Genomic DNA, 230,686 nt, shown 5'->3' with positions numbered 1-230,686 from the left:
CGCTTTTTAAGCGATTACTGCATTATATAAAGCCATACAAATTGGTGTTTTTTGTATCCTTAGTTTGTGTTGTTGGTCTTGCTGTATTTGGAGCTTTAAGACCATATATTTTGCAACAGGCTATTGATAAACATGTGGCTTTAAAGCAGTACGATGGGTTTTTATTTTACATCATTGCCATGCTTGTTTTATTGCTTCTTGAGGTAATAAGTCAATTGCTTTTTATTTATTACGCCAGTTGGTTGGGACAATCGGTTGTTAAAGATATTAGAGTGAAACTATATGAGCATGTGCTTAGGTTTAGAATGAAGTATTACGATAAATCTTCAGTTGGTGTGCTTATTACAAGAACCGTAACTGACATGGAACGTATTGCCGATATTTTTGGTGATGGTCTTTTTATGATTTTTAGTGATATATTAAAAATGCTAGTTGTTGGAGGCGTTATGTTTTATATGAATTGGAAATTAAGTTTGATTGCTTTTGTAACGATGCCTATTGTTTTGTTTGCAACTAAAATTTTTCAAAAATATATGAAACGTGCTTTTGAAGAAGTGCGGACAGAAGTATCTAATTTAAATTCATTTGTGCAAGAACGGGTTACCGGAATGAAAATCCTTCAGTTGTTTACTCGTGAGGATACCGAATATAAAAAGTTTAAAGCCATTAATGAAAGACATAAAAAAGGTTGGTTGAAAACCGTGTGGTACAACTCTGTTTTTTTTCCTATTGCTGAATTATTGTCTTCAATAACTTTAGGTACTATTATTTGGGTAGGAGGCTTAATGGTTGTTATTAATGGTACAGCTAGTGAAGGAAATTTGTTTGCGTTCATCATGTTTGTTCCTATGTTATTTAGACCATTAAATCAAATAGCCAATAAATTCAATACACTTCAAATGGGAATGGTGGCTGCAGATCGTGTGTTTAAAGTTTTAGACACAACATCTCAGATTGATGATACAGGAACTACAATTGCTTCAGAATTTAAAGGAACGCTCACTTTTAAAGATGTTCATTTTTCTTATGTGGATGATGAAGAAGTTCTTAAAGGAATTTCATTAGAAGTAAAGGCAGGTGAAACTGTTGCTATTGTTGGTGCGACTGGTGCTGGAAAATCAACAATCATTAACTTGTTAAATCGATTCTACGACATTCAACACGGCACGATATGTATTGATGGTGTTGATATAAAAAGTTTAACACTTAAATCGCTTCGTGCTCAAATTGCAGTCGTTTTACAAGATGTTTTTCTCTTTGCAGATACTATCTTCAACAACATTACTCTTAAGAATCCTAATATAACGGAAGATCAGGTTCAACAGGCTGCAAAAGATATTGGAATTCATGATTTTATAATGAGTTTGCCAAATGGGTATCAATATAATGTAAAGGAAAGAGGTGTGATGTTGTCTTCCGGACAACGTCAATTAATTTCTTTTTTACGAGCTTATGTTACTAACCCAAGTATTTTGGTTTTAGATGAAGCGACGTCCTCTGTTGATTCTTATTCTGAACAATTAATACAAGATGCAACAGATAAAATAACAAAAGGAAGAACATCTATTGTGATTGCTCATCGCCTAGCTACGGTTCAAAAAGCAGATCAAATTATTGTGATGGACGAAGGTCATATTGTTGAAAAAGGAACACATGAAGAACTCCTTAAAAAAGAAGATGGTTACTACAGAAATCTTTATGAAGTGCAGTTTTTAAAGGCTGAAGCAGTTTAGGTTATCTTGGAGCAATACTTCTAAAAAAATCAACGATAGGCTCCTTACCTTCTAAAAGGAATACGACTACCATTATTAAAATTACAATTACAACATATAATATTGCGTAAACTATAAACGAAAGACAAGCTCTTGCAGCAATCTCAAGCTTAGTAAGGTTGTACAGCCGCTTAAAACAATACGATATATAAAGAACTTGAATAAGTAAGTTTATGTAAGACACTGCGCCAAGATCATATCCAAGTAAAACACAAATGATGTTAAGAACTAATCCAAAGATTGAGATTATTGATAATATATAAATATAGGCAACAACGTGTTCGGTATAATTATACTTTTTATTATCGAAAAACACAGTCCTAGAAATAATGGCATATAACGGAATATATAGCATCATAAGTATAGAGCTATACTTTTGAATAAAATCAAAAATGCCTTCCATAAAATTCTCATTACCGTTTGTTGCTAAAGAAGACATGTTGAGTAAATGTGGAAAGAATTTTTGTAGAATGAGCCACTCTAAACTGACTAAGGTTAAAGTTAGTCCAAAAAAGCTAATTGGATTTACATAACGTTTCCTAATTCCATCAATATAACCACCAATTACAGCTTCGGGTTGTTTAATAAGATCAATAATAGTTCTTAAAAGTTTATTGTCGTAATTAAAAAATGTTTCACTTATATGTTCAAATAAGTTTCTAAAAGTCAAACGGTTTCTAATCACTTTTCCACCACAGCTGTTGCAAAAATCACTATTTTCTGGAAGTTCTATTTGACAATTTTTACAATTCATATTTATTTGAAAAATTTAAGAAATATAATACCTACGATTATTCCTATTATAAAAATCAATATAAATACAGTACAAATAATAGCTATTGATAACAAAAAGCGTAAAATTATTGTAGCAATACTTAGTTTGTGAGTTTTGTAAAAAACAAATCCATAATACAACACATATAATAGCAATGAAAGTGTGACTAAAATAGATATGTTTAAATTGAATATGGCAAAAAACAAATAAGCGAAGAAAGAAAAAACTACATATTGCGCTGTTATATACGTGTTTAAAACTATGTGTTCAGTAAAATTATATAGCTTTTCTCTTAAAAATGTTAATCGAGTCACAAATGCTGTAAGCGGAATCCCTATGACATATATTAAACTCTGGTACTCATTTATAAAAGAATAATAACTCGTCATAAATTTTTCCATCTCTTCCCGGTTTTCTTCTGGATACATGGCGAATAAGTTTTGAGAATCGGTAAACACAGCGTTGTAAAAGTCTGGGAAAAATTTATTAAGAATGAAAAGCTGAAGCCCTAAAAGGGTAAGTGAAATGGCTAAGTATTGAATTACATTAATATACTTTTTTCTTGTGCCCTTTATATAACCATCGATTACAGCTTCAGGTTTTGTAAAAAGATCGAAAAAAGTTTTTAAAAATTTATTGTCATAATTCAAAAATTGCGAACTAAATTCAGAAGTAATATGTTTAATAGTTAACCTATTGTTTATCACTTTTGCTCCGCATTCCGAACAGAATTTTTGATCAGAAGCTAAAGGGGTATTACAGTTTTTACAGTCCATATTACATCAAATCTTTCTTTAAAAGGTTGAGCAATTCATCTACATTTTCAAACATTACAAATTCACCATTTATAATATAAGAGATTTGTCCAGTCTCTTCACTAACTACCAATGCAATGGCATCTGTTTTTTCAGTAATACCAACAGCAGCTCTGTGTCTTAAACCAAATCGCGACGGAATATTTTTTTCGTTATTTACAGGAAGAATTACACGAGTAGCCTTAACGATATTATTGTCAATAATAATGGCTCCATCATGTAACGGACTATTTTTAAAGAAGATACTTTCAATAATAGGTTGAGTAACCTTAATATTCATTTCGTCACCTGTGCTTACTAGAAAATCTAAATTATTATTGCGTTCTAAAACAATAAGTGCTCCCGTTTTTGTGCTCCCCATTTTATGACAAGCGGCAACAATAGCGTCCACATTAGTTTCGGATTCAATATCGCTTTTAAGGAATTTCATTTTACTGAATAATTTTCCTCTTCCGCTTAAATTTGTAGAACCAACCATGAGTAGGAACTTTCTAATTTCTGGTTGAAACACAACTATTAATGCAATAATTCCAACCTTCATGAAACCATCAAATATATTATGAAGCATTTGCATCTCTAATAGGTTTGTGATTTTCCAAACGGTATAGATAATAATAATTCCAATAAAAATATTGATGGCAACGGTTCCTTTTACCAGCTTATAGATGTAGTAGAGTAATATAGCGACGAGAAAAACGTCGATAAAATCTATAATCCCAAAATCCCAAAATTTGAATTTATCCAATACAAAGGTGTTTCTGTAAATTTAACAAAATATGATTAATAAATGAATTCGTTTTTATCTAATTGAAAGCCTTCTTTTGTAATATCTAAAATATTAGATTTAACAGTAATGTAGTCCTGAAAACTTATTTTCGAATGAAATAACGTATAAAGTGTAATGTACTGTTCTGTATTAATGAAGTTTTTGATTTCATTTATCACATCTTCGATTTTTGAAAATACTTTGGTGTCTGAATCCTCTTTATAATAAGATTCTAAGCTATAGCTGTTATTTGAAATTACATTTAAAGCCAAACTCATGTGTTCTGGTCGTTTCTTATCTTTAAAATAATCTTGAAGCGACTTATGTTGATAAACGACATCAGTAAACTCAATAAATCCTAAATTTTGAATGCTTGTATCATTACAAGTGTAATAGTTTTTCGCATTTTCATTTTTATGCATTTGAGCATTTCTCTTTTTGTCTTGTAACAATTTAATTTTAGGTAGCGCTTGCTCTAAAGTCAGTCGTTTGTCAACATTAAATAACCAATTGGTTGTGCCTATTAAATTTTTCCGATTGAGTTCTACACTATCAGGTTGCGTTTCATTATAAAAAAGATAGGCAGGAGAAACGTCAAGAATTTCAGTGATTTTCGCATGTTCTATTTCAGGTAATAACACCGATTTTTCCTTCCCACAGGAGAATATAAAAAGCGTTAATATGATAACAAATAAATATTTCATTAGTGTAATTGTTGAGTGAGTTTAATACATTCTATGGCTTCCTTTACATCATGTACTCGTAATATGTTAGCACCTTTTTGTAATGCAATTGTATTGAGTACAGAAGTTCCGTTTAATGATTCTGCAGCTGATGAGTCCAAAGTTTTATATATCATAGACTTCCTAGACATACCAGCTAAAATTGGTAATTCAGTTATATTTAAAAGTTCTAACGACTTCAATATCTCATAATTTTGTTCCAAGGTTTTTGCAAATCCAAAACCTGGATCGATAATTATATCTACGATTCCTAACGCTCTCGCTTTTGCCATCCGTTCAGAAAAATAAAAGAGGATGTCTTTTATTACATTATCATAATTAGTTTTCTGTTGCATGGTTTTCGGTGTGCCTCTCATATGCATCATTATATAAGGCACCTTAAGTTTTGCAACTGTTTCAAGCATATTTTCATCCAAATGTCCTGCTGAAATATCATTAATTAAACTAGCACCTGCTTGAATACATTGTTTGGCCACATGGCTTCTAAAGGTGTCGATAGACAAAATAACTTCAGGAAAATTTTTAATAATGAGATCGACTACTGGAAGAATACGTTCTAATTCTTCAGATTCACTAACATCATCAGCATTAGGTTTTGAGCTATAAGCACCAACATCAATAAAAGTTGCTCCTTCTTCGAGCATTTGGTCTACTTGTCGCATTACAGCAGACGAGTTTCTAAAGCGTCCACCATCATAAAACGAATCTGGTGTAACGTTTAAAATACCCATGACTTTTGGTACATTAAGGTCTAATAACTGTCCTTTACAATTGATGGTTTTGCTCAAAACTATATAGTGTGGTTAAAGTTTTTAAATCTGATTAATTTATGCGAAATTTACGGAAAATTAAATGTTTTAAATGCAAGATACTTCAAAACAATATGATGATGTCATTACGCAGTGCAGAAGTCTTTTTATCAATAAAATGAAAGATTACGGAAGTGCATGGCGCATTTTAAGATTACCATCACTAACCGATCAGATTTATATCAAAGCGCAACGCATTAGAGGATTACAACAAAATAGTGTGCGTAAAGTTGATGAAGGTCAGGTAAGTGAGTTTATTGGAATTATCAATTATTGTACGATGGCTTTAATTCAATTAGATAAAGGAGTTGTGGAGCAACCTGATTTATCTGTTGATGAAGCAACGGCTCTTTATGATGATAAAATTGCAATTACCAAACAATTAATGATGGATAAAAATCATGATTATGGTGAAGCTTGGAGAGATATGAGAGTGAGTAGTTTAACCGATTTAATCATTCAGAAATTGTTACGCGTAAAGCAAATTGAAGATAATGCTGGTCAAACCATTGTAAGTGAAGGTATCGATGCTAATTACCAAGATATGATTAATTACTCGGTGTTTGCAATGATTCATCTTAAGGAATAATAAGGGTTGGGAATATACATTGGCTTGTCGCTTTGAGCAAAGTCGAGAAGTCTATATAAAATAAAAAAGTATGAAATTTTTAGTCAACATAAGTAGAATCTTAGTCGGAGCACTTTTTATTTTTTCAGGATTTATAAAACTGAATGATCCCTTAGGATTTTCATATAAACTTCAGGAATACTTTAGTTATGATGTATTAGATATTCCGTCATTAATACCATTTGCTTTAGGGATTTCGATATTTGTTGTTGTGTTTGAAGTGGTGTTAGGTGTGTTTTTATTGATTGGCTATAAACCTAAATTTACAGTTTGGAGCTTATTAGGAATGATTGTTTTCTTCACATTTTTAACCTTCTATGCGGCTTATTTTGATAAGGTAAAAGATTGTGGCTGTTTTGGAGATTTTCTAAAATTAACACCTTGGGAATCCTTTACTAAAGATGTGGTTTTATTAATTTTAATTCTGATTCTTTTTGTTGGTCAGAAACATATTAAACCAATCTTAAGTAAATTTGGTTTGTCAGTAACAGCCTTATTGAGTTTTATCGCTTGTCTTTGGTTTGGATATCATGTTTTGATGCACTTACCAACTTTTGATTTTAGAGCTTATAAAATCGGTGATAATTTTCAAGAAAACATGAAATTACCTGCCGATGCTAAAGATGCTATTATAGATTATCATTGGACATACACTCTGGATGGTGAAGAAAAAGTTTTTACAGATCGAGGACGTGGACCAAAAACATATGATAAAATTATTGGTGTTGAAACAGAAACTATTCAAGAAGGTGATGTGCCTAAAATTCAGGATTTCTCAATAGAATCTGAAGACGAAGATCTTACGCAGCAGTTTTTAGAAACAGATAAGCTCGTCATGATTGTGTCTTACAATTTGGATAAAGCAGAAGCTGATGGCTTGGCAAAACTAAAAGTTATGACCGATGAAGCTAAGAAAAAAGGATACACTGTAATGGGTTTAACGGCTTCCGGCTCTGACAAGAAAAATGAGATTCAAACCGCCTATAACCTTGATGTTGAGTTTTACCTCTGTGATGAGAAGGTTCTAAAAACTATTGTCCGTGCAAACCCTGGAGTAGTAGTTCTTGAAAAAGGAACTGTGACTCAAAAAGTACATTGGAACGATATTGATGATTTAGAGTTTTAATAACTAATACATAACATCTGATAAATTACATTCTTAATAAAGCCTTTTATGCTTTGCTCACATTATTTGGAGTAGTCACTGTTATTTTCTTTTTATTTAATGTTTTGCCAGGAGATCCAGCTCAAATGATGCTAGGACAAAATGAAGATAGCGAGCAAATTGCAGCTGTCAGAGCTAAATACGGTTTTGATAAATCTATTTCAACTCAGTATCTATATTATCTTAATGATGTGTCACCTTTATCATTTCATTCAACAAATGCTGACGACTACACCTATTTAAGAGATGGAAAATATGCCGCGAGTTCATTGTTCACCTTGGGAAATACAACAACCGTTATAAAATTTCCATATTTGAGAGAATCCTTTACCAAGCAAGGAAAAAAGGTGTCACAAGTTATAGGAGAAACCTTACCGAATACAGCAGTTTTAGCCGTATCCGCAATTTTCATTGCAATAATCTTAGGAATTTTTCTCGGTATCATATCGGCTTTATTTCAAGATAGATGGTTAGATAAAACCATCCAAATTTTTAGCACGCTAGGCATGAGTATTCCTTCCTTTTTTAGTGCGATTTTATTTGCTTGGTTTTTCGGATACATCTTGCATGAATACACCAATCTTGAAATGACAGGTAGTTTATTTGAACTAGATGATTTTGGTGAAAAAATGAATATTAAATGGAAAAACTTAATACTTCCAGCTATTGTTCTAGGTATCCGTCCATTAGCAGTTGTGATTCAATTAATGAGAAACTCCTTATTAGAAGTGTTTAACCAAGATTATATAAGAACGGCTAGAGCAAAAGGCTTATCCGAGTTCCAAATCATAACACGACATGCTGTTAAAAATGCGTTGAATCCTGTTGTTACTGCCATTTCTGGTTGGTTTGCATCTATGCTAGCAGGAGCAGTGTTTGTTGAGTATATTTTTGGATGGAATGGTTTAGGGAAAGAAATAGTAAATGCCTTAAATACTTTAGATTTACCAGTAATTATGGGTTCTGTTCTAGTAATAGCACTTTTGTTTATCATTATCAATATCTTTGTAGATGTCATTTACGGATGGCTAGATCCAAAAGTGAAATTAGAATAGAAAATGAATTCATTAAAATATATTCTTATTTGTTGTTTGCTGTTTGTGAGTTGTTCGAAAAACGTTCAAACCCAGCTTTCAGAGGGTGTTTTAAATGAACAATACATCAGTTTAGAAGGTAAGACAGTATCGTTACAAAATATTTTATCTCAACATAAAGGAAAACAAATCGTTATTGATGTTTGGGCAAGTTGGTGTAGAGATTGCATTGTAGGTTTACCAGAATTAGAGGCTTTACAGGCTGAAAAATCGAATGCTGTGTATCTCTTTTTATCTGCAGATAGAAATATAGATACATGGAAACGTACCATCAAAAAACATAATATTGAAGGCGAACACTACTTCATGACAAAAGGAACTAAAGGACTTTTAGGAGCGTTTGTCGATATTGATTGGATTCCGAGATACATGGTTGTCGATTCCAATGGACGGATAGAATTATTTGAAGCCATTGAAGCAGATGATCCTTCAATTAGAGACGTATTAAAATAAGTATAACTTAATATATAACTGCATAAGCAGGCAAAGACATGAGAAAACATATTGTAGCAGGAAACTGGAAAATGAACAATGGTTTAATTCAAACAGAGACACTAATTTCAGAATTAAAACAACAAACCAAAACGTCTAATGCTGAGGTAATGATTGCGCCTACATTTACGAACTTATGGCATGCGTTTCAATCCACTAGACAAGACGATATTGAAGTCGTTGCTCAAAATATGCACTTTGCAGAAAACGGAGCGTATACAGGAGAAATAAGTGCTGCCATGTTAAAAAGTATTGGCATTCAAACGGTTATTTTAGGTCATAGTGAACGTCGTGCGTATTATAACGAAACCGACGAATCTTTAGCTAAAAAAGTGGATGCAGCTTTAAAACATGATATGCGAATTATTTTCTGTTTCGGTGAAGAACTTGAAGATCGTAAATCAGGAAACCAAGAAGCCGTTGTTGAAAGTCAAATCAAGAATGCACTGTTTCATTTAGATGCTTCAGCTTTCAAACATATTGTTTTAGCTTATGAGCCTGTTTGGGCTATTGGTACAGGAGAAACGGCTAGTCCAGAGCAGGCACAAGATATGCATGCTTTTATTAGAAAGACTTTAGAGAATTCATATGGTCATTCAGTGGCAAATGATATGACGATTCTTTATGGAGGAAGTGTAAAACCAAACAACGCTAAAGAGATTTTTTCAAAGCCAGATGTCGATGGAGGATTGATTGGTGGAGCCGCTTTAAATGCTGAAGATTTTTATGCTATTGTTAATGCATTTTAGATAATTTAGGGCGTTACCAACCTAAGCTTTAAGCTTAGGTTCGTCGTGCTTTCACTACTCGCTTCCAGCTGTAAACCATCTGGAGAGCTTAAACAAACCGTTCAATCACTAACGCAATCGTTCAATTTTTATCATGTCAAACACCATATACTTAGGCTACTACTTTAAAGTAAAACCACTTAAGCCAGCAGTTGAGATTTTAATTGCCGAATTAGGTTACGCAGGTTTTGAAAGTTTTGTAGAAACTGAAGAAGGCGTAACTGCTTATATTCAAAAAGAAGACTATTTTGACACGATTCTTGACGATATTCAAATACTAAAATCTGAAGAATTCGAAATCACATTTACCTCTGAAGAGATAGAACAAACCAATTGGAACTCAGAATGGGAAAAGAATTTTAATCCGATTATTGTAGATGATACATGTTCAGTTCGCGCACCATTTCATGAGAAACCAAATACCGAATTTGATATAATCATCGAACCAAAAATGAGTTTTGGTACTGGACATCATGAAACAACTCACATGATGATTCAGCATATTTTAAAAAATGACTTCGTCGATAAATCTGTTTTAGATATGGGTTGCGGAACAGGTGTTTTAGCAATTTTAGCAGAATTAAAAGGTGCTAAGCCCATTGATGCGATTGATTATGATAATTGGTGTTATCTCAATAGTCTAGAGAATGTTGAACGAAATAATGCTCGGCATATCACTGTTTTAGAAGGTGACGCAAGTGTTTTACCTGGAAGACAATATGATATTGTTATTGCAAACATCAATAGAAATATTCTACTAAATGATATGAAAACCTACACAGATACCTTGAACACTAATGGTGTTTTGTTTTTAAGCGGTTTTTATAATGATGATATTCCAATTATACAAGCTGAGTGTAATAAATACGGTTTAAAACACGTTGAAACTTTAGAAAGAAATAATTGGGTAGCTTTAAAATTTGAAAAATAATCTTTAAATTTATCATATAATAACCTTACCAACCTCATTAAGTAAATTACTATGCACCAAATAATGAGTACCAAAGAAAAAACAAAAGAAGAGGTTCTTGTCGACACTTTAGAACAACCTCTTAATGAGATTGTTGTGTATAATGACGACGTCAACACATTTGATCATGTAATAGATACACTTATCTATGCATGTGATCACACACCAGAACAAGCCGAGCAATGTTCAATTATTGTTCATTATAAAGGCCAATGTACAGTTAAGACTGGTGAGTATAAAGAATTAGAACCAAGATGTTCGATGCTATTAGAAGCTGGTTTAAGCGCAGAGATCATTTAGTCTTCGTCTCGTTTTTCCTATCTAGGATAAAATTCCAAGTAAAATTCACGAATCCTTTGTGTATTGGTCTATAGTTTTTATTGGTCAATATAACTTGTGGATTTATAGTTAATCTGGCCTTTGGTGAGCCTAAACCAATGCTAAAAACATAACGAAATGTCCAGTTTTCAAAATCTGTATAGGTGACAAATTCTGACCCAATTGCTAGGCCATTATAAAATATAAAACCTCCAATTTTCGGTCCAATTGTAAATCGATTAGCATTTAAGACAACTTCGGTACCAAAGCCATAAATAAAACCTCCTCCGTGTCTTCCACCTTCCAGTGCTTTATTCAATTGCACATCTAAGAGATGATATTGAGGTTCTCCTTTTCCATTAAAACTATAGCTGTATCCAAGACTTAAACCAGTGAAATGGCTTTGACTATTATCGTTTTGGGCAGATAACAATGGCGTACTACAACAAAAAATGATAAATATGAAGCTATTTAAATTGACTTTAATCAAACACAACCTACAAAGTTGTTGGACAAACAAAATCTGTCATTGGCAAGTCCGTTTTCTTAATCGCACCAAAACCTCCAGCAATATCAACTAAATTATGAAAGCCTCTTGCTTTTAATATAGATGCTGCAATCACACTCCTATAACCACCAGCGCAATGAATGTGGTAGGTTTTGTCTTTAGATACCTCATTCATTTTTGTATTGATATAGTCTAGGGCGAAATGTTGTGCGTTTTCCAAATGCATGCTGCTGTATTCACCATCTTTACGAACATCAAGTATATTGATGTCTCCATTTTTCACCCGTACTGCGAAAGTTTCCGCAGAAATAGATTCTAAGGCATCTGTTTCTTTACCTGAAGCAATCCAAGCGTCTATGCCACCTTCTAAATATCCAAGTGTATTATCATAGCCAACACGTGATAAACGCGTTATAGCTTCTTTACTTTTTCCTTCAGGAACAACTAATAAAATAGGTTGTTTCAAATCGGTTATTAAAGCACCAACCCAAGGTGCAAAATCACCATTTAATCCAATAAAGATAGAATTTGGGATATGAGATTTGATGTATTCACTTTGTGGTCTCACATCAAGTACTAAAGCTTCCTCATGATTCGCCATAGCTTCAAAATCTTCTGGACTTAAAGGTGAATTCCCAGATTTTAAAACCGTTTCAAAACTATCATAACCTGTTTTATTCAGCATCGCATTCTTTGCAAAATATTGTGGAGGAGGAGCAATGCCGTCCAAAACTTCTTCTACAAATTCTGCTTTTGTCATATCTGCTCTAAGAGCGTAGTTGGTTTTCTTTTGATCTCCAATAGAACCAACTGTTTCTTTACTTAAATTCTTTCCACAAGCAGAACCCGCACCATGAGCTGGATATACAATAACATCATCTGCAAGTGGCATAATTTTATTACGAAGAGAATCGAACAGCATACCTGCTAAATCTTCTTTTGTTAAATCAGATTTAATTGCTAAATCTGGTCGACCTACATCGCCTAAAAATAAAGTGTCTCCAGAAAATATGGCGTGATCCTTTCCGTTTTCGTCTATTAATAAATAGGTTGTAGATTCTAAAGTATGACCAGGAGTATGCAGTGCTTTTATAGTGATATTTCCTAATTTGAATTCTTCATTGTCCTTAGCAGAGTGAATTTCATATGAGGTTTCAGCACCTGGTCCATAAATAATAGTTGCACCAGTTTTTTTTGCTAAATCAACATGACCAGACACAAAATCGGCATGAAAATGTGTTTCAAATACATATTTAATAGTTGCATTATTAGCTTTTGCTTTATCGATATATGCTTGCGTTTCTCGCAACGGATCAACAATAGCAACCTCTCCTTCAGATTCAATATAATAAGCACCTTGTGCTAAACAGCCTGTATAAATTTGTTCGATTTTCATAATACTATTAATTTAGTTTTGACATTTATAGCTCACAATGTCAAGAGTTAAATATGTTGCAAAGATAAGAAGTATTCCGTTTTGTTTTCTGACAAATATCAGGTTTAACTAATGTGGAAGTTTGTCTTTAAGAATTCCGTAAACATAAGTGCCCAAAATTGCAGCAGCTATAACTATAAGTACCGAAAGTGTTCCAGTTCCAACTAAAATGTACATAGGTCCAGGGCAAGCTCCTGATAAAGCCCAACCTAAACCAAAAAGGGTGCCTCCCAGAATATAACGAAAAAGACCCTTATCTTTTTTAGGAACATACAATTTATGACCTTCGATATTATTAAGTTTTAATTTCTTTGCCAAAAGAAGTAAGACAACTCCAGTCCCAATAGCTGTTCCAATAATGCCATACATATGAAAGGATTCGAATTTGAACATTTCATATATACGGTACCACGATACAGCTTCAGATTTGACTAATACAATTCCGAAGATAATGCCGACGAACAAAAATTTTAATGTTTTCATATTAACCAAAAATTATAGGAAATAACAAGTGAATCATAATAAGTCCGCCAATAAAGAAACCAACTACAGCTATTAAAGAAGGTAGCTGTAAGCTGCTCAATCCTGTGATGGCATGACCTGATGTGCAACCTCCAGCATATCGTGTTCCGAAGCCAACTAAAAAACCACCAATAACAAGAATTAATAAACCTTTTAAGCTTAAAACAGCCTCCCAACTGTAGAGTTCAGTTGGTAGTAAAGTTTGACCTGCATTTTCAAAACCCATTCGTGAAAGATCTTCAACGGTTTTAGGATTTAAATCGATATTAGTAGGAACAGATAAAAAGTGGTGCGCAATAAACCCACCAATTACAGCACCAAGAACAACAAGAAGATTCCAACCTTGTGCTCTCCAATTGAAATTAAAAAATGCAACCCTTTTGCCTGCTCCACCAATAGCGCAAAGGGTTCTCAGGTTTGATGACATACCAAAAGTTTTTCCAAAATAGATTAAGAAAAACATAATTAAGGCAATAAGTGGGCCCGAAACGTACCATGGCCAAGGCTGTAATAGATGCTCCATAAACTCTATATTTTCTGCAAATATATACAGAGCATTTGATATCCTTTAAATTTTGAAATAAATAGTTTGGTAGTAATTTAATAATTGTAGTATATTTGCATCCACTAAAAAAGGCCTCGTGGCGCAACTGAATAGCGCACTTGATTACGGCTCAAGAGGTTACTGGTTTGAATCCAGTCGAGGTCACAAATAAATAGTTTAATAAGGAAAAACGCCAAGCTCGCTTGAGCGTTTTTCCTTATTAAACTATTTTCAAAGTGGAGCTTTGTCTGGAAAAGCGAAGCTAATCTCTAAAAACTAGAATTTTCCAAAAGTTAAACGCCAAGCTCGCTTGAGCGTTTTTTCGTTTAAACTATTTTCAAAGTGGAGCTTTGTCTGGAAGAGCGAAGCTAATCCGTTTAAATTTTGATTTTTCTTAAGAAAGAAGCCAAGCTCATTATCCAAAAAAAAAACTTAGAAATAGGTAGGGAAAAAGTAAGTTCAGTTGTTTTATATTATTAGTAACCGATGAAATAGCCAATTTGGCTATCATTATTTTTGTTATATTCACGCTTTAATTGAAAAAATCTATTCCTGTTGGTATAAAACCACAATAGTTAAATAGCGTTTTTATATATGCTAATTGTTCTCCAAATCAATTAGAAAAATTAATAGCATTAGCCTATTTAGAAGATAATTTACCTACAAAATAAATGTTATGTATTTTGGATAAAATACAGAAGCATAAGACTATAGAATGCCATTTAGGTATAACTATTATCCATGAAAAAACGATTCTATTTAAAGGTGAATGGATTTATGGATTAACAACTAAATTTAATTATAAACAAGACTTTGAAATGAAGCCTTTTGATTTCATTGTGTAAAAATTAGCTTATGAAAAAAATTACATTATTGTTAGCCTTACTAGTATCCTGTTTTATAGGTGCGCAAACTACTGTTGATTGTACTATAGGTCCTGTAAATACTACCTATTGTTATACTGATAATGATACTACAAGTTTCGTTTTTGAAAGTTCTGATGGGTCAGATTTAATTGTGACATTTAATGCAGGAGAAGTCGAAAATAATTTTGACGAATTGATTGTACTAAACACGAACGGAACCGAATTATACAATGGCTACGGAAATAATGGAGACCTAACAGGTCTTACTTTTCAATCATCAGGAGATACGATTACAATCTCCATAAATTCTGATTTTACTATTAATTGTTCCGAGAATAATTATACACAATGGGATTTTAATGTTAGTTGCGCCACATGTACAAATGCCTCAGCAACTTATACCGTTGTTGATGATTGTGCGGCAAGCAATGGGTTTTTAGTAGATGTTATCGTTTCAGATCTTGGGTCTGCGACTTCTTTGACGATTTCTGACAATCAATCAAGTCCTGCCCAATCTTTAAACGCTTCTGGAATTGTTCAATTTGGACCATTTGCAAATGGTACCGATATTGTCATCCAAATTCAAAATGATCAAGATGTCAATTGTTTAATAAATAGTGGATTTATTACACAAAGTAATTGCCCTCCAGATGGACCAGTTGGAGTTGCCTGTGCGTCGGGATCTTCAACATTTATCTTTACAGAAGAGTTTGATTCACCTTCTGGTTGGTCAGGAGATTTAAATTCGGGAAATGGAAGTTGGGAAATTCCTAATGATTCTGGAACTAATAATACTGGCCCAAACAACGCATTTAGTGGTTCAAGCTTTATGAATTACGAAGCCTCTGGAAGTGCATCAAATACGGCTTCTGCGGTAAGTCCTGGTATAGATTTGTCAACAGCGACAGATGGTGCGGAACTCTCTTTTTATATGCATGCCTATGGCGCAGATATAGGAACTTTAAATGTAAAGGTTGGTACTTCAATAGGTGGCTCTTTTACAACTGTTTTTACACATACAGGAGAACTACAAACAAGTGGAACTGAAGCTTGGGTGCCTGTAGGTGTCAATTTAGACGCCTATTTAGGACAAATAATTTATCTAGAATTTAGTCATACAGGAACAGGAACAGGTTTTACAGGTGATATGTCTATAGATTATGTGCGTGTTGAAACTTGTGGAACCTTCTGTATTTCACCTTCGAGTATTGTTGCTACTGACATAACGCAGACTACCGCAAATGTGTCTTGGACAGCAAACAACGGAGAAAGTACTTGGGAATATGTTGTACAACTTGCTGGAGCTGGAATTCCAACAGGATCTGGAACCACCGTAAATACGCCAAATGCTAATTTAATTGATTTAGAAGCCGGAAGAATCTATGAAGTGTATGTTCGTGCTATTTGTGGTATGGATACCAGTATTTGGGGAGGACCTTTACCATTCTCTACTTTAGCACCACCTCCACCAGTAACATTTACTAATTCTGTAGTTGGAGTTTTAGGTTCTCAAAGAGCTGCAGTGGATATGAATGGTGACTTTTTAGACGATGTAGTTTCTGTAGATAATACTACTGTCAATATTTTTTATCAGGAAGTCGGTAGTGGATTAAGTGCTACACCAACTAACATAACGACATCGAGTCCATCTAATACACCTTCTTGGAGTTTAGCAGCAGCCGATTTTGATAGAAATGGATTTACCGATTTATTATATGGAGGAGGAAGTGGTGTTACATTTATGAAAGCCAATGATACTGGTACAGGATTTACACAAATTTCAGGTCCAGAATACGTCTTCTCACAACGTTCAAACTTTGTAGATATTAATAATGATGGTCACTTAGATGCCTTTGTATGTCATGATGTTGATGCCAATGTATACTTTATGAATGATGGTAATGGAAATTTATCATATGGGCAAGGTAATTTAGGTCTTGTAAGAGGAAATTATGGTTCTGTTTGGATTGATTATGATAACGATCGTGATATTGATATGTTTATTGCAAAATGTGGTGGTGGTCCAATCAATCAGCTATTTACTAACAATGGTGACGGAACTTATACAGATACAGCACCTGCTCAAGGGCTTGACGATGGAATGCAAACATGGTCTTCAGCTTGGGGAGATTATGATAATGATGGTGATATGGACGTATATATTGGAGCAAGTTCTGGTACCTCTAAATTATTAAGAAATGATGGAAATGGCGTTTTCGTTGAGGTAACTGTTACATCTGGAGTTTTAGATTTAACATCAACTGGAATTGAAAACTGTACCTATGATTTTGATAACGATGGAAATTTAGATATTGCATCTCACGGAAATATTATGTTTGGAAATGGAGATATGACATTTACCCTGTATGATAATATTTTATCGGGAAGCAATGGTTCTTTCGGAGATATGAATGACGACGGATTTATTGATGCTATGTCAGGAGGAACTCTATATACAAACGATGCTAACAATAATAATTGGGTTAAAATTACAACAACTGGAGTTCAAAGTAATATTAACGGAATTGGTGCTAGAGTAGAAGTTCATACAGCTTCTGGTGTTCAAATTCGCGATGTACGTAGCGGAGAAGGGTTTCGATATATGAGTACGTTAAATACTCATTTTGGAATCGGAATTGAAAATGCTATCACGAATATTATTATTTATTGGCCATCTGGAATTATTGATAATGTTACAGACCCTACAATTAATACACATCATGTAATTGTAGAAGGGCAAACGTTAAGCATACAAGATGAGACCTTAGAGGGTATTACTATTCATCCTAATCCAGTTGGAAAAGTTATCAATATTGATAGCCCTATCAGTTTGGTTGGAAAAATTGCAACGATTTTCAGTATTGATGGAAAACGTGTGATGAACTTAAAATTAGAACAGCACTCTGTTGACGTATCAAGCTTAAGTCAAGGGAGTTATATTTTGCGTTTAGAGTCTGATGGAAAAGTGTTTACACAGCAATTTATCAAACGATAACAATAAAAACTATTCAAATATAAACCTCCAATACTGATAAAGTGTTGGAGTTTTTTTTTGAACGATTTAAGATCTTGTCATAATTCTCATTGATGGGTTAGTTGTTCAATCTACATTTCATTTGGATGAAATTCAGAAACAATGGTGTTTGAATTGATTTATACACCATTTAAATTTCATTTTTTTTATCAATAGATTCATTTATGCCATCTCAAAAGCAGTGATTCCAGTTACGAGGTAAAAATATTTCAAAGGAAAAATAGGATAATATTTTAATTCAGGAGAATTCAAATTATCAAGCTTATAACATTGTTTTAATCTAATGCACGCTTAGTCACATAAACTCGCCATCCAATAATTGCTAATTGAATTTTACTCGCTTTACTTAGGTCTAAGTTACGTTTTGTATAACTAGGTAAGACTGCTTTATTTATTTTGGCTAACGTTTTAAATACCTCTTTATTCATTAAGAGTTTATATAAGGATATTTAAAAATAAGACTTTTGTGAATAGCTACCAAATTGGTGCTTTAAAGAGAATGTAAAACTTATTCTAGACTAAGTTTTACATTTTTGGTTGATTGTTTTTTGATTGATTATAATTGATCTTTATTTCTATTAAAAAGAAAAGATTAAGTCGATTACAAGTTTTGCAAGTGTCATCATAATTTCTAGGTTTTAAAGGTTAATATTTTGATTATTTTTTTGATTGAGTTTTCAATATATAACCTTGGGAATCTTCTAGCCAAACGTTTTTGTCAAAATCGATGAAATTGAATATGATATTATAACTAAAAAGATGAAATATATTTCAATATTTATGTGACGCTCTTATCTGAAGTTGTATTTTGTAACTATAATTATCTTTTTTGATATAAAATTATAATAATTCTAGGGTGTTTTTGTTGCTTTTTTTTTAAACCAAGGGAGGTTTTCTATTAAAAAGTGTTCTTTTTCTCATTTTCATCATTTTGAAAACACAAAATGATGAATAGTTTTAGTTATAGTAGTGTGATAATTTTACCTCGTTTAATGTTAAAATTGATGATTTAATAAAGTCAAAAATCGATTATACCTAAATTGATGATTACATTTGCGTAAAACAGACTTCTAATGAAAAACTTCTTACTCTTTATTTTTTTAGCTTTATTGGTAAACCCCTTATTTTCTCAGGTTGTCATCAATGAGTTAGATTGCGATACTCCTGGAACAGACGATATGGAATTTGTAGAGCTGCTTTCCGAAACACCAAATTTTTCTTTAGATGGTTATGTACTAGTGTTTTTTAACGGTTCTACATCTGGAATGAATTCTAGCTATTTTACGATAGACTTAGATGGATACGTAACAGATGTTAACGGACTTCTTTTAATTGGTAGTAATTCGGTGTCGCCAGTTCCTCAATTATTAATTTCTGAAAACGTCATTCAAAATGGAGCGGATGCAGTAGCAATTTATCAGGCTAACGATTTTGATTTTTTGGAAGGTACAGTCGCAACTATTACAAATCTCATTGATGTATTAATCTATGATACTGCAGATAGTGATGATTTAGATTTAATCGATATTTTTAATGACCATCCTGATTTTGTTGATATCGAACAAATCAATGAAGGTTCTAGTAATAATACCAATTCTATTCAACGCTTTGAAGATATGGGTGGAAATGTGACCTACATGTCAACAACTCCAACACCAAGACAACTAAATGATGGAAGCGGAATTGTTTTCAATGGCATTAGCATAAGTGTTGCACAATCTGAATACAACGAAGATGAAAATTTTGATATTACATTCACTTCTGAGACTAATGTGACTGAAAACTTGAATTTTGATATATTACTGAATAATCAAGGATTTAATAGTTCAGATTTTACAGGAAATACATCTATTACAATTCCTATGGGACAAAATACAGCGTCAACAACCATAACTTTGATTGATGATTCTGACGATGAAGGTGATGAGGTGACTCGAATTCGTTTTGTGAGCTTACCTATTCCTTATGTGCAGCTTAATGACAATATCGAAATACGAATCGTTGATAATGACTTTACGACAGCATCTTTTGGAACACCTTTAAATCCAACCTACGGAACAGTAGCAAGTACACAGCCTAATGGTTATTATGATAGTTTACATAATTTGGCAGATTCAGAACTGAGACAAGCTTTGCAAGATATCATCGCTGAAGAAGGTGTTGTTAGAGCACAAACCTATGCAGATATTATAGATATTTTAAAAGAAGCCGATCAAAACCCTGAAAACAGTAATCAGGTTTGGTTGGTATATACAGAGCAAGGTCGTCCTAAATTAGATTTTCAAACAGGTTCTGTTAGTACTGGGAAATGGAACCGAGAACATACGTATCCGCGTTCACGTGGAGGTTTTTTTGATATAGATGAAGACGATATAGCTGATGGAAAAAATGTTTTCTGGAATACCACTGCAGATTCATTACGTCATGGAAATTCTGATGCACATGCTTTACGAGTAGTAGATGGTCCAGAAAATAGTTCTAGAGGAAATCAACACTATGGACAATATACTGGTCCAAATGCTACTCAAGGAAGCTTTTATGGAGATGTGGCAAGAAGCGTTTTGTATATGGAAATACGATTTAACGGACTTCAAGTGGTTAATGGGTTTCCAGAAAATGGTCCTGGTGAGTTAGGAGATTTAGCAACCTTATTAGATTGGCATAGAAATGATCCTCCAGACGATTACGAGATGAATCGTAATAATGTAGTCTATACTTGGCAATTCAATAGAAACCCCTTTATTGATCAACCTGATTTAGTCGAATATATTTGGGGAACAGAAGTGGGAATGGATTGGGATCAAGGCTTAAGTGTTTCAGAATTTGATATCTCACGAATTCAAGTGTTTCCGAATCCAACATCTAACCGAATTTTTATTAAAGGATTACATAGCGATACTATAATGGACGTGCTTTCAATTGAAGGTCGAATGATTAAAACTTTCATTTTGCAAAACGATACGTCTATAGATTTAGAATTGTCTAGTGGTGTGTATGTACTGAAGCTGTATTCAAATGACAAACAAGTTGTCAAAAAAATAATTATTAATTAGAACAAACAAAAAAGCCCAAATTTTAATTTGGGCTTTTTTGTTTTAAGGGTTAAAATCAATTTCCTATTGCTCTTACATACAATTTATCATCATTAGATTTGCCCATTACAATATCAGGAATGGCTTGGTTTTTTTCTCTCCAACTGGCACTTGATTTCCTACCTTGATTGTCATCTAAAGAAATTTTTATACTTGTTATTTCTCCAGCTTTATTACGTCTTACTTTAGTAAATTTCGCGTCAATACCTAACGTCTTTAAATTGTTTTTTTGTGTTTCTAAAAAAGCATCACTTGAGTTTTTTACGATAATAAATTCAATGGTGTCCGAGTTATGTTCATCATCAAAAAATTGAACACTTGTAACAGCAGTTTCAACTTTCCAAGGACTTTCTTCATCAACTTCAACAATGACATTTTTGTTGCCATTTGAGAAAAATTCTGATTTTTTCAACCCATTACTGTTTATAATGACCACTCCGTTTTTTCCTTTTTTACCATATAATTTAACTGCCGACTCATCTTTTAGTACTTCAACGCTATTTATATCATTTGAATTAATGGCACTCATTTTGTCTTTAGTTATAACGGTTCCATTCAATATATACAGTGGTTCATCACCATCGGTTTCAAATGTGAAATTGTTACTAGAATTTAAGATTATAGTGTCTTCAGATTCTGAAAATAAACTTTTCGATCCTTTTTTTGTCATTAAAATAACACCGTTTTTTCCATCCTTGCCATATTTTTTTAAAGCGTTATCACCTTTGATAACAAATACCGATTCAATGTCATCAGAATCGACATCTTCAAAAAGGGATTTCTTGACTTTTTTACCATTAATAATGAAAAGCGGTTCATCTGAGTCTTCAATAAAAACATTCGAGTTGTTGTCGTCTGATGACCAAGTTATTTTATCATCCTTATTCATGAGATAAACGCTGTCTTTGTTTTTTAAAACTCTAACATCGACAGTCGAGTTTCCGTTGTCGTCATCTTCCTCAATTATAAGTACCTTTCCAGAGCCCTTAGTTGATTGCATTTTAACACTACTTCCGCTGCCTTTGGTTTTATAAGTGAAAGTGTTACTGTCTAATGTACCAACACCAAAACCATTTTTGTCGCTTTTAAAACGGAATGACTTTATCCCTTCATCACCAGAAATATTATAGTTTGAAGAGTTTTTTTCACTTTTAAACTCTGTATGTATAGCAGTAATATCTCCATCTGAATTTCGTTTAACATCTTTATAATTAAAAGTGATGCCTTTCTTTTCTAAAGCGTCTTTAATTTCTAAAAGATTATCATCACTGGTGCTTTTAGTGATGATGATTTCTATAATCTCATCTTGATCGGTAACTTCTTCAGTGTTCTCTTCATTATCTGTATTAGTTTCAATATATATTGTTTTAGTATTATAACTCATCATAAAACCAGCCAAAAGAGGCAACACTAAAATGAGTTTTAATTGATTCAATTTTTTTGATTTTGATTTGTGTAACATAACGATTCGTTTTTTGATTAATGATGTATAGAAATTATTAGTGAATGCTAATTGATGATTTTGGACACTAGCTTTCAATAAAACAGTTTGATAACTTTTTTCACAAGGTGAAATATATTGGGCTTTTTGATCTGCTATAAACTCTAAATTTTGCTGTACGGCTTTTTTGTAAAGCCAAACAATTGGATTAAACCAAAATAGAATACAAGATAGTTGTGCAATAATTGTGTCTATAGAATGGTATTGTTTCGCATGAATTTTTTCATGATTAATAACATGGGTCAATTCTTCAGTAGAGAATTGATTTGGATTATAAACGATTTTATTGAAAAACGAAAATGGAGCAACATCATTAGAAGTTTCCAATAATTTAAAATAACCAGTTGAAGCTGTTTCTTCACTTGTTTTTAAAACCTTTCGAAGTGATAAAAATTCAACACATAACTTTCCAATAAAAAATAAAATACCGGCAATATATGTCCAAATGATTACTTGCAAATAATCAAAAGGTTCATTGGCAATTACATTCGGAATGGCATCTGAAGCATGAGTTGTCGTATAACTAAAACCTGATGCGGCAATAGGAGTGTATTCAATGTAAATAGGAATTACAATCAACGGAATACATGAAGCTAGAACGAGTCCGCAAAGCAGAAACCAGCGATTAGTTTGAAAAAAAGTATCACGTTGTAAAAACAACTTGTAACAGATATAAAAGATGAGTAGTACTGCTGAAGCTTTTAAAAGATAGTCCATAATTAGTTCTTTTTTTCAATTAAAGCAATGATTTCTTTTAATTCGTCGACGCTAATTTTTTCCTCTTTGGCAAAAAAGGAAACAACATTCTTATAAGAATTATTAAAATAGCTTTCTATAGCCGTATTCATGAAACGCTCTTTATAGGCTTCTTTGCTAACTACAGGAAAGTATTGATGTGTTTTGCCGTAGGCATTGTAACTCACATAACCTTTCTCTTCTAAATTTCTTATAATAGTAGAAAGTGTATTATAATGCGGCTTATCGTTTTTAATCTCAGCAAGAACATCTTTTACAAAGGCTTTTTCTAGCTTCCATAAAATCTGCATGATCTCTTCTTCTTTATTTGTGAGTTTTTGCACTGTTAAATGATTTTGATTATTATGGAAACAAATCTATAACTATTTTTGTAGTTATACAACTATGAATTTAGTTATTTAACTAAATTTTAAGTTTTAAAAACTAATTTTATGATTAATCAGATGAAGTATTATCTTCGTGAAAATTAATTTTCATGAGTTTACTTTGGATCATTTTAGGATTGTTGCTTTTGGTAGTAGGAGGTGAGTTTTTAGTCCGTTCTTCTGTTGCTTTATCCTTTAAGTTGAACATATCTAAAATGGTAATTGGGATGACAGTTGTAAGTTTTGCAACCTCTGCTCCAGAGCTATTAGTAAGTTTAAATGCTGCATTATCTGGTTCTCCAGCAATTGCCATAAATAATGTAATAGGATCAAATATTGCCAATATTGGGTTGGTGTTAGGGATTACAGCCTTAGTTAGTTCAATTGCTGTTGATAAAAGTTTTTATAAACTCAATTGGCCAGTAATGATGCTTTTTTCTATAGCATTATATTACTTTTTAAATAATGATAATAAACTTACACCAATTGAAGGTGGCGTTTTATTTGGAGCTTTAATCTTATTTCTAATCTTGCTTATAAAAGTTGCTAAGAAAGAAAAAGTAATAGAGCAAGTCGATGTTAGTCTAGCTGTTGTTTCAAATTTTAAAATTACTATTTGGTTACTTATTGGTGCAACTGCATTATATTTTGGTTCAGTTTGGTTAGTTGATGGAGCTAAAGAATTGGCAACTACTCTTGGTGTTAGCGATGCCGTAATTGCGGCAACAGTAATTGCAATTGGCACAAGTGTTCCTGAGCTAGCAGCTTCTGTTATTGCAGCCGTAAAAAAGGAAAAAGCCTTGTCGCTTGGTAATTTAATTGGATCGAATATTTTTAATATAGGTTCAGTATTGGGTCTTACATCAATTATTAAAACGATTGAAGTTACAGAGGCGTCAATCCTATCACGCGACATTTATTGGATGTTAGCTTTTGCCGCTGTGTTAATTCCTTTAATAATTATTCCAAAACGTTTCAACATATCAAGGTACAAAGGTTTATTGTTGGTAGTTGCTTATGGGATGTTTATCTTTTTTGCATTTAAATCTTAAACTAAAAAACGCCTTCTTAATAAGTTAAAGAAGACGTTTTTAAGCAAAATTATTTTTAGAATCTAGCTAATATTAGCAGATTTTACGGTCTTAATAATACGACCAGCAATTTTATAAGGATCACCATTTGAAGCAGGACGACGATCTTCTAGCCATCCTTTCCAACCTTTCTCTACAGTAATAATAGGGATACGAATAGATGCTCCTCTATCTGATATTCCATATGAGAAATCTGATACATGTGCAGTTTCGTGTAACCCAGTTAATCGCTCATCATTAAACTCGCCATAAACAGCCATATGCTCATCTACAACAGGTCTAAAGGCTTCGCATATTTTTTCGTAAGTTTCTTTCGAACCACATGTTCTTAAGACTGTATTCGAAAAATTTGCATGCATACCAGAACCGTTCCAATCACCTTTTACTGGTTTTGGATGGTACTCAATATAGTAGCCATATTGTTCAGTTAAACGATCTAATAAATAACGAGAGATCCAAATTTCATCACCTGCCTTTTTAGCACCTTTTGCAAATAATTGGTATTCCCATTGTCCAGAAGCAACTTCTTGATTTATGCCTTCAAAATTTAAGCCCGCTGCAATACATAAATCTGCGTGCTCTTCAACAAATGTTCTTCCGTGTGTATGTCTTCCTCCAACAGAGCAGTAATACATTCCTTGTGGTCCAGGATAACCACCAATCGGGAACCCTAAAGGTAATTGTGTATGAGTATCCATGATGAAGTATTCTTGTTCAAAACCAAACCAGAAATCATTATCATCATCATCTATAGTCGATCTTCCATTAGACTCGTGTGGTGTGCCATCAGCATTTAGAACTTCAGTCATTACTAAATAACCATCTTTTCTAGCAGGATCTGGATAGATTGCTACAGGTTTTAGTAAACAATCAGAAGAACCTCCTTCTGCTTGTCTCGTTGAACTTCCGTCAAAAGACCAAATAGGGCAGTCTTCTAATTTACCACTAAAATTTTCTTCAACTTTAGTTTTGCTTCTCATGTTTTGAGTTGGTTTGTAACCATCTAACCAAATGTATTCTAACTTAGATTTGCTCATGCTAATTTATTTTTAAAAATTTAAAGGACAAATTTAATATTTTTATTTAAAGGTTGAAAAAAATGGGGTAATTTTAGACGAAAGGTTATTAACAATTGTTTAAACCCCATTTTTTTAGGGGTTGAATTAATATAAATTAATTTTTTGATTAAATTTGCCCTATAAAATTCAATATACATATTATGTCTACATTAAGATTTCATGCATTAAAAGAAGTATTTAACCATAAACCAGTAAAAATTGAGGAAAATGTTAGACGCTCTGAAATTTTTGGTGCGAATGTATTTAATGAATCTACAATGCGTCAATATTTGACCAAAGACGCTTTTGAAAGTGTTATTGATGCGGTTAAAAATGGTACTAAAATAGATAGAGTTGTTGCAGATCATATCTCTACAGGAATGAAAGAATGGGCAATTTCTAAAGGTGCAACGCATTATACACATTGGTTCCAACCTCTAACAGGTGCAACGGCTGAAAAACACGATGCTTTTTTTGAAACTATAGGAAACGGTTTGGCTATTGAAAAATTTGAAGGCGGACAATTAGTTCAGCAAGAGCCTGATGCGTCTAGTTTCCCAAATGGTGGCATAAGAAATACCTTTGAAGCTAGAGGATATACAGCTTGGGATCCAACATCTCCAGCTTTTGTATATGGTACAACTTTGTGTATTCCCACGGTATTTGTGTCTTATACTGGTGAAGCTTTAGATTATAAAACACCTTTATTAAGAGCACTTCAAGCTGTAGATAATGCAGCTGTTGCAGTTTGTAAATATTTTGATAAGAATGTAAAAAAAGTAAATGCTTCTTTAGGTTGGGAGCAAGAGTACTTTTTAATAGATAGTGGATTGGCAAAATCAAGACCAGATATCACATTAACAGGAAGAACCCTTCTTGGGCATTCGCCTGCTAAAGGTCAGCAATTAGATGATCATTATTTTGGAACCATTCCAAATCGAGCAATGGCTTATATGCGTGATTTGGAAACAGAATGTATGTTATTGGGCATACCTGTGAAAACGAGACATAATGAAGTGGCACCAAATCAATTTGAATTAGCACCAATTTATGAAGAAGCCAATTTAGCAGTAGATCACAATTCGTTATTAATGGATGTGATGGATAAAATAGCAGAGCGCCATAACTTTAAAGTTTTATTTCACGAAAAACCATTCGCAGGTGTAAATGGCTCTGGGAAACATAACAATTGGAGCTTAAGTACTGATACTGGAGTGAACCTGTTGAGTCCAGGAAAAACGCCAATGAGCAATCTTCAGTTTTTAACTTTTTTTATAAATACAATTAAAGCGGTTTATGATAATGAAGAATTACTAAGGGCGGCAATTGCTTCCGCTAGCAATGATCATCGATTAGGCGCAAATGAAGCGCCTCCTGCAATTATTTCAGTATTTATAGGAGCGCAATTAACGCATACCTTAAATGAGTTAGAAAATGTTACTCACGGTAAACTATCGCCTCAAGAAAAAACGGATTTAAAATTAAACGTCGTTGGAAAAATTCCTGACGTGTTATTAGATAATACGGATAGAAACCGAACATCACCTTTTGCGTTTACAGGAAATAAATTTGAATTTAGAGCTGTAGGTTCGACAGCAAATTGCGCAAATCCCATGACAGTTCTAAATACTATTGTTGCAAAGCAATTAGTTGATTTTAAGAATGAAGTGGAAGGCTTGATATCTAAAAAAGACATGAAGAAAGATGATGCAATTTTTAATGTACTTAGAGAGTATATTAAAAAATCAAAACATATTTTGTTTGAAGGGAATGGGTATTCGGAAGCTTGGGAAAAAGAAGCTAAGAAGAGAGGGTTGAGTAATAATAAAACAACACCTGAAGCCTTAAAAGCAAAAGTGTCAAAGAAAGCCATTCAGCTTTTTGAAGACATGAATGTTATGAACAAAATTGAATCTGAAGCACGCTATGAAATTGAAGTTGAAGAATATGTGCTAAGAATTCAAATTGAAGGACGCGTTTTAGGTGATATTGCTAGAAACCATGTGGTGCCAACTGCTGTACGCTATCAAAATATTTTAATTGAAAATGTAAAAGGTCTTAAAGAAATTTATGGAGCATCATTTAAAAAACTTGCAAAAGAACAACTCAATCTTATTGAAGAAATCTCTAGTCACATTGAAGGGATCAATTCTATTGTGACTAAAATGACTGAAGAACGAAAAAAAGCAAATGCTATAGACAACCTAGAAAAGAAAGCTATCGCTTATTGTAATATAGTAAAGCCATTGTTTGAAGATATCAGATATCATTGTGATAAATTAGAACTTTTGGTTGATGACGAACTTTGGCCATTAACAAAATATAGAGAACTTCTATTTACAAAATAACTTATTGTTTATTGACAAAAAAATCACATTTCAACTATTTTTTTAAACGAGTAATCGAGTTTATAAGAGTTACTCGCTAAGAATTATAGTTATTTGGGCGCAATTGTATTGTAATAGTCGTCCCTATAGTTGAAAATGTATAGCATTACAATTAGAGTATTACAATAGTCAACAACACGATTGCTAGTGTTTAATTAATCCATTTTACAGTAAACCCTAACAACTAGTATGCATAAGTATACAAACTAAAATGTGATTATGATTACACCTACAACAATTAAACACGCAATTATGTGTGTGTTTTTAATGCTCTCAATCCACAGTTTTTCGCAAGGATTAATTTCAGTTGGAGAAAAGCCTAATTCTGATTCACTTTCAAATTCTAAATTAAGAACCAAAAACATAATTATGGTTGGTGTTGGAAGCACACTTTTGAATGGGGAAATGAACGCTCCTGAATATGAAAACTTCATTCAAATTCAATATAAAAGATTTGTTATACCTAATTTGAATATAAACGGAAACCTTAAAAAATTTGATATCAAAAATTATGATTTCGAAACTAATGGATTTCTCTCAGGAGATTTAAATCTAGAATGGTATGTTTTTCCAAGCAATAAATTCACACCATATATTTATGTTGGTGCTGGAATATTAACGTCAAATAATTTTGAAGATCAAAATTATAAAACTCAAGGTGGCGTAGGTGTCGATTATTTGATAACCGATAACATAGCATTAACGGGATCAATAGAAGCCAATTATATTTATGATGAACAAAAAGGATCCCGACTAATGCAAGAAGTAGATCAATTATATGTGAATGCACTTATAGGATTTAACTTTTATTTTGGTAGTCAAAAATCGAATTCACCTCAGAAAGTAAAGAAAAATCAATCAAGTATTATTAATTCTAATCCTATTGGTTTCTATTGATCTAGTCAATTAAAACCAATAAAAACTCGCCTATATGACAGTAGATTTCTATTGTTTTGTAGGTTTTTTTATGTTAAAATTATCGAGTTTTATACGTATTTCTACCCAGTTTGTAAGAAAAAAGTGGTATTTCAACGCCTTATTTTTACAACTAATCGAAAAAGGTGTTAACCTCTTACCCACAGTAACATAATTCATTAAGTTTGTAGTGCTATTAATCAATTTTTGTAAAAATGAAGAAGTTACTATTAAGTGCGGCTGCATTAATGTTTGCTACACTGCTGTTCTCTCAAGATGACTCTACGGATGTCAATGAGAACCTTACACATGATGACGTCGTAAAGACTGAGTTGCGTTTACAAGCAGAATCGTAAACACTTTATCAGTTGCAAAAAAAAAGAACAGTCTGTTAGATTTATTTCTATCGACTAGAAAGACAAGCGGATTATAAATATTCGTTTGTCTTTTTTTTTAATCAAAGGTGAAACTGAAAAAAAGTAACCTATTGACAATTTATTTTTTATATTACCAACCGGTTTTCCCCTAAATCGTGAACTTTAATTCTCTTTTGTTATTGATTAACATGTTTAATTAATATTAAAATTGATGATAGCGCAACCATTTTATATTAGAGCAATAGTCTTATTGAGTATATGTCTTATGCCAATAATAGGACTAGCACAAGAAGAAGCTTCAGAAGCAAGTGGCGAAGCACAAATTAAAGATGCTTACAGAACAGAATTTTATGACCTTAGAGGCTCAAATGTATTTGATGTCGCTATAGGAACTTCAGTTATTAATGGAGATTTTGTTGATCCACAGTTTGAAATTTATAGTCATTTTGGCTACAAGAGACATATTACACCTCATTTGGGAATTGATGTAGGTTATCATAAATTTAATTTGGCTTATATCGATAAATATAATGAAGGCTTCATGTCATTCGATTTAAACCTAGAAGTTACTATTCTTCCTCACAGTAGATTCTCACCATTTGTTTTTGCAGGTGCAGGTTTAAACGCATCCAACCATTTTAAAGAAACCGCAAATAAGTTTCAAGGTGGTGGCGGACTTGAATATATTGCCTCTAATACTATTGGAGTGAAATTATATACAGACTATAACTACGTTTTAAGTGACACTTTAGATGGGCTTGAAGCTGGAGATTCGGACGATACGTATTTTAGAATTGCTCTAGGTGTTAATTTCTATTTTGGAGGTTCTAAAATGAAATCTAAAAAACTAAAACAACAAGCAACTGTAATTGATTCTAATCTCTTAAATGATGAATATTACATTAAAAAATAGATTACAATTGTTACTTTTGTGGTCTAATTTTAGGTTATGAGTCAAGACATAAGTAAACGCTATGCACAACGTGGTGTTTCAGCATCTAAAGAAGATGTTCATAATGCCATAAAAAATATCAATAAAGGATTATTCCCTAAAGCATTCTGTAAAATTGTTCCAGATTATTTAACTCATGATGAAGACTATTGTCTAATTATGCATGCTGATGGTGCAGGTACAAAATCGTCTTTAGCCTATATGTATTGGAAAGAAACTGGAGATATTTCAGTTTGGAAAGGTATTGCTCAAGATGCGCTTATCATGAATATTGACGACTTATTATGTGTTGGTGCAACAGAAAATATCATGTTGTCTTCAACTATTGGTCGGAACAAAAACCTAATTCCAGGTGAAGTCATTTCTGCAATTATTAATGGTACTGAAGAACTTATTCAAGATTTAAAATCGTTTGGAGTTACGATTCATTCAACTGGTGGTGAAACTGCAGATGTTGGAGATTTAGTAAGAACAATCATAGTAGATTCTACAGTTACCGCTCGAATGAAACGTACTGACGTTATCGATAATGCGAATATTAAATCTGGCGATGTAATTGTTGGTTTAGAAAGTTTCGGACAAGCAACTTATGAAACTGAATACAATGGCGGAATGGGATCTAACGGATTGACTTCTGCACGTCATGATGTGTTTCATAAGTATTTAGCTGCCGCATATCCTGAAAGTTTTGATGCCACTGTTCCTGAAGATTTAGTGTATTCTGGACAAATGAAATTGACAGATGCTGTTCAAGATTCACCTATTGATGCTGGTAAATTAGTTTTGTCTCCTACAAGAACTTATGCGCCAATTATAAAAGCAATCCTATCAAAATACACTAGTGAAAAACTACACGGAATGGTGCATTGTTCTGGAGGAGCTCAAACTAAAATTCTACATTTTATTGATAATTTACACATTGTAAAAGATAATATGTTTCCAATTCCTCCATTGTTCAAATTAATTCAAGAGCAATCTAAAACCGATTGGAAAGAAATGTATCAGGTGTTTAATTGTGGACATCGAATGGAATTATATGTGTCTCCAGATATTGCTAAAGACATTATTGCTATTTCAAAATCGTTTAATGTGAATGCTCAAATAATTGGTCGCGTGGAAACTTCGGAAACAAAAAGATTAACGATAACAAGCGAATATGGCGTATTTGAGTATTAAATAAATCCTTTAATAAGGAGTAAAAATGCACAAGTTACAAAGCTGTCAAACAGAAAAATTACACTAAAAAATTTTAAGTTAGAGACACCGCGTATTCTGTAAAAACGAAGTCGTTGTCTCGTTCTGCGATCACTTAGCATAAACCATAGCACCATAAGCAAACATAACTTGGTACTAAGTGCTAAAATCAATTCCGGATTAATAACCGTAATGGTTAGAGTCACTAAAAATGACCAAAAAGCCATTGACTTATAATAGTTTAGTATGGAAGTGAATTGCTTTCGCATATCACTTATAACGTTAAAACTTGAAAAATTATTTTTCTGAGTTGTTAACAATTAATGAACTTCAAAAAATCCATAAAATATTGTACTTTTGAAACACAATTTTAAGAGATAGATGTTAGAGAAATTACAAATCATAAAACAACGCTTTGATGAGGTGAGTGATTTAATCATTCAGCCAGATATTATCACTGATCAAAAGCGCTATGTTCAACTAAATAAGGAATACAAAGATTTGAGATTGTTAATGGATAAGCGTGAAGCGTATATCGAATTAACAGATAATCTAAAAGAAGCTGAAGAAATTATTTCGGATGGAAGTGATGCAGAAATGGTTGAAATGGCTAAAATGCAATATGATGAAGCTAAAGAAGGGATACCTAAGCTTGAAGACGATATTAAGTTCTTATTAATCCCAAAAGATCCTGAAGATTCTAAAAATGCTGTCGTAGAATTACGTGCTGGAACTGGTGGTGATGAAGCTAGTATTTTTGCAGGCGATTTATTCAGAATGTATTCTAAATATTGCGAAAGTAAAGGTTGGAAAGTCGATGTCGTAGATTACAGTGAAGGAACGAATGGTGGTTTTAAAGAAATTCAGTTTGAAGTCACAGGTGAAGACGTGTACGGAACCTTAAAATTTGAAGCTGGAGTACATCGTGTGCAACGTGTTCCACAAACAGAAACTCAAGGTCGAGTGCACACAAGTGCTGCAACCTGTATGGTGTTTCCTGAAGCTGAAGAGTTTGATGTAGAAATTAATCCTAAAGATGTTCGAGTTGATTTTTTCTGCTCGTCTGGTCCAGGTGGTCAATCAGTAAACACAACCTATTCTGCTGTGCGTTTAACACATGAACCTACAGGATTGGTGGCGCAATGTCAAGATCAAAAATCGCAACATAAAAATAAAGAGAAAGCCTTTAAAGTATTGCGTTCTCGTTTATATGAAATGGAATTAGCTAAAAAGAATGCTGAAGATGCTGAAAAGCGTGGAAGTATGGTAAGCTCTGGAGATAGAAGTGCAAAAATAAGAACCTATAACTATTCGCAAGGTCGAGTTACTGACCACAGAATCGGTTTAACCTTATACGATTTATCTAACATCGTAAATGGAGATATTCAAAAAATAATTGATGAATTACAACTTGCAGAAAATACTGAAAAACTAAAAGCAAGTGACGAACATATTTAATATTAAGCCTCATTTTGAGGCTTTTTTTATGACATGACAACACAAGAACTTATACAACAAATTCAAAAAAAGAAATCCTTTCTATGTATTGGATTGGATGTCGATCTTAATAAAATCCCAAAGCATTTATTACATGAAGAAGATCCTATTTTTGCTTTTAATAAAGCTATAATCGATGCAACCCATCATTTGTGTGTGGCTTACAAACCTAACACAGCGTTTTATGAAGCCTACGGCTTAAAAGGTTGGAAAGCCTTAGAGAAAACCATCATGTATCTTAATGTAAAGCATCCTGAAATTTTTACAATTGCTGATGCAAAACGTGGTGATATAGGTAATACAAGCCGCATGTATGCGAAAGCATTTCTAGAAGATTTAGCCTTCGATAGTGTAACAGTTGCGCCTTATATGGGAAAAGATTCCGTAGAACCATTTTTAGAGGTGAAAAACAAACATACCATTTTATTAGCGTTGACCTCTAACGCTGGAGCATTTGATTTTCAGACCTTAAGTGTCAATCAATATGAATTGTATAAGCAGGTTTTGGAAACGTCTAAATCTTGGGAGAATTCTGAGAATTTAATGTACGTTGTTGGTGCAACCAAAGCTGAATATTTGGCAGACATAAGAAACATAATTCCAGAAGCATTTTTATTAGTTCCTGGAGTTGGAGCTCAAGGTGGAAACCTACAAGATGTTTGTAAATATGGTATGACCTCAAATGTAGGTTTACTAGTTAATTCGTCTAGAGGAATTATCTATGCGTCAAATGGACAAGATTTTGCACAAGCTGCAGCTCAAAAAGCGGAAGCATTGCAGAATGAAATGGCTCAAGAGTTGAAATGATTAATTATAGATTATAAGGCATGCACAAGATAGATTTTGAGCTAATTGAAATGACCATGGATGTCATGAAATATGCTATCGATCGAATTTCACACACAAAACAAAAAATTGGAAAACCTCAAAAAGCAGAAGTATTAAAGGCTTTAGTTGGTGAAACCATCACTGAAAAAGGTATTGGTGGAGAAAAAGCCTTTCAATTATGGAAAGATCATTTAGCAAAGGCTAATGTTCCTGTTGATCACCCACGAAATTTGGCTTTTGTACCAGCAGCACCTACAAGAGCAGCTGTCATGTTTGATTTGGTTACATCTGTTTCAAGTATTCATGGAGCCTACTGGATGGAAGGTGCTGGAGGCATTTTTTGCGAAAACGAAGCCATGAAATGGATTGTCTCTTTAACAGGTTTGCCTAATGGGGCATTTGGAGTCTTTACAAGTGGTGGAACAGCTGCAAACCTATCAGCAATTGTAACAGCAAGAGAACATTGGCGAGAGGATGACACTTATAAAAGAGAAAAAGGTTTAATCATTACATCAATTGGTGCACATTCTTCCATTAAAGCAATGGCAAAAGTTGCCGATGTAGATATATTACTAGTTGATTCTGAAGAAAAACTAACAGGTACTAACTTAAGAGAAACTATTGATAATTTAACGTTTCATCAACGTAAACGATTATTTGCGGTTGTAGCAACAGGAGGTACGACTAATGCAGGAATTATAGATGATTTAGAAGGTATTGCAGAAGTTTGTGATAACGAAAAACTTTGGTTTCATGTCGATGCTGCTTATGGAGGTGGAGCATTAGTGGCAGATTCAGTTCGTCATTTATTTAATGGCATCGAAAGAGCAGATAGTATTACTGTTGACCCTCATAAATGGATGTTTTCACCTTATGATTGTGGTGCAGTGATCTACAGACATCCAGAATTTGCGAAAAAAGCACATTCGCAACAAGGCTCATATTTAGATATTTTTAAAGATGAAGGTGCTCATGGATTCAATCCAACTGATTACCAAATACAGCTAACTCGTCGTGTTAGAGGATTGCCCTTATGGTTTTCTTTAGCAACTCATGGCACAAATCGCTATAAGGAAGCGGTTGAGCGTGGTATAGAATTAGCTCAAATTGCTGGTAAAATAATTGAAAGCAATCCGAATGTAGAATTAGTTAGAGAACCGAGTCTTTCTTGTGTCTTGTTCAGAAGAATAGGATGGATGCCGGAAGCATACACACAGTGGACGTATGATAATCACGACAAAGGATTTGCTTTAGTAACGCCAACGAAATGGAAAAATGGAGACATCTATGAAACTGTTTCAAGGTTTTGCTTTATCAATCCAGATACTACCGAAGACGATATCAAAATGATTTTAGATACGATGGCTTAGAATTAAAATAAAGTGATCAAAATGATGCCTTATGATTTAAAATTATAAGGCTTTTTCTTTTTATTATTAGTCCCTTCTTACTAGTAAATATGTCTTCTTACTATGAGACATTTCGCTAAAACTTAATCACGGTTCTATTTTTCAATACTTAAGCTGTTCTGTTTTTTATTTTGAAATGCAATTACTTAAAATTTTGTTTTTCAGTATTTTACACTGTATGTATTTGCTTTTTATATATGAAACAAATACTCTAAATCCGTTTATTTTTTGTGGTGGACAAAAGGTGGACATAGCAATTCTACAAAAATTCGAGTCTTTATTTTCTCTATTATTGTTTGAGCAATACTGTCTTCATGTTAAAAAAATACATCGTATTAACTGTAATTTTTCTATTGAGCTTTTCCTGTTTTTGCCAGCAATTATATTTTGAGTTGGGAACCACAGTATCATCTTTCAATTACGAGAACTCTAGAGGAGAACCTCTAAGTAATTTATTACCTAAATCTAAATCCTACTACGGAATTGGTTACAGGCAAAACATCAATTCAAGAAGAACCTTGTTCTTGTCTTTAGGTGCAGTTTACAACAATTATGGAGCTATAGGAAGCGAAGCAAGTATTGACAACTTTTTTGAATGGGATTTGAGCTATTTAGGCTTAAAAGCAGGATTAGGGATTAAGCTGTTTGAACTTAGAGATTTGTCATTTTTTGCAAATCTATCTGTCGCTTCAGAGTTTTTAATAAGAGGAACACAAACCATAAACAACGATGTGTATAATCTTGTTGGTGAAAAAGAATTTAACAACAACATCTTTTTTTTAAGAGGTGGAGTAGAAATGCAATATCCTATTTCTCGAAGTACAGCCATTTTTGTTGGTTACAACTATGGAAAATCAGTACTGATTAGTAGTGGTGAAAATAGCGAAAAATTGACGCTCAATGCACATCAATTTGGATTGGGATTTATCATAAACCTTCCCAAATGTTATTGTAGTTATTAATAAAGTTTAAAATAAAGTGGACAAAAGGTGGACATACAAATTAAGGTCATGATCTTTAGGGATTTAGTTCTAAGTTTAAACCTGAGTCTTTTTAAAAATATAAGACAAAATGAAACAAATTATCATCGTATTTACATTGCTGTGTTGTGTTCACATAGTGCAAGCACAAAACAACCAAGAGTATCGCATTATCAGATCTAATTTAGGAAGTAGTGGGTCCTCACAAACGGTAACTACAACTAAAGGTGTGTTTACAATAAGTCAAAGTATAGGTCAATCTAGCGTTATCGGTACACATTATAATAATGGTTATTATATACGACAAGGCTACCAACAACCTCTAGATAATTTAAAAACAGTTAAAGATTCAAACCACAATCTTATAGCAACGGTACATCCAAACCCATTTAATCAAGATGTAACAATAGTTTTTAGTAACACCATCAAAAATGATGTTTCAATTTCAACTTTTGACATTAACGGTAAATTAATATACACGCAAAACTATTTGCCTACTCAGGAAATCAACTTAAAATTAACAAACATTTCAAGCGGAATATACGTTTTAAAAGTGCATTCAGGTACACTTTTTTTTAATACAAAACTTATAAAACTATAGTTCAAATTAACCAATTATAAAATCACAAATCATGAAAAAGTTCTTCATTGTAGTATGCTTCTTATGTGTTGCATCACAAACGTTTGCACAAACCGATGGCATTACTTATCAAGCTGTTATTATTTCACCAGATGCTTTAGAATTACCAGGTGTAGATTCTGAAGGCAATTATCTCCCAAATGCGACAATTGCCATTCGGTTTACGATTTATGACCAATTCAATCAACTGGAATTTCAAGAAGTACAAGTTACAGATACAGATGAATTTGGACGTATCAACTTATTGATTGGCGATGGCAACCATGATTATTTTAAGGAAATGAATTGGGATGGCACTCCAAAAGATTTAAAAGTAGAAATCGATTTTGATGCTGGAAGCAATTTTGAATTAATGAGCAGAGAACGTCTAACATTTTTACCGTATGCCTACCACAGAAATATCACTGCCACTGGAACATTGACTGTTGATGACAGAACCTATTTAAATGGCGAATTGCAAGTAGAAGGTCCAACAAACTTAAGCAGCACATTAGATGTAAATAATGGCAATGCAACTAATCTTTCTGGTACTTTAACTGTAGAAGGCGAAACAAACTTAAACAACGCACTAAATGTTAATGATGAACACCCAACAAACCTTTCTGGTGAACTGACTGTTGGCGGTAATACTGCTTTAAATGGAACTTTGGATGTGATTGGTTTAACGACTCTCAATGATTTAGTGGTTAATGGAGAAGCTAGTTTTGGAGAGTTGGAAGCAACTAACCTAAAAGTGACTGACTCCACAACTTTGCAAGGTGGATTGTACATCAATACACATTCTCAAGTAAGAGTAAATAGAATCTTTAACGATAATTTTCAGTTAGACACCAATATTGAGCATCATGCGATGTTAATAGAAGGAGGAAGACAAGGATTGGCGATCAAAGTGAATGGAGGAAGGGATAACACCACCAATTTTATTACGTTTTTTGACGAGTTAAGTGATTCGTCTTGGGGAAGAATTGAAGGTGAGCGTGCCGATGAATTTTCAAATAATGCAGACTATGAATTTGGTTTAGAAACCTTAGAATACGACTCGTATGATGCCATTTTTGATACAGGAGTTGCAGCCTACGAATTTGCAAAATCCTTAGGAGAGATTGGTATTGCCTCAACATCGTCAACAGGTTGCGTTGGTATTGGAGCTTGTGTGACAGCACCAATACCTTCATGGATAATTGGTAGTACAGCACAATCTATAGTTGCTGGTCTTCAAATAGTTGTTGCAGGTATAGGTGTAGGAATTACTCAAGGAAATCTTAGTTATTATCAAGATTATAAAACAATGCTGCAAGGTGTAACTTATGCCTCTGGATCCGGAGATTATGCAGAATATTTACTGAGAAACGATATTAATGAAACCATGACCTATGGTGATATTGTTGGAGTAAAAGGCGGAAAGATTTCTAAAAACCTTACAGGTGCTGAACGCATGATGGTTGTGTCCTATAAGCCAATTGTATTAGGAAACATGCCTCAGCCTAATCGAGAAAACGAATACGAAAAGGTAGCATTTATGGGACAAATACCAGTTAAGGTTTTCGGAATAGTTAATATAGGTGATTATATTCTTCCTAGCGGCAAAAATGATGGGATTGGTATTGCTATTCATCCAGAAGACATAACCACAAGCCAGTTAAAGCAAATAGTTGGTGTGGCTTGGTCTACAAATGAACAACATAATAATTTCAGCATGATTAACACGGCTGTTGGCATTAATAAAAATGATGCAAATTTAATTATACAATCCTTAGAGACTAAGGTTAATGAGCAAGCTGAGGAAATTTCATATTTAAAAAATCAAATAGAAAGCATTTTAAATAAAATTGATGCCATTGAAAATGGCGTAGCCAACGGAAACTTGGCTTTAACAGCAAATGCTAAGGAAAACCATTCGGAATATGAAGTGATAGAGTCTCCTGAAAGCGATATAATTTACCATAAGATCACTAGAGATGATTTTGAAAAAGGATTGTTACTTGCTGAAGAAATGATATTGAATTCTAACAAAAATGGTGAAAATGTAAAATTAGTTGAAGCCTTAAACAAATTGAAAACTGATGCTAATTATAAAACCAAATTTTTTAATGAACTCCAACAAGGTCTAGAAAAACAAATCCATTTTCATCAAGAGATTGATAAAAAAGGAAGGCATTAAATATTACAAATCATTAGTTTAAAACCGAAACATAAAATGAATAATAACGTTCTGTTATCAGCTTTATTTTTACTGTTTGCATTGTGTTTAAAAGCGCAAACTACAGCAATTCCAGATGCTAATTTTGAAATTTACCTAGAAACACACACAGCAGATGGTACAGCAGTTTCTGTAGGAGATGCCAACAGTATGGGAGATGGTATTGCTAATAATAATCTAGTATTAACAAACAGAATTAATGACGTATTGCTTTTAGATGTAAGTGGTTCAAATATTTCAAGTCTAACTGGAATTCAAGATTTTACAGCACTTGAAAATCTGTTTTGTAATGATAATAATCTTAATGACCTCAATGTTAATCCTAACACAAACTTGGTGTCTTTACTCTGTGGTTCTAATAATTTAATAGATTTAGATGTTAGTAATCTTCTAAACTTAGAAGCATTAAATTGTGCAGACAACCAAATACAAAACTTAGATATATCAAACAATATCGCATTAACAAGTTTGACAGCTTCTGGAAATCAAATTTCTATTGTCGATGTTTCAAATAATATGGATTTAACCTCTCTAAATGTTTCAAACAATAGAATTGTTGGAGAGTTAGTTGTATTTAATAATTCTAATTTAGAAAACCTGTTCTGTGCATCAAATCAAATTTCAACGTTAGACGTTTCAGCACTCAGTTTTTTAAGAAACCTAGACGCTTCAGATAATGTTTTGTCTCAACTAGATTTAAGTAATATGAATTCGGTAGTTTGTCCAGATCCACAAACTGATCCGGTTACTATTTGTCAAGATTCAGGTTCAGTAAATGTTTCTAGAAATCAATTGACCTCCTTGATTGTTGCCAATGGTTATAACGATTTGTTTGCTTCTTTAAATGCTACCCAAAACCCAGACTTGTTTTGTATTCAAATCGATAATAATTTTACGGTTCCAACGGGTTGGTTAAAAGATGATTGGACCTATTACAGTGAAGCTACTTGCGCAGATATTTACACCTATGTTCCAGATGATAATTTTGAACAGACTTTAATTGATTTAGGACATGATGACGTTCTCGATAATTTGGTGTTAACTACAAATATTGATGCGCTAACAAATTTAGACGTTTCTAATGTATTCATATCCAGTTTGATAGGAATTGAAGATTTTATTGCTCTAGAAAATTTAGATTGTAGTGCAAATGCTATTGAAAATATAGATGTATCAGCCAACCTTGCAATCCAGCAATTAAATGTTGCCAACAATAATTTATCTGCTTTAGATCTCAATGAAAATTTGAATATTACTGCTTTAGATTGTAGCAACAATACCATCCAAAATTTAGACATCGCCAATAATAGTGCAATAACAGATGTAAACTGCTCCAATAATTCACTTACGCAGTTAGACTTAAATGCCAACGTTTTGTTAAGCAATTTAGATTGCTCGTTCAATCAAATAGAAACGTTGAGCATCACTGCAAATACTTCATTGGCTAATGTCTTGTGTAATGATAATAATTTGTTTTCGCTTCAAATCAATAATGGAAATAATGCAACAATCACATCTTTTAATGCAACAAACAATACCAATCTGTTTTGCATTGAGGTTGATGATGTTGCTTTTGCAAATGCAGCTGCAAATTGGCAAAAAGATGCAGCTGCGACTTATAATTTGAGTTGTGGTACTTACGTTCCAGACGATAATTTTGAGCAAGCTTTAATTAATCAAGGTATAGATTCTGACAATACACTTAACAATTTTGTGCCGACAGCAGACATCAACACGTTGACGATTTTGGATGTCTCTAATCTTAATATAGCAGATTTAACAGGAATTCAGGATTTTGTAGCCTTGCAAAATTTGAATTGTAATGCTAATGTCTTATCAAGTATAGATCTAAGTAATAATATAGCTTTGGTAAGTTTAAACTGTTCGCAAAATAATATTGAAAACTTAGATGTAACAACAAACGTTGCACTTTCAACTTTACGTTGTAACGACAATGCATTATTGACTCTAAATATTAAAAATGGAGCAAATGCTACATTGACTAATTTTAATGCGACAAACAATCCAAATTTATACTGTATTAATGTTGACGATGCTATTGTTGGAAACATTCCTGCTGCTTGGCAAAAAGATGCGTTTGCAACTTACAATAGCAATTGTGAAACGAATCGATTTACACTAATACCAGATGTGTTTTTCGAGCAAAAACTAATAGATTTAGGTCTTGACGATACTATAGATGCTCAAGTCTTAACCTCTAATATTGAGCATGTTTCAGCATTAGATGTCAGTAATGCAAGTATCACAGACTTAACAGGAATTCAGGATTTTAAGTCTTTGGTTGAACTTAATTGTAGTGGAAATTACCTCAATACTCTTGATGTAAGCAACATGTTATTCTTAGAACGTTTAGATTGTAGTTCAAACTATTTAGTAACGAATGATATTAACGATACCATTGGTTTGTTCAACACTACTGGAACTCCAAACTTAAAAGAGCTTTATTGTACAGGAAATAACTTAAACAACCTTAATACGTCACAAAATACGAATCTCGAAATTTTAGATTGTGCAGATAACAATCTAAATGTTCTAAATGTCGATAACAATACCAATTTAAGGGTTTTAAACTGCTCTAATAATAATCTAGAAAATTTAGACATTAGTACAAATCTTGTTTTAGAAGACCTCAACTGCAATAGTAATCAAATCGATAATTTAACTACTGTTGGAGCAAACAATACAAGCTTAACAAATTTGAGTTGTATTAACAATGATCTTTCAGATTTGTTGATTGCAAATTACCAAGGCTTGCTAACACTAAATTGTAATTCGAACCAACTCACACAACTCAATATTGCTTCAAATACAGATTTAGAATTTTTATCGGCTAGTAATAATCAAATAGAAACCTTAAACCTTTCTAATAATAATAATTTAATTGAAGTTTTACTATCTCAAAACAGTTTAACAGATCTAAATCTAACATCTAATCTGATATTAGAAAATCTAAATTGTGATTTCAATGCGTTAACTCAGCTTGACTTAAATACAAACACAGTATTGAAATATGTGTCATCTTCAAATAATGAATTAAGTACATTAGACCTGAGTGCAAATAGCAATTTAATTGTAGTGGATATGAGTTCAAACCTGCTAACAGGTTTAATCTTGCCTAACGATTTAGGAACATTAAAAACGCTCAATGCAAGCAATAATCAACTAGAAGGTGAATTAAACTTAGCTACAATGGCATTAAATGCTTGTGTATTTCAAGTTAATCAAACAGAATATTGTCCAGAAACAATCTCAATAAATGTATCAAACAATCTGTTTAGCTTTATAAATCTTCAAAACGGAATCAATACTGATATTGCTAATTTTAATGCCGTTGGAAATCCAAATCTGGATTGTATTCAAGTCGATGATGCCAATACAATTGGTCCTAATTGGGTTAAAGATGAGGCGACAACCTACAATGAAAATTGCAATTTTGGTGAAACTTTTGTGCCTGATGATAATTTTGAACAAGCCTTAATCGATTTGGGTTACGACACTGCACCTTTAAATGACTATGTGCTAACTGCAACTATTGAGACCGTAACTAATCTTAATGTCATTGGATATGGTATTGAAGACCTAACAGGAATCGAAGATTTTTCAGCTTTAGAGACTTTAGATTGCTCTAATAATGCGTTAAGCGAAATTGATATTAATGCCAATAGCAATTTGATGGTTCTAGATTGTTCAAACAATATGCTAACTAATGTTGAGGTTTCAAATAATCTGGCTTTAACAACACTGAACTGTGCTAATAATACAATTAGCGATTTAGAGTTAAGTACCAATGTCAATCTTGAAGTTTTAGATATTTCAAATAATGCGTTTGTGGCTTTTTCTCCAAATGATGTGCTGTCTCTTCAAGATTTTAATTGTGATGCGAATCAAATTTCAGAACTGGATTTTCAACAAAATCAAATGCTAACTAGTATCAGTTGTGAGTCAAACGCCTTACAAATTCTCAATATCAAGAATGGACAAAATTCAATATTGGCAAATTTCAATGCTTCCAATAATCCAGATTTGTTATGCATAGAAACAGATACTGGAAGTATTCCATCTGGTGCATCTTGGACATTTGATGGACCAACACAACTTTCGGTGAATTGCTTTTTTGGTCAAACCTTTGTTCCAGATGATAATTTTGAACAGGTTTTAATCGATTTAGGATACGATTCTGGAGCATTAGACGATTATGTTGTAACAACATCTATTGAAAATGTTGCTTTTTTAAACCTCAACGCGCTTAATATTGCTGATTTGACAGGTATTGAGGATTTTGTAAGTTTAACCAATTTGAATGTTGCCAATAACGCAATGTCTACCGTAGATTTGAGTAATAATTTATTACTCGTTAACCTTAATCTTTCAAACAATGAATTAACAACAGTAGATGTGTCATTGTTGACTAATTTAATAAATTTAAACCTTTCTAATAATCAATTAACACAAATCAATTTAGAGGTTAACACTAATCTTGAAGATGTTGATGTGTCGAGTAACAACATCGTAAATTTTAATGTTGATACACTACAATACTTGGAAGATTTGAATTGTGCTTCAAACCAAATCGCTAATCTAAACCTAACACAAAACACGAGTTTAAAAACACTCTTCTGTCAAGCCAATGCCTTAATTTTAGACCAATTAAACATTCAAAATGGCAATAACGAAAACTTGCTTATTTTTAATGCAACAGAGAATCCAAGTCTAGGCTGTATTTTGGTAGATGATCCAGTTGCAGTTATCGAAAACAATGATGGTAATTACGATAGTTGGTTTAAAGATGATTCGGCAAGCTATCAAACCATTTGTGAAGATGCTGATAATGACGGCGTTCCAAACGAAGACGATTTGTGTCCAAACACACCATTTGGCTCTGTCGTAGATTTATCAGGCTGTGCTTTTCCAAATTTACCAAACGATAATTTTACAGTTAGTATTACTGGAGAAACCTGTTTAAACAGCAATAACGGAAAAATAACCATAGTAGCACAGGACCTTTATAATTATACTGTCAATCTAACTGGAACTATCATTTTTGATGGTACAGGAGAAGTCTTTAATCAAGCCTATAATTTTACAAACGATGTAGATATATTTAACTTGTTGGCAGATACCTACCAAATGTGTATCACTATAGAAGAATGGCCAGATTATGAGAGCTGTTACACAGTAGTTATTACAGAACCAAATCCTCTTAGTGTATTTGCAAGCAGAATGGCATCTAGCAATCAATTGGCTTTAGAACTATCTGGTGGTAATATCTATTATATTGAGCTTAATGGCGACATATTTACAACTCACAACACATCATTTACACTTAATTTACAACAAGGTGTTAACCAATTAAAAGTAAGTACAGACCAAGAGTGTCAAGGAGTTTATGAAGAGCAAATAGTTTTAAACGAAGCATTTGTGGTATTTCCAAACCCTTTTAATAATAAGATTAATATTAGCAGCACAGCCAACCAAGACCATCTGACAATACGTATGTATTCGGTTTTTGGACAACTCATGTTTCAGAAAAAAATAACCAACTCCAATCATACAAATCAAATAGATACAAGTCATTTAGCTAATGGCATGTATATTTTGAAAATAGAAGCTGAAACGATATCAACCTATAAAATTATTAAAGAATGAACCCTTTAAAAAAAATCATAAACTTTGTTGTTATAGTGTTAATTTGCCAGGCGTGTAACAACGCTTCAGATGGTGATCCCGAAAATGGAAGCGGCATAGGAAACCAAGATGAACCCAATGGTGTGGGCTTGGTTTTTCCGGCTCAAGATGCGTTGTGTAATGAAGGTACAGACTTAACGCCAACCGAAAGTACGGTATATTTTGAATGGGAATCTAATACCAATGCTCAAATTTATACACTTACACTAGAACATTTAGAGACTAATACTATTACTCAATACACAACAGAAGATTATGTAATTCCAGTTACGATACAACGTGCTGCTGCTTTTAGATGGTTTGTTGAATACGTACACGATAACGACATTAAAAAGAGTGCCATTTGGAATTTTTATAATGCAGGACCAGGTGTACAAAATTACGCACCTTTTCCAGCAGAAATTGTATCGCCAGCTATGGCACAAAGTGTACCAGCAACAAATTCGGTGACCTTGGAGTGGAGTGGAAGCGACGTAGATAATGATATTATAGCTTACGATGTATATTTTGGTACAGACAGTTCTCCAGATGTACTTGAAAGTGGGCTGATATCAAATCAAACCACTGTTCCAGTACTTTCTGGTACGATTTATTATTGGAACGTGATAACAATAGATTCAGCAGGTAATTCTTCGGAGTCTGGTGTTCATCAATTTATTGTGTTATAAATCTTTTATATCAAATCACTTGATGTATACTTTAAAGTTAAATGTCAAACCCTTTTTAAGTTTTACGAGTAATAAAACGAAGTGTCTTTAATTCTTTTGAAAAGCTTACATAAATATTAGGCTTGTAGAGCCTATTTATTTTGAAGTCAAAGCATTATTTAATTGCACGTTTTAGATGTAATAGAGCTTTAATTAAAGCGCTAATATAAATTCTTGTAAAGAGTCTTTAGTAGATAGGCTTAGTTTTTTACGAAGTCTATAACGAGCTTTTTTTATGCCATCATTAGAAATATTTAGGATATTGGCAATTTCTTTGGAAGTTAAATTCATTTTCATCAATGCCATTAAGCGTAAATCGTTAGAGGTAATTTGAGGGAATTGTTCTTGAGCTTTTGTGTTAAAACCTCTATGGACTTGTTCAAAGTACTTGCTGAAATTTTCCCAATTGTTATCATCTTGCAAATCAAAATTAATGGTTTGTATCAACATTTGATATCCAGGATCTGCATTGGCATCTGCTCTTAAAACCTTGGCTTTTTGTTTCAAATCATTTAAAACCTCATTCTTTTTTGCCAAATGAAGTGCATGTGTTGTGAGTTCTTTGGTTTTGTATTCAGCTTCAGCTTCAGCTTTTTCTTTGCCTAGTTTGTTGCGCTTATTTCTTTGATAAAAGGCATATACTGCAATTAAGGCAATAAATAATCCTAGTGCTAAAAGTAAACGTTGTAACCTATTTACTTTGCTTGTAATCGTTAGGAGTTCAATTTCATTTTTCTGATTTTTTATTTCTTGCTCTTTTTTCTCAATTTCATAAATTGTTTTCAGCTCTTCTATTTGTTCGATTTTTTTGCTTGACAATAAACTGTCATTGATTTTTTGTGATGCTTTTAGATAAAAAATAGCGTCTTTGTTTTGATTTAACTTTTGTAATATTTCAGATCGAAAATTGTAAAGAATTTGTAAATGTGGTAATACGCCATTTTTCTTTGAAAGTTCAATAGCTTTACTATTTTGATTTAAAGCTTCCGTGAAATTATTTGAATGATAATCAATTTGTGATAATCCATCATAGGCATTGGCTAAACTTAGTTGTAGATCTTCTTCTTCGGCTATGTTTTTTGCCTCATTTAATAACTGGGTTGCGTTAGGGTAATTTTTATCTATTATGTCTAATTCAGCCAAATTATGTAAGACATTGGATAAAGACATTTTATCTTCAACTTCTGTTGCGTAATCTTTAGCTAATTTGTAAGAAATTTTAGCGTTTTTGTAATCTTCTAAATCTTGATAACTAATACCTAGTGAATTATATGCATACGCTAAATACATTTGTTCTCCTAGTTGTTTATAAACTTCAATGGCTTGCTTAAAGTACCTAATTGCGTCCTTGTGATTTTCTAAACCAGATTCAATATCTCCAATTTGTTTTAAAACATCTGCTTTTCTAGATTGATGGTTGATGTCATTAAAACATTTTAAAGCTTTAAATGCTTCTGTTAATGCTCTTTTATAACTCCCTTTTTCTATATAAATATTTGCAAGACTGTTATGTTGGGCACCAATAAATTTGGTTTTCAAATCTCCTTCTGGTTCATGTTTTCTAATTATATTTAATGTTTCTTCTGTTACTGCTATCGCATCGTCTAAATCACCTTTAGATGACATAATTGTTGACAATGAATGATTTGTAAAAATAAGACCTCTAGTGCTTTTTAAGTCTTTAAATTGGTTTTTTGCTAAGGTGTAATAATGTAATGCAGAATCATTTTCATTTCTATTGCCATAATAGTCGCCAATATGCATATATCCTGTTGCAATGCCTTTTTTGTAACCTGTATGTTTTGAAATCTCCAATTCTTCCAAGGCGTAAGCTTTAGCTTCTTCTGGTTTTGAAAACATTAATTTTTCATGAAGTTGAGCTAAAATTTTAACTCTAACCGAATCATTAGTTCTACTGTTTTTAAGCTCTAATTTTAAACTATCTATAAGTTTGGTTTGCTGTGCCGTAAGGCAAGTTGAAATAATTAAAAACAGTAAAACAGTAACGTATTTCATAATTTGTTGTATATCACTTTCGTTAAGATTATAAATATAGTACTAAAACGTATAAATTTTAAAGTTTTGGGGTAGGACAAAAAGGGGACATTGGCTAAGATGATGGAATTTACTAATGTTTAACATTGTTAAAAAAATATTTAAAAAATCACAAACTCTAAATCGTCAATCTAAAATCAATTATTACTTTTGCACATGCAACACAACAAAGTCCTTATTTTAGATTTCGGATCTCAATACACACAGCTTATAGCACGTCGTGTAAGAGAGTTAAACATCTACTGCGAAATTCATCCGTATAACAAAATTCCAAACGATTCTGACAGTTTTAAAGCTGTGATTTTATCTGGTAGCCCAAACTCTGTTAGAGGAGAAGATGTGCTGCATCCAGATTTATCTGGTATTCGTGGAAAAAAACCAATGTTAGCCGTTTGTTATGGTGCGCAATATTTAGCTCATTTTTCAGGCGGAAAAGTTGCCGAATCGAACACAAGAGAATATGGACGAGCCAATTTAGGCTTTATAAAAGCTGATGAAGACTTCTTTGAGAACATTCACGAAGGAAGCCAAGTGTGGATGAGTCATAGCGATACCATAAAAGAACTGCCAACAGGAGGTGTTTTATTAGCAAGTACAAGTGATGTCGAAAATACCGCTTATAAAATTGAAGGTGAAGACACCTATGCCATCCAGTTTCATCCTGAGGTTTATCACACGACCGATGGTCACCAATTATTACATAATTTCTTAATCAAAATTGCTAAAGTTGAACAAGATTGGACACCACAATCCTTTGTTGAAGAAACTGTTGATAGCCTTAAAGCTCAAATAGGAAATGATAAAGTCGTTTTAGGCTTGTCTGGAGGTGTAGACTCGTCGGTAGCTGCTATGTTATTGCATAAAGCGATTGGTAAAAATTTGTATTGCATATTTGTAAACAACGGATTACTGCGTAAAAATGAATTTGAAGATGTATTACATCAATATGAAGGCATGGGATTCAATGTTAAAGGTGTAGATGCTTCGGCACGCTTTTTGGATGCTTTGGCTGGAAAGAGCGATCCTGAAGAAAAACGAAAAACGATAGGTCGCGTGTTCATTGAGGTTTTTGATGATGAAGCTCATCGAATTCAAGATGTAAAATGGTTGGCACAAGGCACAATTTATCCAGATGTTATCGAAAGTGTTTCAGCAACTGGAGGTCCAAGTGCAACGATTAAAAGTCATCATAATGTTGGAGGATTACCAGACTTTATGAAACTTAAAATTGTTGAACCACTAAAAACTTTATTTAAAGATGAGGTAAGACGTGTTGGTGCTTCTATGAATATGGATTCACAGTTATTGGGTCGACATCCATTTCCAGGTCCTGGATTAGCAATTCGTATTCTTGGTGATCTAACTCGTGAGAAAGTACGTATATTACAAGAGGTAGATGCTGTTTTTATAAATAACTTGAAATCTTGGAATTTATACGATAAAGTATGGCAAGCAGGAGCAATTTTATTGCCTGTAAATAGTGTAGGTGTAATGGGAGATGAACGAACCTACGAAAAATGTGTCGCTTTAAGAGCTGTTGAAAGTACAGATGGAATGACGGCAGATTGGGTAAATCTTCCGTATGAATTTTTACAGAAAACCTCTAACGAGATAATAAATAAGGTGAAAGGCGTTAATAGAGTAGTGTACGATATTAGTTCAAAACCACCAGCAACCATTGAATGGGAATAAAATTTTGTGACTTATGCACTGAATTTGTTTCAAAATAAAAAACATGCAGTACATAAAATATTTTTTTGAATGAAAAAACTCTTAATCATCCTTGTTATTTTGCTTTGCAGTTTTTCTGCAACAGCTCAAGATTACAAAACACACAAAGTCAAAGCAGGCGAAACTATTGAGCAAATTGCCAAGCAATATTTAGTGACACCTTTTGATATATTTGCACTTAATCCTGATGCGAAAAAAGATTTAAAACCAGATACGGTTTTGATTATTCCAACCTCTCGTGTTAAAAACGAAACCATTCCTGACGATACTGTTGAACTTATTGGTTATAAAAGCCATAAAGTGAGACGTAAAGAAACACTTTTTAGTATTTCTCAAAAGTATGGGATTACCGTAGAAGACATTAAAAAAGCAAATACCTCTTTGTATTCAGAGAATTTAAGAAAAGGTGATAAGATTAGAATTCCAAGGTTTAAGACTATTGTTAGTAATAAAACATATAGCAATACCATTAAAAAATATGTAGTTGCGCCTAAAGAAGGTAAATGGCGAGTGGCTTATAAATTCGGTATTACAGTACCAGAATTAGTGGCTTTAAACCCAAATATGAATGACGTTTTGCAACCTGGTGACGAACTCAACGTGCCAAATATTAGCAATAACGAAGAGAAAGCAGTAGAGGAAGACTTCAACTATTACACCGTTTTAAAGAGTGAAGGTTACATGGCTTTGAATAGGAAGTTAGGTGTAACTCAAGACGAATTAGAAGCCTTAAATCCTGAACTAAAAGAAGGTGGATTAAAATTAGGAATGGTTTTAAAAGTACCTGGAAATATTAAAACTACAAACATTATTAAGGATGTTGCAAATACTAACTTATCGGATAACCTTAAAAATTTAAGCACCAAACGAATTGCGTTAATGTTGCCGTTCAGCTTAAATAAGGTGGATGTCGATTCTGTGCAAGAGGCTAAAAAGATGATTCGAACTAATGGCTTGTTATCTGTATCCTTAGATTTTCACTCTGGTGTATTGATGGCCCTAGATTCAGCTAAACAATTAGGAATTTCTACCAACTTGAAAGTTATTGATACTAGAAACCAAATAGCTGAGATTTCAAAAATATTAGAAGCCAACGATTTTTCAGATTACAATGCTGTTATTGGTCCGTTAATGCCAACAAATCTAGATCGCGTTGCTGCACAATTAAAGTCTGATAATGTTCCTGTGCTATCACCTTTAACAATGCCTAAAAATTTGCATTCTAATGTGTTTCAAACCATTCCGACAGATGACTTGTTAGAGCAATCGATTATCAATTTTGTGAAGAAAGATTCCTTTCCGAGACATATGGTGATCATTTCAGATTCAAAGCATAAAAGGATTAGTGATAAGTTGAAAACGGAATTTCCTTCAGCGAAACAAATCTATTCAAGAAAAAATAAGAAAAAACAAGAAGCCTATTTTATATACCAACAAGATTTAGAAAATGTATTTAAAACCGGAACTAATATTGTGTTTTTAGAAACTGATAATGAAGGTTTCGCATCTAATGTGATTAGTATGATTAATGGTTTAAATATGGACGACCAAGAAATTATTCTAATGACAACCAATATGAATAAAGCTTTTGAAGGTAAAGAAATTTCTAACTACCATTTGTCTAATTTGAAGTTTCATTATCCTTCAGTAAATATGACGATTGCTGTAGAATCTAGAAATAGCTTCGTGAAGAAATACATGAATACCTATAATGTAAGTCCGAACAAGTATGCCGTTCGTGGTTTCGATTTAACCTTAGATTTATTATTGCGTTTGGCTTCTGAAGATGATTTGTACACAGCGTCTTCTAGCGAAATTGAAACCGAATACGTCGAAAATAAATTCAGATACTCAAAGAAGTTATTTGGTGGTTATTACAATGAAGCGGTTTACATTGTGAAGTATGATGATTTAACGATTGTAGAAGCAAAAGAATGACTTCAAAAGTAACCTATTTAGGTGATTTAAGAACCGAAAGCACACATCTCAAATCTGATAATTCGTTCTATACAGATGCACCAACAGACAATAATGGTAAAGGAGAAGCGTTCTCACCTACAGATACTGTTGCTACAGGATTAGCGAGTTGTATGATCACCGTTATGGGAATTAAAGCACGCGATATGGGAGTTGACATGACTGGCACAACAGCACATGTTACCAAAACGATGGCGAGCGATCCAAGACGGATTTCGAAGATTGAAGTGGTTTTAGAGTTGCCGTTTGAAGCAAATACTAAAACTCGTAAAATTTTAGAACGCACTGGAAATACTTGTCCTGTACATTACAGTTTACATCCAGATATCAAAAAGGATATCACGTTTAACTGGACCAAATGATAATTAGATTTTTATTACTTGTCGCTTTAAGTGTTTTCATCTCAGGAACTGATGGTGAAACCATTGCATGGACGGAAGCCAATAAATTAACATGGTCAGATTTTAAAGGTCCAAAACACAACGAATCTGATGCAGCTGCTGTGACTGCTTCGGGAATTACATTTTCATATTCGGTAAGTAAAACAAATGATCGCATCACCGAATTTGATACTGAAGTTTATGCCCATTTTTACCCTGAAGATTCTTGGTTTATTGCCGACCGTTGTAATGATCATATTTTAGCGCACGAGCAATTGCATTTTGATATTACCGAATTATACGTGCGCATTTTTCGTTATAGAATAGCACAATTAAACGTCTCACAAAGCATCAAATCACAATTACAAGCACTTCATAAAACAGTGAATCAAGAATTGGCTGAGATGCAACATCAATACGATACTCAAAGCCAGAATTCTATTAATAAAGAAGAGCAAGCCAAATGGGCTGCTTATGTGACTGAAAACTTAAAGAAGTTTGAGGCGTACAAATCTGAATAAGGACTTCAAAAAATCACATTTGTCATTCAGAAGGAGCAAAGCGAATGAAGAATCTGCTAGTTTTGAGATTCGTCACTACATTGTACGGTCATTCAGAAGGAGTCTAGCGATTGAAGAATCTCAAGAATTAGATAGTATCATTTAAAAAACGCCATTCGGGATTAAATTTCGATATTATTTGTTTTTTTTCAATCGACTAAACCCTTTAATTTGTTTCTCTCTTCTGATTGCACTTTTAATTTCAAAAAAATGTTCGTGGTAAACTAGATAAAAGCACTTGTATTTTGTGCTAAAAGCTTTTGAAAATGGAAGCGGATTATTATGAAAATATAATCGTTCTTTCAGGTTACTAGTAACGCCAGTATATAAAACGTTTTTATTTGTTAATATGTATACATAATAATTATGAGAACCTTTTGTCTTCATATCACAAATGTAGTAAATAATCTATGAGATTCTTCACTTCATTGCATTCGTTCTGAATGACAAACGGCATTGTCATTTCGACAGAGCGAAGTATGAGCAACGAGAAATCTCACTCAAAAAACTTATTTTAGTACCCTGTAATAAAAACCATGCTCCAACCCGATCCTCAATTTTTAATCAAACTCGCACATACCAAAATGCCATTTGGCAAATACGAAGGCAGATACCTCATTGACTTGCCAGAATATTACATCGTTTGGTATCACAACAAAGGCTTCCCAAAAGGGAAATTAGGTGATATGCTAACGCAAGTGTATGAACTTAAACTGAATGGTTTGGAGTATTTAATTCGTGATATTCAGAAGCGGTATCCTAGGTGAGGGTTTTTAGTTGCGCTTAACGTGTTCGTGGATGAGTAGTAGCGTTGGCTGGAACTAAGTTAGTAAATAGAAAAGGAACCAGAGGAAAATCCGTAGGATTTTCCGAGTACACACAGACCAAGCAATTGGTTATACACGTTGTTGTGCCTCGTTATTTTATTTCAGTATTATTCATTATTTGTTCCCTATATTTACTCTTAATAAATTTAGAAAGTTCCACACCTTTTAGCTTGTTTGAAGAACTTAAATTTCTAACATATATACTTTCTTCAGTTGTACCTTTTTCATTTTTTAATAAAAAGACCTCTTCAGTACTTTTTTTAACTTTCACAATAAGGATATCTCCTTTTGGAAATTTTAAAAATTCTTTTTCCAGCAAAGTTGAAGAGAAGCTATCTCCGAAATAATCTTTAATCATTGAATCGAAAAATTTACCAAAACCATCTCTATCTTTGTCTTTTTTAAATGAATTATAGTCTTGTTCGAGACCAAATATTTTTTTATCATCACTAACTCCTAATAATAAAACTCCTCCGTTTGTATTAGCAAAAGCACATATTGTTTTTAAAGCACTATGAATAATGATTTTGTCAATCCCTCTTACATTTTTACTTAAGTCTTTAACTTCTTCTATTTTGGACTTAATTTTATTAATATTTTCTTCTGATTGCTCTTTTTTCAATTGCTTTTCTAAACCTTCAATAATCCTATTTTGGTCATTTGTTGGTATAGGTGTAACAAAAGTTGCTTTGAATTCTAATTTCTCTCCTTCATCTTCATTGATTCTTTTTTGCCAGTAAACTTTCTTTTCTTTAAGTTCTTTCTCAAGTTTATCCTCAATCGATTCCTCAACCGACAATACACCTTGGTTAATATATTCTCGAATTCTTTTTAGGTTCTTGAAAGTATATTCATTTAAGCTATCGTCATTATCTTTATCAATTTCTGTTAAAATTAAATTATTAGATAGAACTGTTTTTGCAACCGCTTTTAACAAAATGTCATTCTCTTGAATTGATTTTTGAACTAAATTAAAAACTATTTCAAGGTCATTTTCATCTTTACTATTAAAAATATGTAGTATGTCAATAAAAAATAAGAGGTTTTTTGATTCAGGAAAGTTTTCTAAAGTTTTAGTCTGAACCTTGTCTTTTATTTTAATTATAAAATTTCTAAAATCGTTATATTTTTCAATTGTATAATCTTGAGTTAAACTATCTAATTTTTTAATACTATTAAAATATTCTATGTAAATATTTAGAAGATATGACCTAGCATTTTTTGTGTTTGAAAAAAATGCCTTTGCAAATTTTATATATTTTATTTTTTCATCAATTGAATCTTTAAAGAAAGCAAACTGTTCGAATATAAAGCCTTTTTCAAGTTCAATTCTAAAGTCAGAATTAATTTCTTCATCTGTTAAGTTTTCAGTAATATCGATATCGTAATTATTTAGGATATCATAATATTCATTTTCAAATCGAGTGCCTATTAATTGTTTAAATCCTAAAACTAGATTTTCATTATTATATCCTAATACATATAGTGGTATTTTATCTCCTTTCGTGAAAATATTATTTAAATCATAATAATCATATTTGTTGTAAGTTATTTCATTTTGATGAATTAAACCATCTCCAAATTCGGTAGAGATGAAAACACCAGTATTATCTGAATCAAATGTTGTAACATTTTTTACTATACCATAGATTATTTTACCTCTATTTAACTTTTTATCCCTTTTAAGGTTTTTTGAATAATAGTTTTTAGATTCTTTATCTAATTGCTTGCAAATAAAATATTGAAATTTTGAACAATATAACGTTATATCAATGTTGGTTTCCCATTCTAAACTTTCTTGTTTATTTTGTTTTAAGTTAATATCGGTTATGTTCTGAAAAGGTAAAAAACCTTCTGTTTCTCCAATCGTAGCTTTGAAGCCATTGTAGTGTTTTTGAACTATTTTGGTTTTAAAATATTCTTCATCTAAATTTAGAGCAATAAATTTATTGGGATTGTCTTCTAATTGAGAAAGTGTTATTTCAATATTGTTATTTTTTAAAACTACAGGTATGCTATGTTTTTTAGTTGAATTAGAAATTATATAAAAAGCATTTAGCAGTAATTTTTCGCTATCAGCTTTATTATTTAGTAATAAGGTATTAAATCGATAAAATTTTGATATTAGAATATTGGATTCTACAACTAAATCGGTAAGACCAGAAAGATAGATTTGAATGTAAATCCAATTTACATATTTAATTATCTCCTCTTTTTGTTCAGATTTCAGATTTTGAGATAAAATAAAATATTCTTGTTTTAAAGAGTTCTTATATATTTCTAAAGACCTATTTATGTAATTTATAAGTCTTTTTATTATATATCTATTCTCGTTTTTAGTTGATTTTATAGAAGATAAAAACTTTAAAAGTTCTATTTCATTTATGTTTTCAAAATCTGAATATTTAATTAAATAATATATTTCTTTGAAATTTGTATCATTTACTTGTCTTTCATATAATTCTGGAATTTTGAAGTCAAGAATTGCTTTTATAGCTTTTTTTTCTAAACTGTTATTTTCTATTATTTGTAGAATTTTTAATTTTGTTAATTTTCTTTCATCATCATCTTGTATAGCTCTTAAAATACCACTTGTAAGTATCCAATTTTCGAAAAACGTATGTAAGTCTATAATTTTTAAAACCTCAGATAAGTTTCTTCTTATAGATTCTTCATATTTTATCTTTGTTAAAATATAATTACAATATGTGAAAACCCAAAAGCCACTTTCTTGCTCATATTGTGATTTTAATTTTAAATTATATTCATCATCTTTTTCGAGGTGTTTTAAGAAATATTTTTTCTTCAGAGAATCGTCTTCTACTATTTCATCAAATTCATAAAAAAATGGGTCTTTACTATTTACTTGTTTTAGTTGAATTCTAGTATTTATATTATCAATTTTGCATTCAATTGTTTCGCCTATTTTGATTTTGTTTTCTTGATTAGGAATTGCTAAAACATCGAACGAATTATTTAACTTATCAATTAGGTTAATCACTTTATAATTAAATCCTTTATAAGATGTTTTGTCTGTGAAACCAGTTACGATAAATTCATAAGTTTTTCCAACAACAAAATGAGGATGCCTAGTATCATAAGTAATTAATTTAGGCAACCCATTACCCAAAATACCTATAACTTTACAGTTAATATTTTTAAAGGACCAATCTTTTTGATTTTGCCAATTTTGTGTTCTTATATCAATTGTTTCAGTTGAATTAGGTATTTCTAAAACAACACAATCAATAATATCATCACTTTTGTCTGTAAATTGGCTAAATTCTTTAATTGTAAAAGGAATTATGTCTCCAATGTTCCATTCGCTATTACCAGTTTCTATATTTTTTAATCTAGGTCTGCCTCTTTTGTATCCAACCACTTTACATTTAACCTTTTGAAGATTATTCTGCCAATTTAATGCTCTAACTGTAAGTGGTTTTTCGTAGTCGCTTTCTAACTCAAAATATGTTTTCTCATCAATTTCAAATGAGCCAATTATTTTTAAATCTCTTTCTTGTCCGATTTTAAAATCGGGATGGATAATTGAAAGATAAGTTTTATTATGAGTTGTATTATATTCTTTTAAAAAATTGTACTTTTTAAATGGTTTTATATTTTTGAAAGTATGTATTTGATTTATAGGAATTAAATGTTCTTTTTTAGACTCACTTTCCTGAATGATGTAAAAATTCTTATCATCTACGGTTGTTTCATTTTTTATTAAACAACATATTTCATTCATAAATTATTCGTTTTTTTAATGAGGCACAACTAATAGGATATAATATCGTTTTAATATTGTATATCCAAAGTAAAGCGAAGGTCGATATAATTTATAATAATGTCAATACGTAGAACTACGTACTTAGTCCAAAATTCTCAAGTTTTTCAGATTCAAAAAACCATCACCTACATTTTAACGATTAAACCTAAAAACAATGCTTAGATAACTATTTAAATTTTGTAATTTTGCCTGCGTTAACAACGCAACATGACAACTACTAAATACATCTTTGTAACTGGAGGAGTTACTTCCTCACTTGGAAAAGGCATTATTGCTGCTTCTCTTGCAAAACTGCTCCAAGCACAAGGTTACAGGACGACCATTCAAAAATTAGACCCTTACATTAATGTAGATCCAGGAACCTTAAATCCGTACGAACATGGCGAGTGCTATGTCACAGATGATGGCGCAGAAACCGATTTAGACCTTGGTCACTACGAGCGTTTTTTAAACGTACCTACAAGTCAGTCTAATAATGTTACCACTGGTCGTATCTACCAAAGTGTGATTGAGAAAGAACGTCGTGGTGAGTTTTTAGGGAAAACCGTTCAGGTGATTCCTCATATTACAGACGAGATTAAACATCGTGTGCAAATTTTAGGACAAACAGGCGATTACGATATCGTCATTACCGAAATTGGCGGAACGGTTGGTGATATTGAATCATTGCCATACATAGAAGCGGTTCGTCAATTAAAATGGGATTTAGGTGAACATAACGCGATTGTGATTCATTTAACTTTAGTGCCTTATTTATCGGCTGCTGGAGAATTAAAAACGAAACCAACGCAACACTCTGTTAAAACCTTAATGGAAAGTGGAGTCATGGCAGATATTTTGGTCTGTCGTACAGAACACGAATTACCAGAAGAATTACGCGTAAAATTGGCTAAGTTTTGTAACGTACGTGAGGAAGCAGTGATTCAATCTATTGATGCTTCAACCATTTACGATGTGCCAAATTTAATGCTAGAGCAAGGTTTAGATCAAGTGGTCTTAAAGAAATTAGCTTTAAAAAGTGCAGCACCAGATTTAACCCAATGGAACCAGTTTTTATCACGTCATAAAAACCCGAAAGGTGAAGTGACGATTGGATTAATTGGAAAGTATGTAGAACTTCAAGATTCATATAAATCTATTTTGGAAGCCTTTATTCATGCAGGAGCAGAAAATGAAGTGAAAGTAAAGATTGAGTCCATACATTCGGAGTCGCTTTCAGAAAAAACGGTTGCTAAGAAATTAAAACATTTAGATGGTGTTTTAGTAGCTCCAGGTTTTGGAGAACGTGGTATTGAAGGTAAAATTGAAGCGGTTCGATTTGTACGTGAAAACAATATTCCATTTTTAGGAATTTGCTTAGGCATGCAAATGGCAGTCATTGAATATGCTAGAAATGTCTTGAAATTGGCAGATGCTAATTCAACAGAAATGGATGAGAATACTCCAAATCCTGTAATCGATTTAATGGAATCTCAAAAAGCAATTACAGACAAAGGAGGAACGATGCGACTTGGTGCTTGGGATTGTCATTTGTTAGAAGATAGCATTGCAAAAGACGTCTATCAATCTGAAAACATTGAAGAGCGTCACAGACATCGTTACGAATTTAATAATGATTACAAGCAACAAATTGAAGATGCTGGCATGAAAGCTACAGGCCTAAATCAAGAAACAGGATTGGTAGAAATTGTAGAAATTCCTAGCCATAATTGGTTTGTTGGTGTGCAATATCATCCAGAATATAAGAGTACAGTTGCGAATCCACATCCTTTGTTTGTGGCCTTTGTAAAAGCAGCTCTAAATTTCAAAACAGATAAAAATAGTGTCAGTATGGCACAAAACTAATAGTGGACAGCTTTTTGTTAAATAAAAACTTGTCTGAAGGACGGAGTGGTTAAAAAATGCCACACTCATAATTATGATTAATTAATAGAATTATGAATATAACGTTCTCTCCTTTTAAAGGAGAGATGTCCGAAAGGACAGAGTGGTTATAAATAGAATTGAAGTAAAGTTGAAAGTATATTATTTTGAATAATGAATTACATAATAGGAAATACCTAAAGGAATTCAGAAAAGAATTAAGAAATAATCCAACCAAAGCTGAAATTAAATTATGGCAATCGTTACGAAAGAGCCAACTGGAAGCAAGGAAATTTAGAAGGCAACACAGTATCGATAACTATATTGTGGACTTTTATTGTCCGACAGAAAAATTAATAATTGAAGTTGATGGAGTAATTCACAATAATTTTATTAATAATGAATATGATTTTAAAAGAACTGAAGTATTACAAAATCTAGGCTACAAGGTCATTAGGTTTAGTAATGATGAAGTTTTTAAGAAGATTGATTTAGTATTAGAAGCGATTAAACAAGAATTTAAAAGGTAATTAACCACCTCTTAATCTCCTCCTTTAAAAGGAGGAGAAATTAAATGACATATGGAAGAAAAAAAATTTGACTTAAACTCCATCATAGGATTCGTTCTTATATTCGGAATCTTATTATACATGATGTGGCAAAATCAGCCAACACCAGAAGAATTAGCTGAAGAAGAAAAAGCAAAGCAAGAACAAGTAGAGGCAGAGAAAAAAGCGGCAGTTACAACAACTACTGAAGATACTGTTGTCACTACAGCCCAAGATTATTCAAACAATTCTGCAAACGATTCCCTTCAGTTAGTAGATTTAAAAAATAAATTAGGAGCTTTTGCATATTCTTCAACATTGTCTTCGGCAACAGATTCACATACAACGGTTCAGACTGATGTTTTAGATTTAAAATTCAGTAATAAAGGTGGTTTTCTTTCAGAAGTAAGATTGAGCAGCTTTGTCGATTACGATTCTGTGCCAATTCATTTAATTAAGAATGGCAATCAAGATTTCAATATTACATTTCCAACAGCAGACAACAGAATATTGAATACCAAAGATCTGTATTTTCAGCCTTCGGTAACGAAAAACGGAGAGAATACGGTTGTGACGATGAGGTTAAAAGCTTCAGAAAGCAAATTTTTAGAATACCGTTATGAGTTGAAACCTGGCGAGTATATGGTTGATTTTTCAATTGTATCTAAAGGATTAAATAATGTGATTAATAGTTCTCAAGAAATCAATTTAGATTGGAGATTGAAAACCTATCGTCATGATGAAAGTATTGCTTACGAAAATCGTTACACACGTTTAACCTACATGCATGAAGGTGATAAAATTAGTAAACTTGCCCAAAATGGTGATGATGAAGAACTTATTGAAGAGGCTAGATGGTTATCGTACAGACAACACTTTTTTAGCTCAATTTTAGTAGCAGACCAACCGTTTAAAAAAGCGACTATTTCATCTGTCGATTTAGTTGCAGATGAGGATATCGATACTGTATTTACAAAACAGTTTGCTTCAAAATTACCATTAGCATTTAATGGAGGAGAGGCAAACAATAATTTTCAATTGTATTTTGGACCAACAGATAGTAAAATTCTTAAGCAATATGATTACGATTTAGAAGAAAGTATTCCATTTGGTTGGGGAATTTTCGGATGGATTAATAAGCAGTTGTTTATTCCACTTTTCGGATTTCTAAGTTCGTTCTTGCCTTACGGAATTGCTATTATTGTCATGACCGTTTTAATCAAATTGATGATGTCATTTGTACAGTACAAGCAGTTCTTATCACAAGCTAAGATGCGTGTTTTAAAACCAGAATTAGACGCGATTAAGGAAAAGTACAAGGACAATAAAATGAAGGCGCAACAGGAAACAATGGCACTTCAGAACAAAGCAGGCGCAAGTCCGTTAGCTGGATGTTTGCCTGGTTTAATTCAACTGCCAGTATTCTATGCCTTATTTATGTTTTTTCCAACTGCATTCGATTTAAGACAAAAGAGTTTCCTTTGGGCAGACGATTTATCATCTTTTGACTCGATTTATGATTTCCCTAACGGATTCAGTATTCCAATGTATGGTGATCACGTGAGCTTATTTCCAATATTAGCAGCTATCGCTATTTTCTTTTATATGAAAATGACTACTGGTCAGCAAATGGCATCACAACCTACGCAAGAAGGTATGCCAGATATGGCGAAAATGATGAAGTATATGATTTATTTCTCACCAATATTAATGTTAGTATTCTTTAATCAATATGCGTCTGGATTGAGTTTGTATTATTTCATTTCAAACTTAATTAGTATAGGAATTATGTTAGTTATTAAAAACTACATTTTGGATGAAGATAAGATTCACGCGCAAATTCAGGTGAATAAGAAAAAGCCTAAAAAACAGAACAAGTTTCAGAAGAAAATGGCTGATATGATGGCACAAGCTGAAGAACAAAAACAAGCACAACAAAAACGTAAAAAGTAAGTGTTGTTTATTCTATAATGAAAAGCCTTTGGATGAGTCCAGAGGCTTTTTTTATTGTATATATGTATAGAATTCCTATGGAATAGTTTTATTTTTAATGACGAATAAACCATTCATGAATAAGAAGAAAAATGAAAATAAAAGCATGAAAAAACCATGGCCAACAAAAGAGGCTATGGAACAGGTTTATGCCATGAAACTTTGGGGTGATCATCATTCTGATTTTTATTCTGGTGAAGGATCACATCATCCTGACATAATAAATCCGTATGTAGATGCCTTAAAAGGATTTTTAACCGCTTTTGAAAGTCCGTTAGTAGTATGTGATTTGGGTTGTGGAGATTTTAATATTGGCAAGACGTTAGTAAAAAATACAAAGCAATATATTGCAATAGATATAGTAGCCGACCTTATAGCATATAATAAAGAGAAATATAAAGCAGACAATTTAGAGTTTCAGTGTTTGGATATCGCAAACGATGTTTTGCCGTCAGGAGATTGCGCAATTTTAAGACAAGTATTGCAACATCTTTCAAATTCGGAAGTACAAAAGATATTGAAGAAGTTATCTGATTTCAAATATGTTATTATAACTGAGCATTTGCCTGAGGGTGAATTTTTACCTAATAAAGATATTATTTCTGGACAAGGCACTAGACTAAAAAAGCAAAGTGGTTTAGATGTATTAGTTTCGCCATTTAATTTTAAAGTAGTCGAAGAAAAACAAGCTGTATCCATTAAGTTAAAAGATGGAAAAGGAATTATTGTAACTACGATTTATCAAACTTTTTAAAGCTATCTGGTCCTGGTAATTGACATTAAAAAAAGAGCTTCTAGAAATTCTAGAAGCTCTTCCAATCAACCAACCAACCAAGTCAAATTAATTTGCTATTAATCAATTTGAATTGAAATTTTTATATTAAGGTGTAGGACGAATTACCGTATCTACAACGTGTACAACACCGTTCATAGCTTGAATATCTGTTAGTTCAGCAATGATTCCGATATCTCTCATTAACCCATCAGTAATTGTTAATGTATTGACATCTAGTGATAAATCACCACCTAAAGTAGGAATTGTTCCCATTAAACTAGGTAAATCTGCTGCACGAACGTTTCCGCTAGCAACGTGCATTAATAACACAGCATCAACAGTAGCTGGATCTAAATCGCCTAAAGTTGTGCTTCCAGAAGGATCTAATTCTACTAATAAATCTTCAAAGGCTCCGTTTGTTGGAGCAAAAACAGTAAATGGTCCAGCACTAACATCAGAAGTAGTTCCTATCCATGGCACTGTTGGTGATCCTGTATCTGCTAATTGTAAAGCAGCAACTAAATTTCCTAAAGCAGCATTTGATGTTGCGAATGTCGCTATGGATGGTAAATCAATGACATTGTCTACAACATGTATAACACCATTTGTACCAACTACGTCAGTAACAGCTACCATAGATGAACCATTTAGCATTACGCTACCATTTTCACCTACATTAACATATAAACTCAAAGCGTCACCATCTGCATTTGTAGCTCCAGTTGATACATAACCTGATGCTAAACCTGTGGAGATAGCAGTAGTTCCAATAAGTACGTGGTTTAATAAAATATTTGATAACGCATTCCCATTTGGATTGGTAAACCCAGCAAATGCATCATTTGTAGGAGCAAATACGGTAAATGGACCAGCGCCTTGTAATGTAGATACTAAGTTTTCAGATGTTAAAGCTCCTGTTAATGAAGTAAAATTGTCATTGTTTATAGCATGATCAACGATATCTGGTAAACCTAAAACAGCATCGATAACATGTACTGTTCCGTTTGATGTGGAAATGTTTGCAAGATCAGCAGAAACTACACTAGCTGTATTATTAAATCTTGGCAATGCACCATTGGTGTCAAACAGAATACTAACGTTTTCATTTCCTGCACCACTTGCATTTGTTCTTGTATACCCTTTACCATCTGCTCCGGATAAAGAAACTAAATCTGCAGCACTAACATCAGCTGAAATAACATGGTTAAGTAAAATTTGAGCTAATACGTCTGTTGGTACTTCACTTAATTGTGTAAAGCCATTAGCATTTAAAAAAGCAGAAAAAGCATCGTTTGTTGGTGCTAAAACTGTAAAAGGACCACTTCCTCTAAGAAGCGTTACTAAATCACCATCTGCTGCTTGTAATGCAGCGACTAAACTAGATAATTGAGGTGTTGCAATTGCAGTATCTACAACATCTAATTGCTGTGGCAAGATTGTTGTATTATTATCATCGTCATTGCTACATGATTGAAAAGCAAAGACGAATAATAATAAAGGCAAAATTTTTAATGTTTTTGAAATAATTTTCATTTTTTTGAGTTTTTGTTGTTTAACTTTATGAATACAAATCGTTTTGTTTAACAAAAATACAAAATGATTAAACAAAATATCATGAGACACTTATTTTTTATGTTTATTTTAACAATGCTTGGCTTTAGTATGCCTGCACAAGAGGTTGTTAATCAATTTGATGACGATGGTAAACGGCATGGTATATGGAAAAAGTTCTTTGATAAAACCGATCAATTGCGTTATGAAGGAAAATTTGATCATGGTAAGGAAATTGACACATTTAAATTTTATACCTTAAACAAAAAGAAGAGTGTGCTGAGTGCTGTGAAGGTTTTTAATCCTGATAATAACTTGGCTTCAGTCAAGTTTGTGTCATCTAAAGGCAAGCTGATTAGTGAAGGCACAATGAATGGTAGATTATATACAGGAAAATGGACCTATTATCACAATAAGTTTAAGACGGTTTTGTCTACTGAATTCTACAATGAGAATGGCAATCTAGAAGGTGAAAAAATTGTGTTCTATCCCAATGGAACAGTTGCTGAAATGGTTAATTATAAAGACGGTAAGTTAGATGGCACCTCCAAATGGTTTTCAGAAAAGGGCATTCTACTCAAAGACTTATTGTATAAAGATGATGAACTTCATGGTTCGGCAACCTATTATGATGCTGATGGAATTAAATCAGCAGAAGGCGAATATCAAAAAGGTAGAAAACATAAAGTCTGGAATTATTACGAAAACGGACAACTAAAAGAGTCTAAAGATCATACGAGACGAAGTAAGAATCCGATAAAGCAATAGTCAAAACTTATTTATCCTATAGTCATATACAATAGCAACGGTGTTTACGTTGCTATTTTTATTTCTTAATTTTGCCGAAGAATTAAAAACGAGTTCCACTGTCGTGGAATATAAATATGAAAAGAGTAATTGTCGGACTTTCAGGAGGTGTTGATTCTAGTGTTGCTGCTTACTTATTAAAAGAGCAAGGCTATGAAGTGATTGGTTTGTTTATGAAAAACTGGCATGATGATTCTGTGACTATTTCCGATGAATGTCCTTGGCTTGACGATAGCAATGATGCTATGCTAGTTGCTGATAAACTTGGTATTCCATTTCAAACTGTAGACTTAAGTGAGCAATATAAAGAGCGTATCGTTGACTATATGTTTGATGAATATAAAAAAGGAAGAACCCCAAATCCTGATGTACTTTGCAATCGAGAAATCAAGTTTGATGTATTTATGAAAATTGCACTTGAACTTGGAGCAGACTATGTTGCTACAGGTCATTACTGTAGAAAAGGCACCATTGTAAAAAACGGAAAAGCACTATATCAATTGTTGGCAGGAGCAGATGGAAATAAAGATCAGTCTTATTTCTTATGTCAATTATCTCAAAAGCAATTGGCAAAAGCCTTGTTTCCTATTGGCGAATTAACAAAGCCAGAAGTTAGAGAAATTGCCACAAAACTCGATTTGGTTACTGCAGATAAAAAAGATTCTCAAGGCTTGTGTTTTATTGGTAAGGTGAGATTGCCTGAGTTTCTTCAGCAAAAATTGAAACCAAAAGAAGGTGTGATTGTTGAGATTCCTAAACAATTAAAAGCGTATCACACCAATGCTCCTAGTTTTGATTCAAAAGAAAAGCAATTAGAATATTCAGCAAAACGAGTGGAATACGCTATAACCGATGGAACAGTAGTTGGAAACCACCAAGGAGCACATTATTTTACAAAAGGTCAACGAAAAGGTTTAGGAGTTGGAGGAACGGTAGAACCATTATTCGTTATTGAAACTGATGTCGTTGAAAACGTAATATATACTGGTCAAGGCAAAAACCATCCAGGTTTATTAAAAACGACCTTGTTCGTAACGAATGAAGAATTGCATTGGATTCGTGAAGACCTAACTTTGGCTATTGGCGAATCGATGTCTGTTAAAGCCAGAATCCGTTATCGTCAAACACTTGAAAATGCAATAATTTATAAAGTGAGTAAAGGACTTTTTGTTGAATTTGAAAATATGCAATCCGCAATTACTGAAGGGCAATTTGTAGCTTGGTATTTAGATGATGAATTAGTAGGTTCGGGAGTTATTTCTTAAATTGCAGTAAAAAATTACCCAAAATAATTGCAAGATGAAGAAACTATTACTCATTGGCTTTATGCTTTTTCAATTTATATCTTTTGCGCAAGAACATGCTTGGGTTTATCTAACAGACAAAGAAAATGTCGCAAACTCAATAGCCAATCCAATTTCTATTTTAACTCAAAATGCTATTGACAGAAAAGCAAGTCACAATATTCCTATCGATGAACGTGACGTTCCAGTAAATGAAAATTACATCACACAACTTAAAGCTCAAACCGGAATTACGGTTATGGCTAAATCCAAATGGTTTAATGCGGTTTATGTTATTGGATCAGAACTAGCTGATGTCATGGCTCTTGAGGCATTGAATTTTGTTGCTTCAATTGATTTTGCAGATAAAAGCCTTAATGCTGATTCAAGAGTTGCATTTAACAATAATAAATTCGAAGTAGAAGAGAGTTTAATTGATTTCACCTATGGAAGTGCTCTAAACCAAGTTGAAATGATTGGTGCAGATCATTTGCACCTGTCGGATTTTACAGGTGAAGGTATTGTAATTGCCGTTTTAGATGCAGGCTTTCCAAATGTAAATACGATGGGAGCTTTTCAGCGTCTACGTGATAATGGCGATTTATTAGATGGTTATGACTTTGTAGGTAGAAATGATAATGTATATGAATTTACAGGAAACGAACATGGTACGCGAGTTTTGAGTGATATGGCTGGTTTTATTCAAGATGAATTTGTAGGGACTGCACCTGATGCGTCGTATTATTTGTTTAGAACTGAAGATTCTGCTAGTGAAATGCCAGTAGAAGAAAGTTATTGGGTTGAAGCTGCCGAACGTGCAGATAGTTTAGGAGTTCATATTATAAATTCGTCTTTAGGTTATCGCGTATTTGACAATGAAAATTATAATTATACACCAAGTGATATGAACGGGAATACCGCTTTCATTACTAAAGGTGCAAATATTGCTAATGAAAAAGGAATCCTGGTTGTAAATTCAGCAGGAAATTCTGGGAGTAGTCCTTGGCAAACTCTTGGAGCTCCAGCAGACGCATCAGGTGTTTTTAGTATAGGAGCTGTAGATTTTGAAGGTAATTATGCCGCATTTAGTTCACAAGGAAGTACAGCACAACCGACACAAAAACCAGATGTGGTCGCTCGAGGTTTAGCAGCAGCAGTAGTCAATTCAAGTAATATTATAATTAATAACAACGGGACATCATTTAGTTCTCCTATTATGGCAGGAGGAATAGCCTCGCTTTGGCAAGCATTACCCAATGCGACTAATGAAGAAATCAAACAATATGTTAGAATGTCTGCATCACAATTTAATACACCAGATTTCTTTTTAGGTTTTGGAATTCCCAATTTAGAACTAGCATTAGATATTGGTTTGTCACTTGTTGAAGAAGAATTTGTGCGCTTCAAAGTGTTTCCAAATCCAGTAACTCATAGTCTTAATATTCAAATTCCGACAAATTCTGAACCAACGAATTTGAAAATATATAATGTTTTAGGAAAATTAATTTTAGAAAAAGATATTACACAATCTGAAACTAAATTAGATGTGTCTTCAATGGCTTCAGGTTTGTATATGCTGTCTTTTGAATCAAACAAAGGTTCGAAAACATTCAAACTGATAAAATCTTAAATGGCAAATAGAATTACCAAACTTTTTAATATTAAATACCCAATAATTCAAGCTGGAATGATTTGGGCTAGTGGCTGGAGGTTAGCTTCGGCTGCAAGTAATGCTGGTGCTCTTGGTTTAATAGGTGCTGGTTCAATGTATCCTGAGGTATTGCGAGAACATATTCAGAAGTGTAAAAAAGCAACAGACAAACCATTTGGTGTAAACGTTCCCATGTTATATCCTAATATTGAAGATATTATGGATATTATCGTCGAAGAAGGTGTGAAAATTGTATTTACATCTGCTGGAAATCCCAAAACATGGACATCATGGTTAAAAGAAAGAGGAATTACGGTTGTTCACGTGGTCAGTAGTGTAAAATTTGCACTCAAGGCTCAAGAAGCTGGTGTCGATGCCGTTGTTGCTGAAGGATTTGAAGCTGGAGGTCATAATGGTCGAGAGGAAACGACAACACTAACTTTAATTCCTATGGTAAAAGAGCAATTAAACATTCCCTTAATTGCAGCAGGAGGAATTGCTACTGGAAGCACAATGTTAGCTGTGATGATTTTAGGTGCAGATGCGGTTCAGGTTGGAAGTCGATTTGTTGCCAGTATAGAGGCGTCTTCACATCAAGCTTTTAAGAATGTTGTAGTAGAGACAAAAGAAGGTGATACACAACTCACCCTAAAAGAATTGGCTCCTGTAAGACTAATCAAAAATAAATTTTTCAATGAGTTACAAGAACTCTATAAAAAAAGTCCAACAGTTGATGAATTGAAAGCGCTACTAGGAAGAGCAAGGGCAAAACGAGGAATGTTTGAAGGAGATCTTGAAGATGGCGAATTAGAAATCGGACAAATCGCTGGATTAATTCATGACATAAAACCTGCCGAACAAATAATTAATGATATGATTGCAGAATTTTCTGAAGCACAGAAAAAAGCAAATCATCCATTTTATTAAAAAGATGTTATATTTGAGAAAATTAAATGACTAATTATCCCTACAATTAATGACTTCTAAGTTACACGTTTTAATACCTGATGGCAACAGTACTTGGGCTTTAGCAGTTATGAATTGTTTGTCAGATAATTCCGATTATAAACTTCATGTTTTATCTGACAAGAAACGAACTCCATCAAAATTTTCTAAACATACATCGTACTTTAAATATTACAAAAGAACAACTAATAATGACTGGTTAGATATTGTTTCTAAAGAAGTTGAAACGAACTCTATTTCAATTATAATTCCTATTGCTGAGGAGGCGTTTAGATTTTTTATTAATTACACGCATCTTTTACCAAATTCGGTGAAAGTAATTGCTTTACCTGAAATTAATAATTTCGAAACAGCTATTAACAAACATCAACTTAGTTGTTTTTTAAATGCGCATAATTTACCACATCCTAAATATAATCATTTCGATGATTTTCAATCGTTTTCTGAAAAGGGCCTAAAGCTTCAGTTTCCTGTATTAATGAAACCTTTACATGAAAAAGGAGGTGATGGTATTCTAAAATTTGAAAATCAAAAGAAGTTAGATACGTTTTTAAAACAACATTCAGACTTTAGTGAATTATTTATTCAAGAGTTTATTGAAGGCTATGATATAGATTGCAGTGTACTTTGTCTCAATGGAGAAATACTCACGCATACAATTCAAAAAGGAAATTTGAAAGGTCATAACTCGTTTGCACCACAATTGGGATTTGAGTTTTTTCATAATGAAGAGTTGTTTTTAGTCATTAAACAACTAATGAAAGCCTTAAATTGGTCTGGAGTAGCTCATGTGGATTTGCGTTATGATACCAAAACAAAGACTTATAAAGTAATTGAAATTAATGCTCGTTTCTGGGGAAGTGTTGAAGGGTCTAAGTTTGCGGGAATTAATTTCCCTGATTTGGCAATTCAATTAGCCATGACTAATGACATTGAAACGCAACAATTTAATGAAATTGAGTATATGCGACTTAAAGGGATCTTAAAAACAATTAAGCGTAAACCGTCCTTTTTATTTAATAAAAACTTCATGTTAAATAATTCTGAGGTCAAATCATTCCTTAAAGATCCAATTCCAACCTGTTATAGATTTGTAGAATGGCTAGAAAGAAAATTTAGTGTTATTCTTTTATTTTTAGGTCAGGAATTGACATTTTATACAATCTACTAGAACCATTGTCATAACTGTTAAATATATCTTTTAGTTCTTCAATTGTCATCTTTGTATTAAAATTTTTAGGTGTTGAATTACGCTTGCTTGTAAAGTATAAACTCTGCGTATTTACATCAACGAAAGGACAATAATCCATTTTATCAGAATTTACGGCATTACCCATGTTTTTGGCTTCACTCCATTCATTATTTTCATTTTTATAACTAATATAAAGATCACCACTACCATAGCCATCTTTTCTATTGTAGCAGGTATATATTAAAAAGGATTCATCTGGCGAAATAAATGCGTTAAATTCATAACCTTCACTGTTTATAGCCTCTCCTAAGGCTATTGGAGATGTATAATTACCATCTTTATAGACGCTCATATAGATGTCATCTTTTCTTTTTAAAGATGTATTATCAAGTGTAAAATATATGTTTTTTGAATTTGTAATTACTGGATAAAATTCATCCATTTCTGTATTTATTGGTGCACCTAAGTTTTTAGGCTCAGACCATTTTTCGTTTATATTAGTCCTTGTGACCAGCCAAATATCAAAATCTTTAGTTTCTGTTGAGGTATTATTCAAAGGTCTGTTTGAAGCAAAATATAGTGTTAGACCATCCCTAGAAAAGTATGGTTCAATGTCAAAATATTGCCCTGAAAAAGAAAGAACTTCTGGAGTTGTCCAACCTTCTTTATTTTTTCTAATATAAACTAGTGCTGAAACATCTCCCATAACACTTTGGGCTGAAAAAATAACTTCATTTTCATTAGCTGTTAAAGCAACGTCTCTAACGTTAGGAAACTGTGAGACAGCATCTTCTGCAAATGGTACTGTTTTAATGTCTGTGGTTTGAGCATATGCAAATGATATAAAACAAAAGCATAAGAGCGTAATTAATTTCATAATAAAGGTTTGGCATATAATTTACAAAACGAAGCTATTCGTAAATCAAAATTTTTGTTAAATAATAGAAGGCTATAAACAACAAAAAGAGGAATAAATCCTCTTTTTGTCTGAAACGTTTTTTAACAACAAAATTTTTAAATCCCTCTAAAATAATAGCTAAAAAAGTTTCTACCCCAAATACCTAACCTACTAAAATAAGGTATTCAAGTAGTAAAAATAATGCTTTCAAATGTTTTGACTAAGTAAATAATATTCAACTTATTAACAATTTGAGTTTATAACGTTATAATTGTCAATCTATTGTAATTTGAATTTTTCAAATTTATGACAATTAGCTTTAGATAAGTCCACAAAGACTTTACCTTTGTTGACTTAAATATTTAAAGTATTGACTTTAGCAGATTATACAAAAGAATTTAAACTTAATTGGAAATTAGCAGCTCCAGTAATGCTTGGAATGCTAGGTCATACATTGGTACAGTTTGTTGACAATATTATGGTTGGTCAACTCGGTACGGCAGAATTAGCGGCTGTCTCATTAGGAAATAGTTTTATGTTTATTGCTATGTCTATTGGTATTGGGTTTTCTACTGCAATTACACCTCTTGTTGCCGAAGCAGATGCTGCCAATAATTTTCAGGAAGGAAAATCCTCCTTTAAACATGGGTTATTCTTGTGTATTATTTTAGGATTTGTATTATTTCTTTCGGTTTTTTTAGCCAAACCATTATTGTATTTTATGAAACAACCTGTTGAGGTTGTTGAACTTGCATTGCCATACCTTAATCTTGTTGCATTTTCATTAGTTCCATTAATAGTTTTTCAAGCGTTTAAGCAATTTAGTGACGGACTTTCAATGACGAGATATCCTATGTACGCAACTATTTTGGCGAATATTGTTAATGTAGTTTTAAATTATTTACTCATATTTGGAAAGTTTGGTTTCCCAGAAATGGGTATCGTTGGAGCAGCCTATGGAACCTTAGTATCACGAGTAATAATGGTGTTTCATCTTTGGTGGTTACTTACTAAAAAAGAAAAATCAAGAGCCTTTGTAACCAATATTAAACTCTTTGTTTTAGATAAATTAATGTTTAAAAAGGTCATTAGTTTAGGCTATCCAAGTGCGATGCAAATGTTTTTTGAAGTCGCCATTTTCACTGCTGCTATTTGGTTAAGTGGCTTACTAGGAAAGAATCCGCAAGCTGCAAATCAAATTGCCTTAAACTTATCATCTATGACTTTTATGGTTGCTATGGGTTTAAGTGTTGCTTCAATGATTAGGGTTGGAAATCAAAAAGGATTGCAACGCTATTTTGAATTGCGTCGTATTGCATTTTCGATTTTTTTATTGGCTATTATTTTATCTGTTTTTTTCGGAATAATTTTCTATTTGTTTCACAATCAACTGCCTAAATTGTATGTAGATTATAAAGATGCTGAAAACTTAATTGACAATACCGAAGTAGTTAATATTGCATCAAAACTATTGATTGCTGCTGCTATTTTTCAAGTGAGCGATGGTATTCAGGTTGTTGTTTTAGGAGCTTTAAGAGGATTACAAGATGTTAAAATACCAACTATAATTACATTTATTTCCTATTGGGTTATCGGATTTCCGATAAGTTATTTTTTAGGTAAAGAAGAGGCTTATGGAAGCTTCGGAATTTGGATGGGATTGTTAGCAGGATTAACCGTTGCAGCAATTTTATTGTTTATTAGGTTCAATTATCTTACGAAAAAGTTAATTTTGAATTCAACTAATACTTAAGACTAAATAATTTGCACATGGAACTTCCAAAATTCATACTAGGCGATAATACAGATCATCCCAATGCGATTTATGTTATTCATACTGAATTTCCTCGATTTATAATCAATCTAGAGGATGATGAGGTCGAATGGTTTGAAGAGTTTGATGAGCATGATCAAAAAGAGATTGAAGCTGAAGCAGAAAATCTTATCCAGTCAGCAACCGATTTTTACGATAGAGAAGTTTCTAGATACGATGACTAATGTTTGAAGAATTAGTACAACTTGATATTGATTTATTTGTATACCTAAACGGATTAGGTACTGATTCCTGGGATGCCTTTTGGATGTTTTATACCACCAAATTTAATTGGATTCCGTTTTATGGACTTTTACTATATCTATTCTATAAGCGACTTACAATAAAAATGTTTCTTATCACAATTTTAGTCATTGTTTTGATGATAACGTTTACAGATCAAATCACCAATTTGTTTAAAAGAGTATTGGTTATGCGATCACGACCATGTTATAATCCAGACATAGAAAACATTATTAGATTGGTTAAAAATTCTTGTGGTGGTAAACATGGCTATTTTTCAGGTCATGCCTCTAATTCAATGGCTGTTGCTATTTTTACAAGTTTAATGTTACGTTCTAAATATAAATACTTACCATATATTTTAGTTGTTTGGGCTATGGCTATGGGTTATAGCAGAATTTATGTTGGAGTTCATTATCCCTTAGACGTATTAAGCGGAATGCTATTTGGTGCCATTTCAGGATTCTTGTTCTATAAACTTTTCAGTTATCTTCAATATAGATTTGAAAGAAGTTAGACTATAAAGTCGATTTCACAAACTAAGTAGATATTCAGCAGCTACAAAAGGTGTCGTTTTTCCATCTTCTATCAATTGTAATTGAAACTTTAGCTCGTCTTTAATTTTTGGCTGATTAAAAAAATCAGACTTTAATCGGTCTTCTATAGTTTGTAATAACCAGAATTTGTTTTGCTCTTTTCTATTATGATCAAAGAAGTTGTTAGATTTTGAGTGCTCGATAAACGATTCGATTAATGTCCAAAGATCTTCAATGCCTTCTTGTTTCAAAGCACTACACAACATTACTTTTGGTTGCCACTCAGACGCCTTTTGAGGGTACAAATGTAGCGCTCTATTAAATTCTACTTTAGCAAGTTTTGCGGCTTTCAGGTTGGCGCCATCTGCTTTATTAATAGCTATGGCATCAGCCATTTCAATTATTCCGCGTTTAATGCCTTGAAGTTCATCTCCAGCTCCAGCTAATTTCAGCAGCAAAAAGAAATCTACCATACTGTGAACTGCAGTTTCACTTTGTCCAACACCAACGGTTTCAATCAGTATAGTGTCAAAACCGGCAGCTTCACATAAAATAATAGTTTCACGAGTTTTGCGAGCAACTCCTCCTAATGAACTGCCAGAAGGTGAAGGTCTTATAAATGCATTGTCGTCTTTTACCAAGTCTTCCATTCTAGTCTTGTCGCCTAAAATACTTCCTTTACTTAAACTACTACTGGGATCAATAGCTAGCACTGCTACTTTTTTTCCAATGGAAGTTAAATGCATTCCTAAGGCTTCAATAAATGTGCTCTTTCCAACACCAGGCACTCCTGTTATACCAATTCGTATTGATGCATTTGCATGTTCAAGACAACCTTTAATAATATCATTTGCTTGCTCTAAATGTTTTGGATTAGAACTTTCAACTAAAGTAATAGCTCTACTCAAAGCCGTAATATTACCTTCAATAATCTCAGAAATTAATTGCTGAGTTGTTGGTTTTGCTTTACGCTTTTGTTGAATTTTAGTAATAGAGTTTGCATTAGTGATTTCAGATTGAGAAACACCTTCTTTTTGTTGTAATGCCGAAGATTTTGATGCTTTGGTCAAATGCCTTTATTCCTTATTGTCTTTTAATACCAATAAAGGTACGGCAATTTTTGTTTTGTCCCAAGCCATAGTGAGCTTTAGGTCATCAGTAGAATTATCAAATGCAATGGTAAATTGCTCTACGACTTTATTTAAAGATTCTGTAGGAACATCAATTTCTAAAAGATCGTAATTTGGATCCCATAAGGGTTGCATTTGTTCATCAACTCCCCAAGCATATTGCTTAGTGTTGAGCATTACTTTCCAAATACTATCGTTAGGAACTGTCCAGATTGTATACTTTCCTGAAGGCACATAAATGCCATCAATCATAAGGTTTTTATTAGTTTCAAAGGTTGTCGCTTCATTAGCTCCAGTTCGCCAAACTTTTCCAAAAGGAACTAATGCACCAAAAACGTCTCGTCCTTTTTTTGAAGGCCTGTTATAAAAGACTTCTAATTTTAAGTCGTTAAGCTTAAACTCAACAGTATCTTTCGGACTTAAACGCTTAGAAAAAACATTTTCTACAAAAGTAGAATAAAGAAAAAGTCCAATGGCTACAATGGACAAAACAATGAGAAGTCGTTTAAGAAACGTATTCATATAAATTTTCAATTTCAAAGTGGGTGATAAAGATAATAGTAAATCAATAACTTCGCAATATAACTTAACGTACTTTTAGGATATCTATTATATTTTCAAAAAAGTAAAACATTTTTGCAACACTCTGTTTTTTGTGTCGTCTTTAAAGTGAACTATACCAAACCAAAAGAAGTTTTAGATGTTACAATCTAATATTATTGAAAAATGTAGGCAAAATAATCGCATTGCTCAACTGCAGTTGTACAAGCAGTATTGTGACGGAATGTATATTGTTGCCATGCGATTTATGAAAGATTCTATGGAAGCTGAAGATATCGTTCAGGAAGCTTTTATAAAGGCATTTTCAAAATTAGATCAATTTAAAGCAGAAGTTACTTTTGGAGCTTGGTTAAAACGTATCGTGATTAATAAATGTATTGACTGTTTAAAATCTAAAAAGCAACATTTGCAAGAATTAGATGAGGTGCACCTAAAAGTAGTCGACTCCAGTTATGAAAACGAATGGTTAGTAGATGATACAATAACAGTAGATGAGGTTAAAGATGCCATCCAACGGTTACCAGATAAATATCAATATGTTGTCCTATTGTATTTGGTAGAAGGTTACGATCACCAGGAGATTTCTGAAATTTTAAATATTACAGAAATCGCATCACGAACTCAACTCTCAAGAGGAAAATCAAAATTAAAAGCACTTTTAACACCTATTAAAAATGGCACAAGATCTTAGACATCTATTTGAAAATGACAATAAAAATTCGCAATTAAAAATGAGCGAAGGTCATGAAGCACGCTTTCTTAAAAAGTTAGACGAGGCTTTACCTGAAGAAACATCAATCAAAAAACGTTTCAGTGTGTTACAAATAGCGGCAAGTATTGTTGTTTTAATTGGATTGGCCTTTGGAGCTTATAAGTTTACACAACAACCAAAATCGATTGAGAATCAGATTGTAAAACAACATAATCAAACTAATGAAGACCAATTGAAGTCACTTGGAGACATTTCTCCAGATTTAAAAAAGGTTGAAAATTATTATTTGGCTAATATCAATCTGGAATTATCAAAAATAAAACAAACTCCAGAAAACAAAGAGCTTTTTGATGGTTACGTTATAAGACTCGCCGAATTAAATCAAGAGTATAAACGACTTTCCATTGAGCTGACCGAAAATGGACCTAATGAGTTAACCGTTAGTGCTTTGATTGATAATTTAAAACTACGTCTCAATTTATTGTATCGCTTAAAAGAACAATTACATGATTTAAATGCTTCGGAAGAAGTTAAATTAAACACTTAAGATTTTATTGAATACTATTTCAAATTAAAAATAAAACCATGAAGACAAAATATACCACATTACTACTATTGTTTTTCTGTTTCACCATACATGTTTCAGCACAACAACAGTTAACAAAATTATCACAGAAAATTGATGTTTCAAAAGATGTAACTATAGATTTAAACACAAGTTATGTTCAGATTGAAGTTGATACCTGGAATAAAAATACTCTAGAAATTGAAGCCTTTGTCAACGGCGAAAAATTATCAAAAGAAGAACTTCAGGAGGCCCTTAAAGCTTGGGATTTACGAGTAGAAGGTTCAGGAGATTATGTAAAAATTAGTTCCGAAGGTTCTCATAATTCATGGGATAATCTTCGAAGCTTAAACCTGAACTTAGAGGATTTGCATTTAGATTTAGAGGGTTTGCAAATTAATCTCGCTGAAATGCCAGAGATGCCAGAAATGCCTGAATTACCAGAAATGCCTGAGACTGCTAGGCTCAATGCTAAGAGTTTTCCTAAAATCCCAGAAATTCCTCAGCTACCTAAAGGTGTTACAAACGTTAGTTTTGATACAGAAGCCTTTGAAAAAGATGGTGAGGCGTATTTAAAAAAGTGGAGTAAAGAGTTTGAAGAAAAATATGGTAAAGAATTTGGCGAGCAAATGAAAGCTTGGGGAAGAGAAATGGCCAAGATAGATTTTTCAAACTATGAAGAAGACATGGAAAAATGGGGAGAACGCTTTGGTGAGGAATATGGCGAAAAGATGGAAGCTTGGGGAAAAGAATTTGAACTTAGATTCGATGATAAATGGGCAGAAAAAATGGAAAAATGGGCTGAAAAGTATGGCAAAGAAATGGAAGGTCGTACGATTATAATTGAGGAACGTATGAGAGATAGAGAAAAACGTATGGAAGAAAGAGCTAAGGCTTTAGAAAAACGCCATGACGCTCATGAGGATCGAAATTATAAGGCTAGGTTGCATTTAAGAAGCAATAATGTAAAGAAGACTATAAAAATTAAAATGCCTAAAAAAGCAAAATTAAAAATGAATGTTAGACATGGTGAATTAAAAATGTCTTCAATAATAAACAATATGAAAGCAGATATATCACATGGTGTATTTGTAGCAAATCACATTGATGGAAGCGAGACTTCCATCAATGTGTCCTATTCTCCAATTGATATTGCAACATGGAGTTTAGGAGAACTTAATATTAAATATGTAGAAAATGCACGTATCCAAACAGTCGGGAGTTTGATGCTAAGTAGTATTTCCTCAGATATTATTTTAAATAACCTTCTAGATAATGCAATTATCGATGGAAGTTTTGGTGATTTGACTATTGCTAATGTTGCAGATTCGTTTACTAATCTAAATATTGTTTTAGAAAATAGCGATGCCTTATTATCATTGCCTCAAAACGATTATAGCTTTTATTTTAAGGGTAACCGTTCTAAACTAAACAATGTTATGACGAATAAAAAGACGATTGAAAACTATCCAAATGGTAAAAATAATGTAAAATCTATAGTACTTAATGCCAAGTATAGTGATGTTGTTTTAAAACAATAACTGTGTCATTCAAAGCAAAGCGAAGAATCTAAATAAAGATATATAAAGATTCTTCAGTCGTACCTCTTTCTGAATGACAACTTTTGAAGACTCAGAAAATGTCATTCCGACAATAGGAGGAATCTCATACTTACTTCTCTGAAAGATCTCTCTAATTATAGTACTTTTGAGAAAAACTACACGCATGATTCCAAAAGCGTTTTCTCAATTATTAAACGAGATTAATAAGCGTTCACTTCACGTTTTACATCCTTCAATTCCTAAGTCAGATTATGTCTGTTTAGATTTATCTGTTACCAATGAAACACTTAACTCAGTTGATGTATCATCTTCAGAAAAGTTAGAAGCTTATATTAATAATCACATAGATGTAAATAGCGCTAAAGTTGCATTTGGTGGTTACCTCGAAACACGAAACATATACCAACGCAGTACGTATTTTAAAAATTCGAATCCAGAAACCGAACGCAATATTCATTTGGGACTTGATCTTTGGTTAGCTACTGATGCTCCAATTTATGCGCCTTTAAATAGCGTAGTACATAGCTTTAAAAACAATACCAATTTTGGCGATTATGGTCCGACTATGATATTAAAACATAAAATCCAAGGGATGAGTTTTTACACCTTATATGGTCATTTGAGTATAACTTCTATTGAAAATCTTACAATCGGACAAGAATTTAAACAAGGAGAACAAATCGCAACTTTAGGTGATGCTTCCGTTAATGGTGATTATCCACCACATTTGCACTTTCAGATTATAAAAGATTTACAAGATTATGTAGGAGATTATCCAGGTGTGTGCTCAAAACAGGATTTAGATTGTTTTAGGGATAATTGTCCTGATCCTAATTTGTTGTTGAAACTTTAATTTAGAGCTGTTATTCACTCTTAAAAAACGAACTTTTTACACCTTTAACTTCGGTTTTGACTTTAAAAATTGAGCCTGCTAATGGGAATCGCTTCTGTTCATCTTCAGTCATATCAATATTTGCTGTTGTAATATATAGAACGTCTAAATTGTCTCCTCCAAACGCACAAGACGTAACATTATGAGCAGGAACTTCTACTTTTGATAAGATCTCACCAGTTTTAGAATCAAACTGAAGCACAGCATTGCCATTCCACATGCCAACCCAAAGATTATCATGTTCATCTATAGCCATTCCATCAGGAAAACCAAGTGAATCATTTATTTTTACAATTACACGTTCATTAGAAATATCACCTTTAGCATCATCATAATCATAGGCTTTTATTTCTGATGTAGGTGTATCAATATAATACATGGTTCTTTGGTCTTTGCTCCAAACAATACCATTAGAAATGGTAACACTATCTTTTTTAAGTAAAGCTTCACCTTTGGCATTTACCATATATAAATTTGCTTCATATTGCTCCTGACTAAACGCCATAGATCCTACCCAAAATCGACCAGATGGATCACATTTTCCATCATTAAATCGATTACCAGGCATATCTCGTTCTACATCACTTAAAAGTTCAGTGTAGCTATTTCTAGTGTCCATTATATAAATCCCATCTTGTAATGCAATAATAGCTTCATTTTTGTCTTCGGAAGGTACAACAGTTCCAATACTTGAAGGTGTTTCTAAACTTCTGTTCGTATAAGTTTCGGGATTATAAATGTGTAATTTTTGATCTAGAACATCGATCCAATACAATTCATTGGTTTTATGATTCCAAAAGGCACCTTCTCCCAATTTTGAGTTGATTTGAAACTCTAATGCAGCATGCAAGACTTTTATTGGAGCATGAGTTTTATTTTCGTCTTTGCATGAAAAAAATATCAAAATTATAACAAAATAGAGGAGTGGTTTCATTTGATGAAACTAGTCAATTTAATTGAATGATAAGACAAAGCTCTATTCGTTTTTAATCTGCTTTTTGGCTAGTGATGTTCCAACCAAGAATCCAATAAAAGCGAATGCGCCATCTGAAAGCGTGAACCATAACTCTTTTGGTAACATAAAGATGTTAAAGAATGTTGCAGCTATCATCAATCCACCAACAATATACGCAGGAATCATACTGGTTTTAGAAATTAATCCAGCGACAAACATACCAAGCACGATGCCCATAAAATGTGCGATTACAACAAAGATTTTTGCGCCAGTCGGAATTTGATCCATGTTGTTTTTTATCCATTCCATATCCATAGGATTTGCTCCTTCGGGTAATGGAAACAGATTGTGACCAAGTAGCGATTCAAAAACATAAACGGTTAATGAAGCAACAACGAAACCAATTATGGTTGCTAGAATATTTTTCATGATAATTGTGATTAGTTAGTGGTTTCAAGGTAATAAAAAAATCCTGAACGTTTAAGTTCAGGATTTTTAGATTCCATTTTAAGAACGGAATAACAGTTTTATTTGTGAGACACTTCGACTGCGTTCAGTGTGACAAAACGACTGAGTTTCGTTTGAGTGAGTAAATAATCAAATACCACTTAGTGGTTAGTCTTCGATTAAAACCCATTCGCCTTTAGCGATTAAAGGTTCTGCTTGTTTGTATTTTACGGTTTTGTTTTCTCCACTCATCACGTGTTTGATAGTCACACGGTCATTACGACCAATTTTTGGCTTGTCACGAACTATGGTTTCTACAACTTCTTGCTGACGCTGAGTGTTTCCACCAGCTGCTCTACTTTGAGCAGCACGTTCATCCATATTTGGGATTTCGTCTTTTTGAGTTTGTAACTTTTCTTCTTTTCGAGCTTTTGCTTCTTGAATATTGTTTTGAGTTTCAGTTGGTAATTCACCTTTAAATAGGAATGAAATCACATCCTTATTTACTTGGTCAATCATTTCTTTGAATAATTCAAAGGCTTCAAACTTATAAATCAATAATGGATCTTTCTGCTCATGAACAGCTAACTGTACCGATTGCTTTAACTCATCCATTTTACGTAAATGCGTTTTCCAGGCATCATCAACAATGGCTAACGTTATGTTCTTTTCAAAATCGTTGATTAACTGTGTTCCTTTGGTTTCGTAAGCTTTTTCAAGATCTGTTACAACTTGTAAATTCTTTACGCCATCAGTAAAAGGCACAACAATACGTTTGTATTTATCACGCTGATTTAAATACACATTCTCAATCACTGGAAATGCTAATTCAGCATTACGTTGCATTTTTTGTCTGTAATGTTCAAAAGCTGCTTTGTACACTTTTCCAGCAATATCTTGAACAGTTCCTTTACTAAATTCAGCTTCAGAAATAGGTGAACTCATAGAGAAATACCTAATCAACTCAAATTCGAAATTCTTGAAATCTTCAGCTTCTTTATTGGTTGTAGTAATGCCTTCAGACGTATCGTAAATCATGTTTGCTAAGTCTACACGTAGACGTTCTCCATGCAAGGCATGACGACGACGTTTGTAAACGACTTCACGCTGAGCATTCATCACATCATCATATTCTAATAAACGCTTACGAACACCAAACTGGTTTTCTTCGACTTTTTTCTGAGCACGTTCAATAGATTTCGAAATCATAGAATGCTGAATGACTTCACCTTCTTCTAATCCCATTTTATCCATCATTTTGGCAATACGTTCACTACCAAATAGACGCATTAAATTATCTTCTAAAGACACATAAAACTGTGAACTTCCTGGATCACCTTGACGTCCAGCACGACCTCGTAACTGTCTGTCAACACGACGAGAATCATGACGTTCTGTACCTACAATTGCTAAACCACCAGCTTCTTTTACAGCTTCAGATAATTTAATATCTGTTCCACGACCAGCCATGTTTGTTGCAATTGTTACCTGTCCAGGTTGTCCAGCTTCAGCAACAATATCGGCTTCCTTTTTATGAAGTTTCGCGTTTAAGACGTTGTGTGGCACTTTACGTTGTGCTAAGATTTTACCTAATAATTCAGAAATATCTACAGATGTTGTACCAATTAAAACAGGACGTCCAGCTTGTGATAATTTAGTAACTTCATCTACAACGGCATTGTATTTTTCACGCTTTGTCTTATAAACTAAATCCTGTCTGTCATCACGAGCGATTGGTCGGTTGGTTGGAATTTCAACCACATCTAATTTATAGATTTCCCAAAATTCTCCAGCTTCAGTAACCGCTGTACCTGTCATACCGGATAGTTTACGATACATTCTAAAGTAATTCTGAAGTGTTACTGTCGCAAATGTTTGGGTTGCATCTTCAATTTTCACATTTTCTTTGGCTTCAATCGCTTGGTGTAAACCATCACTATAACGACGACCATCCATGATACGACCAGTTTGCTCATCAACGATCATGACTTTATTTTCCATCACGACATATTGAATATCCTTTTCGAATAATGCGTAAGCTTTCAGTAATTGATTAAGTGTATGGATACGTTCTGATTTGATTCCGAAGTCTCTGAAAAGATCTTCTTTTTCAGCAGCTTCTTCCTCTTTTGATAAACCTTTAGCTTCAATTTTTGAGATTTCCATACCTATTTCTGGCATGACGAAGAAATCAGGATTGTCTTTACCAGACAAATATTCGACACCTTTATCGGTTAATTCAACTTGATTATTTTTTTCTTCAATAACGTAGTAGAGTTCTGCATCAACTTTCGGCATTTCTCTATTATTATCTTGCATATAGAAGTTTTCAGTCTTCTGAAGTAATTGCTTAATACCTTCTTCACTTAAGAATTTAATTAAAGCTTTATTCTTTGGAATACCTCTGTAAGCTCGTAATAAAAGGAAGCCACCTTCTTTAGTGTCACCTTCAGCAATTAATTTTTTAGCTTCAGCCAAAACACTAACAAGTTCTTTTCTCTGAACACTTACGATATCATCTACTTTAGGTTTTAACTCTGTAAATTCGTGACGATCACCTTGCGGTATTGGTCCAGAAATAATTAATGGTGTACGTGCATCATCGACTAATACCGAATCGACTTCATCGACAATAGCGTAGTGATGTGGACGTTGAACCAAATCATCTGGTGAATGTGCCATATTATCTCTTAAGTAGTCAAATCCAAATTCGTTATTGGTTCCATATGTAATATCTGCCCTGTAGGCTTTTCGTCTAGCCTCAGAATTTGGTTGGTGATAATCAATACAATCGATACTCATCCCGTGGAATTGGAAAATTGGAGCCATCCACGCACTATCACGTTTTGCTAAGTAATCATTTACGGTTACTAAGTGAACACCTTTTCCAGCCAAAGCATTTAAATACACTGGAAGTGTGGCTACCAAAGTTTTACCTTCACCAGTTTGCATCTCTGCAATTTTACCTTGATGCATTGCTGCACCACCAATTAACTGAACATCATAATGAATCATGTCCCAAGTGATTGGTTTTCCAGCTGCATCCCAAGAATTTGCCCAAATAGCTTGGTCGCCTTGTAATGTTACATAGTCGTTATCTCCAGAAACCAAACGGTCAAACTCATTTGCTGTAACAGGAATTTCAGTATTGTGGACAAAACGCTTTGCGGTTTCTTTTACCACTGCGAAAGCTTCAGGCATAATGTCGTTTAAAACACCTTCTGTAACTTCGTAGATATCGTCTTTAATTTTATCAATTGATTCATAGATATCTTCTCTTTTGTCAATATCGTCAGTTTCCTCAGCATCTTTTAATAACTGATCAATTTCGTCTTGAAGTGGTTTGCGAGCTTCGGCAATTTTTGTTTTAAATTCTGATGTCTTAGCTCTCAATTCGTCATGCGATAATTGCTCAAGAGCACTTTCAAATGCCTTAACTTGTTCTACAATAGGAGAGAGTGCTTTAACATCTTGTTTAGCTTTATCTCCTACAAATACTTTTAATACTGAATTTAAAAAACTCATTGGTGTTTGTTTATATGATTTAGAAACGTTGCGAGCAACGTTTTATCTTCAAAATTGTTAGACCTCAAAGATATGATTTGTGTTATTTATTCTGAAAGATTAAGGCACAAAAAAAGTCTCTAAATGAGACTTTTTTACATTTTTTATCTATAAAAGATAATTTTCATTTCAATTATCTTTAATACTCGTCTTCATTCCAGAGATAATCTTCATCTGTTGGATAATCAGACCAGATTTCTTCAATCGAATCGTAAGAGTCGCCTTCGTCTTCTATTGCTTGTAGATTTTCAACAACTTCCAAGGGAGCTCCTGTTCTAATAGCGTAGTCAATTAATTCGTCTTTCGTTGCTGGCCAAGGCGCATCACTTAAATAAGATGCTAATTCTAATGTCCAATACATTTCTTAATGGTATTTATTTTTTTGCAAAAATAAAATTATAGTTCATAAAGTCAAGAAAAAAGTGAATTAATTAAATAAAAATTTTAAAGAACTTGTGTTTTCAATCATTTAAGCCTAGTAGAACTGATACTTTATTCTGCAAAGTGGTACTTCAGGATTCTTTTTGTGGAATCCATTTTACTTCTTCGGCTTGTAAGTCATAAGACAACTTTCGTGCCAATACAAATAGGTAGTCAGAAAGTCGGTTTAAGTATTTCAAACTTTCGGGTTGAAAAGGTTCTAAATCGTTAAGCGCACTTGCTAAACGTTCGGCTCTTCTGCAGACACAACGCGCTATGTGACAGAATGACACAGTCTGATGTCCACCAGGTAGAACGAAGTGCGTCATAGGAGGCAGAGTTTCGTTCATGGTATCCATTTCTTGTTCCAGCTTAGAAATGTGCGTTTCAGATATTTTAGGAATGTTTAAGCGTTCTTTACCACTTTTAAGAACAGCTTTTTCAGGATCTGTTGCTAAAATGGCACCAACGGTGAATAGTTTGTCTTGAATATCCATCAAGACTTCTTTATAATGTTGGTTAATGTCTTGATCTCTTATAAGTCCTAAATGAGAATTGAGTTCATCAACGGTTCCGTAGCTTTCAATTCGTATATGATGTTTCGGTACACGAGTGCCTCCAAAAAGGGCAGTTGTACCTTTATCTCCAGTTTTAGTGTAAATTTTCATATATGCAAGTTAACACGTAATAAGAGAAAAGGCAAAAGAATTAATTGGATTTGTTTTTAGGTGAAAATTAATTGATGGTATCACTTTCAATTATGCCATCACGAAGTCTAATTACTCGTCTAGCATGCGCAGCAATTTCTTCTTCATGTGTTACCATAATTACGGTGTTTCCTGATTTATGGATTTCATCAAAAAGGGTCATGATTTCATGTCCTGTTTTAGAATCTAAGTTACCTGTTGGCTCATCTGCTAAAATAATAGAAGGTTTGTTTACTAGGGCACGACCAACAGCTACACGTTGACGTTGTCCACCAGAAAGTTGATTCGGTTTGTGGTCCATACGATCAGCTAAACCAACGTCTGTAAGCACTTCACTTGCGCGTTTATTACGCTCAGATTTAGATGCTCCAGCATAAACCATTGGTAAGGCAACATTATCTAGGGCAGTTGTTCTAGGCAATAAATTAAAGGTTTGGAAAACGAAACCAATTTCTGTATTTCTGATTTCTGCCAATTCATCATCGCTCATTTGGCTTACATCATTTCCATTTAGAATATACGAACCTGCAGTAGGTGTATCTAAGCATCCTAATAAGTTCATAAGTGTTGATTTACCTGAGCCAGAAGGTCCCATAATAGCGACATAGTCGCCCAGTTTGATGTCTAAATCAATGCCTTTTAAAACATGAACAGTCTCTTGACCGAGTTGAAAATCACGAATAATACCTTTAATTTCAATGACGTTACTCATTCTAGAATTGGTTTTTAATTGATGCTTCTGCAAGATACAGATTTCACTCCATATGACGCAATACATTAACGCTTGTTACACTCTAATAGTAAAATTTTCTTTGGCTTGTTCTTTTCTAAAAAAAATAAATCCCCAAAAAAAAGTATCTATGCTTATTGTAACTTTTGGATGCGACTTTATAGTGTTCCATGCTTCAACCATATCTTTAGACCAATGAATATCGTCAAAAATAAAGACAGAATCATTATGAGCTTTGTCTATAAGTGTATTAAAATAACTCAGAGTTGCTCCTTTATTATGATTGCCATCAAGAAAAATAAGATCATAATTATCAGGTTCCAAAGTAAGAAGTACTTTGTCAAATTCTCCTGTTTTAAGCGAAACATTGTGAATATTGAATGCCTTAAGTTGTTGGGTCGTAACCTCAGTAATATTTGGACAACCTTCTATAGTCATTATTTGGTTTTTTGAATGACCTAAAGCTATGGCTTGGGTTGCAATACCTAGTGAAGTTCCAAGTTCTAAGGTATGTTGTGGTTTGAAATATCGCACAACTCTGAATAATAATTGTGCTCGTTTTAATGGTGATCCCGAAGTTTTAGCAATAGATTTAATAGATCGCAAATTAGATTTAAAGACTCTTGATCCTGCTCCTAAGTCTGTTATTTGGATCTGTTGTTTGTTTTTTAATAAAGACCTGCGGTATTCTGAAAGATTAGAGTATTCCTCATATGTTGTACTATCATAAAAACACTTGGTGACCAAATCATAAACAAAGGGAGAATGTACACCATGTTGATTGGTAGATTTGAATAGGAACTTTATGTATTCAATAATTTGAAACATTATTTAGGATTCAAACTTTTCTGATAATTCAAACCAACGCATCTCCTTTTCTTCAATATCATTTATTATGGATTGGAGTTGTTGTGATAGTTCGCTTATTTTGTCTTGAGATAACGATATATCTGTGAATTTTTCTTCCAAAGCTTTTTTATCTAATTCTAATGAACGGATTTTACTCTCTAAGTTTTTATACTCTTTCTGTTCATTATACGACAGTTTTTGCGCCTTATTTTGAGTGTCATTTACTTCTGAAATAGAACTTTCTTTGATTTCAGGTTTTCTTTCCGAAGGTTGTAAAGAATCATACTCGCGATAATCAGAATAATTGCCAGGAAAATCTTGGATTTCTCCATTGCCTTTAAAAACAAATAAATGATCTACAATTTTATCCATAAAGTAGCGATCGTGAGATACGACTAAAAGACAACCTGGAAAATCTAATAAAAAATCTTCAAGAATATTAAGTGTGACAATATCTAAATCGTTCGTAGGTTCATCAAGAATTAAAAAGTTAGGATTCTGAATTAAAACCGTACATAAATACAAGCGTTTTTGTTCACCACCACTAAGTTTTTCAACAAAATCGTGTTGTTTTTTTCCGTCGAAAAGGAAACGTTCTAATAATTGTTTTGCACTAATTTGACGACCTTTAGTTAGCGGAATAAATTCACCAAACTCTTTAATGACATCAATCACTTTTTGTCCTGGTTTGACTTTAATTCCGCCTTGTGTATAATAGCCAAACTTTACGGTGTCACCTAGTATAATTTTACCAGAATCAGGAAGAGTTGTATGCGTTAACATGTTTAGGAATGTTGATTTTCCAGTCCCATTTTTTCCTATAATTCCAATCCGTTCTCCGCGTTTAAATACATATTCAAATCCGTCAAGAATCACTAAATCTTTAAATGATTTTGAAACCTTATGGAACTCTACAATTTTGCTTCCTAAGCGTTCCATATTGATTTCTAATTCAACTTTATGATCCTTTCTACGTTGATGAGCACGTTTTTTTATATCTGAAAAATCATCAATTCTAGATTTAGATTTGGTGGTTCTCGCCTTTGGCTGACGTCGCATCCATTCCAGTTCTTTTTTGAACAATTGTTTCGCTTTTCCAGTTTCAACTTGCTCAAGTTGGATTCTCGCTTCTTTATTTTCTAGATAATATGAATAATTTCCTTTGTAAGTGTATAGTTTTCCGTGGTCAAGTTCAATTATTGTAGTACAAACACGTTCTAAAAAATAGCGGTCGTGAGTGACCATAAACAACGTAAACTGAGATTTGGCAAAATACTGTTCTAGCCATTCTATCATTTCCAAATCAAGATGATTGGTAGGTTCGTCTAAAACAAGAACATCTGGATTACTAATTAAAGCTTGAGCCAAAGCAAGACGTTTTAGTTGACCACCAGACATTGTGCTAATCTTTTGATTAAGGTTATCTAATTTAAGCTGTGATAAAATTTGCTTAAACTGAAGTTCAAACTCCCATGCATTATTAATATCCATTTGCTCAAAAGCTTTTTGATAAGCTTCTGTGTCTTCTGGATTGAGTAATGCTTTTTCGTAATTTTCAATAATTTTTAATTGAGGAGAATCTGAATTAAAAATAGTATCGTTTATGGTCAGGTTTTTATCAAATTTAGGTGATTGTGATAGAAAAGAAATCCGTAAACCATTTCTCATTACTACTTGACCAGCGTCTGGCGTATCGTCGCCAGAAAGGATATTAAGTATAGAAGTTTTGCCACTTCCGTTTTTGGCGACAAAGGCGATTTTATCATCTTTATGGATACTAAAGGACAAATTAGAAAAGAGTTCTAATTCGCCAAAAGATTTCGATATATTTTCAACAGTAATATAATTCAAATCAATTTTTTTTACAAAGAAAGTTATATTGTTCAAAAATACTGCGAATAGTTTTGATATTAATAGTGATAAGTTATATTTGTGAAGCAACAAGCAACTTTATAATGAATAGACTATTATTGCTCACAGGATTGTTACTCTGCGTCTTGTCTACATCGTGTATACCTCACAAAGATATTGTGTATCTTCAAGAGAAAGATATGCCTTCAGACTCTACACAAGTAATGGTTGAGAAGCAAAAACCATACAGAGTACAAATTAATGATATTTTGAATATTAGAGTGAAGGCTCTAGATCAAGAAACAGTATCAATTTTCAACCCAACAGGTGAAGGTAATTTAAGTGCAAACAGTACAGAACGTGCTTATTTTGATGGATTTACTGTAGATATGCATGGAAATATTCGTGTGCCAACTTTAGGGAATATTAATGTCCTTGGGTTTACTTGTGAGGATATTGAAAAACTTATTGAAGAACAACTCTTAGATGAACAGTTTAAAGAAACAGCAAATATTTTTGTTACCGTTAAATTGGCAGGACTTCGGTTTACCGTTAATGGCGAAATAGGTTCACCTGGTACAATTACACTTTTTCAAGAACGCGTTAATATTTTTGAAGCAGTTGCCAACGCTGGAGAAATTCCTGTAACAGGTAATAGGAGAGAAGTGCAGATTATTAGGCAATATCCTCAGGGTCAAAAAATTCATACCTTAGATTTAACTGACATTCAAGTTATGAAATCTCCATATTATTATATCCAACCAAATGATATTATTTATGTTAAACCATTAAAACAAAAAACTTGGGGAACCGGTACTACTGGTCGAGAAACGCTCACTACAATTATTTCGGTTTTAGGGATTTTAACAACTACATTTTTATTAATTAATAGAACATAGAATGTCCAATCAAGACTATTTAGATTCTGAAGATTCCGGTCGAGTGAGTTTTGACTTTAGAGGTTATCTTTTTAAAGTATTAAACCTTTGGAAATTTGTGCTGCTATGTATTGGGTTTGCTTTATTGACTGCATATTTCATTAATGTTAGAAAACAGAATGTGTACAAGTTAGATTCATTAATTTCTGTTGATAATGATCAAAATCCATTTTTTACCGCCAATACAAGTATTTCCTTTAATTGGGGAGGAGTTTCTGGGAAAGTCGGTAAAATAATTACGGCTATAAAGACCAGAAGTCATAATGAAAAAGTAGTAGATTCTCTTCAATATTATATGGAGTATCTAACTCAAGGTAAATATCGAAAAGAAGATATTTATAAAAAATCTCCGTTTGAATTTATCATTGATAAAACTAAAGGTCAAGTATTGGGATATCCTGTAGGAATACGGTTTATTAATGCCAATGAGTTTGAAGTGTTTACTGAGTTTCAAGGTTCAATGGCTTCAGTACAAAAGTACAACAGTGAGAAATTAATTTCTCAGGTTAAGGTGCCAGAAGGTATATTTACCAAACGGTATAAAAATGGTGATATAATAGATTTGCCTTTTCTTAATGGTCAAGTTTTAGTCAAGCCTTCGGAAAGTATCAAACCAGGTACAGAGTTTTTTCTTAAGTTTATTGGTTTTGATGCCATAGTAAATAGCTATAAATCAAGAATTATAATTGGACCTTTTGCTCAATCTTCACCTTCCATTTTAAGATTGCAATTATCAGGAAATAATAAAGCAAAAATTGTAGACTATCTTAATGCAACTTCTGATATCCTTAGTATTACAGAATTAGAAAGGAAAAACTTATATGCTACCAATACAATTAGGTTTATTGATAGTAGTCTTGCTTCCGTTAACTCAAATCTCAAAGATGTTACAGATGAGATGAATAAGTTTCGAAAGCAAAACAAGGTGTTCGACGTTACAAATGAGATTGCACAAATTTCAGAACAATTGCGAACATTTGATTTGTCTAAACAAGAAGAGAATTCAAAGTTAGATTACCTAAGTAATCTCGAAATTTATTTAAATACCAAAACAGATTATACAAATATTGCTGCACCAACTAGTGTTGGTATACAAGAAGGAAATATTCTAAACAGTGTATCAAAAATAATAGGATTAGCTGCAGAAAGACAAAACTTAGAGTACACGACCAAAGAGGGTTCTGGACTTTTTAAGGATATAGATCGTCGTATAGATTCTGAAAAAAATGTACTCCTTGAGACTATAGATGCAACAAAGAAAATTATTGGTATTCAATTATCTACATTAAATCGAAACATTGCCAATTTAGAAGCTAAGTTGAGTGAATTACCTGAAGATCAACAACAATTCCTGAAAATTCAAAGAAAATTAGACATAAGTCAAGAGGCGTATAACATATATACTGCTAAGAGAAGTGAAGCAGCGATAGTTAAAGCAGCTAACATTTCGGATCTTACTATTATTGATGAGGCCAAAGATATTGGAAACGCGCCAATAGGACCAAATAAGTCCCTTAATTATATGATGGGATTAATGATGGGGTTTTTCATTCCTATGCTCTTAATCTTTGTTATTTTCCTTCTAGATAATACCATCCATGGTTCTGATGAAATAGAACAATTGTCCAAAATTCCAATACTTGGTTTAATTGGTAAGTACAATTATAAAAATAATTTAATTGTTTTTGAAAAACCTAAATCGGCAGTTTCAGAATCGTTTAGAGCCATACGATCCAGCTTACAATTTATTTATAAAAAGCAAGGTAGTACTGAAGGAAAGACCTTAATGATAACGTCTTCAGTTAGTGGTGAAGGGAAAACGTTTTGTTCCATAAATATTGCCACAGTTTATGCCTTGTCTGGTAAGAAAACAATTTTATTAGGTCTTGATTTACGTAAGCCTAAAATTTTTGGTGATTTTAATATTGAGAATGATTTAGGCGTTGTTAATTACTTAATTGAAGAACATTCATTTGATGAGGTAAAATACTCAACTCAAATAGAAAATTTAGATATAGTCCCTTCTGGTCCAGTACCTCCAAATCCGTCAGAGTTATTGATGTCTGACAAAATGCGTGACCTCATAACTAAACTCAGACAAGAATACGATATGATTGTATTGGATACACCTCCTTTAGGGTTAGTTACAGATGCGCTTGAATTAACTCAATATGCAGATGCGACTATTTTTATGATTCGATTGGATTATACTAAAAAAGGAATGCTATCGCTTATAAATGCTAAATATAGAACAGGCGAGGTGAAAAATATAAGTTTTGTCCTCAATTTCTATAAGCATAAAACAAATCATAATTATGGTTATGGTTACGGTTATGGATACGGTTATGGTTATGGCTATGGTGTTTACGGTAATGCTTATCATGAAAAGGATAAAAAATCAATTTGGAAACGTATAAAAAGAATTTTTAACCGCGCATAATTGTGATAACAAAAACTCAACTAAGAGCAAAGCGATTTTTTGATCTTGTGTTTTCTATCATGCTTATTCCTGTGTTAATTATTCCCGTTGTTTTATTCGTAGTTATAGCAACCATAGATACAGGTCAGTTTGGATTGTTCTTTCAAAAAAGAGTAGGTCAGCATGGTAAATTGTTTTACATCTATAAAATTAGAACGTTACGCAAAGAAAAGCATGTTTTAGGACATTTAGATTTAAGTGCCACACCCTTCGGTAAGTTATTAAGACGATATAAACTGGACGAACTTCCACAAATTTTTAATGTGTTTATTGGGAATATGGGCTTTGTTGGTCCAAGACCAGATATACAAGGTTTTGCTGATGAATTAAAAGGTGATGATCGAATCATTTTAAAAGTAAAACCTGGTATAACAGGTCCAGCAACTTTAAAATATAAGGACGAAGAAACCATTTTGTCTCAACAACTTAACCCTGAAACCTACAATAGAACGATTATTTGGCCAGATAAGGTCAAAATAAATAAAAAATACATTGAGAATTATAGTTTTTCTTTAGATTTGAACTTTATATTAAAATCGATAGTAAATTAAAGATGAATAATACACAAAAAATAACAATTCTTGGGCTCGGTTATGTTGGTTTGCCACTTGCAGTTGAGTTTGCCAAAAAATATATGGTCATTGGATTTGATATCAATGAGAAACGAATAAATGAACTTAATAATGGTATAGATAAAACTTTAGAGGTCGAAGACGACCATTTGAAGTCTGTGCTTACTTCAGATCAGAATTCAAATACAGGATTATTTATTACTAACGATGTGAGTCATTTGGCTGACTCCAATATATACATTGTTACGGTTCCAACACCGACCGATGAACTTAAAAGACCAGTCTTTACGCCTTTAATAAAAGCTAGTGAAAGTGTTGCAAAAGTGCTTAAAAAAGGAGATATCGTAATTTATGAATCTACTGTCTATCCTGGCGCAACCGAAGATATTTGTGTGCCAATTTTAGAAGAAAATTCAGGACTTAAATACAACAGTGATTTTTATGCTGGTTATTCTCCAGAACGTATTAATCCAGGAGATAAAAAACATACAGTAACTAAGATTCTTAAGGTAACCTCAGGTTCAACTCCTGAAGTTGCTAAAATAGTTGATGATTTATATAAGAGCATCATCACAGCCGGAACACATTGTGCTCCTACTATAAAAGTTGCTGAAGCTGCTAAAGTAATTGAAAATTCTCAAAGAGATATCAATATTGCATTCGTGAATGAATTGTCTAAAATCTTCAGATTATTAGATATTGATACCAAAGCAGTACTAGAAGCTGCTGGAACAAAATGGAATTTTATCAAATTTAGTCCAGGTCTCGTTGGAGGCCATTGTATAGGTGTCGATCCTTACTATTTAGCTCAAAAAGCTATCGAGTCTGGTTATAATCCGGAAATTATCCTGGCTGGTCGTAAAATGAATGACAGTATGGGTGGTTATGTTGCCCAAGAAACAGTTAAAATGATGATTCAAAAAGGAGCACGGATTAAAGATTCAAATGTTTTGGTTTTAGGTATTACCTTTAAAGAAAACTGTCCAGATATTAGAAATTCAAGAGTAATAGATATTATTGAAGAATTTGAAACCTATAATGTTAATGTAGATGTTTTTGACCCATGGGCTTCAAAAGAAGAAGTAAAACATGAGTATGGTTTTGATTTGATAGACGATGCTTCAAAATTACGCAAAGATTACGATGCTATCGTACTCGCTGTTTCTCATAATGAATTTTTAGAGTTAGATTTACAAAAAATGAAATCAGATATAGGCGTAATTTTTGATGTTAAATCATTACTTCCTAAACATACTGTAGACGCAAGATTATAATGTACGAACACAAATATCATTCAGAAGATTTAAGTCAGTTATCATTTTTAGTAACTGGAGGAGGAGGTTTTATAGGCTCAAATATTGTTGAGTATCTTTTAAAATATGGCGCAAAAAAAGTACGTGTTTTAGACGATTTTTCAAACGGTCATCGTAAAAACTTATTAGAATTTCATGATAACCCTTCTTTTGAATTAATTGAAGGTGACATTAGAGATTTGCAAACCTGCAAGGATGCAATGATTGGTATTGATTATGTCACTCATCAAGCAGCTTTAGGTTCTGTGCCTCGCTCTATAAACGATCCTGCTACAACAAATACAGTAAATATTTCAGGGTTTTTAAATATGATGATTGCATTAAAAGATTCATCTACAGTAAAACGAATGATTTATGCAGCATCAAGTTCAACCTATGGCGATAGTTTAGAGCTACCTAAAGTTGAAGATAATATTGGTAAACCTTTGTCACCTTATGCTGTAACAAAATATGTGAATGAATTGTATGCGGATGTTTTTGGGAAAACATATAATACAGATGTTATTGGATTAAGATATTTTAATGTATTTGGCCCAAAGCAAAGTCCAGATGGTGCGTATGCAGCTGTTATTCCTCTTTTTATGCAAGCCTTGAAAGATGAAAAATCACCTAAGATAAATGGTGATGGTGAACAAACTCGTGACTTTACATTTGTAGATAACGCTGTACAGGCTAATATTAGAGGGTTTTTCGCTTCAGAGTCTGCTAAAAATCAAGTTTTTAATGTTGCTTGTGGTGAGCGAATAAGTGTTAATTACTTATGGAATTCACTTAAAGAATCAGCAAAATCAAATGTTGATGCAATTTATGGACCACCAAGACAAGGTGATGTTCGTGATTCTTTGGCAAATATTTCCAAGGCTGAAAAGCTATTAAATTATAAACCACAATTTACAGTTAAGGAGGGTTTACAGATTACTTGGAATAATTTTAGTTCTTAATACGTTATTATTTTACTTATATTAATTATTGGATTAAATCTTTAATTAAATGATTCAAACACCTGAAATTTCCGTAGTAAGTCCAGTTTATAAGGCTGAGAATACAGTTACGGACCTTGTTCAGGAGCTTGAATCGGAATTAAATCAACTTCATGTTTCATATGAAATTATTTTAGTTGATGACTACAGTCCCGATAACTCTTGGACTGTTATGAAACGACTAGCTGCTAGTCATGACAATCTAAAAATCATAAGACTAAGCCGTAATTTCGGACAACATCCAGCTATTATGGCAGGATTATCAGAATCATCTGGTGAATGGACTGTAGTTATGGACTGTGATTTACAGGATAAACCAAGTGAAATTTCTAAACTTTATGCGAAAGCTCAAGAAGGGTTTGATGTTGTTTTGGCTAAAAGGTCAAAACGAAAGGATACGTTTTTTAAAAAAGTAATGTCGAAATGGTTTTATAAATGTTTTTCTTTTTTCACCAATATTAATGTGGATGAAGAAGTCGCTAATTTCGGTATTTACAATAAAAAAGTAATTAAGAGCATATTGTCAATTGGAGATGTATTGGTGTTTTTTCCATTATTTGTTAAATGGGTTGGTTTTAAACAAACATCAATAGTTGTTGAGCATTCTAAAAGAACTGAAGGTAAATCTAATTATAGTTTTTATATGCTTCTTCAGTTAGCTTTTAATACCATTATCTCATTTTCAGATAAACCTTTACGCCTATTCCTAAATATTGGTTTGGTCACGTCATTTCTATCATTTATAGCGGCTATAAGAGTATTTATCCAGGCTTTAAATGGTGAAATAGAAATATTAGGCTATAGTTCTATAATTATTAGTATCTGTTTTTTCTCTGGAATAATTATTAGTGTATTAGGTGTTATTGGTATCTATCTTGCTAAAACATTTAATCAATCAAAAGGTAGACCATTATATATAATAGATCATGAGCCGGTTGAATAGACTTTCATGGGATTCTGATTTTTTTGGAATAGAAATAGCTGAGTATCATTCTGATGATATTGTGGAGTTGTCATGCCTGAATAATTTTGAATTTGATTTAATCGTTACAAAGACCAAAAGTGATGAATCAATCGCTATTGAAGGTTACTCTCCTAGTTTTAATGAAACTAAAATAGTATACTCAAAATCCATAAATAACATTGATTTGAAGACTATGGATTCTTCAGTGTTAGATTTTGATATTCATCCTGTAAATGCAAAAGAACTAATTGATTTAGCATTTGAAAGTGGAAAATACAGTAGATTCAATTTAGATTCTAATTTATCTAAAGACAAGTTTGAAAACTTATATAAAGAATGGGTCATCAATAGTTTGAATAAAACCTTTGCAACAAAAATGTTTTACACTAAGCATAATGATGTGATTACTGGTTTTGTAACCCTTCAGAAAAAAGAAACGGCGTGTCATATCGGTTTAATTGGTGTTAAACCGGAGTTTCAAGGTCAAAAAATAGGTTCTAAACTAATAGATGTTGTTAAGCGCTATTGCCTAGAAAATGGGATTCAAAATTTGTTTGTTGCAACTCAAAAAGCCAACAAATCGGCATGCAAGTTTTATGAAAAGAACAATTTCGAAATTGAAAGTATGCTTAATATTTCTCATTTTTGGAAAGTAAATTAAGTTTTTATCAGTTCAAGTATTAATTTTAAATAAATTTGTTGAGTGCCACTTAAAAGTTAGTCTTATTTGGTACCTGTTGATTTATATACTTACAATTATAGTTAGTATATTGCCTACGATAAATCAAATATAAATTCTCAACCATCAAGAGTACAAAATTACAACAGTTTGATTCCATTTAATAAACCTTTTTTAACGGGAAAAGAGACTGCATATATTGAGCAGGCTGTTGCTTCTGGCAAGATTTCTGGAAATGGAATGTTCACTAAAAAGTGTCAACATTTTTTTGAGTCTAAATTTGGAATAAAAAAAGCATTACTTACGACGTCTTGTACAGATGCCCTAGAAATGTGTGCTTTATTGTTGGATATTAAAGAAGGTGATGAAATTATAATGCCTTCATATACCTTTGTTTCAACTGCTAATGCATTTGTTTTAAGAGGAGCAAAAATTGTTTTTGCAGATTCTTCGCCAAATCATCCAAATATTGATGTTTCTAAGATTGAGGCTCTAATTACGGATAAGACCAAAGCTATAGTCGTTGTGCATTATGCAGGAATTTCTTGTAATATGACAGCCATTATGGAAATGGCTAATAAGCACCATATTTTTGTTGTTGAAGACGCAGCTCAAGCTATTGATAGTTATTATAATGGAAAATCTTTAGGGAGTTTTGGGCATTTAGCAACGTTTTCTTTTCATGAAACAAAGAATATTATCTCTGGAGAAGGTGGATTGTTGGCTATTAATGATGAGCGTTTTATAGACCGTTCTGAAATTATTTGGGAAAAGGGAACTAATCGATCAGCTTTTTTTAAAGGCGAAATTGATAAATATGGTTGGGTAGATTTAGGCTCCTCATTTTTACCATCAGATATTATTGCGGCTTTTCTTTGGGCTCAATTAGAAAACCTAGAAAAGATTCAAAATAAAAGAAAATTGTTATGGAATGCTTACTATAAGGCACTAGATAAATTAGCAAAGCACAATCATTTTAAGCTACCACAGATTGAAGAAAATGCGTCAAATAACGCCCATTTGTTTTATATTATTTGTAAGAGCAATCAAGAACGAAGTGAACTTATTGCATTTTTGAAATTAAAAGGAATTAATGCTGTTTTCCATTATTTAAGTTTACATAAAAGTATGTATTATTCAGATAAGCATGATGGCAGATCCCTAAATTTGGCAGATTATTATTCAGACCAACTCTTAAGACTTCCTTTATTTTATGACTTAGAATTAGATGATGTTGATTATATCGTATCACAAATACAATCGTTTTATGAAGCTTAAATTTGTAAACGTTTACTACCTAATTCTTTTTATTATAGTTGGTCTATGTGCACTTAATTTTAATTATATTGAAGGTGATGATGCCAGAACAATTTTATATCATGTGTTTGGTAGAGATGCTAATTTTCAGCCTCCATATTCGCCTTATCATTCTATGATGGATTCTTTATTGTCTATTATTAAGACAACAGATGAAGCCACACTCAGAATATTTGCAATTTCATTAACGTTTTTATGTAGTTTTTTTATTCTTATAATTATGTCTAAAATTTTTGAATTTATGTTCAAAACTGACATAAAAGGGGTGTTTGCATTCTTGCTTTTACTTCCGTTTATTATTCCAGAAATGCTTTTTAGTAGTTTAATTATTAACCCAACAAATATTTCATTTGCTATAATTTTAACATCTCACTTGTTTTTAATGAAATATAAGGATAATCAACGTATTCTTAGTTTGTGTATGTCTGTTTTACTTTTCGGTTTGGGTGTTAGTTTTAGATGGAGTAATGGATTTTATTTATTCGTTTTGTTTGGGTTTTATATACTTTCTAATGTATCTAACACAACATCCTTTTTTCTAATTAAAAATGTAAAAAAGAGTTTTGTACTATTTCCTTTTTATATTCTAGCAGTTTTGATTTGGATCCAAATTTCAGGATATTCCATTGTAGATATTATAGATGTTTATCAAAATGGGTCTAGTTATTTGGATGATAAAGAATTTTCATTGCTGTCCTCTGTGGTATCAATGATATCATTCACTACTCCAGCATTTTTGATAGTACTACTAATAGGATTTTATCACTGTATTCAACGAAAATTCTATACACCACTTTTATTACTGTTAATAGCGAGTTTACCATACTTTTTTATCGGATTTGTTCCAATGTATAAATTCCTAATAACGCTCGTTATTCCGTTAATTGTGATTTTGATTTATGGCTACAAGTCGATTACAAATAGAAAACTAAGAATAGGACTATTAGCTATTGTTTTTTTACCATGGGTTTTTGGATTACAAATAGACAGTAATACTGCTTGGGGACCAGGATTTGAGGTGAGATCAATTACTAATTATGACATTAATGAACATAATTTTAATCCAGATAAATCGACTTCAATAAAAGATGTTAGACTTGTTTTTGGTTCTGGTATGGCATTGCCAACTTTTGAAGGACCTCGACCTTTGTTAGGATTTGGAATGGCATTACTCACTGGCTGGAATCAATTTTTAACTGTAAATAATCTTGAAAGAGAATCTTCAGTTAATTATGCTATTGAAAATAATTGTAATATTTTGCAGGATGTAAATCATTCATTCATTATAACAAAACTTAGTGAATTTGGTTTTAACACTGATGATAAATCGAAAGCATCAAATAACTTTGGGATTCATAGAACTTTTTATAACGACACAAGTACTATCAGTATCGATGTTTTTAAGAATAAAAAAGAACTATTTAATAGCCAATTGATGAATTCATATGTATCAAAATCTAATGATCGTAAAGTTGTAATATATTCATCATATACAAATATTATAACGAAATTACAATCTAAATATCGAAGTCAATTTAAACAACAAGGTGCTTTTTGGGGCATTTTAACATTGAATGAATAAATGAAAGAGAGTCCATGGTTATATACGATTTCTGCCAAACGAAAATTGATAGAACTTAATTTCAAAGAGATTTGGAATTATAGAGACTTGCTATTATTATTTGTTAAGCGCGATATTGTTACGGTTTATAAACAAACTGTTTTGGGACCATTATGGTATGTCATACAGCCTGTTTTAACCTCAGTGATTTTTACAATTATTTTTAATGGTATAGCCAATATTGATGTTGGCGAAAATATCCATCCCTTTTTATTCAATTTAGCAGGTGTCACAATTTGGAATTATTTTTCAGAATGTTTTAAAGCCACCTCAGATACCTTCAAACAAAACGAACAAATATTTAGCAAGGTCTATTTTCCAAGGGTAATTATGTCCATCTCTAAAGTGATTTCAGGCTTGCTTAAATTTGGGATTCAATTTTTGATTTTCCTAGGTTTTTATATGTATTTCAGCTATAGTAACGCTTCAGGAGAATTAAATTTTGGTACGCTTTTATATTTCCCAGTATTAGTCCTTGTTATGGGTTTATTGGGTTTAGGATTTGGAATGATTATCTCTTCGCTAACAACAAAGTATAGGGATTTAACCTTCTTAGTTACTTTTGGGATTCAATTATTAATGTATTTGTCTGCTGTAATGTATCCTATAGAAATAGCGACGAGGAAACTGACTAATAGTTTTCCGCAATCCGCAAAATTTATAAATCCAATAATAGAAAATAACCCACTAGCTGAGGTTGTTGAATCGTTCAGATATATGTTCTTTTCACAAGGCAGTTTTTCAAATCAAAGTATGATGATTACACTTTTTATTTCAGTTATTGTATTTTTATTAGGGTTAGCTGTTTTTAATAAAACTGAAAAAAGTTTTGTAGATACTATTTAGTATTATGACACAAATAATGTTGAAAGTTGAAAATATCTCTAAACAATATCGTTTAGGTCTTGTTGGTACAGGAACAATAAGTCATGACCTAAATCGATGGTGGAGTAGAGTTAGAGGTAAAGAGGATCCATATTTGAAAATTGGAGAAACAAATGATAGAAGTAGTTCAAGCTTAAGTAATTATGTTTGGGCTTTAAAAGACATCAATTTTGATGTAACACAAGGTGAAGTTCTTGGTATTATTGGTAAAAATGGTGCTGGAAAATCAACACTTCTTAAAATACTATCGCGAGTAACCTCGCCATCTACGGGATCAATTAAATCTAGAGGAAGAATTGCTTCTCTTCTGGAGGTTGGTACAGGTTTCCACCCAGAACTTACTGGAAAAGAAAATATTTTTTTAAATGGAGCCATTCTTGGTATGACTAAAAAAGAAGTCAAAGCCAAAATAGATGAGATTATTGAGTTTTCCGGTTGTCAACGTTATATTGATACACCTGTAAAACGTTATTCTTCCGGAATGCGAGTACGTTTAGCTTTTGCAGTTGCGGCACATTTAGAACCAGATATTTTGGTTGTAGATGAAGTTTTAGCTGTCGGAGACGCTGAGTTTCAAAAAAAGGCAATTGGGAAAATGCAAGATATCTCAAAAGGAGATGGTCGAACCGTTTTATTCGTGAGTCATGACATGGGAGCAATCCAAAGTTTATGTAATAGGCTTATCGTACTAAAAGATGGCACAGTATCTTATGTTGGTAACGTTGAAGAAGGCATTGAGTTTTATTTGAAAAACACAGATATCATTGGTTTAGATTATAGAAATGAAGCCTGTCAATTTGGTGTTCAAGAAGTGAACTTTTTGGATTCAAAAAATGAAAAAGTAAACCTAATTTCTGTAGGACAACAAGTTGTAATAAAGGTAAAATATAAGAATCCAGAAAGCAGAAAGCTATCCATCAGTATTGGTTTTTTTGATATGTTTTCAAACTTTAAATTCTCCTGTAGAAGCGATATAATTAATAAATCGTTTGATGAGTCTCAAGGCGAAGCAACGCTTGTAATTGATAAATGGCCATTAAGTGCTGGTAAATATTATTATAACTTGGCAATTCACGACCAGTCTTCAATGGTTGAGAATATTAAAGAAGCAGGAATTTTAAATGTTGAAAAAGGTGATTTTTATGGAACAGGAAAATTACCAGGTCATAGCAAAGCATTTTATATAGATTATAAATGGATGTAAAATGAATCGACTATTAAAAAAAATAGCTAAGCGGTATGCTAATAGATTGTTTAAATACTTTAAATCGTTAGAAGATTCTAGAAAGAAACAATTAAAAGTAGATCTTATAAATAGAATTAGTAGTGTAGGCTATAATGTGAAATTAAATGGCGATTCACACATCATTTCAAAGCCTTCTAAAGTCATAATTGGCAATAACGTTCATATAGGTAATAATCTGTTTGCAAAAACGGAAGGAGGTCTTATTATAGGCGATAATACTCATATTTCTAGAAACGTAACCATTTATACAGAAAATCATAATTATTTAGGAAAAGCACTTCCTTACGATAATACTACAAATTATAAACCCGTAACAATTAAAGAGAACGTTTGGATCGGAATGAATGTGTCTATTATTCCAGGTGTTGTTATTGGTGAAGGCGCAATTATTGGAATTGGTTCTGTTGTAAATAGAACTATTGAGCCTTATGAAATTGTTGGAAGTCCAACAATTCAAAAATTAAAACTTAGAGACACCGAACATTATAAAACACTAAACAGCAATAAAAATTTTGGTGGTGTTAATGGTGAAGTTTTAAGAAAGACAGAATTACAAGGGTTCTTAGATTCCTATGAAACAAACAAACACAAGAACATTCTTTTTATTTTAGGAACTGGTAGAAGTGGAACAGTATCTATTACTGATTTATTTAACCAGCATCCTAATTGTAAAGCATTTCATGAAGATGTCTTACAATTAATTAGAATTAGTACCGAAATAGCACATAACATAGATGTAAAGAAATCGTATAGCGAATTAAATGAAATCTTCAAGACAAAAATCTGGAATGCTTCTGAAAATCAGCTTATAGTGCATTCTGATCAGAGACTTTGGAATTTAATTCCTTTTCTATCCGATTATTTTCCTAATTCTAAATTTATCCATTTAGAAAGAGAGCCAATCGGTTGCATAAAATCTATGGTTGTAAGAAACTGGTATGCCGAAAACGAATATCCAGATTTGTTTTATCACGATTGGGCAAAATATAGAATTCAAGGTGATGTCTTAGGTGATGTTAGTCATACTGAATGGAAAAAAATGACTCATTTACAAAAATGTACATGGTATTTTTACCATGTGAATAATACAATTGCAGCTGAACTTTCTAAGCTGTCTTCAGAAAGAACTTTAAAAGTTGAGTTAGAGAATATTCCTGAAAAATTAACCACTATTCTTAAATTTAGTGGTTTGAATGAAGTAGGTTTAAGTTTTAATAAAAAGAATAGTAGAAGACAAGAAGATTATACGAAGATTGAATCGAATAACAAAGCAGCTATTGAGGAACAAATTTCTGAAGAAATAAAAAAGTATACTTAAATAGTTCCACGTCATTATAAATTCAGTTTTATAATCCAACATTGATTTCAACACTAATTTTAAAGAATCAAAGCAACATACATGATTACTAATTTAGTATCTATAATTATACCAACATATAATAGAGCCCACCTCATTGGTGAAACACTAGATAGTATTATGTCACAAACCCATACGCATTGGGAATGTTTGGTTGTAGATGACGGAAGCACAGATCATACACACGAATTAGTAGCCAAATATTGCACAAAAGATGATCGATTTAAGTATTTAAAAAGACCAGATAATAGGCCTAAAGGTGGTAATGCAGCTCGCAACTATGGATTTGAAAATAGCAATGGCGAATTTATACAATGGTTTGATGATGATGATGTTATGGGGAAAAATTACCTTTCAGAACGTCTAAATTTGTTTTCTGAAAACACGAAAGCTGTGATTTGTAGTGGGTTTTGTACTGATGAAAATTTAAATGTCTTGAATGAAATCTCACTAAAAACAGAGGTTAATGTCTATAAAGAGTATGCATTATGGCGATTTGAGATGTACACACCTTCAGTGCTATTTAAAAAAGAGTCTTTAGGAGATAAACCACTTAATGAAACCATTTCAAGAGGTCAAGAAACTGAATTTTTCACACGTTTCTTTTTTCAATTAAAACAAGACGACTACGTTATTGTAAACACACCATTGTTTTATTATCGTCAGCATTCTAAATCTAAGACTGAGCAAAATCAAACGTATGTCAAACGCAATAAAGAAGACCTGTTTTATATAAGTCAGATAAATTTTGAAAGGGCTTTACAACTTAAAGATAAAGACCTTGTTTATTTTTATTATAAACTTTTAATTAAACAGTTTTTTAGAAGCGTAGATAATGATCATGTTAATAATGCTAAAAATATCATTAGATTTTTAACCAAGACTTTAAATAATAAAAACCTATTTTTAAAACTTAAACTGGTTTTGTTTAGTAACATATCTATCATATTTAAAAGAGGTTATGTTCTGAAAAAACATCTGAGAAACCATAACATATCAATGTAATTTCAATGATTCCAAAAAAAATACATTACTGTTGGTTTGGTGATCAGCCGCTTTCAAAAACAATTTTGAAATGTATTGAATCATGGAAATTTCACCTGCCAGATTTTGAAATTATCCTTTGGAATGAAAACAACTCTGATGTAAACCATCCGTTTGTTAAACAAGCTATTTTAGATAAAAAATGGGCATTTGCTTCTGATTATGTACGACTGAAAGTACTATCAGAATATGGTGGTGTCTATTTAGATACAGACATGCTATTGCTAAAGAATTTTTCAGAATTACTAACACATAAATGCGTCGTTGGTTTAGAGTCTGAACATTATATTAGTTGTGGTGTGATTGCTGCTCAAAAACACCATCCGTTTATTGTGAGTTGCCTTAAGTTCTATGATGAAATTGATGTTTCAAAACCAATTAATTATAAGGATTTAATTATTCCAAAAGTTTTCACATCTACATTTAAAACCTTGTACAACGTTGAAGACATTGTACCAAATGGGTATGGTGATATTTTAGTTTTAGATGTGAATGCCTTTTATGCATATCCCAATCCAGATCCTAAATTAAGACAGTCAAAAGATGATTATTTAAAATATATCAAATCTGAGTCTTATGCTGTTCACCTTTGGGAAAGGTCTTGGAAAGGCTATAACGAATTCCAACTGATTTATCAACGTCGCTATTTTAAGGCCATAAATATGATTATTAGGAATGGAAATCGTAAAAACTTGGAACCTAAAAAATACTATAGAAAACTACTAACTACTTTTAAATCTTCTATTTTTGGATAAATAAAGGTCGTCCGCTTTCAAAAGAAGCAATTCCTAAAACGCTTTCTATTAAAAATGAAAATTAAATACATGTGTGATAGCAACACTTCAATTTTAAATTATGTTATTTAACTCGTTTGATTTTGCACTTTATTTACCAATTGTTTTTATCCTCTATTGGTTTGTTTTCAATAAACAACTTAAAATTCAAAATGCTTTTTTGGTAGTCGCCAGTTATGTGTTCTATGGATGGTGGGATTGGCGCTTTTTATCTCTGATTTTATTTAGTTCATTTTTAGATTATTTTGTAGGCTTATATTTGTCTAAATCAAAAGTTACTAGGACTAGAAAATTATTGCTATGGACGAGCATATGTGGAAATTTAGGTCTGTTAGGGTTTTTTAAATACTTCAATTTCTTTATCGATAATCTTGCACAATCGTTCCGTTTTTTTGGTCAGGATATTACGTTAACAGGATTAGAAATTATTTTACCAGTAGGTATTAGTTTTTATACGTTTCAAACATTAAGTTATACTATCGATGTTTATAAGGGAAAACTAGAACCCACAAAAGACTTTTTATCCTTTGCCGCATTCGTTAGTTTTTTTCCTCAACTTGTTGCTGGTCCTATAGAGCGAGCGAAACATTTATTACCACAATTTTATAAGCAAAGAACCTTTAATTACGCTAAAGCTGTAGACGGCATGCGTCAAATTTTATGGGGTTTATTTAAGAAAATTGCTATTGCAGATAGTTGTGCTATGTATGCAAATACCATATTTGATAATTATGATGGTTACAATGGAAGTACTCTATTTATTGGTGCATTATTCTTTACATTACAAATTTATGGTGACTTTTCGGGATATTCTGATATTGCTATTGGGACCTCAAGATTATTTGGGTTTGACTTGAAACGTAACTTTGCATATCCATATTTTTCCAGAGATATAGCTGAGTTTTGGAGACGTTGGCACATATCTTTATCTACTTGGTTTCGAGATTATCTTTATATTCCATTAGGTGGTAGTCGTGGATCTACACTCCAAAAAGTTAGAAATACATTTATCATTTTTATAGTCAGTGGCTTTTGGCATGGTGCAAATTGGACATTCATTATTTGGGGTTTCTTAAATGCTCTTTATTTTCTACCATTACTATTACGACATAAAAACAGAGTGTACACTGGTAATATTGCTGAGGGGAGACTATTCCCGAATTTCAAAGAGTTTAAAGGAATGGTAATCACCTTCTTTCTAACCCTTATAGCTTGGGTGTTTTTTAGAGCTGAAACAATAAATCACGCCTTTGCATATTTAGAGCAAATGTTTTCAGCAAGTCTTTTTTCATTGCCTGAAGTAAGGCCAAAAGATATCTTTGTTTTAATTTTTGTTTTCATTTGTACCGAATGGTTTGCTCGAGATAAAGAATATGCGCTTGAATATTTAAACTTTAATAAGTATTTAAGATGGTTTGTTTATGTTTTACTAGTCATGTTAATTTATTTATTTGGAAGTAATTCTGAGAATGTTGAATTTATTTATTTTCAGTTTTAGAGGCTTATGAAAAAATTCAGTTATCAAATAGGGATTTTTGTGGTTATACTTTTTATAGTGAATCTATTGCTATTCAATTTAGGCAACGATTTGTATTATAAAAATTATGACAATCATGATTTGAACTATAAGAGCTACTTATTTTCAGATTCCCACGGAGCACAACTTAAAACGTATCCTCATCAATATGGTGTTTATAATTTTTCGGCAGATTCTGAATCCTATCTTGATATTCAACGGAAAATTAACTTTTTAATAGAACATACAGCTTTAGATACGATTTATTTGAGTGCAGATGAGCAAATGCTGAGCACATACAGAGAAAAATTAAATAATGCTGATAAATCCATGTATTACGCAACTAGTGAGGATTTTCCAAATCAGTTTGCATATTTTAAAAGTCAAATTTCTCAAAAAGTCATATATTTTCAACCTAAAATTGGCTTAGTTCTTAGAAAATATGTTGTTGCCAAACTTGAAAATATACCTTCACTGTTTGAAACTGATCAAGATAGAACGAACAAAACCCAGTCTTCTTTAAATTGGAATGATTTCACTCTAGATTTTAAAGAAGAAAAAGTTAGAAATAGACTTAATAATCAGTTTACATCTCAAAAGAATTCGATGCAATTGCAAGAAACCTTAGTTGACATTATACGCGTGTGCAAATCTAATAATATAGTCTTAATTGGGGTCAAGTTTCCGTTAACTAAAGCATATTACAACGTTGTGAAAGATCAACATTTTGGAGTAGATTCGATCTTTAAAGCCAATGGTTTAAAGGTTTTAAACTTTCAATCGTTGTACATAAATAATGACGATTTGTTTGTCGATGTAGATCACTTAAACACTAAAGGAGGTAAGAAATTTACTGAACTATTGTTTAAGAAGCACTAAGCAATTAAAATTCAAAAAAATATTATTGAATACTTCTAACTACCATTAAAACCTCTATTTTTGGGTAATGAAAAGTGATGTTTTAATAATTTATGGTTCGCTTAATTCTGTGCCTTCTCCAGAAGGAGCAGCACCTGCTAAGGTTATTTATGAAACCGTTGAATCGTTACATGATAATCAGTTCAAGACACTCTCAAATTATAACCCTAAACTTAAATCAGTTTCTTACGATAAAGATGTGTTTTTACATGTCAAACCCAATGCATTTGATGCTATTATTTTATTAGTTTTAAAACTGTTTTATCCCTATAAAAAGAGAAAACATAAATTTGTAACCACCTCAAATGAGCAGTTATTGTATTTTGTTTCTGTGTGTCGATTTTTGTTTTTTAATCGGTATAAAAAAGTTGTTGTGCATGTAAGTGTTGGTTTGGTAAACATGATTAAGTTGTTATTACCTAATCGTGACGTTGTGTTTTTTCATCATGGCACGTCATTACATACGAAATACGATGAGAAGCAATGGCAAGAATTAATAGTAAATTGTAAGGCAATTTTCGGTGTTAATGACATAGCCTTTCATAAAGCAAATAGCACCTTTAAAACTCAATTAGAGTCATCAAAATATTTTGCAATTCCAAATGCCATCATTCCCATAATGACCTTAGATGAGGTCAGTGATAATTATAAAAATCGAACTGATAATCCTAATGTTTTTGTTTTTGCATTTTCTGGAAGAATTTGTATCCAAAAAGGTGTGCTTAATTTAATAATAGCTTTTCATGACGTTTATAAAAAGAATAAAAATGTCAAATTGATTGTTTTTGGTGGAGCAGGAGCTATTGGAAAATATGATAAAACGACTTCATATATTCAGGAATGTTTTAACTATTCAGCAGAACATAAGTTACCTGTAGAGTTTACAGGATTTTTAAAAAATAGCGATTTAATTACAAGGTTATCAGAAGTAGATACCATAGTTTTGCCAACAGACAATAAACATTCTGAAGAAGGGATGCCTTTATGTCTAATTGAAGCTTTATCATTAGGAAAACCAATTATTGCTACAGACTCAGGAGGTAATTCTGAAGTTGTTGAAAATAATGTAAATGGATTTCTTATAAAGTCGAATCCTTATATTGAAGAACTTGCCGAAGCCATGCTAAAAATGAGCTTAGATAAAGATCTTTATTCAAAGTTTTCAAAAGCAGCTTATACAACGTATATTGAAAATCATACATATAAACAGTACACAAAAAAGTTTACAGATAGTTTACTACAACTAAGTTATATTAAAAATGGCAAGTAATTTAAACATAGCTATACACTATAGAGAAGGCGGTTATGCTAAAAGCTGGGTAAACTACTGTAAAGAAAACAACCTTAATTACAAACTCGTCGATTGCTATTCTAATACCATTATATCAGATTTAAAAGGTGTCGATATTCTGTTGTGCCATTTTCACAGATTTGAATTTAAAAACGGAAAAATTGCTGAATCGATTTTAACGATTGCAGAACATCAAGGAATTACTGTTTTTCCTAACCTAATGACTAGAGTGTCATTTGATGAAAAAATTATTCAAAAGTATATTCTAGAATCTGTTGAAGCACCTTCACCAGATACCTTTGTGTCATTCAAACTTGAAGAGGCAAAATTGTGGTTATCAAAACAACAGAGCCCTTTGGTTTCTAAATTAAGCAAAGGAGCAGGTTCAAAAAATGTAAGGCTAGTTAATCCATCTGAAGGTGAACACGTAATACATAAAATGTTTAGTAAAGGCATGCCTTCTTTTAAGGCGGCTTTGAATTTTAACCCTAAACTATCACTAAATAAGATTATTTATAATTTTTATAGATATTTTTCTTTCAGGATACCAGAAGCAAGATTGAAAAACAGACTTGTGGGTAAAGAATTTCACTATGCTTATTTTCAAGAATTTTTACCCAAAAACGATCATGATATTCGTATTGTGGTTATTGGTAATAAAGCTATTGGCTTAAAGAGAATGGTCGCTAAAAATACGTTTAAGGCTTCGGGTAGTGGTATCATTTTATACGATAACGAATTAATTCCAACGGAATGTGTTTCAAAGGCATTTAAAGTACAAGAAGATCTCAATTTTCAATGTATGGCATATGATTTTGTTAAGCATCCTAAAAAAGGGTATCAAATTGTTGAAATATGTTATGGCGTCGCAGCTAGAGCCTATGATCAATGTCCTGGTTATTGGACCAAAGACTTAAAATGGAATGCTTCTGATGCTGTGCATGTCGAAAATTTAATAATCGAGTCTATCCTAGAAAACAATTAATGACCAACACAAACGTCATATTAGTTTCAGGTTCAAGGCATACAGTTCCTCCAAGCAAGAATAGTCCTGGAGCACCTAGAATCATAGAAACGCTTTCAAATAGTGATGTAGAGGGAATGTGTTTTAAAGTTATTAGTAAATATAACGACAGTTTAAAACTCCAAAATTACAATACTGATAAATTCCTTCACATAAGACCAACTGTTGTAAATCGTTTTTTTGAAAAACTCCTACATTATGTGCCTCTTAAAGTTAAAAAGCGAATTTTTGGCTATGCGCTTCCTGATCGCATTGTGTATTATGAAAGCATTAAACGATTAATAAAAAAAGAAAAACCAGATATTATTATCACTTTTATGCACTTTGAGCTTTTTAAAAAGTTGCATAAATTATATCCTAAAGCCAAGCACATCTATTTCTTTAGGAGTACTGACTTGCAAATGCGTTTAGGTACTGATAATATTGCGTATTTAGCGAATCATTCTGATGGATTTTTAGCAAATACCAAATCACCTATTCAAGAATTGCAATCTATTTATCCTAACTTAAATATTCCAAAGGAAACGATTTACAATGCTGTGAACCTAAATGATTTTTCAGATAAGATTAGCGATGAGCTTTCAAAACAATATCGTGAGAAACTTAATTTGACATCTGAAGATTTTATTATAGGCTATGCAGGAAGACTTAGCGAGGAAAAATCTATATTAGAGCTTTTTGAAGCCATTAGTTACTTTAAAAGTAAAGGGCAAAAAGTACATTTGTTAATTGCTGGAAGTATTAAAATTGAAACGACGCCAAATAAGCATTATTACAAAGACATAATGACCTATTATGATGAACATCTTTCAGATCAGGTTCATTTTCTAGGTTGGATTCCAAATGAACATCTATATGAGTTTTATAATGCCTTAGATATTGGTGTTTTACTTTCAAAATATAGTGAAGGGAATTCTATGTTTTTGTTAGAGTCATTGTCTATGGGTACACCAGTAATAGCTACAAATATTGGTGGAAATATTGAAATGATTAGCGATGGTGAAAACGGTTTTTTAATAGATAGCCAAGATATAAAGCAAAATGTAATACAAACCTTGGATAATATTTTAAAAGATAAATCACAATTAAATAAAATGTCGGAAAAAGCAGTAAATTATATCAGACAAAATCATACTGATGAGATTATGTTAGATAAGTTTAATAACTTTATAAAGAAATTCGAATAACCTAGTTTATGAAGATAGAAAACCAAATTGAGTTTTATGACAACTATTGGTCGGAGAGAAAACTATTAAATAATTTAAAGCTTAGACGAGCTGTAAAGATTCTAGATTATTTTATTGTGGTAAAAAGAGCAATAAAAACGCCTAGAATTATTGAATTAGGTTGTGGTGATGGCAGATTTACATCCTTTATAGGTGAATTTGGTAATGCAGATGGTATTGAACTTTCCAAGAAAGCAGTAGAAGAAGCAAATCAATTATATCCTCATGTAAATTATTTTCATGGAAATGTGATCGATTTTCCTTTACAAGAATCTATTTACGACGTTGTTATTTCTCAGGAAGTTATTGAGCATATCGAAGAACAACAACAATACATAGATGTGTGTCATAAAGCACTGAAACCAGGAGGATATCTTATTTTAACAACGCCAAACAAACGCGTTTTAGATCATTTAGAAGGTGGAAATTGGTCTAACCAACCCATTGAAAAGGTTCTCGATCCCAGAACTTTAAAAGCATTGATTAAAACGAAGTTTGAAATTATAGATTATGATAGTATTATTCCTAATTTTGGAAGGCTTGGTTATTTTAAAATAGTTAACAATAGTTTTATTACTGGCTTCTTTAATAAAATAGGCCTTAGAAAAACACGTGAAAATGTTCTAGGTAAGCTAGGTTATGGCCTTCATCAATGCATTTTTGCACAAAAAAAATGATTTTATAGTGTAATGAACATAGCAATCTATAACGGAAATTTAAAACCTACTACGTTTGTCTTAAGATTGGCTCAAGTTGTTAATAAAAATCACAATTTATGTGTTGTTGGCGCTTCAACTAAACTATTCAAGTACAAACATGCCGATATTAGTTTTTTACCAACAAATCATAATAACAAACTAATTCTATTGTTTCAGTTGCTATTTCAACTGATTACTTTTTTAGTTTTATACCCAAAAATTTGGCTTCACTTTGTGGCCATTCTACGAAAATCTGATAAACCGATTTTAACTCGGATTAAACAGTTTTTAATCTGGTCAAAATTGATTAGAAATAAAGCTGATATTGTACATATTCAGTGGGTTTCTCATTTAATTTTATTCGAAGAATTATTAGACCTATCTTATTTTAAAATTGCAGTTAGTTTGCGTGGACGACTTATAAATAGTGCACCACTTTCAGACCTAAATCTTACAGCGTTATATCGTAAAACGTTTCCTAAAATTGATAAGTTTCATGCAGTATCTAATGATATAAAGATGAAGGCAATGCATTATGGAGCAGATGAGAACAAAATTAAAGTCATTTATTCTGGAATAAATGTATCTTCTTTTAAATTTAATAAGTCTATAAAGGATTCTCAACCAGATACCTTAAATGTATTATCTATTGGAAGAGAACATTGGATTAAAGGGTATAACTATGCTTTAGAAGCTATAAAAGGTTTAAAAGATAAGGGTGTTAAAATCAACTATACGATCATTGGAGCTTCAGATTCTGAAGAACTTGTTGTTTTAAGACAGAGTTTAAATATAGAAAAAGAGGTCCAATTATTATCAAGAGTTTCTTTCGAAGACGTGCTAAATGCAATGAAACAAGCAGATGTCTTTTTACTGCCAAGTGTCTCCGAAGGATTAGCAAATGTTGTTATTGAAGCGATGCTAACAGGATTGCCTGTCATCAGTTCGGATACTGGAGGAATGCCAGAATTAGTACTCCATAATGAAACCGGATTACTGTTCAAAAACAGAGATGTGACTAGTTTGATAGATACCGTTTTGAAATTTAAGAAGTTGTCTATAAAAGAAAAGGAGACAATGATAATTAAGGCTTATGAAAAAGTAAACGAACAGCATAACTTAAAACAGTTTGAACTATGTTTTAACGATTTTTATGCAAGTGATGAACATAATACCAAAATGAATTAAATGAAAATAGGAATTGTGCTTTCTTCCACTCCAGGTTACTCTGAAACCTTTTTTACTTCAAAAATAAAAGGATTACAAGCGCATGGTTATAAAGTCGTTTTATTAACTCAAGTTGCAAATGACGATTTTAATATGTGTCCAGTTATTAAACAACCTAAAGTATATAAAAATGCGATTATTCAAATTTTTATGATGATCATCGTATTCTTGAGTTTAATGCCACATCTCAAGGCCGTAAAAAGGTTTGTAGCTTTAGAAAAAACACAAAAAAAGAGTGCAACGCAACTTTTAAAGAAAATATATTTAAGCTCGCATATTTTATCACTAAAAGTAGACTGGTTACATTTTGGATTTGCTACTCAAACTATTGAATATGAACTTGTAGCTAGGGCCATAGGCGCGAAAATGGCCGTAAGTTTTAGAGGTTTTGATATTAATGTGTATCCTATAAAACATCCAAGCTGTTATGACTTGTTATGGAAAAATGTAGATAAAGTACATAGCATATCTAATGATTTGCTTCAAAAGGCTTATGTTCATGGACTTTCTAAAGATGTTCCTTTTAAGATCATTATGCCTGCAGTTGATATGTCTAATTTAAATCTAATTCGCAATTATACATCGCAAAACAAAAAACTTCAAATTGTAACCGTAGCAAGATTAAATTGGATTAAAGGATTAGATCTCGCTATTAATGCGATAAAAATTTTAAAGGATGAAGGTTTAGATTTTGACTATCATATTATCGGTTCTGGTACTCCAATTGAAAAAGAACGTTATCGACTTCAATTGCATCAACTACAATTAGAAAATGAAGTATTCCTTCACGGAAAATTATCTCATGACGACGTATTGTCCAAATTAAATTCGGCAGATATTTACTTGCAGTCTAGTATTCAGGAAGGATTCTGTAATGCAGTCTTAGAAGCTCAAGCATTAGGATTATTGTGCGTTGTTACTGATGCAGGAGGTCTTAATGAAAATATAGTTCATGAAAAAACGGGATGGATCGTACCAAATGGAGCACCTAAATTGCTGGCTAATAAAATTGTTGAGGTCAATAATTTGTCAACAGAACGAAAAAATGAGGTGTCAAAAAATGCCATTAGCCGTGTGAAACATAATTTTAATGTTGAACAACAACAAATGCAGTTTGCAGATTTTTACATTACATAATCGTCGATTTAGATTTTTTAAACACGTAGATCTTAAAACAATTCTGTTTAAAAGTTTACCTTTTAGAAGTTTAGTCGTATCAATAAGATTTTAGATATATTTGGCGAAAGTTTTAGCTGAGAAACTATAATTTTTTATTAAAAAATAACCCTTAGCAATTTAAATTAGCAGCTATTTAAACCAGATTAATGTTATTCAATTCATTAGACTTTGCCATTTTCCTTATTATAGTGTTTATACTATATTGGTTGCTATCTAAGAAATCGATTGGGTACCAAAATCTTTTAATTTTAGTTGCCAGTTATGTGTTTTATGCCTGGTGGGATTGGCGCTTTTTAAGTTTGATAGTATTTAGCAGTTTAGCCGATTATTTAGTTGCCATGTACTTAAAAAAGGAGGAACGAATTACGACAAGGAAAGTATTATTGTCCGTTAGTATTGTTTTCAATTTAGGTCTTTTAGGGTTTTTTAAATATTATAACTTTTTTGTCGATAGCTGGATTTCAGCTTGGGGAAGCTTCGGAGTGACCATGCATGAGAGTACTTTGAATATTATTTTACCAGTCGGCATTTCATTTTATACATTTCAGACATTAAGTTATACTATTGATGTGTATCGTAAAAAACTTGAACCTACTTCTAGTTTGGTTCAATTTATGGCTTATGTTGCATTCTTTCCGCAGTTGGTGGCTGGACCAATTGAGCGTGCAAAGAACTTATTGCCACAATTTCAAAAAACACGTGTTTTTAATAGCGAAGCTGTGATGAGTGGTGTTTATCTCATAATTTGGGGATTATTTAAAAAAGTAGTAGTTGCTGATAATTGTGCTTTTTTTGTGAACCAGATTTTTGATTCAACTACAGGGCATTCTTCTTTTGAATTGATAATTGTAGCCGTACTATTCGGATTTCAGATTTACGGTGATTTTTCAGGATACTCTGATATAGCGATTGGTGTAGCGCGTTTGTTTGGTTTTTCTCTAATGACAAATTTCTTATTTCCTTATTTTTCAAGAGATATTGCCGAGTTTTGGAGACGATGGCATATTTCACTCTCAACTTGGTTTCGGGATTATTTATATATTCCACTAGGTGGCTCAAGAGGAGGTCGTTACCAACAAATACGTAATGTAATGATTGTTTTCTTGGTTAGCGGATTTTGGCATGGAGCCAATTGGACGTTTATGGTTTGGGGTTGTATTCATGGACTTTTATTCTTGCCTTTATTGCTTTCTAATACGAATAGAAATCATGTTGTAGAAACACATATGCTATGGAGACAAGTGCCAAAAACGGTTTTAACTTTTGCCCTAGTGACAGTTGCTTGGGTGTTTTTTAGGGCAGACAGCGTCCAAATTGCATATCAATATATTATAGATATTCTTACATTTTCTGGCTGGAGTTTAGAATTGTTTTACAAAAGCTCTAAGATGATTTTGTTTAGTAGTATTATTTTAGTCTCTCTTGTAGTGATGCTTGTATTTGAATTTATTACATTACAACGTAATCAACGAGAAGTAAGATTGAATCATTATTCTGGAATTTTTATAGCGCTGTTGATTGTGTTTATGGGCGTTTTTAAAAACCCATCAGATTTCATTTATTTTCAGTTTTAATTATGAATATTTTTCTAAAAAAAATAGGCATATTAGTTATTAGTGTTTTAATACTAGGCAATCTGTTGTCCTATCTTAGTCTTTGGGCTTTAAGACAAGGTAATTTTTATAAACCATCGTTTTTGGTTAATGGAGTTACTGAAACAGACTTCGATTATATTGTACTTGGTGCCAGTACTGGATTGACAACATTAGATACACAAGTTATCGATTCCTTAACACATAAAAATGGAATTAATCTATCTGTAGATGATACTCCTATTTCAAGCCAATACTTGATGCTAAAACATTTTTTAGCAGAAGGTAAATCAACAAAAATTTGCGTTTTAGCACCTAGTATAACTGCTTTTGATGATCAAACTAATAGAATAAATGCTAACGATTATAGGTTCTTGCCTTTTATAGATCGTTCTTATGTTTCTGATTACTTCCAATCCTATTCTGGAACTGATGCTCGTTTATTATCTAATAGTCGCTATTTACCAATTATGGGTGTATCCTATTATAATGCTGAAGTATTTTATCCTTCAATTTTGAGTGTATTTCAACCAAAACGACGAAATAGATTTGATGCTAAGGGGAATTATACATATCCTTTTAAAAATTCAAATGCTGATTTAATTGAAAATCGTAACACCATAAGAGTAGAATTTCAAAATACTGATCTTAAAAAAATTAAGAGCTTGTGTGATAAGGAAGGAATAGTTCTACTATGTTATATTTCGCCTTTCAAAACAGCAAAGGTTAATACTTCAAACTCAATTTACAACATTATTAATCATAGTGATAAGTTGTTAAGAGCAAATTATTTTTATGATGATATTCATGTCACTAGTATTGGTCGTCAACTTATTAGTGAGATTTTTGCAGAGGATATAAGACCTTATTTTAATTAAAAAGATATAGTATAATAAGTAGATTTTTAGGGTTTTCCCTTCAGGTATATGAATAATCTAGCTTATTAAAACACCAAGTCTTAAAGGTTTGAATCTTAAGTTTATTTTATCGAAAGGCCTATAAAAAAAAACCTGCAAGGATAAATCTATTATATTTGTTAAAGGTTTATAAAAAATTAATGATGCTTGTATATTTATACGATAAAGTACCAAAATCAATAAGACATAAGATTGGGAAATCTAAGACTTTAAAATGGTTTAGAGATTTGCTTTTTAGGAGCAATGGAGTTTATAGAGAAAGTGTAGTAAGTATAAATAGATCTTATTTAGACTATGAGGTTAGTTTTAAGTTTGTGGCCTCTATTAAAGATGCGTCTAAAGCATATTCTAAAGGGATTGAAAATACAATGCTAAGGAATTCGATAACATTACTAAAAAGAAGGTATTCCGATTTAAGTGATCTCTCCATTTTAGATGTTGGCGCAAATTTTGGCTATTTGAGTTTGGTTTGGGCAAAATCAATTTGTAAAACAGGAAAAGTTATTGCTTTTGAACCTAGTAAAAATGTTTATAATACATTACTAAAATCTGTTAAAATTAATGAGTTAGGTGATACTATTCATGTTGAAAATTTGGCAGTAGGTAACGAAAATAAAAGCATAAATTTATATTTAGATAATTCGACGTCTAATGTTCTAGAATCAAGTGAATCTCAGTTATTCGAAACGGTTCAAATGGTGAGAATTGATGATTATGTAAACACTCAAAAATTAGAGAAATGCCATCTTATTAAAATTGATGTAGATGGAATTGAAATGGATATTTTAAAGGGTAGCATTGAAACTTTAAACCGGTTTAATCCAATTTTTATTGTTGAGACTAATAATGACGTTAAAATTGTAGAGTTTTTTATCGAAAATAAGTATCAAGTATTGGATGGGAATTTGAAAGACTATAATTTAAATAACCCATTGCCTCCAAATATATATTGTATTTCAAAATCAAATTGATGCTATTCAATTTTCTAAAATACTTACAACCAACTCATTACTTTCAAAAGAAGACTAAGACTGGGACTTCAATATTTCCAATTGTCAGTCAATTGCCTGAAGCTATAAGGAATCAATTACAAATTGATGATCAGTACAAATCTGAAATATCTAAGGCTTATGATTTGTCATGGCAATCTATTCATTTAGGATATATTGGAGATTTTGAAACATACTCGAGTTTTTCAAAATTACCACGCATTGATGAATATCGTTTCATTAGAAAAAATTTTCATGCAGCATGGGTGTTTTTTGTGTTTCTATTGCGCATAATGTCATTTCATAATCCTTTTAAAGAATGTAAAGCTTGGTGGAGTACTAGAATGGTCAATCAACTCAAAGAATCAAGTAATTCCGTTGTGTATAAAGATTGGGAATCATTTTCATCTCAATTAATAGAAGCGAATCCATTGGTAAGTGTTGTAATTCCAACACTTAATAGATATGAGTATTTAAAAGCTGTTTTAAAAGATTTGGAAGCGCAAGATTATCCTAATTTTGAGGTGATAGTTGTAGACCAGTCTGATGATTTTAATACAGCATTTTACGCCGACTTTAATCTCAATTTTCAATTAATCAACCAAAAGGAAAAAGCCTTGTGGTTGGCTAGAAATAGGGCTATTAAAGCAAGTAAAGGTGAATGGATTGCCTTGTCTGAAGATGATGTTCGAATTAAACCAGATTGGATTAGGATGCATTTAAAATGCCTCGATTTTTTCAATGCTAAGATCTCTGCTGGTGTCTTTTACCCAGAAGGTCATCAAATCCCGAAGTCGAGATCGTTTTTTGCAGTTGCTTCACAGTTTGCTACAGGAAATGCTATGCTTCATAAAACTGTTTTTAATCAGGTTGGATTATTTGATCGTCAGTTTGAAAAACAACGAATGGGTGATGGTGAATTTGGAATGCGTCTTTATCTTAATGGTTTGAAAAGTGTTTCAAATCCCTTAGCATCCTGTGTAGACGTAAAAGCAGGAACAGGTGGTTTGAGAGAAATGGGAAGTTGGGATGCATTTAGACCTTCAAATTTTTTCGCAGCAAGACCAATTCCTAGTGTTTTGTATTATTTCAGAACGTATTATGGCAATGCTTCAGCTAGATTAGCATTATTACGAACGGTTCCAATTTCGATATTTCCATACCAATTTAAAAAGAATAAACCCTTATTATTTATTGGGTTTATCGTTACAATTTTAATTTTACCCATTGTCGGATTCCAAGTTTGGAAGTCATGGTATTTATCGAGTAAAAAAATAAAAGAAGGTGCTTTAATCGAGCCACTTGTATGAACGAAACCAAGTCAAATATTGTAATTGCAACCTCCGAATTCCCACCACAACCAGGTGGAATAGGAAATCATGCTTATAATTTGGCTTTACATTTAACCAATCGAGGCCATGAGGTTCGTGTTATTGCAGACCAACGTTCTAAAACAGGTAATGAAGAATTAGAATTTGATGCGTCTTTACCATTTGCAGTAGAGCGAATCAAGGTGTATAAACTTCGTTTTATAATGTATTTAAAACGCATTGCGCTTACTTTTAAATATGCTAGAAATGCAACACATTGTATTGCAACAGGGAAATTTTCATTATGGAATGTTGCTTTTTGTACGTTCTTTTTCCGAAGAAAAACAATCGCAGTGGTTCACGGAACAGAAGTCAATTTTAAATCAGTTCTTTTACGAAAGTCCATCAGTTTTTCACTGAAACGTTTCAATAAAATAGTTGCGGTATCGAACTACACAAAAGGTCTGATAGCACATTTAAACAAAACGATTGTTGTAATTCCAAATGGCATTACAACCTCTGAATGGAAAAATTCAAAAGATAAAATCACTCTTAAAGGCAATCCAGTGCTAACTACAGTTGGTCGCGTAAGTTCAAGAAAAGGACAGTTAAACGTTATAAAACAATTACCAGAACTTATAAAGCAGTTTCCTGAATTGCATTACCATTGTGTTGGAATTCCAACAGAAGCTGATGCATTTTTGAAGGTCGCAAAAAATTTAAAAGTAGATGCCTTTATTACGTTTCATGGAAGTGTAGATGATGATACATTAAAAAAAGTACTTGAAGCTACAGATATTTTTGTGATGCTAAGTGAAGAAAGTGTTACAGGTGATGTTGAAGGTTTCGGAATAGCTATTCTTGAAGCCAATGCTATGGGAATTCCTGCCATTGGATCAAAAGGTTGCGGTATTGAAGATGCTATTAATTCTGGCAAGTCTGGACTCTTGATAGATGCTAATAATTCTAAAGAATTTATTGATGGTGTGTCACAAATACTTGAAAATATATCTAAATATAAAACGGAAGCTAAGATTTGGGCCAATACTCATGATTGGACACATATCATTATGCGTTATGAAGAATTATTATAATACAATACATACTTAGGATTTATAAACCATGCTTTTTAACTCAATTGACTTTGCTATTTTTCTACCAATTGTATTTATACTGTATTGGTTTGTGACGAATAAAAGTTTGAAGCTTCAAAATATATTGCTTGTCGTTTCGAGTTATATCTTCTATGGATGGTGGGATTGGCGTTTTTTATCGTTAATTCTTTTTAGTACACTTATTGATTATTCGGTAGGACGAGCATTGGCAAAGGAGAATGCCATAAGTAAAAGGCGATTGTTATTATGGACGAGCATTTTAGTGAATATCGGTTTTCTTGGGTTTTTTAAATACTACAATTTTTTTCTTGAGAACTTTGTTTCTGCATTTTCATTTTTTGGAAAAGAAATCAATGCCAATTCGCTAAATATCATTTTACCTGTTGGAATTAGTTTTTATACGTTTCAAACATTGAGTTACACGATTGATGTGTATAAAAGAAAGTTAGAACCAACAAAAGATGTGATTGCGTTTTCAGCTTTTGTGAGTTTCTTTCCGCAGTTAGTTGCAGGTCCAATTGAAAGAGCAACAAACCTATTGCCTCAGTTTTATAAGCATCGTAAATTTAAATATTCTAGTGCAGTTGATGGCTTACGTCAAATACTTTGGGGTTTATTTAAGAAAGTAGTCATTGCAGATAATTGTGCTAAATATGCCAATTATATTTTTGATAATTCAGCAGATTTAAACGGAAGCACTTTAGTTTTAGGAGCTGTTTTTTTTACATTTCAAATTTATGGTGACTTTTCTGGGTATTCAGATATTGCAATAGGTATTTCTAGATTATTCGGGTTTAACCTAAAGCAAAACTTTGCCTTTCCATATTTTTCAAGAGATATAGCTGAATTTTGGAGACGATGGCATATGTCGTTATCAACTTGGTTTAGAGATTATCTGTACATTCCATTAGGCGGAAGTCGAGGTCGATTAACGAAGACGATAAGGAATGTATTTATTATTTTTATTGTCAGTGGTTTTTGGCATGGCGCAAACTGGACTTTTATCGTTTGGGGAGCTTTAAATGCGGTTTACTTTTTACCAATTTTACTTACCAAAAACAATCGAAATCATCTAAATACTATTGCTGAAGGAAGGCTTTTTCCTAGTTTGAAAGAGTTTACATTAATGATGATAACGTTTATTCTAACAGTTTTTGCATGGATCTTTTTTAGAGCCGAAACTATAGAACATGCTTTTAATTATACGTCTGGAATCTTTTCAAATTCGCTTTTTTCGACGCCATATTTCGAAAATGGAACCTTGGCAATCCCAACAGTGTTATTGGTTGTGTTTTTTAGTATTGTTGAATGGTTTGGAAGACAAGATCAATATGCAATTGAATCGATGTTTAAGAATCACAAAGTATTGAAATGGAGCTTTTATTATCTTATTGTGATTTTAATTTTTGTTTTTGCAGGATCTAGTCAAGAATTTATTTACTTTCAATTTTGATGAAGAAGTTCATTTTAAAAATAGTAGTTTTTGCAATTCCAATTCTTTTATTGGCATATGGTCTTGATGTATATCTATCTAACAATTTAAGAAAATCGAATACATTCGCACATTTAGAATATCCAATTTGGAATGATGTCTTAGAGGGTAATTTAAATGCTGATATTTTAATACATGGAAGCTCTAGAGCTTGGGTCCATTTTGATCCTAAAATTTTAGAAGACGTCTTGCAACTAACGGCTTATAACCTTGGTGTTGATGGTCACACATTTAATATGCAGTATTTAAGGCATAAATTGGCTTTAAAATACAATGACAAGCCACAGATGATTATTCATTCTGTTGATGCAACAACACTTCAAAAAGGAGATTTTTTTAACTCAGAACAGATTTTACCTTATATGTTATGGGAAAAGGATTTTCAAGAGTTCACATCTGAATATGAGTCGTATTCTTATTTTGATTATAACTTACCACTACTTAGATATTATAGCCAGACTGAGGCGATTTCAACAGCATTCAAAATGAATATGAGCTCAAATAACAATCCGCAAATTAGAGTTAAAGGTTATCAAGGACAAGAGAGAACTTGGAATTCTGATTTTGATAAGGCTAAAAAATTAATGAAAGGTTTTGAGGTTAAAATAGATGAAACTTTAAAGATGAAATTTGACAGGTATCTAAAAGACTGTAAGGCAAATAATATTGAAGTTGTACTAGTGTATGCTCCACTTTATTCTGAAGGAAAGGCATTTATTAAAAATGAAGAAGTTTTAATTAATACTTACCAAAAATTTGCAGAAACCTATGGTTTTGCTTTTTTTGATTTCACTAATGATGACATCTGTAATGATAAAGCCTATTTTTACAATGCCAGGCATATGAATAAATTAGGTGCTGAACTTTTTACTAAAAAACTAGCAACTAAGATTAAAACCGAAATTAATATTGACAGCATTAAAAACTAAAAGCCATTACAAAAGTCTAAAGTTGTTAATTTGTGACCCATGAAAGTACTAACCATAATTTCACATACAGAACATTACAAGGCGCCTGATGGCACTATCGTTGGTTTGGGTTCTACAATTACAGAAATAAATCACCTTCTCACTGTATTTGATCAAATTAATCATGTAGCAATGTTACATGAAACTTCTGCGCCTGCCAGTGCATTGCCTTATATTTCTGATGCCATCAAGTTCATCCCAATTAAAGCAGTTGGAGGTCAAAGGTTTGTTGATAAAATTTCCGTGTTTTGGCAAGCACCAAAAGTATTAAGTACAGTTAGAAAAGCTTTAAACCAAAGTGATTGTTTTCAGTTTAGAGCACCAACAGGAATAGGAGTTTATGTTATTCCATATCTAATGTTATTTAGCTCTAAAAAAGGTTGGTTTAAGTATGCTGGAAATTGGAAACAAAAAAATGCACCAATAGCGTATAGGTTTCAAAAATGGGTATTAAAAAATCAAAAACGCCATGTTACAATTAATGGAGCATGGCCTTCTCAACCGAGTCAGTGTTTAACTTTTGAAAACCCTTGCTTGAATTCTATTGATATTGAAAAAGGTGAACAAGTGGTGAGACATAAAGTGTTGAGTACAAACCAAATTAATTTTTGTTTTGTTGGTAGACTTGAGAAAGAGAAAGGAATAGGTTTACTCATTAATGCATTTAAAAGTTTAAGTGAAGACGATACATCTAGAATTGGGCACATTGATATTGTTGGTCATGGAAGAGCCATGGAAGTCTATAAAAACGATGCAAGAGATACAAAACTAAATGTTCATTTTCATGGATTTTTATCTCGAGAGAAAGTTCATGATATCTATATAAAATCACATGCTATTGTTTTACCATCGGCATCAGAAGGGTTTCCAAAAGTAATAGCAGAAGCTTTAAACTTTGGTTGTTTGCCTGTTGTGTCTAATGTTTCAGGTATTTCAGACTACATAAAAGATGGAAAAAACGGGTTTTTATTAGATGATATTTCTGTTGAAGGTATAGTTGCCAAATTACAAAGTATATTAAAGTTAACTGCTCAAGATTATAGAGCAATGACAGGTTTTGAAAGGGAAAATATTGAGAAGTTTACGTTTGAGTATTACAATTCTAGAATTAAGAATGAATTATTGAAATAATCTTTATGTGAAATTCAACTGGATTTTGGGAGATTTTCGCGTAATTTGCTTATTCAATTCTTAGAAATGATCTTTATAGATTTATGATTAAATCAATACAGCTAATTAGTAATGAAATCAATAAAAGTCTGGACTTTAAAAGAGTCCATGAACATAAAATTGTGCTGTATGATTTAGAAAATGAATTGTATTCGTTTACTTTAAAAATTGAATTTAATCAACCCATCGTTTTATTTAGAAATCACGATTATACTTGGGTAGATATCAAGCAAAAAAGAATGGCGAATTGGTATGCGCCAAAACTTATAAAACTTCAGAACAATCAAATAGTTCAGCCAAATCAAAATCTCGGAATTTGGGAAGTCAATGCTAAAGAAAAGCAAATTTTATACTGGCATTTTAATCCAGTAAATGCGAAACCAATTTCAAATTATAATAAGGATAACTCTAAGGGAATCATCCAAGCAATTTCAAAAAAGCCCAGAGAAATACCTTTGTCTTTTTTGTTTTCAAATGACTTTGGTGTTGAAATAAGTCGTTCTAAATTTCCGTTTTCTGCCATAGCATGCTTTACAGATCATTGTGATTTTGACACCTTAGATAATTTAACCTTACAACGTCAATTCTTTAAGGAACATAATATTAAAGTGACTAAGGGCTTTTTTCTAAATCACTTTTCTAAACGAGAAGATACAGCATCTATAGAATTTAATAAAGATGAAATAGAAGAGTGGGTGAAAGATGGACATGAACTAGCTTATCACTCATTATCACAGTCTTTAAAATCACAAGATGAGAGTTTTAAAGATTTTTTATCCTTTAAACCGCCTTTTGAAAATATTACCACTTGGATTGATCATGGTTTTCAACCTTATAATTTTACATTTTCAAATTGTAAAGATGAAATTAAAGACCAATATGGTAAGTATTTAAAAGACAGAAATATTAGTCAACTTTGGAATTATATCGATTCTGGTACAGCAGTAGATGGTGTGATTAATCAAATTAATCCAAATCAATTTACACTAAAAGCATTTTATAAGGGTATTAAGCATTTAGGTTTTAAGAAGGTATTTACCTTGATAATCAAGAATATTATTTTTCACTATAGTACTGATGATTATAGTCTAAATTTATATCGAGAAATAGCTAAATACGTTAAACGATTTAAACGAAAAAAGAGTAAGATTAAGCATGTATATTTTGTAATTAACATAATTAAGCTCGTTATATTCTTTATCCCAATTTTGCTGTTTTGGAGATTCAAAAGGAATAAAATCTATCCTTTAGCAGAATATGCACCAGTATTCTTTGAACATGTTCTGAATGGACAAACGTTTACCGTTTTTCAAACTATAGAAATGATCAACTTTAAAAGAGCATTACATAAAGATAACTTGGACTTACTAATTAAAGAAAAAGGACTCTTTATTGCACATACTTATTTTTCTGCACCAATGAATTATCACGAAGGAAAATTATTTGGAGAGAAAGATAAAATTAATTCAGAAGTAGAAGAACGTTTTAAATATTTGTCTCAAAAAGTGACTACAAAAGAGATTTGGAATCCAACCTTAAGTGATTTAATTAGTTACATGAAAAAAATTGAACATGTCATATTTGATTGTAATGAAAATGGTGAGATTTATAGTAGTAATGATCATGAATTAATCACTAGGCAAATAAAATGATACGACTACTATTTACCAAGGAGATTCATTGGCAAGAAAAGTGGGATGAGTTTTTGACAAATAATCCAAAAGGAAGTCATTTAATCCTTTCAGATTGGCTTAAATCTTATAAATCTTATGGTTTTGATTATGAATTAGGGTTGTTTTTAGAGAATGATGAAATAATAGGAGGTTATGGAGCAGTGATCCCTAAACTCTTGTTTTTTAAGTTTTATATCATTCCTCATGGACCAATATATAAATCTGGATATGAAGATAATTTTGAGAATCACATCAAAGAAATTACTAAACACGCTAAGAAAAGTGGAAGTTGTTATTTACAAATAAGTATTCCTAAATCTTCAAATAAAAAAATATTAAAACATGCTTATTTACCAGATCATGTAGAGTTCATGAATTTTATTTTTAAACCAGGTAAGCACTTTAAGTATGTGTATAGTTCTTATGGTATTAATTGGGTTGATTTTAATGGATTTCAAGATCCTGAAGAATTTTTGGCTCAGTTAACACCTAAAGTTAGGAGAAACGTAAGAATGCCATATAATAAAGAAGCAAAAGCTACCTTTGTAAAAGATATTAAATCGATAGAAGAAGGATATAAGGTGATTTCTGAAAATGCCAGACAAGCCAATTATAGTGTTCGTGATTTTAAAGAATTTAAAGCTACTATTTTTGATTTGGTAAATAAGGATTTAGCATATTTTGTAAACTGTGAAGTAGATAATGTGATAAAAGCTTCAGGGTTTTATGTCAAAACATGTGGTTATATCACTAATATAACTGGAGGTGTAATTCGTCATAAACCAGATATTAAGCTAGGTTATATGTTGCAATGGGAAATGATAAAAAAGTCCTTTAATAATGACTTTAAAGGCTATAACATTTCAATGGGTGGATCTAAAGGAGTGCAAGATTTTAAATCGAAATTTGGAACCGAAACTATATATTTCGAAAACCCTCATTATCATTTAGTTTTGAATACGATGTATTTTAAGCTATTTCTGTTTTTTGATAAATATTTAAAACCATATAAAGCTAGAATTTCAAAGATTTTGGCAAAATTGAAATGATGAAAAAAATACTTAGACGATTTAAATTAGTGTTTATTGATGTACTTGTATATCATATGCAAGACTATAAATCAATTAGTATAGAAAATGAATATAAAATTGAGAAGTCTACTGATGGGCATAAAATCTGTTATTTCATAAAGGATAATAATAAAATTGTGCATAAAAGTTTTTTGATTCCTAAAGTGTATTTAATGAAATCATTAAACAAGAAAGGTCCAGTAATTGGAGACTGTGTTACTGTTAATAGCCATAGAGGTCAATCCATTTATCCTTATGTCATAAATAAGATAGCTCAAGAAGTTATTAATAATGATAAGACTGAAGTTTATGTCATTGTAAATTCCAATAATTTAAATTCTATTAGAGGAATTGAAAAAGCAGGGTTTTCAAAATTAGCATCCATAGTTGCAACACGTTGGTTGTGGTTTTATTTTAAAAGAAAAATAACGTATTTAAATAAATAATTAATGAATTCAAAATTAACAACAAAGTTTAAAATTATCTTATCTAAGATTATACCTAATTCTGAAAAGTTTAGATATTTATTTTATTTGCCGAAATTAGAGGCCTTTAATAAAGCTTATGGTTCTAAAGGTAAGTTTTTAGAAACTAGAACTCAATTATACAGTTTTGTAAATCAAAGCATAGATAATAAGCCTATTTCTTATTTGGAGTTTGGAGTTTTTAAAGGAAAAAGTATAAAATATTGGTCGCAATTAAACACACATAAGGATTCACTTTTTCATGGGTTTGATACATTTAGTGGCTTACCTGAAAGTTGGGATAACTTCACAGGAGGATTAGAAAAGGGATTCTTTGATACTAAAGGCCAACTCCCTCAAATAAATGATACAAGAGTCGCTTTTTATAAAGGGTTGTTTCAAGATACTTTTCCATCATTTATGGACAATTATAATTCTGAAAACACTTTAGTAATTAATATTGATGCAGATTTATATTCATCAACACTTTTTGTATTAACCATGTCTCATAAAATACTTAAAAAAGGGTCAATTATAATTTTTGATGAGTTTTCAAGTATGTTGCACGAGTTTAGGGCTTTTGAAGATTATTGCAAATCTTATAATGTAGATTTTGAGGTTTTGGCAAGCACCAAGGCAGCAAAAAATTATTATGCTCACGTTGCTGTGAGAATTATTTAAAAATTGATAAAAACCTTTCAAAATTAATAGTTGAGCAGAAATATCTATTTAATATAGATATATTATTGCAAAGTATTGATTAATTAGGTGTAACAAAAAAAAAAAATTATTTTTAGCCTTTATTTTATTCATTATATGAAATAATAATTTATGATTTTAAAGAAAATACTTTGGACGATCAAACGTCACCCCTTCTTGTATTTGACTAGATTTAGATTATTATCTAAAAACTCTAATTTAAATGAGATTAAAGGTTACTCGTATAATATTGATAATAATAAAGCAGATATTCCAGCATATTTCACAGAGGTTAATACTATAATTTTTAAGGATGGTAAGCCAGATACTGATATCGAATTAGTAAAAAAACTTAGTAGTTGGTTAGAGAACAATATTAAAGGTGGTCCAGGCTTAAGTGTACCATCTGAAGAAGCATTGAAAATAATGCTTTCTGGAAAAGGTGGTGTTTGTAGTGATAAAGTTCAAGTTTTTAATAATTTTTGTGTCATTAATGATATTAAAGTTCGTGAATGGGGAGTAACTCGTGCTCCATTTAATAGGGATTATGGAGGACATTCGTTTAATGAAGTATTTATTAAAGAATTAAACAAGTGGATAATGATTGATGTTTCTTATTGTTCTTTGTTTTACTTTGAAGATGATAAACCCTTATCTGTAACAGAGTTTTATGGATTACTTAGAGACGGTAAAAAAGTGTATTATAAAGTATATAACGAGGTAATGGCTGTTGATCATAAAAGTATCGATAAGAATTATTTAAACCCTAATAATGTGCCATTTCTAATTCATAATTATTCAAATAAAACATATGATGCCTTTTTAAAGGTAATGCGTCCAATATTTCCTGTTTTTATAATCCACTTTGTAATATATTTAATTGCAAAAAGTTATAACTATAAGTTTCCGCTAGACAATTATAAAAATATATTTTCTTAACTACTAAATGCTTATTTTGTATCGCAAATAGTAGATTTAAAGCGTCATTAATATCATATTTATTCTAAATAATTGAAAACTAATATTACTTATTTAAGTCTTATAGCATTGCATATACTTATTGGAATGCTCATTTATTTTAATGAAGATTTAGCTAAGTTGTACTTCATTGTTGCGTTTTTCATTTTTTTATATCGAATAATTCTAGCGCCAAGTAATAAAAAAACAATAGAAATTTTAAATGCTTGCGCATATTTTGTAGGCGCTGAAGTGCTTTTAAGAATGTCAAAAGGAGGATTTTCATATGAAGCTGTAAAATATATTGTTATTCTGTTTTCAATAATTGGGATGTTTTATAAAGGTTTGTCGGGCAATAGTTATCCCTATTTTCTGTATGTTTTACTTCTTATTCCATCCATATTTGTTGCGTCTACTACATTAAGTTTTGATGTCAACTTTAGAACCAACATAGCATTTGTATTAAGTGGTCCTATATGCTTAGGTGCTGCAGCTTTGTTTTGTTATGGCAAAAAAGTATCACTCAAGCAAGTTCATAATTTGTTATTATATATGGCGTTGCCCATTATTTCACATACAGTGTACATCTTTTTTTATAATCCAAGTGTAAAAGAAGTGTTATCAAATACGGGTTCAAATAGAGCTACATCTGGAGGTTGGGGAGCCAACCAGGTGGCCACAATTCTAGGTATTGGAATGTTCGTTTTTGCCGCTCGTTTGTTTACTAAATCTCCTTCAATCGGACTCAAAATTATTAATATTGCTATATTTTGTGCAATAGGTTTTCGTGCGTTTGTTACCTTCAGTAGAGGAGGTGTCATAACAGCAGTACTTTGTATATTGGCATTTTTAGTGATTTATTATTCTGAAGTATCAAGGAAACAAAAGAATAATATTATTGCCATATTTTTTGTTTTTTGTTCGACATTAGCACTCACTTGGGTTATTAGTTCAAACCAAACTGATGGTTTTATTGATTTAAGATATGCTAATAAAGATCATACTGGACGAGAAAAACAGGATATATCTACCGGACGCGGTATGTTGTTTCAAAAAGAAATAGAAGGTTTTGTGAATAATCCTTTTTTTGGAATTGGTTCAAGTCGAGCTAAAGATCAACGTATTGAAGAAGAAGGACAAGGTGTAACTTCACATAACGAAATTAGTAGAACTTTGGCCGAACACGGTATGCTTGGTGTAATTATTTTAATTATTCTGATTTTTAAACCTTTAGATTTTAGATCTAGAAATAAAGGAAACTATTACTTTTATGCATTCTTGTGCTTTTGGTTTGCTACCATTAATCATTCGTCGATGCGAATAGCTGCACCAGCGTTTATTTATGCCTTAGCACTTTTAAATGTAACTAATGAAAAACGTCCTTTACATAGGAAACAACTTAAAGAACAAAACCTCTAATTTATCTGGTATACAGACTCTAGGTCCTTTGCTTGAGAATGAAGGATTCAGGATCCATTATGCGTCCTCAAAACAGAATAAAGCCCTGAGATTATTAGACATGACTTGGACTTGCTTAAAATTGTTCAAAAAAGTAGATGTCGTTTTAATTGATACCTATAGTACCCAAAATTTTTATTATGCCTTTGTTGTTAGTCAAATGTGTAGACTATTGAAGTTAGATTATATTCCCATTCTTCATGGTGGAAATTTAGCATCTAGACTTAGGAGCCATCCGAAATGGAGCAAGCGAATCTTTGAAAATGCAAAGTATAATGTATCACCTTCCATGTTTTTAAAAGAAGCTTTTGACAATGCTGGATTTAAGAATATAATTCATATTCCTAATACGATTCAAATTGATAATTATGCATTTAATATTAGAAATTATGATGCCCCAAAATTACTTTGGGTGAGGTCGTTTTCTGAAATTTATAATCCGCAATTAGCCGTTCACGTCTTAAAAGAAGTACAAGAAGTGTATCCAAATGCAACACTTTGTATGGTTGGTCCAGATGCAGATGGATCTCGCAAAGTTGTTGAGAGTTTAGCACAAAAATTAAATTTGAACGTTAAATTTACTGGTAAACTAGAAAAAAAGAAATGGATTGATTTGTCTAGCAACTATAATGTTTTTATTAATACGACAAATTTTGATAATACTCCAGTTAGCGTTATTGAAGCGATGGCTTTAGGTTTACCGGTTGTTTCTACCAAAGTTGGAGGCATGCCTTATTTGATAGAGCATGGTGTCGATGGATTACTCGTTGAACCAAACCATGCCATAGAAATGAGCTCTGCGATCGTTTCAATATTCGAAAACCCAAATACAAGAAACACCTTGATAAATAATGCTAGAAATAAGGTAGTAAAGTTCGATTGGAACCATGTGAAATTAATTTGGTTTAAAGCTTTAAGCAGTAATTAAGGGGAAAACTTATCTTAACTTATTATATTTAGCAATAATTTGAATTAATGACTAAAAAGAAGGGCATACATTTTGAAATATCCGAGCGTAAGATACTTTTACGCATCTTTGATATGTTATTTATTTTTACCGGACTTTACCTTATTGAGTTATTTCTTGATTTTGACTATTTAAGAATTAATAAAGAAAATGGGGTAGCTTTATTTGTTCTTGGTTTATATATATCCATATTTGGGACTATTTTCGAAATCTATGACTTACAAAAATCGAATAAACTGGATGTTACATTTAGAAATATTGTAATTACGGCATCTACAACAGTTCTATTCTATCTGTTAACACCTTTTTTCACACCATTTTTACCTGAAAATAGACTGCAAATCATTTATTTTTATTTAATTATAATCGTCATGTTGTTTATCTGGCGATTGGCATATACTACCTTCGTTTCTTCTCCTCGTTTTTATAAAAAAGTACTATTGGTTGGTGAAATATCGAATATTGAAAACATTATTAAACCTTTAAAAGAAACAGATCCTAATTACAAAATTATAGGCTTTATTAACTGTGAAAGGGAAACAGATGATCCCATTAAGTTTAAAGGCCTAAAAGAGTTTCAGCCAGAAGAGCTTATGGATGTTATTCAAAAGCATAAAATTTCTGAAATTCTAGTCGCGAGTTATGATTCTGAAACTATTACGCCAGATATTTATCATGATTTAATTAGCTTATTAGAGCATGGCTTTACCATAAGAGAGTATACGCAAGTTTATGAAGAAATAACGTATCGAGTACCAATTCAATTTGTTGGTAAAGATTTCTATAAATACTTTCCATTTAGTAGAAGCAATCAAAACACGTTGTATTTGTTTTTTCATAGAACATTTGATGTTTTGTTTTCTATAGTTGGTTTATTGATTGGTATTTTATTATTACCTTTTATTTTATTCGGAAACCTTATTGCGAATAAAGGACCATTGTTTTATTCTCAAGAACGTGTTGGTAAAAACGGACATATTTTTCATATTAAGAAACTGAGAAGTATGATCGTTAATGCTGAAAGTGAAGGTGCAAAATGGGCTGAAAAAAATGACCATAGAATTACGACTTTTGGAAAATTCTTAAGACGATCAAGATTAGATGAAATTCCACAGTTTATCAATGTTTTAAAAGGAGAAATGAGTATCATCGGACCAAGGCCTGAACGACCATTTTTTGTCAATGAATTGTCTAGAATTATACCATTTTATGAAACAAGACACATTATTAAACCAGGTCTAACAGGTTGGGCTCAAGTAAAAACTAGATACGGATCTTCAGTTGATGATAGCTTAACAAAATTACAATACGATTTGTACTACATTAAGCATAGAAGTGTGTTTTTAGATTTGAATATCGTCGTTAAAACCTTGAGCACAATATTGTATTATAGAGGACAGTAATTATCTAAAGCTTACTTTTTTCTTTTCGGAAAAAACCAATTAAGAATACGAAAATCATAATAAATATTGAAATTCTAGCGATATAGTCACCAGCAATTACATAAAAGGTGAGCTTGTTATTTGTAGTAATTTGTCCGGCTAAGGCACCTTTTTGATTATAGGCTAAACGACTAGTAATCTCTCCTTTTGAATTAATAATTGCAGAAATCCCAGTATTTGCACTTCTAGCTATATCACGTCTAGTTTCTATAGCTCTTAATCGAGCAAGACTCAAATGTTGTTTATGGCCTTGAGTGTCATTCCACCAACCGTCATTAGTTATAATGGTTAAAAAATTAGCTTCATTTCTAACATATCCAGTAACAAATTCGCCATAAACCGATTCATAACAAATGATAGGTGCAGCTTTAAACTTATGGTTTGATGAAGTAAATACACCTCTATAATCTTGTGTGGTTTTCATGGCAACAGTTCCACCAAGATCAATTAAGGCATCTCCAACAATTGGCTTTAAAATATGTTGATAAGGAAAATTTTCAACACCAACTACAAGTTTAGATTTGTTATATTTTGCTACGGAGTCTGAAGCGTTAACTAGTATAGCCGTATTATAATCGTCATACCATGTATTTATTCTAGGTTTATAGGTGTTGGTTTCTTTTCTTATTCTTTTCTTATCATGAAACCAATCAATAAATGAAATTCCAGTTAATAGATTCACATTGGGATGCTCGTTGACATAACGTTTTAGTTTACCTGTTAAGGGTGAATTGTCAAAGGTTGGAAGTCGAGTGCTTTCAGCAAAGAAAGTTTCAGGAGCAATGACAAAATCTGTAGAATCAGTAATTTTTGAATTCGCTAATTCAAAGAATAACTCTGAAAACTCTAAATTAGTAATGTTGTATTTGTCCGAATATGGATCAATATTAGGCTGAAGCACAATAACATTAACTTTGTCGCCTTCATGATTATAGTTATAGTAAATGACTAAAGATATTCCAATAGGAATGAAAACAAAGGCAGCAAACTTTAATAGAAAAGGTTTTATTAGGGCTTTAGATTGCTTCTTGTGATACTTGAGAATATTTTTAAATACGAATACATTTAATACTAATACCCAAAGTGTTCCGCCAAATGTTCCAGTATATTCGTACCACTGAATCCAAGAAATAAATTCTGAAAATGCGTTTCCTAAATTGAGCCAAGGCCATGAAAATTCCCAACCTAAATGTAGTTTTTCAAAACTAATCCAGAGCGTTACTAAAAAAAGTAGAGCTCTGTTTTGTGAAGAACGTTTTGCATATTTATGATAAATCAATACTAACAAAGCCATCAACGCAGTATTCACAAACACAGCAAATGCAGCTCCAAAAACGCTAGCGTAAGCTAACCAGCTGGTTGTTAAAATATTCCATATAAAAAATGAAAGATAGGAAAGTCCAAAAATCTTAAGTCCTTTACGTTTGGTTTCAGATAGTCTAATGTTATGTTCAAGCAAAAGTAAAGGCACAAATGCAAAAAATAACAATAGTGGAAAACCATAGGTTGGCCATCCTAAAACAAATAAAAATCCTGAGGCTAATGCGAGTAAGAATTGCTTCACTATCTAAAGATACTAAAATCGAGCTTTAATGAAAACACATTACTATATAATGCAACACTTTGGTCACCAATATCGGTAAACGCATAATCTACATAAATCCCTTTGTATTTAAAGCCCAATCCTAAACTAGGTTGAAAGGTTAAATCTTCAGAGTTATCGAGTTGTAACTCATTTTGGAAATTTCCAAGACCAGCTCTTAAAAACACCAAATCTGTGTAGCCAAATTCAAATCCTAAAGCGGGATTGAAACTTGCAAAAGACGTAGAAATAAGGTCATTATTTTGCTCAAATCTTACATTTAAATCAAAAGAAGCTAATAAAGAATAGTCATAACGAAATATGTATTTCTTCGATACGCCTATTTGTAATTTAGGAATCGTGAGCTCAGTGCTTTCTGGAACTGTTTGATTTTGGCCTTCAATAGCATTTTCAATGGTTTCAAGCTTGTCCTTATCAAAAGACCAAGCATTAAAAGTAGTCGTAATGTCTCTCGCCATGATACCAAATTTCCAATCGTTATCACCTTCAAATTGAATACCTAAATCTAACCCAAATCCCCAAGAATTGGCAAAGTCACCAATAATTCGTCTAACAACTTTGGCATTTACACCATAACTCAAACCAGGAATTGGTAAATTTCTGGCATACGAAAAAGTTAGTGCATAATCTGCTGTTGAGAATAAACTAATGCGATCATAATTGATGTTTCCTTGATCGTCGATTAATTGGGTGGTATCTAAAATATCATCAACACCAAAACGAATTAATGAGATGGCAATAGCGCTTCGGTCATCTAGTGTTTTTGCAAAAGCAAAATAATTGTAGTTGGCAATATTTGCAAAATAACTTGAATGCATAGCCGCTAATTGGTTGTCTTCCAAATGGACTAATCCTGCTGGATTCCAATAGCCAGAATTTACATCTGATGTGTGAGAAACTACGGCATTGCTCATTCCCAGAGCAGCTGCGTCTACACCAATATTTAAAAACTCATTTGAGTATTTACGAACGGTTTGTGCAGAGCTTATTAATGTCATTAATGACAGTACAATAAGTAAGTATTTTTTCAACAGCAAAAATTTTTACAAAGATGCATATTATTTTTCATCTATTAAACTGTAAAATGATGTAGTTATTGTCTTCTGTTTGTATTAGTCGAGAATAGTTTACTATTTTTACACAAACCTTATACATGTCCATAAAAAAGTACATTCCTAATTTTGTAACACTTCTTAATTTGCTCTGCGGAAGCATTGCCGTAGTATTTGCTGTTCATAATAATTTTGTGGAAGCTGCAGCATTTGTATGTTTAGGGATTTTCTTTGATTTTTTTGATGGTTTATTAGCCAGAAAACTAAACGTGCAAAGTGAATTGGGTGTCCAGCTTGACTCTTTAGCAGATATGGTTACTAGTGGATTAGTGCCAGGAATAGTGATGTTTAAATTGATATCAATTAGTATAGATGCACCAGAGATAATACATAAACAAGGATGGAGTTCAGACTTTCATTCCTCTTCAGTATATATTGCACCAGTTGCACTTATCGGTTTGTTTATAACGCTAGCGTCTGCATATCGTTTAGCAAAATTTAATATTGACGAAGATCAACAAAGTTATTTTAAAGGGTTGCCAACACCTGCAAATACCTTGTTAATTATGTCTTTGCCATTAATCATAGAATTTCAAAACAGTGAAATGTTTAGTTCACTTATTTTGAATACATGGTTTTTATTTGGTTTAACAATTGTCAGTTGCTTTTTATTGAATTCTAATATAAAGTTATTTGCCTTAAAATTTAAAAACTTCAGTTTTTCAGATAATAAATTTCGATATGCTTTGATTCTATTGAGCGTTATTTTAATGATTGGTTTTCATTTTATAGCGATCCCTTTAATTATTATTCTGTACATCTTACTGTCGATACTAAAAAATGCAACTACTAAATAATCTATTTTTATGCTAGAAATTCTTTTCACACTAGTTATGCTTGTTTTACTGCAAGCAGTTTTAGGATTTGATAATCTTCTCTATATTTCTTTAGAATCTAAAAAGGCACCTGCTTCCGATCAAAGGCGTGTTAGGAAAATAGGGATTTTAATAGCTATAATTTTAAGGATAGTCTTATTATTTGTACTTGTCTCTATTATTGATTTTTTTCAAGAACCTTTCACTTGGTTAACTGGCAAACTTGGTGATGTTTTGCATTTTGCGTTTAACGGACATAGCATCATTGTACTTGCCGGAGGCGCTTTTATAATTTATACAGCTATAAAAGAAATATGGCATATGATTGGTAAAAGTGATTTAAGTGAAGAGGTTGATGGTGATCAAAAAAGCCGAAAGTCTTCAAATGCAGTCATAACGAGTATTGTAATCATGAATTTGGTGTTTTCATTCGATTCTATTTTAGCAGCTATTGGTTTAACCAGCGATATAGCAAACTCTACAACTGCATTTATTGTAATGGCTATAGCCATTGTTGTGAGCGGATTATTAATGCTGTTATTAGCTGATAGAATTTCAGTTTTCTTAGCGAAAAATAGAATGTACGAAGTATTAGGTTTATTTATCCTTTTTATTGTCGGTATTATGTTAGTGACTGAAGGCGGACATCTAGCGCATTTAGAAATATTTGGAAATGAAATTGTTCCAATGAGTAAAACGACGTTCTATTTTGTAATTGCGATTTTGGTGATAGTGGATATCGTTCAAGGCCGTTATCAAAAGAAATTAATAGCTGAACAAACGATGGATTCAAAAAAGAAAACAATGTAGCATACTAATGGTAAAGTGACATTAGAAATTTAATTTCTTTTTTCTAAGCTCGAAGTTTTGACCTAAATAAACCTTACGTACCATTTCATCACTAGCTAGTTCTTCAGGTTCACCTGCTTTAAGAATGCTACCTTCAAACATCAAATATGTTCTGTCTGTAATAGCTAAGGTTTCTTGTACGTTATGGTCAGTAATTAAAATACCAATATTCTTTTTAGTCAGTTGCGCAATAATTCTTTGAATATCTTCAACAGCAACGGGATCAACACCAGCAAAAGGTTCATCTAATAAAATAAAATCTGGATCAGTGGCTAAGGCTCTGGCAATTTCAGTACGACGACGTTCACCACCAGATAATAAATCACCTCTACTTTTACGAATGTGTCCTAAACTGAACTCTTCAATTAAAGATTCCATTTTATCTTCTTGGGCTTTCTTACTAAGCTTAGTCATTTGCAATACACTTAAGATATTGTCTTCAATACTTAGTTTTCTAAATACTGAAGCCTCTTGAGCCAAATATCCGATTCCATTTTGAGCACGCTTATACATTGGAAACGATGTGATTTCAGTATTATCAAGAAAAATTTTTCCGCCATTAGGCTTAATAAGTCCAACAATCATATAAAATGATGTTGTTTTACCAGCACCATTTGGTCCAAGTAATCCAACAATCTCTCCTTGTTTCACTTCCAAAGAGACATCCTTAACGACTTTTCTTCCGCTATAGGATTTCATTAAATTATCGGCAATTAATTTTTTCATGATGGCTAAAATAGTAAATTAACAAAGACCAGTCTTTGTCTTTATTATAAGTTTAACGCTCAGCTTCGAGCGCATCCCAATATTCATAGGCACGTCTTAAATGCGGAATTACAATCGTTCCGCCAACCAGTGTAGCAATTCCTAAAGCTTCAACAACTTCATCTTTATTGAGTCCTTCTTTATGACTTGATTCTAAATGATACTTTATGCAGTCGTCACATCTTAAAACCGTTGAGGCAACTAAACCTAATAATTCTTTGGTTTTTTTATCCAAAACACCTTCAGTAAATGCATTAGTGTCTAAATTAAATATGCGTTTAATAATTTTATTATTATCCGCTAATATCGACTCATTCATTTTAGAACGATACGCATTAAAATCAGAAACTATATCAGACATTGGCTTGCTTTTTTTTATTTAGATTTTTAACTACAACTTTTGAAATATAGATACTTACTTGATATAATATTAATATTGGAATAGCAACAATAACTTGACTTGCCAAATCTGGAGGTGTTATTATAGCTGAAAGTACCAAGACGATGACTAAGGCGAACTTTCTGTATTTCTTCATGATTTGTGGTGTGACCAATCCAATTTTAGTTAAAAAGTAAATAATTATTGGCAATTGAAATACGAGACCAGAAGCCAAACTTGATGATCTAATAATGGAAATATAAGAGCTAATATCAAACTCGTTTGAAATTTCTGTACTCACACTATAATTTCCTAAAAAATTAATAGATAATGGTGTTACTATATAATAACCGAATAACACACCTACAAAAAACAAAAACGATGTAATAAAGATAAAACCTTTAGAATATTTTCGTTCTGAAGGGCGTAACCCTGGACTTATGAAACTCCATAGCTGATAAATCACATAAGGGAATGCCATTACAAATCCTGCAAAGATAGAGGTCCAAATGTCAGCTGAAAACTGACCAGCCATTGTTCTACTCTGAACCTTAAATGGAAACTCTGTAGCACAAAATGTTGTATCATTAATTCCAATAAATTGTGAAGCTTGACATAACCATTTATAAGTTGGAAAGTCCATACGCTTTGGAGCAAAAATAATATGTTCAAAAACGAAACCACTAAAAATAAATGCGACTGTAGCACAAATTAAAATAGAAAGTGTGATTCGTATTAAATGCCATCTTAACTCTTCAACGTGATCTAAAAAAGACATTTCGTCGGTATTCTTTTTTCCCATTATATAATGCCTTCTTTAATTAAGTTATGAATATGAATTACGCCAGCGTATTCTCCGTTTTTTTCAACTAGTAGTTGTGAAATACCATGTTCTTCCATGAGTTCCATTGCATCGATAGCCATCGCGTCTTCATCTATTCGTTTAGGATTGCTACTCATTATTTCCTTTGCAGTTAAATGAATGAAATCTTCACTTTTGGTTAGCATTCGTCTTAAATCTCCATCAGTAATAATTCCTGCAATTTTATTATCGTGAACAACAGCAGTAACACCTAACATTTTTTCTGAAATTTCAACAATGACATCTTTAGCTGATGTATTAAGATCTACTTTAGGTTTTTCGTTTACAGATGATAAATCACTTACGCGCAAGTACAAGCGTTTTCCTAAGGCGCCTCCTGGATGATATTTTGCAAAATCCTGACTTGAAAATCCTCGAAGCTCTAATAAACAAATAGCTAAAGCATCTCCCATAACCAATTGTGCCGTTGTACTTGTTGTAGGCGCTAAATTATTCGGACAAGCTTCTTGTTCTACATAGGTATTTAGAATATAATCAGATTGCAATGCTAAAAACGATTTGTCATTACCTGTAATAGCTATCATTTTATTATGAGCATTTTTAATTAAAGGTACTAAGACTTTAATTTCAGGTGTGTTGCCACTTTTTGAAATACAAATCACTACATCATCTTCTAAAATTAAACCTAAATCACCATGAATGGCATCTGCAGCATGCATAAACACGGCTGGAGTTCCTGTAGAATTTAGAGTTGCGACAATTTTATTAGCGATTATAGCGCTTTTACCAATTCCGGTGATGATAACGCGTCCTTTAGAGTTGTATATTAAAGAGACCGTATTGGCAAAGTCATCAGTAAGCAAATGGCTTAGATTGGCTATAGCATCCCGTTCTAAATCTATGGTTTTTCTAGCGGTTTCTAAGATAGAATGTATACTGTTCAAAATTAAATATTTTTGAGTTTGATGGGTTTAAAGAAATTGTTATCTTTAGTCTTATGCAAATGTATCAAAAATACTAATAGGGATTAATGAGTATAAAAGAAATTGATATACATTCTGCACTTAAACAATACTTTGGTTTTTCAAAATTTAAAGGACTTCAAGAGAGTGTCATTGAAAGTGTTGTTGCTGGTGAGGATGTATTCGTTATAATGCCAACAGGAGGTGGGAAATCAATGTGTTACCAACTTCCTGCACTAATTAAAGAAGGCACGGCTATAATAGTATCTCCATTAATAGCTTTAATGAAAAACCAAGTTGATGCCATAAGAGGTATTTCTAATGAAGAAGGTGTCGCGCATGTTTTAAATTCATCACTAAATAAAACTGAAGTTAAACGTGTTAAAGAAGACATCACTAATGGTGTAACTAAATTGCTTTATGTGGCTCCAGAATCTTTAACAAAGGAGGAACATGTCGAGTTTTTAAGAACGGTTACAATTTCATTTATGGCAGTTGATGAAGCCCATTGTATTAGTGAATGGGGACATGACTTTAGACCAGAATACAGAAACCTTAGACATATAATTAAACGTATTGGTGATAATATTCCAATTATAGGTTTGACAGCAACTGCAACACCAAAAGTTCAAGAGGATATTTTAAAGAGTTTAGATATTACCAATGCAACGACCTTTAAAGCGTCTTTTAATAGACCAAATTTATATTATGAAATACGTCCGAAAACTAAAAATGTAGATGCTGATATCATTCGATTTGTTAAGCAAAATGAAGGAAAGTCAGGAATTGTTTACTGTTTAAGTCGAAAACGGGTTGAAGAATTAGCCCAAGTACTTCAGGTTAATGGTGTAAAAGCAGTGCCTTATCATGCAGGTTTAGATCCAAAAACGAGAGTTAAACATCAAGATATGTTTCTTATGGAAGATGCAGATGTTGTGGTGGCTACTATAGCCTTCGGAATGGGAATCGATAAGCCAGATGTGCGTTTTGTAATTCATCATGATATGCCAAAAAGTATTGAAAGTTATTATCAGGAAACTGGTAGAGCTGGTCGTGATGGAGGTGAAGGACATTGTTTAGCATATTATGCTTATAAGGATATTGAAAAACTTGAAAAATTCATGTCAGGAAAACCCGTGGCTGAACAGGAAATCGGACAAGCATTACTTCAAGAAGTTGTTGCTTTTGCTGAAAGTTCTGTGTCTAGACGAAAGTTTATTTTGCATTATTTTGGTGAAGAGTTCGATAATGAAACAGGTGAAGGAGGAGATATGGATGATAATGTTCGTAATCCTAAAAAACAACACGAAGCTAAAGCTGAGGTGGTAACCTTGTTAGAAACAGTCGACAAAACCAATGAAAAGTATAAATCTAAAGACTTGGTTAATGTATTAATAGGTGCTCCAAATGCATTAATTTCTTCGCATAAAACAGATGCCCAACCTTTCTTCGGTATTGGAAAAGATAGAGATAAACGCTATTGGATGGCTCTTATTCGCCAGGTTTTGGTAGCAGGTTTCTTAAAAAAAGATATTGAAACTTATGGTGTATTACGCATGCCTCAAGCTGGTCACGATTTTATAAAATCTCCGAAATCATTCATGATGACTGAAGATCATGTGTTTGATGAAGGTAGTGATGATGGAATAATTACAGCTGCTAAAGGAGGTGGAGGAGTTGCCGATGAGAAATTAATGAAAATGCTAAAAGATCTCAGAAAAGCTAACGCTAAAAAATTAGGTGTACCGCCTTTTGTGATTTTTCAAGATCCTTCCTTAGAAGATATGGCCTTAAAATATCCCATTACTATTGAAGAATTAAGCCATGTTCATGGAGTAGGTGATGGTAAAGCTAAAAAGTATGGTAAAGATTTTATTCAGTTAATTTCTACTTATGTTGAAGATAATGATATTATGAGACCTGACGACTTTGTTGTTAAAAGTACAGGGTCAAATTCTGCAATTAAGTTATATATCATTCAAAATGTAGATAGAAAGTTGCGGTTAGATGACATTGCATCGTCCAAGGGAATGAGTATGACAGATTTCACTAAAGAAATGGAGGCAATAGTGTTTTCAGGTACAAAACTCAATATAAACTATTGGATCGATGAAATTTTAGATGAAGATCAACAAGAAGAAATTCACGATTATTTTATGGAATCTGAAACGGATAAAATCTCTGATGCCATTGAAGAATTTGATGGTGATTATGAAGAAGAAGAACTCCGTTTGTATCGCATTAAGTTTATGAGCGAAGTCGCTAATTAGGATTTATTTTCTACCACTATTTACTGTTATCCGAATTAAGTTTATTTTTAACACATTCAAAATCAGAATGTTGTAATATTAATGTTTAAAATTAGCAAAATTGTTTTATAAAGTAAGGAATCCTAACTATATTTGTGTTGCAATAGTGCAATAATTTAAATGTATAGTAAAATGAGTAAATCAATTTTTTATCACGCAGGATGTCCAGTTTGTGTAAGTGCAGAACACGACATTATTAACCTTATTGGTTCAGACAACATTGAAATCGTTAACATAGGAGAAGATAGATCAAGAATTCAAGAGGCTGAAAATGCTGGAGTAGAATCTGTACCTGCTTTAGTTACTCCAAATGGAAATACCTTGCACATCAACTTTGGTGCTTCAATGGCAGATGTAAAAACTTAGTCTTTTATAATCTAGTTAGGAGTCCTATTTAAATAAAACTAATTTAATACCCCTCGTTTATGAACGTTTCAGTATGGGACACATATGTCCAAAGAAAAGATGGAAAAATAATGCACTTTGATATCTTAGTTCCTAGTCAATTTAATGACGAACAACGCATTTTAGATTTCGGTAATTCTTATGTGTCAAGTAAGACTTTTGAAGCTTCAAAACTCACAACAGAGATATGTAATTTTTGTCATATAGAATCTGCTCCAGAATCTGTGATTGATGATATTTCAAAAAACGGATATTCTATAATTGAAATGGAAAATTGTAATTAATTTAATTAGGATGACTAACTTTGCCTGTCGACTTATATTCGGCAGGCTTTTTTTTATATTATGGATAATAGTGTTTTTAATCCCAATCATCAGGAAGAAGATCTTTCCAGTAAAATTGTTTCAGGTCTTGAACGTGTTTCTGAGGTGTTTAAAATTTTACTCTGGGAAAAAGCGAAGCAAGTGGGTTTAAGTCCGATACAAATTCAAATCCTGATTTTTATAAATTACCATAGGCAAGATTTGTGCAATGTGAGTCATCTAGCTAAGGAGTTTAACGTGACTAAACCTACAATTAGTGATGCGGTTAAAATTCTTGATAAGAAGCAATTAGTTCTTAAAGATTATTCTTCGAGTGATAGTAGAAGCTATAGCATTCATTTGTCTCAATTAGGAAAGCAAATGGTTTCAGAAACCTATGATTTTGCAAATCCATTACAACAGCAAGTCGATAGATTTAAGAAGGTAGAACTTGAAAGTGTTTTCAAAACCTTGAGTGAATTGATTTATAAACTCAATCAAAACGGTACATTAACAGTACAACGAACGTGTTTTGGTTGTAAGTATTATCAGAAGCAAGGTACTTCAGATTATTGTGGATTATTAGAAAAAACACTATTAAATCGGGACATCAGGTTAGATTGTCCAGAGTTTGAAGAAAAGAGTTAAATCTTATTCCTCTTCATCTTTGCTTAATTCATAAATTGAAAACACCACATTTTCATTTTTACAAGTTAATGCAAGCTGTTTTATGCTAGAACGATCAATTTTAGAAGCATCTTCTTCATCAATTTGAAAATCTATTTTAGAAATACTTCTATTAGAAACATTTGAATGGTCAGATTCTAACTCTATCATATCCGAATCTAATACTAATTCAAAATCATTACCAATTACTTTAAGTTGTGCACCTTTTACAGTTTTTACATGAAACGACCCAACAATTACCGTTTGAAAGAAATAATAACCACCTAACTCGTTAAGTCCAGCATAAAGCACATTAGAATCTGAAATAGCAAAGGGTTCATTTTCTATGTCATTAATTATAGCTTCGGTATGATCATCAACATGAAGTTTTTCCATGGCTTTAGGATTTCCGAAGGCAGCTTTTAATTTGGTAATAAAGTTCATAATAGAGAATTTCAGCAAAATTACTTTTAAAATTGACGCGTACAAAACTATTTTGCAATGCCCTTTTATATTTTCATAAATCGTAATTCGGATATCATAAATCATTGTGTATCTTTGCACCTCAATTAAAATAAAACAAGATGCAAGACGGTTTATACGCGAAATTTAATACAACTAAAGGCGAAATATTAGTCGCTTTAGAATTTGAAAAAACACCAGGAACAGTAGGTAATTTTGTTGCTTTAGCTGAAGGGAATTTAGAGAATTCTGCAAAGCCTCAAGGAACTCCTTATTATGACGGATTAAAATTTCATAGAGTAATTCCTGATTTTATGATTCAAGGTGGTTGCCCTCTAGGTGCTGGTACTGGAAATCCAGGTTACAAATTTGATGATGAGTTTCATCCCGACTTAAAACACGATGGACCAGGAGTGTTGTCTATGGCAAATGCTGGACCAGGAACAAATGGAAGTCAGTTTTTTATTACTCACATTGAAACACCTTGGTTAGATAATAATCATACGGTTTTTGGTAAAGTGAAAGAAGGACAAGATGTAGTAGATGCAATTTCACAAGATGATGCTATTGAAACCTTAGAGATTATTAGAGTTGGTGCGGCTGCTGAAAGCTTTAATGCTGTTGAAGCATTTAGAACTTTTGAAGGTTCAAGAGAAAAGCGAGTTGCTGCTGAACGTGAGGCTGCAAGAGCCGAATTAGATAAATTAGCTGCAGGTTTTGAAGAAACTAAAAGTGGATTACGTTACCAAATTATTCAAAAAGGTGAAGGTAAAGCTGCAGAAGCTGGTAAAATGGTGTCAGTACATTATAAAGGTCAACTTGCTGACGGAACTGTATTTGATTCGTCGTATAAACGAAATTCACCATTAGATTTTCAAGTAGGTGTTGGTCAGGTTATTCCAGGTTGGGACGAAGGAATTTGTCTGCTAAATGTTGGTGATAAAGCGCGTTTAGTAATTCCGAGTGATTTAGGTTATGGTGCTGCTGGAGCTGGAGGCGTAATTCCTCCAGATGCAACTTTAGTATTTGATGTAGAACTGATGGATGTGAAGTAAGCAGAGAACCAAGTTTTTTAAACTTGAGTGAATCGCTTATGCTGAACTTGCTTCAGTATCTCATTGTATTGGTTGAACATATGTAGAACCAAGTTTTTTAGACTTGAGTGAATCGCTTATGCTGAACTTGCATCAGTATCTCATTGTATTGGTTGAACATATGTAGAACCAAGTTTTTTAAACTTGAGTGAATCGCTTATGCTGAACTTGCATCAGTATCTCATTGTATTAGTTGAACATATGTAGAACCAAGTTTTTTAAACTTGAGTGAATCGCTTATGCTGAACTTGCTTCAGTATCTCATTGTATTGGTTGAACATATGTAGAACCAAGTTTTTTAAACTTGAGTGAATCGCTTATGCTGAACTTGTTTCAGTATCTCAATTAAATATATATAAAAAAAGCACCTAAAAAGGTGCTTTTTTTATATCGTGGTTTTAGTAATATCTATCTTAAAACTAGCTTATAAATCACATCTTTACCTAATGATTCATTGAGCATTTTAATAATTTTTTCTTTGCCATAACTCAATTCTTCACGCAACACACTCGAACTTAGTTGCACATAAAGTGTATCGCGTTCTAATACGATATTTGTTGTGTAGTTATTTACACCATTACCCATCATTTTAGCCCAAGCATCTCTTACATTGACTTTGTCCAAGCCCGTTTGGAGATTATTTGCTTCAACAAATTCCTTTAAAATGTCACTAATTGGTAAATGGTTATTATTACGTTTTGCCATATCAATCTTAGTTAAGATTTACTCTAAATTTAAAGGCTCATACCTTTTATAAAGATACATATCTTTATTGGTATTAATAATTAATAATTGATCTTTATTGGCATTTAAAACGGTTTCTTTCCAATTTGCATAAGGTGTAGAATACATCAAATGTAAACTGTCATTTTCTATTTTGACCTCTAATCGTTCTTTGTCGGTTGACGTTTCATAAGTGCCAGTTAAATTAGGTTTTAATTTGGTTCTAAATCCTACTAAACTATCTGTAATTTCAATATAATCAACAGTATCGTTATATGAGTATGTTTTTTTTGTGCCATTTGAAAGTGTTACTTCCTCAATTTCCCAATATCCATTTAGATGTGGTATGAAAATTTGAGGATCTTTTGAACAACCCAGAATTACTAATGTAAAAATGATAACAAATACCTTTTTAAAATGCATATCTATAATTTAAAAATTTTGTAGGATTGATGAATTTGCTTGACTACATTTTCGGTGCGTTCAGCATGTGTATCACTTATAAATAATTGCCCGAAATCTTCATTGTCAACCAAACCAATAATTTGTGCAACACGCTGTTCATCTAATTTATCAAAAATATCATCTAATAACAATAAAGGTGTTACACCACTTTGCTGCTTTACAAAATCAAATTGCGCTAGTTTTAAGGCAATTAAAAATGATTTTTGCTGACCTTGACTCCCAAACTTCTTAATCGGATGTGTTTCAATTTCAAAGCTCAAATCATCTTTGTGAATGCCTACACTAGTATATTGTATGGCTTTATCTTTATTAATGCGTTGTAATAAAAGTGAATTCAAATCATCTTCATACAAATCACTTTTATAAATAAGATTTACGGTTTCATTATTATTACTAATAGCGTCATAACGTTGTTTGAAAATGGGAATGAAAGCCTCTAAAAATTCATGTCTAGTTTTAAATATTTCAGTACCATAACCATGTAATTGTTCATTGTAAACCTCTAAAGTTTGTTGATTAAATGTATTGTTAAGTGCAAAATACTTTAATAATGCATTACGTTGTGATAAGACCTTATTGTAGTTAATTAAATTGTTGAGGTAAGATTTATCACTTTGCGAAATCACACTATCGATAAACTTACGTCGTGTGTCGCTGCCTTCAATAATTAAATCACGATCTGCAGGCGAAATGATAACTAAAGGGATAAAACCAATATGATCGCTAAATTTTTCATAAGCCTTACCATTCCGTTTGATCACTTTTTTTTGTCCACGTTTAAGAGAGACTATAATCTTTTCAGGTCGCTCATTCTTTTCAAAAACACCATCTACAACAAAGAATTCAGCATCATGTTTTATGTTTTGAGTTGCTACAGGATTAAAATAACTTTTCCCTAGAGACAAGTGATATATGGCGTCTAATACATTTGTTTTACCAACACCATTGAAGCCAACAAAGCAATTAATCTTTGTGTCAAACTCGAAATCTTGACTCTCAAAATTCTTGTAATTAACCAAACTGAGGGTTTTTAAAATCATAAAACTTACAGGAATATTTGCGTTTAGGTTTAGTTTATAGTAAGAAGAAGTAAAAATAACAAATAATTTACCTTTTAAATCCCAATAAAAATTTTATTTTTGCGGGCACAAATAAAGAATTATGGCAACGTATAAGAAAAGAGGTTACAAACCAAAAACAAAAGCTGAGAAAGTTGAAGCTATAGAAGAAAACTCAACAACTGCTGAAGTTTTTAATACCTTAGATGAAGGTGCTTCAAAGGCTGAAGACTGGGCTGTTAAGAATCAGAAGAATATTTTTATCCTAGTTGGACTTGCTGCGGCAATAGTTTTAGGATACTTAGGGTACAATAAATTTATTGCTGAACCTAAGGCCAATGAAGCTATGAACGAAATGTTCACTGCTCAAAAATATTTTGAAGAGGCTGTTAACGGTACTGCTAAGGATTCATTATACAATTTAGCGCTTACAGGAGGAGATGGAAAGTACGGAATGCTGGATATCGTTAACGAATATAGTAGCACACCTGCCGGAAATCTTGCAAACTATTATGCAGGTATGTCGTATTTAAATCTTAAAGACTATTCAAATGCAGTAAAGCATTTAAGTGATTTTAAAACGGATGATGCTGTTTTAGGACCAGTGGCAAAAGGGGCTATTGGTGATGCATTTGTTCAGTTAAATCAACAAGAAGATGCTTTAGGATATTACGAAAAGGCAATTGCTGCTTCTACGAATGACTACACAACACCTATGTATTTATTTAAAGCTGCTAATGTTGCTTTAGGATTAGGCCAAGCCGATAAAGCATTAGATTATTTTAAAAGAATAAAAGAAGAATTTTCAAGCTCTGCTGAAGCTACCAATATTGATGTATTTATAGGAAGAGCAGAAGCAAAGAATTAAATTATGGCAACTGCAAACCATAACTTATCAAATTACGATAAAAACACAATCCCAAATGCGAAAAATTTTCGATTTGGGATTGTTGTTTCAGAATGGAATGATACCGTAACTAACGGACTTTATAAAGGTGCTTTAAATGCTTTATTAGATTGTGGAGCACTATCTGAAAATATTATTAAATGGGATGTGCCAGGAAGTTTTGAGTTGATTTATGGTTCAAAAAAAATGATAGAACAAAATGTTGATGTGGTGATTGCTATTGGATGTGTTATTCAAGGCGAAACAAAACACTTCGATTTTGTTTGTGATGGTGTTACTCAAGGCATCAAAGAATTAAACCTTACCACAAATACACCTGTAATTTTTTGTGTGCTTACCGATAATAATATGCAGCAATCTATAGATCGTTCTGGAGGTAAGCACGGTAATAAAGGCACAGAAGCAGCTATAGCTGCTATTAAAATGGCAGATTTAAACTTAAAGTAGTTTGAATTTTATAGTTTTAGTGGACTAAGATGCTTCAGTTGATGTTAACAATTTTTAGGACTTCAACGCTTATTTTTCCTTGTAAATTCTGTACTTTTGGATAATAACATCTATTAAGTTTTGTAGTGAACTTATTTCAGCAACGCAAAAACAAACGCTTCGGTTATGTACCTAGACATCTAAGAGATTCTGAAGGCAATTCTGATGAGAACATCAAGTCGCAATGGGATTCCATTAGAAATAAAGGTAAAAACAAAAGCCATTCAGCAAACAGATTAGTATTATTATTAATTGTTTTAGGAATGATAATTGCGGGTTGGTATGTTTTAACTTACTACGAAATATCATAATTATGGGAATTCTAAACACACGCAAGAACAAAAAATATAGTTACACACCTCGTTATTACAAAGGTGAAGGTAATCCTTTTGAACTTAAGCATAAGTTTGATGAGTATCGTGTTACCGTTGGAAGTGATAAAGGTTTAAAGAATAAACTTAATAACGCTTTAGAGGATTATAAATACAATGATGATAGGTCAGGTGCTAATCGACGTATCTTGATAATTGTTGGTGTTTTAATTTTAGTGTTCTTATTTATTATTGATTTCGACCTTTCTATTTTCTTTTCTGATCGCTAATGGCAGACATAATTCAACTTTTACCAGATCATGTTGCTAATCAAATTGCAGCAGGCGAAGTCGTACAGCGTCCAGCTTCAGTAGTTAAAGAATTGCTTGAAAATGCTATTGATGCAGATTCCAATCTTATTAAACTCATAGTTAAAGATGCTGGGAAAACCTTAATTCAAGTTATCGATAACGGTAAAGGAATGAGTACGACTGATGCTAGATTAAGTTTTGAACGTCATGCAACTTCTAAAATTCGTTCCGCAGAAGATCTATTTAGTTTAAATACAAAAGGATTTCGTGGTGAAGCTCTCGCTAGTATTGCAGCTATTGCTCATGTAGAATTAAAAACGAAACAAGAACAAGAAGAGCTTGGAACTCAAATTGTAATTGAAGGTAGTGAAGTGAAATCTCAAGAGGTTGTTGTAACTCCAAAAGGGACATCAATAGCTGTTAAACACTTGTTTTTTAATATTCCTGCCAGACGAAATTTTTTAAAGTCTAATAACGTAGAGTTACGACATATAATTGATGAATTTCATCGGGTAGCTTTAGCACATCCTGATATCGCATTTATAATGTTTCACAACGGAAGTGAAAGTTTTAATCTACCTAAAGGTAAATACAGACAACGTATTGTTAATATTTTTGGAGGAAAAACCAATGAAAAGCTTGTGCCTGTTGAAGAAGAAACTGAAGTTTTAAAAATCTCTGGTTTTGTTGGAAAGCCTGAGTTTGCTAGAAAAACTAAAAATGAACAATTCTTTTTTGTAAATAATAGGTTTATTAAAAGTGCTTATCTCAATCACGCAATCAATGCCGCGTTTGAAGGTTTGATGAAAGATAACAGTTATCCAAGTTACTTTTTGAATCTTACAGTAGATCCAAAAACAATTGATATCAATATTCATCCTACCAAAACTGAAATTAAATTTGATGACGAACATACCTTATATGCTATTTTGCGTTCATCTGTAAAGCATAGCTTGGGTCAGTTTAATATTGCGCCAGTTTTAGATTTTGATCGTGATAGAAACTTAGATACACCATATGATTTTGAAGGAAAACGAGTGTCTAACCCAACCATAGATGTCGATAGATCATTTAATCCATTTCAAGAAGAGAAATCGTCTAATAAATCTGGTAGTTTTTCAACCTCATATAGGAAAGAACCAACTGCACATTGGGAAAGTTTATATGTAGGATTAGAAAGTAAAGGCACCAAAACAACACAAGAGTTTAGTGAGGTTCAGTTTGAAAGTGAGCCTCAAAATCAATCGCTTTTTAATGAGAAAAGTGCTATCGAATCAAAACATAGAACCTATCAACTGCACAATAAATATATTATAAGTACGATTAAATCAGGTATGCTTATCCTAGATCAGCATCGTGCACACCAACGTGTACTTTATGAAGGTTTATTGAAACATACTACGATTCAAGAGGCTGTAAGTCAGCAGTTGTTATTTCCATTAGCATTGCAGTTTTCGACTTCTGAAATGGAATTATTGGAGCAGTTAAAAGAAGATTTAGAGCACACAGGTTTTGTGTTTTCTAAATTTGCAAATAATTCCCTTGAAATTACAGGAGTTCCTGTAAATGTGCCTGAAAGCGAAGTGTCTATTATTTTAGAACAGCTAATTAGTGATGTAGAACAGGAAGTGCCAGATAGTAATTTTAGTGCTACAGATTTACTTGCAAAGTCATTGTCTAAAAGTTTAGCGATTAAAACAGGTCAGTCTTTAACTAGCACAGAGCAAGAGTATTTACTTAATAGCTTGTTTGCTTGTAAGGAACCTTCAGTTTCACCAACCAATAAAACTACATTTATAACAATGAGTGTAGACGATTTTGATAAAAAATTCATGTAATTAAATTATGATAAGAGGCATCACCGATACTGTAAAACATTTAATTATCATCAATGTAATTATGTTCATTGGAACATTATTTGTTGGTAATGGAAATCTATTTTACGAGTGGTTTGCATTGTATTTTCCAAAGAATGAAATGTTCCAGCCATGGCAAATAATAACGCATATGTTCATGCATGGAGGCGCAAGTCTTCAGAACTTAAGTATTACTCATATTTTGTTCAATATGTTTGCCTTATGGATGTTCGGGTCAGCTGTAGAAGCACAATTGGGAAGTAAAAAATTCTTGTTCATTTATATGTCTGCAGGATTTGGAGCTGTTTTATTTCAATTGGGTTATTACTATTTTAATTATGTCCCATTATATTCAGAATTAATCTCAAGTGGTTTAACAAGTTCAGAAATCATACAAATGTTTACCACTAACGAGGTTATTCAAGGTGTAAATGATAGCCAATTTGCTTTATTAAAGGATGGATTTCCAATTTATAATGCGTCTATGGTTGGCGCATCTGGTTGTATCATGGGCATTTTAGCAGCGTTTGGTATGATGAATCCTGAAGCGAAACTCATGTTAATTTTCTTGCCAATACCAATAAAGGCGAAGTATTTTATTCCAGGAATTATTCTTTTAGATGTCATTTCTGCTGTTACTGGTCAGTCGTTCTTTAGTCCGAGTAATACAGCTTATATGGCTCACGTTGGAGGTGCATTAACTGGATTTATTATCATGTGGTATTGGAAAAAAAATCAGTTTAATAAAAACCGTTGGGATCGATGACCTCGTTAACACACGACATAAAAGATAAACTGAAACATCTCAATGTTTTTGAAAAGATAATTGCCGCAAATATTGTCGTCTTTTTTTTAGGTTGGTTAATTAAAACCGTCCAGAAAATCCCAAGAGAAGACGCTCTAGCTTGGTTAGAATTGCCTAAGGATATTTTCGATTTTATTCTAAAACCATGGTCTATTATCACTTACGGATTTACACATTATGATATTATTCATTTGCTATTTAATTTGGTAATACTATATTTTGTGTCCCGTAGTATGGTCAATTTATTTCCATCCAAGCAATCATTAAATATATACTTTTTAGGCATTTTATCTGGTGGAATATTATATCTATTGGTCTATAATCTTATTCCAGAATCGATGGCTTCGAGAGTCGGACCTTTAGTAGGAGCTTCAGCAGGAGTTAATGCTTTATTGATTTTTTTATGTGCTTATATGCCTAATCGTGAAACTAAATTTTTTGCTATTAGAATTAAATTATGGCATATCGGACTCGCAATTGTGGTTATTGATTTTATTGGTCTTTTTGGAATTAATCAAGGAGGTAAAGTAGCTCATTTTGGTGGTACCATTCTAGGTTATATTTACGCTACGCAATTATTGAAAGGTTCAGATATTGGTGCTGGTTTTGGACGATTTATGGATAGTATCGCTAACCTATTTAAAGCCAAATCTCCATTAAAAACGGTGCATAAAAGTAAAAAGAAACCATTTGCAGGTCATAATAAAGAACAGTTTAATGAGTTTAATAATCAAAAAAAGGTTGACCTCATTCTTGATAAAATAAGTAAGAGTGGTTATGAAAGTTTGACAGCAGAGGAAAAAGCATTTCTATTTAAAGCAGGTAAAAATTAGCTATTTTTAAATGAAAAATCTTAAAGGTTTTGGCAAGTTGATTTTTGTCATCAATTCATTGATGGCTTTTGCCTTGTTATTATCTTATGTTTTGCCATACATGGCTCCTAAGCAGTTTGCTATCCTTTCTGTTTTAAGTTTGGCTGTACCAGCCTTAATCATTATCAATATTTTGTTCCTAATTTACTGGTTACTCAATGTGAAACGCCAACTTTTATTGTCGCTTTTGGTTCTTGTTATTGGTTACAATCATGTGTTTTCTTTGTATAAGTTTTCTTCTTCTAAAAATGTTGACGACAGCCAGAATATTTCAATTATGAATTATAACGTGCGATTGTTTAATGTTTTTGACTGGATTAAAGATACCAATGTAAAGCAAGAAATATCCAGTTTTATTGCTGAAAAAAATCCTGACATTTTATGTATCCAAGAATATAGACCTGATGCTAAAGTTAGTATTGAAGGGTATTATAAATATGAGCACTTGTCTGGAAAGAAGGTTAAAAACGGACAAGCAATTTTCACAAAGTTTCCGATAATAAATTCAGGTTCCATAGAATTCCTAGAAACCTCAAATAATGCCATTTTTGCTGATGTTGTAAAAGGCGTAGATACCATTAGAATCTATAATGTACATCTGCAATCTTTAGGAATTGATCCTACCGTAGAAAAATTGAAGAATGAGAATTCTGAAAATTTATTTAAACGTGTTAGCAATACTTTTAAAATGCAACAGTTCCAGACCGAACTCTTCTTAAAGCATAAAAAGGAATGTTCATACAAAATGATTATTTGTGGCGATTTAAATAACACAGCGTATTCTTATGTCTATAAAGAAATAAAAGGAAATCTAAAAGATGCGTTTAAACAAGCTGGAAATGGGTTCGGACGCACATTTGATTTTAAGTTCTTTCCAGTAAGAATTGATTTTGTACTTGTTGATGAACGGTTTAATGTGAATTCATTTAAAACCTACGACGTTAAATTATCTGATCACTATCCAGTTATGGCTAAAGTGAAACTAGAATTATAATTTTAAGTCATCATCAAGCAATCCACATAGTCTGCTAAGATGTGAATTATACAACCAATACCCAGAATTCTTGTTTTTTTGATAATTGATAACAGTACATAAGCACAAATTGCATAGTAGGAGTGAAGCGGATGAAAATTAATACTACAACGATTCGGGTCAAACATTGGTGTTGCTAAAAGATGATCTGCATCGATTAGCATGGTACAAATCATAATTATGAAAGCCAATTTCCATTGATTTCTAAAAAATAGCAATGCAAAAATTAATGGTAGGAGAAAATGTATTCCGTAATGAACAATCGTTTGTAACATTACAGTTTAAGTTTTTGAGATTCTAAATATGTAATTGAATTTGGTCCTTCGTTAAATAGCAGATCTAAAATGCTTAAGTTTTGGATGAAACCATGCTTTTCATCAAAAACTTGAGCGTAAGATTCGAAGTGTTGTGCAATCTCTTTTCTACTGTTAGCTAAAGGTCTTGCGTCTTGGGTATTAATAGGTTCTTTTTCAAAAACTTGAGTTGTTTCATAATCAAAAGGGACTTGCATGCATTCAAAAATAGCTTCTAAACACTTCAAATTAAAATCCATAATATGAGTCGCTTCTATTTCAAATAAAGGCTTTAAATCATCGATATAAAATTCAAAAAAAGGTGATGCGCTATATGCGGATTCCAAAGATTTTAGATGTAAATCCTGCCAGTTATCAATATTAGAAATGGTAACGTCCTTGTATAATTGACGATTTTTTTGAGTATAATGTACAGGAACGTTGAGGTCTAATCTTCCGTTGGCACCATAAATTGTAGTCCTGTTTCTGTAGGTTTGCTTTTGATAATTATCATTAATTTCGAATACATATCTTTCGGCTTTCATCATCGCTACAAAATTTGCGATACTCGGAAAGTATGTGGGATGTAGTAAGACTTTCATTCGTCTGTTTAGAAATTAATAGTTCAATTAGCTATTCGCTTTCTTGCGTTTTCGCCATGTATTGAAACCAAACCATCCAAATAATAGAACTAAGAACGGTATGAGGTAAGACGTTGCTTTCCCACTTCCGCCAACAGTTGTAAACCAACGTTCCCAGCGTGGACTTTTGCCATTCCAACTCATCCAGATGAATACTGGTTTTCCAACAACATGATCAAATGGCACAAATCCCCAAGCTCTAGCATCAATAGAATTGTCTCTATTATCTCCCATCATCCAGTAATAGTTTTGTTTGAATGTATATGAATTGGCAGGTGCTCCATTAATTAAGATTTGGTTGCCTTTTACAGTTAACGAATTGCCTTCATATTCTGAAATCAATCGTCTGTATAATGGTAATACGTCTAAATTTAAATCAATTGTTGCGCCTTCTTTCGGAATATAAAGTGGTCCGAAATTATCATAATTCCAAGGATATTGTGGGTCTCTCGGAAATAGATTACCATCTTCACCTTTTGGAGTTACACGTCTAGAAATGCTTGCGAAATATGGATTATTCTTAGCTTTAGCAACCGATTCTTCCGTAGCTTGAACAACGATAGTACCTTGTTCTAACTGATAAGGGTTATCGGTTATGTCATAACGTTTCAATGCATCATAAATTTGATCTGCTGTAAAGTTACCCTTCAATACAATGTCGTAAGCAAACTGTAATTTTGCTCTGTCAGGTAGTTCATTTTTCTTACCATTGATGTATACATAACCATCTCTAACTTCTAATGAATCTCCAGCAATTCCTACACAACGCTTAACTAAGTTCGTTTTCTTATCTATCGGTTTATAATAATTCCGATCTGGATTGAAATTATTCATATCTAATAAGGTATCGGCAGGTTGATTGAAAACAACAATATCATTACGTTCAATATCTTCAAAACCTGGCAACCTCAAATATGGTAATTGGAGTTTGTTTTTCCAAGAGCTGCTTCTTTTCTCGATGCGGTCGTCAAATAGATATGATTTTTTATTAATTATAGGAATTGTATCATGTACCATTGGAGCTCCAACTGTGGTCATAGGAATTCTGGCTCCATAATGAAACTTGCTAACAAAAAGAAAATCACCAACGAGTAATGATTTTTCTAATGAAGAACTAGGAATTGTAAATGGTTGAATAAAATAGGTATGCACAATGGTAGCCGCAACTATAGCAAATAAAATAGAACTCGTCCAATCTCCAGAACTTGATTTTGGATTCAAATCTCGATTTTCTACGTAAGAAACATCTGCTACATAGTTGAGATAATAATTATAAAACCCTAAAGTAATTATAGCAAGACATGTGTCTTGATACGTGTTTTTTCCAAAACTTCTTGCAGTTTCAACCCAAACAACAGGAAGCATAATAAGATTTACAATAGGAACGAATAATAAGATGGTCCACCACCAAGGTCTATTGATGATTTTCATTAAAATAACCGAATTATAGACTGGAATAAAGGCTTCCCAAGCTTGTCGTCCAGCTTTAACGTATAGTTTCCATGTTCCAAGTCCGTGAATAACTTGAATTATCAAGATGAAAATTAACCACTGTGTTATCGTCATAATATTATGTTTGCGTTGTTGGTTGAAAAATTTCTTAAAACGTTACCCGTAAATTACATATTAACCTATGTTTAACACATCTTTCATGGTAAAAACACCAATTTTATCATGAATCCATTCCGCTGCAATCACTGCGCCAAGAGCAAAGCCTTCTCTGCTATGTGCTGTATGTTTTATTGAAATGCTATCAACTTCAGATTCATAATTGATTTCATGTGTTCCAGGAACGCTATCAATTCGTTTTGCTAAAATACCAATCTCTTTTGGTTTTGGTGTCTCTAGTGTCCAGTTTTTGTAGTCAGAGTGTTTAATTATAGCTTCAGCTAAGCTAATTGCTGTACCACTTGGAGCATCTAGCTTTTGCGTGTGATGTATTTCTTCAATATTTACATCATATTGTGGTAATCCTTTCATGAGTTCAGCTAAGGTTCTGTTCACTTCAAAAAAGATATTGACACCTAAACTAAAATTAGAAGCGTATAAAAAAGTGCCCTTCTTCTCATTACATAACGAAACGACATCGTGATATTTGTCTAACCATCCTGTTGTTCCAGAAATTACAGGTGTTTGTTGATGCAAACAATTGCTAATGTTTTCAAAAGCTGAAGATGGTAAACTAAAATCTATGGCAACATCAACTTGTTCTAGAGTGTAATTTATTGTATCGCTAGATACTTTTAAAACAATTGTATGCCCTCTTTTTATTGCAATATTTTCAATGGCTTTACCCATTTTTCCGTAGCCCAATATCGCAATGTTCATGGTTTAGAATTTAAAGTTGAGAGTGAGACCTAAATCTGATGAATTCTCCATTCGGTTATACTGAAAATGTGGTTTTATGGCTAGGTTTTGATCTACATTGTACTGCAATAAATGTGCATCGACATTTGCATCTACAATGTTTAGCGCGTATAAACCTATAGTAATCAAAAGGGAAAGCTCTTTGTTTCGTTTGAGCGTCTGTTGAGCGTTTATAAGCCCTTCATCACTAACACCTGGGAATTCACCATCAAATTGACTGTTTCCAGCTAATCGACGTTTAAATTCATCTCTATAGCGATTGTACTCTTTATCATTGGTGACATAAAAATAAACACCTGTACCAATGGCTGCATAAACGATAGGTATTTTCCAGTATTTTTTATTGTAAGCTTGACCTAAACCTGGCAAAACAGCCGAGTAGAAGGCTGCTTTTGAAGGTGCAAGAATATTTATAGGTTTACTTTTAATGGAATCCATAACTACCATTAAGTCTGTGTCAACGTTTAAGCTGTCTCTTTCTTTATTGTTTTGAGCAAATGATTGCAACCCAAAAAGCAATAGAAAACTAATGATATAAATATGCTTATTTGGCACTTTGAACGAGTTTTTTTATGCGATTAAAATCTTCTTCAGAATGAAAGGGGATTGTAATTTGTCCTTTACCATTCTTAGATACTTTAACGTTAATTTTATGTCCAAAGTATTCTGAAAACTCTTTGACACCTTTTTTAATATACTTTGGTAGTTCCTCTTTTTTAGATGGTTTTAAAGGGTCTGTATTATGATGATTTTTAACCAATTGTTCTGTAGCTCTAACAGATAGCTTATCAGTTATTATTTTCTCATAAATATCTAGTTGAATATTTTGATCTTCAATATTGATAATCGCTCGACCATGACCCATAGAAATAAAGCCATCACGCATTCCGGTTTGAATAATCGGATCTAGTTTTAATAGCCTTAAATAGTTTGCGATAGTAGAGCGTTTTTTACCCACTCGCTCACTCATTTGCTCCTGCGTTAATTTAATTTCATCAATTAAACGTTGATAGGAGAGTGCTATTTCAATAGGATCAAGATCTTGTCTTTGGATGTTTTCAACCAAAGCCATTTCTAATGATTCTTGATCGTTTGCAATCCTTATATAGGCAGGAATTGTAGTCAATCCAATTAATTTTGAAGCTCTAAAACGACGTTCTCCCGATACTAATTGAAATTTATTAAATTCTAATTTCCTAACTGTTATTGGCTGAATAACACCAAGTTCTCTAATAGAAGAGGCTAATTCACGCAACGTTTCTTCGTTAAAATTTGTACGAGGCTGAAACGGATTAATTTCAATGGCTTCAATATCAAGTTCTACAATATTACCAATAATAGTATCGGCATTTTTGTCTTTTACAGAATTGATATCGTTTGATGGGTCTTTCAGCAAAGCTGAGAGTCCTCTACCTAACGCTTGTTTTTTTGTTGCCTTCGCCATTATGCGTTCTTATTAATAATTTCTTTAGCTAAACTTAAATAATTTGAAGCGCCTTTGCTGCTTACATCATATTTTATGATGCTTTCGCCATAACTAGGTGCTTCACCTAAACGAACATTTCGTTGTATTATGGTTTCAAAAACCATATCACTAAAATGTTTTTGTACTTCTTCAACCACTTGATTAGATAAACGTAAACGTTGATCAAACATTGTAAGTAACATACCTTCAATATCAAGTTCTTGATTATGTATTTTCTGAACACTTTTGACGGTGTTCAATAGTTTACCAAGACCTTCAAGTGCGAAATATTCACATTGAATGGGAATAATTACTGAGTCTGAGGCAGTTAAAGCGTTTAAAGTTAATAATCCCAAAGAAGGTGCGCAATCAATTAAGATATAATCATAAGAAGTTTTTAAATGTGAGATTGCTTTTTTTAGCATGTATTCACGTTCATCTTTGTCTACTAATTCAATTTCAATAGCCACTAAGTCAATATGCGCTGGAATGATATCAACATTTGGAGAATTGGTTTTAACAATACATTCCTCAGCTGAGGCTGTATGTTCTAGTAATTGATAAGAACCAGTTTCAACGCCATCAACATCAATTCCTAAGCCAGAAGTAGCATTAGCTTGCGGATCAGCATCTATGAGCAATACTTTCTTTTCTAATACTCCCAACGAAGCGGCAAGGTTTACTGACGTTGTAGTTTTTCCTACGCCTCCTTTTTGATTGGCAATTGCAATGATTTTACCCATTAATTGATTTGGTTTTTATGAAGTGTAAAAATACGATTATTTGCGACTTTTGGAAGTGGAAGTTGTTAACAGTTGTTTATAGTTTTATGGGTTTTGAGTATAAAAAAACCACTTCAAAAAATGAAATTTTAAAGTGGTTTAAAAATTATCTTAATTAATTATTTTTCCGGATTATGAATTCCTAAAATATAACCTTTAGTTAAATATTTTTTAGCTACGGTTTGTAAGTCTTCGATAGTTAAACTTCTAACCTCTTTTTCAAACTCGAAAAGTTTTGAAGCATCTTTGTCTTGGTAATCTGCATTTTTCAAAGCACCTAGCCAGAATCTATTTTCTTTCATATCTTCTTTTTGATCGAGAACTTGCGCTTCGATTACTTTGTCTAAATCTTTTTGACTAGGTCCATCGGCAATAAGTTTTTCTACTTCAGCTAAGGTGGCAGATTTTAATTTGTCAACATTTTCTGGTCCACAAGGAAAACTAATATTAAATCTATACCAGCCATAAGGCATTTTACCTATGCTAGCTCTAGCTCCAGCACCATAAACGCCACCTTCTTCTTCTCTTAATTTTTCAATAAGCTTGATGGTTAATACTTCGGCAAGGCTTTTAAATGCATGTGCTTCTTTAGCGTCGTATTTTGTTGGACCATGATAGGTGATTCTAACAGCACTTTTTGGGTCTTCACCTTTTTCAATAATTTTTTCATGCATACCAGTAAGTGGTCTGAAGTCGCTTACTTTATACATTTCATTAGAGTTTGAAGATGGTAAACTTGCTAAATATTTCATACTAAATTCAGCTACTTTTTTCTCGTCTATATTTCCAACAAAGTAGAAGTGAAAATCACCAGCATCTGCAAAGCGTTCATGATACTTTTTATAGGCAAGATCATAATTAGCTTTGTCCATTTTTTCAGGAGTAGGGAAGCCCGTGTATCTTGGATTTTCACCATACATGAATTCTCCCATTTTTACAGAAAAGTAAGTTTGCGGATTTGACATCATATTACCAAGAAAGGACTTTTGTTTCTCAATAAATGAATTAAATGCTTTTTCATCTTTATTAAGAGAGGTGAAGTGAAGATGTATTAATTGAAACAAATCTTCCAAATCTTTTGGTGTTGTACTGCCAGACATGCCTTCACTGTACGTACCAATACTTGGTCGTACTCTAACAATTTTACCAGACATCATTTTAGATAGCTCAGTTTTGTTAAACCCATTAACTCCAGCTTCAGCTAAACCACCATTTGCATTTACAGTAGCAAGATATTCTTCGTCAGTATATAATGAAGTTCCACCAAAACTAAACGAGTCAAATAAGACTTCATCGTTTTTGAAATCAGTAACTTTATAAGTAACCTTAGCGCCATTGCTAAGCGTTAAAGTGGTGGTTCCAAGTGTGTCATCAGTTTTGTAATCTTTAATTGTTCCCATTGTAGGAAGCGTAGTAATTAAAGATTCAGCTACTGCTTTATCTTCATACGGTTCTAGTTTGGAGTTTTTAACATTTTCTAAAAGCGAACGAACTTCTGCTTCAGTAATTTTAGTCATGCCTTCTTTTTCAGGACCAGTAAGTACAATAACTCTGTTGTCATCTTTAATGTAGCTAGATATTAAAGCGTTTATTTCGTCTAAACCAACAGAAGGAAGTTGTTGTTTGTAGAAATTATATTCCCATTCTATTCCAGGCATTGGTTCGTTTTCTAAAAAGTGTCTAACATATTCTCCAACAACTCGATTGGATTCCATTTTATCGCTGTCTTTGAATAGCTTTTCCATACGAGCAACAATATCTTTTTTAGCACGTTCTAATTCACCATTGAAGAAACCATGTTGTCTTACACGTTCATTTTCTTCTAACAATGTTTCTAATGCTTTCATTTGTCCAGATTCACTGCACATTGCAAAAGATTGGTAAGCATTTTTGGTTCTAGCGTATGTGCCACCATAACCGCTTGAGCCAAAAACAAACGGAGGATTTTCACTATTTCTTAATTCATTTAATCGGTTGTTTATCATTTGTGAAAACAAGCCTTCAACAATTGACTTTCTATATTCTCCTAATGTCACATCAGGTTTAGAATTTTCTTTATCCTTAAACATTACTTGGACTTGAGAAAACGATGCTTCCTTGTCTGTTTCTATGGCTACAAACGTTTCTTCATGATTTGGAAGATCAAATACTGGTCTTGATCTAGGGTTTATAGCTGCTGGGATTCTACCAAAATGTTCTTTTATTTTAGCTTCTAGCGTAGCTACATCAACATCACCTACAGCAATTACTGCCATGAGATCTGGTCTGTACCAATCTTTGTAATAACGTTTTATACTTTCATATTTAAAGGTTTCTAAATTTTCTTTTGTACCTATTGGAAGGCGTTCTGCGTATTTAGAGCCATAAAGTACTTTAGGTAAATAATTTTGCATCATACGTTCATTTGCTCCTTTACCTAGTCGGTATTCTTCGAGGACAACACCTCTTTCGTTGTCAATTTCTTCATCTGTTAAAAGTGCATTGTGTGCCCAGTCTTCTATGATTTGAAAACCTTTTTCAAGCTTTTCAGGATCATCGCTAGGAATAGGGAGAATGTATACAGTTTCATCAAAACTAGTGTATGCATTTAAATGTGCTCCAAATTTCACTCCAATTCCTTGTAAATAATCTACTAATTCGTTTTTCTTAAAATTTTTGGTACCATTAAAGTTCATGTGTTCCATAAAATGTGCAAGACCTAATTGGTCTTCATCTTCTAGTATAGAACCAGCATTTACGACAAGTCTAAGTTCAACTTTGTTTTCAGGTTTGCCATTATTTTTAATGTAATAGGTGAGGCCGTTACTTAATTTACCTGTTTTTACGTCAGGATTAAATGGAATTTTTGCTGTCGCATCAAGGGTTTTGGTTTTGTTTAAGACTTCTTGTGCTTGTAAAGTAAATGAGCAGGTGAACATTAATAGCATAAGCATTAATGCTGAACGTGATAGTTTTTGCATAGTTTTTACGAGTTTTTGGATTTAAAATAGTTGTTAACCAAATATAACTAAATAATTAGTTGAAAATTGCGTATTGTACTAATTTTCTTTCTTTAATGGATAAAGGTGGATTGTAAGTGAAGGTATTTGTGCAGTTTAACTAATTTAATCTTTTAAGACTATGACGTAGTACAATATATCTAAGATATTAATTTAGGAGTCATTTTAGTCTATTAAAATCTCCAAAATTTTAATCGCAGCATCACTAATTTTAGTTCCAGGCCCAAAAACTGCCACAGCACCAGCATCAAATAAAAACTGATAATCCTGCTTAGGAATCACGCCTCCAACGATGACCATAATGTCTTCACGACCATAATTTTTAAGCTCATCTATTACTTGAGGTACTAGTGTCTTATGTCCTGCTGCTAAAGAAGATACACCTAAAATATGAACATCATTTTCTACGGCTTGCTTTGCGGCTTCCTTGGGTGTTTGAAATAAAGGGCCAATGTCTACATCAAATCCAACATCTGCATATCCAGTTGCGACAACTTTTGCTCCTCTATCATGGCCATCTTGTCCCATTTTAGCAATCATGATTCTTGGCCTACGACCATCTTGTTCAGCAAATGTATTTGCTAATTCTCTTGCTTTTTGAAAGCTTGAGTCGTCTTTGATTTCTTTGCTGTACACGCCTGAAAATGATTTAATTTGAGCTTTATATCTGCCAAATTCTGCTTCTAAAGCATCACTAATTTCTCCTAGAGTTGCTCTGTTTCGAGCCGCTTCTACTGCTAAAGTTAATAAATTTTCTTGTCCAGTTTTAGCAGCTTCAGTTAATTTTTTGAGTGATATTTCTACAGTTTCAGAATTTCTAGTAGCTTTTATGTGTTCTAAACGTTGTATTTGTCCAAGTCTGACAGTCTGGTTGTCAACTTCTAAAGTTGAGATTGGATCTTCCTCTTTTAAGCGGTATTTGTTGACACCTACAATGATGTCTTGGTTAGAATCAATTCTTGCTTGTTTACGAGCCGCTGCTTCTTCGATTCTTAATTTTGGAATACCGGCTTCAATTGCTTTTGTCATTCCGCCTAATTCTTCGACTTCTTCAATGAGCGACCACGCTTTTTGTGCGATATCGTGCGTTAATTTTTCTACATAATAACTTCCAGCCCACGGGTCAACAGTTTTTGTGATATGCGTTTCTTCCTGTAAAAATATTTGCGTATTTCTCGCGATTCTTGCTGAAAAATCTGTTGGCAAGGCTATGGCCTCATCTAAAGCGTTGGTATGTAAACTTTGAGTACCTCCAAAAGCGGCTGCAGCAGCTTCAATAGTTGTGCGAGCTACATTATTAAATGGGTCTTGTTCAGTCAAACTCCATCCAGAAGTCTGGCAATGTGTTCTTAGTGCTAAAGATTTTTGGTTTTTAGGATTAAATTGGCTTACAATTTTTGCCCATAACATGCGAGCTGCTCGCATTTTCGCAATTTCCATAAAATGATTCATCCCAATTGCCCAAAAGAAGGAAAGGCGAGGCGCAAAGGTGTCAATATCCATTCCGGCTTCAAGTCCTTTTTTGATGTATTCTAGACCGTCAGCTAAAGTGTAAGCTAACTCAATATCGCAAGTAGCTCCAGCTTCCTGCATGTGGTAGCCAGATATGCTGATACTGTTGAATTTCGGCATGTTTTTGCTTGTATATTCAAAAATATCAGAAATGATTTTCATTGATGGTGTAGGAGGATAAATGTATGTGTTCCTAACCATAAACTCTTTAAGAATATCATTTTGAATGGTACCTGCTAGATATTCGGCTTTTACGCCTTGTTCTTCTGCAGCAACAATATAAAATGCCATAATGGGTAAAACCGCTCCATTCATGGTCATAGATACTGACATTTTATCTAATGGAATCTGGTCGAAGAGAATCTTCATGTCTTCAACGCTATCAATTGCTACACCAGCTTTGCCAACATCGCCAACTACGCGTTCATGATCTGAGTCATATCCTCTATGTGTTGCTAAATCGAAAGCTACTGATAATCCTTTTTGACCAGCAGCTAGGTTGCGCCTGTAAAAAGCATTACTATCTTCAGCCGTAGAAAATCCTGCGTACTGTCTAATTGTCCATGGTCTACGAACATACATGGTAGAATAAGGACCTCGTAGGTTAGGAGTGATGCCTGCAACAAAATTTAAATGTTCTAAATGTTCAACATCTGCTTTAGAATAGGTTGATTTAATATTAATATCTTCCGCAGTATGGAAGAGGGTTACAGCGCCATTAGTATTATGTTTTGACTTCTGTTCTAGCTTGATATGTTGAATGTTTTTTCTTTCCATTTAAATAAATTGAATCCTCTAGTCGTGATTGTGTCCAGCATGTGGATCGTTGTCTTCCTTGAGTGTTTCTATAGGCTTAACATGTTTTTTTGATAAATCTACGTCAGCTAATTTTGAGTAATACAATTCAAGTGCTACAAATGTTGTTAGATATTTATCTGAATTAATTCTACCACTTTTGTTAATGAACACATCTTTAAGCATTCTTAAACTCATGCTATTGGTTGATAATAAGGCTTTAAATGTAGCTTTTAGGTCTTTGTCTTGAATGTTCTCTCCAATGCAACTGAATATTTCATGATTATAATTAAGAGTAACGTTGTTGTCTTTTTCTATGTACAAACCTTCAATATTTCTTAGTTCTTTATATATATCTAATGAATGTTGATTGGTAATGTTGTTGTAGTTTGCTGCATTATTTATGCTTGTTTTTAAAAAGTCTCGGAATGCACTATTTAAATTTGGATTTTTAACGTTATGGTTTTCGAATAAATTTTCTTCAAAATTATAGAGTGCCTCGTTAAATAATTCTGAATGATCAATGTCGCAATTAATAGCCACTGGTTTATCTGAAAATTTGAGTGCTATATCTGGCTTTGATTCTTTGCAATTAACAAGAATCAAACATATTACAAGATAAATAAGTTGTGTCTTCATTTTTATAAATATTAATTTTTTTCGTCTTCTAATCTATTGATTTCCATTTTATTTGATAGTCTTTTTTGAATGATAGGTTCAATTAATGTTTTGACAGGATTTGTTTTTAGAAATGGAAAAAGTTCTAATTCGTGTTGCATTACATCTTCTTTATTAGGATGCTTATTCGTGCCTAATAATACAAGTTCGCCTTTATCAAACTGCGCTTGTTCTTTTGCAGCACTATCTTTAATTTTTCTTTGAATTGTTCCCTCTTTGAGCTGTTTTAAAAATCCGCCATTAGCTTCAATATCCTTAAAAAGCTCAAGGGCTTTTTCTGAAATTTGAGAGGTTAGCGATTCTATGTAATACGTTCCATCAGCTGGATTATTTACGGTATTAAAATAGCTTTCGTGTTTTAAAATGAGCAATTGATTACGAGCTATACGTTCGCTAAATTCATTGTCTTTATGATAAATGGCATCGTATCCCAAGTTATTAATTGTGTCTGCTCCTCCAAGAATAGCGCTCATACATTCAGTGGTAGTTCTGAGCATATTTGTATTGTAGTCGTAAATGGTCTTATTGCGTTTTGAAGGTGTCACAAAAATGTGGCACTTTGGATTCACATCATATTCTAATGCTAAACTAGTCCAAAGCTCCCTGAGAGACCGAAGTTTTGCGATTTCAAAAAAGTAATTAGTTCCGACGGAAACATTGAAAACAACTTTTAATTTTTGTTTTGTGTCTTGATCAAGGGATTTGCTAAAATGATTTAGATACTCATTAGCATGAGCGAGAGCATAACCTAATTGTTGTATAATGGTTGCACCTGCGTTTTGATATAAAGATGCATTAATGCTCAATGTTTTGGTATTAGAAATACTTGATTCAACATGGTTATGGTCGTCATTTAAGTTAGAAAACCAATTTCCGGTTGATGCAAGTTTCCCAATGATATCAGTATTTATATATATTGAATTACGTGTTGAAGCATAATTTTGTATTTGACGTATATAATTGGGAGAAAGAAACTGTAATTCAAAATAAATGATAATCTGCTCTAAGTCAATATTTTGAATCAGTTCTTCTAGGGAGACCTCTTCATTTGGTATAATAAATTTTAGAGCTTCAGCGCCTCTTGAGCAGGCATCAATGGCTTTAGTATTTGATTTTGCCACATGGGCAACAAAAATAGTTTGACAGATTTTAAATTTTGTGACTTTAGAAGCAGAGATTTCAGGAAGTTGATCAAATTCGTCTTTATGATAAAAAGGTTTAACATGAATGCCTTCATTGGTTTTCCAGATCAATGTTTCATTATAATCGGCACCTTTTAAATCGGCCTGAATCTTTTGTTTCCATTCTTTAGAGGAGACTTCTGGAAACTCTTTAAATAAAGGGTTACTCATCTTTCTTTTTTGTTTTTAAACTGTCTTCATATTCAATGATGTAGATATCCTCATTGTCTTTTTTCATATAATATTTTTCACGAGCTAATTTTTCTATACCATCCTCAGTACTTAATCCTTTTATGGCTTTTTTATCTTTTTCAATTTCTTTATTGTAGTATTCTTTTTCAGCTTCTAAATCATTAATATCCTCGTTTAGCTCATGATGAATCATTAGGGAGTTAGAATCTATAAATAGCATCCAAACAGCGAATACTACAAAGATGATAACAAATATATTTTTTAGATATTTAAGCATTAATTCAGTTTTTCATTAATTATAGTTTTCACTATATCAACTGCTACAGTATTGTATTTGTTGTTTGGAATTATAATATCAGCATATTCTTTCATAGGTTCAATAAATTGCTGATGCATTGGTTTTAACGTATTTTGATATCTTGACAAAACTTCGTCAATATCTCGACCACGTTCCGTAATGTCTCTTTTTAATCGTCTTATTAGGCGCTCATCACTATCGGCATGAACGAAAATTTTAATATCAAACATGTCTCTTAATTCTGGATTTGTCAAAATTAAAATACCTTCAACAATCATTACTTTTCGTGGCAATGTATTAATGGTGTCACCTGTTCTATTATGTTTCACAAAAGAATACACAGGTTGGTCAATGGCATTTCCATCTCTCAGAGCTTTTAAATGTGATTCTAATAATTCAAAATCTATAGATCTTGGATGGTCGAAATTAATTTTCACACGTTCATCATAACTTAAGTGTGACGTGTCTTTGTAGTACGAATCCTGAGAAATAATCCCAACTTCACCTTCAGGTAGTTCATTTAGTATTTGATTAACTACTGTAGTTTTACCACATCCTGTTCCACCTGCAATACCAATGATGAGCATAATTTAGTTTTAAATTGTATCTACAAATTTAAATATTTATAGACAGTTTATTGTTGAATTTCTGAAACTTCTTTTTCAGTTATTAACGATGAATTTGTATTTCCCCAACTATTAGTTATGTAGTTCATGACATCGGCAACTTCATCGTCTGAAAGTCCTAAGCGAGCCATAGGCATATTATAGGAATCTCCATTTACTTTAATTTCTCCAGACAATCCGTATTTAATTGCTTTAATGCTTTCATTCCTTTTAGTCATTAAATAATCTGAATAAGCTAAGGGCGGAAAGGTTTTAGGAACTCCTTTTCCATTTCCCATGTGACATACGATACAAAAGTCCATATAAATCTCTTCGCCGCGCTCCATGCTTGATTTTAGGTCAGGGTTTTGAGTTTTATTTGTAACCATTACTTTTGAATTGGTTTCATTCTTAACTCTGTTATTGCAACTAACTAGAATTAGGCAAAATATTGAAATTATAATTATAGATTTCACTTACTCCTTTATTAGTCTAACAATTCCTAAATCTTCAATTCCAACATAGATAAAGCCATCTGGACCTTGATTAACAGATCTTACACGACCTAATCCATCTAATAAACGTTCTTCTTTAACAACTTTACCGTTTTTAATGAAGCAATTATCTAAGTATTGAAATTTTAAAGAGCCAACAAGTAGATTGCCTTTCCACTCTTTGTATTTATTGCTTGAGATAAAAGTCATTCCGCTTGGCGCGATAGAAGGATCCCAATAATGTAAAGGTTGTTCCATGCCTTCTTTCTCAGTGATATCGGTAAAACTCGTGCCACTGTAGTTAACACCGTAGCTTATAATTGGCCAACCATAGTTCTTACCAGGTTTAATAATATTTATTTCGTCACCACCTTTTGGTCCATGTTCGTGTGCCCAAATCTCTCTAGTTTCAGGATTTAATGTCATGCCTTGCGGATTGCGATGGCCATATGAATAAATGGCTTTTTTGACATTCATTTCATTACTAAAAGGATTGTCATTTGGAATACGTCCATCATCATGTAAACGATATATTTTTCCTCCATCTCCCTTAATATCTTGAGGATTCACATCTCGATTACCACGATCACCTATTGAAAAGTATACATAGTTGTCATCGTCAAAAACAATTCTTGAGCCAAAATGCTGACCTCTGGTTGAATTAGGAGATGCTTTATAGAGTAGTTGTTTTTCGGTAAGAGAATTGTCTTTTAGTTTTGCTCTCATTAAAGCTGTATGGCCGCCTTTTTCCTGTCCTTCAGACGACGCATAGGTAAAGTAGATCCAGCCATTATTGGAGTAATCCGGATGCAAAACAATATCTAAAAGACCGCCTTGTCCACGGTTATAAACGTCAGGAACATTTTTAATTTCAGTTTTTTTTCCATTTTCAAAATGAATTATTCTGCCTTCTTTTTCCGTGATAAGTATCGAATTATTTGGAAGAAAAGTAAATCCCCAAGGTATACTAAGGCCTTTTACAATCACTTCGTAGGAATGTTTTGTATTTACAGGATTTTTGTCTTGAGCACAAGCAAAAACAGTAAAAAGAACAATAAGAAACATTAATTTTTTTCTAAACTTCATAAAAACAACTTTTGAGTTTAAATTTAATAATAAAATGTATCAGTTTTTAAAGAAAAGGTATATATTTGCAATCCGATTTTGAGAAGAGTATTGTTTTCTTTTTAATCTCTAGATAACCAATTCGGAGTGTAGCGTAGCCCGGTTATCGCGCCGCGTTTGGGACGCGGAGGTCGCAGGTTCGAATCCTGCCACTCCGACAAAAAAAGCTGAACTACTGTTCAGCTTTTTTTTTATATTATCTTTTTTCTATTCAATACGTTTATAGTTTTCAGAATAAATGCGATTACCGTCTTCATCAATTTCTATTTGACTAAAAGTATTTTCAGTTAAAACGATTTCATAATTGAATTCTTTCCGCTCTTGAATAATTTTACTCATGATTTCAGAACCATAATCTAAAACTTCTGTAAGTGTATTGCCGTTAAGACTGTAAGAACCATAACCAAACCATTCGGTAGAATCTGTTGGAACATTTTTGCTCCACATTACTTTTGAAGAGGTATACATTTTTACTTGTCTGTAACCTTCGCTAGTATTAAATGAATCTTTTATGGTATCATTATCGTAATTGTAAAATCCTATAAGTTCCCATGTGCCTTCTAGAGATTGATTGTTATCTACTTCGATAATGTTGTTTTCATTACTTTCAGAATTTTCAGTCGTAGTTTCAGTTTTGCAAGAATACAATACGATTGTAATGCAAAACAAATAAAATAGAGCTCTCATGTGCCAAAGAATTTAGTGGTTACATTTAAATTTACGAAAAAATCAACATATAAAATCTTGTTAGTCCCATTTTTCTATAGATTAACTCAATATTAAAATATAAACTGTTGATAACTTCTATGTAAGGTTTCTATCAAAATTTCTACTTTTGTTTTAGAAAAAAGAAACATTTAAAACTGGGTTTTTATATATAAAATCAAGAGTATTGTAGATGTTCTTTGTAATCCCTTTTGAAATATATTATATACAGATAACTAAAATATGTCAGATACTATTGAACACGTAAAATGCCTAATTATTGGCTCAGGACCAGCAGGATATACTGCTGCGATATATGCTGCAAGAGCAAACATGAATCCAGTTTTATACCAAGGAACTCAGCCAGGAGGACAGTTAACAACCACGAATGATGTTGAAAATTTTCCAGGTTATCCAGATGGTGTTACTGGACCAGAAATGATGATACAGTTGCAAAATCAAGCAGCTCGATTTGGAACTGACATCCGTGATGGTTGGATTACAAAGGTTGATTTCTCAGGAGACCTTCATAAAGTTTGGGTTAATGATACTAAAGAAATTCATTGTGATACAGTTATCATTTCAACAGGAGCCTCAGCAATGTACTTAGGTTTAGATTCTGAACAGAAGTATTTGAAACTTGGTGGTGGCGTTTCTGCTTGTGCAGTTTGTGATGGGTTTTTCTATAGAAATCAAGAGGTTGTAATTGTGGGAGCAGGTGATTCGGCTTGTGAAGAAGCTCATTATTTATCAAAACTTTGTAAAAAAGTAACCATGCTGGTTAGACGAGATGAATTTAGAGCTTCTCAAATTATGCAAACCAGAGTAAAGAATACTGAAAACATTGAAATTCTTTACAATACTGAAACTGAAGAGGTTTTGGGTGATGGACAAGTTGTTACAGGTGTTCGTGTGGTTAATAATCAAACCAAAGAGACACATGACATACCAGCAACTGGATTTTTTGTGGCCATTGGTCATAAGCCTAATACTGATATTTTTAAAGGTTTCTTAGATTTAGATGAAACAGGATATATTATTAATAGCGTTCCTGGAACCTCTAAAACTAATGTTGATGGTGTTTTTGTGTCGGGTGATGCAGCTGATCATGTGTACAGACAGGCTATAACTGCTGCTGGAACAGGATGTATGGCAGCTTTAGATGCCGAACGCTATTTAGCAGCAAAAGATTCAAGCTTTGAAGTGAGTACCTCGACTTATAATTAAATAGGTAAAGCTCAAAAATATAGATACTAAAAGTGCCTAAAGTTGCAGTATAAATTCAACTTTAGGCACGTTTTAATTCTACTTAGTAAAATCTATAAAGTTTCTGGTAATGTGTAAGTTCTACCTTTATTTTGTTCTTTTAAATAATCCATTAAAGGATTAAAATATTCTAACATTGGTTTTGCACTCATTTCGCTACCAACACTTGCTTTAAGGAGCTCTCTCCAATCATTATTTGCTCCAGTTTCAAGAACACCTCTTAAAAATGTTCCTACTTCTTTGCTTCCAAAATAGTTTGTAGCATGAGGATCTTGTTTTAATATGTTTTTTGAAATATGATCGTGAAATTGGAATAATAAAATATAAGATACAGCATAGTCATAGTATTGCGCCGCATCGTTATTTATGTGAGTTTTTGAAGCAGCATCACAAAATTCTTCTCCACGATCTGTTGGAGGCACCATACCTTGATACTTCTTAGATAATTCCCACCATTTTTTATTAAATTGATCTTTAGGTAAATTTTCAGCGTATAATGCATTTTCAAATTCTGTCATAACACCAGCAGAGAATGGTAAAAAGACAATGTTACTTAAAGCTTCTTTAAGAAGGTTTTGAGTTTCATCAATTTTAGCATCGGCATCAACTAAACCTTTACCAGCCAAAAATGGTTTTTGCATGGCAGCAAAACCTAATAAACTACCAATAGCTTCATGATAACCGCGATTAGCACCTTCTCGAAGTAATGGAGGAACATTTGGATTAGTGTACGCCTGGTAATAGTATATATGCCCTAATTCATGGTGAATAGTTTCATAGTAATCTGCATTTGGTTCTACACTCATTAAACAACGTAAATCGTTTTCTAAATCCATGTGCCAAGCTGAGGCATGATTGTTCTTTTTATAAGGAGCATCTGCAGGTAAGGGATACATGCTTGATTTTTCATAAAAACTAGTTGGAAGCGCATCAAAACCAATACTCTTGTAGAAATTTTCACCTTCTTTTACTATCCACTCAGGATCTTTATCAGCTAAAACACCATCAATATCTAAGCCTTCAACACTAACTAATGAACTCCAATCTTGTCCCCAACGATTAGGTAGCCAATGTGCTGGAAGATATTCAGGTACATCTGCATTAAATTTCTTTGCAAGCTCGTGTCTTGCCCAAGTATGTAATTCTCTATATAATGGCCAAACTTCTTTAACCATTTTATTCATTTCATCTCGCATCTCTTGACGAGACATTCCGTAGCTTGAAACTTGATATGAAAAGTAGTCATCATAACCTAAAGCTCCTACCGTTTTATTACGTAACGATCTTAAGTTTTCTAAACCGTCTTTTAAACCTTTCCCAACATCTTTAGATGCTTCCCAATTTTTTAATCGTTCAGCTTCATCATTAGATTCACGTAAAACTTTATCAATATCTCCTGTAGTTACTGAAACTCCGTTAACTTTAAAATCATATCCAAAAAGGGCTTCATTTTGAGCATTTTCAGCAGTAATACGTTCTTTTACTAAATCTGAAACTGTTTCAGGGTTATTTGCCGCTGCATATAATATTGTATTTAGTTGTCTAACTTGAACAATATCTAAATCATCTTTACTTTTTAGAAATTCACGGGTTTTTTCTATAACATCAGTGCTTCCTGTGAATTTAGCAAAAGCCTCATTTGCTTTTTGTACGTTGTAAGCGTTTGTTGTGTCACCAGCAACAATCCTGGTGTTAGCATCCCATTCTGCTAAAGCAGATTCATAATATAATTTGGTAAATGATGCTGTGTAATCATCTAAAAAGGCTTGAACATCTTCTTTTGATGCCGTAGCTGTTTCCGATGTTTTTGTATCATTTTTACATGAGAATACTGTTATTAGAACAGCAATTAATAAGATTGTTTTCTTCATCTTAAATTAGTTTGAGTTAACATTAGTTGATTTGTGAATTATTTTTCTTTTTTCTGAAGTTTAGCCGTATCTAAAAATGTATTGATTGTAATTTTAGGATTTGCATATAAGTAAATTTCACTAGATCCTGAAGCTTCAATAGTAATCGTTTCGATTGCTTCAATATAAGCATCACTAGCGAGTCCACAAATTGCTGTACAAGCTTTTGTAGTAAAATTTTTGCCGTTAAATTGGGCATTATTATCTAATGTTAATTGAAGATTATCTGTAGTTCCTTCAATATCTATATTGGCACGTTGGTATAAATCTACTTTCGTTTCTTTTGCATTAATAAGTGCATCAAGTTTACAATTATCACTTAATTCAACAGTAGCTTTAGTCGCGCTTAGGTTTAGTTTAACTTTCGCTTTATCAAGGCTTATGTATTGAAAATTAGTTGCTTTTATATTTAAATAAGCTCTTGATGAACCTGTAGTTTTTAAGCTAGCATTATTTAATTCTAATGACGTCAATGATCTGACTTCGGCATTATCTCGAGTTTCAATATGTGAAAAGCCATCACTATAATTGATTTTAATCTTCAATTCTTTTTTCGATCGTATTTCAGTGGTAGTTTTAAATGTAAGTACACTATCTACAACTTCAAATTTTATAAATTCATGTAAATTGTCATCCGTTTCAATTTCAACTGAAGGTTTACTATTGTAATATAATTCTACTTCAAAATCTTCACCTATAATGATGGTGTTAAAATTATCAACATAGGTTTGTTTAATGGTTACATTTCTATCGCCTTTTACTTTGTCGTCATCCTGCGAAATACCAACGCTACAAAAGCCTAAAGTAATTAATAGAAATAAGGTAATCTTTTTCATTAGTGTAAATTAAATGTTAGAACAAATATAAAACAAAAACCATCCCAAACTCGAAACTGAGCTTGAAATGGTTTAAAAAAACAAGTTGATTAGTTGGTTGTTATTGTGTTACTGCTTTCTGATGCTACCTGAAGGGCCGTCGCTTTTTTCTACTTTTTCAGGGTTGCCATAATATTTTATATCGCCTCCGCTATTTGCGTTTGCTGTCAATTCTTTTGATGTATTTACTGTAATATCTGCACCACTATTGGCTTCCGCTTTTGTTTTTACAGCTTTAAGTTTAGCTGCTTTAATATCACTTCCACTAGAGGCATCTGCTCTAAATGTATTTGTAGTTCCCGATAATTTAATATCACTTCCACTAGAGGACTGACAAATTAAATTCTCAACGTCAACTTCAAGTTCTACATCACTTCCGCTGGACGTGTAAATTTCAAGGTCATTAGCAGTAATCATAGTAGTTGAAATGACATCACTTCCGCTAGAAGTAGAAATTTTGTTTACATTTTTAAAGTTAACCATCACTTTTTTAGAAGCGGCTGAACCAATGTTTTCATCTGCATAAATATTTAAAACGCCGTTTTCTACTTCAACTATAATGATTTCTTGTAAGTTGTCATCGGCTTGAACTCGTATGCCTTCTGTATCGCCTTGAGTTAGATAGACATCTAATCCTCGACTCACTTCAATGGCATTAAATGAACTATTTAATTCTCTGTCTGTTGTGGTCACATTTCCATTTCCTTTAACTCCCAAGTTAAAGTCGAAATTGCAAGACACGAGAAGGGCTCCTAATAATGCGGTTACTATAATTTTTATTAATGTTGTCATGATGAATTGGTTTTTATGCTGAATTAATTCCAACATTGATTAATGATTGATTTATACATTTCGATTTGATTGATGGTTCAAATATTCTAGTTTTTCATTGGTTTTCAAAACTGAATGATCTGAACTGTTGATTTATATAGTTGAATTGTTAATTATCGTCTGATGTGATTTCAATGCCATCTTCACCAATATTAATATTGATGCTTTCTGATTTAGCTTTAATACCATCTTCGTCAATTTTCAATCTACTATCTTCTGATTTCATTTCAATGCCATCTTCATCTATTTTGAGTCCAGTTTCGTCGTCGTTTATGTCAACTTTCACTTTGAAATCATCATCCACAGGACAGTCTAAACATTTAACTCCTCCATTTGTGATTTCCAGGTATTGATCCTCCATACCGTTATCTAAAATGTCATTGTAGTAACTAGAATTTCTGTGATACGAGTAGGTATTTCCTTCAGCATACAGAATTGTTCCTTCAGGTAGATAGAGCGTAACTTCAATTTCTTGGTCTCTAAATTTATTTTCAAAATCTGTGGTTAAATAACCGTTTAATTCAAGCCTTTTGTCTGAAAGCTCGTAACTATAATCAATTTCTTGAGCTCTTAATTTTGCTTCTTTATAATTTCTGCCTTCAGCAGTTTTCTCAATGTTTATTGAGGCAACCGAATCCTTGGTAGAACGAACAATTAGCCTTACATCTGTTGCGTAAATCATCTTATTGTCGTTGTCATCATATACTGGTCTGAACACATTGCTATGTCTTCCAAACTGTTTGCTATAAAGCGTGTTTCCAACAACGGCAAGTGTAAGTGTATCCTTAGCTTTTATATTAATTTGCTCTTTTTGACTAACGGTTGCATCATATGCATGTTCACTAGCTTGTCTAACACCTATTACAATACTTCCAATTATTGCCATAAGCCATAGGCCTAAAAGTGTAAACTTAGCTACATTACCGATAGACTTTAAGTTGTTAATTAGAATTTTTAATCCTAAATAAAACACAAAGAAAAATGGTACTCCAACACCAAATAAGGTAATTAAAGAAATTAACCAAACTGGTGTATTAGCAGCGTTAGCAGCTTCAAAAATGTCGAGTCCAGGAAAATGAACTATATCTATAGCACCTAAACTCAAGCAGAATATTAATAGTGAAATTAATGTAGCTGCACCTACGATAATTAAGATGATGCCAATGAATTTTGCAAAAACTTTAAAGAAAAACATGATAATGTCTCCAATGGTATCAAAAAATGTTTTTGATGAGGACTTAATTTTTTGCCCTTGCTTAGGTAAATCTACACTTTTGACCGTATCTGATACTGTTTGAGAGACACTGTCAAAGCCGTCCTTAATTTTTTTTTCGATATTACTAATGTTCACTGGTTCTCCAGTCATGGTTAGTTTTTCTGACGTTGTTTTAGCTTCAGGCACTAAAATCCATAATATGATATATAGTAAGAAACCTGTTCCAGCTCCAAAGATTAATATAAACCAGATTATTCGAATCCAGATAGGATCGATTCCAAAGTAGTGTGCTAATCCTGAAGATACACCTCCTATATAGGAGTTATCAGTATCACGATAGAATTTTTTTGTAGGTCTTGAACTTGAACTTCTTTGGTAAGATGTTTTTGGTTCATCTTCAAAAATTTCGTCATCAACCAAATAATCTTCTGGTTGACCCATAATTGTGATGACGTCATCTACTTCTTTGATTCTTATAACTTGCTTTTCGTTTTGAACACGCTCGTTAAATAATTCTGCTATTCGATGTTCGATATCTGATATGATTTCTGAACGACCTTGAGAGTCTGTAAATGAACGTTTTATAGCCTCAAGATAGCGCTGTAATTTTAAGTATGCATCTTCATCTATATGGAAGAATATACCTGCTAAATTTATGTTGACTGTCTTATTCATTATTTTTTTGTTTTTTGACTGGTTACTAGGTTAACTGCATTTTGTAATTCGGTCCAAGTGCCATTAAGCTCTTTTAAAAACAGTTGTCCTGTTTCTGTGAGACCATAATATTTTCTTGGTGGTCCTGAGGTGGATTCTTCCCAACGATAATTGAGTAATCCAGCATTTTTAAGCCTTGTTAGTAGTGGATAAATTGTGCCTTCTACCACAAGCAGTTTTGCGTCTTTTAATGTGCCTAAAATTTCTGCAACATAAGCATCGTCATCTTTTAAGACCGATAATATGCAGTATTCAAGTACACCTTTACGCATTTGTGCTTTTGTGTTTTCTATCTTCATATTCTAAATAGATTAAATTTTAATAAACTGTTCATTTTTTGATTGATGATTGATGATTAATTGATGAAATATTGATTTTATTTTAAAAAGTCTATAGTTAAGGGATAATGATACATTTCTCCATCTCTTGCCTTTAAACTTGCGATGACTATAAATACGAGTTCCAGTATAAAACCTAAAATTGCAAGAGCTCCTAATCCACCACCAATATAAAGTAGAGGTGAAGGTTCGGTAATATTGAGATGGATGCCGTCAAAAGGATCAATATCAATAAAATCGAAAGAACTAAATAGGTTAAAAAAGAAAAACGGGACAGATAATAAGCCAAGAATAAGTGCATAAAGCAATATGCTCATTTGAAAATTTATAGCTTGTTTGCCGTGGTTATCTACAAATTCAGATTTTTCTTTGTTTGCCATCCATAATACGATTGGACCTATAAAGTTTCCAAACGGAATTATAAACCTACTAAAGGTTGATAAATGGATGAATGTTGCGATATTTTTTTGGTGGTTGTCTAGCATAATATTAAATCATATAGTAATTGCTTATACAAATATATGTCTAAAAGAAGGTATTATGTTACGCATAGTACTTAAATTTAACATAATATTAACAAATTGAAGTATGGAATATTTTCAATACTTTAGCTGAAACTTCCAATGAATATGATTGTTTCACCAAGAAAACTCAATATTTTTTTATTATTTAAATTACCAGCTGCCTATTTCTGTGGAGTGCGTACAAAGTCATTAACAGAGGATTGTTGCGTGGTTTCAGTGAAACATAGGTGGATTAATCAAAATCCGTTTAATTCTATGTTTTGGGCTGTTCAAGGTATGGCTGCAGAACTTACGACTGGAGCTTTGGTGATGTCGAAAGTTAAATCTAGCGGACAAAAAATATCGATGTTAGTTACTAATAATGATGGGAAGTTCACAAAAAAAGCCACAGGACGAATACATTTTACTTGTAACCAAGGTAAAATGATTGATGATGCAATTGCCATGGCTATTGAAACTGGAGAAGGGCAAACCATATTATTAAATTCTAAAGGCATTAATAAAGAAGGCGTTCAAGTTTCAGATTTTAATTTTGAATGGAGTATAAAAGTAAAAAGTAAAACGTAAATAGTTTACAGTTGGAATTTGGAATATTTATTATTGGAGTTTTTTAAACTTGTAACAAAACCCAAAACAAATCAACATATAAACAAATCAACAACAAAACATATAAAATTATGACCTCACACGAAATAGATTACAGAATTTACGGCGAAGAAATGCAATTCGTAGAAATAGAACTCGATCCTCAAGAGGGTGTTGTAGCTGAAGCAGGAAGTTTTATGATGATGGATGATGGTATTAAAATGGAAACCATTTTTGGAGATGGTTCTCAAAATGACTCAGGTTTCTTTGGAAAAATACTTGGTGCGGGAAAGCGAATCCTTACAGGTGAGAGTTTGTTTATGACGGCATTTTATAATGATTTAACCGGAAAGCGTAATGTGTCTTTTGCCTCACCTTATCCAGGAAAAATAATTCCAATCGATTTAACCGAATTTAAGGGCAAGTTCATTTGCCAGAAAGATGCTTTTCTATGTGCAGCTAAAGGCGTGAGTATTGGAATAGAATTCTCAAAAAAATTAGGTCGTGGACTTTTTGGTGGTGAAGGATTTATAATGCAAAAGCTGGAAGGCGACGGAATGGCGTTTGTTCATGCAGGCGGAACCATGGCTAAAAAAGTATTGCAAGTTGGTGAAACAATGAAAGTAGATACAGGATGTCTTGTAGGTTTTACACAAGGCGTAGATTACGATATCGAATTTGTTGGAGGCATTAAAAACACCGTATTTGGAGGTGAAGGCTTATTCTTTGCCAAACTGCAAGGTCCAGGAACAGTTTACATCCAATCCTTACCATTTAGCAGATTAGCAGGACGCGTTTTAGCATCTGCTCCAAGAAGTGGCGGAAAAAGTAAAGGGGAAGGCAGTATTCTTGGCGGAATAGGCGATTTATTAGATGGTGATAATAAGTTTTAGAAACCTAAATTTGTAAGATTAATAGTAAAAGGTTGTGTTTTTGACGCAACCTTTTTCATATTCGTGTACCTTTATAGTATACAATCCATCAAAACTATAATCATATGAAGTCATTTCTACTTTCACTTTTATTTCTAAGTGTCATTGTAATTGGAAATGCCCAAATTATTGATATACCTGATGCTTCTTTTAAAAGTTGAGTTTGCATTATGAAAGTAATTTCATACGCTAATACAGAAACTTTTAAAGTTATTAAACAGTATAAACCTCTTATGTTTAATGATATAAAAGCATTTATTTTTGGGAAATTGAATGCTTCTCTCTGTTAATTTTTTGTTTAAACTGACGAAGCAATCATTTTTTTTACTAAATTTAGAAAGTAATCAAAAATAAAAAGCCTATTCACAAATCTACTTAACTAAACCTAAACTTAATTAAAAAATGGCAAGAGCAATGTTCGAGTACACCAAAACTGTACTTGCAAAAGTGAGTTTTGACAGTACATTGTTTTGTAAGGAATTAAAGAAAGCACTAAGTCGTTTGTTACCATACGAAATTGAAGAGCTTAAGATTTTTATCAAGTCTTTAATTCTACAGAACCCAGAATTAAATCAATGTTTAATATTACTAAAACCATAGAAAAAAGCGACTTACGAGTCGCTTTTTTTTTATTATAAAACTAGATTAATTAGGTAACGGACTAATTATATTTACGTTCTGAAAGGCTATTGCACCTCTTATAATTCCTGAAATGACATTGTGTAACGCGTCAATAATTTGCATTTTTAGTTCATTTTTATGATATATGATACTCACTTCTCTAGCTGGTGAAGGTTCATTAAAATGATGTAGTTGTTTAGACATTTTCTCATTTAAATCTAAGGTATTAAGATAGGGAAGAAGGGTCATCCCTAAACCTTCATTTGATAATTTTACTAATGTTTCTATACTGCCACTTTCTAATTGAAATTGGTCATCTTGATGAGTTTTAAATGCCTTACACAAATTAATCACACCATCTCTAAAACAATGACCATCTTCTAAAAGTAGCATGTCATTAATATCTAAATCAGATACATCAATCTTTTTCTTATCCTTTAGTCTGTGATCATTGGGAATATATCCAACAAATGGCTCATAGTACAAAACACGCTCTTTTATCGAGTCTAATTCTAAAGGTGTTGCAGCAATAGCTGCATCTAGGTGACCATCATTGATTCTTGTTATAATTTCTTCGGTAGTGAGCTCTTCAATCTTTAATTTAACCTTTGGGTATTTTTTAATAAATGCCTTTAAGAACATTGGTAACAAGGTTGGCATTACAGTTGGAATGATGCCGAGTTTAAATTCGCCACCAATAAATCCTTTTTGCTGATCTACGATATCTTGAATTCGTTCAGATTCGTCAACAATATTTTTTGCTTGAAGTACAATTTTTCTACCAACATCTGTGAGTTCAATGGGTTTTTTGCTTCTATCAAAAATTAAAACCTCAAGTTCATCTTCTAACTTTTGTATTTGTGTACTTAATGTTGGCTGTGTTACAAAGCACTTCTCTGCAGCTTTGGTAAAGTTTTTATGTTCGGCAATCGCTAAGACGTAGTTTAGTTGTGTAATTGTCATAGTTATGTGTTTAAACTATAAATTTACAAAAAACTATTCACAAAAACTATAATATGAATTATATTTTATTTAGGACTTACTTAATAAAAAGCCCTTTAGATTGTTTTCTAAAGGGCTTTTCGATTATAAATTTTTTATAATTTTTAATTGCAATCAAATTCTATAACACTTGACGGATTTGCAGAACTGGTAACCATTACATCATCAGTTTCACAACCAGTAAAGAACCATTCATCATTTAAGTTTTGATCTCCTTGAATAAAAATAGATGCAGGTGAATTTCCACCTCCTGTATTACCTATAAACCATAGACCAGCTATTGTGGTAGATTCATTAGTAATAATTAGGGTGCCATCACTATTGAATATGTAAGCAAATTCACCAATAGTCCAAGAGCATCCAGTAACTAATTCAAAAATATCATTTGGAGTACAGCCAGACGAATTGTTATTACAATCACGTTCTAAATGGATGAATTCATTACCAGATTCTAAAACTATGAATCCTTCACTACATAGAGCTACTGTCCAATCTAATTGAGAGAACATATCACTTGGAGAGTTTGGAACATTAAAAGACATAAACACTTCAGCAGTTGCAGGATTTGAACTTAAATCCCAAGTTCCAGTTACTCCAGTGGCAGAACCTTCACTAAAAATCTCTAAGGTTCCATCGGCAGAAAATTGAGCGTATTCAGCAACTACAGTGTTGTAAAGACTTGTGTTAATGTACCAGTTACATTGTATTAAAAAATCGAAAACTTCTTGCTCACTGCAATTATTAGGATTGTTGGTATTACAATCTAAATTAATATTGATTGTGTACCCTTCAGTATTTGTAAATATTAAGTTGTCATTTGAGTAACTGGTAAGTTCCCAATCACCATTTAATTGTGTAAAAGTTAGTAATCCATTTATGGTTAAAACAACGTCGTTATCTGAACATATCATATTCCAGAAAGCACTTTCAGTAACTGTAGGAGTACCGTTTACAATGAGTTCATTATTTGGATTAAAATTCACAGAATTTACATCCACTATATCACCATTTGGATTGAATATTTCTACTTCATAGAAGGTATCACAAAACATCAATGTATCTTCTAAAAATTCAATTTCTAAATCACAATCTTCTTCATAATTAAAACAATCATCCAATAAAGCCACAAAATCGTTTTCACTTGAAACAGTAACAACTGAACCATCTGTTAAAGTCACTTCAAAAGGATATACAAAATCAAAGTAATATACATTGTATAAGGCGTTGTCTAATTCTTCTTGAGATTCTATAGTAATAGTGACATTGTCGTCAGTTACTATAGTAATCGGAAAATTAAAGTCAAAACACCCATTCCCACCAGGACAGTTGTAATCGTCTTCACAATTTTCAGCAAAATCGTTAGGTGTAAAACCATCACACATTGCTAAGCATTCATTTGGATATGTAATAATAAAACTTTCTCCATTTGGATCTTGAACTTCCACACAAACAGGATTTACACTATCATCACAATCACATGAATCAATACCATCAAAATCACAGTCCTCTAATAAATCAAAGAATTCAGCTTCATTATTAATCGTTACAATTTCAATAGCATCAGTACTAGCGTTATACCTTTCTACGTTAAAAGGAAATTCAACGCCGTTAATATATAAATCATCAGTAGAATTAATAAGGATAATAATTAAATCATCTAAACTATTTACACTAACAGTAGTTCCGTTGTTGTAAGATAAGTTTAGAGGATACACAAAATCAAAGCAAAAATCGAAAACGATATTACCTGCTGGGTTAGACGTAGGAATTACGTCTCCTTCAGTATTAAATTGTTGTGCAAGTCGGTTTAAGGATATGGTAATAGCTTCAGATTCATTAATATTTTGATCTTCAACTACAGTATCATTATTTGTACACGAGGTTAAAAAACCTGCAATTAGAGTAAAACTTAAAAGAAATAATTTAAAATTTTTCATCATAGAATTTTTTTTGTTATTGTTTTTTTTGGTGATTAATCATACTTAAGACAACTAAAAAAAAAAATACCCTACTTTTTTCTCTAATTTTTTTTTAGTTAGTTTTGATGCATTCACTTTCGAAAAAAATAATGCCTAAAGATCAACATAATATATGTCATTCTAAAACTTTTGAAACGCTATACCAGATGTATGCAAAGGATATTAGGCGCTTTATTTTTTTTAAAACCCAAGATATTGATAAGGCAGAAGATATATTACAAGACACGTTTATAAAACTTTGGGATAACTGTGGAAAGGTAAATTATGATAAAGCAAAAAGCTTTTTGTATACAGTAGCTACCAACACCTTTTTAAATACAATTAAACACGAAAAAGTCGTACAAAAGCATCAACAAAGTATGACCAGTCAATTGTCAAATGAATCTCCAGAGTTCATAATGCTCGAAAAAGAATTTATGGAAAAATTAGAACGCACCATAAATTCCCTTCCTGAAAAGCAAAAAGAAGTGTTTTTATTAAATAGAATTGAAAAAAAGAAATATAAAGAGATTGCTGAGCAATTAGGTATTTCGGTTAAAGCTGTTGAAAAACGAATGCATTCGGCTCTATTGGTTTTGAGAGAACATATTGGAAATGTCTAAATCATAAAATTAAAAGTAGGGTTTTATTCTACACAGTTGTTTTAATATTGTAAGCAATGAAAACTAAAGAATTACATAACGAAAACGATTCATTTTTAGCCCAATGGTTAGAGGGGAAACTCTCCGATATTGAGTTAAAAAAACTCGTTTCTGAATCAGATTACAAATCGTTTCTTAAAATAAGAAAAGGACTTGAGGTTTATGATGATTTAGAAGGATCTACTAATGCCTCTTTTGCCAAAATTCAAGACCACATTTCTAATAAAAAAGGGAAAGTCCGCAATTTAAACGCAAATCATTGGTTCATAGGAATTGCGGCATCTGTAGTTTTATTTTTCGGGTTGTTTACCATCTTAGGAAATGATATCGTTACTATTGAAACCAATTATGGTGAACAAAAAACTATCGCCTTATTAGATGGTTCAGAAGTCATTATTAACTCCAAATCTACCATTACTTTTGATGAAAATAATTGGGAAAATGATAGAACGATAACCCTAAATGGCGAGGCCTATTTTAAAGTTAAAAAAGGCAGTACGTTTAAAGTTTTAACCGAAAATGGAGATGTTCAAGTTTTAGGAACGCAATTCAATGTAAACTCGGTAAGCGATTTATTTGAAGTGGTTTGTTTTGAAGGAAAAGTAAGTGTGCAAACAAATGCAGAAGATTACATCTTGTTACCAACAAATACTGTGAGGCGCATTAATGGAAATGCAATTGAAAAATGGGATATTTCAGAAAGTAATCCGAGTTGGATTAATGGAGAAAGCAGTTTTAAAAGTGTACCTTTAAAATATGTAATTTCGGCCTTAGAATCGCAGTATAACATTAAAATAAATTCAGATACTATTAATAATACTATAATATTTACTGGTAGTTTTACTCATGAAAGTTTGAATACAGCATTAAAAACAGTATTCAAGTCTTTACAGATACAATATTTTGAAAAAGAAAAAGGAAACATTTATTTGAGTGTAAAGTGAAAAAATTGATTATTTGCTTTTTAGTAACATTACCATATTTAGCCTTTTCGCAAGAAGAGGCTAAATTTTATATTAGTTTCAATTCAGAACCTTTAGAACGAGCATTTGAAACCATTGAAGACGTATTTGATGTTCGATTTTCTTACTACGATGATCTTTTAGCCGATAAAACCCTCTCGCTAAAAAGGGAAAAACGCTCTTTAATTCAAGTGCTTTCAGAAATTGAATCGCAAACAAATCTTAAGTTTGAAATTTTAGACAACAGATATATAATTGTTAATAATAAAAAAGACGAAGTTGACATTCAAGAATTAGATAAAGTCATAATTAATAGTTATTTGGCTAAAGGAATTTCAAAACGTAAGGATGGAACGTATCAAATAAAACCAACAAATCTCGGCATTTTACCAGGTCTTACTGAACCCGATGTTTTAGAAAGTATTCAATTATTACCAGGAGTTGTTAGTCCGAACGAAACAGCTTCTGGTTTTTTAGTAAGAGGAGGAAAGATAGATCAAAACAGACTTATTTGGGATGGCATAAATATGTATCATAAAGGGCATCTTTTCGGAATGATCTCTCCCTTCAATCCTAATGCCACAAAACATGTTACTTTCATAAATAAAGGTTCACACCCAAGATATGGTGAGCGTGCTTCGAGTGTTATTTCGATGACTACTAACACTAAAATTGAAGATGAACTTAAAGCTCAAATTGGTTTTAATGGCATTGACGCAGATGCTTATTTTGATGCACCATTAATAAAAGATAAACTTGGTATTCAAGCTTCTGTGCGATCGAGCTACACAAATGTCTATCAATCTGTAACGTTCAATAGATTTGCAGATAAAGTTTTTGAAAGCACTAAAATTGAAAATGGAGACAATCCTAATAACGATTTTAGTTTTTTAGATTTCAATATCAAATTGAATTATAAGCCTAATGCGAAGAACCATTTATTCGTAAGTATGATTTCTATAGACAATCAACTAGATTATACTGTAAATAATTCGGAAACAAATGAAGCCTTCAATGATCGTATGACTATAAAAAATACGGGTTATAGTGTTGGTTGGGATAGACAATGGACTCCAAATTTGAAGCAATCTACGGCTGCGTATTTTTCAGATTATGAATTTGATTATAATTATATAACTTCTGAAAATGATCAACAAACATCAGATTTTGAAAAGCGAAATTTAATTTTTGATTCAGGACTGTCAACTGAGTTTCAGCAAAACATTAATGATAATAATTCGGTGACAGTAGGTTATCAATATGTACTCAAAGATGTTGGGTATTCATTTAAAAACACCACTAATCTCGAGTTTATATTAGATCAAGACGAATCTATTGTTCAAACACATAGTTTGTATGCCAATTACGATTATAAAAATTCAAAGTTATTTGATGTATCCATTGGAGCAAGAGCAACCTATTTTAATGAATTAGATGCCTATCGTTTTGAACCTAGAGTATTACTTTACAAACGATTATTTAAGAATGTTAAGGTTCAAATTTCTGGAGAAATTAAAAATCAAATCATAAGTGAAATAGATGAAACAATTATTAGCGATTTATCTTTAGAAAACCGACTTTGGCGTTTGGCAAATGGCAATGATTTTCCGATTATAAATAGCAAACAAGTATCTCTAGGATTTATATATACCAGTAATGGATGGACTTTTGATATCGATAATTATTACAAAACGCTTAATAATATTACGGCATTGTCTTTTGGGTTTTTAAATCCAGAAAACAGCCAATTCAATTTAGGAGAACAAACAATTTACGGCGTAGATGTGTTTTTAAGAAAACGCTTTAGTGGTTTTAATTCTTGGGTGAGTTATTCATTTAATAATTCTGAAAGCAGGTATCGCAATTTAAATAATGATAATGCGTTCACATCAAGATCTAATGTTATTCATTCGGTTTCTACGTCCTTGAGTTATAAGGTTTCAAAATTTCAAATCGCTTTAGGATGGCGATGGCAAACAGGGAAACCCTTTACAGGTTCAACTTTAGGAGCTGATGGTTTAGAGTTTAGTGACGGCATAAATACCAAACGTTTACCAAATTATCATCGCTTAGACTTATCTTCAACGTATGCTTTTAATTTTTCTGAAGATAGCAGGCTTAAAGGGAAAATAGGTTGTTCAATTAGGAATGTTTACAACAAGAACAATTTAATTAGCAGAGAATATGTAGGTAATAATGACTTTGAAAATCATATTGAGGTCATTGACAAATTCTCTTTAGGTTTTACTCCTAATGTTATGTTCAGATTGTATTGGTAACTATGTGTCAAAAGAGTAGCTCTCTTTCAACTAGAGGAATGAGTTTTCTTGACAAGATTGAAAAGACGTCTTAAGGTCATTCAGAGCGAAATAAATGTAGCGAAGAATCTTAATAGAATTCTAGTTAGAACCATTTTAAGGGATTAAGATTTCTCACATTCGTTCGAAGTGACAATTAAAGTAAGCCTCTAGCTTTTATCTCTAAGTACTTATTAATAGTATTAATGGTTAATTCTTCAGGAGTCGTTAAAATACTCTGAATACCATGTTTTTGAAGTTCTTTAACCATCAATCGCTTTTCATAGGCAAATTTTTCGGCTATGGTTTTGTGATAGATGCTTTGCACATCTTCAGCATCAGTGGCGATGAGTGTTTCTAATTCGGTATTTTCGAAAAGAATCACAACCAACATGTGCTTTTTAGAAATGGCTTGTAGGTAAGGCAATTGACGTTTTAAAGCACTGATATGTTCAAAATTTGTATACAATAACAAAAGACTACGATGTGTTACCTTTCGTTTTAATTGTGCATATAATAAGCCATAATCACTATCTGTAAATTGCGTATTAATACTGTATAATGCTTCCAGAATCTTATTGAGATAGGTCATTTTATGAATCGCAGGAAGGAAATTCTCTATGTTTTTTGAAAAGGTTAGTAAACCTACTTTATCATGTTTTTTTAAAGCTACATTGCTAAAAGCCAAGGCAGAATTTATTGAATAATCTAAAAGTTTTAAACCATTGAAAGGCATTTTCATAACACGTCCTGTATCAATGATAGAGTAGATAGGTTGTGATTTTTCATCTTGATATTGATTCACCATCAATTGTGCATGTTTCCCAGTTGCTTTCCAATTGATGGTTCTAAAATCGTCACCTACCACGTATTCTTTAATTTGTTCAAACTCGGAAGTATGACCAATACGTCTTATTTTTTTGAGTCCGATTTGTGTTAAATGGTTTCCGATAGCCAAAAAATCATATTTCTGCATTTGGATAAATGACGGATAAACAGGAACCATCTGTTCATTTTGAAATTGATATTTGCGTTTTATAATTCGCAATTGTGATGAGATATATACATTGAGGTTTCCAAAAACATATTCGCCTCGTTCTACAGGTTTGACAACATAGGTGAAATTGTGAAGTTCCTGAGGTTTTAAATTCGTTTTATACGAAAAATCTCGCTTTTGAAATTGAATGGGTAGCTCATCTATAACATCAATATGAACTTGAAAAGGATACAGGTTACTTAGCGTTAACGGAATAGGATTATCATCACTATTAGATAATTTATCAGGTAAAATTCGTCGTACAGAAATGGCGTCTTTAAAGCGATAAAGTAAAAGTACATCGGTAAAAAGCAGCACGAACAATGCAATGATGAGAATCCAAGCAATAGGATATAAAATTGGGAGCCAATATGACACTAAAAAGCAAACTGAAACCACGGCTAAATAGACGTAGAATTGTTTATGTATGTATAGTGACTTCAGGAATTTCATAACTATTATCTTGGAACTTCTACAGATTGTAAAATCATTTCAACAACTTGTTCTGTGGTCATACCTTCCATTTCTCGCTCTGGAGTTAGTATGATTCTGTGAATTAAAACAGGATTGACAGCTTTTTTAACGTCTTCAGGAATTACAAAATCTCTTCCGTTAATAGCTGCAAATGCTTTTGCCGTATTTAAAATTGCAATCGAAGCTCTTGGTGAACCTCCCAAATATAAATGCGGATGATTTCGAGTTTTTGAAACGATTTCAGCAATATATTTTATGATTTTTTCCTCAACAACAATGGCTTGTGTTTTAGATTTATAATCTTCTAAACTTTTGGTGTCTAATATTGGTTCAATAAGAGTTTGAGGTAATTTGCCTTGACGCTTGTGATGCGAATCTATAATTTTGATTTCATCCTCTAAACTTGGGTAATCGACTTTAATTTTAAAAATAAATCGATCTAATTGTGCTTCAGGTAAGGCATAAGTTCCTTCTTGTTCTATTGGATTTTGCGTTGCCAATACCATAAAAGGTGTTTCAAATTTATAGGTTTTTCCATCAATGGTAGCTTGACGTTCTTCCATAGTTTCAAATAAAGCAGCCTGTGTTTTTGCTGGAGCTCTATTTATTTCATCTATAAGAATGATATTTGAAAATATTGGACCAGGTTTAAATTCAAACTCAGAATCTTTCATATTCAATATTGACGTTCCTAAAACATCACTAGGCATCAAATCTGGCGTGAATTGAATTCTGCTAAAATTGGTTTTAAGCACTTTGGCAAATAATTTAGCCGTAATGGTTTTTGCAATTCCAGGAACACCTTCAATTAAAACATGACCGTCTGCTAAAAGGGCTACAATAAGTAATTCTACAAATTGATCTTGGCCAATAATGACTTTGCGCAGTTCATGTTTAATACTATCAACGGCATTTCTTAAATCCTCTAAAGGAATTCTATTATCAAAATTTAAGTCTTTTTCTTCCATGAGTTATTGCTTTTAAAAGTTTCTATGAGCGCATTTAGTTGCTCTAATTGTATAGTATTAAGTTGTGTGTTTTGATTAAGGCTTTCAATAGTTTCAAAAAGATGTTTGGTGTCTTCAATACTATTATTGCTTCTTGCTGCAAGATTTTTTAAGAAGTCGTCATTAATGGTCGTCGTACTCAAATGCAAATGCGTTCTAATGTATTCTAAAAAATGTTGAATTTTATGCTGTGCTATCTCGTAATGCTTTCCTTTTTCATAATACATATTAGCAATAGTACGCGTAAAATCTATAGTTTGGTTGCGAAGCGGTTGTACTATAGGAATTGCTCGCTGCTTGCGTTTTCCTTCAAAAATAATATAAAATACAACGCCAATAAGCATGATGTAGTATGCCCATTTTAAAGCTTTGTTATTAAGTAGAATATACATTGGAGACGTGTAAAACGACTTCCCAGATTTGTAATAATTGTCGACATATACTGGTTTTGATTCATCAAAGTAAGACAATAATCCTGCTGTGTAATTATGATTTGGAGGATTTAGAATAAAGTAATTAGTGAATGCTTGCGGAAACGTGCTTAAAATAATGGTGCCATCCCCAAAGGGTTGTTTTAGAATCGTTATTGGTGTTGTTATTGAATCTTCAGCATCCTCATCGATTTCGTAATTTTTTAAAGTCCCTATTATCGAAGTGTTTAGTGTATCAATTTTATTGAAATGAGACACATATCTACTTTTGTCAAAAATGGCTGTTCTAGTATTTAATTCTTTATGATTAAGTTGAAAATGAAAACTATCACCTTCTACTTCAAATTTGCTAATGATATCTGTTTCAAGTTTTAAAGTGTCTAAAAGCTGATCTTCAAAATCTTCAGAAGCGATAAATAGTGTATTCCCTTTAGACGTCCAATCAAGTAGTTTTTCTAATTCTGTTTCACCAAATAGAATGTTGTTATTTATAAAAAGATAGGTTCCATTTATGCTATCAGATTGGGATAAGTATTGATAAGGCGGACTTTCAAGATTTATTATGCCAGATTCAGTAAACAATCGATCTAATTGGTCCTGGAAGATATAAGTCCCAAAAGGAATTTTATGGTGCTTTGCATACGATTCAAACCAATTAATTTGTTTTGGTTTTGAATACTCCATGAGGACAATTCCGAAAATTGCCAATGCCGTTAAAGCGATATAAAATTTAACTTGTTTACTCACTAGTTCGTTATACTTTTATTTAAAGATTCAAATGGAATTTTAAGACTTTCAAATCGTAATTGGTCGATATTAAATTCGCCATACCATACATAATCATAGATTCTTGTAATGTTTTTGAAACTACTTTTTATGGAGTCTGACGCAATTTCAGTAATATAATCTTCGTTTGTTTTTTCTTGCTGCCAAATAATAACTTGCTTTTCGGTTAGGTGTTTTAACGATTGTAAATAGTAATATCGGATTGCCAACCTGTAATTTTTTTGTTGAATAGCATTATTAATTAAGGCATTAATATCTTCGTTTTTGATGATTTGTTCATCTTCAGTAAACTGAAAACCAGCCTTTTCTTTTTGACCAGTTATTAGAGTTCTCGAATTCACTTTTAAGAAAAACCGAATGAGTAAGAAAATTAAGATGGCTAAAATGAGATAAGGTAAAATATAGAATATAAAATACAAAAGCCCTTGTGCTTCGCCAACTCCAAAAATAGCTTCAACAATTTCGCGAATGATATTGCTTAGCCAACTTATAAATCTGTTAAAAGCTCTAGCTAGAAAGTTTTCTTCAGGTTCAACTTCTATATAATTAAAGGCATCATCATTTTTATAAGTGTCAAGATCGTCTTCAGTGATTTCTTTAACGTCAATGGTCGAGTCGTCATAAATTATAATCGAATCATTGGCTTGAGCCGTTGCATACTGAACGCATAAAAGAATATAGAAAAAGAACTTGAATGGCTTCATTTAGTCTTTTGAATTTCCTAATGAATCTATGCGCTCTATTGTTCCAGAAAAGTATTTACGTTCGTTTAAATTAAAATAAATAAAGGCAGAACCTACTATTGTAATAATATTAAGAATATACTGAAAAAATGAACCTAATACATTAAGTGCTATATAAATTGGGTCGACAAAACTATCAAGATTACCAGGATCTATCTCACCACTAAAAATTCCCATTTTAGCATAAGTATAGATTGCGGTAGGTAAAGAAAAAACAAATGAAATGACCCAATAAATTATTAATAACAGAACGATGGTCGCCAATGTGATCCAAAATTCATCTTTAATAAGAGGATAACTTTTACTGTAAGCATCAGATGCTCCACTTTGTTCAAACACTAAAATTGGAAGGGTAACTATCATTGGAACAATAAAGTAAAACACCGGTAAACAACATAATATTGTTGCTAGGATTATGGTTAATCCCTTTAATATTGAAAGCCCTAAAAAAGGCCAAAAGTATTTATAAACATTCTTTTTGATTTCCTCTGGATTGACAATGCCTTTATTGTCAACATAAGATTTTATATAGTGTAAAACAGTAGATGTTGTAAAGGTATAGGCTAGGATAGCGGTTCCAAAATACACCACATACGCTAAAATTAATTTCAACGGACTACTATAAAACTGATTCGGTTGTGTAAAATCAAAATTAAACTGATCACCAATTATATAAATGTAAAACACCATTGCAAATAAAAATAAAGCTACATAAGGACCAGATATTTTTATAATGGCACTAAAGAATGGTTTGAATTCATTTCTAATAAAAGCAAAAGTATCTGCTAATAGTTCTCCAAATTCACGTTGTTTTTTAAATTCTATGAAGCTTTTCATTGAGTTATAGTTGGTTTAAAGTTCATTTAACTGTATGGGTTGGGACTTTTTATAAAGTTGTCTTGGATAAATCACGTAATAAAAAATGATAATAATAAGTGAGCTACCAATTATCAGAATGGCTAACCAATCTGGCATTTCGGTATGTCTGGTAACAAATCCTTCGAGAAGACCAGCTATAATAAAAAATGGAATGGTACTAATTAAAATTTTAAGTCCGTTAATTACACCTCGTTTAAAGGCTTCCAATCGCGTATAGGTTCCTGTAAAGAGCATACCATTTCCTAAGACCAATCCAGAACAGCCAGCAATTATGATAACAGAGATTTCAAAAGTACCGTGAATCCAAATGGTTCTAACAGATTCCCAAAGTAGCCCTTTTTCATAAAAGAAGTACTGAAAACTGCCTAGCATTATTCCATTTTGCATCATAATAAATAAGGAACCAATACCAAACATAATACCATAGGCAAAGGCCATTAGTGCTACTTTTATGTTATTGATGGTAATACCAAGAGCCATATTAAATTCGCCCATTTGTTTGTAAACAGCCATTGGATCATTGTTTTCAATATTTTCAATAGTCATATTTACGTAGTTATCACCCAATATAGAACGTACAAAATCACCTTCTGTTGCAGCAGAATAAGCTCCAACTATACAAAACAAAAGGAATACAAGAAAGGAAATTAAAAGCTCACGTTGGTGATGATAAAATAGCGTTGGGAACTCAGTTTTAAAAAATGAAATCAGTCGATTTTTAGATTCTTTTTTGGTCTTATAAATTTTCTGATGTGCTTGAGATGCAATTTGATTTAAATAGCGTTCGGTATTACTATGTCTATAAAATGTTTTAGCATAACTGAGGTGATCAGTTATTTCTATGTAAAGATCAGAAAGTTCATTGGGATCAATTGTATTATTATTTGAAAGAACGCTTTCAAATCTTAACCATTTATCTTTATTTTGCTTAACGAAAGCAGCTTCTCGCATTAGAGGATCTTATTTACTTTCAAAGAAAAGAAAATATGGAGGAATTTCAAATAGAAACCGCTCAAAATGTAGGGATTCAACAAAATGTAGCTAATTTAGGTGACAGAATGTTGGCTTACCTCATTGACACCTTGATTATTGGATTTTATTTTTTTGTCATGATTATGATTATGGTCTCCTTAGAACTTGATAATTCAGATCTTTGGGCATTATGGCTTTTAGTATCTTTACCTGCCTTTCTGTATTACGTATTATTAGAAACATTTTGGAATGGTCAAACCATAGGTAAGCGAACTATGAATATAAGAGTTGTAAAACTTGATGGTTCAAAACCTGGTTTTTCTAATTATTTTGTACGTTGGATTCTTCGAATTGTAGATGTGTCACTAACAAGTGGTGGATTAGCAGTATTAACGATTTTAATAAGAGGTAATGGACAACGTGTGGGTGATATTGCTGCTGGTACAACCGTCATTAGTGAAAAAGTTAAGTTGAGTATAGATGATACACTTCTTAAGGAAATACCAATAGATTATAAACCAACATATAGTCAGGTAACAGTTTTTAAGGATGACGAAATGCAACTGATTAAAACACTTTATGATGAGGCACGATATAAAAGTCAGCATAATATAATCTTGTCATTATATACAAGAATAATTAAAGTTATGGATGTTGAGACCAAACAAAAACCGATAGATTTTGTAGACACGGTCATCAAAGATTATAACTATTATACACAAAACATGTAATGTTTTTTCAAATTATAGATATTTTAGGAACCATAGCATTTGCTATTTCTGGTGTACTCGTTGCATTAAATAAAAAGATGGATCCTTTTGGCGTCCTTATTATTGCCTTTGTGACAGCAGTAGGAGGAGGTTCTTTAAGAGATGTTTTGATTGGAATTCAGCCTGTATCGTGGATGACCAACATGACTTATGTATATGTGATTTTTGGAGCGACGGTATTTGCTATTGTGTTTAAAAGTAAACTTAATTATCTGCGAAAATCCCTTTTTTTATTCGATACAATAGGAATTGGTTTATATACAGTTGTTGGCATTGAAAAAGGTATTGTTGCCGATTTACATCCCATTATTTGTATTGCGTTAGGAACGATGACTGCCTGTTTTGGTGGTGTGATTAGAGATATTTTATGTAATGAAATCCCTGTAATTTTCAGAAAAGAGATTTATGCAACAGCTTGTATTTTAGGTGGTTTTACATATTTCTTGCTTCGAGAATTTATGGCTGATACTAATTTTGTGTTTATTATTGCAGGTACTATAGTAATTGCTGTACGTTTACTTGCTGTAAAATTTAAAATTAGTTTGCCTAGTTTGTATAAGGCTGAAGATTAATCATAATACATTTAGGAATGTCAAAAAATAAACTAAAAAAGAAAAAACTTAAGAAAACTTGGCTTGTTCATTTTTGGGCTAAAGTATTTAAATTATTTAGTTACATTTCATTATTTTCAGTTATCCGAAAAATTGCTCCTAAAAAGTCAAAATCCTATTCATTTGTAGAATACTACGTTACCATTAATACATTACTGTCAATTGTGACCCTATTTATAGTAACTTATCGCAGAAATTATGAAGAAAATTGGTTATTACTGTTTGTTATGTGTTTTGGGTTTTTAAGAACATTTGAAATTATTATTTATCAAATTAATGTATTGTTATTTGATGAATATCGAGCTAAATTAAAAGGGCTCAAATATGCAGTTAGAGGTTATAGAAGAATGGTTTTATTGTTATTGCACAACTATGTTGAGATTATTAGTTGGTTTGGAGTAGCTTATATGTGGTTTTACAGAAGCGGACATATTTCACTACCTCCAAATAGCCCTGAATTGACTTTTCTACAAGTTTTTCACGAAAGCATGGTATTGATGTTCTCATTTAGTCCAGATCAATATGAAGCAAGTACAAATATGGGATTTGCAGTATTTACTGCTCAAGCAATTATTGGGCTCTTTATGACATTAGTAGTATTTGCTCGTTTTCTCGGTTTACTTCCTCCTCCAGATACTATGGATGAATTTGAAAGTGATATTGATTAAATATTATGAGCTTCTTTGTTTCGATGGTAAAATTGCATATTTGTAAATCATAATGACCGAAACTAACATCGTTGTTAAGAAATAAGTCAAGCCAAAAAGCAGTAATGTTTTGGCTTCAGCATTAAAACTAGGAAATTCTCTCACTTCTGATATCAATGCCAATATCATATATAGACTTGTGATAATTAGCAGGAAAGGTATAGCAATTCCAACCATTTTATTTTTAAATATTATCTGTAAAACTATCGCGATTATAAGTCCAATAGCAATATAATTAATCGGTTGTCCAGCAGACATCCAATAAAAAAGGACTGCAGCAATTAGAAGGTATTCGGGAAGACTTAGAATAATTTTTTTTAAAAGCTTCATATATCATAAAGGTTGGTTACATAGAAAACGTAAGTTAGGTTTCTACATTGTATGCTTACTTTACTTATATAAAAATTCCCGTTACCTAAGATTTACATTAGATAACGGGAATTATAATAAGTTTATTCTATTTATTTTGTTGTCGTTACAGGGAATCCTCTATCTCGCATTAAAGCTTCAATTTTAGCATCGCGACCTCTAAATAATCGGTAAGCTTCAGCTGGATCCATTGCATTTCTAGGTGCAAACAAATATTTCACCAATTTGGCTGCAACGTCTTTATCGTAGAAACCTCCTGGAGCTTCAGCAAATGCTTCCGAAGCATCAGCAGTAAGTACATCTGCCCACATATAACCATAATATGCCGTTGCATAACCTTCACCAGAGAACACATGTCCAAAGTGTGGAGTTCTATGACGCATTGGTAATTCTTTTGGCATTTTAAGTTCTGCCAAAGTTTCACGTTCGAACTTGTCGATATCAATACCTTCTGGGTCTGCTAAATGTAATTTCATATCCATTAAGGCAGAAGCTAAATATTCAGTTGTACCAAAACCTTGATTAAAAGTTGACGCTTTTTTAATTTTTGCAACTAAAGATGCTGGAATTGGTTCTCCAGTCTTATTGTGAACTAAAAACTGATTTATTACTTTATCTGTCGATAACCAACGTTCTAATAATTGGGATTGAAACTCTGTATAATCTCTCACACCTCCATTAAGGGTTGGGTATTTTACGTTTGCAGAAAAGAAGTGTAATGCATGTCCGAATTCATGGAAAAATGTTGTAGCATCATCCCATGACACTAGAACAGCTTCACCTGGTGCAGGCTTCACAAAGTTTGAATTATTAGAAGCAAGAACATTCGTTACGCCTTCAAAAGAGGTATAGCTTCTATAGGTTGTAGCCCAAGCTCCAGAACGTTTTCCTTGTCTAGCATAAGGATCTAAATACCATAAGCCAATATGCTTACCTGAATCTTTATCAGTCACTTCCCAAACTTTTACATCTTCATGGAATACAGGAACTTTACCTTCTTCAACAGGTGTAAATGCAAAATTGAATAATTCACCTGCTGTAAAGAATAGGGCTTGTGTTAATTTATCTAACTGTAGATATTGCTTTACCTCATCACTATCTAAATCATATTTTTTCTTACGTACTTTTTCCGCATAATACCTGTAATCCCAAGGTTCAATTGTAATATTGTCACCAAGTTCATTTGCAACCGTTTGCATATCTGCAACTTCTTCAGCAACACGTCCAATAGCAGCAGGCCAAACAGCATTCATTAAAGCCATGGCGTTTTCTGGTGTTTTTGCCATACGATCTTGTAAACGCCATTGTGCATAATTATCATATCCTAAAAGTTCCACACGTTCTCTTCGTAGTTTTAGGATTTTGGCAATGAGGTCGTTATTATCAAATTCATCTCCATTGTCACCTCGAGAATAATAGTTAGTCCAAACTTGTTTACGTAATTCACGTTCGGTAGAATACGTTAAAAAAGGATCCATAGAAGAACGTGTATTAGTAATGGCATATTTACCATCTTGTCCTTTATCTGTTGCTATTTTAGCAGCCGATTTCACAAAGCCTTCAGAAAGACCATTTAATTGATCTTTTGTTAAATAGGTGACATAGTTTTCTTCGTCGTGTAAAACGTGGTCAGAAAAATCATTGTATAAGCTAGATAGTTCTTTATTAATTTCTGCATAGCGTTCTTTTTTGGCATCATCTAGATTTGCGCCATTCATTTCAAAACTCTTATAAGTTAACTCAACAACACGTTGAGCTTCTGCTTCTAAAGGTGTCTTTTGAGAGGCATCATAAACCGTTTTAATACGTTGGAATAATTTTGAATTCTGAGATATCTTCGAACTAAATTCTGATAATTTAGGAGCTAATTCACCTTGAATTTCTCTAAACTCTGGAGAGGACATATTACTGCTTAAGATACCATAATATGTAAATACATCACCTAAGGTTTTTCCTGAAGCTTCCATGGCAACTATAGTATTTTCAAAAGTTGCAGGTTCTGTATTATTAGCGATAACGTCAATTTCGGCAAGATTTAATTCCATGCCTTTTTCAACAGCTTCTTTAATATCGGCTACATTCATTTTGTCAAATGCAGGAACCCCTTCATAAGGACCTGTCCATTCTTGTAACAAAACATTGTCACTCATAGTGGTTGTTTCTTCTTTGTTTTCGCTTTGTTTTTCGTCTTTTTTGCAACTAGCAAAAAGTACAATGCTACATAAGAGTGCAGCTTTAATCGATTTTGAAATCATTGTATAAGTTAAATTAGTTTTTAGTGTGGTTCAAGATATTGAAAAATACACAGAGTTTATGTTGAATTTTTGTTAAAACACCACTAAGTGATTAGTCTAGAATTTCAACACGTCGTATATACACATTTTGTAAAGGCCAATCGCCATCATCTGTGTCAACCTTAGCAATTTTATCGGCTACATCTAGACCGTTTATGACTTTACCGAAAATAGTATAATCACCATCGAGTTGATACACATCTCGCAAGGTGATAAAAAACTCGTAAGGTGAGGCCAATTTATGCGGATTATCAATATCACTACTTGGCATAGAAATGACACCACGATCATGTTTGAAACCTCGTTTGGTGTCTGTAGGTAGCAAATACTTGCCGATAACTTTTCGTTTTTGCATCACATCTCTGTCATCTGTACTGCCTCCTTGTACAATATAATTCTCGATAACGCGATAAAATTGTGTGTCTGTAAAATAGCCTTGCTTCGTTAGAAAGATGAAGTTAGCACGATGAAATTTAGTTTCATTAAACAATAAAATATCTATGTTTCCATAATCTGTAACTAGACGGACTTTATTTTCTTTATGTAAAGTTTCGTACTGAAGAAAAAACTCCATGGCATTTTTTTCAGTTAGAAGAGGGTATTTTCGATCTGGAGTTCTTGGTATGGTGTCTTTTGGTATAGAAGTAACAGTTAATGAATCTGAAATTGGCGTCGTTGTTTTCTTATGAGATTGCTTATCTTCACAACTCATAAAGCAGATACAAAACACGATTAAAAAAAATGGCTTCATGTATTAAGATGGATTTCAATATATTTTTAAAATCAGTACCAAAAATAAAAAATCTAGAACTTCCGGGAGAAGTATCTCAGATTAAAATGTCACCTCCTTATCGCTTAGAACTTATGGAGCGTAATAGAACGTTGATGAAAACAGCTAAACAGGCTGCTGTATTGGCTTTATTTTATCCTAATAAGCTTAATGAAACACATCTTATTTTAATTTTAAGAAAAACCTATAAAGGCGTGCATTCTGCTCAAGTCGGATTTCCTGGTGGAAAATTAGAAGATGACGATATAGATTTACAAATGACGGCTTTACGAGAAACTTATGAAGAAGTTGGTGTTGCAATGGAAACTGTAAATGTTCTAAAACAAATGACACCAATGTATATTCCGCCTAGTAATTTTACGGTACACCCATTTTTTGGTGTTACGCATACTACACCAAATTTTATCAAGCAAGATGAAGAAGTAGAAGATCTTATTGAAGTTTCACTTTCTCATTTTTTAGATGAATCTAATGTAATTCAAACCTCAGTACCAACATCTTATAAAGTCAATGTTGAGGTGCCAGCATTTCAACTTAATGATCATGTGGTTTGGGGAGCAACAGCAATGATGCTAAGCGAAGTAAAAGACTTGTTAAAAATGGTGCTGTAAGTAGGAGTTTTTTGTAAGTTTGTCTTTCCGCTTAACGACAAAAATTAATGGGATTATTTAAAAGAAACCCTTTTGGGCACATACTTTTTGTAAAAAAATGGTTAATCAGAATCTTAGGAGCATTAACCCATCGCAGATTTAGAGGTTTTAATGAACTTCAAATTGAAGGCTCAGATATTATCAAGAATCTTCCGGAAACTAATGTGCTTTTTATTTCCAACCATCAAACTTATTTTGCCGATGTCATAGCCATGTTTCATGTGTTTAATGCGAGTCTTAGCGGACGATTAGATAATATTAAAAATGTTGGTTACCTGTGGAATCCTAAACTGAATCTATATTATGTAGCTGCTAAGGAAACCATGAAGTCAGGTTTGCTTCCAAAGATATTTGCGTATACAGGTTCTATTAGTATTGAACGTACTTGGCGTTCTGAAGGTAAAGATGTGAATAGGCAAGTAAAAATGAGTGACATTACGAGTATCAAAACGGCTTTAAATGACGGTTGGGTAGTGACATTTCCGCAAGGCACAACAACGCCATTTAAACCTATTCGTAAAGGAACAGCTCATATTATAAAACAGTATAAACCCATTGTAGTTCCAATCGTAATTGATGGTTTCAGGCGATCTTTCGATAAAAAGGGACTTCGTGTAAAAAAGAAAAACGTCTACCAATCATTTGAAATTAAAGAGCCATTACAAATCGATTATGAAAATGAAAGTATAGCTGATATCGTTGAAAAAATAGAATATGCTATCGAGCAACATCCTTCGTTTTTAAAAGTGATTCCACAAGAAGAATTGGAAGAAAAAGAGCGACTTAATCAAAAATTAAGAAACTGGTAAATTAATCTTCAAGCTTTTTTAATTCGAAATAATTTCTATTTAATCGTTTTAAAAGAATACCATAAATCAGCCAATAAAATAATAAGAGCACACTAATAGCAATGACTAAACCTATAAGTGTTACTAATGCTATACTAGCATAATACTTAAATAATTCACCATTAGCTTGAGCAATTTCTAAAAGCGCTCGAGAGTCTTCGTCACTTTTTATTGCATAAGGCATCATATAAGTTACACCAATAATTAAAACAACTAGATTGAAAAACACGTATTGTTTAACAGTACGCCTCGTTTTTAAGATGTTTTCCATTAACGTTTTGGCGTTATCAGTTGAGTTTATAGTTTTATAGTTTGTATAGAATTTGTAGAAGAAATAGGCTAATACTGCATAAGAGAAAATCGAGATGGCTATAAAACCAAAATTTCTCTCCATACCATCTAATTCTAAATTAAATCCTGAAGCTTTTAAACCAAAGGAGATAAATACCCAAAACACAAATTCTAAGATACTTATTATAAATATCCATTTAACAATAGAAGACGACTTGCTAAGTATCATATTATAAATTTCATTATATGATAATTTAGGATATACTTTGTCATCCTTTTTCCAGTCTTTTTTTAATAATTCTAATTCATCCATATGATTACGGATTTAATATTGTTCTTAATTTTTTCTTTACCCTATTCATTTTCACTCGAGCATTAACTTCAGTTATACCAAGGGTTTCACTTATTTCACTATAATTCTTATCTTCTAAATACAAAAACACTAAAGCTTTTTCAATGTCATTTAGCTGATGAACAGCTTTATATAACAGTTTTAATTGTTGTTCTTCAGTGTCATCATAAGGTTCAGATTTTATTTTAAACTGAACATTTTCAAACTCCTCAGTTTTTATACTTCGTTTTGACTTTCGGTAGAGTGTAATTGCAGTATTTAAACCAACACGATACATCCAAGTACTAAACTTAGCATCACCTCGAAATTTAGGATACGCTTTCCATAATTGTATAGTTATCTCTTGAAACAAATCATTATGCGCATCCTGATTATTGGTATATAATCTGCAGACTTTATGCACAATGTTTTGATGTTTTTCAAGTAATTCAACAAAACTATGTTCTAATGCTTTATTCAATTTTTTATCGGTTAGTTATCTATAAGTAGCTATACTATTTAAAATGTTACACAATGTGTTAAGTAATACTTCAAAAATAAGATATTGGACGACCTAAACCGTATCTTTGTAAGGATAGTTTTAATAAAAATTATGAATATTCCAGAATCAACTTTACCTCGAGTTGTTATTGTAGGAGGTGGTTTTGCAGGTGTAAGGCTAGTAAAAACTTTAGCAAATAAAAATGTTCAAGTCGTACTTATTGACAAGCATAATTATCACACATTTCAACCCTTATTATATCAAGTTTCTAGTTCAGGATTAGAGCCTGATTCTATAGCTTATCCATTACGAAAAATAATTAAGGCACATAAAACAACGTTTTTCAGGTTAGCCGAAGTTGAACGCATTCAACCAGAAGAAAAACGGATTAAAACATCTATAGGTAGTATTCAGTATGATTATTTAGTTCTAGCCACTGGAACAAAAACTAATTTCTTTGGAAACGACGCGATTAAAACGCATAGTATGCCAATGAAAAGTGTCCCACAAGCACTAAATATAAGAAGCCTTATTTTACAGAATTTTGAAAAAGCTGCAATAGCAAACACAAAACAGGAACGAGAGGCATTTTTAAACTTTGTTATAGTAGGAGGAGGACCAACAGGAGTAGAGCTTGCTGGAGCAATTGCTGAACTTAAAAATAATATACTGCCTAGAGATTATAGAGATTTGAATAGGCAAGACATGCATATTCACTTGCTAGAAGGAGCAAATAGAGTTCTGCCGCCAATGAGTGAACATGCTTCAAAACAGGCTGAGAAATTTTTAACAGAATTAGGTGTAAATGTCCATTGCAATACATTTGTTAAAGATTATGATGGTTTGCATGTTAAGACCAATACAACTCTTGAGTTTCAATCTGAAACCTTAATTTGGGCTGCAGGTGTTACGGGAGCTCCTATTCACGGTTTGAAAGCCAATTCTCTCATCGAAAAAAGCAATCGTTATTCTGTCAATAATTTTAATCAAGTCGAAGGCTATGATTCCATTTTTGCTATTGGAGATATAGCATTAATGACAACAGATGCCTATCCCAACGGTCATCCGCAAGTTGCACAACCAGCTATTCAGCAAGGTAAATTGTTAGGTGAAAATATATTAAGACATATCCAGCAAAAACCTTTGCAACCCTTTTCTTATAAAGATAAAGGCTCTATGGCAACTATTGGGAGAAATAAAGCGGTTGTCGATTTAAAACATTTTAAATTCGGAGGCTTTTTTGCATGGTTCGTATGGATGTTTATCCACTTAATGTCTTTGGTAGGATTTAGAAATAGGGTAATTGTTTTCTTTAATTGGACCTATAACTATATAAACTTCGATAAAGCAGCACGTTTAATTATAAGACCTTTTAAAAAATAGTTTTGGCGTTCCCTAACGGTCAGGCTGTACACTATATCTTTTGTTACCAAAAGGATGCCGTTTCCATCCTTAACGCATATGTTTATTATTTCAAAAGAGAAATCGAATCGTATTTTAAAATTCCAATAACAATACAATATTGAGCTAAAGCATAGGTCAACATGATACCAATTGAACTCAATTCCAGTGGCTGATAAAATTTGTCAATGGCCAGAATGCTATCAGAAATCATAAACAAAATGGCTCCTATAAACACCCAATTATAACTTTTAGAATTGTTTTGTTTCTGCCTTAGAAATGCTGTAGTTGACATACTTAATATAACCATCATGTACACAATAACTGGAAGTAGTAATTCGCCTAGTCCGTCTTTCAGTATATAAAACAGAAATGCAGCATAGACCAACATAAGTGCCATAAAACCTAAAGGTGATTTCTGAGGATTTCTTTGTTTTAAAAAGACGATAACATACATCCCATGTGCTAATAAAAATGAACCCAAACCTATAATAAAATATACTGGGTTTATCGTGTCAAATAATAATGCCACATCACCAATGAGAGAAAACACAAGCGCAAGAATCATTAACTTTTTAATAGTAGGATCAAGACGATGATTACGCGTGTAGAAAAACAAAAGGAGAGAAACTATTATTAATGGTTTTGTGAAATAATGCAGTGCAGCAAAGTCAGCAAAAGATCCACATAATAATTCAATAATGACAATTACAGCAAAGATGCCAGTAAATTTTTGTTCAGCTTTTGAAAGCATTTCATTCCCGTTTTTTGTAAAAATATGCAATTCAGCATTTAAAATTAACAATTCGGTTAATTAGAATTTCAGAAATCTAACAAATACATCAAGTTTGTACCATCAATAAGTGCTGAACTAGTTTCAGTATTAAAAAACGAACATTTAATTACAATCAAACCATGAAACTATCAACTTTTATCTTTGCTGTCTTAATCACGACACTTTCTTATGCACAAACTTCAATTAGCGGAAAAGTAACCGATAATAAAAATCAGCCTATCATTGGAGCCAATGTGTATTTAGATGGTACCTATGATGGTGCAACCACCAATGATGAAGGAAAGTTTTCATTTGAAACCTCAGAAACAGGTACACAAATTTTAACCATTTCCTATTTGTCTTATGAAACCAAAACCATTGCTGGCGATGTTTCAACACTTAATAATCTTCAAGTAAAATTAAGAGAAGATGTTAATGCCTTAGATACGGTTGTGATTTCTGCTGGGACTTTTGAAGCTAATGATAATAGCAAGGTCTCAGTTTTAAAACCTTTAGATGTTGTTACAACTGCAAGCGCAGTAGGCGATTTTGTAGGTGCACTACAAACTTTACCAGGTACTTCAACTGTTGCTGAAGACGGACGATTATTTGTTAGAGGAGGCGATGCCAATGAAACACAAATCTTTATTGATGGTATTCGTGTATTTACACCATATTCTCCAACTGCTAATAATATTCCAACACGTGGTCGTTACTCACCATTCTTGTTTGATGGCATTACATTTTCAACTGGTGGTTATTCTGCCGAATTTGGAAACGCTCTGTCTAGTGTATTGTTATTAAGCACCATTGATGAACCAGATCAAGAAAAAACAGATATTGGCATTATGAGCGTTGGTGCAAGTTTAGGTCATACCGAAAAATGGAAAAACACCTCGTTAAGTGTGAATGCGTCTTATATTAATTTGGCGCCTTACATTGCTTTATATCCAGACAGAAACGATTGGAAAAAGCCTTATGAAGGTGCTCAAGGTGAAGCTGTCTTTCGTCAGAAATTTGAAACGGGTATGCTTAAGTTTTATGCAGCTTTTGATACCTCAAATCTTGATTTGATACAAGAAGATATCAATAATCCTGAAGGTGTTCGCTTTAGTTTAAATAATAAAAATTTCTATACTAATGCATCTTATCAAGGTATTTTAGGAAATCGTTGGTCCATACAAACTGGTTTAAGTTATACCATTGCAAGAACAGATGTTGGGTTTAATAATCTTCTAAATGTAAAGGATAGTGAAAACTCTGCACACGCAAAATTGAAACTTAAAAAACGTTTTAATAGTAGATTCAAACTTAGTTTTGGTGTTGAGCATTTTTCTACAGATTTTGATGAAGCCATAGCATCTGATGAGTTTACAGGTAACTATGGATTTACAAATAATAATGCTGCGGCTTTTGTAGAATCTGATATCATTTTTAATAAAAACTTCGCTTTAAAAGTAGGAGTGAGAGCTGATAATTACGCACTTTCAAATGAATTTAATATTGCGCCTAGAGCTTCAATAGCTTATAAAACATCAAAAAACGGACAATTATCTGTTGCGTATGGTGATTTTTATCAGAATGCTAATAATGGTGTATTAAAATTTAATTCGCAAGTAGAAACTCAAAACACAAAACATTACATCATGAACTATCAATATGTAAATGATGGACGATTATTTAGGGCTGAGTTATATCGTAAAGATTATAATAATCTTGTAAAATTTGATACTGCCTTTGAAGGATTCGATTCTACATTTGACAATTCAGGTTCTGGATTCGCACAAGGATTAGATATCTTTTGGAGAGATAATAAAAGCATTAAAAATACCGATTATTGGATTAGCTATTCTTATTTAGATACCGAACGTGATTATAGAAATTATCCAATCCAAGCACAACCTAATTTTGCAAATACTCATAATTTTTCAGCTATAGCAAAGTATTGGATTGACGATTGGAAAAGTCAAGTTGGATTTGCATATACCTTTGCATCTGGACGACCTTATACCAATCCGAATACAAATGAGTTTTTAGGTGAGCAAACTAAAAGTTATAATAGTGTAAGTTTAAATTGGGCCTATTTGATTAGCCCGCAAAAGATCTTGTATGCCTCTGTAAACAATATTCTTGCTTTCAAAAACATAAATGGTTACCAATATGCAAATACTCCAGATATGAACGGAAATTTTGCAAGACGATCATTACAGCCTGCAGCTGATCAGTTTTTCTTTATTGGATTCTTTTGGACAATTAGTGAGGACGGAACAGATAACCAGTTAGATAATTTGTAAGAAGTTCAATTTCTTAAAGCTGGTAACATGATATTTATCATAGTTATCCTTATGTAATTGCAGTAATTTCATAGTATAAAATTTATGAATTATGCAAGTTAAAAAGAACCCAGAAATAGAAGTAGGCAGAAATAGTAGTCTCTATTTCGCTGTCGGCTTGAATTTAATGTTATTGATAACGTATCTTATGTTTGAACATAAAACATATGAAAGCGATATCATCACAAGAGATATTGTGCAAGTTGATAATTTTGTAGAGGAAGACATTCCTCTTGTAAATTTAGATGTACCACCACCTCCACCACCTCCACCACCAGCTTTAGTTCCAGATGATATAAAAGTCGTTGAGGATGAAATTGAAATAGAAGAAACTATTATTGAGAGTAGTGAAATTGGACAAAGTGATGCTATTGAAGAATATGTCGCTAATGTTGACGATGTAGATGTTGAGGATGTTGAAGAAGATATTGAAGTGCCATTTGCTGTTATTGAAAATGTACCTGTATTTCCTGGTTGTGAAGGAGGTAACAGACAAGATCAAATAGATTGTTTTCAGAGAAAAATGCAAGAGCACGTTAATAAAAACTTTAATTATCCAGAAAGAGCACTCGAATTAGATATGCAAGGTAAAGTATATGTGCTTTTTGTAATTGATAACACAGGTAGAGTTTCAAAAATTAAAAGTAGAGGTCCAGATAGAATTCTAGAAAAAGAAGCTGAACGTATAATTAGTATTTTACCAAAAATGACGCCTGGTAAGCAACGTGGAAGAGCAGTAAGCATGCCTTACAGTATACCAATTCACTTTAAAATTAGAGATTGAACAGAATTTAAACTCGCTTACTCGTTACATAAATAAAAATCTATTAGTTTTTTAATTAATAGATTTTGTTTTATCATACCTTTTTATTTCCATTTAATATTACAACCAATGCTCGGTTTTTGGATGTCTCTTTGATTTTGGTTGTTCAGCATTGCCTCAATTGCAAATCGCAAATCTTCTCCTGTGACTGGAATACCGTTTCCAGGTCTCGAATTATCGAGTTGCCCACGATATACTAGTTGTAATGTAGAATCAAATACATAAAAATCTGGAGTACAAGCAGCATCATATGCTTTCGCTACATCTTGTGTTTCGTCATACAAATACGGAAATATAAAATCATGTCTTATAGCATTGTCTTTCATTTTGTCAGGCGCATCAGCAGGATAATTAATAGCATCATTACTAGAAATTGCAATACAATTAATTCCTTTAGTGATATAATCTTTTGCTAGTTTTGAGAGTTCAGAATTGACGTGAATGACAAATGGACAATGGTTACAAATAAACATAATTACTGTTCCGTTTACTCCTTTTGATTTATTTAATGTCACCATTGAATTATCTATGGTATTGATGAGGTTGAATTCTGGAGCTTTCGTTCCTAATGGTAACATATTTGATGGTGTAAGTGCCATATTTTTTATACTTTTAATTCATGGATAATATAATAACTTTCGAAGACTTCACAAAAGTCGATTTACGTGTTGGAACTATTATTGAAGTTAATGATTTTCCTGAAGCCCGACAGCCTGCATATCAATTAACGATTGATTTTGGAGGATTAGGTCTTAAAAAGTCTTCTGCTCAAATCACTACGCTCTATAAAAAAGAAGAGCTGCTTAACCGACAAATTGTTGCTGTCATTAACTTTCCAAAAAAGCAAATAGGAAAATTTATGAGCGAATGTCTTGTTCTTGGAGCTGTTGATGGTAAGGATGTAATACTTCTAAACCCAAGTAATCAAGTCGAAAATGGACAAATTGTATCATAAATCATGGAGAGATAGAACAATCCATATATTGAACATTGAAAGTGTTGATTTTGAACATGGCATTAGCTTGTGTTATATTTAATTTGGTATAAGGCTTTTAATTAGGGACTATTAGAATAAAAAGGCCACAAAAAAGATAAAAATTTGAAGCGTATATGGCTATATAGTATGAGGTTATACTTGAGATTAGGACTCTTCTTTTATTTTAAAAAAGTAGAAGTTCGCAATGCCGAAAATATACCAAAGAATGAAGCTGTAATGTTTTTAGGAAACCATCAAAATGCACTTTTAGATGCTTTGTTGATTGCAACTAAAAATGGACGATTTTCTTATTTCTTAACTAGAGCAGCGGTTTTTAATAAGCCCATTGTTAGTAAAGTTTTACAGAGTTTACAAATGCTTCCTGTTTACAGAATTAGAGACGGTTGGGGAAATTTGAATAAAAATAATGTTGTGTTTTCTAAAAGCGCAGAGTTATTACATAAAAACGAAGCTATTGTAATTTTTCCGGAAGGAAGTCACAACTTAAAACGTACAGTTCGACCCTTAAGCAAAGGGTTTACGCGCATTATTTTTGAAACTATTGAAAATTACCCTGAAACTACTATCAATTTGATTCCTGTTGGTTTAAATTTTCAAAATGCTACAAAATTTGGAGATACTGCTTTAATAAATTTTGGACATGTAATTCCAGTCACCAAAAGTATAATTGAAGATAAAAATAAGAGCGTTATTCAACTTAAAGCATCAGTATTTGATAGTCTTACGAAATTAACCACCCATATTGACACTGAAAACTATGATTTAGTTCATGAAAAGTTAAAAGATTTAAATGTAGATTTCACTAAACCAGAACAGGTTAATACGTGCATTGAAAATAACTTTAATAATTGTGAAACGTATAAATCTGGAAAGAATAAACACATAAAACGGTTATTAAAGTGTTTACTAATCATCAATCTTTTTGTCCCATACTTAATTTGGAAGACAATAGCGGAACCGAAAATAAAAGAAATTGAATTCACCTCGACCTTTAGATTTGCTATTGCTATAACTTTAGTGCCATTTTTTATGCTTATAGTAATGTTGTTTTTTGGTTTAGTATTTCAAATCAAATTCGCATTTATCTATCTTTTAAATGTCTTGTTACTCGCTTTGCTCTCCATCAAACTATAGTTCTTCTCTAAAAAAGATGGCATTCATTAATAACTTATTTGTGCCATACCAAAACGCTCTAAAATTTGTATTATCTGTAAAAGATACTACTTTTCCAGATTTAAATCTATTTACTTTAAATGGCACTGAAAGCGCTAAACTATCTAAATTGCGTTGAGATATATAACCACTTAATAACGGATTCTTTGTATACTGAATAGGGTTGTTATAGCTTTGTTTATCTGGTGTAATAAACATCGTGTTGTTTCTAAATAAAGCTATTTTATCATTTTTATAACCAAAATTTATCGGATGAGATCGGTCTTGCTTTGCTTCAAAAATTGCACCACCAATAACTTGGGCTCCTCTAAAATCTCCGCGTTCTTCATGCGAAATATGTTCAGCAATAAGTTCTGATTTTTTGAAATCAATTTTCACAAATTCATTGCCATTTAGCCATCTTAATGCGTTTCTGTAAGCAATTAATGTGCCTCCATTTTCTGTCCATTTTTTTAGATTTTCAGTTGCACCTTTATCTAGTGAACCACTAGGAACTATAATTGTATTGTAACGATTCAGATTTGTCCAATCTAAGTTTCTTGTATCTAATTTAGTGATTTGCATGTCGTAACGCTGATCAAATACATGCCAGATTTCACCAGCATCATAACTACGAATGCCTTCACCAACAATCATCGCAACTTTTGGTTGTGAAAGAGCTCTAAATTGGCTACTTCCTAAATCGATTCCTTGAGTTAAACCAGTTGCCACTGCATCTATTTGAATATGACTGTCATTAGCCACCTTTTTCAAGAATGTATGTAAGTCTTCAGCAGATTTATTCTGATTTTGAACAGGAATTAAAATGGTTCCATAGTCATAAGTTTTACCATTGGTTGTAAACTGACGTTTACCAACTTTTGCTCTTAGGCCACTACCAAGAATTGCGTTTAAAGCTTTTGGAGCATAGTATTCATGCCATTCCATTAGGTAAGCATAATTGCTTTTTGCAGAAACTAAACCTGTTTTCATTTGCAAGTCTTCAACTTTAGTTCCTGCATTTGTAGTTGATATATTTTCAGCATAATCCAAACCGAAAGCTAAAGGAAACGTCCAAGCCGAAACATCATAAAACAAACTATCTTGAAAGGTTGTTCGTTTTTCAAACATCGCATTGATTAATCGCGTGTTTTTCTGATTTTTAGGTACCACATAACTATATCCTTTTTTGAATTGTTTTCCGTTAGTTTTAAAATCAGTTTTAAGTTCATGAAATTCAATGTGATGACGCTTCAATATTTCAGCTAAATGAAAGGTTTTTGCTGCATCTTTTTCATCTCCAAAAACAATAGCATTCCCGTTTTCTTTACTAGCTTCATTTCTCGCATTTTTATAAAAATCATGTTGGTATTGAAGAATCTCCTTACGCATATTTTTTCCGGCTTCTAAAGTAGATAAAGCCGCAGTAAATTGGTTGCGAATTGTAAACGGAAAAGTTAAAAGTCCATTTGAGGTTTCTTGAACATGTCCACGAGAACTACCTTGTTCAAACAAAATACCAATGCCTCCATTAATATCTGGAAACGTAGAGCCTTTTCCGTAGTAGAAATCATCAAAATTCTCTTCTGTATAGTATAAAGACCCAATTTTGTCCAAAGCTTTTGCGTGATAATTCCCGATAGATTTGGTGATTTTCTGATTCAGTTTTGGTGTTAATGGATGCGTTCTTGAAGGAATTCCTGGTTGAAAAAAGAAGGTAGAATTTGTTCCCATTTCATGGTGATCAGTTAAAATATTTGGTAACCATTTATGGAAGCTTTTTATCCGAACCCTTGATTCTGGTAACTGTACTGGTAACCAATCTCTATTCATATCAAACCAATAATGATTTGTTCTTCCGCCTGGCCAAATTTCATCGTATTCTCGATCATTAGGATCTGGGTTTAAGTTCTTACTTTTATTAGTGTTTGCCCAATATGCAAAACGCTGTAAACCATCAGGATTGTAAGCAGGATCGAATAGTATTATGGTATTATCTAATAAAGCTTTGACATTGTCACTTTGTGCAGCCGCCAAATAATAGGCAACAAGCAATGCAGCATTAGAACCACTTGCTTCATTACCATGAATAGAAAAACCTTGATAAACAACTAATGGCCTATTCTCGGTAGTCATGCTATTGTTGTCTGTAGAAGCGAGATGTGTTGTTCTTATAGATTCAATAGTCGAATGATTTTCTGGTGATGTAATGGTAAGAAGTAGGAGAGGCCTGCCTTCAAACGTTGTGCCTCTGTTTTCGATGCTAATTCTTTCTGAAGATTCAGCTAAAACGTACATGTAGTGTACTAACTTATCATGCGTAATATGCCATTCGCCAACGTGATGACCTATTATAGATTCTGGAGTTGGAATTTCAGAATCGTAGGTTGTTTCTTGAGGAAGGTAATAGGATAAATCTGTTGTGTTTTGGGCATGTAAAGAAAAACAGCTGCAAGCGAGAACGAATAAAATTAATCTCATAAAATTGTGGTTGATGTTTTATAAACGTCTAAAAATAAAAAAACCGTTACGAATAGTAACGGTTTAAGTATGTTTTAACAAAAGTATAGATTATATATCTTCAAAATTGATATCTGTAAATTTATCTGCCGAGTCAGAATCATCAACTGATTCTCCTCCTTCAGCTAAATCATCGTTATTTGAATTGTAATCTTCTTTTTTGTAATCTTTTTGATGTCTTTCACTAATAACTTCATCACCTTTTTCATCAATGATATAATCTGTCATTTCCTTTAAGATTTCATTAAACTCATTAAAATCTTCTTTATAAAGATAGATTTTGTGTTTTTTATAATGGAAAGACCCATCATCATTTGTGAATTTTTTACTTTCTGTAATAGTTAAGTAGTAGTCTTCAGCTTTGGTTGATCTTACATCAAAAAAGTAAGTTCGTCTACCTGCTCTTAATACCTTTGAGAAAATTTCTTCTTTCTCCATCATTCCGTGATCACTCATAGCTAATTTTTAATTTTTTGAGTTGTTAGTGCTTCAAAAATCTAAAAAAAAAGTATAGTAAGCAACAAATTATTATAATTCTTTTGAGCTTAGCTGTTTTAGATAGAGTTCTTTGTAGTAACCATCTACATTAATTAAGTGCTCATGAGTGCCGTTTTGAACAATCTTGCCTTCATCAAGCACAATGATTTTATCAGCATGTTTTGCAGAAGACACTCGATGACTCACAATAATAGTCGTTTTTCCTTGTGACTCTTTTCGTAAATTATTTAAGATTTTCTCTTCTGTTTCAGTATCAACGGCAGAAAGACAATCGTCAAATAGCATAATTTCTGGAGATTTAATTAAGGCTCTCGCAATCGAAATACGCTGTTTTTGTCCACCAGAAAGTGTAATACCACGTTCACCCAATTTGGTTTTATAGCCATTGGTAAACTTCTTAATGTTTTTATGGACATATGCATTTTTGGCAGCTTCAATTACTTCAGATTCAGTTGCGTCTTCTTTTCCAAACATGATGTTGTTCTCGATGGTGTCTGAGAATAAAAAAGCATCTTGAGGCACATAACCAATACTGTCTCTTAAGTTATTTAAATTGACTTCATTTATGATTTTACCGTCAATTGTTATGCTTCCTTCTTGAACATCATAAAGTCGACCAATTAAATCTAAAATGGTTGATTTTCCAGAGCCAGTCTTACCTAATATTGCTAAGGTTTCACCTCTTTTAATTGAAAATGAAATATGATCAAGCGCTTTAATGTTGGTGTCTGGATAAATAAAGGTCACCTCATTGAAATCAATATTTCCTTCAATTTTAGTGTATTCTGTAACTGTGTTTTTAATTTCTGGCTCTAATTTTAAAAACTCATTAATGCGTTTTTGAGATGCTTCTGCCTGTTGTACCAAATTAGTGACCCAACCAACAGTTGCCACTGGCCAAGTTAACATATTGACATAAATTAAAAATTCAGCAATCGTACCAATATCTTTAATTTCACCATTTATATATTGCATACCTCCAATATACGCCACCAAAATATTACTGATTCCAATTAATAAAATCATGGAAGGGAAAAACAAAGCCTGAACTTTCGTCAAGTCGATTTGTTTCTGTTTACTTTCTTCTGAAAGCGTATTAAAAACTAGGTTGTTTTCGTTTTCAATGCCATAAGCTTTGATGATTGATATTCCGCTAAAAGATTCTTGAGTATAGGTAGAAAGATTAGATAAATACTCTTGTACAATGGTACTTCTTTTATTAATTATTTTGCTTAGTTTATAAATAATAAAAGATAAAAAAGGTAACGGTAACATGGTGTACAACGTGAGTTTTGGAGCAACACTCAACATATAAATTAATGCAACAATAAACAATGTAATCATATTAAATGTATACATAATAGCTGGACCAGTATACATTCTAACCTTAGTCACATCTTCACTAATTCTGTTCATTAAATCTCCAGTTCTATTAGATTTGTAAAAATTAAGTGACAAACGTTGGTATTGTTGATACACTTCATTTTTTAAATCATATTCAATATATCGAGAGACATTTATAATGGTTTGACGCATTAAAAAAGTGAAAATTCCTGCAATTATTGCTGCACCAATTAAATACATAATATTGGTTGCTAGATCGCTTTTAAAAACAGCATTGCTGATGTCGTTATTTAGTCCTTTTGAAATTACTGTTATCGAATTCCCAATAAACCTTGGCGTAAACAGAGCAAATATTTTAGCGCAAATGGTAATTATAACGCCAAAAAGAAGACGGTATCTGTATTTGTAAAAGTATTTGTTAATGTGTTTTAGTTCCTTCATTAAAAAAAATGGAGCTTCAATTTATTAACAGATGTTTAATTTAACACCTATATTTTTGTTAATACTCTAATATTGATTTATTTTTGCACGCTATTTTGTGTAAACTGCAAAATAGTATTCAAACAAAAAATCACATGACATCAGATGTTATTAGTTCTAAAGAACTTCATAAAATAGACCCAGTTTTTGGGCAAGTATCCTTTGATAATCACGAGCAAATCGTTTTTTGCAACGACAAAGATACTGGTTTAAAAGCAATAATTGGTATTCATAACACAGTTTTAGGACCTGCACTTGGAGGTACTAGAATGTGGAATTATAATAACGAATGGGAAGCGCTTAACGATGTGTTAAGGTTGTCTCGTGGTATGACTTTTAAATCGGCTATTACAGGATTAAACCTTGGTGGTGGAAAAGCTGTTATTATTGGAGATGCTAAAACGCAAAAGACACCTGAACTCATGAAAAAGTTTGGAGAGTTTGTACATTCTTTAAACGGAAGGTATATCACAGCAGAAGACGTAGGAATGACTACTGCTGATATGGATTTAGTGCGTGAAGTTACTCCTTATGTTACTGGTATTTCTGAAAGCAAAGGAGGAGCTGGGAATCCGTCTCCTATCACTGCTTATGGTGTTTTTATGGGAATGAAAGCAGCTGCCAAATTTAAATTTGGAAGTGAAGTACTAGAAGATAAATCGGTGTTTGTACAGGGAATAGGACATGTTGGCGAAGCCCTTGTTGAACATCTAGTAAATGAAGGTGCTAGAGTTACAATTGCTGATATCAATCAAGAGCGTTTAGAATTAGTGAAATCAAAATATGATGTTGACATTTATAATGGACATGATATTTATTCGGAAGACATGGATATCTATGCACCTTGTGCTTTAGGAGCTACCATTAACGATGATACAATTTTTAAATTAAAAGCTAAGGTAATTGCAGGAGCTGCCAATAATCAATTAGCAATTGAAGACAAACATAGTACACAATTGCAAGAGCTTGGAATCGTTTATGCACCAGATTTTTTAATTAATGCTGGAGGAATTATTAATGTTTATGCAGAGTTAGAAAATTACGATAAGCAAGAAATTGTTCGCAAAACGGAAAATATTTATAATACAACATTAGAAATATTAGAAAGAGCCAAAACTAGTCATGTCTCAACTCACGTCTCAGCTTTGAGTATTGCTAAAGAACGAATTGAAACTCGCAAGAGAGAACAAGGTAAATAATTGTTCTAACTCTTAAAATTATAGTATTTTTGCCAGACGTTAGTTGTAGCGTCAAAATCATAATTTCTTAACGTTGTTATTATAAAGTTCTTTACATGTTAAATAGAAGACATATACGTATTAAAGTCATGCAAGCTCTCTATGCTTTTAAAGGAAACGAGAGTGAAGATTTAAAAGTTAGTGATAACTTTCTTAACCATAGTTTAAATAGCACGTATGATCTTTATCTTAGCATGTTGTCTTTAATTATTGAGATTCATAAAAAGGCTGAAGATCATCAAAATAAGACACAACAAAAGTTTTTAGCAACGAAAGCTGAGAAAAATCCAAGCTTAAAATTTCTTAAAAATGAAGTGTTAACGATGCTTAGTGCTAATGAAGCATTAACATCCGAATTAGAACACCGAAAGTTAAACCCATGGTATCTCGATTTTGAATATGTAGATATAACTTTTAAAGCTATTGCTGAAAGCGATCTTTATAAAGATTATATGTCAACTTCAACCTCTACATTTAGCGAAGATAAGGACTTTGTAATCTCTATTTTTGAAGATATTATTGCTCCAAATGACAAGCTTTACGATTATTTTGAAGATAAAAAGTTGACTTGGTTAGATGATATTCCTGTGGTGAATACAAGTATTTTGAAACTTTTTAAGAAGTTAAAACCTTCAACACCTGAAAAACATTTTTTACCTAAACTCTTTAAAGATGAGGATGATAGAGATTTTGGTATTGAATTATTAAAAAAGACCATTCTAAATCAAAGTAGTTTTAGTACAGAAATAGGTTCTAAAACTAAAAACTGGGATTCTGAAAGAATTACACAAATAGATACAGTGTTAATGCAAATGGCTATTTGTGAATTTCAGAAGTTTCCATCCATTCCTGTTAAAGTAACAATCAATGAGTATCTTGAAATTGCTAAAGAATATTCTACACCAAAGAGTAGTAATTTTATTAACGGAATTTTAGATAAAATTGTTAAAGAATACAAAGCCGAAAACAAATTCAATAAAGTAGGTAGAGGATTACTGTAAATCCTTTAAAAATCTAGCGTTAAGGTTTGTTTTTTCATTTAAAAAAATGCTAAAAAATTTTGATTCGATGAAATAATTACTACTTTTATCGCCTTAAACAAAACATTTTTAAAAAGTTTAATTTAAAATTATCGCAATGAAAAAAGTAATATTAGGATTAAGTGCACTTTGTATGGTGGCTTTTACATCTTGTAAAGAAGACAATGCTGCAAGTAAAATTAATTCGGACAATGTAGCTGCTGCTGCAGAAAGAGATGCAACTGCTGGTGATTTTCCAGTGATTTCGTTTGAAGAGACGGAACATGATTTTGGAACTATTGTAAATGGAACTCCTGTTGAAACTAAATTTAAGTATACAAATACAGGTGATTCGCCGTTAGTAGTAAGTAATATCAAAAGTACTTGTGGATGTACAGTGCCTTCAGATTGGAATAAAGATCCTATAGCTCCAGGCGATTCTGCTGAGTTTACAGTGAAATTTAATGGAAAAGGTAACAACCAAGTTAGCAAAAGTATAACGTTAACTACAAATACTGAAAAAGGTTCAGAGGTTGTAAAAATTAAAGCGTTTATTGAGCCAGATCCAAATGCACCAGCTAAAAAAGCAGGAACAGCTGCAATCAAATCAATAAACTAAAACGTTAAAACCTATGATGGATTTACTGCCTTTTGTAGCCATGTTTGCTGTGGTTTACTTTTTTATGATAGCGCCTCAAATGAAGCGTGCTAAGCAAGAAAAGAAGTTTGCAGCAGAATTAAAACGTGGAGACAAGGTGATTACAAAAAGTGGATTACACGGAAAAGTTAGTGACCTAAATGATAAGGACAATAGCTGTGTAATTGAAACTATGGCTGGCAAGATTAAGTTTGAACGCTCTGCAATTTCTATGGAAATGAGTAAGAAATTAAACGCTCCAGTTGTTGTGAAATAACGTTTATAAATTATAAATAAAAGGCTCCAAAAGAAATTTTGGAGCTTTTTTATTTAAGCTTAGTTTTGTGTTATGTCGTTTTGAAGGAGAATCGACTGAGGAATCTAGGTCGTGTTTTATTTGAGATTCTTCGCTATGCTCTGAATGACAAAATGATTATTGTTTATATTTTTCGGATTTATGTTCGGCAAAAAACAACTCCACAACTAACAAATCTGCACCTTTAACAATTCTTATACTTATCATGAAGTCCAACACCATTTAGAATCATCGGAATAATCTTTTCAATTCTGGTAAGTTTGGTAGCCTCTCGTTTGGCATCTGAGATATAGGAACAATATTCTCTTTGTTTTCCTGGTGTAAGTGCTTTAAAACTTGCGTTTACATTAGACTGTGTTTTTAGTACTTGCTGCAATTCCTTAGGTATGTCTACAGCTTTGGTATTGCGAACTGGCTTGATTTCTTTGCCTAATTTCTGATTTTCAATGGCCTCTTTTACATAAGCCAAAACGATATTCTTATTGATGTCTTCTATTGATTCGAAACGCATTTGACGAAGCGCTTTGGTTTTGTTTTCTTGAGCATTCACTAATAGGTTTTGTTCATCTTTTAGAAACACACCATTAAAGAACCAAATCCCAAAATGATTTTTAAATGCACCAAGTCCGACTACATTTTTACCATTTAAATCGTAAACAGGAGCACTCCACTTAACAGATTCATTTAACTCTGTAGTATTGATTATAGTTCTCAAAAGGACCAAGGCGTCACCAAAATGTGAATTGGTTTCAATGTATTCCTCTACTGAATAGATTTTTTTCATAATCTTGATGTTTAATTTAAAGTTTTACTTGCCGTCAACTCAGCAATTTTACAAATTACTTCGGTTGCTTTTATCATACTCTCAACAGGAACATATTCATAACGTCCATGAAAATTATGTCCACCAGCAAAAATATTTGGGCATGGTAATCCCATATAGCTCAATTGTGAACCATCTGTTCCACCTCGAATAGGTTTGATTAATGGTTTAATATCTAATTGTTTCATCGCATCTTCAGCAATATCTACAATATGCATTACAGGTTCGACCTTCTCCTTCATATTAAAATATTGATCTTTGATATCTATTGTAATCACTTCACGACCGTATTCAGCATTGATGTCATCTGCAAGTTTTTGTAGCATGTCTTTACGAGCTTCAAAATGATCTTTGTCATGATCTCTTATAATGTATTGTAAGGTAGTTTCATCAACTTTCCCATCAATATTATGTAAATGAAAAAATCCTTGATAACCTTCAGTATGTTCTGGAGTTTCTAGTCTTGGTAAAGAATTAATAAACTCAGTTGCAATGAACATTGAGTTTACCATTTTTCCTTTAGCATAACCAGGATGTACAATTTTTCCTTTGACATGAACTTTAGCACCAGCAGCATTAAAATTTTCATATTCTAATTCGCCAATCTGGCTACCATCCATTGTATAGGCCCAATCCGCTCCAAATTTTTCAACATCAAAATGATGTGCACCTCTTCCAATTTCTTCATCAGGAGTGAAACCAACTCTTATTTCACCATGTTTGATTTCTGGATGTTGAATAAGATATTCCATTGCAGATACGATTTCTGTTATTCCTGCTTTATCATCAGCTCCTAAAAGTGTGGTTCCGTCAGTAACAATCAATGTATTGCCTTTATAAAGTAATAAATCTTCAAAATAATCTGGTGACAGAATAATATTTTCAGTTTCATTTAAAGTGATGTCTTTACCATCGTAATCTTCAATAATTCTAGGTTTTACATTAGCTCCTGTAAAATCTGGAGAGGTGTCAAAATGTGAGACAAAACCAATGGTTGGAACTTCATGATCTACATTGCTAGGTAAAGTTGCCATGATATACGCCTTATCATCAATAGTCACATCACTTAAACCAATGGCTTTAAGTTCTTCAGCTAATTTATTAGCTAAATTCCATTGTTTTTGAGTACTAGGCGTTGTTTCGCTTTCAGGGTCAGATTCAGTATCAATAGTTACGTAGCTTATAAATCTGTCGATGAGTTGTTGCTTGTTTATCATGGTTGGAGTTTTTGCAAAATTAAAGATTCATATCACAATTAGAAAGTATTGTTTATAAATTTACAACATAAAAAAGCACCTTAAAATTAATTAAGATGCTTTTTTATTTGCATACTTTTTTACTTTCTAAATGTAAAAACAGGAAGTGTGGAATGATTTACTAAATCTTCAGAAATACTTCCACCAAACAAATGGTTTAAGCCTGTTCGACCTTCAGTAATCATGCCTATAGCATCTATGTTGTGCTTATCAGCATATCCTAAAATTGCTTCTTCAACATTATAATCAGAGATTAAAGCAATGTTGTCTTTCCAATCTTCACGATTTGTTAAGGCTAAGAAATTTGTAATTTTCGCTTCTATTTCATCGGAACTTAAGAAATGTGCATTAGGAAGATTGATATGTAATAATGACACTTTTTTACCAAGACTGCTTAGTAATTCCATAGCTACTTTTGCAGCAGAAGCACTATTTGGAGAAAAATCTGTAGCGATTACAATATGTTCAAAATCTATACTGTCTAGTTTAGACTTCACGACTAAAAGAGGAGTTTTACTATGACGAACAACTTTTTCAGTATTAGATCCTAGAAATACACCTTCATATTCATTATGACCTCTAGAACCCATAACGACTAAATCGGCTTTTAATTCACTAGCAATTTCATCAACTTCTTTTAAAACTTTATGATGTTTGATCATTGGTGTAACACTTAAGCCTTCCAAATATGGTTTGTCTAAAAAGCTTTCAAATTTTTTATTGGTAACCATTAACATAAAGGCCGTTTCTTCATTACGATCTGAACTTGAAGACGAAAATATAGATTCCGATAGCTCAAGCATATGCATGACGATAAGTTCTGAATTGTGTTTTTTAGCTATTGAGGCTGCCGCTTCTAATGCGTATTCTGAATGTTGAGAGAAATCAACAGGAATTATGATTTTTTTCATTAGTGGTTTTATTTAATTTGTATTCAAAAATAGAGAAACTATTATAAAAAATACATGATTAATGACATATAATTAATTGAATATTGACCAAATAGAATAATTAGATTCTTATTTTTGTGAAGTAAATATCAACTCATGTATAAATTTCTAATTCGTCCACTTTTTTTTCTTTTTGATCCTGAAAAAATACATCATTTTACATTCTCTTTAATTCGATTTTGTTGTAAAATTCCAGGAATGAAGTTGCTTTTAAAAAGTATATATGTGTTAGAAGACCGATCTTTAGAACGCAATCTTTTTGGATTACACTTTAAAAACCCAGTTGGTTTAGCTGCTGGATTTGATAAAGATGCAAGATTGTATAATGAACTTTCAAATTTTGGATTTGGTTTTATCGAAATAGGAACACTAACTCCAAAACCTCAATCAGGAAATCCTAAAAAGCGATTATTCAGGCTTAAAGAAGATTCCGCCATCATTAATCGAATGGGATTTAATAATGGAGGTGTAGAAGTTGCTGTTGAACATTTAAAGGAAAACAAAGGAGTTTTAATAGGAGGAAATATAGGTAAGAATAAAGTCACTCCAAATGATAATGCTGTTGACGACTACAAAATTTGTTTTAATGCTTTGTTTGATTACGTCGATTATTTTGTGGTGAATGTGAGTTCGCCTAATACACCAAACCTAAGAGCATTACAAGATAAAGAACCTCTCACTGATCTCTTAAACGCTTTAAAAATTGAAAATTCAAAAAAAGAAGTTTCAAAACCTATCTTATTAAAAATAGCTCCAGATCTTACAGATGAGCAATTAATTGATATTATTGATATAGTTTCAGCAACTAAAATTGATGGGATTATTGCAACAAATACGACAATTTCACGTGACGGTTTACAGTCTGAAAACAAGAATGAAATGGGTGGATTAAGCGGAAAACCTGTCACAAATCGTTCTACGGAAGTGATTCGCTTTTTAGCAGAAAAAAGTAATAAAGCGTTTCCTATTATTGGAGTAGGTGGTATACATTCAGCAAAAGATGCTATAGAGAAAATTGAAGCTGGTGCCGATTTAGTGCAGTTGTATACAGGTTTTATTTATGAAGGACCTAAATTGATTAAGCAGATAAATAAAGCGCTCATAAAAAAAGCGAACCAATAAATTACTGATTCGCCTCTGTTATTTTAGTAATTACAATTAGTTTTTTACAAACTGAATTGTTGTTTTAGCACTGTCTTTTTGAAGTTCGATAAAATACATGCCATCACTAAATGTTGAAACATCAATGGCTAAATCTGAAACTTTAGAAATACGTTCAGTTTTTACAAGTTGGCCTAACATATTATATATCGAATAGCGATCTGGTAAATTGTTAGTATTTGATAATTTGATGTTTAAGACAGTTTGACTAGGATTTGGATACACAGCAATAGAATTCTCTAAAAAGAAATCATCCACACTTAGAGCGACACCGTTTTCCATAAATACTTTAGTGCCAAAACCGTAATCACCTCCAGTTGCTATAACTACTCCTTCCATTGTAGTCAAAGTAAATGATCCACTACCTGAAAAACAACAGATGCCATCACCAGCACTATCAATCATTTCAAAGGTATAACAACTGTCTAAATTTACATTGAAAGTTTCTGTAACTGTGGTGAAATCATCAACTCCTTCAACGTAAGTTGGATTTGTATATAAGGCATTGCCATCACTGTCAAGAAATCTCCATGAAATCTCTTCTGGCCAATCATCAATGTCAAGTGTTAAATTAACTTCTGATGTATTTATAGTATTTCCACCAACATCAATATAATCTTGGAATACTTTTGTTATGGTTTCACTTCCATTAGAAATGTTAAGCGTGACATCATAATTACTTTGGTTACTATAGGTATGCACAATATTTGGCGATGTATAATCAACTATTCCGTCACCATCAACATCCCATTCCCAAGACGTTGCTCCAACACTATTATCGGTAAAGCTCACTTCTAAATTATTACCACAAAAGCGTTCATAGCCTGAAGCAATATCAATATTAAAATTTGGGCATTCCATTACAGATCTTGCAGCTTGATAAACAGCATAAATTCTTGCGTATTGTTGTGGTGAAAATTCAGTTCGGCAAGCAGAACGAGAGTACGACATGATATTTAATGGGTTTGGATTAAAAAGTTGTCCGTTGCCATCAAAAACAGTTCCTGTATAAATGCAGGATGTATTGACATTGCTGCCACTTAATTGAGGGTCTGCAGGCGTATCGCAAATAAAGTCACCTGCTGTATCACAGTTAGATCCATCAACCAATTCTGAAGTAAGCGTTCCATTGATATTACCATGTGTATGTGATAACGAAAAGAAATGTCCCATTTCATGTGATAAAGTGCTTCCATTCATGGTACAAGAATTATTCATTAGGATAATTTCTGGACCACCAGGAAAATATGAATATCCACACAAACCATTACCAGAAGAAGAACTTGTAACTGTATTCGCAAAGTAAATGTTAATTACATTATCAATATTATGAGCTGTAGTCATTGCATTTTGCTCATCAGTTTCAAAATCAAAAAGACTAGAATCATCAATATAGTTGATACTTTCACATAAGAAAAATTCAATAAATGCATTAGCAAAATAACTATTCATAATAGCTAAGGCAGAATTAAACTCGTTTAAAGCAAGTCCACCTGTACCAAAATCGGTTCTTATTATATGAGCTTTGATTGGAACAGAACTTACTGCAGTTGAAGCACGTTGTAAAGCCAATTCATTAAACTGATTTTCAAATTGCTGAATCTGAGGTAAAAGTTGTTGGTAATAGGTTTGCGCTTCTGGACTCATAATAGTTCCACATTCTGGTTCTACTTGAGCGTTACTCCATAAGAATAAATTTAAAAACACCATCGTAATTATGGTGTTCTTCAATAAGTATACTTTTTTCATAATAATTTTGGGCTAAAAATAATAATGTAAAAATAGCAAAAACCGATTAAACATGTAATTTAATCGTTGAAAGACAAGTTTCTGTTATTTTAACACCAAACGTTTAGTGGATAATGAACCATTTTCAAGTTCAAGTCTAACTAAATATATACCTTTATTTAAGTCTGTTAAATCTAGGTTTAAAGAAGAATCTAGAGAAGTATTGCTAATTCCGACGACTTGTTTTCCTAAGACATCAAATACAAGAGCTTCTTTTAAAACATTTGCATTAGAAGTAGTTATTTTAATTTTTCCATTTGACGGATTTGGAGACATAAGTACTGTTTGTAACTCCTCATTTGAAACACTTAGAACTTGATCAAGTGTAATAGTCATCGTTCCAATTGGTTTTGCGTTAAAAGGACTTTGATTAATTAATACTGAGATTGGCTCAGGATTTGGGAGTGTAGGTTGATTTGCAGAGGTGTAATTAGCACCACTATCTGTTCCAGCATCGTAAGGAAATAGAGGTATAATTATTTCATTTTTCCATGTGCTACCATCTCTTAAATTTATACTATTAATTGCAATCATCCAATCTGGACTTGGAGCAATCATCGAAACCAAACTTAATAAGGGAAAATCTGAACTAACGACAACACCACTCAAAGTTGCAGAGCTGATATTATCAAAAGGAGAAAAAGGTTCTTGTAACCATTGGTCTGCATTTCCTAAGGGCATAATTTGATTCATTACTTCAGCCATTAAGGCATCATTGTTACCAGTTTCAGCAACATTTTTAACACCAGTTGAAGCTAAAGTACCCATTTCAACAAGTGTATAATTACTATTATGTGTTGCGCCTACAAGATTTGACCAATGAGCATTTCCAGGAATTGGAGCTGTACTATTTCCAAAAACTGGATCAACAATTTCATTTTCCCATACACTACTAAATGTAATATCATAACTAGCTGTAGATTGAGAAAAAACAACTCCAGTTTGTAATACGATGATAAAAAATAAAAGGGCTTTATAAGATAAAGTATAGTTTTTCATTTGTTTATGGATTACTTGTGAAGTATATGAGTCGTAATTACATTTTAGTTACTTACAGTTATTTTTAATTTTTTTTAATATTATTTTTACTCAAAACAAATAAATTGAATTACGACCTTCTTATTTCCTTTGTAATTGCTACTTCTGTCCTGGCAATGTCTCCAGGGCCAGATAATATATACGTGCTTATGCAAAGTATGGTCCATGGAAAGAAATATGGCTTAGCAACTGTTGCAGGCTTAATATCTGGTTGTTTAGTGCATACAACCTTGGTAGCTTTTGGAGTGTCTGCTATTATTAAGGAAAATGATTCCCTCTTTTTTATTATTAAACTATTTGGCGCTTTATACTTACTTTATCTGGCATTTAAAGTATTTCGATCTAAATCTGAACTAAAGATAAACTCAGACCATATTCCTAAAAAGAATGTAGGTCAACTTTTTAAACAAGGATTCATTATGAACGTGCTAAATCCGAAAGTATCTATTTTCTTTTTAGCATTTTTTCCTGGTTTTTTATTTAGCGAGTCCTTAAATACGGTTATTCAGTTTTATGTGTTAGGATTTTTGTTTATGATAGTGTCGGCAATTATTTTCTCAACAATTGCAATATTGGCAGGCTCAATTTCAGAATATATAAAGCATCATAATCGTGTTGGTTTATACCTAAAATGGTTGCAAATTATTGTGTTTGTTGGTATTGCGATATTCATTTTTACTTCAGAAAAATAGATTTAAAATCATAATCTTAATCACTATATTTGGACTTGATGAACAAAGCACTTAAAATAATTGAATGTCCACGGGATGCGATGCAAGGCATCAAGGATTTTATTCCTACTGAAAAGAAAACACAGTACATCCAATCCCTTTTAAGTGTAGGTTTTGATACTATAGATTTTGGAAGCTTTGTCTCGCCAAAAGCTATTCCGCAAATGGTTGATACTGCTGAAGTTTTATCAAACTTAGATTTGAGCCAAACAACAAGTAAGTTATTAGCAATTATAGCAAATACGCGAGGAGCGAACGATGCATGTCAACATCCAGAGATTGATTATTTAGGCTATCCATTCTCAATATCTGAAAACTTTCAAATGCGAAATACGCACAAAACAATTGCACAGTCTGTGGTCACCCTTTCTGAAATTTTAGAGTTAGCCAATAACAATAACAAAGAAGTTGTGGTTTATATATCCATGGGATTCGGAAATCCATATGGTGACCCTTGGGATGTTGATATCGTAGGTGAATGGACTGAACGACTTAGTAAAATGGGAGTGAAGATTCTTTCATTAAGTGACACTATAGGAAGTTCTAATCCAGAGAATATTAATTATTTATTTTCAAATTTAATTCCCGAGTATCCCGAAATTGAGTTTGGTGCACATCTCCATACCACACCGACTACTTGGTTTGAAAAAGTTGATGCAGCTTACAAAGCTGGTTGCATGCGTTTTGATGGTGCTATTCAAGGATTTGGCGGATGTCCTATGGCAAAAGATGAATTGACAGGTAATATGCCAACCGAAAAGCTATTATCATATTTCACTTCAAATAAAAACAACAAACTTAATGCTATGAGTTTTGAAAGTGCTTATAATGAAGCCACTAAAATTTTTAGCGCTTACCATTAAAAAAAGTGCCATTGTTTTAATGGCACCTTTTATTTGCTCTTATTATTTTTAAAATCTGAATTCTAATCCAGCATATGCACCAAATGGGTGTCCAGGTCTTAAACCAGCAGGAACACGCGAAACAGCATACGTTTCATCTAAAAGATTGATGGCATTTGCGGTAATACTTAACTGCTTAGTCAAATGATACTTTCCTGAAAAATCTAAAATAAAGTTTGAGGTTACACCATTTGAATCATTGATATCTTCTGTTCCAGCTATCGTTCTAAATGCGCCATTAAATCGTCCGTTTAAATTCAGTTCAAATTTTTTGTGCTCTAAGGAAATTGAGGCATTAAATTGATGTTTTGCAATGTATGGTAACTCATCTCCTTTTGTAACTTCTCCCCAAAGATCATCACTACTGCCAAAACTATTTAGGAATTCGGTATCTGTAAAAGTATATCCAAAGCTTACAGGTAAAGATAGTTTAGAATTATTTTCAAGCACATCATAATTTAAAATAAGTTCTAAGCCTCTAACACTAACTTCACCAGCATTAAATTGCTCTAAGGATCCAGTTCCACCTGTTGCAGCCAAATCACTACCTAAGAGATTACTATAATCATTATAAAAAACAACAGCTTCTCCTCTGATACCTTTATAACTAAATCGTGACCCTAATTCGTAATTGATACTTTCCTCAGCTTTTTGTCCATCTTGATTACTAGGAGGAGAGAAGCCTTTATGAATACCGCCAAATACAGAAGCATGGGAATTAAATTTATAATTAAATCCCATACCTGGAATAAAGATGTCAACTCTATTTTCTCTGGTTGATACATCATTTCCCGTTCTTCCTGGATCATTTGTTCCAAAATTTTCTCGTCGTAAAACGATATTTTCATAACGTAGACCTGGAGTTAAGGTTAGTTTTTTGTATTTCAATTTATACATAGCGTAGGCTGCAAACGCATTTGCGCTACTGATTCTATTGGCATCACTTCCTGGTGCGCCTTCAGAAGTTAAAACCATTTCGCCATCCGTGATGCTGTAACCATCTTTCCATTGAAAACGATCTTCTTCATCATAATGGTAGCGAGCCCCAAATTCTAAATCATGAAATGTGTTTGCGCCAGACCAATGGTAATCGAACTTAGTTTGAACACCTTTAGAAATATAATCCCTATTATTTGCTTTCACTAAAATAGCATCAGCATCAGAATTTACAGAGCCATTTACAATATTTAAGTAATCCGAAAATTCTGAAGGGCGATCGAGTATGTTCGCAATACCAACTTTTGTTCCGTTAAAAACAACATCATTTAATTTATACCAATTTCTAGAAAAACCGTTGTAATATCCTGTCGTCGTAATTCTTAAACGTTTTGAAAAATCCATTTGATGCGTCATCATGATTTGAATGTGATCATTGGTCATCACATCTTCCTGAGAGCTTGCATAGCGATTAAAAGGATTGTTGTTAAAGTCTTCTTGACTTAGTCCTAAATAGGTTTCGTTAGATACTTCATCAGAATATTGAAACTTAACATCTAGTGCTTGCTGAAATTTGGCATTAGCTTTACTATTCACTCTGAATTTAGCTACAACATCATTTTTATCAAAACCTGTATTGCTTCCGTCAGGTAGGTTTTTAAAGCCGTCTGAGTTAAAGTTTAAATATTCTACACTATAACCGAAAACACCTTTATTATCACCAATTTTAGCATGAAATTGATTCGAGTTAAAACTACCAGAACTGGCTTTTATGCGACCTGTAAATGAGTTTGGTATTTGACTTGAAACGAAGTTGATTGCGCCACCTGTTGTAAATGGACCATATTGCACCTGGCTACTGCCTTTTAATATTTCTACGGCTTCCATTCTTGCCACAGATGGAAAATAATAAGCTGCAGGAGCACTATAAGGAGCAGGAGCAATAAGAACACCGTCTTCCATTATAGATATTTTTGCACTTCGTTCAGGTGAAGTACCTCTTAAGCTAATGTTCGGACGAAGACCAAATCCGTCTTCTTCGTAAATATTAATTCCAGGAACTGTTCTTAATACTCTATTGATATCTGTATAATTAAATTTGGCCAATTCTTCGGGAGAAATGTAATAAGAAGAGCCTGTTCTGTTTTTAGCTTGATACTTGTTTCCAAATATTACACTGGTTTTTAGTAAGACTTCATCTAGCTGCTGTACAGAGTCTGTTTGAGTTTCTTCTGGGTTGTCTTGAGCGCTTACAACGCTTATAACGAGTAGGAAAAATGGGAATAGGTTTAGTTTCATTTTATTTAGACTGATTAAAAATAACTTTGATTTCGGGTGCAAATTTAGGCATGAATTTACTTTCTACAAAGCTTATTTAGAATAAATAAAAATAAAATTTATAAGCTATTGGGTTTCAGTTAATTTAAATTCAAAGAATTTTGTTGCCTTATTGATTTAATCTGTTGTAATAATTCAAAGTCCATAAAAAAAGCGTAAATTTGCTCGCAATTATAACTGTAATTGCATCATGACAGCACACGAAAATAAAATTGTTGGAGAAGGTCTTACTTATGACGACGTACTCTTAGTTCCAGCATTTTCTGAAGTCTTACCACGAGAAGTAAACATTCAAACTAAATTCACCCGTAACATTACAATTAATATTCCTGTGGTTTCTGCAGCAATGGATACGGTTACAGAAAGCAAAATGGCAATTGCTATGGCTCAAGAAGGTGGTATTGGTGTACTTCATAAAAATATGACTATAGATCAACAAGCCGAAAAAGTGCGTAAAGTAAAACGTGCTGAAAGTGGAATGATTATCGATCCTGTGACTTTGCCATTAACCGCTAAAGTTTCTGATGCAAAGTTTAATATGGCTGAGCATAGCATTGGTGGAATTCCAATTGTAGATGATAATGGAACTTTAAAAGGTATTGTTACCAATCGTGATTTGCGTTTTGAACATGAAAATAATCGACCAATTGTTGAGGTTATGACAAGTGAAAACTTAGTAACTGCTTCAGTTGGAACCTCTTTAAAAGATGCAGAACAAATTCTTCAGAAAAATAAAATTGAAAAACTACTTATCGTTGATGATAATTATAAATTAAAAGGCCTAATTACCTTCAGAGATATTACTAAAGTCACTCAAAAACCTAATGCGAATAAAGACCAATATGGAAGACTTCGTGTTGCTGCTGCTATTGGAGTTACAGGAGATGCTCTTGAAAGAGCTTCTGCACTTGTGAAAGCTGGTGTTGATGCTGTAATTATAGATACTGCTCATGGGCATACCAAAGGTGTGGTTATGGTCTTAAAAGACATCAAAAAGAAGTTTCCGAAGTTAGATGTTATTGTTGGTAACATTGCTACTGGAGAAGCTGCAAAGTATCTAGTAGAAGCTGGAGCAGATGCCGTGAAAGTTGGTATTGGTCCTGGTTCTATTTGTACAACTCGTGTTGTTGCTGGTGTTGGGTTTCCTCAATTTTCAGCCGTTTTAGAAGTTGCTGCTGCCATTAAAGGTTCTGGTGTTCCTGTTATTGCTGATGGTGGAATTCGTTACACTGGTGATATTCCTAAAGCTATTGCTGCTGGAGCAGATAGTGTGATGCTTGGTTCGTTATTAGCTGGAACAAAGGAAAGTCCAGGAGAAACGATTATTTACGAAGGACGAAAGTTTAAATCGTATCGTGGAATGGGGTCTGTTGAAGCCATGAAGCAAGGAAGTAAAGATCGATATTTCCAAGATGTTGAAGATGATATTAAAAAGTTAGTTCCAGAAGGGATTGTTGGTCGAGTGCCTTACAAAGGTGATTTGGTAGAAAGTATCCATCAATTTATTGGCGGACTTCGAGCTGGAATGGGTTATTGTGGAGCGAAAGACGTTGAAACCTTAAAGGAAACTGGACGTTTTGTGAAAATTACAGCCTCTGGAATCAATGAAAGTCATCCACACGATGTAACCATTACAAAAGAATCACCAAACTATTCTAGATAATTTCTGAATAGTATTATTTCAGAATTATTTTATGTGTTTCTACTTGAGAATCTGTATTGATTTTTACAATATACAAGCCTGAATCGAAGCGTTCTAGATGAATTGACTTCGGTGTTTGATTGATCTCAATGGTTTCATTGTAAACAACCTTACCAGTAATATCAATTACAGAAATAGTAGCGTTTTTAGAATTTGTAAGTGATTTAATTGTAATAATTGAATTCGTTACAGTAGGTGAAATTTCAAAATTACCTTTTAAACTATGTTCTGAAATACTTAAGTTGTCATCTAAATCATATCGCGCTAATGCAAAATCTTCATCAGGAGAAGCTTGCATTGTAAATCCTGCTACTGTAAGTTGATTATCGTGTATTATAAAATCCCAAGCTCTATCATGAACACCAAAAAAATCAGTGGTTGCAATTCCGTTTGTTCCGAAATTGGTATCTATCTGTCCATCATAAGAATATTTTGCTATAGTAAAATCTACTGCTTGACCACTTATAGCTGATTCACCAACTGCAAAAATTGAATTGTTTTCGTCTAATTTAATTTTAAAAATTTGAGCTAAAACACTTGGAACTACAGTCACAACACTGCCATTAGTTCCAAATGTTGGATCTAAGTCTCCATTAATATCTAATCGGATAATTGCAAAACTACGCTGAATTCCAATACCATTTGCATAGCCTGCAATAAGAGATTTTCCATCAGGAAGGCTGATTAAAGATTCACCTATGCATGATGCATCTAACACGTTTAAAGTAACAGTTCCGTTAACACCAAAAGATGGATCTAATTCTCCATTATCAAGATAGCGAACTATTGCCATACGACCTTGATTAGATCCAGAGTTAAATACTCCGCCTCCAGCAGCAATAATTTTTCCATCAAAAGTGACTTCTACACCATTTAAATAATCACTTCTGTTGGTAATACTTAAGTTTTGTTTTCCGTCATTGCTAAACGAAGTGTCTAACGAACCATCAGCATTTAATCGAGCAATTGCAGTTTGCCAAATTAAGCCTCCTTCAGTATTTCCAGCAACAATAATTTTTCCATCAGGAGCTAAAGTTATTGCATTAGGTCTTTCATCAGTAGAAGAACCATAACTGATAACTGAAATACCATTATTTCCAAAGGATGTATCATAACTTCCATCTTCATTTAATCTTGCCACTATAAAATCATAATCGTCATTCGTGTTTTTTGATTCAGCAGTAATAAGAATCTTACCATCAGGTTGTCTTATCATATCTTCAATTTCTTCTCTTGTACCTCCAAAATCTATTTCTAGAATGCCGTTAGTGCCAAAAGACGTATCGATACTTCCATCTTGGTTATATCTTATTAATGTTGCTATATAATTAGCACCTCCAGCAGCAATAACCTTGTTATTATCAACTTCAATAATTGAATAAAACACCTCTTGGTCTTCACCAGTTGTTGTCGTTACTAGTCCGTTATTGCCAAACGCTAAATCTAAAGTCCCGTTTTGTGCATATAGTGTTCCAAATGATATATAAATCAATAAAAGAAATAATTGTAAAGGCTGTTTTAATTTTAGTATTGTCATCAGTTTATTAAAATTTAATGCAAAGGTAAATATAGACTATGATATTGTTATAAATTTTTAGTTAAAAACGGTTCTAGATGTGTTTTATGTTTTCCTTTAATTATGAATTAACTAAAATTTAGTAATTCAAAAAATGCAATAACTGTATATTTACACTTCAATAGAATTGTATTTATGCCAACCGACTGTATACCGTTTAGAGACACAAACTATTTTTCGTCATTAATATGTGATTATTTAGATGAAAAAGAAGCGTTGAAACCATTCTATAATCGGTTTCCAAAGCTTGAACATTTCAAAGCGCAAATTGAAGAAAAGCAGACGAGTTTTTCAACTGAATCTAGAAACGTTTTAGTCAAAGCGTTAAATCATCAGTACGAAAATGTTGAGGTTTCAAACCTAACACAAACCCATATTAACTCACTTAAAAATTCAAATACCTTTACAATAGTTACGGGTCATCAACTGAATTTATTTACAGGTCCACTTTACTTTTTTTATAAGATCATTTCTGCAATTAATTTATGCAAAGAATTAAAAGTGAAATATCCTGAATACAATTTTGTTCCCATTTATTGGATGGCTTCTGAAGATCATGATTTTGCTGAAATCAATTATTTCAATTTTAAAGGCAAAAAAGTGCAATGGAATAGAGATGCTTCCGGTGCAGTA

209 protein-coding genes and 2 tRNA genes (2 of these 211 cut by a window edge) are annotated in these 230,686 nt (G+C 32.4%); 126 read left to right on the top strand and 85 right to left on the bottom strand.

Annotated features, from left to right (window positions below):
* Positions 1–1,733, top strand: the 3' portion of a protein-coding gene (locus VOI25_RS09375; protein WP_323788801.1) for an ABC transporter ATP-binding protein. The gene continues 34 nt to the left of window position 1, outside the view; the window shows 1,733 of its 1,767 coding nt (coding positions 35–1,767); its start codon lies beyond the left edge, outside the window; it ends in the stop codon at positions 1,731–1,733.
* A 1-nt stretch (position 1,734) separates the two neighbouring features.
* On the opposite strand, the gene VOI25_RS09370 is transcribed toward VOI25_RS09375, so the two are convergent.
* The 5 genes from VOI25_RS09370 to folP are packed head-to-tail and all read right to left on the bottom strand — an operon-like array spanning position 1,735 to position 5,602.
* Entirely contained in the window at positions 1,735–2,526 is a 792-nt protein-coding gene (locus tag VOI25_RS09370; RefSeq protein ID WP_323788800.1) for a DUF3667 domain-containing protein, read from the bottom strand.
* A gap of 2 nt (positions 2,527–2,528) precedes the next feature.
* Positions 2,529–3,323, bottom strand: coding sequence for a DUF3667 domain-containing protein (locus VOI25_RS09365; RefSeq protein WP_323788799.1), 795 nt, complete (start codon positions 3,321–3,323; stop codon positions 2,529–2,531).
* 1 nt (position 3,324) lies between these two features.
* Positions 3,325–4,107: a diadenylate cyclase CdaA gene (cdaA, locus tag VOI25_RS09360; RefSeq protein WP_323788798.1), complete on the bottom strand. Its 783-nt coding sequence runs from the start codon at positions 4,105–4,107 to the stop codon at positions 3,325–3,327.
* Positions 4,108–4,142: 35 nt separating this feature from the next.
* Positions 4,143–4,832 (bottom strand): hypothetical protein, encoded by a 690-nt coding sequence (locus VOI25_RS09355; RefSeq protein ID WP_323788797.1) that lies wholly within the window; start codon positions 4,830–4,832, stop codon positions 4,143–4,145.
* Positions 4,832–5,602: a dihydropteroate synthase gene (gene folP / locus VOI25_RS09350; protein WP_323788814.1), complete on the bottom strand. Its 771-nt coding sequence runs from the start codon at positions 5,600–5,602 to the stop codon at positions 4,832–4,834. The genes VOI25_RS09355 and folP overlap by 1 nt, the downstream gene beginning before the upstream one ends.
* 130 nt (positions 5,603–5,732) lie before the next feature.
* Here folP and VOI25_RS09345 point away from each other — a divergent pair, with 130 nt between their 5' ends.
* The 7 genes from VOI25_RS09345 to VOI25_RS09315 all read left to right on the top strand — a co-directional run bounded on the left by VOI25_RS09345 (position 5,733) and on the right by VOI25_RS09315 (position 11,117).
* Positions 5,733–6,269, top strand: a complete 537-nt coding sequence (locus VOI25_RS09345; RefSeq protein ID WP_323788796.1) for a DUF1599 domain-containing protein — start codon at positions 5,733–5,735, stop codon at positions 6,267–6,269.
* A 70-nt stretch (positions 6,270–6,339) separates the two neighbouring features.
* Positions 6,340–7,434 (top strand): BT_3928 family protein, encoded by a 1,095-nt coding sequence (locus VOI25_RS09340; protein ID WP_323788795.1) that lies wholly within the window; start codon positions 6,340–6,342, stop codon positions 7,432–7,434.
* 17 nt (positions 7,435–7,451) lie between these two features.
* On the top strand, positions 7,452–8,528 hold the full coding sequence (locus VOI25_RS09335; protein ID WP_323788813.1) for an ABC transporter permease: 1,077 nt from the start codon (positions 7,452–7,454) through the stop codon (positions 8,526–8,528).
* 3 nt (positions 8,529–8,531) lie between these two features.
* The gene (locus VOI25_RS09330; protein ID WP_323788794.1) at positions 8,532–9,020 is read left to right on the top strand and encodes a TlpA disulfide reductase family protein; all 489 of its coding nucleotides are present in this window, start codon (positions 8,532–8,534) and stop codon (positions 9,018–9,020) included.
* 38 nt (positions 9,021–9,058) lie between these two features.
* A complete protein-coding gene (gene tpiA, locus VOI25_RS09325) occupies positions 9,059–9,808 on the top strand; it encodes a triose-phosphate isomerase (protein WP_323788793.1) in 750 nt (249 codons plus the stop codon).
* A gap of 133 nt (positions 9,809–9,941) precedes the next feature.
* Entirely contained in the window at positions 9,942–10,778 is an 837-nt protein-coding gene (gene prmA, locus VOI25_RS09320; protein WP_323788792.1) for a 50S ribosomal protein L11 methyltransferase, read from the top strand.
* A 63-nt stretch (positions 10,779–10,841) separates the two neighbouring features.
* The gene (locus tag VOI25_RS09315) at positions 10,842–11,117 is read left to right on the top strand and encodes an ATP-dependent Clp protease adaptor ClpS (protein WP_323788791.1); all 276 of its coding nucleotides are present in this window, start codon (positions 10,842–10,844) and stop codon (positions 11,115–11,117) included.
* Here VOI25_RS09315 and VOI25_RS09310 read toward each other — a convergent pair.
* From VOI25_RS09310 to VOI25_RS09295, 4 genes are all read right to left on the bottom strand, one after another.
* Positions 11,110–11,625: a hypothetical protein gene (locus VOI25_RS09310; protein WP_323788790.1), complete on the bottom strand. Its 516-nt coding sequence runs from the start codon at positions 11,623–11,625 to the stop codon at positions 11,110–11,112. The two genes, VOI25_RS09315 and VOI25_RS09310, sit on opposite strands and share 8 nt — an antisense overlap.
* 7 nt (positions 11,626–11,632) lie before the next feature.
* Entirely contained in the window at positions 11,633–13,039 is a 1,407-nt protein-coding gene (locus VOI25_RS09305) for an MBL fold metallo-hydrolase (RefSeq protein WP_323788789.1), read from the bottom strand.
* Between the two features lie 108 nt (positions 13,040–13,147).
* Positions 13,148–13,561 (bottom strand): DUF6691 family protein, encoded by a 414-nt coding sequence (locus tag VOI25_RS09300; protein WP_323788788.1) that lies wholly within the window; start codon positions 13,559–13,561, stop codon positions 13,148–13,150.
* A gap of 1 nt (position 13,562) precedes the next feature.
* Complete coding sequence (locus tag VOI25_RS09295) at positions 13,563–14,123, bottom strand: YeeE/YedE family protein (protein WP_323788787.1); 561 nt, start codon at positions 14,121–14,123, stop codon at positions 13,563–13,565.
* Between the two features lie 112 nt (positions 14,124–14,235).
* Between VOI25_RS09295 and VOI25_RS09290 the strand changes: the two genes are divergently transcribed.
* A tRNA-Arg gene (locus tag VOI25_RS09290) sits at positions 14,236–14,309 on the top strand.
* Between the two features lie 690 nt (positions 14,310–14,999).
* On the top strand, positions 15,000–18,005 hold the full coding sequence (locus VOI25_RS09285; protein WP_323788786.1) for an FG-GAP-like repeat-containing protein: 3,006 nt from the start codon (positions 15,000–15,002) through the stop codon (positions 18,003–18,005).
* Between the two features lie 314 nt (positions 18,006–18,319).
* Here VOI25_RS09285 and VOI25_RS09280 read toward each other — a convergent pair whose 3' ends face one another.
* Positions 18,320–18,472 carry an SsrA-binding protein gene (locus VOI25_RS09280; protein WP_323788785.1) on the bottom strand — a complete coding sequence of 51 codons (153 nt, stop codon included), beginning with the start codon at positions 18,470–18,472 and terminating at the stop codon, positions 18,320–18,322.
* A 645-nt stretch (positions 18,473–19,117) separates the two neighbouring features.
* Here VOI25_RS09280 and VOI25_RS09275 point away from each other — a divergent pair.
* On the top strand, positions 19,118–21,097 hold the full coding sequence (locus tag VOI25_RS09275; protein WP_323788784.1) for an endonuclease: 1,980 nt from the start codon (positions 19,118–19,120) through the stop codon (positions 21,095–21,097).
* Positions 21,098–21,152: 55 nt separating this feature from the next.
* Here VOI25_RS09275 and VOI25_RS09270 read toward each other — a convergent pair whose 3' ends face one another.
* Together VOI25_RS09270 and VOI25_RS09265 are read right to left on the bottom strand one after the other, a co-directional pair.
* Entirely contained in the window at positions 21,153–23,354 is a 2,202-nt protein-coding gene (locus tag VOI25_RS09270; RefSeq protein ID WP_323788783.1) for a M56 family metallopeptidase, read from the bottom strand.
* A gap of 2 nt (positions 23,355–23,356) precedes the next feature.
* Entirely contained in the window at positions 23,357–23,716 is a 360-nt protein-coding gene (locus VOI25_RS09265) for a BlaI/MecI/CopY family transcriptional regulator (RefSeq protein WP_323788782.1), read from the bottom strand.
* Positions 23,717–23,868: 152 nt separating this feature from the next.
* Here VOI25_RS09265 and VOI25_RS09260 point away from each other — a divergent pair, with 152 nt between their 5' ends.
* Entirely contained in the window at positions 23,869–24,810 is a 942-nt protein-coding gene (locus VOI25_RS09260; protein ID WP_323788781.1) for a calcium/sodium antiporter, read from the top strand.
* A gap of 62 nt (positions 24,811–24,872) precedes the next feature.
* Here VOI25_RS09260 and VOI25_RS09255 read toward each other — a convergent pair whose 3' ends face one another.
* Positions 24,873–25,886: a glutamine synthetase beta-grasp domain-containing protein gene (locus tag VOI25_RS09255; protein WP_323788780.1), complete on the bottom strand. Its 1,014-nt coding sequence runs from the start codon at positions 25,884–25,886 to the stop codon at positions 24,873–24,875.
* A 182-nt stretch (positions 25,887–26,068) separates the two neighbouring features.
* Between VOI25_RS09255 and VOI25_RS09250 the strand changes: the two genes are divergently transcribed.
* The 13 genes from VOI25_RS09250 to VOI25_RS09190 all read left to right on the top strand — a co-directional run bounded on the left by VOI25_RS09250 (position 26,069) and on the right by VOI25_RS09190 (position 45,660).
* Complete coding sequence (locus VOI25_RS09250; protein ID WP_323788779.1) at positions 26,069–28,255, top strand: glutamine synthetase III; 2,187 nt, start codon at positions 26,069–26,071, stop codon at positions 28,253–28,255.
* 258 nt (positions 28,256–28,513) lie between these two features.
* Positions 28,514–29,191 (top strand): hypothetical protein, encoded by a 678-nt coding sequence (locus VOI25_RS09245; protein ID WP_323788778.1) that lies wholly within the window; start codon positions 28,514–28,516, stop codon positions 29,189–29,191.
* A gap of 233 nt (positions 29,192–29,424) precedes the next feature.
* Complete coding sequence (locus VOI25_RS09240; protein WP_323788777.1) at positions 29,425–29,565, top strand: hypothetical protein; 141 nt, start codon at positions 29,425–29,427, stop codon at positions 29,563–29,565.
* A 232-nt stretch (positions 29,566–29,797) separates the two neighbouring features.
* Positions 29,798–30,499, top strand: coding sequence for an outer membrane beta-barrel protein (locus VOI25_RS09235; RefSeq protein WP_323788776.1), 702 nt, complete (start codon positions 29,798–29,800; stop codon positions 30,497–30,499).
* 36 nt (positions 30,500–30,535) lie between these two features.
* Positions 30,536–31,714 (top strand): AIR synthase related protein, encoded by a 1,179-nt coding sequence (locus VOI25_RS09230; protein WP_323788775.1) that lies wholly within the window; start codon positions 30,536–30,538, stop codon positions 31,712–31,714.
* A gap of 399 nt (positions 31,715–32,113) precedes the next feature.
* Positions 32,114–33,190 (top strand): peptide chain release factor 1, encoded by a 1,077-nt coding sequence (gene prfA, locus VOI25_RS09225; protein WP_323788774.1) that lies wholly within the window; start codon positions 32,114–32,116, stop codon positions 33,188–33,190.
* Between the two features lie 33 nt (positions 33,191–33,223).
* Positions 33,224–34,036, top strand: a complete 813-nt coding sequence (gene pyrF, locus VOI25_RS09220) for an orotidine-5'-phosphate decarboxylase (RefSeq protein ID WP_323788773.1) — start codon at positions 33,224–33,226, stop codon at positions 34,034–34,036.
* A gap of 20 nt (positions 34,037–34,056) precedes the next feature.
* Positions 34,057–35,427: a pyridoxal phosphate-dependent decarboxylase family protein gene (locus VOI25_RS09215; protein ID WP_323788772.1), complete on the top strand. Its 1,371-nt coding sequence runs from the start codon at positions 34,057–34,059 to the stop codon at positions 35,425–35,427.
* Positions 35,428–35,858: 431 nt separating this feature from the next.
* Positions 35,859–36,428 (top strand): hypothetical protein, encoded by a 570-nt coding sequence (locus tag VOI25_RS09210; protein WP_323788771.1) that lies wholly within the window; start codon positions 35,859–35,861, stop codon positions 36,426–36,428.
* Between the two features lie 109 nt (positions 36,429–36,537).
* Positions 36,538–37,047: a T9SS type A sorting domain-containing protein gene (locus VOI25_RS09205; RefSeq protein ID WP_323788770.1), complete on the top strand. Its 510-nt coding sequence runs from the start codon at positions 36,538–36,540 to the stop codon at positions 37,045–37,047.
* A gap of 31 nt (positions 37,048–37,078) precedes the next feature.
* Complete coding sequence (locus VOI25_RS09200; protein ID WP_323788769.1) at positions 37,079–39,247, top strand: hypothetical protein; 2,169 nt, start codon at positions 37,079–37,081, stop codon at positions 39,245–39,247.
* A gap of 36 nt (positions 39,248–39,283) precedes the next feature.
* Positions 39,284–44,953 (top strand): T9SS type A sorting domain-containing protein, encoded by a 5,670-nt coding sequence (locus VOI25_RS09195; protein ID WP_323788768.1) that lies wholly within the window; start codon positions 39,284–39,286, stop codon positions 44,951–44,953.
* Positions 44,950–45,660, top strand: a complete 711-nt coding sequence (locus VOI25_RS09190) for a hypothetical protein (RefSeq protein WP_323788767.1) — start codon at positions 44,950–44,952, stop codon at positions 45,658–45,660. Before VOI25_RS09195 ends, VOI25_RS09190 begins: the two co-directional genes overlap by 4 nt.
* A 192-nt stretch (positions 45,661–45,852) precedes the next feature.
* Here VOI25_RS09190 and VOI25_RS09185 read toward each other — a convergent pair whose 3' ends face one another.
* On the bottom strand, positions 45,853–47,715 hold the full coding sequence (locus VOI25_RS09185; RefSeq protein ID WP_323788766.1) for a tetratricopeptide repeat protein: 1,863 nt from the start codon (positions 47,713–47,715) through the stop codon (positions 45,853–45,855).
* A gap of 195 nt (positions 47,716–47,910) precedes the next feature.
* Here VOI25_RS09185 and guaA point away from each other — a divergent pair, with 195 nt between their 5' ends.
* The 4 genes from guaA to VOI25_RS09165 all read left to right on the top strand — a co-directional run bounded on the left by guaA (position 47,911) and on the right by VOI25_RS09165 (position 52,363).
* Positions 47,911–49,446 (top strand): glutamine-hydrolyzing GMP synthase, encoded by a 1,536-nt coding sequence (guaA, locus tag VOI25_RS09180; protein ID WP_323788765.1) that lies wholly within the window; start codon positions 47,911–47,913, stop codon positions 49,444–49,446.
* Positions 49,447–49,515: 69 nt separating this feature from the next.
* Positions 49,516–51,423: a LysM peptidoglycan-binding domain-containing protein gene (locus VOI25_RS09175; RefSeq protein WP_323788764.1), complete on the top strand. Its 1,908-nt coding sequence runs from the start codon at positions 49,516–49,518 to the stop codon at positions 51,421–51,423.
* Positions 51,420–51,824 (top strand): OsmC family protein, encoded by a 405-nt coding sequence (locus VOI25_RS09170; protein WP_323788763.1) that lies wholly within the window; start codon positions 51,420–51,422, stop codon positions 51,822–51,824. Before VOI25_RS09175 ends, VOI25_RS09170 begins: the two co-directional genes overlap by 4 nt.
* Entirely contained in the window at positions 51,821–52,363 is a 543-nt protein-coding gene (locus VOI25_RS09165) for a DUF922 domain-containing protein (protein ID WP_323788762.1), read from the top strand. The genes VOI25_RS09170 and VOI25_RS09165 overlap by 4 nt, the downstream gene beginning before the upstream one ends.
* A 174-nt stretch (positions 52,364–52,537) precedes the next feature.
* Here VOI25_RS09165 and VOI25_RS09160 read toward each other — a convergent pair whose 3' ends face one another.
* The gene (locus VOI25_RS09160) at positions 52,538–52,789 is read right to left on the bottom strand and encodes a GIY-YIG nuclease family protein (protein ID WP_323788761.1); all 252 of its coding nucleotides are present in this window, start codon (positions 52,787–52,789) and stop codon (positions 52,538–52,540) included.
* Positions 52,790–52,938: 149 nt separating this feature from the next.
* Between VOI25_RS09160 and VOI25_RS09155 the strand changes: the two genes are divergently transcribed.
* Positions 52,939–53,169 carry a DUF3820 family protein gene (locus tag VOI25_RS09155; RefSeq protein WP_323788760.1) on the top strand — a complete coding sequence of 77 codons (231 nt, stop codon included), beginning with the start codon at positions 52,939–52,941 and terminating at the stop codon, positions 53,167–53,169.
* Positions 53,170–53,320: 151 nt separating this feature from the next.
* Here the strand turns inward: VOI25_RS09155 and VOI25_RS09150 are convergent, their stop codons facing one another.
* Entirely contained in the window at positions 53,321–56,974 is a 3,654-nt protein-coding gene (locus VOI25_RS09150) for an RNA-binding domain-containing protein (RefSeq protein ID WP_323788759.1), read from the bottom strand.
* 249 nt (positions 56,975–57,223) lie between these two features.
* Here VOI25_RS09150 and VOI25_RS09145 point away from each other — a divergent pair, with 249 nt between their 5' ends.
* The 4 genes from VOI25_RS09145 (at position 57,224) to VOI25_RS09130 (ending at position 62,173) form a co-directional block, all read left to right on the top strand.
* The gene (locus tag VOI25_RS09145) at positions 57,224–58,861 is read left to right on the top strand and encodes a CTP synthase (RefSeq protein WP_323788758.1); all 1,638 of its coding nucleotides are present in this window, start codon (positions 57,224–57,226) and stop codon (positions 58,859–58,861) included.
* A 185-nt stretch (positions 58,862–59,046) separates the two neighbouring features.
* Positions 59,047–59,409, top strand: a complete 363-nt coding sequence (locus tag VOI25_RS09140) for an endonuclease domain-containing protein (RefSeq protein WP_323788757.1) — start codon at positions 59,047–59,049, stop codon at positions 59,407–59,409.
* A 51-nt stretch (positions 59,410–59,460) separates the two neighbouring features.
* Positions 59,461–61,380: a membrane protein insertase YidC gene (gene yidC, locus VOI25_RS09135; RefSeq protein ID WP_323788756.1), complete on the top strand. Its 1,920-nt coding sequence runs from the start codon at positions 59,461–59,463 to the stop codon at positions 61,378–61,380.
* A 115-nt stretch (positions 61,381–61,495) separates the two neighbouring features.
* The gene (locus VOI25_RS09130; protein WP_323788755.1) at positions 61,496–62,173 is read left to right on the top strand and encodes a class I SAM-dependent methyltransferase; all 678 of its coding nucleotides are present in this window, start codon (positions 61,496–61,498) and stop codon (positions 62,171–62,173) included.
* Between the two features lie 126 nt (positions 62,174–62,299).
* On the opposite strand, the gene VOI25_RS09125 is transcribed toward VOI25_RS09130, so the two are convergent.
* On the bottom strand, positions 62,300–63,727 hold the full coding sequence (locus VOI25_RS09125) for a fasciclin domain-containing protein (RefSeq protein WP_323788754.1): 1,428 nt from the start codon (positions 63,725–63,727) through the stop codon (positions 62,300–62,302).
* An 81-nt stretch (positions 63,728–63,808) separates the two neighbouring features.
* Between VOI25_RS09125 and VOI25_RS09120 the strand changes: the two genes are divergently transcribed.
* The 5 genes from VOI25_RS09120 (at position 63,809) to VOI25_RS09100 (ending at position 69,623) form a co-directional block, all read left to right on the top strand.
* On the top strand, positions 63,809–64,513 hold the full coding sequence (locus VOI25_RS09120) for a toxin-antitoxin system YwqK family antitoxin (protein ID WP_323788753.1): 705 nt from the start codon (positions 63,809–63,811) through the stop codon (positions 64,511–64,513).
* Between the two features lie 116 nt (positions 64,514–64,629).
* Positions 64,630–65,817, top strand: coding sequence for a tRNA 2-thiouridine(34) synthase MnmA (mnmA, locus tag VOI25_RS09115; protein ID WP_323788752.1), 1,188 nt, complete (start codon positions 64,630–64,632; stop codon positions 65,815–65,817).
* A 34-nt stretch (positions 65,818–65,851) separates the two neighbouring features.
* A complete protein-coding gene (locus VOI25_RS09110) occupies positions 65,852–67,465 on the top strand; it encodes a S8 family serine peptidase (RefSeq protein ID WP_323788751.1) in 1,614 nt (537 codons plus the stop codon).
* The gene (locus VOI25_RS09105; RefSeq protein ID WP_323788750.1) at positions 67,466–68,413 is read left to right on the top strand and encodes an NAD(P)H-dependent flavin oxidoreductase; all 948 of its coding nucleotides are present in this window, start codon (positions 67,466–67,468) and stop codon (positions 68,411–68,413) included. It begins immediately after the preceding gene.
* 49 nt (positions 68,414–68,462) lie between these two features.
* Entirely contained in the window at positions 68,463–69,623 is a 1,161-nt protein-coding gene (locus VOI25_RS09100; protein WP_323788749.1) for an ATP-grasp domain-containing protein, read from the top strand.
* On the opposite strand, the gene VOI25_RS09095 is transcribed toward VOI25_RS09100, so the two are convergent.
* Complete coding sequence (locus tag VOI25_RS09095) at positions 69,574–70,521, bottom strand: hypothetical protein (RefSeq protein WP_323788748.1); 948 nt, start codon at positions 70,519–70,521, stop codon at positions 69,574–69,576. The genes VOI25_RS09100 and VOI25_RS09095 overlap by 50 nt on opposite strands.
* A 391-nt stretch (positions 70,522–70,912) precedes the next feature.
* Between VOI25_RS09095 and VOI25_RS09090 the strand changes: the two genes are divergently transcribed.
* From VOI25_RS09090 to VOI25_RS09080, 3 genes are read left to right on the top strand one after another with little or no spacing between them, the layout of a single operon-like run.
* Entirely contained in the window at positions 70,913–72,295 is a 1,383-nt protein-coding gene (locus VOI25_RS09090) for an MATE family efflux transporter (protein ID WP_323788747.1), read from the top strand.
* Between the two features lie 17 nt (positions 72,296–72,312).
* Positions 72,313–72,540 (top strand): hypothetical protein, encoded by a 228-nt coding sequence (locus tag VOI25_RS09085; protein ID WP_323788746.1) that lies wholly within the window; start codon positions 72,313–72,315, stop codon positions 72,538–72,540.
* Entirely contained in the window at positions 72,540–73,115 is a 576-nt protein-coding gene (locus VOI25_RS09080; protein WP_323788745.1) for a phosphatase PAP2 family protein, read from the top strand. The genes VOI25_RS09085 and VOI25_RS09080 overlap by 1 nt, the downstream gene beginning before the upstream one ends.
* Before the next feature lie 15 nt (positions 73,116–73,130).
* Here the strand turns inward: VOI25_RS09080 and meaB are convergent, their stop codons facing one another.
* Both meaB and VOI25_RS09070 read right to left on the bottom strand, forming a co-directional pair.
* Positions 73,131–74,204: a methylmalonyl Co-A mutase-associated GTPase MeaB gene (gene meaB / locus VOI25_RS09075; protein WP_323788744.1), complete on the bottom strand. Its 1,074-nt coding sequence runs from the start codon at positions 74,202–74,204 to the stop codon at positions 73,131–73,133.
* A 6-nt stretch (positions 74,205–74,210) separates the two neighbouring features.
* Entirely contained in the window at positions 74,211–74,786 is a 576-nt protein-coding gene (locus VOI25_RS09070) for a DUF2911 domain-containing protein (protein ID WP_323788743.1), read from the bottom strand.
* 178 nt (positions 74,787–74,964) lie between these two features.
* Between VOI25_RS09070 and VOI25_RS09065 the strand changes: the two genes are divergently transcribed.
* From VOI25_RS09065 to VOI25_RS09050, 4 genes are all read left to right on the top strand, one after another.
* Positions 74,965–75,516, top strand: coding sequence for an RNA polymerase sigma factor (locus tag VOI25_RS09065; protein WP_323788742.1), 552 nt, complete (start codon positions 74,965–74,967; stop codon positions 75,514–75,516).
* Positions 75,500–76,084, top strand: coding sequence for a hypothetical protein (locus VOI25_RS09060; RefSeq protein ID WP_323788741.1), 585 nt, complete (start codon positions 75,500–75,502; stop codon positions 76,082–76,084). Before VOI25_RS09065 ends, VOI25_RS09060 begins: the two co-directional genes overlap by 17 nt.
* A 38-nt stretch (positions 76,085–76,122) precedes the next feature.
* Positions 76,123–77,643 carry a hypothetical protein gene (locus VOI25_RS09055; protein WP_323788740.1) on the top strand — a complete coding sequence of 507 codons (1,521 nt, stop codon included), beginning with the start codon at positions 76,123–76,125 and terminating at the stop codon, positions 77,641–77,643.
* Positions 77,644–77,809: 166 nt separating this feature from the next.
* Positions 77,810–78,517 (top strand): peptidoglycan DD-metalloendopeptidase family protein, encoded by a 708-nt coding sequence (locus VOI25_RS09050; protein WP_323788739.1) that lies wholly within the window; start codon positions 77,810–77,812, stop codon positions 78,515–78,517.
* A gap of 10 nt (positions 78,518–78,527) precedes the next feature.
* Here the strand turns inward: VOI25_RS09050 and VOI25_RS09045 are convergent, their stop codons facing one another.
* From VOI25_RS09045 to VOI25_RS09010, 8 genes are all read right to left on the bottom strand, one after another.
* Positions 78,528–79,490: an SMP-30/gluconolactonase/LRE family protein gene (locus VOI25_RS09045; RefSeq protein ID WP_323788738.1), complete on the bottom strand. Its 963-nt coding sequence runs from the start codon at positions 79,488–79,490 to the stop codon at positions 78,528–78,530.
* Between the two features lie 42 nt (positions 79,491–79,532).
* On the bottom strand, positions 79,533–79,940 hold the full coding sequence (locus VOI25_RS09040) for a hypothetical protein (protein ID WP_323788737.1): 408 nt from the start codon (positions 79,938–79,940) through the stop codon (positions 79,533–79,535).
* A gap of 186 nt (positions 79,941–80,126) precedes the next feature.
* Entirely contained in the window at positions 80,127–83,483 is a 3,357-nt protein-coding gene (secA, locus tag VOI25_RS09035; protein WP_323788736.1) for a preprotein translocase subunit SecA, read from the bottom strand.
* A 178-nt stretch (positions 83,484–83,661) separates the two neighbouring features.
* A complete protein-coding gene (locus tag VOI25_RS09030; protein WP_010177336.1) occupies positions 83,662–83,883 on the bottom strand; it encodes a DUF2795 domain-containing protein in 222 nt (73 codons plus the stop codon).
* Positions 83,884–84,034: 151 nt separating this feature from the next.
* Complete coding sequence (locus tag VOI25_RS09025; RefSeq protein ID WP_323788735.1) at positions 84,035–84,610, bottom strand: cob(I)yrinic acid a,c-diamide adenosyltransferase; 576 nt, start codon at positions 84,608–84,610, stop codon at positions 84,035–84,037.
* A 67-nt stretch (positions 84,611–84,677) separates the two neighbouring features.
* Positions 84,678–85,361 carry an ABC transporter ATP-binding protein gene (locus VOI25_RS09020; protein WP_323788734.1) on the bottom strand — a complete coding sequence of 228 codons (684 nt, stop codon included), beginning with the start codon at positions 85,359–85,361 and terminating at the stop codon, positions 84,678–84,680.
* A gap of 75 nt (positions 85,362–85,436) precedes the next feature.
* Positions 85,437–86,207: a class I SAM-dependent methyltransferase gene (locus VOI25_RS09015; RefSeq protein ID WP_323788733.1), complete on the bottom strand. Its 771-nt coding sequence runs from the start codon at positions 86,205–86,207 to the stop codon at positions 85,437–85,439.
* A gap of 3 nt (positions 86,208–86,210) precedes the next feature.
* Positions 86,211–88,079 carry an ABC-F family ATP-binding cassette domain-containing protein gene (locus tag VOI25_RS09010; RefSeq protein ID WP_323788732.1) on the bottom strand — a complete coding sequence of 623 codons (1,869 nt, stop codon included), beginning with the start codon at positions 88,077–88,079 and terminating at the stop codon, positions 86,211–86,213.
* 104 nt (positions 88,080–88,183) lie between these two features.
* On the opposite strand from VOI25_RS09010, the gene VOI25_RS09005 reads away from it, so the two are divergent.
* From VOI25_RS09005 to VOI25_RS08820, 38 genes are all read left to right on the top strand, one after another.
* On the top strand, positions 88,184–88,978 hold the full coding sequence (locus VOI25_RS09005; protein WP_323788731.1) for a polysaccharide biosynthesis/export family protein: 795 nt from the start codon (positions 88,184–88,186) through the stop codon (positions 88,976–88,978).
* A 1-nt stretch (position 88,979) separates the two neighbouring features.
* The gene (locus VOI25_RS09000; RefSeq protein WP_323788730.1) at positions 88,980–91,457 is read left to right on the top strand and encodes a polysaccharide biosynthesis tyrosine autokinase; all 2,478 of its coding nucleotides are present in this window, start codon (positions 88,980–88,982) and stop codon (positions 91,455–91,457) included.
* A 2-nt stretch (positions 91,458–91,459) separates the two neighbouring features.
* Positions 91,460–92,047 carry a sugar transferase gene (locus VOI25_RS08995; protein ID WP_323788729.1) on the top strand — a complete coding sequence of 196 codons (588 nt, stop codon included), beginning with the start codon at positions 91,460–91,462 and terminating at the stop codon, positions 92,045–92,047.
* A gap of 2 nt (positions 92,048–92,049) precedes the next feature.
* On the top strand, positions 92,050–93,342 hold the full coding sequence (locus VOI25_RS08990; RefSeq protein ID WP_323788728.1) for a nucleotide sugar dehydrogenase: 1,293 nt from the start codon (positions 92,050–92,052) through the stop codon (positions 93,340–93,342).
* Positions 93,342–94,322, top strand: a complete 981-nt coding sequence (locus tag VOI25_RS08985; protein WP_323788727.1) for an SDR family oxidoreductase — start codon at positions 93,342–93,344, stop codon at positions 94,320–94,322. Before VOI25_RS08990 ends, VOI25_RS08985 begins: the two co-directional genes overlap by 1 nt.
* Positions 94,323–94,371: 49 nt before the next feature.
* Entirely contained in the window at positions 94,372–95,304 is a 933-nt protein-coding gene (locus tag VOI25_RS08980) for a glycosyltransferase family 2 protein (protein WP_323788726.1), read from the top strand.
* Complete coding sequence (locus VOI25_RS08975) at positions 95,297–95,986, top strand: GNAT family N-acetyltransferase (protein ID WP_323788725.1); 690 nt, start codon at positions 95,297–95,299, stop codon at positions 95,984–95,986. The genes VOI25_RS08980 and VOI25_RS08975 overlap by 8 nt, the downstream gene beginning before the upstream one ends.
* A 168-nt stretch (positions 95,987–96,154) precedes the next feature.
* Positions 96,155–97,282: a dTDP-4-amino-4,6-dideoxygalactose transaminase gene (gene rffA / locus VOI25_RS08970; RefSeq protein WP_323788724.1), complete on the top strand. Its 1,128-nt coding sequence runs from the start codon at positions 96,155–96,157 to the stop codon at positions 97,280–97,282.
* Positions 97,272–98,903: a hypothetical protein gene (locus VOI25_RS08965; protein WP_323788723.1), complete on the top strand. Its 1,632-nt coding sequence runs from the start codon at positions 97,272–97,274 to the stop codon at positions 98,901–98,903. The genes rffA and VOI25_RS08965 overlap by 11 nt, the downstream gene beginning before the upstream one ends.
* Positions 98,904–99,788: an ABC transporter permease gene (locus VOI25_RS08960; protein ID WP_323788722.1), complete on the top strand. Its 885-nt coding sequence runs from the start codon at positions 98,904–98,906 to the stop codon at positions 99,786–99,788. It begins immediately after the preceding gene.
* 4 nt (positions 99,789–99,792) lie between these two features.
* A complete protein-coding gene (locus tag VOI25_RS08955; protein WP_323788721.1) occupies positions 99,793–101,031 on the top strand; it encodes an ABC transporter ATP-binding protein in 1,239 nt (412 codons plus the stop codon).
* 1 nt (position 101,032) lies between these two features.
* On the top strand, positions 101,033–102,391 hold the full coding sequence (locus VOI25_RS08950) for an acyltransferase (protein WP_323788720.1): 1,359 nt from the start codon (positions 101,033–101,035) through the stop codon (positions 102,389–102,391).
* 81 nt (positions 102,392–102,472) lie between these two features.
* Positions 102,473–103,435, top strand: a complete 963-nt coding sequence (locus VOI25_RS08945; protein ID WP_323788719.1) for a glycosyltransferase family 2 protein — start codon at positions 102,473–102,475, stop codon at positions 103,433–103,435.
* Positions 103,436–103,440: 5 nt separating this feature from the next.
* Complete coding sequence (locus tag VOI25_RS08940; RefSeq protein WP_323788718.1) at positions 103,441–104,229, top strand: glycosyltransferase; 789 nt, start codon at positions 103,441–103,443, stop codon at positions 104,227–104,229.
* Between the two features lie 100 nt (positions 104,230–104,329).
* Positions 104,330–105,766: an MBOAT family O-acyltransferase gene (locus VOI25_RS08935; RefSeq protein ID WP_323788717.1), complete on the top strand. Its 1,437-nt coding sequence runs from the start codon at positions 104,330–104,332 to the stop codon at positions 105,764–105,766.
* A 6-nt stretch (positions 105,767–105,772) separates the two neighbouring features.
* On the top strand, positions 105,773–106,663 hold the full coding sequence (locus VOI25_RS08930) for a hypothetical protein (protein WP_323788716.1): 891 nt from the start codon (positions 105,773–105,775) through the stop codon (positions 106,661–106,663).
* Positions 106,664–106,730: 67 nt separating this feature from the next.
* Positions 106,731–107,972, top strand: coding sequence for a glycosyltransferase (locus VOI25_RS08925; RefSeq protein ID WP_323788715.1), 1,242 nt, complete (start codon positions 106,731–106,733; stop codon positions 107,970–107,972).
* Positions 107,962–108,978, top strand: coding sequence for a hypothetical protein (locus tag VOI25_RS08920; RefSeq protein WP_323788714.1), 1,017 nt, complete (start codon positions 107,962–107,964; stop codon positions 108,976–108,978). Before VOI25_RS08925 ends, VOI25_RS08920 begins: the two co-directional genes overlap by 11 nt.
* Positions 108,978–110,204 carry a glycosyltransferase family 4 protein gene (locus tag VOI25_RS08915; RefSeq protein WP_323788713.1) on the top strand — a complete coding sequence of 409 codons (1,227 nt, stop codon included), beginning with the start codon at positions 108,978–108,980 and terminating at the stop codon, positions 110,202–110,204. The genes VOI25_RS08920 and VOI25_RS08915 overlap by 1 nt, the downstream gene beginning before the upstream one ends.
* A gap of 8 nt (positions 110,205–110,212) precedes the next feature.
* The gene (locus VOI25_RS08910; protein WP_323788712.1) at positions 110,213–110,920 is read left to right on the top strand and encodes a class I SAM-dependent methyltransferase; all 708 of its coding nucleotides are present in this window, start codon (positions 110,213–110,215) and stop codon (positions 110,918–110,920) included.
* 12 nt (positions 110,921–110,932) lie between these two features.
* The gene (locus tag VOI25_RS08905) at positions 110,933–112,129 is read left to right on the top strand and encodes a glycosyltransferase family 4 protein (RefSeq protein ID WP_323788711.1); all 1,197 of its coding nucleotides are present in this window, start codon (positions 110,933–110,935) and stop codon (positions 112,127–112,129) included.
* Entirely contained in the window at positions 112,130–113,305 is a 1,176-nt protein-coding gene (locus VOI25_RS08900; RefSeq protein ID WP_323788710.1) for a glycosyltransferase family 4 protein, read from the top strand.
* A 188-nt stretch (positions 113,306–113,493) separates the two neighbouring features.
* Positions 113,494–114,921 (top strand): MBOAT family O-acyltransferase, encoded by a 1,428-nt coding sequence (locus VOI25_RS08895; protein WP_323788709.1) that lies wholly within the window; start codon positions 113,494–113,496, stop codon positions 114,919–114,921.
* Between the two features lie 2 nt (positions 114,922–114,923).
* On the top strand, positions 114,924–115,817 hold the full coding sequence (locus VOI25_RS08890; RefSeq protein ID WP_323788708.1) for a hypothetical protein: 894 nt from the start codon (positions 114,924–114,926) through the stop codon (positions 115,815–115,817).
* Between the two features lie 182 nt (positions 115,818–115,999).
* Positions 116,000–116,827 (top strand): FkbM family methyltransferase, encoded by an 828-nt coding sequence (locus tag VOI25_RS08885; protein ID WP_323788707.1) that lies wholly within the window; start codon positions 116,000–116,002, stop codon positions 116,825–116,827.
* Positions 116,827–118,155, top strand: a complete 1,329-nt coding sequence (locus tag VOI25_RS08880) for a glycosyltransferase family A protein (protein ID WP_323788706.1) — start codon at positions 116,827–116,829, stop codon at positions 118,153–118,155. Before VOI25_RS08885 ends, VOI25_RS08880 begins: the two co-directional genes overlap by 1 nt.
* A complete protein-coding gene (locus VOI25_RS08875) occupies positions 118,152–119,249 on the top strand; it encodes a glycosyltransferase family 4 protein (RefSeq protein WP_323788705.1) in 1,098 nt (365 codons plus the stop codon). The genes VOI25_RS08880 and VOI25_RS08875 overlap by 4 nt, the downstream gene beginning before the upstream one ends.
* Positions 119,250–119,277: 28 nt before the next feature.
* Positions 119,278–120,723: an MBOAT family O-acyltransferase gene (locus VOI25_RS08870; RefSeq protein ID WP_323788704.1), complete on the top strand. Its 1,446-nt coding sequence runs from the start codon at positions 119,278–119,280 to the stop codon at positions 120,721–120,723.
* A complete protein-coding gene (locus tag VOI25_RS08865) occupies positions 120,723–121,691 on the top strand; it encodes a hypothetical protein (protein ID WP_323788703.1) in 969 nt (322 codons plus the stop codon). The genes VOI25_RS08870 and VOI25_RS08865 overlap by 1 nt, the downstream gene beginning before the upstream one ends.
* A 39-nt stretch (positions 121,692–121,730) precedes the next feature.
* Positions 121,731–122,861: a glycosyltransferase family 4 protein gene (locus VOI25_RS08860; protein WP_323788702.1), complete on the top strand. Its 1,131-nt coding sequence runs from the start codon at positions 121,731–121,733 to the stop codon at positions 122,859–122,861.
* Between the two features lie 83 nt (positions 122,862–122,944).
* On the top strand, positions 122,945–124,552 hold the full coding sequence (locus tag VOI25_RS08855) for a hypothetical protein (protein ID WP_323788701.1): 1,608 nt from the start codon (positions 122,945–122,947) through the stop codon (positions 124,550–124,552).
* Positions 124,549–125,622, top strand: coding sequence for a peptidoglycan bridge formation glycyltransferase FemA/FemB family protein (locus tag VOI25_RS08850; protein ID WP_323788700.1), 1,074 nt, complete (start codon positions 124,549–124,551; stop codon positions 125,620–125,622). Before VOI25_RS08855 ends, VOI25_RS08850 begins: the two co-directional genes overlap by 4 nt.
* Positions 125,622–126,089, top strand: a complete 468-nt coding sequence (locus tag VOI25_RS08845) for a hypothetical protein (protein ID WP_323788699.1) — start codon at positions 125,622–125,624, stop codon at positions 126,087–126,089. The genes VOI25_RS08850 and VOI25_RS08845 overlap by 1 nt, the downstream gene beginning before the upstream one ends.
* A gap of 3 nt (positions 126,090–126,092) precedes the next feature.
* Positions 126,093–126,788 (top strand): class I SAM-dependent methyltransferase, encoded by a 696-nt coding sequence (locus tag VOI25_RS08840; RefSeq protein WP_323788698.1) that lies wholly within the window; start codon positions 126,093–126,095, stop codon positions 126,786–126,788.
* Between the two features lie 150 nt (positions 126,789–126,938).
* The gene (locus tag VOI25_RS08835) at positions 126,939–127,745 is read left to right on the top strand and encodes a transglutaminase domain-containing protein (protein ID WP_323788697.1); all 807 of its coding nucleotides are present in this window, start codon (positions 126,939–126,941) and stop codon (positions 127,743–127,745) included.
* A gap of 72 nt (positions 127,746–127,817) precedes the next feature.
* Complete coding sequence (locus tag VOI25_RS08830) at positions 127,818–129,182, top strand: O-antigen ligase family protein (RefSeq protein ID WP_323788696.1); 1,365 nt, start codon at positions 127,818–127,820, stop codon at positions 129,180–129,182.
* Positions 129,133–130,149, top strand: a complete 1,017-nt coding sequence (locus VOI25_RS08825; RefSeq protein WP_323788695.1) for a glycosyltransferase family 4 protein — start codon at positions 129,133–129,135, stop codon at positions 130,147–130,149. Before VOI25_RS08830 ends, VOI25_RS08825 begins: the two co-directional genes overlap by 50 nt.
* A gap of 47 nt (positions 130,150–130,196) precedes the next feature.
* On the top strand, positions 130,197–131,591 hold the full coding sequence (locus tag VOI25_RS08820; protein ID WP_323788694.1) for an exopolysaccharide biosynthesis polyprenyl glycosylphosphotransferase: 1,395 nt from the start codon (positions 130,197–130,199) through the stop codon (positions 131,589–131,591).
* 4 nt (positions 131,592–131,595) lie between these two features.
* Here VOI25_RS08820 and lnt read toward each other — a convergent pair whose 3' ends face one another.
* Both lnt and VOI25_RS08810 read right to left on the bottom strand, forming a co-directional pair.
* Positions 131,596–133,194: an apolipoprotein N-acyltransferase gene (gene lnt, locus VOI25_RS08815; RefSeq protein ID WP_323788693.1), complete on the bottom strand. Its 1,599-nt coding sequence runs from the start codon at positions 133,192–133,194 to the stop codon at positions 131,596–131,598.
* Positions 133,194–134,264 carry a PorV/PorQ family protein gene (locus VOI25_RS08810; RefSeq protein WP_416376065.1) on the bottom strand — a complete coding sequence of 357 codons (1,071 nt, stop codon included), beginning with the start codon at positions 134,262–134,264 and terminating at the stop codon, positions 133,194–133,196. Before VOI25_RS08810 ends, lnt begins: the two co-directional genes overlap by 1 nt.
* Before the next feature lie 122 nt (positions 134,265–134,386).
* Between VOI25_RS08810 and VOI25_RS08805 the strand changes: the two genes are divergently transcribed.
* Together VOI25_RS08805 and VOI25_RS08800 are read left to right on the top strand one after the other, a co-directional pair.
* On the top strand, positions 134,387–135,142 hold the full coding sequence (locus tag VOI25_RS08805; protein ID WP_323788692.1) for a CDP-alcohol phosphatidyltransferase family protein: 756 nt from the start codon (positions 134,387–134,389) through the stop codon (positions 135,140–135,142).
* 9 nt (positions 135,143–135,151) lie between these two features.
* Positions 135,152–135,970 carry a TerC family protein gene (locus tag VOI25_RS08800; protein WP_323788691.1) on the top strand — a complete coding sequence of 273 codons (819 nt, stop codon included), beginning with the start codon at positions 135,152–135,154 and terminating at the stop codon, positions 135,968–135,970.
* Positions 135,971–135,991: 21 nt separating this feature from the next.
* Here the strand turns inward: VOI25_RS08800 and lptB are convergent, their stop codons facing one another.
* The 4 genes from lptB to VOI25_RS08780 are packed head-to-tail and all read right to left on the bottom strand — an operon-like array spanning position 135,992 to position 138,920.
* Complete coding sequence (lptB, locus tag VOI25_RS08795; RefSeq protein ID WP_323788690.1) at positions 135,992–136,735, bottom strand: LPS export ABC transporter ATP-binding protein; 744 nt, start codon at positions 136,733–136,735, stop codon at positions 135,992–135,994.
* A gap of 52 nt (positions 136,736–136,787) precedes the next feature.
* A complete protein-coding gene (locus VOI25_RS08790) occupies positions 136,788–137,135 on the bottom strand; it encodes a carboxymuconolactone decarboxylase family protein (RefSeq protein WP_323788689.1) in 348 nt (115 codons plus the stop codon).
* Complete coding sequence (tatC, locus tag VOI25_RS08785) at positions 137,128–137,955, bottom strand: twin-arginine translocase subunit TatC (protein WP_323788688.1); 828 nt, start codon at positions 137,953–137,955, stop codon at positions 137,128–137,130. Before tatC ends, VOI25_RS08790 begins: the two co-directional genes overlap by 8 nt.
* The gene (locus tag VOI25_RS08780) at positions 137,955–138,920 is read right to left on the bottom strand and encodes a KpsF/GutQ family sugar-phosphate isomerase (RefSeq protein ID WP_323788687.1); all 966 of its coding nucleotides are present in this window, start codon (positions 138,918–138,920) and stop codon (positions 137,955–137,957) included. Before VOI25_RS08780 ends, tatC begins: the two co-directional genes overlap by 1 nt.
* Before the next feature lie 86 nt (positions 138,921–139,006).
* On the opposite strand from VOI25_RS08780, the gene VOI25_RS08775 reads away from it, so the two are divergent.
* From VOI25_RS08775 to VOI25_RS08760, 4 genes are all read left to right on the top strand, one after another.
* Positions 139,007–141,208: a RecQ family ATP-dependent DNA helicase gene (locus VOI25_RS08775; RefSeq protein WP_323788686.1), complete on the top strand. Its 2,202-nt coding sequence runs from the start codon at positions 139,007–139,009 to the stop codon at positions 141,206–141,208.
* Positions 141,209–141,379: 171 nt separating this feature from the next.
* A complete protein-coding gene (locus tag VOI25_RS08770) occupies positions 141,380–141,613 on the top strand; it encodes a thioredoxin family protein (protein ID WP_323788685.1) in 234 nt (77 codons plus the stop codon).
* Between the two features lie 59 nt (positions 141,614–141,672).
* Complete coding sequence (locus VOI25_RS08765) at positions 141,673–141,936, top strand: DUF2024 family protein (RefSeq protein WP_323788684.1); 264 nt, start codon at positions 141,673–141,675, stop codon at positions 141,934–141,936.
* Between the two features lie 60 nt (positions 141,937–141,996).
* A complete protein-coding gene (locus VOI25_RS08760; protein WP_323788683.1) occupies positions 141,997–142,602 on the top strand; it encodes a MarR family winged helix-turn-helix transcriptional regulator in 606 nt (201 codons plus the stop codon).
* Between the two features lie 3 nt (positions 142,603–142,605).
* Here VOI25_RS08760 and VOI25_RS08755 read toward each other — a convergent pair whose 3' ends face one another.
* Positions 142,606–143,064: a hypothetical protein gene (locus tag VOI25_RS08755; RefSeq protein ID WP_323788682.1), complete on the bottom strand. Its 459-nt coding sequence runs from the start codon at positions 143,062–143,064 to the stop codon at positions 142,606–142,608.
* 140 nt (positions 143,065–143,204) lie between these two features.
* On the opposite strand from VOI25_RS08755, the gene VOI25_RS08750 reads away from it, so the two are divergent.
* Positions 143,205–144,137: a peptidylprolyl isomerase gene (locus tag VOI25_RS08750; RefSeq protein WP_323788681.1), complete on the top strand. Its 933-nt coding sequence runs from the start codon at positions 143,205–143,207 to the stop codon at positions 144,135–144,137.
* Positions 144,138–144,584: 447 nt separating this feature from the next.
* On the opposite strand, the gene VOI25_RS08745 is transcribed toward VOI25_RS08750, so the two are convergent.
* From VOI25_RS08745 to recF, 3 genes are read right to left on the bottom strand one after another with little or no spacing between them, the layout of a single operon-like run.
* Positions 144,585–144,881 carry a DUF721 domain-containing protein gene (locus VOI25_RS08745; protein WP_323788680.1) on the bottom strand — a complete coding sequence of 99 codons (297 nt, stop codon included), beginning with the start codon at positions 144,879–144,881 and terminating at the stop codon, positions 144,585–144,587.
* An 18-nt stretch (positions 144,882–144,899) separates the two neighbouring features.
* On the bottom strand, positions 144,900–145,322 hold the full coding sequence (locus VOI25_RS08740; RefSeq protein WP_323788679.1) for a lipocalin family protein: 423 nt from the start codon (positions 145,320–145,322) through the stop codon (positions 144,900–144,902).
* Positions 145,323–145,324: 2 nt separating this feature from the next.
* On the bottom strand, positions 145,325–146,404 hold the full coding sequence (gene recF, locus VOI25_RS08735) for a DNA replication/repair protein RecF (protein ID WP_323788678.1): 1,080 nt from the start codon (positions 146,402–146,404) through the stop codon (positions 145,325–145,327).
* Positions 146,405–146,525: 121 nt separating this feature from the next.
* Here recF and VOI25_RS08730 point away from each other — a divergent pair, with 121 nt between their 5' ends.
* From VOI25_RS08730 to VOI25_RS08695, 8 genes are all read left to right on the top strand, one after another.
* Positions 146,526–147,290: a tetratricopeptide repeat protein gene (locus tag VOI25_RS08730; protein ID WP_323788677.1), complete on the top strand. Its 765-nt coding sequence runs from the start codon at positions 146,526–146,528 to the stop codon at positions 147,288–147,290.
* Positions 147,291–147,293: 3 nt separating this feature from the next.
* Entirely contained in the window at positions 147,294–147,776 is a 483-nt protein-coding gene (gene ribH / locus VOI25_RS08725; RefSeq protein ID WP_323788676.1) for a 6,7-dimethyl-8-ribityllumazine synthase, read from the top strand.
* 125 nt (positions 147,777–147,901) lie between these two features.
* Positions 147,902–148,126, top strand: coding sequence for a hypothetical protein (locus VOI25_RS08720; RefSeq protein ID WP_323788675.1), 225 nt, complete (start codon positions 147,902–147,904; stop codon positions 148,124–148,126).
* A gap of 2 nt (positions 148,127–148,128) precedes the next feature.
* Positions 148,129–148,416, top strand: a complete 288-nt coding sequence (locus VOI25_RS08715) for a riboflavin synthase subunit beta (RefSeq protein WP_323788674.1) — start codon at positions 148,129–148,131, stop codon at positions 148,414–148,416.
* Entirely contained in the window at positions 148,416–150,275 is a 1,860-nt protein-coding gene (gene mutL / locus VOI25_RS08710) for a DNA mismatch repair endonuclease MutL (protein WP_323788673.1), read from the top strand. The genes VOI25_RS08715 and mutL overlap by 1 nt, the downstream gene beginning before the upstream one ends.
* A 7-nt stretch (positions 150,276–150,282) precedes the next feature.
* A complete protein-coding gene (locus VOI25_RS08705; protein ID WP_323788672.1) occupies positions 150,283–151,059 on the top strand; it encodes a rhomboid family intramembrane serine protease in 777 nt (258 codons plus the stop codon).
* Positions 151,056–151,931, top strand: a complete 876-nt coding sequence (locus tag VOI25_RS08700) for a rhomboid family intramembrane serine protease (RefSeq protein ID WP_323788671.1) — start codon at positions 151,056–151,058, stop codon at positions 151,929–151,931. Before VOI25_RS08705 ends, VOI25_RS08700 begins: the two co-directional genes overlap by 4 nt.
* Before the next feature lie 10 nt (positions 151,932–151,941).
* Positions 151,942–152,964, top strand: coding sequence for an endonuclease/exonuclease/phosphatase family protein (locus VOI25_RS08695; RefSeq protein WP_323788670.1), 1,023 nt, complete (start codon positions 151,942–151,944; stop codon positions 152,962–152,964).
* A gap of 2 nt (positions 152,965–152,966) precedes the next feature.
* Here the strand turns inward: VOI25_RS08695 and VOI25_RS08690 are convergent, their stop codons facing one another.
* The 15 genes from VOI25_RS08690 to VOI25_RS08620 form a co-directional block, all read right to left on the bottom strand.
* Entirely contained in the window at positions 152,967–153,278 is a 312-nt protein-coding gene (locus tag VOI25_RS08690) for a DUF6122 family protein (RefSeq protein WP_323788669.1), read from the bottom strand.
* Positions 153,278–153,898 (bottom strand): WbqC family protein, encoded by a 621-nt coding sequence (locus tag VOI25_RS08685; protein ID WP_323788668.1) that lies wholly within the window; start codon positions 153,896–153,898, stop codon positions 153,278–153,280. The genes VOI25_RS08690 and VOI25_RS08685 overlap by 1 nt, the downstream gene beginning before the upstream one ends.
* Before the next feature lie 27 nt (positions 153,899–153,925).
* Positions 153,926–155,503 (bottom strand): signal peptidase I, encoded by a 1,578-nt coding sequence (lepB, locus tag VOI25_RS08680; protein WP_323788667.1) that lies wholly within the window; start codon positions 155,501–155,503, stop codon positions 153,926–153,928.
* A gap of 60 nt (positions 155,504–155,563) precedes the next feature.
* Positions 155,564–156,265: a 4-hydroxy-tetrahydrodipicolinate reductase gene (gene dapB / locus VOI25_RS08675; protein ID WP_323788666.1), complete on the bottom strand. Its 702-nt coding sequence runs from the start codon at positions 156,263–156,265 to the stop codon at positions 155,564–155,566.
* 3 nt (positions 156,266–156,268) lie between these two features.
* Positions 156,269–156,859: a DUF5683 domain-containing protein gene (locus VOI25_RS08670; protein ID WP_323788665.1), complete on the bottom strand. Its 591-nt coding sequence runs from the start codon at positions 156,857–156,859 to the stop codon at positions 156,269–156,271.
* Positions 156,849–157,748, bottom strand: a complete 900-nt coding sequence (locus tag VOI25_RS08665) for a ParB/RepB/Spo0J family partition protein (RefSeq protein ID WP_323788664.1) — start codon at positions 157,746–157,748, stop codon at positions 156,849–156,851. Before VOI25_RS08665 ends, VOI25_RS08670 begins: the two co-directional genes overlap by 11 nt.
* On the bottom strand, positions 157,748–158,512 hold the full coding sequence (locus VOI25_RS08660) for an AAA family ATPase (RefSeq protein ID WP_323788663.1): 765 nt from the start codon (positions 158,510–158,512) through the stop codon (positions 157,748–157,750). The genes VOI25_RS08665 and VOI25_RS08660 overlap by 1 nt, the downstream gene beginning before the upstream one ends.
* Positions 158,513–158,670: 158 nt before the next feature.
* The gene (locus VOI25_RS08655) at positions 158,671–161,511 is read right to left on the bottom strand and encodes an insulinase family protein (protein WP_323788662.1); all 2,841 of its coding nucleotides are present in this window, start codon (positions 161,509–161,511) and stop codon (positions 158,671–158,673) included.
* 204 nt (positions 161,512–161,715) lie between these two features.
* On the bottom strand, positions 161,716–163,839 hold the full coding sequence (scpA, locus tag VOI25_RS08650) for a methylmalonyl-CoA mutase (RefSeq protein ID WP_323788661.1): 2,124 nt from the start codon (positions 163,837–163,839) through the stop codon (positions 161,716–161,718).
* 18 nt (positions 163,840–163,857) lie between these two features.
* Entirely contained in the window at positions 163,858–164,496 is a 639-nt protein-coding gene (locus VOI25_RS08645) for a hypothetical protein (RefSeq protein ID WP_323788660.1), read from the bottom strand.
* Between the two features lie 11 nt (positions 164,497–164,507).
* Positions 164,508–165,887 carry a methylmalonyl-CoA mutase subunit beta gene (locus VOI25_RS08640; RefSeq protein WP_323788659.1) on the bottom strand — a complete coding sequence of 460 codons (1,380 nt, stop codon included), beginning with the start codon at positions 165,885–165,887 and terminating at the stop codon, positions 164,508–164,510.
* Positions 165,880–166,185, bottom strand: coding sequence for an FtsB family cell division protein (locus VOI25_RS08635; protein ID WP_323788658.1), 306 nt, complete (start codon positions 166,183–166,185; stop codon positions 165,880–165,882). The genes VOI25_RS08640 and VOI25_RS08635 overlap by 8 nt, the downstream gene beginning before the upstream one ends.
* A complete protein-coding gene (udk, locus tag VOI25_RS08630) occupies positions 166,185–166,793 on the bottom strand; it encodes a uridine kinase (protein WP_323788657.1) in 609 nt (202 codons plus the stop codon). Before udk ends, VOI25_RS08635 begins: the two co-directional genes overlap by 1 nt.
* Before the next feature lie 47 nt (positions 166,794–166,840).
* On the bottom strand, positions 166,841–167,158 hold the full coding sequence (locus VOI25_RS08625) for a cytochrome c (RefSeq protein WP_323788656.1): 318 nt from the start codon (positions 167,156–167,158) through the stop codon (positions 166,841–166,843).
* A 129-nt stretch (positions 167,159–167,287) separates the two neighbouring features.
* Positions 167,288–168,391, bottom strand: a complete 1,104-nt coding sequence (locus VOI25_RS08620) for a PQQ-dependent sugar dehydrogenase (protein WP_323788655.1) — start codon at positions 168,389–168,391, stop codon at positions 167,288–167,290.
* Positions 168,392–168,513: 122 nt separating this feature from the next.
* Between VOI25_RS08620 and VOI25_RS08615 the strand changes: the two genes are divergently transcribed.
* A tRNA-Pro gene (locus VOI25_RS08615) sits at positions 168,514–168,588 on the top strand.
* Positions 168,589–168,637: 49 nt separating this feature from the next.
* On the opposite strand, the gene VOI25_RS08610 is transcribed toward VOI25_RS08615, so the two are convergent.
* A complete protein-coding gene (locus VOI25_RS08610) occupies positions 168,638–169,117 on the bottom strand; it encodes a hypothetical protein (protein ID WP_323788654.1) in 480 nt (159 codons plus the stop codon).
* A gap of 261 nt (positions 169,118–169,378) precedes the next feature.
* Between VOI25_RS08610 and trxB the strand changes: the two genes are divergently transcribed.
* Entirely contained in the window at positions 169,379–170,362 is a 984-nt protein-coding gene (gene trxB, locus VOI25_RS08605; RefSeq protein WP_323788653.1) for a thioredoxin-disulfide reductase, read from the top strand.
* Between the two features lie 92 nt (positions 170,363–170,454).
* Here the strand turns inward: trxB and VOI25_RS08600 are convergent, their stop codons facing one another.
* From VOI25_RS08600 to VOI25_RS08575, 6 genes are all read right to left on the bottom strand, one after another.
* On the bottom strand, positions 170,455–172,272 hold the full coding sequence (locus VOI25_RS08600; protein ID WP_323788652.1) for a M2 family metallopeptidase: 1,818 nt from the start codon (positions 172,270–172,272) through the stop codon (positions 170,455–170,457).
* Between the two features lie 38 nt (positions 172,273–172,310).
* Positions 172,311–173,147, bottom strand: coding sequence for a GIN domain-containing protein (locus VOI25_RS08595; protein WP_323788651.1), 837 nt, complete (start codon positions 173,145–173,147; stop codon positions 172,311–172,313).
* 108 nt (positions 173,148–173,255) lie between these two features.
* Complete coding sequence (locus tag VOI25_RS08590) at positions 173,256–173,978, bottom strand: head GIN domain-containing protein (RefSeq protein ID WP_323788650.1); 723 nt, start codon at positions 173,976–173,978, stop codon at positions 173,256–173,258.
* Positions 173,979–174,126: 148 nt separating this feature from the next.
* A complete protein-coding gene (locus tag VOI25_RS08585) occupies positions 174,127–175,908 on the bottom strand; it encodes a PspC domain-containing protein (protein ID WP_323788649.1) in 1,782 nt (593 codons plus the stop codon).
* A complete protein-coding gene (locus tag VOI25_RS08580) occupies positions 175,908–176,246 on the bottom strand; it encodes a PadR family transcriptional regulator (RefSeq protein ID WP_323788648.1) in 339 nt (112 codons plus the stop codon). Before VOI25_RS08580 ends, VOI25_RS08585 begins: the two co-directional genes overlap by 1 nt.
* Positions 176,247–176,323: 77 nt before the next feature.
* Positions 176,324–176,770, bottom strand: a complete 447-nt coding sequence (locus VOI25_RS08575; protein WP_323788647.1) for a DUF4870 domain-containing protein — start codon at positions 176,768–176,770, stop codon at positions 176,324–176,326.
* A 144-nt stretch (positions 176,771–176,914) separates the two neighbouring features.
* On the opposite strand from VOI25_RS08575, the gene VOI25_RS08570 reads away from it, so the two are divergent.
* The 3 genes from VOI25_RS08570 (at position 176,915) to VOI25_RS08560 (ending at position 178,926) form a co-directional block, all read left to right on the top strand.
* Positions 176,915–177,376: a DUF4442 domain-containing protein gene (locus VOI25_RS08570; protein ID WP_323788646.1), complete on the top strand. Its 462-nt coding sequence runs from the start codon at positions 176,915–176,917 to the stop codon at positions 177,374–177,376.
* A gap of 110 nt (positions 177,377–177,486) precedes the next feature.
* Positions 177,487–178,287 carry a TIGR00266 family protein gene (locus VOI25_RS08565; protein WP_323788645.1) on the top strand — a complete coding sequence of 267 codons (801 nt, stop codon included), beginning with the start codon at positions 177,487–177,489 and terminating at the stop codon, positions 178,285–178,287.
* 441 nt (positions 178,288–178,728) lie between these two features.
* Positions 178,729–178,926 (top strand): hypothetical protein, encoded by a 198-nt coding sequence (locus tag VOI25_RS08560; RefSeq protein WP_323788644.1) that lies wholly within the window; start codon positions 178,729–178,731, stop codon positions 178,924–178,926.
* Positions 178,927–178,971: 45 nt separating this feature from the next.
* On the opposite strand, the gene VOI25_RS08555 is transcribed toward VOI25_RS08560, so the two are convergent.
* The gene (locus tag VOI25_RS08555) at positions 178,972–179,910 is read right to left on the bottom strand and encodes a LysR substrate-binding domain-containing protein (RefSeq protein ID WP_323788643.1); all 939 of its coding nucleotides are present in this window, start codon (positions 179,908–179,910) and stop codon (positions 178,972–178,974) included.
* 143 nt (positions 179,911–180,053) lie between these two features.
* Complete coding sequence (locus VOI25_RS08550) at positions 180,054–181,889, bottom strand: hypothetical protein (RefSeq protein WP_323788642.1); 1,836 nt, start codon at positions 181,887–181,889, stop codon at positions 180,054–180,056.
* Positions 181,890–182,017: 128 nt separating this feature from the next.
* On the opposite strand from VOI25_RS08550, the gene VOI25_RS08545 reads away from it, so the two are divergent.
* Genes VOI25_RS08545 through VOI25_RS08535 form a run of 3 tightly spaced genes read left to right on the top strand, consistent with a single transcriptional unit; the run spans position 182,018 to position 185,810 of the window.
* Complete coding sequence (locus VOI25_RS08545) at positions 182,018–182,530, top strand: RNA polymerase sigma-70 factor (RefSeq protein WP_323788641.1); 513 nt, start codon at positions 182,018–182,020, stop codon at positions 182,528–182,530.
* A 56-nt stretch (positions 182,531–182,586) separates the two neighbouring features.
* Positions 182,587–183,513, top strand: a complete 927-nt coding sequence (locus VOI25_RS08540; protein ID WP_323788640.1) for a FecR family protein — start codon at positions 182,587–182,589, stop codon at positions 183,511–183,513.
* A complete protein-coding gene (locus VOI25_RS08535; RefSeq protein ID WP_323788639.1) occupies positions 183,510–185,810 on the top strand; it encodes a TonB-dependent receptor domain-containing protein in 2,301 nt (766 codons plus the stop codon). The genes VOI25_RS08540 and VOI25_RS08535 overlap by 4 nt, the downstream gene beginning before the upstream one ends.
* A 175-nt stretch (positions 185,811–185,985) precedes the next feature.
* On the opposite strand, the gene VOI25_RS08530 is transcribed toward VOI25_RS08535, so the two are convergent.
* From VOI25_RS08530 to VOI25_RS08505, 6 genes are read right to left on the bottom strand one after another with little or no spacing between them, the layout of a single operon-like run.
* Positions 185,986–187,317 (bottom strand): DUF58 domain-containing protein, encoded by a 1,332-nt coding sequence (locus VOI25_RS08530; protein ID WP_323788638.1) that lies wholly within the window; start codon positions 187,315–187,317, stop codon positions 185,986–185,988.
* Positions 187,318–187,322: 5 nt separating this feature from the next.
* Positions 187,323–188,306, bottom strand: a complete 984-nt coding sequence (locus VOI25_RS08525; RefSeq protein WP_323788637.1) for a MoxR family ATPase — start codon at positions 188,304–188,306, stop codon at positions 187,323–187,325.
* Positions 188,288–189,523, bottom strand: a complete 1,236-nt coding sequence (locus VOI25_RS08520) for a DUF4350 domain-containing protein (RefSeq protein ID WP_323788636.1) — start codon at positions 189,521–189,523, stop codon at positions 188,288–188,290. The genes VOI25_RS08525 and VOI25_RS08520 overlap by 19 nt, the downstream gene beginning before the upstream one ends.
* Positions 189,523–190,266, bottom strand: coding sequence for a DUF4129 domain-containing protein (locus VOI25_RS08515; RefSeq protein ID WP_323788635.1), 744 nt, complete (start codon positions 190,264–190,266; stop codon positions 189,523–189,525). The genes VOI25_RS08520 and VOI25_RS08515 overlap by 1 nt, the downstream gene beginning before the upstream one ends.
* Positions 190,267–191,142 carry a hypothetical protein gene (locus tag VOI25_RS08510; protein ID WP_323788634.1) on the bottom strand — a complete coding sequence of 292 codons (876 nt, stop codon included), beginning with the start codon at positions 191,140–191,142 and terminating at the stop codon, positions 190,267–190,269. It abuts the gene before it with no gap.
* 15 nt (positions 191,143–191,157) lie between these two features.
* Positions 191,158–192,135 carry a stage II sporulation protein M gene (locus VOI25_RS08505; RefSeq protein ID WP_323788633.1) on the bottom strand — a complete coding sequence of 326 codons (978 nt, stop codon included), beginning with the start codon at positions 192,133–192,135 and terminating at the stop codon, positions 191,158–191,160.
* A gap of 35 nt (positions 192,136–192,170) precedes the next feature.
* Here VOI25_RS08505 and VOI25_RS08500 point away from each other — a divergent pair, with 35 nt between their 5' ends.
* The 3 genes from VOI25_RS08500 to VOI25_RS08490 are packed head-to-tail and all read left to right on the top strand — an operon-like array spanning position 192,171 to position 194,205.
* The gene (locus VOI25_RS08500; RefSeq protein WP_323788632.1) at positions 192,171–192,887 is read left to right on the top strand and encodes an RDD family protein; all 717 of its coding nucleotides are present in this window, start codon (positions 192,171–192,173) and stop codon (positions 192,885–192,887) included.
* Positions 192,887–193,498 (top strand): trimeric intracellular cation channel family protein, encoded by a 612-nt coding sequence (locus tag VOI25_RS08495; protein WP_323788631.1) that lies wholly within the window; start codon positions 192,887–192,889, stop codon positions 193,496–193,498. The genes VOI25_RS08500 and VOI25_RS08495 overlap by 1 nt, the downstream gene beginning before the upstream one ends.
* Positions 193,499–193,515: 17 nt before the next feature.
* The gene (locus VOI25_RS08490) at positions 193,516–194,205 is read left to right on the top strand and encodes a hypothetical protein (protein ID WP_323788630.1); all 690 of its coding nucleotides are present in this window, start codon (positions 193,516–193,518) and stop codon (positions 194,203–194,205) included.
* Positions 194,206–194,208: 3 nt separating this feature from the next.
* On the opposite strand, the gene VOI25_RS08485 is transcribed toward VOI25_RS08490, so the two are convergent.
* The 3 genes from VOI25_RS08485 to VOI25_RS08475 form a co-directional block, all read right to left on the bottom strand.
* Complete coding sequence (locus tag VOI25_RS08485) at positions 194,209–194,574, bottom strand: hypothetical protein (protein WP_323788629.1); 366 nt, start codon at positions 194,572–194,574, stop codon at positions 194,209–194,211.
* A 131-nt stretch (positions 194,575–194,705) separates the two neighbouring features.
* Positions 194,706–196,868, bottom strand: coding sequence for a M3 family metallopeptidase (locus tag VOI25_RS08480; protein WP_323788628.1), 2,163 nt, complete (start codon positions 196,866–196,868; stop codon positions 194,706–194,708).
* Between the two features lie 91 nt (positions 196,869–196,959).
* The gene (locus VOI25_RS08475; protein ID WP_323788627.1) at positions 196,960–197,658 is read right to left on the bottom strand and encodes a peptidylprolyl isomerase; all 699 of its coding nucleotides are present in this window, start codon (positions 197,656–197,658) and stop codon (positions 196,960–196,962) included.
* Between VOI25_RS08475 and VOI25_RS08470 the strand changes: the two genes are divergently transcribed.
* The gene (locus tag VOI25_RS08470; protein WP_323788626.1) at positions 197,649–198,308 is read left to right on the top strand and encodes a CoA pyrophosphatase; all 660 of its coding nucleotides are present in this window, start codon (positions 197,649–197,651) and stop codon (positions 198,306–198,308) included. The two genes, VOI25_RS08475 and VOI25_RS08470, sit on opposite strands and share 10 nt — an antisense overlap.
* 47 nt (positions 198,309–198,355) lie before the next feature.
* Positions 198,356–199,156 (top strand): lysophospholipid acyltransferase family protein, encoded by an 801-nt coding sequence (locus VOI25_RS08465; RefSeq protein ID WP_323788625.1) that lies wholly within the window; start codon positions 198,356–198,358, stop codon positions 199,154–199,156.
* Position 199,157: 1 nt separating this feature from the next.
* Here VOI25_RS08465 and VOI25_RS08460 read toward each other — a convergent pair whose 3' ends face one another.
* Both VOI25_RS08460 and VOI25_RS08455 read right to left on the bottom strand, forming a co-directional pair.
* Positions 199,158–199,799 (bottom strand): hypothetical protein, encoded by a 642-nt coding sequence (locus tag VOI25_RS08460; RefSeq protein WP_323788624.1) that lies wholly within the window; start codon positions 199,797–199,799, stop codon positions 199,158–199,160.
* A 4-nt stretch (positions 199,800–199,803) separates the two neighbouring features.
* Positions 199,804–200,298 (bottom strand): sigma-70 family RNA polymerase sigma factor, encoded by a 495-nt coding sequence (locus VOI25_RS08455; RefSeq protein WP_323788623.1) that lies wholly within the window; start codon positions 200,296–200,298, stop codon positions 199,804–199,806.
* 132 nt (positions 200,299–200,430) lie between these two features.
* On the opposite strand from VOI25_RS08455, the gene VOI25_RS08450 reads away from it, so the two are divergent.
* Entirely contained in the window at positions 200,431–201,702 is a 1,272-nt protein-coding gene (locus tag VOI25_RS08450) for an NAD(P)/FAD-dependent oxidoreductase (protein WP_323788622.1), read from the top strand.
* Between the two features lie 85 nt (positions 201,703–201,787).
* Here VOI25_RS08450 and VOI25_RS08445 read toward each other — a convergent pair whose 3' ends face one another.
* Positions 201,788–202,474, bottom strand: coding sequence for a lysoplasmalogenase (locus VOI25_RS08445; protein WP_323788621.1), 687 nt, complete (start codon positions 202,472–202,474; stop codon positions 201,788–201,790).
* 161 nt (positions 202,475–202,635) lie between these two features.
* Between VOI25_RS08445 and VOI25_RS08440 the strand changes: the two genes are divergently transcribed.
* Both VOI25_RS08440 and VOI25_RS08435 read left to right on the top strand, forming a co-directional pair.
* Positions 202,636–204,789 carry a TonB-dependent receptor gene (locus VOI25_RS08440; protein WP_323788620.1) on the top strand — a complete coding sequence of 718 codons (2,154 nt, stop codon included), beginning with the start codon at positions 202,636–202,638 and terminating at the stop codon, positions 204,787–204,789.
* 91 nt (positions 204,790–204,880) lie between these two features.
* The gene (locus VOI25_RS08435; RefSeq protein ID WP_323788619.1) at positions 204,881–205,612 is read left to right on the top strand and encodes an energy transducer TonB; all 732 of its coding nucleotides are present in this window, start codon (positions 204,881–204,883) and stop codon (positions 205,610–205,612) included.
* A gap of 83 nt (positions 205,613–205,695) precedes the next feature.
* Here VOI25_RS08435 and VOI25_RS08430 read toward each other — a convergent pair whose 3' ends face one another.
* Positions 205,696–206,250 carry a thioredoxin family protein gene (locus tag VOI25_RS08430; RefSeq protein WP_323788618.1) on the bottom strand — a complete coding sequence of 185 codons (555 nt, stop codon included), beginning with the start codon at positions 206,248–206,250 and terminating at the stop codon, positions 205,696–205,698.
* A 20-nt stretch (positions 206,251–206,270) separates the two neighbouring features.
* On the opposite strand from VOI25_RS08430, the gene VOI25_RS08425 reads away from it, so the two are divergent.
* Positions 206,271–206,606: a tRNA-binding protein gene (locus VOI25_RS08425; protein ID WP_323788617.1), complete on the top strand. Its 336-nt coding sequence runs from the start codon at positions 206,271–206,273 to the stop codon at positions 206,604–206,606.
* 144 nt (positions 206,607–206,750) lie between these two features.
* The gene (locus VOI25_RS08420) at positions 206,751–207,782 is read left to right on the top strand and encodes a 1-acyl-sn-glycerol-3-phosphate acyltransferase (protein WP_323788616.1); all 1,032 of its coding nucleotides are present in this window, start codon (positions 206,751–206,753) and stop codon (positions 207,780–207,782) included.
* Here the strand turns inward: VOI25_RS08420 and VOI25_RS08415 are convergent.
* From VOI25_RS08415 to VOI25_RS08405, 3 genes are all read right to left on the bottom strand, one after another.
* The gene (locus VOI25_RS08415; protein WP_323788615.1) at positions 207,777–210,281 is read right to left on the bottom strand and encodes a M14 family metallopeptidase; all 2,505 of its coding nucleotides are present in this window, start codon (positions 210,279–210,281) and stop codon (positions 207,777–207,779) included. The genes VOI25_RS08420 and VOI25_RS08415 overlap by 6 nt on opposite strands.
* A gap of 90 nt (positions 210,282–210,371) precedes the next feature.
* Entirely contained in the window at positions 210,372–210,776 is a 405-nt protein-coding gene (locus VOI25_RS08410) for a PUR family DNA/RNA-binding protein (protein WP_323788614.1), read from the bottom strand.
* A 72-nt stretch (positions 210,777–210,848) separates the two neighbouring features.
* On the bottom strand, positions 210,849–212,603 hold the full coding sequence (locus tag VOI25_RS08405; RefSeq protein ID WP_323788613.1) for an ABC transporter ATP-binding protein: 1,755 nt from the start codon (positions 212,601–212,603) through the stop codon (positions 210,849–210,851).
* Between the two features lie 134 nt (positions 212,604–212,737).
* Between VOI25_RS08405 and VOI25_RS08400 the strand changes: the two genes are divergently transcribed.
* The 4 genes from VOI25_RS08400 to yajC all read left to right on the top strand — a co-directional run bounded on the left by VOI25_RS08400 (position 212,738) and on the right by yajC (position 215,813).
* Complete coding sequence (locus VOI25_RS08400; RefSeq protein ID WP_323788612.1) at positions 212,738–213,841, top strand: Glu/Leu/Phe/Val family dehydrogenase; 1,104 nt, start codon at positions 212,738–212,740, stop codon at positions 213,839–213,841.
* A gap of 95 nt (positions 213,842–213,936) precedes the next feature.
* Positions 213,937–214,881, top strand: a complete 945-nt coding sequence (gene nusB / locus VOI25_RS08395) for a transcription antitermination factor NusB (RefSeq protein WP_323788611.1) — start codon at positions 213,937–213,939, stop codon at positions 214,879–214,881.
* A gap of 136 nt (positions 214,882–215,017) precedes the next feature.
* On the top strand, positions 215,018–215,518 hold the full coding sequence (locus VOI25_RS08390) for a DUF1573 domain-containing protein (protein WP_323788610.1): 501 nt from the start codon (positions 215,018–215,020) through the stop codon (positions 215,516–215,518).
* A gap of 13 nt (positions 215,519–215,531) precedes the next feature.
* The gene (gene yajC, locus VOI25_RS08385; RefSeq protein ID WP_323788609.1) at positions 215,532–215,813 is read left to right on the top strand and encodes a preprotein translocase subunit YajC; all 282 of its coding nucleotides are present in this window, start codon (positions 215,532–215,534) and stop codon (positions 215,811–215,813) included.
* A gap of 223 nt (positions 215,814–216,036) precedes the next feature.
* On the opposite strand, the gene VOI25_RS08380 is transcribed toward yajC, so the two are convergent.
* The 3 genes from VOI25_RS08380 to VOI25_RS08370 all read right to left on the bottom strand — a co-directional run bounded on the left by VOI25_RS08380 (position 216,037) and on the right by VOI25_RS08370 (position 218,842).
* Complete coding sequence (locus VOI25_RS08380) at positions 216,037–216,636, bottom strand: YdeI/OmpD-associated family protein (protein ID WP_323788608.1); 600 nt, start codon at positions 216,634–216,636, stop codon at positions 216,037–216,039.
* Positions 216,637–216,647: 11 nt separating this feature from the next.
* Positions 216,648–217,892, bottom strand: coding sequence for a peptidase T (gene pepT / locus VOI25_RS08375; protein WP_323788607.1), 1,245 nt, complete (start codon positions 217,890–217,892; stop codon positions 216,648–216,650).
* A gap of 119 nt (positions 217,893–218,011) precedes the next feature.
* Entirely contained in the window at positions 218,012–218,842 is an 831-nt protein-coding gene (locus VOI25_RS08370; protein WP_323788606.1) for a universal stress protein, read from the bottom strand.
* A 135-nt stretch (positions 218,843–218,977) separates the two neighbouring features.
* Here VOI25_RS08370 and VOI25_RS08365 point away from each other — a divergent pair, with 135 nt between their 5' ends.
* A complete protein-coding gene (locus VOI25_RS08365) occupies positions 218,978–220,003 on the top strand; it encodes a quinone-dependent dihydroorotate dehydrogenase (RefSeq protein WP_323788605.1) in 1,026 nt (341 codons plus the stop codon).
* A 36-nt stretch (positions 220,004–220,039) separates the two neighbouring features.
* Here VOI25_RS08365 and VOI25_RS08360 read toward each other — a convergent pair whose 3' ends face one another.
* Entirely contained in the window at positions 220,040–221,791 is a 1,752-nt protein-coding gene (locus VOI25_RS08360; RefSeq protein WP_323788604.1) for a T9SS type A sorting domain-containing protein, read from the bottom strand.
* 84 nt (positions 221,792–221,875) lie between these two features.
* A complete protein-coding gene (locus VOI25_RS08355) occupies positions 221,876–222,829 on the bottom strand; it encodes a spondin domain-containing protein (protein ID WP_323788603.1) in 954 nt (317 codons plus the stop codon).
* Positions 222,830–222,933: 104 nt separating this feature from the next.
* Between VOI25_RS08355 and VOI25_RS08350 the strand changes: the two genes are divergently transcribed.
* Both VOI25_RS08350 and VOI25_RS08345 read left to right on the top strand, forming a co-directional pair.
* Positions 222,934–223,560, top strand: a complete 627-nt coding sequence (locus VOI25_RS08350; RefSeq protein WP_323788602.1) for a LysE family translocator — start codon at positions 222,934–222,936, stop codon at positions 223,558–223,560.
* A gap of 38 nt (positions 223,561–223,598) precedes the next feature.
* Positions 223,599–224,462 carry a hydroxymethylglutaryl-CoA lyase gene (locus VOI25_RS08345; RefSeq protein WP_323788601.1) on the top strand — a complete coding sequence of 288 codons (864 nt, stop codon included), beginning with the start codon at positions 223,599–223,601 and terminating at the stop codon, positions 224,460–224,462.
* Positions 224,463–224,510: 48 nt separating this feature from the next.
* On the opposite strand, the gene VOI25_RS08340 is transcribed toward VOI25_RS08345, so the two are convergent.
* Entirely contained in the window at positions 224,511–226,736 is a 2,226-nt protein-coding gene (locus VOI25_RS08340; protein ID WP_323788600.1) for a TonB-dependent receptor family protein, read from the bottom strand.
* A 229-nt stretch (positions 226,737–226,965) separates the two neighbouring features.
* On the opposite strand from VOI25_RS08340, the gene guaB reads away from it, so the two are divergent.
* The gene (gene guaB / locus VOI25_RS08335) at positions 226,966–228,438 is read left to right on the top strand and encodes an IMP dehydrogenase (protein WP_323788599.1); all 1,473 of its coding nucleotides are present in this window, start codon (positions 226,966–226,968) and stop codon (positions 228,436–228,438) included.
* A gap of 13 nt (positions 228,439–228,451) precedes the next feature.
* Here the strand turns inward: guaB and VOI25_RS08330 are convergent, their stop codons facing one another.
* On the bottom strand, positions 228,452–230,014 hold the full coding sequence (locus VOI25_RS08330; RefSeq protein WP_323788598.1) for a T9SS type A sorting domain-containing protein: 1,563 nt from the start codon (positions 230,012–230,014) through the stop codon (positions 228,452–228,454).
* A 174-nt stretch (positions 230,015–230,188) separates the two neighbouring features.
* Here VOI25_RS08330 and bshC point away from each other — a divergent pair, with 174 nt between their 5' ends.
* Positions 230,189–230,686, top strand: the beginning of a protein-coding gene (gene bshC / locus VOI25_RS08325; RefSeq protein WP_323788597.1) for a bacillithiol biosynthesis cysteine-adding enzyme BshC. 1,104 nt of this gene lie beyond the right edge of the window; only the first 498 of its 1,602 coding nucleotides appear in the window; it begins with the start codon at positions 230,189–230,191; the stop codon falls past the right edge of the window.

The sequence above is a fragment of the Psychroserpens sp. genome, assembly GCF_034670085.1.
Taxonomy (GTDB): domain Bacteria; phylum Bacteroidota; class Bacteroidia; order Flavobacteriales; family Flavobacteriaceae; genus Psychroserpens.
The sequence above is the reverse complement of the archived record's forward strand: the minus strand, read 5'-3'. Positions and strand labels throughout refer to the sequence as shown.

Coding starts and splice junctions, on each gene's coding strand:
- tpiA (WP_323788793.1), top strand. CDS start 9,059: ATGAGAAAACATATTGTAGCAGGAAACTGGAAAATGAACAATGGTTTA.
- VOI25_RS08645 (WP_323788660.1), bottom strand. CDS start 164,496: ATGAAGACACAACTTATTTATCTTGTAATATGTTTGATTCTTGTTAAT.
- VOI25_RS08685 (WP_323788668.1), bottom strand. CDS start 153,898: ATGAAAGTCTTACTACATCCCACATACTTTCCGAGTATCGCAAATTTT.
- VOI25_RS09020 (WP_323788734.1), bottom strand. CDS start 85,361: ATGAGTAACGTCATTGAAATTAAAGGTATTATTCGTGATTTTCAACTC.
- VOI25_RS09315 (WP_323788791.1), top strand. CDS start 10,842: ATGAGTACCAAAGAAAAAACAAAAGAAGAGGTTCTTGTCGACACTTTA.
- VOI25_RS09245 (WP_323788778.1), top strand. CDS start 28,514: ATGATTACACCTACAACAATTAAACACGCAATTATGTGTGTGTTTTTA.
- VOI25_RS08370 (WP_323788606.1), bottom strand. CDS start 218,842: ATGAAAAAAATCATAATTCCTGTTGATTTCTCTCAACATTCAGAATAC.
- VOI25_RS08515 (WP_323788635.1), bottom strand. CDS start 190,266: ATGAAGCCATTCAAGTTCTTTTTCTATATTCTTTTATGCGTTCAGTAT.
- VOI25_RS09155 (WP_323788760.1), top strand. CDS start 52,939: ATGCTCCAACCCGATCCTCAATTTTTAATCAAACTCGCACATACCAAA.
- VOI25_RS09260 (WP_323788781.1), top strand. CDS start 23,869: ATGAGTTTACTTTGGATCATTTTAGGATTGTTGCTTTTGGTAGTAGGA.
- VOI25_RS09295 (WP_323788787.1), bottom strand. CDS start 14,123: ATGGAGCATCTATTACAGCCTTGGCCATGGTACGTTTCGGGCCCACTT.
- VOI25_RS08440 (WP_323788620.1), top strand. CDS start 202,636: ATGAAACTATCAACTTTTATCTTTGCTGTCTTAATCACGACACTTTCT.
- VOI25_RS08825 (WP_323788695.1), top strand. CDS start 129,133: ATGAAAAACGTCCTTTACATAGGAAACAACTTAAAGAACAAAACCTCT.
- VOI25_RS08540 (WP_323788640.1), top strand. CDS start 182,587: ATGAAAACTAAAGAATTACATAACGAAAACGATTCATTTTTAGCCCAA.
- VOI25_RS08480 (WP_323788628.1), bottom strand. CDS start 196,868: ATGATTTCAAAATCGATTAAAGCTGCACTCTTATGTAGCATTGTACTT.
- mutL (WP_323788673.1), top strand. CDS start 148,416: ATGGCAGACATAATTCAACTTTTACCAGATCATGTTGCTAATCAAATT.
- VOI25_RS08805 (WP_323788692.1), top strand. CDS start 134,387: ATGTCCATAAAAAAGTACATTCCTAATTTTGTAACACTTCTTAATTTG.
- VOI25_RS08985 (WP_323788727.1), top strand. CDS start 93,342: ATGTACGAACACAAATATCATTCAGAAGATTTAAGTCAGTTATCATTT.
- VOI25_RS08950 (WP_323788720.1), top strand. CDS start 101,033: ATGAATCGACTATTAAAAAAAATAGCTAAGCGGTATGCTAATAGATTG.
- VOI25_RS08740 (WP_323788679.1), bottom strand. CDS start 145,322: ATGCATTTTAAAAAGGTATTTGTTATCATTTTTACATTAGTAATTCTG.
- VOI25_RS08595 (WP_323788651.1), bottom strand. CDS start 173,147: ATGAAAAAGATTACCTTATTTCTATTAATTACTTTAGGCTTTTGTAGC.
- VOI25_RS09235 (WP_323788776.1), top strand. CDS start 29,798: ATGATAGCGCAACCATTTTATATTAGAGCAATAGTCTTATTGAGTATA.
- VOI25_RS09285 (WP_323788786.1), top strand. CDS start 15,000: ATGAAAAAAATTACATTATTGTTAGCCTTACTAGTATCCTGTTTTATA.
- VOI25_RS08495 (WP_323788631.1), top strand. CDS start 192,887: ATGTTTTTTCAAATTATAGATATTTTAGGAACCATAGCATTTGCTATT.
- VOI25_RS08565 (WP_323788645.1), top strand. CDS start 177,487: ATGACCTCACACGAAATAGATTACAGAATTTACGGCGAAGAAATGCAA.
- yidC (WP_323788756.1), top strand. CDS start 59,461: ATGGAAGAAAAAAAATTTGACTTAAACTCCATCATAGGATTCGTTCTT.
- VOI25_RS09005 (WP_323788731.1), top strand. CDS start 88,184: ATGAATAGACTATTATTGCTCACAGGATTGTTACTCTGCGTCTTGTCT.
- VOI25_RS08990 (WP_323788728.1), top strand. CDS start 92,050: ATGAATAATACACAAAAAATAACAATTCTTGGGCTCGGTTATGTTGGT.
- VOI25_RS09275 (WP_323788784.1), top strand. CDS start 19,118: ATGAAAAACTTCTTACTCTTTATTTTTTTAGCTTTATTGGTAAACCCC.
- VOI25_RS09195 (WP_323788768.1), top strand. CDS start 39,284: ATGAATAATAACGTTCTGTTATCAGCTTTATTTTTACTGTTTGCATTG.
- VOI25_RS08660 (WP_323788663.1), bottom strand. CDS start 158,512: ATGGGTAAAATCATTGCAATTGCCAATCAAAAAGGAGGCGTAGGAAAA.
- VOI25_RS08910 (WP_323788712.1), top strand. CDS start 110,213: ATGAAGATAGAAAACCAAATTGAGTTTTATGACAACTATTGGTCGGAG.
- dapB (WP_323788666.1), bottom strand. CDS start 156,265: ATGAACATTGCGATATTGGGCTACGGAAAAATGGGTAAAGCCATTGAA.
- scpA (WP_323788661.1), bottom strand. CDS start 163,839: ATGGAAAGAAAAAACATTCAACATATCAAGCTAGAACAGAAGTCAAAA.
- VOI25_RS09205 (WP_323788770.1), top strand. CDS start 36,538: ATGAAACAAATTATCATCGTATTTACATTGCTGTGTTGTGTTCACATA.
- VOI25_RS08445 (WP_323788621.1), bottom strand. CDS start 202,474: ATGCTTTCAAAAGCTGAACAAAAATTTACTGGCATCTTTGCTGTAATT.
- VOI25_RS09200 (WP_323788769.1), top strand. CDS start 37,079: ATGAAAAAGTTCTTCATTGTAGTATGCTTCTTATGTGTTGCATCACAA.
- VOI25_RS08895 (WP_323788709.1), top strand. CDS start 113,494: ATGTTATTCAATTCATTAGACTTTGCCATTTTCCTTATTATAGTGTTT.
- VOI25_RS09170 (WP_323788763.1), top strand. CDS start 51,420: ATGACTTCAAAAGTAACCTATTTAGGTGATTTAAGAACCGAAAGCACA.
- VOI25_RS08580 (WP_323788648.1), bottom strand. CDS start 176,246: ATGAAGATAGAAAACACAAAAGCACAAATGCGTAAAGGTGTACTTGAA.
- VOI25_RS08980 (WP_323788726.1), top strand. CDS start 94,372: ATGATTCAAACACCTGAAATTTCCGTAGTAAGTCCAGTTTATAAGGCT.
- VOI25_RS08925 (WP_323788715.1), top strand. CDS start 106,731: ATGAAAAGTGATGTTTTAATAATTTATGGTTCGCTTAATTCTGTGCCT.
- VOI25_RS08410 (WP_323788614.1), bottom strand. CDS start 210,776: ATGAGTGATCACGGAATGATGGAGAAAGAAGAAATTTTCTCAAAGGTA.
- VOI25_RS08475 (WP_323788627.1), bottom strand. CDS start 197,658: ATGAAGCCATTTTTTTTAATCGTGTTTTGTATCTGCTTTATGAGTTGT.
- VOI25_RS09355 (WP_323788797.1), bottom strand. CDS start 4,832: ATGAAATATTTATTTGTTATCATATTAACGCTTTTTATATTCTCCTGT.
- VOI25_RS09165 (WP_323788762.1), top strand. CDS start 51,821: ATGATAATTAGATTTTTATTACTTGTCGCTTTAAGTGTTTTCATCTCA.
- VOI25_RS08640 (WP_323788659.1), bottom strand. CDS start 165,887: ATGAGTAACCCTTTATTTAAAGAGTTTCCAGAAGTCTCCTCTAAAGAA.
- VOI25_RS08775 (WP_323788686.1), top strand. CDS start 139,007: ATGAGTATAAAAGAAATTGATATACATTCTGCACTTAAACAATACTTT.
- VOI25_RS08860 (WP_323788702.1), top strand. CDS start 121,731: ATGAAAGTACTAACCATAATTTCACATACAGAACATTACAAGGCGCCT.
- VOI25_RS08570 (WP_323788646.1), top strand. CDS start 176,915: ATGATTGTTTCACCAAGAAAACTCAATATTTTTTTATTATTTAAATTA.
- lepB (WP_323788667.1), bottom strand. CDS start 155,503: ATGACGATAACACAGTGGTTAATTTTCATCTTGATAATTCAAGTTATT.
- VOI25_RS08835 (WP_323788697.1), top strand. CDS start 126,939: ATGATTTTAAAGAAAATACTTTGGACGATCAAACGTCACCCCTTCTTG.
- VOI25_RS09110 (WP_323788751.1), top strand. CDS start 65,852: ATGAAGAAACTATTACTCATTGGCTTTATGCTTTTTCAATTTATATCT.
- VOI25_RS08505 (WP_323788633.1), bottom strand. CDS start 192,135: ATGCGAGAAGCTGCTTTCGTTAAGCAAAATAAAGATAAATGGTTAAGA.
- VOI25_RS08470 (WP_323788626.1), top strand. CDS start 197,649: ATGGCTTCATGTATTAAGATGGATTTCAATATATTTTTAAAATCAGTA.
- VOI25_RS08600 (WP_323788652.1), bottom strand. CDS start 172,272: ATGAAGAAAACAATCTTATTAATTGCTGTTCTAATAACAGTATTCTCA.
- VOI25_RS08560 (WP_323788644.1), top strand. CDS start 178,729: ATGGCAAGAGCAATGTTCGAGTACACCAAAACTGTACTTGCAAAAGTG.
- VOI25_RS08885 (WP_323788707.1), top strand. CDS start 116,000: ATGCTTGTATATTTATACGATAAAGTACCAAAATCAATAAGACATAAG.
- VOI25_RS09015 (WP_323788733.1), bottom strand. CDS start 86,207: ATGTTTCAAATTATTGAATACATAAAGTTCCTATTCAAATCTACCAAT.
- VOI25_RS08940 (WP_323788718.1), top strand. CDS start 103,441: ATGATTCCAAAAAAAATACATTACTGTTGGTTTGGTGATCAGCCGCTT.
- VOI25_RS08635 (WP_323788658.1), bottom strand. CDS start 166,185: ATGCTTAAATATCTAAAAAATATATTTGTTATCATCTTTGTAGTATTC.
- VOI25_RS08500 (WP_323788632.1), top strand. CDS start 192,171: ATGGAGGAATTTCAAATAGAAACCGCTCAAAATGTAGGGATTCAACAA.
- VOI25_RS08880 (WP_323788706.1), top strand. CDS start 116,827: ATGCTATTCAATTTTCTAAAATACTTACAACCAACTCATTACTTTCAA.
- guaA (WP_323788765.1), top strand. CDS start 47,911: ATGCAACACAACAAAGTCCTTATTTTAGATTTCGGATCTCAATACACA.
- VOI25_RS09215 (WP_323788772.1), top strand. CDS start 34,057: ATGCACAAGATAGATTTTGAGCTAATTGAAATGACCATGGATGTCATG.
- VOI25_RS09230 (WP_323788775.1), top strand. CDS start 30,536: ATGAGTCAAGACATAAGTAAACGCTATGCACAACGTGGTGTTTCAGCA.
- VOI25_RS08365 (WP_323788605.1), top strand. CDS start 218,978: ATGTATAAATTTCTAATTCGTCCACTTTTTTTTCTTTTTGATCCTGAA.
- tatC (WP_323788688.1), bottom strand. CDS start 137,955: ATGGGAAAAAAGAATACCGACGAAATGTCTTTTTTAGATCACGTTGAA.
- VOI25_RS08585 (WP_323788649.1), bottom strand. CDS start 175,908: ATGAATAAGACAGTCAACATAAATTTAGCAGGTATATTCTTCCATATA.
- prmA (WP_323788792.1), top strand. CDS start 9,942: ATGTCAAACACCATATACTTAGGCTACTACTTTAAAGTAAAACCACTT.
- VOI25_RS08750 (WP_323788681.1), top strand. CDS start 143,205: ATGCAAGACGGTTTATACGCGAAATTTAATACAACTAAAGGCGAAATA.
- VOI25_RS09045 (WP_323788738.1), bottom strand. CDS start 79,490: ATGAAACCACTCCTCTATTTTGTTATAATTTTGATATTTTTTTCATGC.
- VOI25_RS08530 (WP_323788638.1), bottom strand. CDS start 187,317: ATGAAATTCCTGAAGTCACTATACATACATAAACAATTCTACGTCTAT.
- nusB (WP_323788611.1), top strand. CDS start 213,937: ATGTTAAATAGAAGACATATACGTATTAAAGTCATGCAAGCTCTCTAT.
- VOI25_RS08935 (WP_323788717.1), top strand. CDS start 104,330: ATGTTATTTAACTCGTTTGATTTTGCACTTTATTTACCAATTGTTTTT.
- VOI25_RS08715 (WP_323788674.1), top strand. CDS start 148,129: ATGGGAATTCTAAACACACGCAAGAACAAAAAATATAGTTACACACCT.
- VOI25_RS09255 (WP_323788780.1), bottom strand. CDS start 25,886: ATGAGCAAATCTAAGTTAGAATACATTTGGTTAGATGGTTACAAACCA.
- trxB (WP_323788653.1), top strand. CDS start 169,379: ATGTCAGATACTATTGAACACGTAAAATGCCTAATTATTGGCTCAGGA.
- VOI25_RS09040 (WP_323788737.1), bottom strand. CDS start 79,940: ATGAAAAATATTCTAGCAACCATAATTGGTTTCGTTGTTGCTTCATTA.
- VOI25_RS09185 (WP_323788766.1), bottom strand. CDS start 47,715: ATGAAATACGTTACTGTTTTACTGTTTTTAATTATTTCAACTTGCCTT.
- guaB (WP_323788599.1), top strand. CDS start 226,966: ATGACAGCACACGAAAATAAAATTGTTGGAGAAGGTCTTACTTATGAC.
- VOI25_RS08875 (WP_323788705.1), top strand. CDS start 118,152: ATGAACGAAACCAAGTCAAATATTGTAATTGCAACCTCCGAATTCCCA.
- VOI25_RS08575 (WP_323788647.1), bottom strand. CDS start 176,770: ATGCTAGACAACCACCAAAAAAATATCGCAACATTCATCCATTTATCA.
- VOI25_RS08845 (WP_323788699.1), top strand. CDS start 125,622: ATGAAAAAAATACTTAGACGATTTAAATTAGTGTTTATTGATGTACTT.
- pyrF (WP_323788773.1), top strand. CDS start 33,224: ATGACAACACAAGAACTTATACAACAAATTCAAAAAAAGAAATCCTTT.
- VOI25_RS08920 (WP_323788714.1), top strand. CDS start 107,962: ATGGCAAGTAATTTAAACATAGCTATACACTATAGAGAAGGCGGTTAT.
- VOI25_RS08400 (WP_323788612.1), top strand. CDS start 212,738: ATGACATCAGATGTTATTAGTTCTAAAGAACTTCATAAAATAGACCCA.
- VOI25_RS08900 (WP_323788710.1), top strand. CDS start 112,130: ATGAAAATAGGAATTGTGCTTTCTTCCACTCCAGGTTACTCTGAAACC.
- VOI25_RS08690 (WP_323788669.1), bottom strand. CDS start 153,278: ATGTTACAAACGATTGTTCATTACGGAATACATTTTCTCCTACCATTA.
- yajC (WP_323788609.1), top strand. CDS start 215,532: ATGATGGATTTACTGCCTTTTGTAGCCATGTTTGCTGTGGTTTACTTT.
- VOI25_RS09150 (WP_323788759.1), bottom strand. CDS start 56,974: ATGAATGAAATATGTTGTTTAATAAAAAATGAAACAACCGTAGATGAT.
- VOI25_RS09085 (WP_323788746.1), top strand. CDS start 72,313: ATGGAACTTCCAAAATTCATACTAGGCGATAATACAGATCATCCCAAT.
- VOI25_RS08425 (WP_323788617.1), top strand. CDS start 206,271: ATGGATAATATAATAACTTTCGAAGACTTCACAAAAGTCGATTTACGT.
- prfA (WP_323788774.1), top strand. CDS start 32,114: ATGTTAGAGAAATTACAAATCATAAAACAACGCTTTGATGAGGTGAGT.
- VOI25_RS08355 (WP_323788603.1), bottom strand. CDS start 222,829: ATGAAAAACTATACTTTATCTTATAAAGCCCTTTTATTTTTTATCATC.
- VOI25_RS08870 (WP_323788704.1), top strand. CDS start 119,278: ATGCTTTTTAACTCAATTGACTTTGCTATTTTTCTACCAATTGTATTT.
- VOI25_RS08915 (WP_323788713.1), top strand. CDS start 108,978: ATGACCAACACAAACGTCATATTAGTTTCAGGTTCAAGGCATACAGTT.
- VOI25_RS08340 (WP_323788600.1), bottom strand. CDS start 226,736: ATGAAACTAAACCTATTCCCATTTTTCCTACTCGTTATAAGCGTTGTA.
- VOI25_RS09100 (WP_323788749.1), top strand. CDS start 68,463: ATGACTTCTAAGTTACACGTTTTAATACCTGATGGCAACAGTACTTGG.
- VOI25_RS08550 (WP_323788642.1), bottom strand. CDS start 181,889: ATGATGAAAAATTTTAAATTATTTCTTTTAAGTTTTACTCTAATTGCA.
- VOI25_RS08755 (WP_323788682.1), bottom strand. CDS start 143,064: ATGAACTTTATTACCAAATTAAAAGCTGCCTTCGGAAATCCTAAAGCC.
- VOI25_RS09120 (WP_323788753.1), top strand. CDS start 63,809: ATGAGACACTTATTTTTTATGTTTATTTTAACAATGCTTGGCTTTAGT.
- VOI25_RS08760 (WP_323788683.1), top strand. CDS start 141,997: ATGGATAATAGTGTTTTTAATCCCAATCATCAGGAAGAAGATCTTTCC.
- VOI25_RS09080 (WP_323788745.1), top strand. CDS start 72,540: ATGTTTGAAGAATTAGTACAACTTGATATTGATTTATTTGTATACCTA.
- VOI25_RS08890 (WP_323788708.1), top strand. CDS start 114,924: ATGAATATTTTTCTAAAAAAAATAGGCATATTAGTTATTAGTGTTTTA.
- VOI25_RS08850 (WP_323788700.1), top strand. CDS start 124,549: ATGATACGACTACTATTTACCAAGGAGATTCATTGGCAAGAAAAGTGG.
- VOI25_RS09330 (WP_323788794.1), top strand. CDS start 8,532: ATGAATTCATTAAAATATATTCTTATTTGTTGTTTGCTGTTTGTGAGT.
- VOI25_RS09305 (WP_323788789.1), bottom strand. CDS start 13,039: ATGAAAATCGAACAAATTTATACAGGCTGTTTAGCACAAGGTGCTTAT.
- VOI25_RS08620 (WP_323788655.1), bottom strand. CDS start 168,391: ATGAAGTTTAGAAAAAAATTAATGTTTCTTATTGTTCTTTTTACTGTT.
- VOI25_RS08770 (WP_323788685.1), top strand. CDS start 141,380: ATGAGTAAATCAATTTTTTATCACGCAGGATGTCCAGTTTGTGTAAGT.
- VOI25_RS08555 (WP_323788643.1), bottom strand. CDS start 179,910: ATGACAATTACACAACTAAACTACGTCTTAGCGATTGCCGAACATAAA.
- VOI25_RS09000 (WP_323788730.1), top strand. CDS start 88,980: ATGTCCAATCAAGACTATTTAGATTCTGAAGATTCCGGTCGAGTGAGT.
- VOI25_RS08955 (WP_323788721.1), top strand. CDS start 99,793: ATGACACAAATAATGTTGAAAGTTGAAAATATCTCTAAACAATATCGT.
- VOI25_RS08465 (WP_323788625.1), top strand. CDS start 198,356: ATGGGATTATTTAAAAGAAACCCTTTTGGGCACATACTTTTTGTAAAA.
- VOI25_RS08820 (WP_323788694.1), top strand. CDS start 130,197: ATGACTAAAAAGAAGGGCATACATTTTGAAATATCCGAGCGTAAGATA.
- VOI25_RS08790 (WP_323788689.1), bottom strand. CDS start 137,135: ATGTCTGATATAGTTTCTGATTTTAATGCGTATCGTTCTAAAATGAAT.
- VOI25_RS09145 (WP_323788758.1), top strand. CDS start 57,224: ATGACAACTACTAAATACATCTTTGTAACTGGAGGAGTTACTTCCTCA.
- VOI25_RS08405 (WP_323788613.1), bottom strand. CDS start 212,603: ATGAAGGAACTAAAACACATTAACAAATACTTTTACAAATACAGATAC.
- VOI25_RS08390 (WP_323788610.1), top strand. CDS start 215,018: ATGAAAAAAGTAATATTAGGATTAAGTGCACTTTGTATGGTGGCTTTT.
- VOI25_RS08865 (WP_323788703.1), top strand. CDS start 120,723: ATGAAGAAGTTCATTTTAAAAATAGTAGTTTTTGCAATTCCAATTCTT.
- VOI25_RS09030 (WP_010177336.1), bottom strand. CDS start 83,883: ATGTATTGGACATTAGAATTAGCATCTTATTTAAGTGATGCGCCTTGG.
- VOI25_RS08855 (WP_323788701.1), top strand. CDS start 122,945: ATGATTAAATCAATACAGCTAATTAGTAATGAAATCAATAAAAGTCTG.
- VOI25_RS08705 (WP_323788672.1), top strand. CDS start 150,283: ATGATAAGAGGCATCACCGATACTGTAAAACATTTAATTATCATCAAT.
- VOI25_RS08545 (WP_323788641.1), top strand. CDS start 182,018: ATGCCTAAAGATCAACATAATATATGTCATTCTAAAACTTTTGAAACG.
- VOI25_RS08435 (WP_323788619.1), top strand. CDS start 204,881: ATGCAAGTTAAAAAGAACCCAGAAATAGAAGTAGGCAGAAATAGTAGT.
- folP (WP_323788814.1), bottom strand. CDS start 5,602: ATGGGTATTTTAAACGTTACACCAGATTCGTTTTATGATGGTGGACGC.
- udk (WP_323788657.1), bottom strand. CDS start 166,793: ATGCTCATCATTGGTATTGCAGGTGGAACAGGATGTGGTAAAACTACA.
- VOI25_RS09125 (WP_323788754.1), bottom strand. CDS start 63,727: ATGAAAATTATTTCAAAAACATTAAAAATTTTGCCTTTATTATTATTC.
- VOI25_RS08665 (WP_323788664.1), bottom strand. CDS start 157,748: ATGGCGAAGGCAACAAAAAAACAAGCGTTAGGTAGAGGACTCTCAGCT.
- VOI25_RS08590 (WP_323788650.1), bottom strand. CDS start 173,978: ATGACAACATTAATAAAAATTATAGTAACCGCATTATTAGGAGCCCTT.
- VOI25_RS08430 (WP_323788618.1), bottom strand. CDS start 206,250: ATGGCACTTACACCATCAAATATGTTACCATTAGGAACGAAAGCTCCA.
- VOI25_RS09105 (WP_323788750.1), top strand. CDS start 67,466: ATGGCAAATAGAATTACCAAACTTTTTAATATTAAATACCCAATAATT.
- VOI25_RS08450 (WP_323788622.1), top strand. CDS start 200,431: ATGAATATTCCAGAATCAACTTTACCTCGAGTTGTTATTGTAGGAGGT.
- VOI25_RS08525 (WP_323788637.1), bottom strand. CDS start 188,306: ATGGAAGAAAAAGACTTAAATTTTGATAATAGAATTCCTTTAGAGGAT.
- VOI25_RS08765 (WP_323788684.1), top strand. CDS start 141,673: ATGAACGTTTCAGTATGGGACACATATGTCCAAAGAAAAGATGGAAAA.
- VOI25_RS08655 (WP_323788662.1), bottom strand. CDS start 161,511: ATGCAAAAACTATCACGTTCAGCATTAATGCTTATGCTATTAATGTTC.
- VOI25_RS08460 (WP_323788624.1), bottom strand. CDS start 199,799: ATGGATGAATTAGAATTATTAAAAAAAGACTGGAAAAAGGATGACAAA.
- VOI25_RS09060 (WP_323788741.1), top strand. CDS start 75,500: ATGGCACAAGATCTTAGACATCTATTTGAAAATGACAATAAAAATTCG.
- VOI25_RS08905 (WP_323788711.1), top strand. CDS start 110,933: ATGAACATAGCAATCTATAACGGAAATTTAAAACCTACTACGTTTGTC.
- VOI25_RS08960 (WP_323788722.1), top strand. CDS start 98,904: ATGAAAGAGAGTCCATGGTTATATACGATTTCTGCCAAACGAAAATTG.
- VOI25_RS09130 (WP_323788755.1), top strand. CDS start 61,496: ATGAATAAGAAGAAAAATGAAAATAAAAGCATGAAAAAACCATGGCCA.
- VOI25_RS08485 (WP_323788629.1), bottom strand. CDS start 194,574: ATGAAGCTTTTAAAAAAAATTATTCTAAGTCTTCCCGAATACCTTCTA.
- VOI25_RS09270 (WP_323788783.1), bottom strand. CDS start 23,354: ATGGACTATCTTTTAAAAGCTTCAGCAGTACTACTCATCTTTTATATC.
- VOI25_RS09370 (WP_323788800.1), bottom strand. CDS start 2,526: ATGAATTGTAAAAATTGTCAAATAGAACTTCCAGAAAATAGTGATTTT.
- VOI25_RS08745 (WP_323788680.1), bottom strand. CDS start 144,881: ATGGCAAAACGTAATAATAACCATTTACCAATTAGTGACATTTTAAAG.
- VOI25_RS09070 (WP_323788743.1), bottom strand. CDS start 74,786: ATGAATACGTTTCTTAAACGACTTCTCATTGTTTTGTCCATTGTAGCC.
- VOI25_RS09240 (WP_323788777.1), top strand. CDS start 29,425: ATGAAGAAGTTACTATTAAGTGCGGCTGCATTAATGTTTGCTACACTG.
- VOI25_RS09250 (WP_323788779.1), top strand. CDS start 26,069: ATGTCTACATTAAGATTTCATGCATTAAAAGAAGTATTTAACCATAAA.
- VOI25_RS08800 (WP_323788691.1), top strand. CDS start 135,152: ATGCTAGAAATTCTTTTCACACTAGTTATGCTTGTTTTACTGCAAGCA.
- VOI25_RS09345 (WP_323788796.1), top strand. CDS start 5,733: ATGCAAGATACTTCAAAACAATATGATGATGTCATTACGCAGTGCAGA.
- VOI25_RS09365 (WP_323788799.1), bottom strand. CDS start 3,323: ATGGACTGTAAAAACTGTAATACCCCTTTAGCTTCTGATCAAAAATTC.
- VOI25_RS08490 (WP_323788630.1), top strand. CDS start 193,516: ATGTCAAAAAATAAACTAAAAAAGAAAAAACTTAAGAAAACTTGGCTT.
- recF (WP_323788678.1), bottom strand. CDS start 146,404: ATGATTTTAAAAACCCTCAGTTTGGTTAATTACAAGAATTTTGAGAGT.
- VOI25_RS09095 (WP_323788748.1), bottom strand. CDS start 70,521: ATGAAATTAATTACGCTCTTATGCTTTTGTTTTATATCATTTGCATAT.
- VOI25_RS08930 (WP_323788716.1), top strand. CDS start 105,773: ATGAAAAAATTCAGTTATCAAATAGGGATTTTTGTGGTTATACTTTTT.
- ribH (WP_323788676.1), top strand. CDS start 147,294: ATGGCAACTGCAAACCATAACTTATCAAATTACGATAAAAACACAATC.
- VOI25_RS08345 (WP_323788601.1), top strand. CDS start 223,599: ATGAACAAAGCACTTAAAATAATTGAATGTCCACGGGATGCGATGCAA.
- VOI25_RS08330 (WP_323788598.1), bottom strand. CDS start 230,014: ATGACAATACTAAAATTAAAACAGCCTTTACAATTATTTCTTTTATTG.
- VOI25_RS08360 (WP_323788604.1), bottom strand. CDS start 221,791: ATGAAAAAAGTATACTTATTGAAGAACACCATAATTACGATGGTGTTT.
- VOI25_RS09065 (WP_323788742.1), top strand. CDS start 74,965: ATGTTACAATCTAATATTATTGAAAAATGTAGGCAAAATAATCGCATT.
- VOI25_RS09175 (WP_323788764.1), top strand. CDS start 49,516: ATGAAAAAACTCTTAATCATCCTTGTTATTTTGCTTTGCAGTTTTTCT.
- VOI25_RS09300 (WP_323788788.1), bottom strand. CDS start 13,561: ATGAAAACATTAAAATTTTTGTTCGTCGGCATTATCTTCGGAATTGTA.
- VOI25_RS08380 (WP_323788608.1), bottom strand. CDS start 216,636: ATGAAAAAAATCTATTCAGTAGAGGAATACATTGAAACCAATTCACAT.
- VOI25_RS08510 (WP_323788634.1), bottom strand. CDS start 191,142: ATGAAAAGCTTCATAGAATTTAAAAAACAACGTGAATTTGGAGAACTA.
- VOI25_RS08700 (WP_323788671.1), top strand. CDS start 151,056: ATGACCTCGTTAACACACGACATAAAAGATAAACTGAAACATCTCAAT.
- mnmA (WP_323788752.1), top strand. CDS start 64,630: ATGAAAAGAGTAATTGTCGGACTTTCAGGAGGTGTTGATTCTAGTGTT.
- pepT (WP_323788607.1), bottom strand. CDS start 217,892: ATGATAAACAAGCAACAACTCATCGACAGATTTATAAGCTACGTAACT.
- VOI25_RS08730 (WP_323788677.1), top strand. CDS start 146,526: ATGGCAACGTATAAGAAAAGAGGTTACAAACCAAAAACAAAAGCTGAG.
- VOI25_RS09340 (WP_323788795.1), top strand. CDS start 6,340: ATGAAATTTTTAGTCAACATAAGTAGAATCTTAGTCGGAGCACTTTTT.
- VOI25_RS09280 (WP_323788785.1), bottom strand. CDS start 18,472: ATGAATAAAGAGGTATTTAAAACGTTAGCCAAAATAAATAAAGCAGTC.
- VOI25_RS08415 (WP_323788615.1), bottom strand. CDS start 210,281: ATGAGATTAATTTTATTCGTTCTCGCTTGCAGCTGTTTTTCTTTACAT.
- VOI25_RS08625 (WP_323788656.1), bottom strand. CDS start 167,158: ATGGAGCGCGGCGAAGAGATTTATATGGACTTTTGTATCGTATGTCAC.
- VOI25_RS08965 (WP_323788723.1), top strand. CDS start 97,272: ATGAAGCTTAAATTTGTAAACGTTTACTACCTAATTCTTTTTATTATA.
- VOI25_RS08840 (WP_323788698.1), top strand. CDS start 126,093: ATGAATTCAAAATTAACAACAAAGTTTAAAATTATCTTATCTAAGATT.
- VOI25_RS08695 (WP_323788670.1), top strand. CDS start 151,942: ATGAAAAATCTTAAAGGTTTTGGCAAGTTGATTTTTGTCATCAATTCA.
- lptB (WP_323788690.1), bottom strand. CDS start 136,735: ATGAAAAAATTAATTGCCGATAATTTAATGAAATCCTATAGCGGAAGA.
- VOI25_RS09160 (WP_323788761.1), bottom strand. CDS start 52,789: ATGAAGACAAAAGGTTCTCATAATTATTATGTATACATATTAACAAAT.
- VOI25_RS09055 (WP_323788740.1), top strand. CDS start 76,123: ATGAAGACAAAATATACCACATTACTACTATTGTTTTTCTGTTTCACC.
- VOI25_RS08945 (WP_323788719.1), top strand. CDS start 102,473: ATGATTACTAATTTAGTATCTATAATTATACCAACATATAATAGAGCC.
- VOI25_RS09190 (WP_323788767.1), top strand. CDS start 44,950: ATGAACCCTTTAAAAAAAATCATAAACTTTGTTGTTATAGTGTTAATT.
- VOI25_RS08610 (WP_323788654.1), bottom strand. CDS start 169,117: ATGAGAGCTCTATTTTATTTGTTTTGCATTACAATCGTATTGTATTCT.
- secA (WP_323788736.1), bottom strand. CDS start 83,483: ATGAGTTTTTTAAATTCAGTATTAAAAGTATTTGTAGGAGATAAAGCT.
- VOI25_RS09025 (WP_323788735.1), bottom strand. CDS start 84,610: ATGAAAATTTACACTAAAACTGGAGATAAAGGTACAACTGCCCTTTTT.